This is a genomic window from Pseudomonas sp. X4, from assembly GCF_040784925.1.
In the GTDB taxonomy this organism is placed as follows: Bacteria; Pseudomonadota; Gammaproteobacteria; order Pseudomonadales; family Pseudomonadaceae; genus Aquipseudomonas; species Aquipseudomonas putida_Z.
Window position 1 is genome coordinate 1 of sequence record NZ_CP160798.1, and the last position, 230,686, is coordinate 230,686.

Below are 230,686 nucleotides of genomic sequence, written 5' to 3' on the forward strand. Positions count from 1 at the left end.
CCCTCCCAGTCCAGGCCGGCGGGCCGGTACCGGGAGGGTGGCGGATGCACATTAGTCATTACGGGGTTCCTGGCGTGCAGCGCGGTGGCGTACGCCCAGCGGCGGTTTCAGGTAACGAGGTGGAAGGCGGCGGCGCAACCGAAGCCGCCCGCAGCGTGGCGCGCAGGCGCAACAGCAGCAGGGCCAGCGCCAAGGTGACCAGCGCCGTGACGCCGACCACTTGCAGCAGTTGCACGAAGTTCATTGCGTACTCCCGCTTCTGCACAGGGCCACCCGGCGCGGAGCCAGGGCCGGCCTGGCCTGGGTGGGCAGCTGCGCCGCCGCGTCGAGCCGGGGTGGCTGTGGCACGCTGTCGTCGAGGAAAGCCGGGGGTGGCCAGGCTGTCGACACCGGCAAGCACCTCCTGGCTGATGAACAACTCTTTCCACGACAACTGGAAGGTATGTGGTCAGAGGCGTTTGCTCGACGCCTTCGGAGCGGCAGGCGAACAGGAACAGGAACAGCACATCGCCTTCCACCCACGCAGGCGATGTCGCCGTCGCCGAGCGGAACACCGTGCGGGAACAGGCTTGCAGCGGGGTCAGGCCAGGGCCGGGCGCAACACCAGCAACTGGTGGGCGATTTCGCCGTTGCGCACCCCGTGCCACATGGTCTGCACCGCTTCGGCGAACGCGCGCGGCGCCACCAGCCCGCAGATAGCCAGCGGCCTGCAGGCGTGCAGGAGCAAGGCATCCCGAAAGCGCTGGGCAGGCGCCGGCGCCAGAGGTAACCCTGGATGCTCTCGACCATGGTCAGAAAGCGCGACAGGCTGGCACCGAACGGCACGATCTGGCTGGCCCCGCAGGCCAGCAGCAGTTGTTCGTCCTGGTAGCGCAGGGTTGGTGCCATCTCGCGCACCACCAGCTTCAAGAGCACTGCCACGCAACTGGCGCAAGCGGTCGCAACTGGCGCGCCAGGCTATCCAGGCGCTGCCCGCCGTCCATGGGCAAAGATGACCGTGGCGGAAACCGCCTCTGCCAGCTTCTTTGGCACCCAGTTCCTCGAGGCTCCTCGCAGACCTGCAAGCGGTGCCGCTCGGCAGAAGGCTGGCGCACCTTCCAGTACCGGGCGCTTCGGGCCAGGCACAACAGCTCGTCGCCACCGGTGTCGCTGGGGGCCTGCGGCGCTCGCCCGGCGGCCCAGCGAAGCCTGCTTCAAGCCGCGCCAGTTCCACATCGCGCGTACCGGTCTTGCCGAGCGGGTTGCTCCAGAAATGCTGCAGGTTAGCGCACCCCGCCAGCTTTGCCGCGGTACACCTGGGCCAGGCCATCGACGCCCTGGTTGAACGCCCGCAGGCGCTCTACCAGCCCGGCACTCTGGCCGCTGCTGATGACCAGCAATAGCGCGTGGCCTCGGCCAACAGGACCGGGCGCAGCGCGTTGCACCAGCTTTCGACGTTGCCGGCACCCCAGACGTCGGCGGGCGCCAACAGCACCAGCACACGCCCGGCGGCGTCGATACGCGGCAGGTCATCGACCAGGTGCCGGGCGGCTTGCAGTGTCGGCTTCGTACAGCGCCAGTTCGGCTGGGCCCTGCGCGGCATCGAGCCGCACTTCAGCACATCACCGATGGCTTGCGCATCGGCGACCAGGGCTGCGCGAACGTGCTCGGGCAACCCCGACCACCTGGCGGCATAGCACGGTGGCGTCTTCTGCGTTGTCACGCAGGCCAACCAGCATCTACAGATCCTTGGCCACATGAAGCTGGCACCTGCTTTCGGCGCCTAAGCCGGAAATAGCCAACCACGGCATTCCATTCGTCAAAACACTGGAGCCTCCTGAAAAAGTAGATTGAAACGGCTCTGAGAGGTGGCTGCGGGCACATGCGCCGCTGAGGGAACTCGATGAGATAGCGTCAAAAAAACAACAAAATGACTGACGAACAACCGAACCCGTCAATTCTACAGCAGGAGGCAAAATGAAATCAAGCAGAAATGTAATGAATTGCAAAAAATTGTTAGCAGCAGGTACATGTCTGGGATGTTTGATGCCTGTGAGATCGAGCGCCGCCCGCGCAGCGCTTCGCAGCACAAGGCTGCCTCATGTACAACATGAGCCCGAAGCCTGCGCCGGACCTGTGGGAGCGGGCATGCCCGCGAAGCAGGCGACGCGGTGGATGGCACCGGCTGCGCCGGTGTTCGCGGCCACGGCCGCTCCTACAGGTACAGTGTGAGCCCGAAGCCCACGCCGTACCTTTGGGAGCGGGCATGTCCGCTAAGCAGGCGACGCGGTGGATGGCACCGGCTGCGCCGGTGTTCGCGGCTAAAGCCGCTCCCACAGGTACAGCGTGAGCCTGAAGCCTGCGCCGCACCTGTGGGAGCGGGCAAGCCCGCGAAGCAGGCGACGCGGTGGATGGCACCGGCTACGCCGGTGTTCGCGGCTAAAGCCGCTCCCACAGGTACAGCGTGAGCCTGAAGCCTGCGCCGTACCTGTGGGAGCGGGTTCACCCGCGAAGCAGGCGACGCGGTGGATGGCACCGGCTGCGCCGGTGTTCGCGGCCACGGCCGCTCCCACAGGTACAGCGTGAGCCCGAAGCCCGCGCAGAACCTGTGGGAGCGGGCATGCCCGCGAAGCAGGCGACGCGGTGGATGGCACCGGCTCTGCCGGTGTTCGCGGCTAAAGCCGCTCCCACAGGTACAGCGTGAGCCTGAAGCCTACGCCGTACCTGTGGGAGCGGGTTCACCGCGAAGCAGGCGACGCGGTGGACCGTGCTGGAAGCGCTGGACAGCGGCAAGCCGGTCAGCGAGTGCCAGAACGACACTGCACGAACCCCTGCACGCCTGAGTGATCTGTATGGTTAGCGCCAGGCACAAGCTGATTTTCGGAGACAAGCATGCTGCGTATTTTTGAACGATGGCTCGACCCCTTCCCCCCTGACGAGATACCACCGCCACCAGTTGGCCTGTTGCGCTTCATGTGGGCCTGCACCCGTGGCGCGCGCGGCTACATCCTGGCGCTTGCGCTGTTCAGTGCCGGGGTATCGATCTACGAAGCCTGGCTGTTCGCCTTCCTCGGCCAGGTCGTGGACCTGCTCTCGGACTGGCAGGCCGGCGGTGCCCGTCGGCCCCGAAGAAACCCGGGTGCTGTGGGGCATCGGTATCGTCCTGCTGGTCAGCATCGGGTTGGTGGCGCTGCGCACCATGCTTCAGCACCAGGTACTGGCGATCAACTTGCCGCTGCGCCTGCGTTGGGACTTTCACCGGCTGATGCTGCGCCAGAGCCTGTCGTTCTTTTCTGACGAGTTTTCCGGCCGGGTCACCACCAAGGTGATGCAGACGGCGCTGGCGGTACGCGATGTGTTGTTCACCCTCATCGAGATCCTGCCCGGGATCGGTGTACTTCATCGCGATCATTGCCCTGGCCGGTGGCTTTGCCCTGAAACTGATGCTGCCATTCATTGCCTGGGTCGTGCTGTTCGGCCTGGCCATGCTGTATTTCGTGCCACGCCTGGGCAAGGTCGGCCAGGAGCAGGCCAACGCCCGATCATCGATGACCGGGCGGGTTTCTGACGCCTACACCAACATCACCACGGTGAAACTGTTCTCGCACGCCAACCGCGAAGCGCACTTCGCGCGCGCAGCCATGGAGGACTTCAAGCAGACCGGTTTTCGCCAGATGCGTCTGGTCAGCCAGTTCCGAAATCGTCAACCAGGCGCTGGTGGTGGGCTTGATCATTGCTGCCGGTGGCTATGCGCTGTGGCTGTGGCACCAGGGCCAGGTCGGCACCGGCGCGGTGGCGGCGATCACCGCCATGGCCTTGCGTATCAACGGCATGTCGCACTGGATCATGTGGGAGATAACCTCGCTGTTCGAAAACATCGGCACCGTGCAGGACGGCATGGCCACCCTCACCCGCGGCCCCAAGGTAACGGATGCGCCCGGCGCTGCCGAGCTGGTAACCAAGGGGGGCGCGGTGAGTTTCGACAAGGTCGGCTTCAACTACAACGGCGAGCGCCAGGTGCTCGACGACCTGAGCCTGCACATCCGCTCCGGGCGAAAAAGTCGGTTTGGTCGGCCGCTCCGGCGCTGGCAAGTCCACCTTGATCAACCTGCTGCTGCGCTTCTACGACGTGGACCGTGGGGAAATCCGCATCGACGGGCAGAACGTGGCCAAGGTCACCCAGGACAGCCTGCGCAGCGCCATCGGCATGGTCACCCAGGACACCTCGCTGCTGCACCGCTCGATTCGCGACAACATCGCCTATGGCCGCCCAGATGCCACCGAAGCGCAGATCCGCGCCGCTGCGGCCAATGCCCAGGCCGATGGTTTCATCAGCCAGCTCAGCGACCGCCAGGGCAACACCGGTTACGACACTTTGGTGGGAGAGCGCGGCATCAAGCTGTCTGGTGGCCAGCGCCAGCGCATCGCCATTGCCCGGGTGATGCTGAAGAACGCGCCGATCCTGCTGCTGGACGAAGCCACCAGTGCGCTGGACTCGGAAGTGGAAGTGGCCATTCAGGAAAGCCTGGATGAAATGATGAAAGGCAAGACCGTCATCGCCATCGCCCACCGGTTGTCGACGATTGCGGCCATGGACCGGCTGATCGTGATGGATGAAGGGCGCATCATCGAGCAAGGCACCCATGCGCAACTGCTGGCGAAGAATGGTACTTATGCACGGTTGTGGCAGCACCAGAGCGGCGGGTTCCTGGGTGAGGACCAGGGCGTGGCCGAGGCGATGGAGTAGGCAGGAGGTGGGATCAGGTACCGCGTTGGATTCTTCGCGGGCACGCCCGCCCTCATAGAACAACACATAACTCATTGATTTAGCGAGGCTCTGTGGGAGCGGCGCGCCCGCGAACACCGGCGGAGCCGGTGCCAGGCACCGCGTTGGATTCTTCGCGGGCACGCCCGCTCCCACACCGCTTGCGTACTGAGTTCTCGGGCCTGCAGCTCAACCAAACACATGCGAAGGCCGGCGCAGCACCGGGTCGAACGGGTTGACCCGCTCGCCAATCGCCGCCGCCTCGCGCTTGAGCAGCGCCACCACGGTTGGCATGCGGTTGGGCCCCAGGCGGTCGCTGATGGTCGCCACGCTCAGGGCCGCCACCGCATGGCCGTTACGATCGAGGATCGGCACCGCCAGGCCGGCCATGCCATCGAGCACTCCGGTATTGCGCCCGGCATAGCCGAGGCTGCGCACATTGTCGATTTCGGCGCGCAGCATGACTTCGTCGTAATGGTGGAAATCCTTCAGCCGCGGCAGGTTGTAGCGGATCACCTCGTCGCGCTCCTCCTCCGGCAGAAAGGCCAGGATTGCCAGGCTGCCCTGCCCCACCCCAAGGCCACACGGCCGCCAATATCGCCGGTGAAGGTACGGATCGGGTATGGCCCTTCGCTGCGGTCCAGGCACACCGCATCGAACCCCGAGCGCGCCAGCAGGAACAGCGAATCGCCCAGCGAGGCCGACAACCGCAGCAGGCTGGGGCGCACCACATCGCGCAGGTTGCCGGCTTGCCCGGCCTTGGCCGCCAGGGCAAAAAAATCCAGGCTCAGCCGGTAGCGCTTGCTGGTCGCGCACTGATCGACCATGCCTTCTTCAATCAGGCTGCGCAGCAGCGGTGGGTTGTGGGTTGCGCCAGGCCAACCCGCTGCGCCAGCTGGCTGACCTTCTCGCCCTCGCCGCCGCATTCTCCCAGCGCACGCAACACGGCGAACAAACGCGACACCGCACTGACACCTACTTCCTTGGCCTGCTCATTTCGATTATCGGAATCCATTTTTCGTCCAATCCTTAAAAATTCCATTCAGTGGAATAATTTCAAAATAGCTGTCACCCAGTGAAATTACCCTTTGTCGCCATCCTAATCATTGCCCTACTCTCCGGTCCATAGGGCGATATCACAACATCGGCCGCCGCCACGAAGCGAGCGCCAACGTCCGTAAAAGCATTGCTTTTCGCCGCTGGCGCTCTGCCCACCCTGAAACTGCCGGTTGACCCCGGTTCCGTTTGCGATGGAGCACAGCCATGACCTTTCTGTTGATCGACAAGCTTTGCAAGCGCTATGGCGCCACGGAGGCAGTGGCCAGCTCGTCACTGGCCATCGAGAAAGGCGAGTTCGTCTCGCTGCTTGGCCCTTCGGGCTGCGGCAAGACCACCACCCTGCAAATGATTGCCGGCTTCGTCGAGGTCACCAGCGGCCGCATTGTCCTCGACGGCCGCGACATCACCCACGCCAAGCCGGCCAGCCGAGGCCTGGGCGTGGTGTTCCAGAGCTACGCGCTGTTCCCGCACATGACCGTGCGCGACAACGTCGCCTTTGGCCTGCGCATGCGCAAGGTGGCCAACGCCGACATCGCCCGCAGGGTCGACCAGGCCCTGGCGCTGGTGCGTCTGGACAAGCATGCCGAGCGCTACCCGCGCGAACTCTCCGGCGGCCAGCGTCAGCGGGTGGCCCTGGCCCGCGCACTGGTGATCGAACCGCCGGTACTGCTACTGGACGAACCGCTGTCCAACCTGGACGCCCACCTGCGTGAAGAAATGCAGTTCGAGATCTGTCGCATCCAGAACGAGGTCGGCATTACCACCTTGATGGTCACCCACGACCAGGCCGAGGCCTTGTCGATCAGCGACCGGGTGGTGGTGATGGAGGCCGGGCGCATCACCCAGGTAGATGACCCCTACCGCCTCTACGAACACCCGGGTACGCCCTTCATTTCCGACTTTGTCGGCAAGGCCAACCGCCTGCGCGGCGTAACCGGCCCCGGCGGGCAACCGCAGGCGAATGCCCAGGGCCCGCTGACCCTCAGCCTGCGCCCGGAAAAAATCAGCCTCGGCCCGGCCGGCAGCGGCAAGCTCGCAGGCCGCATCAGCTGCCGCTACTTCCTCGGCAGCCAGTGGCTGTATCGGGTCGACACCGCTCTGGGCAACCTGGCCGTGGTGCGTGCCAACGACGGCAACACACCGCTGGATGAAGGCACACAGGTCGGCCTGGACTGGAACGATGCCCTGCTACGGGTACTGAACGCTGGCGAGGTGGCGGCATGAGCGCGGCAAAGCTGCGCAGCAGCGCCTGGGGCTACGGCCTCAGCAGCCCGGCGCTGCTGTTGTTCCTGGCCTTGCTGGTGGTGCCACTGGGGCTGACCGTGCTGCTGTCGTTCAACGCGTTCGACTACAGCAGCGGCATCCAGGCCGGCCAGTACACCCTCGGCCATTACCTGAGCCTGGTGACCGACACCTACTACTACGAGATCTTCTTCCGCACCTTCTGGATCAGCGCCCTGGTCACCCTGCTTTGCGTGCTGATCGGCATCCCCGAGGCCTTGGTGCTCAGCCGCATGGGCGCGCCGTGGCGCTCGATCTTCCTGATCCTGGTGCTGACCCCGCTGCTGATTTCGGTGGTAGTGCGGGCCTTCGGCTGGAGCCTGCTGCTGGGCGCCGACGGCCCTGGTCAACCAGGGCATCATTGCCCTCGGCGGGCAGCCGGTGAAGCTGCTGTACACGCCCTTTGCGGTGATCATCGGCCTGGTCCACGTGATGCTGCCGTTCATGATCATCCCGGTGTGGACCTCGCTGCAGAAGCTCGACCCGGCTGCCGAGCAAGCCGCGCTGTCACTGGGTGCCAGCCAGTGGACGGTGTTCCGCCGCATCGTGCTGCCACAGATCATGCCCGGCGTGCTGTCGGGCACGCTGATCGTGTTCGGCCTGGCCGCCAGTTCGTTCGCCATTCCCGGCCTGCTGGGCGGGCGCCGGCTGAAGATGGTCGCCACCATGATCTACGACCAGTACCTGGCCGAACTGAACTGGCCGATGGGTGCCACCATCGCCGTGGCCCTGCTGCTGATCAACCTGCTGGTGATGCTCAGTTGGAACCGGCTGGTCGAACGCCGCTACAAACGCGCACTTGGAGTCTGAACCGATGACCCGTAACGGCCCGCTGGCCCTTTCCTTTCACGCCCTGGTGATGCTGTTCATGCTCGCCCCGCTGGTGGTGGTGTGCCTGGTGGCATTCACCCCGGAAAACACCCTGAGCCTGCCCACCGCCGGCTTTTCGCTGCGCTGGTTCAGCGCCGTGTTCGAGCGATGCCGATTTCCTCGATGCGTTCTACAACAGCCTGAAACTCGCGGCCCTGGCTGCCTCGCTGGCCACTTTGATCGCCGTGCCGGCGGGCCTGGCGATCACCCGCTACAGCTTCCCCGGCCAAGGCTTTCTCAACGGCCTGCTGCTGTCGCCGATCATCATCCCGCACCTGGTGCTGGGTGTGGCCTTGCTGCGGCTGTTCGCCTTGCTGGGCGTCAATGGCAGCTTCGCCTGGCTGGTGTTCGCCCATGTCGTGGTGATCACCCCTTACGTGCTGCGCCTGGTACTGGCTGCAGCCATCGGTATCGATCGCAGCGCCGAGCAGGCCGCGCAAAGCCTGGGTGCTGGCCGGGTCACGCTGTTCTGCAAGGTCACCCTGCCGATGATCCTGCCCGGTGTGGCCGGCGGCTGGCTGCTGGCGTTCATCAACAGCTTCGACGAAGTGACCCTGTCGATCTTCGTCACCTCGCCTGCCACCCAGACCCTGCCAGTGCGCATGTACGTATACGCCACCGAATCCATCGACCCGATGATGGCCGCCGTCTCGGCGCTGGTGATCGCCGTCACCGCCCTGACCATGGTCGCCCTGGACCGCGTATATGGCCTGGACCGCGTGCTGGTGGGCAAGCAATGACAAGGAATGCCCCCATGCCTCTGTTCAAGCGCGTGGCCGAACACGACCGCGAGCCTGTGCCCTTCCTGCTCGACGGCCAACCGGCCAGAGGCATGAGCGGCGATACCCTGCTGACTGCCATCCTGACCAATGCCGGGCACCTGCGCGGCAGCGACTTCAGCGCCGAACCACGCGCCGGCTTCTGCCTGATGGGCGCCTGCCAGGACTGCTGGGTACGCCTGCAGGATGGCCGCCGGGTACGCGCTTGCTCGACCTTTCTGGAACCGGGCCAGTGCGTGACCCGCGACCCGGGGCGTCAGCCATGAGTGCGATCGTGATCATCGGTGCCGGCCCGGCCGGCATCCGCGCCGCGCAAACCCTGGTAGCCCACGGCCTGCGCCCGGTGCTGCTGGACGAAGCCAGCCGCGGCGGCGGGCAGATCTACCGCCAGCAGCCGGCCAACTTTCGCCGCTCGGCCAAAGCGTTGTACGGCTTCGAGGCAGGAAAGGCGCAAGCCGTGCACGCCACCCTCGAGCAACTGCGCGGGCAGGTCGACTACCGCCCGGACACCCTGGTATGGAACGCCGAGCAGCAAGTGCTGGACACCTTGCAACAGGGCCAACTGGCCGACCGCCTGGCGTTCGACCGGGTGATCGTCGCCACCGGTGCCACCGACCGGGTGTTGCCGATACCCGGCTGGACCCTGCCTGGGGTCTATACCTTGGGCGCTGCGCAAATCGCCCTGAAGTTCCAGGGCTGCGCGATCGGTGAACGGGTGGTGCTGGCCGGCAGCGGGCCGCTGCTGTACCTGGTGGCCTACCAGTACGCCAAGGCCGGTGCCACGGTCAGCGCGGTGCTCGACACCTCACCGTTCAGCGCCCAGGTGCGTGCCCTGCCGCGCCTGCTTCTGCAACCGGGCACCTTTGCCAAGGGCCTGTACTACCGAGCCTGGCTGGCCCGCAAGGGTGTGCCGGTGCACCAGGGCGTGACCCTGCTGGGTATCGACGGTGAGCAACGCGCCAGCGGTGTGCGCTGGCTGCACAATGGCCAGCAACACGACCTGCCATGCGACGCCGTGGCATTCGCCCACGCCCTGCGCAGTGAAACCCAACTGGCCGACCTGCTGGGTTGCCAGTTCGCCTGGAGCGCGCTCAACCGCGCCTGGCTACCGGTACGTGACGCCCAGGGCCGGGCCACCAGCCCCGGCGTGTACCTGGCAGGCGACGGTGCCGGCATCCTCGGTGCCGACGGTGCCGAGATGAGCGGTGAACTGGCCGCCCTGACACTGCTGGCCGACCTCGGCAAGCCCGGCAACCCGCAGCGCCAGCAGCAACTGGAAAGGCGCCTGGCCACCTTGCAGCGCTTCCGCCAGGGGCTGGAGCAGGCCTTTCCATTTCCCGAGCAGTGGGCCCGGCAAGCCCCGGACCAGCTCACCGTGTGCCGCTGCGAACAGATCAGCGCCGGGGAAATCCGCGCCACCGTGCGTGCCGGGCACTGGGAAATCAACCGGGTCAAGGCCATGTGCCGAGTCGGCATGGGCCGCTGCCAGGGCCGCGTGTGCGGTGCCGCTGCCGCCGAGTTGATCGCCTGCGAAAGCGGTCGGGCCATTGACCAGGTAGGGCGCCTGCGTGGCCAGGCACCGGTCAAGCCCCTGCCCTTTGGCCTGGAGATAAAACCATGAAGTTGATCGAAGTGGACGCCATCATCGTCGGCGGCGGCATCATCGGCAGCAGCGCGGCCTTGACCCTGGCCCGCGCTGGTCGGCAAGTGGCATTGCTGGAACGCGACTTCTGCGGCTCGCACTCCAGCGGGGTGAACTACGGCGGTGTGCGCCGCCAGGGCCGCTCGTTGGCCCAGCTGCCGTTGTCGATGCGCGCCCATGCCATCTGGGGGAATCTGCGCGATTGGATCGGCATCGATGGCGAATACGCCCGCAGCGGCCACCTGAAGCTGGCCCGCAGCGAAACCGACTTCGATGCCTTGAAGGCCTATGCCCGGCGTACCCAGGCTTTTGACCTTCGCCTGCAACTGCTTGAACGACGCGAACTGCGCCAGCGCTTCCCCTGGGTGGGCGATATCGCTGTCGGCGCCTCGTACTGCCCCGAGGACGGCCATGCCAACCCACGGCTGGTGTCACCGGCCTTCGCCCAGGCGGCCAGGCGCAGCGGCGCCCAGGTGCATGAGCAGTGCAAGGTGCTGGAGGTGGGGCACGACGGCCACCGTTTCAGCGTAAGCACCAGCAGCGGCCAAGGCTTCAAGGCGCCCTGGCTGTTGAATTGCGCCGGCGCCTGGTCGGCGCAACTGGCCGAGCAGTTCGGCGAGCCGGTGCCGCTGACCGCGGCCCACCCCGCCATGCTGGTGACCGAGCCGCTGCCGCTGTTCATGACCGCCAGCACCGGGGTCGAAGGCGGCGGCATCTACGCCCGCCAGGTGGCGCGTGGCAACTGCGTGCTGGGCGGCGGGCGCGGTTTTGCCCTTACCCCGACCACCGCACGCCCGGGCCAGGCCGCAGTGCTCGACATCCTGCGCAACGCCACCGAGCTGTACCCGGCACTGGCCGGCGCCCAGGCCATTCGCACCTGGAGCGGCACCGAAGGCTACCTGCCCGATGACGAACCGGTGCTCGGCCCCAGCCTGCACCAGCCCGGCCTGCTGCATGGTTTCGGCTTTGCCGGTGCCGGCTTCCAGATAGGCCCGGCTGCCGGTGAAGCGTTGGCGCAATGCATCCTGCACGGCGCGCCGGCACTCAGCCTGGCGGCTTTTTCCATCAACCGCTTTCAGCCCAACCACCACAAGGAAAACCTGTCATGACGCACAAGCAACGTTTGCTCGCCCTGTTCTGCACCGTGCCCGGCCTGTTCGCCTGCCTGCCCGCCATGGCCCAACCCACGCTTTACCTGGGCATGAACGGCGGCACCATGGAACGGCTGTTCAGCGACAATATCCTGCCAAAGTTCGAGCAGGCCAACGGCGTGAAGGTGGTGATTGTCCCCGGCACCTCGGCCGACATCCTCGCCAAGGTCCAGGCCACGCCGAACAAGCCGTCGATCCATGTGATGGTGCTGGATGACGGCATCATGTACCGCGCCATCGGCATGGGCCTGTGCAGCACGCTCAAACCCAACCCGACCTTGGCCCAGTTGCCGGAAAAGGCCCTGATCAAGGACAAGGCCGCCGCAGTCAGCCTGGGCGTGACCGGGCTTGCCTACAACAGCCGCCTGTTCAAGGCCAATGGCTGGGCAGCGCCCACCTCGTGGAACGACCTGGCCGACCCGCGCTTCAAGGACAAGGTGGTGTTCCAGTCGATGGCATCGTCCACCTTCGGCCTGCATGGTTTCCTGATGTACAACCGCCTGCACGGCGGCAGCGATACCGATGTCAACCCGGGCTTCACGGCCTGGCAGAAGAACGTGGGCCCGAACGTGCTGGAGTACATCCCCAACTCGGCCAAGCTCTCGGAAATGGTGCAAACCGACGAAGCCGCGCTGTTCCCGCTCACCCCTACCCAGGTGACGGCGCTGAAGCTCAAAGGCATCCCGGTGGAGTACGCCGCGCCCAAGGAAGGTGCCGTGGTGCTCAACCAGGCCGAATGCGTCACGGCCAACAACGACCAGCCGGAGCTTGCGCAGAAGCTCGCCGAGTTCCTGCTCAGCCCCGAGGCGCAGTCGCCGGCCCTGGAGCTGGGTGACCAGATCCCGTCCAACCCCAACACACCTACCAGTGACAAGACCCGTGGCCAGGTCGAAGCCATGCAGACCTACCTGCAGACTGCCGTGACCATCGACTGGGACCAGGTCAACACCCAGCGCCCCGAATGGAACGCGCGCTGGAACCGCCAGATCGAGCGATAAGCCGAGGGCCTGGGCCGCTCCCGCCCCTTTGGGCTGCGCTGTCGGTCCGCGTACCCTGTGGGAGCGGCTTTAGCCGCGAAGAATCCAGCTCGGTGATGGCACTGGCTGCGCCGGTGTTCGCGGCTGAAGCCGCTCCCACAGGGTCCCGGCTAGCTCAATGAATCATGTTCAGTTCTATGAGATCGAGTTTCCCGCGAAGAGGTCAACACGCCTCCAAACCCTGACACCTCAATCCAGCACCGGCCGCAACAACGCCTGGGCCTCGTACAGGGTCGGCAGATACCGCAAGCGTATTTCATCCACACTCAACCGCGAAGCATGGGTGGTGATGGTCAACGTCGCTTTCAGCCGGCCAGCCCGGTCCAGCAGCGGCACACCCAGCACGCGCATGCCGATTTCATACTCCTGGTCCACGATACAGAACCCCTGCTCCTTCACCCGCAGCAACTCCGCCTCCAGCTGTAACCGGTCCGTCTGCGTATAAGGCGTCAACCCACGCAGCGGGTTACGCGCAAAGTAGGCATCCCGCTCCCCCTCATCCAGCCAGGCCAGCCAGACGCGCCCGCCGGCGGTGCAATACATGGGCACCCGCGAACCCGGCCGGATCGACAACGAGGCCACATGGCTGTAGCGGCTACGTACCAGGTGGATGATCTCGTCACCATCACGGGTACCCACCGACACATGCTCCTGGGTCTGCCGCGCCACCTGCTCGACGATCGGCCGCAGCATGCGCGGCAGTTGCGCCGAGTCCACATACGCCTGGCCAAGGCGCAGCGCCTTGGGCGTAAGCCAGTACTCACGGCTGTCGGTTTCGGCAAACCCTTCGTGCACCAAGGTCAACAGAAACCGCCGCGCGGCACTGGGGGTAAGGCCGGACAACCTGGCCGCCTGCGGCACGCTAAGGCGCGGCTGCTCGGCGCTGAACAACTGCATGAGCGCCAGGCCCTTCTGCAAGCCGGCGATCAGGTCACGGGGGTGGATAGCGGGGGTGTTCATCTATTCGACTCGCAAGCAGGGCAAAAACAGCCGATTACCGCGATAACCGGATCAAGGATGCGATTATCGCACTAAAAGCCCGATCAGCGCATTGTTGACCACGCCCCCTTGCCTCACCCTTGGCCTGCATAACAACGCCAATAAGGAGGTCAGCATGATTCGTGGTTCCACTGAACTGGTCGCCATCGTCGGTTCGCCCATTGCCCAGGTGAAGTCCCCCGAAAACTTCAACACCTGGTTCGCCAACAACAACTGCAACCTCGCCATGCTGCCCATCGACCTGCATGAGGCCGCGCTGGATACCTTCGCCGGCACCCTGCGCGGCTGGCAGAACCTGCGCGGTTGCGTGGTCACCGTGCCGTACAAGCAGGCCCTGGCCAGCCGCCTGGACGGCCTGAGCGAGCGCGCAGCCGCGCTGGGCTCGGTCAATGTCGTGCGCCGTGAGCGAGACGGTCGCCTGCTGGGCGACAACGTGGACGGCGCCGGCTTCCTTGGTGCTGCGCACAAACATGGCTTCGAGCCGGCGGGCAAGCGTGCGTTGGTGATCGGTTGTGGCGGGGTCGGCAGTGCCATCGCCTATGCGCTGGGCGAGGCCGGCATCGCCAGCATCACCCTCAGCGACCCCAGCACCGCGCGCATGGGCGCTGTGTGCGAGCTGCTCGGCAATGCCTTCCCCGCGGTCGAACTCGCCACCCGGGTCGACGGGCTGGAAGGCTTCGACCTGCTGGTCAACGCCTCCCCTGTCGGCATGGGCGGCAGCGCGGAATTGCCACTGCCTGCCGCCCTGCTCGCCACCTTGCAAGCCGAAACCCTGGTCGCCGACGTGGTCACCTCGCCCGAGATCACCCCGTTGCTGAACCGGGCACGCCAGGTTGGCTGCGCGGTCCAGACCGGCCCGGAAATGGCCTTCGCCCAACTCGGCCACCTGGGCGCCTTCATGGGCGTCACGCCGCTGGAGATCTGAAGCCATGCCGACGCATGAACATGCGCAACACAACTTTGACCTGGTCGTGCTGGGCAGCGGCGCCGGCGGCTTTACCGCTGCCGCCACGGCCGCGCGCCATGGGCTGAAAGTGCTGGTGGTGGAAAAGGCCGAACACTTTGGCGGCACCTCGGCGATTTCCGGCGGGGCGGTGTGGCTCTACGGTACCGATCAAGCCCGCGCCGCTGGTGCGGTGGACTCCCCCGAGGCCATTCGCACCTACCTCAGGCAGGTCATCGGCGACGGCTACGACCCCGCCCTGGTCGACGCCTTCATCGAGCATGGCCACCAGGCGCTGCGCTGGCTGGAGCAGAACACCGAACTGCGCTACGCCCTGCGCCCGCACTCGCCGGACTACTACCCGGACGCCCCCGGCGCCACCCAGTTTGGCCGGGCGCTGGAGATGGTCGAGTACGACGGCAAGCAGCTCGGCCCGTACTTCAAGGACCTGCAGATGCCGCCGCCCGGCATGTTGCTGTTCGGCGGCATGATGGTCAACCGCGTGGATATCCAGCATTTCCTCAGTATCCGCCGCTCGCCCCGGTCGCTGTGGCATTGCCTCAAGCTGATGGCGCGTTATGCGCGGGACCGTCTGCATCACCCGCGCGGCACGCGGCTAACCACCGGCAACGCCTTGATCGCCCGCCTGGCCAGCAGCGCCTTCGCCCATGGCACGCAGCTGTGGTTACGCAGCGAAGCCCTGGAGCTGATCGTCGAACGCGGCGTGGTCACCGGCGTGGTGGTGCAACGCGAAGGGCGCCGTGAACGGGTGCTGGCCCGGGGCGGTGTGGTGTGCGCCATGGGCGGGTTCGCTGCAGGCGCGCTGGCCGACAGCTACCGGCCGGCCCGGCAAGCGCCGCACCTGACCATGTCACCGCCCAGCAATGACGGCGCTGCCCTGCGCCTTGGCCAAGCCGTGGCCGCAGCCCAGGGTGAGGGCCTGGTGGCCAACTTCTTCTGGGCACCGGTTTCCGAACTGCGCCATGCCAGTGGCGAGCATGAGCGCTTCCCGCACCTGGTCACCGACCGCGCCAAACCGGGTGTGATCGCGGTGGGCCCGGACGGGCGACGCTTCGTCAACGAGTCCGATTCCTACCACCACTTCGTGCAGACCATGTTCGCCAAAGGCATTGCCAGCTGCTGGCTGGTCTGCGATGCCGAGGCGATGAACCGCTACGGCCTGGGCCTGGCGCGGCCAAAGCCGGTGGACAACCAGGCATTGATCGACGCCGGCTACCTGCACCGCGCCGCAACAGCGCAGGCCCTGGCCGAGGCCATTGGCGTCGACCCACAGGTGTTCATGCAGACCCTGGAGCAGTTCAACGCCGACGCCCGAAACGGCATCGACCGTGCGTTCGGCAAAGGCGGCAACAGCTACAACCGCTACATGGGCGACCCGCAACACACGCCCAACCCATGCCTGGCGCCACTGACCAGCGGCCCGTTCTACGCCATCCGCATCCACACCGGCGACCTCGGCTCGGCCCGCGGCCTGGTGACCGACGCCCGGGCCAACGTGCTTAACCGCGATGGCCAGCCGATTGCCGGGCTGTATGCAGTCGGCAACGACATGAACTCGCTGATGAAAGGCACCTACCCCGGCCCCGGTATCACCCTGGGCCCAGCCCTCACCTTCGGCTGGCTCGCTGCCAACCACATCGCCGCGCGCCTGCAGGCACCAACCACCCACATGGAGACTCCAGCATGTACTACGAACTGAGAACCTACACCCTCGACCCACTGAAAATGGCCGACTGGCTGAGCCTGTACCAAAGCCACGCGCTAGAGGTACAAAGCGAGCATCTCGGTAACCTGGTCGGCTTTTTCACCAGCGAGTTCGGCGAGGTCAACCAGGTGGTGCATATCTGGGGCTATGCCAGCCTCGACGAGCGCATGGCGCGCCGCGCAGCCATGGCAGCGGACCCGCGTTGGGCCGAGTTCTCACGGCGCAACCGCGAGCTGGGCGCGGTACTGCACTTGCAGTCGCGAATGCTGCGGCCCACCGGTTTTTCGCCGCTGCAGTAAAACCTTCCTCCAACGCCTGAGCGGAACCCCACGATGCAACCCCTCGAATGTGACGTACTCGTCATCGGCTCCGGTGCCTCTGGCCTGGCTGCCGCCGTTACTGCCGCCCATCACGGCCTGCAGGTGATCGTCGCGGAAAAAGCCGGCCAACTGGGCGGCACCAGCGCCTGGTCGGGGGGCTGGCTGTGGATACCGCGCAACCCGCTGGCCATTGCCGAAGGCATCGTCGAGACCGACGATGCCCCGGAGCGCTACCTGCGCGGGCAAACCCATGTCAGCGAACTGGACACGCGCCAACGCGCCTTCCTGCACCATGGCCCGGAGATGGTGGCGTTCTTCCAGCAACACACCGCCGTACAGTTCCAGAGCGGCAGCCGCATGCCCGACATGCGCGAAGGCGACGGCAGCGCGCGCGGTGGCCGTTCGCTGTGCGCGCTGCCATACGACGGGCGCCTGCTCGGGCCCTGGCTGCACAAGCTGCGCCCACCGCTGGACATCGTCAGCCTGGCCGGCATGGGCATTGCCGGCGGCGCCGACATGGCCGCCTTCTTCAGCGCCACGCGCTCGCCCACGGCCGCGCTGCATGTGGGCAAACGCCTGCTGCGCCATGGTCGCGACCTGCTGCTGCACCGCCGCGGCCTGCACCTGGTCAATGGCAATGCCCTGGTGGCACGGCTGCTGCGCAGCGCCCTGGACCTTGGCGTGACGCTACTGACCGACAAGCCGGCCAGTCGCCTGCTGGGCGAAGGCCGGGTCAGCGGCGCACAGTTTGCCGACGGCCAGCTGATCCACGCCCGCCGCGGTGTGGTTTTGGCCTGCGGTGGCTTTGCGCATGATCGCCAGCGCATCGCGCAACTGATGCCGCATGCGCCGGACGGTGACCAGCACTACTCCGCCGCGCCATGGGAAAACAGCGGTGACGGCCTGCGCCTGGGCGAACAGGCCGGTGGCCTGGTCCAGACGACTGCAACCCATGCGGGGGCCTGGGCACCTGTGTCGCGGGTGCCGCGCAGCGATGGCAGTTTCGGCCATTTCCCTCACTTGATCGATCGCGCCAAACCCGGCTTCCTCGCCGTGCGCCGCGATGGCCGGCGCTTCGTCAATGAGGCCGATTGCTACCACGACTTCATGAACGCGCTGTTCGCCGCCACGCCGCAGGGTGAAGCGCCGGAAGCCTGGCTGATCTGCGACCATGCTGCGCAACGGCGCTATGGCATCGGCTGGGCCAAGCCCTTCCCTTTCCCCACCCGCCACTATCAACGCTGCGGTTACCTGCACAGCGGTCGCACGCTGGCGCAACTGGCACAGCGCTGCGGGATCGACGCCGCGCAGTTGCAGCGCACGGTGGACGGTTTCAACCAACATGCAGCCCAGGGTGAAGATCCGGTTTTTCAGCGCGGTGCATCGGCCTACAACCGGGCGCAGGGCGAGCCGTTGCAAGCCCCCAATCCATCGCTGCGGCCACTGCTGCACGGGCCGTTCCACGCAGTGAAACTGTTGCCGGGCAGCCTGGGTACGTTCGCCGGCCTGGGCACGGATGCCTCGGCCCGGGTACTGGACCGCGAGGCGCGGCCGATCCCCGGGTTGTATGCGGTGGGCAACGACATGGACAGTGTGATGGGCGGGCATTACCCGAGTGGCGGTATTACCTTGGGGCCGGGGATGACATTCGGTTATCTGGCTGGTAGAGCGTTGAGTACCTTGACCACCTGAAATCACGTTGCCCCTTGCCTCGCCCGCAGGCCCAACGCAACCGTTCGGTAACCGAACACTAGCCCTTCCCTTCAATTGACGCTGCTGCCTTCACTGCTCACCATGCACCGGCCTTGCGTGTCCCCTGCCTGGGAATCGGTCACGTACTCGTAGCACCGCAGCTGAATACAATTTCAAGAATCGAGCAGTTTATGAACCACTCCAAGATCACCCCCGCCGCCCCCCGGATGCCCCAGGGTTCGATCGGCGACAAGCTTCGCGGCGCCTTCGGCGTCGGCAAGACCCGTTGGGGCATGCTCGCCCTGGTGTTCTTCGCCACCACCCTGAACTACATCGACCGTGCTGCGCTCGGCATCATGCAGCCCGTCCTGGCCAAGGAAATGAGCTGGACGGCGATGGACTACGCCAACATCAACTTCTGGTTCCAGGTCGGCTATGCAGTCGGCTTCCTGCTGCAGGGCCGGCTGATCGACAAGGTCGGGGTAAAACGCGCGTTCTTCTTCGCCGTGCTGCTGTGGAGCCTGGCCACCGGCGCTCACGGCCTGGCCACCTCGGCCGCCGGCTTCATGGTCTGCCGCTTCATCCTCGGCCTGACCGAGGCCGCCAACTACCCGGCCTGCGTGAAGACCGTGCGCCTGTGGTTCCCGGCTGGCGAACGGGCCATCGCCACCGGCCTGTTCAACGCCGGCACCAACGTCGGCGCCATGGTCACGCCGGCCCTGCTGCCGCTGATTCTGGCCGTGTGGGGCTGGCAGGCCGCGTTCATCGCCATGGGCAGCCTGGGCCTGGTGTGGGTGGTGCTGTGGGTGCTGAAGTACTACAACCCTGAAGATCACCCGCGCGTGCGCCAGAGCGAGGTGGAGTACATCCAGCAGGATGACGAGCCCGAGCCAACCCGCGTGCCGTTCAGCCGCATCCTGCGCCTGCGTGGCACCTGGGCTTTCGCGGTGGCCTACGCGATTACCGCACCGGTGTTCTGGTTCTACCTGTACTGGCTGCCACCGTTCCTCAACCAGCAGTACAGCCTGGGCATCAACGTGACCCAGATGGGTATCCCGCTGATCATCATCTGGCTGACGGCAGACTTCGGCAGCATTGGCGGCGGCATCCTGTCTTCCTGGCTGATCGGCCGTGGCGTGCGCGCTACCACGGCGCGGCTGGTGTCGATGCTGATCTTCGCCTGCACCATGGTCAGCGTCATCTTTGCCGCCAACGCCAGTGGCCTGTGGGTCGCGGTGGCGGCCATCTCGCTGGCGGTGGGCGCACACCAGGCATGGACGGCGAATATCTGGAGCCTGGTGATGGACTACACGCCCAAGCACCTGGTGAGCACGGTGTTCGGTTTCGGCAGCATGTGCGCTGCGATTGGCGGGATGTTCATGACGCAGATCGTCGGTAGCGTGCTGACCGCTACCAACAACAACTATGCCGTGTTGTTCACCATGATCCCGGCGATGTACTTCCTGGCGCTGGTGTGGATGTATTTCATGGCACCACGCAAGATCGAGAGCGCCTGAACGCGCTAGCCACTTACCTCTACGGGGCCCTTGCGGGCCCTTTTTTTGACCAGTCAGCAATCAGTAATTTACCTGCCCGGCCTCATCGCCGGCAAGCCAGCTCCCACAGGTACAGCGTTGCTCTCGAGGTTGTCGCTGTACCTGTGGGAGCGGGCGTGCCCGCGAACACGGGCGATAGCCCGTGCCATACGCCGCGTTCTATCAATCAGACTCTGGCCAGCACTGCCATGGCCTTCTCCAGCGCCATGCGCGCACGCTGTTCGCCGCTCATGCCCTGTTCCAGCAACTGCCGGGCGGGATCTCCAGGCTCAACGGCACACTTCTCTGCGGGGCCCTTGCGGGCCTTTTTTTGATCAATCTGATACACGCACTATATGGGGTCGCGCCTGAGTCAAGACATGCGCAGTACCTGTGGGAGCGGCTTCAGCCGCGAAGAATCCAACGCGGTGCCTGGCACCGGCTGCGCCGGTGTTCGCGGCTAAAGCCGCTCCCACAAGGGCTCCACAGGGTTCAAGCCATGCGCTGTACCTGTGGGAGCTGGCTTGCCGGCGAACACGGGCGATAGCCCGTGCCATGCGCCGCGTACTATCAATCAGACTCTGGCCAGCACTGCCATGGCCTTCTCCAGCGCCATGCGCGCACGCTGTTCGCCGCTTATGCCCTGTTCCAGCAACTGCCGCGTGGGGATCTCCAGGCTCAACGGCACACTTGGCGGCAAGCCGCGCAGCAGGCCGACCAGATCGGCATCGCCCTCGCCCGGGAAGCGCCGCTCGTTGCGTGCCTGGCGCAGGATCTCGTCCATGTCGGCCGGCACCGGGCCGGCAACGTCGCACAGCTGGGCATAACGCATGCGCTGCGGCGCCAGTTGTGCCACATCGTCCAGCGAAGAGCCGGAGCGGTTGAAGTGGAAGGCATCCACCAACACACAGCCATTGGCGCGGTCAGCATTGGCCACCACCCGCATGGCCTGGCGCAGGTCACGCACATCAGTCCAAGGCATGAACTCCAGATGCGGATGAATGCCATACCCCGCCGCCAGGTCACACAACGCAGCAAAGCGCTCGGTCAGCCGCGCTTCATCCGGGTCGTTGCCAGCCACCAGCAGCTCCGTGCCGCCCAGCTCGGCGCCCACCGCCAGGATCGGCTCGAAATCGGCTACACAGGTTTCCGGCTTCAGCCTCAGGATCTCGAGGTCGAGCACCTTGATGCCCGTGTCGCGCAGGCGCGCCTGGGTCTGCCGGCGCAGGTCGGCGTCGGCCACCAGCGGGAAATGCTGTTCCTGCTCGGTGGCGGGCACCAGGCGCAGGCCAACGTGGCTGTAACCGGCGCGGGCTGCTGCCTCGACCATGTCCGGCGGGGACAGCTCGAGTACCGTCAGGGCCGCCAGGGAGAAAATTCGTTCAGTCATTATCGTCACCAGACAAGTCAAGCAATGTGCTCGGGCGCACAGGCCCGGCCAGTTTCCGCGGCCTGGCGGATCGCCTCGATCAGCGCCAGGGTACGGCCACCATCGGCGGCATCGATCAGCGGCGCCTGCTCACCCCGGGCAACCCGCACGAAGTGTTGCAACTGCAAGGTCAATGCCTCGCCGGCGGGGATGCTTTCCTCGCTCTGCAACAACGGCGTGTGCCAGCCCGACCCGACCTCGGCGTAGTGCCAGCGCTTAAGTTGCGGAATGCTCAGCGCCCCCTGGGTGCCGGCCAGCAGGTAGCACGGCTGGCCATCCTGGCGCGGGTAGACCGGGCTTTCGCCGGAGTCCAGCTCCCAACTCCATGGCGCGGCCACCGCGTCGGAGCCAGTCAGGCTGCCCAATGCGCCATTGGCGAACTGCAGCAGCACCGCGGCGCTGTCTTCGTTGGCAAAACCGCGCACATCGTTGCGGGTGAATGCCTGCACCTGCACCACCTCGCCGCACAGGTGGCGCAGCAGGTCGAGGTCATGGATCAGGTTGGTCAGCAAGAAGCCAGCGCCCGGCTCGCGGCGCCAGGGGGTTTCGAAATAGCTGTCGGGCTTTTGCAATTGCCACAGTGCGGTGACGTTGATCAGCCGGCCCAGCTTGCCGTCGGCAATCACCTGGTGAGCCTTGGCGATCAGCGGGTTGTGCCGGCGGTGATGGCCGACCAGCACAGGCACATTGTGGCGGCGCGAGGCTTCCACCAGCGCGCGGACTTCATCCAGGTGCACGCCCACCGGTTTTTCGACCAGCACCGGTACACCGGCCTCGACGCAGTCCAGGGCGGTGGCGACATGCAGGTTGTTCGGGTTGGCGACGATCACTGCCTCGGGGCGCGCGTGCTCCAGCATCTGGCGGTGGTCGGCAAAACAGGGCACGCCACATTCGGCAGCAAAGGCCTCGGCCTGCGGGCCCGGGTCGGCCACAGCGCATAGCTGGGCCTGCGGCACATTTAGCAAATGCTGGTAATGCTGGCGGCCCATGCTGCCGGCGCCGATCAAGGCAATACGAAGGGGTGCGTTCAACAGCCTGTCCTCTTGTCATTGTTGTCATGCAGATTTCGGAATCTGATTCCACAATCCACATTGAACAATTTAGAACCAGGTTCAGCTTTTCAGAAGAAGCCGCAGAACAGAGTGTGCGGTAATCGACCGGAAATGCACCTTCAGGCGAACAACTCACTGGCCAGGCTGGCCGCCGACAGTTCCTCTGCCGCCGCCAGCAACAGCGGCGCCAGTTCTGCCAGGCGGCTTTGCGCCAGGCGCGCACTGGGCCCGGCGATGCTCAGCACACCGATCACCTCGTCACTTTGCGGGCGGCGCACCACCGCAGCCAGGGCCGAGGTGCCAATGGCCGAGGTTTCCTCGACCCAGGCATAACCGCGCTCGCGGGCGCGGCGCAGGTAGGTGAGCAACTCGTCGGTGGAACGCGGCGCATTCGGGCCGAACTGCGCCGGGTCGGCAATGCCCTGGCGCAACACCATCTGCAGCGCCTGCTCATCGTCCAGGCTGGCCAGCCAGGCATGCCCGGACGCGGTATAGAACAGCGGTGCGTCGCGGCCCATGTCCGGGTCGTAGCGCAGCCCGGAACGGGCGCCCTGGGACTTGGCGATCCAGGTCTGGCGGGCACCGTCGATCACGCCAAGGCGCACCAGTTCGCCGCTGTCCTGGGCCAGGCGGTCGAGAATCGGCTGAATGATGTCGGCACCGCTGCTGGCCAGGTAACGGAAGCCCAGCGCCACCAGCTTGGCCGACAGCTGGTAGCGGCTATTGTCCCGGTTCTGCCGCACATAGCCCAGCCGCACCAGCTCGGTGAGCATGCGATGGGTGGCGCTCTTGGGGATGTCCAGGCGCTCGGCCAGGGTTTGCAACGGCAGCCCCTGCGGTTCACCGGTAAGGCTTTCTACAAGACTGAAGGCGCGTTCGATCTGACTACCAGCCATGACACAGGTCCCTGAAATTTTTGCGAATTCTAGAAGATGATTCCATACCGCCGATAGCCGCTGCAGCCAAGGCGGCACGAACTGTCCGGTTATCGCCCATTACTTGCCTGGCAGGGCCGCCACACCCTTGCGGGCCGATTCGCTGCCAATAAGAATATGGAACCTTGTTCCAATAACAATACAGGAATCCCGCAATGCCTTCCGCTCCCTACGAAACCGAATGCGATGTACTGGTCATAGGTTCTGGTGCCGCCGGGCTGGCTGCGGCCGTGACGGCTGCGTGGCATGGGCAGAAGGTGATCGTGGTGGAGAAGGAGCCAGTGTTCGGCGGCGCCACCGCCTGGTCCGGCGGCTGGGCCTGGGTGCCGCGCAACCCGCTGGCACGCCGGGCCGGTATCGAGGAAGACATCGAGCAGCCGCGTACCTACCTGCGCAATGAACTGGGGGCGTATTACAACGCCGAACGCGTCGACGCCTTCCTCGAAGCCTGCCCGCACATGGTGGCGTTTTTCGAAAAGCACACGGCGCTGCAGTTTGCCGACGGCAACGGCATCCCCGACATGCATGGCGACACACCGGGCGCGGCCCAGGGCGGGCACCAGGTGATTGCCGCGCCCTATGACGCCCGCGAGGTCGGTGCGCTGCTACCACGCCTGCGCAAGACCATGCGCGAAACCTCGTTCATGGGCATGCCGATAATGGCGGGTGCCGACCTTGCCGCGTTCCTCAACATGACCCGCTCGTCCAAGGCCTTGCTGCACGTGTGCAAACGCTTTGGCCGCCACCTTTACCACCTCGCCCGGTATGGCCGAGCGATGCACCTGGTCAACGGCGTGGCGTTGGTGGCCCGCCTGGCCAGGTCGGCGCAGGACCTGGGCGTGCGCCTGCAGGAGTCGGCACCGGCCAAACGCCTGCTGGTCGAGGATGGCCAGGTGCGGGGGGCGCTGGTGGCTACACCGCAGGGCGAGCAACTGATCCGTGCCAAGGCCGTGGTGCTCGCGGCGGGTGGTTTCCCCAACGACAACGCCCGCCGTCGGCAACTGTTCCCGCGCGATGCCAGCGGCCACGACAACCTTGCCCTGCCCCCCAAGGGTTGTTCGGGCGACGGCCTGCGCCTGGGCGAATCGGCCGGCGGTGTGGTCGCCACCGACCTGAAGTCGCCGGTGGCCTGGGCGCCGGTTTCGCGAGTGCCGCACCGCGACGGCAGTGTCGGCCACTTCCCGCACATCATCGAACGCGGCAAACCGGGCATCATCGGCGTGCTGGCCGACGGCAAACGTTTCGTCAACGAAGCGCATGGCTACTACGACTATGTGTCAGCGATGATCGCGGCGGTGCCGCAGGGCGAAGAGGTGTGTTCGTGGCTGGTTTGCGACCACCGCTTCCTGCGCCGCTACGGCCTGGGCCATGCCCGCCCGGCGCCACTGCCTGTGTGGCCGCACGTGCGCAGCGGCTATCTCAAGCGGGGTGTCACCCTCGAGCAGCTGGCCGAGGCCTGCGGCATCGACCCGGTAGGGCTGCGCGCCACGGTCAGCGATTTCAACAACCATGCCCGCAACGGCCAGGACCCGGCGTTCGGCCGTGGCTCCACACCGTTCAACCGCAAGCAGGGTGACCCGCAGCACAAGGGGCCAAACCCTTGCGTGGCGCCCATCGAGCAGGGGCCGTTCTATGCGGTGAAGGTGCAGCCCGGCTGCTTTGGCACCTTTGCCGGGCTGCGCACCGACGGCAATGCCCGGGTGCTGGATGAGGCTGGGGAGCCGATTGCTGGCCTGTATGCGGCGGGTACCGACATGGCCAGCGTGTTTGGCGGTTGGTATCCGTCGGGTGGCATCAACCTGGGGCCGGCGTTGACCTTTGGCTATGTGGCCGGGCGGCATATTGCCGGGGCGCAGGGGTATGAGTGAGGTGAGATCAGGCCGGCGGTTTTGCAGCGCCTGTGAGACCGGGCGGCGCTTCGCGGCAGGGAATGCCGGGCTCGATGCGGAACTTTACCCGCAAAGAAGCCCACTCTAATACCGAAGGTCAGAGCTGCTCCAACCGCTCGCGCAGGAAGTTCACAAAACCCTGCACCGGCCGCGCCACCTGTCGGTGCTGCGGGTACACCGCCGACAGCTGCAGCGCCGGCGGCCGCCACTCATCCAGCACCGTCACCAGCCGCCCATCCGCCAGTGCCCGGCCCACGATGAAGGTTGGCAGGTAAGTCACCCCCATCCCGGCAATCGCCGCATCCCTTAGCAGCTCGCCATTGTTCGCCCGCATCCGCCCGGCTACCTGGATCGCCTGTGTCTTGACGCCCTGGCTGAACTGCCACTGCACCTGCCGCGAATGCCCATATGGCAGACAATCATGCCCAGCCAACTGCTCCGGCCTGGCCGGCACGCCCCGCGCTTCCAGGTACGCCGGGCTCGCGCAATACACCCGCTCGACACTGGCAATGCGCCGCGCAATCAGGCTGGAGTCCTCCAGCGCACCAATCCGTAGCGCCAGGTCATAGCCCTCGCCGATCAGGTCAACGGCGCGGTCGCTCAAATCCACTTCCACATCCACCTGCGGGTGCAACTGCAGAAACTCGGTCAGCAGGCAGCCCAGGTGCGCCATGGCGAACGACAGCGGCGCACTCAGGCGCAAGGTGCCACGCAAGGCCTGAGCCTGGCCGCTGATGTCGTGCTCCACCTGCTGCACTTCGCCGAGCAGGCGCAGCGCCGACTGGTAGTAGTGCTGGCCCAGCGGCGTGGCGTCCAGGCGCCGGGTGGAGCGATTGAGCAGGCGCACGCCCAGGCGCTCCTCCAGCTGCATCAGGCGCCGGCTGACCGATTGCTTGGACATCCCCAGGCGGTCGGCGGCCGCAGTGAAACTGCCAGCCTCCATGACCTGGGCAAAGATGCGCATGTCTTCGTAAGGGTTCATTGTCTCGCTCTTGGTGACAGTCAAACGCTTTATAGCGGCTTTTTCCCATCAGCGCATCTCCCTAATCTACGCACAAGTCGCAGCGATGGCCCTGAAGGCCAGGCAAGACGCCCATTACCAACATTCAACAGAAAAGGATTCGCTCATGAACATTGTCCACAAAACCCTTACCGCTTCCCTTCTGGCCCTGTCCGTTTCCAACGCCTTCGCCGCTGGCAGCCCGGGTATCGAACAGCACACCCAGGCCTTCCTCGAAGCCCTGGAACAAGGCGGCGGCAAGCCACTGGAGCAACTCAGCCCGAAAGACGCCCGCGCGGTGCTGACCGGTGCCCAGGCCTCGGTCAAGGTCGATCTCTCGGGTATCGAGGTGAAGGAACGCACCATCCAGGCCAACGGCGAGTCGATCAAACTGCAAGTGGTTCGCCCGGCCAACGTGAAGGGTGACCTGCCGGTGTTCATGTTTTTCCACGGTGGCGGCTGGGTGCTCGGCGATTTCCCGACCCACCAGCGGCTGATCCGCGACCTGGTGGTTGGCTCTGGCGCAGTGGCGGTCTACGTCGACTACACCCCATCGCCGGAAGCGCACTACCCGACCGCGATCAACCAGGCCTACGCCGCCACCCGCTGGGTGGCCGAGCATGGCAAGGAAATCGGCGTGGACGGCAAGCGCCTGGCCGTGGCCGGCAACAGCGTCGGCGGCAACATGGCGGCAGTAGTGGCCTTGAAAGCCAAAGAGGCCGGCACCCCGGCCCTGCGTTTCCAGCTGCTGCTGTGGCCGGTGACCGATGCCAGCTTCGAAACTGCGTCGTACAAGCAGTTTGCCGAGGGGCATTTCCTGACCACCGGGATGATGAAATGGTTCTGGGACAACTACACCACCGACGCCAAGGCACGGGAACAGATCTACGCCTCGCCGCTGCGGGCCAGCAGTGAACAGCTCAAGGGCCTGCCGCCGGCATTGGTGCAGACGGCCGAGTTCGACGTGCTGCGCGATGAAGGTGAGGCGTATGCCCGCAAGCTGAATGCTGCCGGGGTGACCGTTACCTCGGTGCGGTACAACGGCATGATCCATGACTACGGGCTGCTCAACCCGCTGCATCAGGTGCCGGCCGTGCAAGCGGCCATGCGCCAGGCCGCCGGCGAGCTGAAAGTGCACCTGCAGTAACCTCATCCACCCATGCGGCAGGGCCTGGTGCCCTGCCGGTTCAGGAGACCCATCATGCTGACCATCCGTAACGCCAAAGATCGCGGCCTGGCCTTTCATGGCTGGCTGAAATCGTTCCACACCTTCTCCTTCGGCCACTACCGCAACCCGGACGAGCAAGGGTTCTCGGACCTGCTGGTGATCAACGACGACCGCGTCATCCCCGGCAAGGGCTTTGGGCAACACCCGCACCGCGACATGGAGATTTTCTCCTACGTGCTGGAAGGCGCGCTGGAGCACAAGGACACGCTGGGCACCGGCTCGGTGATCCGCCCGGGCGATGTGCAGCTGATGAGCGCTGGTCACGGCGTGGCCCACAGCGAGTTCAACCACAGCCAGGTGCAGCCGGTGCACTTCCTGCAGATCTGGATCGTACCGAACGTGCAAGGCGCAACGCCGCGTTACCAGCAACAGCATTTCAGTGCCGAGGAAAAGCGCGGCAAGCTGCGCCTGATCATCTCGCCGGATGGCGCCGAGGGGTCGTTGCAGGTACGGCAGAATGCGCGGGTGTATGCCGGCCTGTTCGACGGTGACGAGCGTGCCACCCTGACCTTGCCGGAAAACCGCCATGCCTATGTGCATGTGGCCCGGGGCAGCATCGAGCTCAATGGGCAAGTGCTGAATGAAGGGGATGGGGTGCGGGTGAGGCAGGAACAGGTGCTGGAACTGGGCAATGGGGTGGATGCCGAGGTGCTGGTGTTCGACCTGCGGCCGCATGAATTGCCTGGCATGCCTTGAGTTTCTGCGTCGACAGCAATGGCCCTATCGCCGGCAAGCCAGCTCCCACAGGTACTGCACAGGTTTCAGATACTGTGCAGTACCTGTGGGAGCTGGCTTGCCGGCGATAGGGCCATCAGCCATCACTCAGGGCTCGAACCCTTCGACGATGATCACCTCAGCCTTCGCCACCCCCTGGCGATGGCTGCAAGCCTCCTGGTACAGCTCGGACCGGTAACACGCCAGCGCCTGCTCGTACGAATCGAACTCGATCACCACGCTACGCTGAGGGGTAGGCCGCCCTTCCATCGCCTCGCTACGCCCGCCACGGGCCAGGAAACGGCCGCCGAATGCCTTGAAGGCAGCCGGGGCGCGCTGGGTGTACTGCTGGTATTGCTCGGGGTCGGTCACGTCCACATGGGCGATCCAATAGGCCTTCATGCGTTGCTCTCCTGTTACGGCGATATTTGTGTATGATGGTATACCATAATCATCACCCCACCACAGTGAGCGTGCAACATGGCTTTCAACACCATCGAAGAACTTCTCGAGGACTACCGGCAAGGCAAGATGGTCCTGCTGGTGGATGACGAGGACCGGGAAAACGAAGGCGACCTGCTGATCGCCGCCGAGCGTTGCGACGCCCAGGCCATCAACTTCATGGCCCGTGAAGCGCGCGGGTTGATCTGCCTGACCCTGACCGACGATCACTGCCAACGCTTGGGCCTGGAGCAGATGGTGCCGGCCAACGGCAGCGTGTTCAGCACCGCCTTCACCGTGTCGATCGAGGCGGCCACGGGCGTTACCACCGGTATTTCCGCTGCCGACCGGGCGCGTACCGTGGCGGCGGCCATGGCCCCCGACGCCCGCCCCGAAGACCTGGTGCAACCCGGACACATCTTCCCCCTGCGCGCCCGCGAAGGCGGGGTGCTGACGCGCGCAGGCCACACCGAAGCCGGCTGCGACCTCGCGCGCCTGGCCGGGTTCACCCCGGCGTCGGTGATCGTCGAAGTGCTCAATGACGACGGCACCATGGCCCGTCGCCCGGACCTGGAAGTGTTCGCTGCCCGGCATGGCATCAAGATCGGCACCATCGCCGACCTCATCCACTACCGCCTGAGTACCGAGCAGACCATCAAGCGCATCGGCGAACGCGAACTGCCGACCGTGCACGGCACCTTCCGCCTGGTCACCTACGAAGACCGCATCGAAGGTGGCGTACACATGGCCATGGTCATGGGCGATATCCGCCGCGAGCAGCCGACCCTGGTGCGGGTGCACGTGATCGACCCGCTGCGCGACCTGGTCGGCGCCGAATACGCCGGCCCTGCCAACTGGACGCTATGGGCGGCGCTGCAGAAAGTGGCCGAGGAAGGCGCCGGCGTGGTGGTGATCCTGGCCAACCATGAGTCCTCGCAGGCGCTGCTGGAGCGCGTGCCGCAGCTGACCCAGCCGGTGCGGCCTTACCAGCGTGGGCAATCGAAGGTGTACTCGGAGGTGGGTACAGGCGCGCAGATCCTGCAGGACCTGGGCGTGGGCAAGCTGCGCCACCTGGGCCCACCGCTGAAATATGCGGGGCTGGCGGGGTATGAGCTGGAGGTCGTGCAAAGCATCCCCTTCGAGCCCGGGATCGCAGGTTGATATACGGACCCTGTGGGAGCGGGCGAGCCCGCGAAGCAGACACCGCGGTGCATGGCACGGGCTTCGCCCGTGTTCGCGGGCTCGCCCGCTCCCACACAGACCGCGCAAGCTTTTAGACCCCTGTTCAAATCGATCTCCCTGATAAGCAATGTGCCCAAACCTAGGACGGAGTGATGGCCGGTAGCCTCATACCTCTTGCCAAAAGTTTGGAATACCATAATATGATATCCCGTAGACCTTGAATCTGCAGGCCGGCACCTACAATCAAAAACGGCCACAAGACACTTTGTTTTAGCTGCTCCCCGAACACTGTTGGCGGGCGCACCACAAGCCCCGCCTCGAATAACAAAAGCAACGAGGGCGTAACCATGCTGTTGAGCAAACGTGTAACCGCAGTGCTGTCCGCCAGCCTGCTGACCCTGGCATGTCAGGCCGCCCAGGCCGCCGACAGCCTGAACTTCGTCAGCTGGGGCGGTACCACCCAGGACGCCCAGAAAGAAGCGTGGGCCGCACCCTTCACCAAAGCCACCGATATCAAGGTCGTCCAGGACGGCCCTACCGACTACGGCAAGCTCAAGGCCATGGTCGAGAGCGGCAACGTGCAGTGGGACGTGGTCGACGTCGAGGCCGACTTTGCCCTGCGTGCCGCCAGCGAAGGCCTGCTCGAACCCCTCGATTTCACCCAGATCAAGCGCGACAAGATCGACCCGCGCTTCGTCTCCGACCATGGCGTCGGCTCGTTCTTCTTCTCCTTCGTGCTCGGCTACAACGAAGGCAAGCTCGGTGCCAACAAACCGGTGGACTGGACCGCACTGTTCGACACCAAGACCTACCCCGGCAAGCGTGCCCTGTACAAATGGCCCAGCCCAGGCGTACTGGAACTGGCCCTGCTGGCCGACGGCGTAGCCCCCGACAAGCTGTACCCGCTGGACCTGGACCGCGCCTTCAAGAAGCTCGACACCATCAAGAAAGACATCGTCTGGTGGGGCGGTGGCGCCCAGTCGCAGCAACTGCTGGCCTCGGGTGAAGCCTCGCTCGGCCAGTTCTGGAACGGCCGCGTCTATGCCCTGCAGCAAGACGGTGCACCGGTGGGCGTGAGCTGGAAGCAGAACCTGGTCATGGCCGACTTCCTGGTCATCCCCAAAGGTGCCAAGAACAAGGACGCGGCCATGAAGTTCCTGGCCAACGCCAGCAGTGCCGAAGGCCAGGCCGAGTTCGCCAACAAGACTGCCTACGCGCCGGTGAACGTCGACAGCGTGGCCAAGCTGGACAAAGACCTCGCGCAGAACCTTCCGACCGCCTACGCCCAGGACCAGGTCACCCTCGACTTCGCCTACTGGGCCAAGAACGGCCAGGCCATCGCAGCCCGCTGGAATGAGTGGTTGGTCAAATGAAAGTCGCCATCAACGCCCTGCATAACGCGCAAGGTGCCCCCACGGGCACCGGCGCCCCGGGAACGGCCCCCCGCCGCGTCAGCCTGAGCCAGCGCTGGAAAGGCAGCCGCAATTTGCTGCCGGCCCTGCTGTTCCTTGGCCTGTTCTTCTTTGCCCCGCTGGCCGGCCTGTTGCTGCGCGGGGTGCTGGAGCCAACGCCGGGCCTGGGCAACTACGAGCAGCTGTTTGCCAACTCGGCTTATGCGCGGGTACTGTTCAACACCTTCTCGGTGGCCGGCGTGGTCACCCTGATCAGCGTGCTGCTGGGCTTCCCGCTGGCCTGGGCAATTACCCTGGTGCCCAAGGGCTGGGGCCGCTGGTTGCTGAACATCGTGCTGCTGTCGATGTGGACCAGCCTGCTGGCGCGCACCTACTCGTGGCTGGTGCTGCTGCAGAGCTCGGGGGTGATCAACAAGGCGTTGATGGCCATGGGTATCATCGATGCCCCGCTGGAAATGGTGCACAACCTGACCGGCGTGGTGATCGGCATGAGCTACATCATGATCCCGTTCATCGTGCTGCCGCTGCAGGCGACCATGCACGCCATCGACCCGATGGTGCTGCAGGCCGGCTCGATCTGCGGCGCCAGCCCGTGGACCAATTTCTGGAAGGTGTTCCTGCCGCTGTGCCGCTCGGGGCTGTTCTCCGGGGCACTGATGGTATTCGTGATGTCGCTAGGTTACTACGTCACCCCGGCCCTGCTGGGTGGTGCGCAAAACATGATGCTGCCCGAATTCATCATCCAGCAGGTGCAGTCGTTCCTCAACTGGGGCCTGGCCAGCGCCGCCGCCGCACTGCTGGTGGTGATCACCCTGGTGCTCTTCTACCTGTACCTGAAGCTGCAGCCGGAATCCCCGGTTGGCAATGCGAGGTAAACCGCCATGCTCCTGTCTCCCAATGCCATGGGCCGCCCGCTGCGTACGGGCCTGTACCTGACCACCGGGGTCATCGCGGCCTTCCTGCTGCTGCCGGTGGTGTTCATCGTGTTGCTGTCGTTCGGCTCGTCGCAGTGGCTGGTGTTCCCGCCACCGGGCTGGACCTTCAAGTGGTACGGTCAGTTCTTCTCCAACCCGGAGTGGATGGACGCCGCGCTGGCCAGCCTGAAGGTGGCCGTGCTGACCACCATCGCCGCCGTGCTGCTCGGCCTGCCCACCGCGTTTGCCCTGGTGCGTGGCCGCTTCCCCGGCCGCGAGCTGCTGTACGGGCTGTTCACCATGCCGATGATCGTGCCGCTGGTGATCATTGCCGTGGCGGTGTACGCGCTGTTCCTCAAGCTCGGTTACACCGGCACGCTGTTCGCCTTCGTGGTCAGCCACGTGATCGTCGCCCTGCCCTTCACCATCATTTCGATCATCAACTCGCTGAAGCTGTTCGACCAGTCGATCGAGGATGCCGCGGTGATCTGCGGCGCCTCGCGCCTGCAGGCGATCTTCAAGGTGACCTTCCCGGCCATTCGCCCGGGGATGATCGCCGGCGGCCTGTTTGCCTTCCTGGTGTCGTGGGATGAAGTGGTGCTGAGCGTGATGATGGCCAGCCCCGACCTGCAGACCCTGCCGGTGAAGATGTGGACCACCCTGCGCCAGGACCTCAGCCCGGTCATCGCCGTGGCCTCGACCCTGCTGATCGGCCTGTCGCTGCTTGTCATGTTCATTGCCGCCGCCTTGCGCCGGCGCACCGAAGCCAACGCCTGAGCGCGCGGAGAAAACAACAATGAGTGCAGTGATCAAAGACAACGCGCACGGCAAGACCCTGGTCAGCCTGCGCGGCCTGAACAAGCACTACGGCGACTTCACCGCCGTGGACAACCTCGACCTGGAAATCCAGGACGGCGAGTTCCTGACCTTCCTCGGCTCCAGCGGCTCGGGCAAGTCCACCACCCTGTCGATGCTGGCCGGCTTCGAAACACCGAGCAGCGGCGAGATCCTGGTCGAGGGCCAGTCACTGGTCAACGTGCCGCCGCACAAGCGTGACATTGGCATGGTGTTCCAGCGCTATTCGCTGTTCCCGCACCTGAACGTGCGCGACAACATCGGCTTTCCGCTGGCCATTCGCAAGCTCGGCGCCAGCGAAACCAGCAAGCGCGTCGATGCCATGCTCAAGCTGGTGCAGCTGGAGAAGTTCGCCCACCGCAAGCCGTCGCAGATGTCCGGTGGCCAGCAGCAGCGCGTGGCGATTGCCCGGGCGCTGGTGTACGAACCGCGCATCCTGCTGATGGACGAACCGCTCGGCGCGCTGGACAAGAAACTGCGCGAAGACCTGCAGGATGAACTGCGCCAGTTGCACCGGCGCCTGGGCATCACCATCGTCTACGTCACCCACGACCAGGAAGAAGCCATGCGCCTGTCCCAGCGCATCGCCATCTTCAGCCATGGCAAGATCGTCGGCCTGGGCACCGGTTACGACCTGTACCAGAACCCGCCGAATGCCTTCGTCGCCTCGTTCCTGGGCAACTCCAACTTCCTGCGGATCAAGGCCAGCAGCAATGGCGCGGGCAGCTTCGAGGGACAGCCGGTAGCCATCCGCCTGACCCCGGGCCTGGCCGCCTCGCAGGACGCACTGATCATGGTGCGCCCGGAAAAGGCCCTGGCCCTGACCGCCGAACAGGCCGCGCGCGAGCCGCTGCCGGCGGGCTGGAACGAGGTCAGCGCCAAGGTTGGCGAAGTGCTGTTCCTGGGCGAGAGCCAGACCTGCCATGTGGTGACTGCGGGCGGTACCGAGCTGACGGTCAAGGCTTTGTCGGCGGCGGGCATGCCGATGCAGCCGGGGGATACTGTGAAGGTGCGCTGGGCGGTGGCGGATGCGTGCATCTATACCGAGTGGGCAGAAAGTGACCTGAGCAAGTCTGCCGGGGCGCATTGATACCGCTGGGGCCGCTTTGCGGCCCTTTCGCCGGCGAGCCAGCTCCCATAGTTACAGCGCAGGTTTCAGGATTGGCAAGGGCCCTGTGGGAGCTGGCTTGCCGGCGATGGGCTGCACAGCAGCCCCATTGACGCGAACTTACAAGCATCAGGCAAAGCCCACTGCCCCATGGACTGTCACATTATCATCACGCCACTGTCGTAATCTGCCGGCCATCTCTATGCCATAGGCCTTCCGGCATGCCCCGTCTGCTTGTCTTGCTGCTCACTCTGCTGCCGCTGGCGACCCTGGCCGAGCCCGCTCACCTGCGCGTGCAAGGTTCCAACACCATCGGCGCGGCCTTGCTGCCAGCGCTGGTGCAAGGGCAACTGCGCGCACAGCAAGCTACCGCCATCGAACAATACCCGGGCACGCTGGCCAATGAGACTGTCATCACCGCTCGCGATACGCGTGGCCAGCCTTTGCGCATCGACATCGCCGCACACGGTTCCAGCACCGGCTTCGTCGCCCTGGGCCATGGCGAGGCCGACCTGGCCGCCGCGTCGCGGCCGATCAACGACAACGAAGCAAGCCAACTGCAGGCTTTGGGCGACCTGCGCGCCGCTGCCGCCGAACAGGTCATCGGCCTGGATGGCGTCGCCGTCATCGTTCACCCCGACAACCCGCTGCCACAGCTCACCACAGGGCAACTGGCACAGATTTTTGCCGGGCAGATCCAGCGCTGGGAGCAATTGGGTGTTGCCGGTGGGGCCATCCACCTGTACGCCCGTGACGACCGCTCCGGTACCTTTGAGACCTTCAAGGCACTGGTGCTGGAGCCTCAGCACGGCGAGCTTTCGCCCAAGGCCCAACGCTTCGAGTCCAGCGACGAGCTGGCCGCGCGAGTGAGCACCGACCGCCAGGCCATCGGTTTCAGCAGCCTGGCGGCGGTGCATGGGGCCAAGGTGCTGGCGGTGGCCGAAGGTGACGCGCCGGCCATGCTGCCGGAGCGTGCACTGGTGGCCAGCGAGGATTACCCGCTATCGCGGCGCCTGTACTTCTACCTGCCGGCCAACCCCAAGCCCCAGGCCAAGGCCCTGGCCGATTTCGCTCAGAGCCCGGCGGGCCAGGCGATCGTCGCCCAGCAGGGTTTCGTTGCGCAGCAGATCGAGGCCCAACCTGTAGCCCCCCAGGCCGACATGCCGCCGCGCTATCGCACCCTCGCCCAGCAGGCGCAGCGGTTGAGCGTTAACTTCCGCTTCCAGGAAGGCAGCGCCAGCCTCGACAACAAGGCCCTGCGCGATGTGCAGCGGGTGGCCGACTACCTGCGCCAAGCGGGCAAGTTGCGGCGCAAGGCGGTGCTGGTGGGCTTTGGCGACCCCAAGGAGACACCCGGTCGCGCCGCCCTGCTCTCCCGCCTGCGGGCCCAGGCGGTGCGCCGTGAGCTGGCGCGCGATGGCGTGGAGGTGCTGGAGGTGACGGGGATGGGGGATGAACTGCCAGTGGCAGGGAACGAACTGGAGCAAGGGCGACTGCGTAATCGCCGGGTGGAGGTGTGGGTTTATTGAACGATAGGCCTGCTCTGGCCTGACCGGGTAGGAGTGCCCTGGCAAAGAAATGTAACAGCTCCCCATTCGGCATCACCGGCAAACGGGTCTAGGCTCAAGCCCATGTGATACCGGGCCCCTCTGACGGCTGCCAGGCCGCCATGTCGGATCACTGTTGCCATGCAACGTCGACATTGAAGGAGGGGCTCATGACAGCTCTACAGACATTCCTCACCACCCCGTTCCTCGGTACCAGCGCCTGGTTGTGGCTGGTGTTCATGGCCATCGTCATCGGTTTGCTGGTACTCGACCTGGGCGTGCTGCACCGCCACGACCGGGAAATCGAAATGCGCGAGAGCCTGCTGCTGTATTCGGGCTATTTCAGCGTCGGCGTGCTGTTCGGCGCCGGGGTCTGGTACCAGTTGGGCGCGCAGTCGGCGCTGGAGTTCTACACCGGCTTCCTGGTCGAGCAGTCGCTGTCGATGGACAACGTGTTCGTCATGGCGATGATCTTCAGCTATTTCGCCATCCCCCGCCGCTACCAGCACCGCGTGCTGTTCTGGGGCATCCTCGGGGTGGTGTTCCTGCGGGCGATCATGATCGGCGTGGGCGCGGCGCTGGTGCAGAACTTCGCCTGGGTACTGTATATCTTCGGTGCCTTCCTGCTGTTTACCGGGGTGAAGATGGCGCTGTCGAAGGAGGACAGCCGCCCCGACCTGGCCAACAACCCGATCCTGAAGTTCGTGCGCCGGCACATGCGGGTCACCGAGCAGATCCACGGCTCGCACTTCTTCGTGCAGCAGACCCCGCCCGGGCAGCACAAGGCGCTACGCCATGCCACCCCGCTGTTCATGGCGCTGGTGCTGATCGAACTGGCCGACCTGGTATTCGCCGTCGACAGCGTCCCGGCAATCTTCGCCATCACCCAGGACCCGTTCATCGTCTATACCTCGAACATCTTCGCCATCCTCGGCTTGCGCTCGCTGTATTTTGCGCTGGCGGCGCTGATGCACCGGTTCGTTTACCTCAAGTACGCGCTGGCGCTGGTGCTGATCTTCATTGGCTGCAAGATCTTCTACCACGGCATGGTGGGCAAGGTGCCAGCGTTGCTTTCGTTGGGGGTGACGTTCGGGTTGTTGCTGGGTGGGGTGGTGGTTTCGCTGGTCAAGACGCGAGGGGAGAAGCCGGAAATCAAGGGTGCTCAATCCAGACAGCCTTCAAATGCCGATCGCACAGTCAGCGAGAAGGAGGAAGACCCGCAGATGCGGGTCTGACCATCCAGAGTGAGCCTTCAAGGGCCTCTTCGCGGGCTTGCCCGCTCCCACAGGTATTGCGCACAGCTTGGAGGCGGCACAGTACCTGTGGGAGCGGGCAAGCCCGCGAAGAGGCCGGAACAAGCCGGTAAATTACCGCCCGCTACGCATCATCTCCGCCGGCACGTACTTGCCAATCTCATACTTGCCAATCGCCGCCCGGTGCACTTCATCCGGCCCGTCGGCCAGGCGCAAGGTGCGCTGCATGGCGTACATGTACGCCAGCGGGAAATCGCCACTTACCCCTGCCCCGCCATGAATCTGGATCGCCCGGTCGATCACCTTCAGTGCCACGTTCGGCGCCACTACCTTGATCTGCGCAATCTCGCTGCGGGCGACCTTGTTGCCGACCGTGTCCATCATGTACGCCGCTTTCAACGTCAGCAGCCGGGCCATGTCGATCTCCATGCGCGAGTCGGCGATCTTGTCGACGTTGCCGCCCAGACGCGCCAGTGGCCGGCCGAAGGCGGTACGCTCCACCGAGCGCTTGCACATCAGTTCCAGCGCGCGCTCGGCCATGCCGATCGAGCGCATGCAATGGTGAATGCGGCCGGGGCCAAGGCGCCCCTGGGCAATCTCGAAGCCACGGCCCTCACCCAGGATCACGTTCTCATACGGCACCCGCACGTTCTCGAAGAGCACCTCGGCGTGGCCATGGGGAGCATCGTCATAGCCGAACACCGGCAGCGGGCGGACGATCTTCACCCCAGGCGCATCGGTGGGCACCAGCACCATCGAGTGCTGCTGGTGGCGTGGCCCTTCAGGGTCGGACAGGCCCATGAAGATCATCACCTTGCAGCGCGGGTCGCAAGCGCCGGAGGTCCACCACTTGCGGCCGTTGATTACCCATTGGTCACCGTCACGCACTGCGGTGGCGGCCATGTTGGTGGCATCCGAGGAGGCCACGTCCGGTTCGGTCATGGCGAACGCCGATCGGATCTCGCCACGCAGCAGCGGCTCCAGCCACTGGCGCTTCTGCGCTTCGCTGCCATAGCGCACCAGCACTTCCATGTTGCCGGTGTCTGGCGCCGAACAGTTGAACGGCTCCGGGCCGAGCAACGAACGGCCCATGATTTCTGCCAGCGGGGCGTATTCCAGGTTGCTCAGGCCGGCACCGTATTCCGATTCGGGCAGGAACAGGTTCCACAGCCCTTCAGCGCGAGCCTTGGCCTTGAGTTCTTCCATGATCGCGGTGGGCTGCCAGCGGTCGCCCTCGGCGACCTGGCGCTCGAACACCGCCTCGGCGGGGTAGACATAGGCGTCCATGAACGCGCTGACGCGCTCACGCAGTGCCTGGACCTTGGGCGAATAGGCGAAATCCATCTGGGCTACCTTCACGGTTCGGAGTACATGGGCCAGAGCCTAGAGCAGCATGACCCCATCCACCTAGTCTATTTTCCGCGTGTATAAACATTCATAACCGATATATGATCGGCCAATAATTCCAACAAAGAGCGGCGCCCATGAACCTCAGCAAGGTCGACCTCAACCTGTTCATCGTGTTCGATGCGATCTACACCGAAGCCAACCTGACCCGCGCCGGGCAGATCGTCGGCATCACCCAGCCGGCAGTGTCCAACGCCCTTTCGCGGCTGCGCGAAACCTTCAACGACCCGCTGTTCGTGCGTACCGCGCAAGGCATGGTGCCCACGCCCATGGCGCAGAACATCATCGGCCCGGTGCGCAACGCCCTGGCACTGCTGCGCACCTCGGTGCAGGAAAGCCGCATCTTCAACCCGCAACAGGCCAACAAGACCTTCCGCATCAGCATGACCGACCTGACCGAAGCGGTGATCCTGCCGCCGCTGTTCCAGCGCTTGCGCCGCCTGGCGCCGGCGGTGCTGATCGAAAGCTTTTTGTGCAAGCGCCGCGAGACCACCAAGGAACTCGCCGCCGGCCGCCTGGACTTCGCCATCGACGCACCGTTGAACACCGACCCGCAGGTACGCCACGTCAAACTGATGCAAGACCGCTATGTCTGCGCCCTGCGCCAGGGCCACCCGCTGGCCGACAGCAAGCTGACCCTCGACAACTACCTGGGCATGACCCACATCCATATTTCCAGCCGACGCAACGGCCTGGGCTATGTCGACCTGGCCCTGGGCAAGATGGGCGTGCAGCGCAAGGTTGCCTTGCGCTCGCAGCATTACCTGATGGCCTCGCAGGTGTTGCAGCAGACCGACATGGCGATGACCGTCCCCGAGCGCTTCGCCCGTCGTCATCAGTTGCGTTACCAGCCACTGCCGGTGGAGGTGCCTGCGCTGGAAACGCACCTGTACTGGCATGAAAGCACCGATCAGGACCCGGCCAACCGCTGGATGCGCGAGCAGATCACCGAGTTGTGCGAACGTGTGGTTGCCGAGGAAGAGAGGGCCTTGGCACCAGCCTGAAGAGGCTGACGAGGGGCCTTTGCTGAGCCCCTCGCGATGCGGAGAAAAATTTTCCAGGAAAAGCTCAATAGAGAGAAATTTTTATTGCGCATCCTGAGAATAGAGCCGGCGGAAGCGAAAAATATCTCTCGAGCAGCGGGTACGCTTGCTCCAACGATCGCCGATTTCACGGCGACAGAAACGGACCCGCCCCAATGCCCAGCGCCCCGCTCTACTTCGATTACGCCGCCACCACTCCGGTCGACGACCGGGTCATCGAAACCATGCTCGCCTGCCTTGGCAGCCAGGCCAACTTCGGCAACCCGGCGTCCAGTGGCCATGCCTTCGGCCAGGCCGCCCGCCACGCCGTGGAGCAGGCCCGCCAGCAAGTGGCCGAACGCGTCGGCGCACAGGCCGATGCACTGGTCTGGACCTCAGGTGCGACCGAGTCCAACAACCTGGCGCTCAAGGGCATTGCCCAGGGCCTCGGTAAACCCGGGCACCTGATCACCAGCCAGCTGGAACACAAGGCCGTGCTCGACACGGTGGCCGAACTGGAGCGCCAGGGTTGGGCCGTTACCCGCCTGGCACCGGATGCCGTCGGCCTGATTCAGCCTGCGGCGGTGCAGGCAGCGTTGCGCGCCGACACCCGCCTGGTATCGCTGATGGCGGTGAACAATGAACTGGGCACGATCACCGACTTTGCCGCGATTGGCGAACAGGTACGTGCCCACGGTGCCCTGCTGCACGTGGATGCGGCGCAGGCGGTGGGCAAACTGGCCATCGACCTGAGCGCCATGGCCGTGGACCTGATGTCGTTCTCGGCGCACAAGGTGTATGGGCCCAAGGGCATCGGTGCGCTCTACGTCGGGCCACGCGCCCGCACGCTGATGCGTGCGCAGATGCACGGCGGCGGCCATGAGCAAGGCCTGCGCTCCGGCACCCTGGCGACCCACCAGATTGCCGGCATGGGCAGCGCCTTTGCCCTGGCCGGCCAGCCCGGCGACAGCGAACACTTGCGCCTCGAGCAACTGGCCAGGCGCCTGCGCGAAGGCCTGCTGGCCCTGCCCGGCGTCACCCTGAACGGCTGCGCCAACCAGCGCATTCCCCATACGCTGAACCTGTGTATCGACAGCAAGGGCTTCAACAGCGCGGCGCTGGCCAGCGAGCTGGCGTTGTCGACTACCTCGGCCTGCAACTCGGCGAGCAATGCGGCCTCGCATGTGCTGCTCGCGCTGGGGCTGGATGAACACCAGGCACGCAACAGCGTGCGCCTGAGCATCGGGCGTTTCAGCAACGAGGCTGAAGTGGACAAGGCCCTCGAAGTGTTTGGCCGGGTGCTGACAGCGGCATCAGCGGCACTTTGGTGAACCGGCCCTAGAACAGCCGGCTGTCCGGGGTGAAGTCCTCGACCTTGAGCCTGGCGCTGTTTGCCTGCGGATGGCGCGGGTTGAACAGGTAATTGGTGGTGCTGGGCATGATCGCGCTCGGCACCGGCAGCAGCAATGCCGAGCACTCATCCAGAAAGCGGTTGCCCAGGCCCCGGGTCAGTTCGGTCTGGCTCGACCAGCCAGGCTGCAAGGCGGGCAACTGCGCTTGCGAAACGGTGTCGGGCAACTCGATACGCAGCAGCCGCATGGTGGTGGGGAAATCCTCAGGGTCGATCTCCAGGTGCACCAGCACCTCCAGCATTGCCCCGGCTGGGCTGGTGGCGGCATACACCACTGGCCGGCCCGCCTGGTGCCAGCGGCCGCTGACACGCAAGCCGCCCGTTCCGCTCAAGTCTGCATAGGCGCTGATACGCCACAGAATCACAGGCCGAAGCCCTCGGCGATCTGCAGCAACATCTCTTCGACCTGGGTGGTGCCCTGCTGGGTGGTGAGCATCTGCATCGGCGTCAGCCCCGAGAAGCGCTCCTTGGGCTTGGACAGCCAGCGCTTGGCCTTGCCCGCCTCACCGAACACGGCTTCGGCCATGGCGGTGATATGGGCCGAGCGGAACAGCCGGTCGCTTTCTTCCACGGTCAGTGGCTGGTCACGTTCGATGCGGGTTTTCAGCGTGCGCAGGGGAATGATCTGGTCACGCTCCACAGGGGTGAACACGCCGAGTTCGGTCAGTTTCACCAGCCAGGTGGCAGCGAAGCCATGGGTGATGCGGGTGTGAATTTCGAAGTCACTGGCGAGTTCGGGGATTTCCAGCAGTGCATGCAGGCGCGCCCGGTACTCGTGGTAACCGTTGTCGCGAAGCACTTCGGCAAGCATGGCGCTCTCCTTTCCGGCGTTTGCCGACAAGTATGCGGCATATGCCGGACATATGCCAGTCCATGAGGCCTGTGAAAGCCTTGAAGGCGATGCCATCCTGTGGGAGCGGCCTTGCGTCGCGAAAGGGCCGCAGGGCGGCCCCGGGTATCTCACAGGAAGGTGAACACCTGCGAAGCCGGCAACCGCGACTTGTTCAAGCCAGCGTTGAAGTCCGCCTCGCTGCGATAGCCCAGGCTGAGAATGACCACACTGGTGAACCCACGCTCGCGCAAGCCCAGCTCGGCATCGAGAATCTTGCTGTCGAAGCCTTCGATCGGCGTGGCATCCAGCCCATGTGCCGCAGCCCCCAGCAAAGCAGTACCCAACGCCAGGTAGGTCTGCTTTTCCATCCAGTGCTGCACGTCCTTCTGGTCAAAGCGGTGCAGGTCGACGTAATGCCGGCGGCTCTGGTTCTGCCCGGCACGCGCCTGCTCATCGCGGAAGCGGCCATCGGCGCCTTCCTGGTGGAGCACGGCATCCAGGTGCGCTTCGGTCATCTCGGTTCGGGTGCAGAACACGATCACATGCGAGGCATCGAGGATCTTCGGCGAATTGTAGGCATAGCGCTCTGTGGTGCTCTTGGCCAGGCGAGCCTTGCCTTCGGCGCTGTCGGCAACGATGAAATGCCACGGCTGCGAGTTGACCGAGGAAGGGCTATGGCGCAGTTGCTCGAGCAGGGCATCGACAGTCGCCTGGGGAATGCGGCGCGAGGCATCGTAGGCTTTGGTGGTGTAGCGGCGCTTGGCCAGCGAGACGGTATCCATGCAACAACTCCGGGAATGAACAGAGGATTTGCCGGGCATCTTATCTTTCCTGCAGAAAAGAAAAACCGGCACAATGCAGCAACACTTTCATCCCTGGAGTGAAAATGCTGCGCATCGCCGACCTCGAACTGTTCGTCCGCAGCAGCGTGCTGGGCAGCTTTACCGCCGCCGCCCATGAGGCCGAACTGCTGCCGGGGCAGGTGGCCGCCGCGATCAAGCGCCTGGAGCGCGACCTGGATGTGCGCCTGTTCGCCCGCACTACCCGCAGCCTGCGCCTGACCGCCGAAGGCGAGTTGTACCTGCCGACTGCCCTGAATGTGCTGGAGAGCCTGCGCCAGGGGCGTGAAGACCTGCATGGCAACGCCAACACCCTGCGCGGTACTCTGCAGGTTTCGGCACCGTCCGACCTGGGCCGCAACATGTTGCTGCCGTGGCTGAGCGCCTTCCGCCGCGAGCACCCGGCCCTGCACCTTCGCTTCTTCCTGTCTGACCAGATTGCCGACCTCAACCGCGACCCGGTAGATGTGGCGATCCGCTACGGCCTCAACCAGGACGCCAACTACATTGCCCTGCCGCTGGCGAACTGGAACCGCCGGGTGCTGGTGGCGGCGCCCGATTACCTGGCCCGTCACGGCCGCCCCCTCACGCCCGACGCCCTGCAGCAGCATGCCTGCCTGCTGTATATGCAGCACAACCGGGTCTACGACAAGTGGCGGGTGGGCAACCGCACCGTGCAGGTGCGTGGGCCGCTGATCAGCGACGATGCCGACGTGATCCGCCGCCTGGCCTTGCAGGGCGAAGGCATCGTCTACAAGTCGTGGCTGGACGTAAGCGCCAACATCGCGGCCGGCGAACTGGAAATCATCCTACCCGAGCACTTTGGTGAACCCGCCCCGGTCACCCTGGTGTGCCCGCACCGAAAGCAGCTCACGCCCGCAGTGGCGCAACTGCATCTGTGGCTGCGCGAACGCTTCGAGGCCTTGCGTAACCGGGCGCTGGCCAACGGCTGCACAATCGTTCCAGACTGAGCCTGGCCGTTGCGCTAAGGTAGCGATTTCTGCCACGGCACGCCCCCATGAGCAACTGGATCGACCTCAAGCAAGACGCCGACACCGGCATCGAGTCGGTCCGCGCGCATTTCGTCGGGCATGCCTACGACCCGCACTGGCACGACAGCTTCCTGGTTGGCGTTACCGAGCAGGGCGTGCAGCAATTCGATTGCCGGCGAGTACGCCATCGCAGCACGCCGGGGCACGTGTTCCTGCTGGAGCCCGGTGAAATCCATGACGGCCATGCGCCCACCGAGGACGGCTTCACCTATTCGACGCTGTACCTGGAACCCACCTGGGTGGACAGCCAACTGCGGGCACTGTTCGAACACGCGCCAGGCGACAGCCTGCCCAGCTTCGCCGATACCTTGTGCCACGATGAGCGCCTGGCGCGTGCCACTGCCCTCGCCTTCCAGGCCGTGCATACCCAGGACTTGCGCATTGTCCGGCAGACGGCCATGGACGACCTGCTGGCCTGCCTGACCCGCCACCTGCACTGGCGCCGACGCCTGAACCCGGACCCGCGCCTGCCGCTGACCGCGCAGCGCGCACGGGATTACCTGCACGCCAACCTGGAGCGCGACATCGGCCTGGAAGACCTGGCCCAGGCCTGTGGCATCGACCGCTTCCGCCTGACCCGCGCGTTCAAGGCCGCATTCGGCCTGGCGCCGCATGCCTATCTGATCCAGCTGCGCCTGGCCCGGGCGCGGCGCCTGCTCGCCCGAGGCCAGACACCAACCGAAGTGGCCATGGCCCTGGGCTTTGCCGACCAGAGCCACCTGGGGCGCTGGTTCCGCCGTGCCTACCAGCTGACCCCGGCCGACTACCGCAGGCGCTGCTCAAACCTTCCAGACTGAAAGGCGGCAGGCAGCGAGCATGGTGCTTCGTTTATCCGGAGCCCTTGATCATGTCGCAGTCGTTGTTGCCCTTCATCCTGTTTGCCCTGGTGTCCAGCATCAGCCCGGGGCCGACCAACCTGTTGATTCTCGCCCATGGCGCCCGCGTTGGCCTGCGCGCGAGCCTGGCGCCGATCGTGGCGGCCTGCGGTGCAGCAGCAGCGATCGTGCTGATGGTGGGCCTGGGGCTGGGTGAACTGCTGCTGCGCCACCCGCTGACCCAGCAGTTGATGAGCTGGGCCGGGGTTTTGTGGTTGAGCTGGCTGGCGTGGAAGATGCTGCGCAGTGCTGCCGCCCCGCTGCAGGCGGCCACGGCGCAAGGCTTCAGTGCACTCAGTGCGGCCTCGTTGCAGGTGGTGAACCCCAAGGTGTGGTTGATGGCCGTGGCGGTGGCCGGGGTGTTTGCCGCGCCGTCGTTGCCGGTATGGCAACTGGCGCTGGTGTTCTTGCTGATTGCCCTGCCATGCATGGCGGCTTGGGCGCTGCTGGGGGTGGGCAGCGCGCGATGGTTGCAGGCACCGCGGCGGTTGCGGGTGTTCAACCAGGTGTTGGCGGGGGTGTTGTTGATTTCTGCGTGGGCTGCCGTACTGGCTTGAGCCCGCTATTGCCAGTACCGGCCTCTTCGCGGGCACGCCCGCTCCCACAGGTACAGCATCGCGCCTGAAGTTGATGCAGTACCTGTGGGAGCGGGCGTGCCCGCGAAAAACAGCACGGTCATTCAGGAATGCCCTGCCCCCAGCGCCTCGCGGAACCGCCGGGTGCTGGCCACAGCCAGCAGCAACCCGGCCACCGCCACGCTACCGCCCACCAGGCCGATATCCGCCACATCCAGCTGGCTGCTGACGATACTGCCCAGCAACGCACCACCGCCAATACCGATGTTGTAGATACCCGAGAACAGCGCCATGGCCACATCGGTGGCATCGGACGCCAGTTTCAGGGTCTTGGACTGCAGCGACAGGCTGAAGCTGAGGATCGCCACACCCCAGAACATGCTCAACGCGGCAAACATGTAGAAGTTGCCCGACAGCGGCAACAGCAGCAACAGGCACGCCGCCAGCAGGCCGATCGACCCTACCAGGAAGCCATGCGGGAAGCGGTCGCTGTAACGGCTGAACAGCAATGAGCCGAACACCCCGGCACCGCCGAACAGCAGCAGCAACAGCGTGGTGCGCTCACCGCCTATCTGCGCCACGTGCAGGGCGAACGGTTCGATGTAGCTGTAGGCAGTGAACTGCGCGGTAATCACCAGCGTCACCAGCACATAGGTGATCACCAGCGCCGGGCGCTTGAACAGGATCGGCAGGCTGCGCAGCGAGCCCGAGTTCTGGCTGGGCAGCAGCGGCAGCGACTTCATCAGGCACAGCATGGTCGCCAGCGCCACCCCGGCAATGCTCAGGAAGGTGATGCGCCAGCCCAGCGCCTCGCCCACCACGCGGCCCAGCGGAATGCCCAGGACCATGGCCAGGGTGGTGCCAGTGGCCAAAAGGCCCAGCGCCTTGGCCTGCTGCCCTGGCGGCGCCACGCGCACCGCCAGGGAAGCCGTGATAGCCCAGAACACCGCATGCGCCAGGGCAATACCGATGCGGCTGACCAGCAACATGGCAAAGCTCTGTGACAGCCACGACAGCAGGTGGCTGACGATGAACACCAGGAACACGAACAGCAACAGGCGCCGCCGCTCGATGTTGCGGGTCAGCAGCATCATCGGCAGCGAGGCCAGCGCCACCACCCAGGCGTAGATGGTCAGCATCAGGCCGACCTGCGCGGTGCTCATGTCAAAGCTGCGGCCAATGTCGCTGAGCAGCGCCACCGGGACGAACTCGGTGGTGTTGAAGATGAAGGCCGCCAGGGCCAGGGCAATGACGCTCAGCCAGCTGCCGCTACCCGCCGTGGGTGGCATGTTGGTGGGTGTGGGTCCGTTCATGGGTGCAAACCGCTTCTCCGCAGGCAAAGCAACAGGACGCACGCCAGCCACCCGCTTGCCGGGGTGTGGACGCACGCTTTGTTATTGGAAGGAATGCCCGGCATGGTACGCGTCAAGCCGGGGGCTCACAACCGCGAGGCGGGCAGAAGGAGTAACATGCGCGCTTTGTGCGAACGCGTATGCAACAAGGAGCCCGATCCGCTCATGGACCAGCAGCACTCCCAGCAGCAACAGTGGCAGCAGGCGGTCACCGCCTATGCCCAGGCCGTCAACGACTATGTCGCGCAGGGCCGCGCGCAAGGCTGGGATGACCTCGAAGAGCCCCTGCCGCAAGCCACCGATCATTTGCTCGATGCCTGGCTGCAAGCCCTGCAAGCAGCCAACCGGCCTGGCGTAGAAGCCTTCGAGCAGCAAGCCTTCCGCGAAGCCTGGCCACCCGCCCACCACCCATTGCTGCCGCTGATCAAGGAGCACGGGCAAGGCATCGGCAACGTCCTGCTGCTGGAGGATGGCAGCCTGCTGGCACGTATCGGCATGCCGCATGACAAAGGCCAGGTGGTGCGCATCGACCCTCTCGGGGTGACCCCGGTGATCGGCGTCGATCACTTCGGCCGCTGCCCGGCCCGCCGCTATTTCGCCCTGGCCAATGCCGAGGGCATACGCGTGACCGATGGCTGGGGCGGCCCGCAGGTGCTGCGCCTGGCCTGGCCCACGGGGTTGGAGGGGTTGCCGCCGGGTTACCCGTTCGAGCCATTCGACCTGCCGCCCACGCCGACCGCGCTGATCCCCTTCCCGGATGGCCAGCGGGTGCTGCTGGTGAGTGCCGAGGGTATCTTCCTGCTGACGCGCCACGGCGCGACCCGCCTGCTGCCGCACCAGGCGCGGGTGCTCGACGAGCTGGACGAAGGCACCGACCCCGACGACATCAGCCTCGGGCTGAGCATGGAGCACGGTGCGGTGTCGGCGGATGGCCGGTTGATCGTGGTCGGCGAGCAAGGCAGCCGTCACCTGGTGCTGGACGACCAGCTCAGGCCCGTGGCAGCAATCGGCCCGGCCAGCGAGTATCCGCACTTTGCGCTGTTCAACCGCGCGGGTGACCAGTTGGTGGTCAACGCCTGCCATTTCTACAGCGGTGCCACGCTGGCTGTCAGGGTGGCCGACTTGCCGGGGCTGGATACCGACTACTACAGCCAGGACCCGCGTACCCCGCTGGTACAGGATGGCGCACGGGTGTATGCCGGCGTGGCGCGCGACGGGGAGTACATCGTGGGGGATGCCTATGGTTACCTGCGGGCATTTGGCGAAGACGGCATGGAGCATTGGCAGCATTACCTGGGGTCGACCATCAGTGCGCTGGATATCAGTGCGGACGGGCGTACGCTGGTAGCGGCGAGCCATGCCGGGTTCGTTTCGGTGATTGTCCTAGACAACGGGCGGCCGGCCTGGCAGATCGGTACCGGGGCGCATGGCGAGGTACGGCGGTGGTTGTTCTGGAAAGGCTGGGACAGGGCATTGGCCTGGTAACAGATCCAGCATCTTCATTGCCTGTACTGGCCTATTCGCGGGCTCGCCCGCTCCCACAGGTAAATCACAGCTTACGAAGTCTGTGCAGTACCTGTGGGAGCGGGCGAGCCCGCGAAGAGGCCGGGGCAGGCAACCAATCAGCCCTGCAAAGTAGCCATATCGATCACGAACCGGTACTTCACGTCCCCGGCAATCATCCGCTCATACGCCTGGTTGATATTGCGGATATCCAGCAACTCGATATCACAACGAATCGCGTGCTCGGCACAGAAATCCAGCACTTCCTGGGTCTCGGCAATACCACCGATCAACGACCCCGCCAGCACCCGGCGTTTCATCACCAGATTGGCCGCATGCACCGCCGGGTCGATCGGCTCGATCAGGCCGACCAGGATGTGCACGCCATCGAATTTCAGGGTTTCCAGGTACGGGTTGAGGTCGTGCTGCACCGGGATGGTGTCGAGCAGGAAGTCGAAACGGCCCGCCGCGGCGTGCATCTGCTCGGCATCGGTGGACACGATCACATGGTCGGCACCCTGGCGACGGGCTTCCTCGGCCTTGGCCTGGGAACGGGTGAACAGGGTCACTTCCGCGCCCAGAGCCTTGGCCAGCTTGATGGCCATGTGGCCCAGGCCGCCCATGCCGAGGATGCCGATCTTGTGACCGGGGCCGACACCGTGGTGCTTGAGCGGCGAATAGGTGGTGATGCCAGCGCAGAGGATTGGCGCGGCGCTGGGCAGGTCCATGCCGGCCGGGATGCGCACCACGAAGTGCTCGCTGACCACGATGCTGCTGGAGTAACCGCCCATGGTGTTGCTACCGTCGACCCGGTCCGGGGTGGCGTAGGTCATGGTCGGGCCTTCCAGGCAGTATTGCTCCAGGTCCTTGGCACAGGCTTCGCAGTGGCGGCACGAGTCGACCATGCAGCCAACGCCGACCAGGTCGCCGACCTTGTGCGCGGTCACTTTGTCGCCCACCGCGGTGACGCGGCCGATGATCTCGTGGCCCGGCATCAGCGGGTACACGGCAATGCCCCATTCGTTGCGCGCCTGGTGAATGTCGGAGTGGCACACGCCGCAGTACAGGATATCGATGGCGACGTCGTCAGGGCGCGGGCTGCGACGCTCGAAGGTCATGGGAGCCAGAGGGCTGGTGGGGGTCTGGGCGGCGTAACCGATGGCGGTGTACATGCAGGGCCTCGCTATGAAGTGAAACGATTCAGGCGGCGCATTCTGCGCGCCATGCGCCGCCTCGCCCACGGCTGATTCTCCGGCATCGATGCCTGATTCTCCGAAGATGCCATGCAGCACCTGGCGCCGAGCGTTCATTCTGCGATGATCAGACTGTCTGATCCTCTGCCCTGGTCCATCATGCAACTGACCCGCCACGTCGACGCCAATGCGCCGCTTTGCACACTGATCCGCAGCCTCGCCACGCGCCCGGGCTTCGTGCCCACGCACCTGCCCCAGGTGCAGGTGCTGAGCTGGGACCACTATGTGGCCAGCAGCCCGCAGATCTACGAACCCAGCCTGATGATCCTGGCCCAGGGCAGCAAGCTGGCGCGCCTGGGGCCGCGTACCCTGGAGTACGGCGCCGGGCATTACCTGGTGCAGGCACTGTCGGTGCCGTTCATGTGCGAAACCTTCGCCACCCCCGAAGCTCCATTGCTGGGCGTGGCAGTGGACATCGACCGCGGCGTGCTGGGTGAACTGGTGCAAAGCATGGCCCTGGCGCCGGATGCCGCGGTGCAGGCGCAAACCCCGCAGTCGATGACCTCCGCGGCACTCGATGCACCGATGCGCGAATGCGTGGAACGGCTGCTGCGCTGCCTGCAGGACCCAGTGGACGCCAAGGTGCTGGGGCCGGCGCGGGTACGCGAGGTGCTGTACACCGCCTTGCGCGGCCCACAGGCGGGCGTGTTGCGGGCGCTGGTGGAGCAACAAGGGCACTTCGCCCGCATCGGCGCCGCCCTTGCCCACCTGCGCGAACACTACACCGAGCCGCTGAGCGTGGAAGCGCTGGCCGCGCGCGCCAACATGAGCGTTTCGACCTTCCACGAGCACTTCAAGCGCTGCACCGACATGGCACCAATGCAGTACCTCAAGCGCCTGCGGCTACTAAAGGCGCAGCAGATGCTGATCGGCGAAGGCCTGGGGGTGGCGCAGACCGCGCACCGGGTGGGGTACCAGAGCACCTCGCAGTTCAGCCGCGAGTACAAGCGCCAGTTCGACCGCAGCCCGGGGGATGAATTGCCGTACCAGAGCCTGCCAGTGTAATCGCCTGCCCTGGCCCCATCGCCGGCAAGCCGGCTCCCACAGGGACAGCAAAGCTCTTGAGGTCAATGCGGTCGAGATAGCTGCAACTGTCCTGCATGGCCTGTCAGGGCCTCATCGCCGGCAAGCCGGCTCCCACAGGGACAGCAAAGCTCTTGAGGTCAATGCGGTCGAGATAGCTGCAACTGTCTTGCATGGCCTGCCCTGGCCTCATCGCCGGCAAGCCGGCTCCCACAGGGACTGCAAAGCTCTTGAGGTCAATGCGGTCGAGATAGCTGCAACTGTCCTGCATGGCCTGTCAGGGCCCCATCGCCAGCAAGCCGGCTCCCACAGGGACAGCAAAGCTCTTGAGGTCAATGCGGTCGAGATAGCTGCAACTGTCTTGCATGGCCTGTCAGGGCCCCATCGCCGGCAAGCCGGCTCCCACAGGGATAGCAAAGCCCTTGAGGTCAATGCGGTCGAGATAGCTGCAACTGTCTTGCATGGCCTGTCAGGGCCTCATCGCCGGCAAGCCGGCTCTCACAGGGACTGCACATGGCTTGAAACCGATGCGGTCGATGTGGGAGCCGGCTTGCCGGCGATGGGCTGCAGAGCAGCCCCGGCAGCGCATCTGCACACTGCACGCACGCTGGGCGAGCAGATGTTCGCAAGCTGCGAGGCCATGGCCTGAATCAGCTTGAAAGCGGCCATTGCGCCAATGGCCAGTAAGCGCCCTTGCGCGACTCGTACAGTGTGAAATGGCGGGCGGCGAGGTAGAAATCCGGCGCGCTGCTGGCTTCTGGCGGCTGGCCGCGGTAATCCCTGGCCAGCGTCAGGTGCGGGCGATACTCGCGGTCGGCCGCTTCCACCCAACGGCAGCAGCGCCTGCTGCAAGCTGTACACCAGTTGCAACAGGGCCGGTGGGGTCTGTTGCGCCTCCAGCACCAGGGCGCTGGCCCGCTGCCACACCTGCAGGCGGTCCAGCAACAGCCGTGGTGCCGTGGCCGGTAGCGCCAGCTGGTCGACCGCCGCGCAAATCGCAGGCACATGGGCGGTATCCACATCGCCGAGAAACAGCAGCGTCACATGGAAGTTGGCGGCCGGCACTGGCTTGCCGCTGCGCAGGCCCAGGCCACGTCGCCACTGGGCCAGGGCGCGGCGCTGGGCATCGCTCACCGGCAACGCGAAGAACAGGCGCTTGAATGGTTTTTCGATTCGTCCGCTGACCGGTGTCATCGTGCCGCTCCTCGAGATGGCAAAGCACGTACTGATGCGTTGGGAAACCCGCAGGTCTGTCAGTTTCGCGGGCAGGCACCCAAACCATACGCTGAGGCCTCAATTCAATCACATAGATACGGCCATGAAACAGCACCAGCAAACACGGAATACCCAGCCTGCCATGCAAGCAACACTGAAGTGGAGCCAGCGTGTATACACGTTCGAAGCTAATGAGGTAGATACAAATATCAGTTCTGGCAACTGCTCGTTCTTTGCCCCTCACTACAAAGGATAATTCAGAGAACGTTCATAGCTTCATAATGATGAATATCCCGGAAAGCCGCCTGGTAACAGGCGAATCCCACAAGATCGGTCCAGGCGAGAAAGCCGAGATCAACGCCTATTTCGGCTCGAGTTCGATTGGCCGCTCAGGCTGGGCGACCGAAGGGGAAATCCGAATTGTCCAGATGGATCAGACTACCAAGGCGCTAGTGGCAACGTTCCACTTCACCATCGTAGACACCATGGGCCAGGTCGATATCGTGGATGGCTCGCTGTCCTTGTCGCTGGCCGACCATGCTACGCGCTACATCCCCGGCAGCGGCCAGGTCACCGCCAACCTCGACCCCGCCATTTTCCCCTCGCTGGGCAACCTTGACGCTCAAACCATCACATTCAAGGAACTTCAGGACGGGCGCATCCAACTCTCCGCCAGACAGCAAGTGGACAACGTTTCCCAGGGCATCCTGATGCTGTTCAATGAACAACATGCACGCTTGCTCTTCTTGATTGGCGGTTTGGGCTTTCCCATGAACGGGGGCCGCCTGCAGCATGAGTGGAACGTGGAGAACAGGACCCTGACCGCCACATTCACTGATTATGTCATCAGCTACGATGGCAAGGACCATCGCATCACCGATGGCAGCATCGAGGTTATTCTGGACTGATGCATCGCCATGCAGACCTTGGTACAGCGGTGACGCTTGTACCAAGGTCTGCCATCGTTGGGTAACATTCTCCTACAAAGCATCGGCTCGATTGTTTATGCTGGCGGGCTTAGCCATCACGCATGGCCATTACTTGACGTATCCGCCCATGAAAATCGCCTTAGTCCTCATCTTCGTCCTCTCGATCGCCTATGTTCACCTGCGCGGTCGCGTTCGCCACAAGCTGACCCGTCAGTTGGGCGACCACTCCAGCTTCCTGGCCCCGGTCAACAGCTTCCTGTACCTGTTTTCCAGGCACCCGGCCAAGCCTTACCTGCCGGTAGAGGCCTTTCCGGAACTGCAGACGCTGCAGGACCACTGGCAGGAGATCCGCGAGGAAGCCCAACAGCTGCTGCATGTGGGCGAAATCAAGAAGTCCGACAATTACGATGATGTCGGTTTCAACTCATTCTTCAAGACCGGCTGGAAGCGCTTCTACCTGAAGTGGTACGGCGAAAGCCACCCGTCGGCGATGACCCTGTGCCCACGCACCACCGAGTTGCTCAAAGGCATCGGCACGGTCAAGGCCGCCATGTTCGCCACCCTGCCGCCGGGCGCCAAGCTGGTGCGCCACCGTGACCCGTATGCCGGTTCGTACCGCTACCACCTGGGCCTGGACACGCCGAACGACGACGGTTGCTACATCGACGTGGACGGTGAGAAGTATTCCTGGCGCGATGGCGAGGGCGTGGTCTTCGACGAGACCTACATCCACTACGCGGCCAATACCACCGAGCACAACCGCATCATCCTGTTCTGCGACGTTGAACGCCCGCTCAAGTACCGCTGGGCGACCGCGTTCAACCGCTGGTTCAGCCGCAACGTCATGGCCGCTGCCGCCGCACCCAACGATGCCGGCGACAAGACCGGTGGCATCAACCGGCTGTTCACCCGCATCTACAAGATCCGCGAACGTGGCAAGGCGATGAAGAAGCGCAACCGCACGCGTTACTACCTGGAGAAGTGGGCATTCGTCGCGGCGTTGGTGCTGGTGTTCATCTACATCTGATCGGTGTGGTTGCGCGCAGCCAAAAGGCCTGCGCGCAACCAACCAAAGTACAAGCCTCACACTTTCCACTCTTCGACTAGCCTGAAAGCTCCACTCGCAACCTCCCCAAGGTGAAGACGATGAGCATGATGGACTGGGACGCCTACCGTAAGCAGTTGATGGCCGGCATCGGCGATCTCAAGCAGCTTTCCCCTGACACCGTGGCCGGCTACATGACCGCCAGCGGTGCAGGGGCCAAGACCAACCACCTGGACGCCAAGACCCGCGAGCTGATCTCCCTCGCCGTGGCCGTGACCACACGCTGCGATGGCTGCATCGCGGTGCATTCGCAGCAGGCCGTCAAGCACGGCGCCAGCCGCGAGGAAATCGCCGAGGCCCTTGGCGTGGCCGTGGCGATGAACGCCGGTGCCGCGCTGGTCTACTCGGCACGTGCCATGGATGCGGTGGGCAAGGCCAACGGCTGAGCGAAAATGGCGTCGCCGCCCTTGCGCGACGGCGCCGCGCCACCCAGACTGGGCGGCCCAGCCCTTGCAGGAACCCGCATGATCCACATCCGCCCCATGACACCGGAAGACTTCGAACACTTCTGGCCCACCTTCCAGGCCGTCGTACAGGCCCGTGAAACCTACGCATTCGACCCGGCCCTCAGCTTCGATCAGGCCCGCCAGCTGTGGCTGGAACTGCCCGTGCGCACATTCGTGGCCGAGGAAGACGGCGAGCTGCTGGGTTCGTATTACCTCAAGGCCAATGCCGCCGGGCCTGGTGGGCACGTGGGCAATTGCGGCTACATGGTCTGTGAAGCGGCACGCGGCCGCGGCGTCGCGCGCTTGATGTGCGAGCACTCACAGAAACAGGCGCGCCAGGAAGGTTTTCTGGCCCTGCAGTTCAACTCGGTGGTGGCCACCAATGAGGTGGCAGTGGCGCTGTGGCACAAGCTGGGCTTCGAAACCGTTGGCCGTCTGCCCAAGGCCTACCGCCATGCCCGCCTGGGGCTGGTGGACTGCCTGGTGATGTACAAGTGGCTGGCGGACGAGCCGGTAGTGGAAAAGCCGCCGCTGCTGATCGGGCGCAAGAACATCGAGGCGCGGGTGTCGCGGCGGCGCGGGCGCTGACTTCTTCAGGCCGCCCTGCTCGACGAAGGTCTATGGTAAAGTCGCGCCCTTTTTGAACATGCTGGGATATCGCTGCACATGACCCCCGTCCTCCGCTTCCTCAACCGCACCAGCCTGGTGACGCAGATCGTCATCGGCCTGATCGCCGGCATCGCCCTGGCCCTGCTCGCGCCCGCCATCGCCCGCGACATGGCCTTCCTCGGGAAGGTGTTCGTCAGCGCCCTCAAGGCGGTGGCACCCGTGCTGGTGTTCATCCTGGTCATGGCCTCGATCGCCAACCACCGCCACGGCCAGGAAACCCACATCCGCCCGATCCTCTGGCTGTACCTGCTGGGTACCTTCGGCGCCGCGGTAGTCGCGGTGGTCGCCAGCATGCTGTTCCCGTCGAACCTGGTGCTGAGCACCGGCGACGCTACGCTGAGCGCGCCGGGCGGCATCACCGAGGTGCTGCAGAACCTGCTGCTGAGCGCGGTCGACAACCCGATCAACGCCCTGCTCAACGCCAACTTCATCGGTGTGCTGACCTGGGCCATCGGCCTGGGCGTGGCCCTGCGCCATGCCGGCGAAACCACCCGCACCGTGGTCGAGGACCTGTCCAATGGCGTGACCCTGATCGTGCGCGTGGTCATCCGCTTCGCCCCGCTGGGCATCTTCGGCCTGGTCAGCGCCACGCTGGCCCAGTCTGGCCTGAACGCCCTGCTCGGCTACCTGCACCTGCTGGCGGTGCTGCTCGGCTGCATGCTGTTCGTGGCGCTGGTGATGAACCCGCTGATCGTGTATTGGAAAATCCGCCGCAACCCCTACCCGCTGACCCTGCTGTGCCTGCGCGAAAGCGGTATCACCGCGTTCTTCACCCGTAGCTCGGCGGCCAACATCCCGGTCAACCTGGCCCTGTCGGAGCGCCTTGGCCTGCATGAAGACACCTACTCGGTGTCGATCCCGCTGGGTGCGACCATCAACATGGCCGGTGCCGCCATCACCATTACCGTGCTGACCCTGGCGGCGGTGCATACCCTGGGTATTCCGGTAGACCTGCCGACCGCCGTGCTGCTCAGCGTGGTGGCGGCGGTCTGTGCCTGCGGCGCCTCGGGTGTGGCCGGTGGCTCGCTGCTGCTGATTCCGCTGGCGTGCAGCCTGTTTGGCATCCCTAGCGAAATTGCCATGCAGGTAGTGGCGGTTGGCTTCATCATCGGCGTGCTGCAGGACTCGGCCGAGACGGCGCTGAATTCTTCGACCGATGTGCTGTTTACCGCGGCGGCGTGCCAGGCTGAAGAGCGTAAAGGCTGAGTTTGCCGGGGCCGCTTTGCGGCCCTTTCGCAGGCAAGCCAGCTCCCACAGGGATAGTGCCGGCCTTACGGCTTGTGCTGTACCTGTGGGAGCTGGCTTGCCGGCGATGATCCCAGTGATTGCTTAAGCCTGGCGCTTTACCTAGGCTAGTGGCCTTTCCCCAGCAATGAGACAGGGCCATGTCAGAACACGAAACCGCAGGCGAAGGCCGCTTCAACAGCATCGAGATCCGTATTCTCGGCTCGCTGATCGAGAAGCAGGCCACCAGCCCGGAAAGCTACCCGCTGACCCTCAACGCCCTGGTCCTGGCCTGCAACCAGAAGACCAGTCGCGAGCCGGTGATGAACCTCACCCAAGGCCAAGTCGGCCAGGCCCTGCGCGCCCTCGAAGGGCAAGACATGACCCGCCTGCAGATGGGCAGCCGCGCCGACCGCTGGGAACAACGGGTGGACAAGGCGCTGGAGCTGGTGCCGGCGCAACTGGTGCTGATGGGCCTGATGTTCCTGCGCGGGCCGCAAACCCTCAACGAACTGCTGACCCGCAGCAACCGCCTGCACGACTTTGACGACACCGAGCAGATCCAGCACCAGCTGGAGCGCCTGATCTCGCGCGGCCTGGCCTTGCACCTGCCACGCCAGGCCGGCCAGCGCGAAGACCGTTACACCCATGCCTTGGGCGACCCGGCGGAAATCGAGGCGATCCTTGCTGCACGGCAGCAGGAAGGCGGGGCACGCAGCAGCGGTGGCAATGTGTCGGAAGAGCGCATCGAAGCCCTCGAAGCGCGCATCGCGGCGCTGGAGGCACGCCTGGCCGAACTGGAAGGCTGAGCCGTCACGGCTCGGGGTCGGGGAAGTTGCGGCAGCTCTTGCGCTCGGCCAGCTCCCGGTCACTGGGGCGCTGGTCGACGAACACGGTGCGGCCGTCGGCGTAGATTTCCAGGTAGCCCCAGTGCAGGTCCTGCTCTTGCTGCCCGGGCTTTGGGGGGACTAGCCACCAGGGTTCGCGGCTGATCAGGGTCATGGGTGTGATTCCTGAGGGTGTCTGCAGTAATCATAGACATCCTCGGTTATTGCTTTGCTTGTACCGGCCCTTTCGCGGCTAAAGCCGCTCCTACAGGGATCTGCACAGTTTGCAAAATCTGCGCAGTACCTGTGGGAGCGGCTTTAGCCGCGAAGAGGCCGGTACGGGCTTACGCCGGTGCCGAAGTGCGGATCAGGTGGTCAAAGGCCGCCAGCGATGCCTTGGCCCCCTCACCCACCGCAATCACGATCTGCTTGTACGGCACAGTCGTCACGTCACCCGCCGCAAACACTCCCGGGATGCTGGTCTGGCCCTTGGCATCGACGATGATCTCGCCACGCGGCGACAGCTCGACGGTGCCTTTCAGCCAGTCGGTGTTCGGCAGCAGGCCGATCTGCACGAAGATGCCTTCCAGCGCCACTTCATGCTGCTGGTCGGTGGTGCGGTCCTTGTAGCGCAGGCCGGTCACCTTTTCGCCATTGCCCAGCACTTCGGTGGTCAGCGCACTGGTGATCACCTTCACGTTCGGCAGGCTGTGCAACTTGCGCTGCAGTACCGCATCGGCACGCAGCTGGCTGTCGAACTCGATCAACGTTACCTGGGCGACGATACCCGCCAGGTCGATGGCCGCTTCCACACCCGAGTTGCCACCACCGATCACCGCCACGCGCTTGCCCTTGAACAGCGGGCCGTCACAGTGCGGGCAGTAGGCCACGCCACGGGCGCGGTATTCCTGCTCGCCCGGCACGTTCATTTCGCGCCAGCGGGCACCGGTGGCCAGGATCACGGTCTTGGCCTTGAGCGAGGCGCCGCCAGCCAGGCGTACTTCGTGCAGGCCGCCATCGGTGGCCGGGATCAGCGCTTCACCGCGCTGCAGGTTCATGATGTCCACGTCGTACTGCTTGACGTGTTCTTCCAGCGCCGTGGCCAGCTTCGGCCCTTCGGTTTCCTGTACCGAGATGAAGTTCTCGATGGTCAGGGTATCGAGCACCTGGCCGCCGAAACGCTCGGCCGCAATACCGGTACGGATACCTTTACGCGCGGCATAGATGGCTGCCGAAGCGCCAGCTGGGCCACCACCGACCACCAGCACGTCGAAGGCGTCCTTGGCGTTGATCTTCTCGGCCTGGCGGCCGGCTGCGTTGGTGTCGATCTTGCCGAGGATTTCTTCCAGGCCCATGCGGCCCTGGCCGAACACTTCGCCGTTCAGGTAGATGCTCGGCACCGCCATGATCTTGCGCGATTCCACTTCCGCCTGGAACAACGCGCCGTCGATGGCCACGTGGCGCACGTTGGGGTTGAGCACCGCCATCAGGTTCAGCGCCTGGACCACGTCCGGGCAGTTCTGGCACGACAGCGAGAAGTAGGTTTCGAAGGTAAACTCGCCTTCCAGCGCCTGAATCTGCTCGATCACTTCGGCACTGGCCTTGGACGGGTGGCCACCGACTTGCAGCAGTGCCAGCACCAGCGAGGTGAATTCGTGGCCCATGGGGATACCGGCGAAGCGCAGGCTTATGTCGGCTCCCGGGCGGTTCAGCGAGAACGATGGACGACGGGCATCGCTGCCGTCCGCGCTGAAGGTAATAAGGTTCGACAGGCTGGCAATTTCCACCAGCAGGTCGTGCAATTCGCGGGATTTCGCGCCGTCGTCGAGGGAGGCAACGATCTCGATCGGCTGGGTGACCCGCTCCAGGTAGGTTTTCAGTTGCGATTTAAGCGTGGCGTCCAACATACGGGCGATTCCTTTTTCAAAACTCGGATACAAAAACGCCCAGGCGAGGTCGCCCGGGCGCTTTTACGGGGCGGTAGGTACTTCAGCTTTGGCGGCTGGCTACCGCCCGCGACATGCGCATCGGCTTAGATCTTGCCGACCAGGTCCAGCGACGGCGCCAGGGTGGCTTCGCCTTCTTTCCACTTGGCCGGGCAAACTTCGCCTGGGTGAGCGGCAACGTACTGGGCAGCCTTAACCTTGCGCAGCAGTTCGGCAGCATCGCGGCCTACACCACCGTCGTTCAGTTCGACGATCTTGATCTGGCCTTCCGGGTTGATCACGAAGGTACCGCGATCGGCCAGGCCGGCTTCTTCGATCAGCACGTCGAAGTTGCGCGAGATGACGTGGGTCGGGTCACCGATCAGCGGGTACTGGATCTTGCCGATGGTGTCCGAAGTGTCGTGCCAGGCTTTGTGGGTGAAGTGGGTGTCGGTGGACACGCCGTAGATTTCCACGCCCAGCTTCTGGAACTCGGCGTAGTTGTCAGCAAGGTCACCCAGTTCAGTCGGGCAGACGAAGGTGAAGTCGGCCGGGTAGAAGAACACGACAGACCACTTGCCTTTCAGGTCGGCTTCGCTGACCTGGACGAACTCGCCCTTGTGGTAGGCGGTGGCGTTGAACGGTTTGACCTGGCTGTTGATGATTGGCATGAGAGACGCTCCTTCATGGGGTTGGAATCAGTTGATGGAGAGAATCCTAACCGCTGGTCCCGACAAAGGCTCATTGGCAAAGCTCATGCTTGTGATTGGTTTTGGCTATAACCGAGGATAATTAATAGAAGGGAATGGGCTGAGCAAAGGATTGCGGGGCATTCAAGGGCCCCATCGCCGACAAGCCAGCTCCCACAGGTACTGCGCAGGTCTCTGCACTTGTGCAGTCCCTGTGGGAGCTGGCTTGCCGGCGATGAGGCCAGTGGCATCAGCGAGTGACCGTGCGCATGGTCACGAACTCTTCGGCAGCGGTCGGGTGCACGCCAATGGTTTCGTCGAACTGCTGCTTGGTCGCACCGGCCTTCAGGGCAACGCCCAGGCCCTGGATGATCTCGCCGGCGTCGGGGCCAACCATGTGGCAGCCCAGCACCTTGTCGGTCTCGGCATCGACCACCAGCTTCATCAGGGTCTTTTCCTGGATGTCGGTCAGGGTCAGTTTCATCGCACGGAAGCGACTCTCGAATACCTGCACCTTGTGCCCGGCCTCCAGCGCCTGCTCCTCGGTCAGGCCCACGGTGCCGATGGGCGGCTGGCTGAACACTGCGGTGGGTATGTTCTGGTAGTCCACAGGGCGGTATTGCTCGGGCTTGAACAGGCGCCGGGCCACGGCCATGCCCTCGGCCAGAGCCACCGGAGTCAATTGCACGCGGCCAATCACGTCGCCAATGGCCAGGATCGACGGCGCGGTGGTCTGGTACTGCTGGTCAACCCGAATGTAACCGCGTGCATCCAGCTCGACGCCGGTGTTTTCCAGGCCCAGGTTGTCCAGCATCGGGCGCCGGCCGGTGGCATAGAACACGCAATCGGTGACCAGCTCGCGACCATCCTTGAGGGTGGCCTTCAGGCTGCCGTCCTCGAGCTTGTCGATGCGCTGGATGTCGGCGTTGAACTGCAGGTCGAGGCCGCGCTTTTCCAGTTCTTCCTTCAGGTGCGTGCGCACCGAACCGTCGAAGCCACGCAGGAACAGGTCGCCACGGTACAGCAGCGTGGTAGCCGCCCCCAGGCCCTGGAAGATGCCGGCGAACTCGACGGCGATGTAGCCACCGCCCACCACCAGCACCCGGCGTGGCAGGTCCTTGAGGTAGAAGGCTTCGTTGGAGGTGATGGCCAGTTCCTTGCCCGGAATGTCCGGCACCTGTGGCCAGCCACCGGTGGCGATGAGGATGTGCTCGGCGGTGTAGCGCTGGCCATCCACTTCCACTTCGTTGGCACCGGTCAGGCGCGCATGCCCCTGCAGCAGGGTGACCCCGCTGTTGACCAACAGGTTGCGGTAGATGCCGTTGAGGCGCTCGATTTCCCGGTTCTTGTTGGCAATCAGGGTGCCCCAGTCGAAATGCCCTTCTTCCAGGGTCCAGCCGAAGCCTGCGGCCTGCTCCAGTTCGTCGGCGACGTGTGCGCCGTACACCAGCAGTTTTTTCGGCACGCAACCCACGTTGACGCAGGTACCGCCCAGGTAGCGGCTTTCGGCCACTGCCACCTTTGCGCCGAAGCCGGCGGCAAACCGCGCCGCGCGCACACCGCCGGACCCGGCACCAATCACGAACAGATCAAAATCGTAGGCCATGTATTCACTCTCCTAGGCAGGCGCCCAGCATAACGCACTGGGGCCGCTTTGCGCCCCTTCGCGGGCCCGCCCGCTCCCACAGTACCGGCACAACCTTGAAGGCCTGCACAGTACCTGTAGGAGCGGGCGAGCCCGCGAAGGCGCAAAGCGGCCCCAGTCTCAAGCAACTAGCGGCTTATCAGTAAGCCTTGCCAGTCTTGTAGTAGTTCTCGAAGCAGAAGTTGGTCGCGTCGATGTAGCCCTCGGCGCCGCCGCAGTCGAAACGCTTGCCTTTGAACTTGTAGGCGATCACGCAGCCGTTCTGCGCCTGTTGCATCAGGGCGTCGGTGATCTGGATCTCGCCACCTTTGCCCGGCTCGGTGTTGGCGATGATGTCGAAGATGTCCGGGGTCAGGATGTAGCGACCGATGATCGCCAGGTTCGACGGGGCATCTTCCGGCTTTGGCTTCTCGACCATGTTGGTGACGCGGAAAATGTCGTCACGGATCATGTCGCCGGCGATCACGCCGTACTTGTTGGTTTCCTGCGGATCGACTTCCTGGATGGCGACGATCGAGCAACGGAACTGGTTGTACAGCTTGACCATCTGGGTCAGTACGCCGTCACCTTCCGGGTTCACGCACAGGTCGTCCGCCAGCACCACGGCGAACGGCTCGTCGCCGATCAGCGGGCGGCCAGTCAGGATGGCGTGGCCCAGGCCTTTCATTTCGGTCTGGCGGGTGTAGGAGAACGAGCACTCGTCGAGCAGGCGACGGATACCAACCAGGTATTTTTCCTTGTCGGTGCCCTTGATCTGGTTTTCCAGCTCGTAGCTGATGTCGAAGTGGTCTTCCAAAGCACGCTTGCCGCGCCCGGTGACGATGGAGATCTCGTTCAGACCGGCATCCAGTGCCTCTTCAACGCCATACTGGATCAGTGGCTTGTTGACCACCGGCAGCATTTCCTTGGGCATGGCTTTGGTAGCGGGCAGGAAGCGGGTGCCGTAACCGGCTGCCGGGAACAAGCATTTTTTGATCATATACGTCCTTACAAAGGCTAGGCCTGTGGAATTCGGCGCAGTCTAATCAGGCGGCAGTCACCTTACAATGCCCTACCTGTGGCCGATCGATGGGAAGATAGAGATAACCCAGTGTAGATAGTTCCGAGGGATCGTAAATATTGCTGTCATCCATGACCGTTGGATGACAGGAAATCGGGGTTGCCTGTACTGGCCCTATCGCCGGCAAGCCAGCTCCCACAGGGGCTGCACAGTTTTCAAAAGCTACGCGGAGACCTGTGGGAGCTGGCTTGCCGGCGATAGGGCCCTGGCAGGCAATCAGCTACCCGTGCCCTGCCCGATCAACACCCCATCGACCTTCTGCCCATACAGGTTCACCCCGTCATTGGCGTGGAACTTCACCCGCGTCTTCTCGATGGAGCCTTCCACCAGCCGCGGATCCTGCGGCCGTTCATGGCGGTTGACCCAGGCCGCCACGTCCCAGGCCTGCTGGTCACTCAGGCTGCCCGGCTTGCCCAGCGGCATGTTGTACTTGATGAACGACGCTGCGGTGTTGATGCGGTGCATGCCGGCCCCCCAATTGTAGGAGTCCTTGCCCCACAGCGGCGGCATCACATACTCGCCCGCTACCTTCTGCCCCTCGCCGTTGTCGCCATGGCAGATCGCACACTGCTCGCGGTAAACCTGCTGGCCGCGCTTGAAGTCGTACCCGCCCTTGGGTTGCGGCACCTCCGGGTAGCCTCGCCCGGCAATCTCCACGCCAGTCGGCGCCTTGGTCGACAGCCAATACGAATACACCGACAGCGCCGTCATCTGCGGGCTGTCTGCCGCAGGCGGCTTGCCGTTCATGCTGAACTGGAAGCAGCCCTGGATACGCTCGGCGTAGGTGTTGACCTTGTCGTTTTTCTTGCGGTACGCGGGGTACATCGGGTACGCCCCCCACATCGGCGCGGAATGCGCCAGCCGCCCCTGGTCAAGGTGGCAGTTGCTGCAGTTCATGCCATTGCCCACGGCCTCAGGCATCAACCTGCGGGTGTCGACGAACAAGGCATGTCCCTCGCGCACCATCTTGCCAAAGGCATTGTCAGGTAACTCGCTTTCCGCTGGCGGCACGAACTGCGGCGCAGCCTGCACGCCAGGCACTTTCAACTGCGACTGGTCTTCCATGGCGATCTGGGCGGCCTGGGCGCTGCCCATGGCCAGCAGCAGCAGGGCTGGAATCATCGGTTTCATGGCTTGACCTCCTGGCTGGCGGGGCGGGCGAAGAACTCGGCAACGGCCTTGATCTCGTCATCGGTCATGGCCTTGGCCACACCGACCATCAGCTGGTTGGGGTCATTGCTGCGGGTGCCGTCACGCCAGGCGTTGAGCTGCGCCACCAGGTAACTGGCGGGCTGGCCGGCCAAGGGCGGAAAGTGTTCGCCAACCCCGCCACCGCCCGGGCCATGGCATTGCACGCAACCAGGAATCTGCCGGCTCCAGTCACCGTACAGGGCCATGCGGGTGGTGGGGTCATCGGCAATCTGCTGGCGACGCAGGTCGCCTGCAGGGTCTGCCGGCAGGCTGGCCAGATAGGTGCTGACAGCCTTGATCTCATCCTCGCTCAGGGCCTTGGCAAGCGGCTCCATCACCGGCTGCTTGCGGCTGCCGTTGCGCCAATCATGCAATTGCTTGCTGAGGTAAGCGGCCGGCAGCCCGGCCAGGCGTGGGAAGCCGGCAGCGGCAATGCCCTTGCCGTCCGGGCCATGGCAACCCAGGCAAGCCATGGCGGCGGGGTTGGCCCCGCCCTGGGTGAAGACTTTCTGGCCATCGGCGGCATGCGCCGCGGGCCAGGCCAGGATCAGCAGGCTGCCGATCACGACGCGACTCAACGGTGTCATCACGAATCTCCTTTTCTATTGTTATATGCTTAGGCCTAAAACATATAAGCAAAAGGAGCGTGATCAGTTGCCCTGGATCAACTACCGGAGATGCATTGGGTGGCTGCGGTGCGCACGTCGCCCAGGCGCAGCGGGAAGTTGTTCAGCCGCTCGTGCAGCTTGATGCTGCTGCCGCTGCCACGCTTGTCGATATCCACCAGCGCCGCCGGGCCCGCGCCCGAGCTGATTTTCTGCGGCACGATCAGCCGCAGGCCATCACCACGCTGCTCTTCCACCAGCGGGTCGCGGCTATCGGCCAGCTTCTGCTTGACGCAATCGGCATACGCGCGCGGGGACTTGCCGGAGATCACATCCAGCGTTTCACGCGACTGTTCCAGTTCCGTAACACTCACACAGCCACCCAGCGTCACCGCCAACGCCGCCACCATCCACTTCATTTGCAGCACCTCTGCCTTCAAGAATCCGCTTCGACCACAGCCAGGCTGTTTTGCTCCCTGCTTTGGCAGATTTATCTACGCCTGGCGGAACAGCGCGGCAGTGTAACCCGACATCGTGGTATCTTTCGCCTTTGCAGAACCAATCCTTGCGGAGCATCACATGAAATTCGTACACCAGCGCGAGCACCTGAACGAGGACGACATCGTCGTCATCGAGTGCTCCCAGCGCTGCAATATCCGCCTGATGAACGACGCCAACTTCCGCAGCTTCAAGAACGGCGGCCGTCACACCTACCACGGTGGCCATTTCGACAAGTTCCCGGCGAAGATCACTGTGCCCAGCACCGGTTTCTGGAACATCACCATCGATACCGTGACAACCCGCCCGATCTCGGTCACCCGCAAGCCAACCTTGACCCACAAGATCAAGATCGTCCGTCGTTCATCGTCGAAACTCAGATAAGGCCACCATGACCCAGACCACCAAGTACGTCATCAAGTACAAGCTCGACGGCCAGCGCCGCTGGGACTTCGCACTGATGCCCGACGCCTCCCTCGAACAAGCCCTGGAAGCCCTGCGCAAGATTCACGGCGAAGACGCCGAGAAGATCAGCGACATCCAGGTCAGCAAAGCCTTGTAAGCACCCGCCCCGCCGCTCGCCCGCGCAAGGAGAACCGCATGAGCCACTGGCCCGACCGCCGCATCCTCGATCTGCTGGGCATCGAGGTGCCCATTCTGCAGGCCCCCATGGCCGGTGCGACGGGCTCGGCCATGGCCATTGCCGTGGGCCTGGCGGGCGGTTTGGGCGCCCTGCCCTGCGCCATGCTCACGGGCGACCAGGTGCGCGCCGAAATCGCCGCCTTCCGCGCCGGCTGCCCGGGCCGCCCGTTGAACCTGAACTTCTTCTGCCACCAGCCGCCAGCGCCCGATGCCGAGCGCGATGCACGCTGGAAGCAGGCGCTCGAGCCCTATTACAGCGAAGTGGGCGCAGACTTCGCGGCGCCCACGCCGGTGTCCAACCGCGCGCCTTTCGACGAACAGAGCTGCCAGCTGGTCGAGCAACTGCGCCCGGAGGTGGTGAGTTTCCACTTCGGCCTGCCCCAGGCCGACCTGCTGCAACGGGTAAAGGCCAGCGGTGCCAAGGTGCTGTCCAGCGCCACCACCGTAGAGGAAGCCGTGTGGCTGGAACACCACGGCTGTGATGCGATCATTGCCATGGGCTATGAAGCGGGCGGCCATCGCGGCATGTTCCTCAGCGACGATATCACCAGCCAGATCGGCACCTTCGCCCTGGTGCCACAGGTAGCCGATGTGGTCAGCGTGCCGGTGATTGCCGCCGGCGGCATTGCTGACCACCGCGGCCTGTTGGCGGCACTGGCCTTGGGTGCTTCGGCAGTGCAGATCGGAACGGCGTACCTGTTCTGCCCCGAGGCCAAGGTCTCGCCGGCACATCGCCAGGCCCTGGACAGCGCACCCGCCAGCGACACGGCGCTGACCAACCTGTTCACCGGCCGACCGGCGCGCGGCATCAACAACCGCATCATGCGTGAGCTGGGGCCGATGAGCGACCTGGCGCCACGCTTCCCGCTGGCCGGCGGAGCGCTGATGCCTTTGCGGGCGATTACGGATCCGCAGGGCAATAGCGATTTCAGCAACCTGTGGTCGGGGCAGGCGCTGCGTCTGGGCAGGCATATGCCGGCGGGCGAGCTGACCCGGGAAATTGCCGAAAAGGCGCTCGCCGTGGTCGGCCGCCAGGCGTCTGCATAAGCAGGTCTGGCCTCTTCGCGGGTGAACCCGCTCCCACAATTCGAATATTGGGGGGCCCCTGTGGGAGCGGGTTTACCCGCGAAAGGGCCTGGCCTGCTTAAGCATTACCTTGCCCCTTCCCGGCCCATGGCCTATCGCTATATAGTTCAGGCTATAACGATAACCCCCAAGGAACTGTCTTCATGCGTATCCGCCCGTCCCACCTGGCTGCCGCCGCCCTGGCCAGCCTGCTCGCCTTCAACACTGCCTGGGCCGATGAAGTCCAGGTCGCGGTCGCAGCGAACTTCACAGCCCCCATCCAGGCCATTGCCAAGGACTTCGAAAAAGACACCGGCCACAAGCTGGTCGCCGCCTATGGCGCCACCGGCCAGTTCTACACGCAAATCAAGAACGGGGCGCCGTTCGAGGTATTCCTGGCTGCCGACGACAGCACCCCGGCCAAGCTCGAGCAGGAAAAGGCCATTGTCCCGGGCTCGCGCTTCACCTACGCCATCGGCACCCTGGCCCTGTGGTCGGCCACGCCCGGCTTTGTCGACGCCAACGGCGAAGTGCTGAAGAAGAACCAGTTCAAGCACCTGTCCATCGCCAACCCGAAAACCGCTCCCTACGGCCTGGCCGCCACCCAGGTGCTGGGCAAGCTGAAGCTGACCGAAGCCACCAAGCCCAAGCTGGTCGAAGGCCAGAACATCACCCAGGCGTTCCAGTTCGTCTCCACCGGCAACGCCGAGCTGGGCTTTGTCGCCCTGTCGCAAATCTACAAGGACGGCAAGGTCGAAAGCGGTTCGGCCTGGATCGTTCCCTCGCCCCTGCACGAGCCCATCCGCCAGGACGCGGTAATCCTCGAAAAAGGCAAGGACAACCCCGCCGCCAAGGCCCTGGTCGACTACCTGAAAGGTCCGAAAGCCGCGGCAGTGATCAAATCCTACGGTTATGAAATCTGATGCCACTGGACGCCAGTGACCTGGGTGCCATCTGGCTGACCGTGAAACTGGCCAGCCTGACCACCCTGATCCTGCTGATCGTCGGCACGCCCATCGCCTGGTGGCTGGCGCGCACGCGCTCGTGGCTGCGTGGGCCGGTGGGCGCGGTAGTGGCCTTGCCGCTGGTGCTGCCACCCACGGTGATCGGCTTCTACCTGCTGATCGCCCTCGGCCCGCATGGCTGGCTGGGCCAGGCGACCCAGGCGCTCGGCCTGGGCAGCGTGGTGTTCAGCTTCACCGGCCTGGTGATCGGCTCGGTGATCTACTCCATGCCGTTCGTGGTCCAGCCGCTGCAGAATGCCTTCGGCGCCATTGGCCAGCGCCCGCTGGAAGTGGCCGCCACACTGCGCGCCAGCCCCTGGGACACCTTCGTCCACGTGGTGCTGCCGTTGGCCCGCCCGGGCTTCATAACCGCCAGCATCCTCGGTTTCGCCCACACGGTGGGCGAGTTCGGCGTGGTGTTGATGATTGGCGGCAATATCCCCGACAAGACACGCGTGGTCTCGGTGCAGATCTTCGACCATGTCGAGGCCATGGCCTATTCGCAAGCACACTGGCTGGCAGGTGCCATGCTGGTGTTCTCGTTCCTGGTGCTGCTCCTGCTGTACGCTGGGCGCCGCGGCAAGGCTGGCTGGAGCTGATATGAGCGCATCGATTGTGGCGCGCCTGAAACTGGCGCGCGACGACTTCACCCTGGACGTCGACCTGCACCTGCCCGGCCGAGGCATCAGCGCGCTGTTCGGCCACTCCGGTTCTGGCAAGACCAGCTGCCTGCGTTGCCTGGCCGGGCTGGAACGGGCCGCCAGCGCCTACATCGAGGTCAACGGCGAAGTCTGGGAAGACAGCGCCCGTGGCTACTTCCAGGCACCACACCTGCGCCCGGTGGGCTACGTGTTCCAGGAGGCCAGCCTGTTCCCGCACCTGTCGGTACGCGGCAACCTGGAGTTCGGCTGGCGCCGGGTGGCCGCTGCCGAGCGCAAGGTCAGCCTCGACCAGGCCTGCCAGCTGCTGGGTATCGGCCACTTGCTGGCACGCCGGCCGGCGACCTTGTCCGGTGGCGAGGCACAGCGGGTGGGCATTGCCCGCGCCCTGCTCAGCAGCCCGCGCCTGCTGTTGATGGACGAGCCGCTGGCTGCCCTCGACGGGCCGCGCAAGCGCGAAATCCTGCCCTACCTGGAACGCCTGCACGACGAACTGGACATCCCGCTGGTGTATGTCAGCCATGCCCAGGAGGAAGTGGCGCGGCTGGCCGACCACCTGGTGTTGCTGGAGCAAGGCCATGCAGTGGCCAGCGGCCCGATCGGCGAAACCCTGGCCCGTCTCGACCTGTCGCTGGCCGAGGGCGAGGATGCCGGCGTGGTGTTCGAGGGCCTGGTGGTGGGGCACGACCCGCACTACGACCTGCTCGAACTGCGCCTGCCCGGCAACGATGGGCCACTGTTGCGCATCGCCCACCCGGCCCAGGCGATGGGCAGCACCTTGCGGGTCAAGGTGCAGGCTCGTGACGTCAGCCTGGCCCTGGCAGCCGACAGTACTTCCAGCATCCTCAACCGATTGCCGGTGCGCGTGCGCGAAAGCCGCCCGGCCGCCAACCCGGCCCATGTGCTGGTCAGCCTGGATGCCGGCGGCAACGCCTTGCTCGCGCGCATCACCCGCTTCTCGGCAGATCAGCTCGGCCTGCACCCGGGCCAGGTGCTATTTGCCCAGATCAAGTCGGTGGCGTTGCTGGGCTGAGCATCGGCCCCGTGGCTGGTGTCCATTGATCAGTGACCTGATCGAGGCCTGCCAGCCATGCTTGACTGCCCCCTTCCGCGCTCCCTGCACTACGTCGACGACAGCCAGCCGGGCCTGACCCGGCGGCGCTGGCGGGGCCGCTTCATCTACCTGGATGCCGACGGCCAGCGGGTGCGCGACAGCGATACCCTCGCCCGCATCGCTGCACTGGTAATCCCCCCGGCCTATACCGAGGTGTGGATCTGCGCCGACCCGCAGGGCCACCTGCAGGCGACAGGTCGCGATGCCCGTGGCCGCAAGCAATATCGCTACCATGCGCAGTGGCGCGAAGTACGCGATCAGCACAAGTACGCGCGCATGCTGGCGTTTGCCCAGGCCCTGCCGAAACTGCGTGCACAACTGCACGCCCACCTTGCCCGGCCAGGCCTGGACCGGGAAAAGGTAATGGCGCTGGTGGTCAGCCTGCTGGACCACACCCTGATCCGCATCGGCAACCAGCGCTACCTGCGTGAAAACCAGTCCTATGGCCTGACCACCCTGCGCAACCGCCATGTCGAGGTGAAGGGCAGCAGCATCCGCTTCCAGTTCCGCGGCAAGCGTGGCGTCGAGCATAACGTCAGCCTCAACGATCGGCGCCTGGCCAACCTGCTCAAGCGCTGCATGGAGCTGCCCGGGCAAGCGCTGTTCCAGTACCTGGACGACGACGGCCAGCGCCACAGTGTCGGCTCCAGCGAGGTCAACCAGTTTCTGCAGCAGCTGACCGGCGCCGACTTCACCGCCAAGGACTACCGCACCTGGGCCGGCAGCAGCCTGGCCCTGGACCTGCTCAGGCCCTTGGCCTGGGAACCCGAGAGCGAAGCCAAGCGCCAGGTCGCCGCCATCGTCCGCCAGGTAGCATCACGCCTGGGCAACACGCCGGCGGTGTGCAGGCGCTGCTACATCCACCCGGCTGTACTTGAACACTATGCCCTGGGGCGCCTGGCCAACTTGCCGAAGAACCGTGTACGCAAAGGCCTGGACCGTGAAGAAGTAGCCTTGCTGTTATTTCTTCAGGCACTCGAGGAACAGGATGACCATTAACCCGGTCTATTCAGACCATGATGCGAAGAAATTTCCCATTGGCCGCCAAGCCCCCTATTCTTGCCACCGAGCACCTTGGCCGACAAACCGCTGGCGGTTTGCTTCGGCACCTGCAACTGAAGACACGCAACAGAATTTGTCTGTCGGGGAATTACTATCCGCCGAAAGCGTCTTTAATGAGAAGGAAGAGGGACAAGCTCCCGCCGCCGTGGCAACTAGCCCGACGGACTTTTACATCACCAAGGAGAACTACATGCTGATACTCACCCGCAAGGTTGGCGAAAGCATCGTCATCAACGATGACATCAAAGTCACCATTCTGGGCGTCAAAGGGATGCAGGTGAGGATCGGTATCGATGCACCGAAAGACGTCCAGGTCCATCGCGAAGAGATCTTCAAGCGTATCCAGGCTGGCAGCCCAGCCCCGGAAAAGCACGACGACTCGCACTGAGCGACCTGCCTCAAGCCGCACGGACGCGCTTGATCGCCCCGCGCCTCAGGTGCCCAGCAGTTCGTGCACCTTGGCGATCATACAGTCCATGTCGAACGGTTTGTCGAACACCGCGGCGAACAGTTCCGGGCATCCTTGGTTGGCCTGCGCGCCACTCATGAGGATGACCGGCAACTCGCTCAAGGCCGGGTCTTCACGCATCGAGCGCACCAGCTCTTCACCGTTGAGCAGTGGCATCATGTAGTCGGTGATGACCAGCTGAACGCGCTTTTCCTTCAGTGCCTCCAGCGCCTTGCAGCCGTTGCTCGCCTTTTCCACCAGAAAACCTTCGTCCTCCAGGGCAAAACCGAGGATGTCGGCAATCAGGTACTCGTCATCGACGATCAGGATGGTGTTCATCGCCCGCCCCGTCACCCGCTCCCCTGCGGCACCGGCGTTCCCGAGAGCACACCGCAGGCGCCGTCGAACGCCTTGCGCAGGGTAATGCCTTGCGGCCCGATCAGCAGCTCGTGCAAGGCAGGGTCATGGTGGCTGTCACGCACCTTGAGGATCGACAGCATGCGCCGCAGCTGCGAATCCAGCTCGACGAAGCGCATCAGCATCAGGTTGTCGACGATACTCGACAGGTCTGGGGCCGGGGCGCTGATTTCCGCGCCGAAGATGTCGCGCATTTCCCAGGTCAGCATCACGCTGACATCGCGCGCGCGCAGCTCGCCGGCCAGGGCGCGGAAAAACGCATTGAGCCGCGCCGGGTCGATGGCCAGGCGGCTGAACGCCCCCAGGCTGTCGATCAGCACGCGCCTGCTGCCTTGCGCTTCGACCCGCTCGAGCAGGCGCGCGCCGACCTGGTCCAGCAGGCCCTCGGTGGTCGGCTGCCAGCACAGCTGCAGGCTGCCGCCCTGCTCCATGGCTGCGAAATCGTAACCCAGCGACGCGGCCTTGATACGCAGGCGCTCCGGCGTTTCGTAGAAGCCGAAATGCAGCCCCGGCGCCTGCGGGCTGCTGGCACCGAGAAAAGCCAGGCCCAATGACGTCTTGCCAATACCCGAGGGCCCGATCAGCAGGCTGACCGAGCCCGTGGCCAGGCCGCCACCGAGCATTTCATCCAGGGTCGCCACCCCGCTGCTGACGCGCTCCAAGGTGGCGCTGCCCGCCTGGCTGGGGTGGCTGAACAGCGACTCCAGGCGCGGGTAGACATGCATGCCGGCTCCATCGATGAGGCATTCATGGCGCCCCGACAACGCCGCACTGCCCCGTGTCTTGCGCAGCTGGATATGGCGCACGGCGCGGCTGCCGAACAGTTGCTCGCCCAGTTCGATCACGCCGTCGACCATGGTGTGCTCCGGGCTGCCTTCTTCCAGCCGGGCGCTGGTCAGCAGCAGCACGGTGCAACCGGCAAAGGCCGCATGGCCCTGTAGTTCGGAGACGAATTTCTTGGTGTCCAACGCGGTTTCCGCACGCACCCGGGCATTGAGCACGCCATCGACGATCAGCAGGCTGGCCTGCTGGCGAGCGATTTCCTGGCGCAGCAGCCGTACCACGGCGTCCAGGCCTTCCTGCTCCAGGGTGTCGAAAGCACTGACGAACTGGATCGGGTCGCCGACCAGCGCCGGGTCGAAGAACTCCAAGGTCGCCAGGTACTGGAACAGTCGCTCGTGCGACTCGCTCAGCAAGGTGGCCACCAGCACCCTGCCACCGCCGCGCACATGCCCGCAGGCCAGCTGGTTGGCGAGGATGGTCTTGCCCGCGCCCGGCGGGCCCTGAATGATGTAGGACGCGCCAGCCACCAGGCCACCCTGGAGCAACGCATCGAGCCCATCGATCCCCGTCACCAGCCGCCTGAGTGCCTGTGCCATGGTGTTCTACCTGTCGAGTTGGCTGTCCGTCTGCTGATAGATTGGCAAGTAAAGCTGCATGCAAGTTCCCCGGCCGGGCTCACTGTCCACGCAAATGGCACCACCGCTCTGCCTGGCAAAACCATACACCTGGCTAAGGCCCAGGCCAGTCCCCTTGCCAAAGGGCTTGGTAGTGAAAAACGGTTCGAAAATCCGCGGCAGTACCGCTGGCGCGATGCCCTCGCCGCTGTCTTCCACCTCGAAACGCACAAACCCGCCATGCAGGCCTTCCACCTCGCCGGCCAGTTCGACCACATCGACGGTCAAGCCGATCCGGCCCTGCCCCGTGATGGCATCGCGGGCATTGAACAACAGATTGAGCAGCACCATCTGCAATTGCCCGGCATCCACCTCGATCAGGGGCAGGTCTGGCTGCAGCACAACCTCCAGGTCAATCGAACCGGGCAGCGCATGCTCCAGTAGACCACGGGTGGCGGCAATAAGGTTCGCCGGGGCGACGCAAGACACATCAAGCTTGCGGTGGCGGGCAAAGCTGAGCAGCTGCTGGGTCAGTTCGGTGCCCCGCTGCCCGGCATCCAGAATATGCTGCAGCATGCGCTGGGCGCGTGCCGGGTCCTTTGTGGCCAGCGCCAGGCGCGCCGAGCTGATGATGATGGTCAGCATGTTGTTGAAGTCATGCGCCAGGCCACCGGTCAACTGGCCGAGGGCCTCCAGCTTCTGTGCCTGGAACAGCTGGGCGCGTACCGCGTCCAGTTGCAGCGCCGACTCGCGGCGGTCGGTGATGTCCCGGGTCACCTTGGCCAGGCCGACGACCTGGCCCTGGTCATCGCGAATCACATCCAGCGCGGCCAGCGCCCAGAACTGCGTGCCATCCTTGCGTACGCGCCAGCCTTCATCCTGCGCCACGCCCTGCTCCAGCGCCTGGCGCAGCAAGCGCTCCGGGCGGCCTTCGGTGCAATCCTGCGGGGTGAAGAACAACGAGAAATGCTGGCCGATCACTTCATCGGCACGGTACCCCTTGATGCGTTGCGCGCCTGCGTTCCACGACACCACATGGCCGGATGGGTCGAGCATGTAGATGGCGTAATCCACCACCGACTGAACCAGCTGTTCATAGCGGTGGGCAGGCATGACAGGGTGGTCGAGGCAGTCAGCTGAAACCATGCGAGCTCCACCGGTACGGCAGGAGGGAAGATAGGGCGAGGTTCAACGCTCGGGCTCAACCAGTACCGGGCTGATGCGCCGCGGCATCGCCACTTTCAGCAGCCACAAACCGACCAGCAGGATAAGCCCGCCACCGGCCAGGGCCATCAGGCGCTGCGGTTGAGGGTGTTCGGCATCGAACCCCAGCATCAGCAGGTAACCGCCCAGGCTGATCAGGCTGAGGTAGAGAAACGCCCCCAACACGACTACCAGCGCGAACAACAGTCGCCAGAACAGCCGTGGGCGCACGATACGCTCGGAAGCACTGGACTGATTCATCACCGCACACTCTTGGATCCAATAAAGGGGCAACAGTGGCGTAATGACAGCAAGGTGTCAATTGCCCATTCGATCGACCCTTCACTCTGTTGATCATAGGTGCTGTGGTTGACTCAACTATAACAATGGGTTATAAAGCGCGCTTGATTGCGAAGCCCTTCTGCTTAGAAGCGAGCTGGTCGTCACGACCCCTTCAAGCGTGCGAGTGTGGTGGAATTGGTATACACAGCAGACTTAAAATCTGTCGGCGTGAGCCTTGCGGGTTCGAGTCCCGCCACTCGCACCAAATTCTTTGCGAAGGCGCCCTTGCGGCGCCTTTTTGCTGCCCGCCAGCAATCCTTTGCGCAGCTGCTAGAGTGGAGCTTGTACCCGCCCACTGGAACGCCGCCATGCGCTACTCCCTGTTCGATGGTCAACGCGACATCATTATCCTGATTGCCCGTGTGCTGCTGATGATCCTGTTCGTCTTGTCTGGCTGGGGCAAGCTGACCGGGTTCGAAGGCACGGTCGGCTACATGACCTCACTGGGCGCCCCTGCCCCCATGCTGGCAGCGGCAGTTGCCGTGCTCATGGAGTTCGTCGTCGGCATCCTGCTGATCCTCGGTTTCTACACCCGGCCGCTGGCCTTCCTGCTGGCGCTGTTCGTGCTGGGCACGGCGCTGCTGGGTCACCCGTTCTGGAGCATGGTCGACCCTGAGCGCAGCGCCAACATGACCCAGTTCCTGAAGAACCTCAGCATCATGGGCGGCCTGCTGATGCTGGCAGTGAGCGGCCCGGGGCGTTTCTCGGTAGACGGGCGCTGAGTCAGTCGTCTTCGCAGTCGTCGAACCAGGCTGGGTGATCGCGCTCCTCGTCATCGAGGTCATCCAGCGTTTCCTCGTCTTCCTCAACCTCGTCCTCGGCGCCCTGGGCATCCGCTTCAGGCTCGATATCGTCGTAGAGGAATTCGTGGTCAAGCAGGTGATCGTGCTCGGGTTCGTGCAGGTCGTCTTCGTCGTGCATGCTGGCTCCTGGGCTGGTGGCAGGCCTGTATAGGCTGATCGGCTGCACAGGTCAATGCGTTACCGCTTAATGCTCGGTTAACCGGCCGGGTCCACTCTGCAGGCTCTCCCTTCAAACGTTGCTTGCCCGCCTCCCATGGCGGGCTTTTTTATCCCCTGGGTTTTCCCTTCGTCCAGCCTTGGCAAATCACAGTGAACTGCGCCCATGCTGGCCAGGCTCGCAAATGATGCAGGACCTGTCGTTTTTCAAGGAGAAAGCCCATGGCTGTGTATATCGACAACCTCATCATCACCACTCCCGTGCCGAAGTCCGCGACCAACCCGGTGGCGCTGGAGTTGACCGGCGCCCAGGCGCTGGCGACCCTGCCCGAAGTCATCGCCCGCCTGAGCGACGGCTCGATCCGCATGACCGCCCCCACCAAAGGCGCCTCCAGCAAAAGCACCCACCGCACCCGCTGCGAGTGGAAGGAGCCCGCGTACTGGGCGCTGAACAGCGGCGCCCGACACCGCAATCACCAGACCATGACACTGCAGAAAGTGAACTTTGCGCAAAAAGTGGTGATTGCCCAGATGCACGTCAAAGACGACGACAACCCACCCATCAAGGTGTTCTGGAACAAGGGCAAGATCACCGTGGGCTTCCGGACCGACTTCAACCAGACGGCCACGAGCAGCAGCACGGTGCTGGCCGACGTACCGCTCGGCGCCCGTTTCGATGTGAACATCGACGTGACGAACAACGGCGCCTGCACGGTCAGTGCAAGCTGCAACGGCCGTATTGGCAGCACATCGCCCCTGCAACTGGGTGCGACCTGGGCGACGCGCACGCTCAAATTCCATGGCGGGGTATACAACCAGGTGGACTACACCGACGACACGCCTGCCGAGGATGGCTCGGTGTGCGTCATCAGCCAACTGGAACTGAGCCATGCATGACATGCTCATGACCTGACCTTCACGAAATACTGACATCCGGGTGGGCACACTGGCCCTGCTCCGTATGTTCTTGCAGCCCGCCGCATTATTGCCGCGGGCTTTTCTTTTTGTGCCGAGCCTTACGCAGAACCCTGCAGGAGCGGCCTTGTGTCGCGATGGGCTGCAAAGCAGCCCTAACAACTTATGCGCCACCACTTAAATCCCGGGGCCGCTCTGCGACCCTTTCGCGACACAAGGCCGCTCCTGCAAGTGCCCGCGCAGGGCAGGTACCTGCTGCGTACAAGCCTCCCACCCCAGACCATGACCTGAAGCAGTTTTGCCCCACCCAGCAAGGGCTATGCTAACCCCGGCGATAACCCAAGCTCATTCGGATAGACACGGAGGCTCCTATGAAAGCTGCTGTTGTTGCACCAGGCCGTCGCGTGGATGTGGTGGAGAAAACCCTGCGCCCCCTCGAGCACGGTGAAGCGCTGCTGAAGATGCAATGCTGCGGTGTGTGCCACACCGACCTGCATGTGAAAAATGGCGACTTCGGTGACAAGACCGGTGTGGTGCTAGGCCACGAAGGCATCGGCGTGGTCCAGGCAGTAGGGCCAGGCGTCACCTCGCTCAAACCGGGCGACCGCGCCAGCGTGGCCTGGTTCTACCAGGGCTGCGGGCATTGCGAGTATTGCAACAGCGGCAACGAAACCCTGTGCCGCGAAGTGAAGAACTCCGGCTACACCGTGGACGGCGGCATGGCCGAAGCCTGCATCGTCAAGGCCGACTACTCGGTAAAAGTGCCCGACGGGCTCGACTCCGCTGCCGCCAGCAGCATTACCTGCGCCGGCGTGACCACCTACAAGGCGGTGAAGATCTCCAACATCCGCCCTGGCCAATGGATCGCCATCTACGGCCTCGGCGGCTTGGGCAACCTTGCCCTGCAATATGCCAAGAACGTCTTCAACGCCAAAGTGATCGCCATCGACGTCAACGAAGAGCAACTGCGCTTCGCCAGCGAGATGGGCGCCGACCTGGTCATCAACTCACGCACCGAGGATGCCGCCAAGGTCATCCAGGCCAAGACCGGTGGCGCCCATGCCGCCGTGGTTACCGCCGTTGCCAAGGCTGCCTTCAACTCGGCCGTTGATGCCCTGCGCGCGGGTGGCCGCCTGGTTGCGGTCGGCCTGCCTTCGGAAGCAATGAACCTGAATATCCCTCGATTGGTGCTGGACGGTATCGAAGTGATCGGCTCGCTGGTCGGTACCCGCCAGGACCTGCAGGAAGCTTTCCAGTTTGCGGCGGAAGGGAAAGTGGTGCCGAAGGTGACCCTGCGGCCGATCGAGGATATCAACCAGATCTTCGAAGAAATGCTGGAGGGCAAGATCAAAGGGCGGATGGTGATTCAGTTCGAGGGGTGATGGCCCATGTGCGCTGGCTGTTGGTGCAGCGCACGCTACCCTGCTGCATTCGAGCGCGGGCGGTCAGAGATGGCTTCCGCCCCTTGTAAAGTGAACCAATGGGTGCGCCTAGTAAGCGCTATGCTTCATATACGTTTTTGTCCAAGTCGTGGTTTGTAGTTGCTTCGCAAGCAGAAAACTGGCTAGCACATCGGGGTGAACGTATGGGCATCCGCAGCTTGGCGAAAAACCTGCCACCCGATCCGGACAATGACGGCTGGGTGCTTGGATGGGGCGTACTGAGAGACCGGCATCCCTGGCATTTCGTCGATGTTTATGCCGACCAGAAGACTGCCAGGGCCGAGGCGGAGCGCCGCGGGGTTGGCTATGTTGTGGAGTTCGGCTCGCACCGCCTGGGATCGGATGAGTTCGTTTGCGGGATATCCCCGCCTGAAGGCTAGCGTTTGAATGGACGGAGCGGCGGGCGATGGATCCTGCGGCCGTAGGCGACAGACAGCTATCGACCCACGGCGGACACTGATCCAAAGCTCTGTAGTCAGTACCGGCCTCATCGCCGGCAAGCCGGCTCCCACAGGAGTATCACCAGCCTTCAGACATGCGCTGTACTTGTGGGAGCCGCGCTTGCCGGCGATGGGCCGCGAAGCGGCCCCGGTTACAGATGTCCGCTTTGGGTCGAAAGCAGCCTTTCAGCAAAGGCATGAAACCAACAACTTTGATAGTTCTGACTAGTCGACGAGGCCTACATGCCCTGGTCGGCGTTACCCCTTGGTCAGATCAACCAATGGCGTCTGTCGCACCTCGGTTTCGCGCCCACCCTGTATCTCGCCAACCTGCTTCAAGGCCTTGTCCACTGCCACCTTGTCCGCCAACAAGCTGTAGCTGATGTGGAACTGCCTGTTTTCCTTCGGTCCGATTGTCGGCACCAGGTTCAGTGGCCGCTGGTAACGGCGGTTGTAGGAAAAACTCGTCCCCGGCTCGAGCCCGGTCACATAACCCTGGCCTTGGGTATCGGTATTTTTCCACAGTGAAAATACAGGCAATGTCCGAGTATTGAAGCCGACCGAAACGCCCAGACTGCCAGCCTTGTCATGCAACACGGCCAACGTATTGCCCTGATCATCGGCATACGGCACCACGTTATAAACCGTTTCGTCATAGTCCTTGGTGGGCGCTCGGTAGGTTTGCCAATCGGCCAGATCCTCCCTTGCCTTGTCGTTGAACGGCGACACCTGTTTCACTGGCGCGGCGAACCGAGCACCCTGCTCCAGAAACGGGGTGCTGAAGTTACTGTGATACAGCGCCTGGTATTCCTTCGGATAATCGCCGTTGTTGGTCAGAGTGTCGTTGAGGACGAACATCACGCTGCCCGGTTCGGTGACCAATTCGGTCACGACGGAGAAGTCGACCTTCTTGAACGCCTGCTCTTTCAGTTCGCCACGCAGGCTGATCGCGTATGGTGGTTTCTCATCGATGTGCAGGGTGACTTTGTTCGCAGGTATGTTGGCGGCCCTACCGTGCAGGGTCAGCAGCTCGCCATTGTCGACGCCGGGGTGGCCGACCCATTCGTAACCGCAGCGGGCGACCAGTTCGTTGAAGCCCTCCAGCCAGCCCAGGCCATTGCGCCCATTGAGCTCGATGAAGGACGGGTTGACCACTTCCTTGACCGGCGAATCCCAGCCCATGCGCACATTGCCGACCGACGCCTGCAAGACGTTCATTCCGCGGGTCGGCACTACCGAAAGTTTCATCGTACCGTTATCGATGTCGACGATGCTGACACCCTCTTGCCTGCCTCCGTGCAAGGTACGCAAGGTAACGCTGAAGGGCTTGTCGGTTTTTATGCCAAGTTGCTGGCTGGTGATCTGCCAGTTCTGGGCGGCTTTATCGGTGTCGAGCAGAACGTAATCCCAGGCCATGGTGTGGGAGGCTGCGGACAGGGCGCCGAGAGCAACGAAGAATTTGAGGAGGGGCATGACAGGTTGCCTTTCTTGGAGTTGTTCCCCTTTATAGACACGAAGAAACGTTTCAGCAAGCTAGCCAAGCGATGCTTTCGATTGGCACAGGTTTCTTTAGCTAGTTGCAGGGAGTAGCCTCGGCACAGTGAATCTTTCGAGCCCGATCAGGTTATCAACCTTGTGAAAGCATCAGAGAGACAGAACAATTGCCGAACTCGATAGAATCTTGATTGCCATGCCAGACGGTTTCCCTGATTTGCCCTCGCTGAACGCGTTACGTGTTTTTGAAGTGGTGGCTCGCCGCTTGAACTTCCGTGTGGCTGCCGAGGAACTGGGCGTGACCCAGGCGGCAGTTGCCCAGCAGATACGCGGGTTGGAGGCGAGCCTGGATCTGCGTTTGTTTGAACGCCTGCCCCGTGGCTTGGCGTTGACTGATGCGGGCCTGGGCTACAGCGGAAGCATTCGCAGTGCACTGGCCATGATCGACGAGGCAACACGCCTGCTTCGGCCACAGACTTCTCACCTGACAGTCAGCGTTACACCTACCTTCGCCTCGAAATGGCTGATTCCCAGGCTCGGCAATTTTGCGCAGAGCCACCCAGACATCGATTTGCGTGTGCTGGCAACCGACCGGCTGTCGCACTTCAGCACCGATGGTGTGGATATCGCTGTCCGCTATGGCAAGCCCGAGTTCGGAGCAGGTTTGAATAGCGAGCTGCTGATGGAGCAGCGAATCATTGCGGTGGCCAGCCCAAGGCTGTTCGAAGGCAGCGAAATACCTGCCAGCTTTGCGCAGTTGCAGGACTTCGTCATGTTGCACGATGCCCATAATTTCTGGCCTCAGTTCCTTGCAGAGCTGTTCCCGCATCACCTGCAACCCACAGCCAGAAATCTGCGCTTCAATCAGACCTCATTGGCCATTGAAGCGGCAATCAGCGGCCAGGGCATTGCCTTGGCCAGCCCTGCGTTCGTCGGTGATGACATTGCCGCAGGCCGGCTGATGCAGGTTTTTACCCAGCAACTCAGGGTCGACAAGTCGTTTTATCTGGTCTGGCCACGCAAGATGAAACAGCCGGACTCATTGAGCGTCGTCCAACACTGGCTCAAGCAACAAGCTGTCGATAGTTAATCTATCGCAATAGTGAAGTTTACCTGTCTCCCTCGCCAATAGGACTGCTGCTAAGGTGAATGCACCTGAAAAATCAGCATTGAGGGATTGGAGGCAGCATGTCAGTAGAAAAAGTTGCGATTATCACGGCGGGTGGCAGCGGCATGGGCGCAGCGGCAGCACGACGCCTGGCCGCCGACGGCTTCAAGGTTGGGATTCTCTCCTCTTCGGGCAAGGGCGAGGCGTTGGCTGCCGAACTCGGCGGTATTGGTGTAACCGGTAGCAATCAGTCGGTTGAAGACCTGCAACGCCTGGTCGACGCTGTCGTGGAAAAGTGGGGCCGTATCGATGTACTGGTCAATAGCGCCGGCCATGGTCCGCGCGCGCCAATCCTGGAAATCAGCGACGAGGATTGGCACAAGGGCATGGATACTTACCTGCTCAATGTCATTCGCCCGACTCGCCTGGTGACGCCTTACATGCAGCGTCAGAAGAGCGGAGTGATCATCAACATCTCCACTGCCTGGGCGTTCGAACCCAGCGAGCTGTTCCCGACTTCTGCTGTATTCCGCTCGGGCCTTGCCGCGTTCACCAAGATCTTCGCCGACAATTTCGCCGGCGATAACGTGCGCATCAACAACGTCCTCCCTGGCTGGATCGACAGCTTGCCGAGCACCGAGCAACGCCGCGACAGCGTGCCGCTCAAGCGCTACGGCACCAGCGAAGAAATCGCTGCGACCATTGCGTTCCTTGCTAGCGAAGGCGCGGCCTACATCACCGGGCAGAACATCAGGATCGATGGCGGCGTAACACGCAGCATTTGATCGTCCGTGGCCGCAGCAATGCTGCGGCCCTCGTTTCATGGAACATGGTTTTTTTCATGCTGGACGATCTGTTTCAGACCATATGGGCGCAACTGGCGATCCCGGTCGGCCCCGTGCGCAACCCTTATCGGCTCATGCAACTGTCCACCCTGGACGAGCAAGGATGGCCCGTCTCCAGAACAGTTGTACTGCGGGATGCCGATGCCCGTGCAGGCGCGCTGTACTTTTACGCGGACAGGCGCTCGGCAAAATGCACGCAGATAGCCGATGACCCACGCGTTGCACTAACGGCACTGAGCCCCTGCGGCCTGACCCAGGTGCGCATGGAGGGGCTTGCCACCCTGATCGAGGATATCGGGCATCGCCGACGCTGCTGGTCGGCGGCGCGTGACAAGACACAGGCATTGTTCCGTCATGGCGCTGTGCCGGGACAGGTGATTGAAAGCCCTGAAGTCGCCTACGAATGCATCCAGGGCGGTTTCGAGCACTTCGCAATCATATGCATCGAGCCACGAGCACTGGAGTGGTTGGATCTCACACGACCCGTCCAGCAACGGGCTCGCTTCCTACGCCATGAAGGATTGTGGCAATCCTCCTGGCTGGCTCCCTGAGGCAGGCTTCTCGTACAGAACATGCAAACGGGAGTAATTGATGAAAGGTTACTGGATCATTCTGGGGACTGCTGTTACCGACACAGAGGCGCAGCAGGAATATGGCCGGTTGTGGGCGCCAATCGCCGAGCAGTATGGCGCCAGGCTCAAGGTTCTCGATTCGACAGCGCTGGTCGAGTCGCATACCAGCACACGGGCGCTGGCGGTCGAGTTCGACAGTTACGCCCAGGCCAAGGCGTGCTATGCCGATCCCGCCTATTCGGAAGCAAAGACGATGGCGTTACGCGCCTATCGTCGTGAGTTACTCATTGTTGAGGGGGATTTAGGCTGATCAAGGGTCGAACGCTGATACGGCCGCCATGGGGCGATAGCGACCCGCATCGTTCCCCTTTCCCAGCGCTAATGGAGGAGGCTCCAGCAGAACTGAAGGCTCATAACGCCCCCCAGACTTTCATTTGCGGGGTTTGGAATGGTGGAGGCCGCCAGGGACACTTGTGACATGCAATTTCTTCGGGTATCCCCGGATTGTCCCAAATGACGGGGGGCAGCAAAATCCGCAGGCATGAAAAAAGCCCCGCAACCTCAATGGCTGCGGGGCTTTCGAATGATGGAGGCCGAGGTCGGAATCGAACCGGCGTAGACGGATTTGCAATCCGGAGCATAACCACTTTGCTACTCGGCCTCAAAGGTCGGATCTAGCAGCTTGCGCTTCGCTATCTCCTTGAAACGCTGAACCTTTTTCAAAGTTTGCTGCGTTTCGATGGGCGCCATTATGTCTTCATTCCTTTAACCTTGCAACCCCCTGAACGAAAAAAAATTTCAACGGGTTCAAGGTGTTAGCGCAGGCGACCGAGTTTACTCCACAAGCCCACCACTGTGTTCTCCACGGTGCCACTGGCAGCCATGCCGATTCGCTCCTGCAGGCTCTTGCGTTCGGCGTAGTGCAGGTGGAACAGGTTGGCGTTGCGCGCGCGTTCGCTGAGGTACTCGTCGCTGGTCTGCAACTCGTCCACCAGCTTGCGGTTGAGTGCCGCGACGCCCAGCCAGACTTCGCCGGTGGCCACTTCGTCGATGTGCAGCTGCGGGCGATAGCGGGCAACGAAGTCCTTGAACAGCTGGTGGGTGATGTCCAGGTCTTCCTGGAACTTCTCCCGGCCCTTCTCGGTGTTCTCGCCGAACACGGTCAGGGTGCGCTTGTATTCACCGGCGGTCAGCACTTCGAAATCGATGTCGTGCTTCTTCAGCAGGCGGTTGACGTTGGGCAGCTGCGCCACCACGCCGATGGAACCCAGTACGGCGAACGGTGCGCTGACGATCTTCTCGCCGATGCAGGCCATCATGTAGCCGCCGCTGGCGGCCACCTTGTCGATGCACACGGTCAACGGGATGCCGGCCTGGCGAATGCGCGCCAGCTGCGATGCAGCCAGGCCGTAGCTGTGCACCAGGCCGCCACCGCTTTCCAGGCGCAGCACCACTTCGTCACGCGGGGTGGCGAGGGTCAGCAGCGCGGTGATTTCGTTGCGCAGGCTTTCGGTGGCAGAAGCTTTGATGTCGCCATCGAAGTCCAGCACGAAGACCCGGCCCTTTTCCTCGGCCTTGCCCTTCTTCTGCCGCTTTTCCGCCTTGGCCTGCTGCTTGCGCAAGGCCTTGAGCTGGGCCTTGTCGAGCAGGCCGGATTCCAGGCGCTCGCGCAGGTCCTTGTAGAACTCGTTCAGGCGAGTGACCTGCAATTGCCCACCCGATTTGCGCCGCCCCTTGCCGCGCAGCCCGGCTATGGCCGACAGCACTATCAGGATGGCGATGACCAGGGTGGCGGTTTTGGCGAGAAAGCTTGCGTATTCAGCAAGAAACTCCACGTTGACTCCTTAAAGACTTGCGCCACTACGGCGCGTAACTGTAGCAAGCATACCGTTGCGCCTGAGGTGCTGCCAGCCGTGGCAAACGCTGGCAACACCTTTCAAACAACCTTTTCAAACGCTTGTATGTTTTTTCGTTGACAGCCCGTGTGCCGCATCCTAACCTCGCAGCAACCTCCAACAGGCCGGAACCTTTCGTGGGCAACCTCTACCTGATCCGACATGGCCAAGCCTCCTTCGGCGCCGATGACTACGATGTCCTCTCGCCCGTGGGCGTGCGCCAGAGCCAGGCCCTGGGTGAGCACCTGGCCCAGCTCGGTGTAAGGCTGGACCGCTGCGTGGCAGGCGACCTGCGCCGCCAGCAGGATACCGCGCGCCTGGCCCTGGATGCATTGCACGCCAATGGCTGCCCGGTGCCGGCTGTTGAGACCGATGCAGCATTCAATGAGTTCGATGCCGATGGTGTGATCCGCGCCTTGTTGCCCGGGCTGCTGCCTCAGGAGCCTGACGCCCTGCACATCCTGCGCAATGGCGCGCAGCACCGCAGCGAGTTCCAGCGCCTGTTCGCACTGATGGTGCAGCGCTGGCACGATGGCGAACATGCCGACGATGGCCTGGAGACCTGGCAGGCGTTCACCGCCCGCGTGCAAGGCGGCCTGCAGCGCGTACTGGATGCCGCCGGTAGCGGCGACAATATCGCCATCTTCACCTCGGGCGGCACCATTGCCGCCCTGCTCCACCTGGTTACCCGTATCACCCCCGGCCAGGCGTTCGCGCTGAACTGGCAGATCATCAACACGTCGCTCAGCCAGCTGAAGTTCCGCGGCCGCGACGTGGCACTGGCTTCCTTCAACAGCCAGGCCCATGTGCAGCTGTTGAGGGCGCCGGAGCTTGTCACCTATCGATGAGCCCGGCTTGTTGTGTCCCTGCGGGGACGTGTAAATCACTCTATAAGGAATGCGCCATGACCTCCGTAGCTGATGCCGTCAAAAAGATGCAAGAGAAGTTCAACCCATCCGCTGCCGCCGGCCTGGACCTGGTGTTCGGCTTCAACATCACCGACGAAGACAAGCACTACGCGCTGATCGTCAAGGACGGCACCTGCGATCTGCAGGAAGGCGAAAACCCGGATGCCAACTGCACCCTGGTAATGGACAGCGAAACCCTGAAGGGTATCGTCAGCGGCGAAACCGACGGCATGCAGGCATTCATGGGCGGCAAGCTGCGCGTTGAAGGCGACATGATGCTGTCGATGAAGCTCAGCGAGCTTTTCCCGTCCTGAGGGCTGGAAATAGCGGATGATCGAAAAACCGAAGCCTGACCGGCTTCGGTTTTTTTTTGCCCGCCTGTTCGGGCCCTATCGCCGGCAAGCCAGCTCCCACAGGGTCAGCATCTGCCTGCAGAACGCCGCTGTACCTGTGGGAGCTGGCTTGCCGGCGATAGGGGCAGTCGCTTCATCAAGGCAGTTGATCAGGCAGCAACACCCTCACCTATATGGCATCTGGCACGCTTGTCCCATCCCCAGCGGACCATTAGATTAGCCAATAGTCCTTGCGATCGAGAATAAGGAAAACGCATGACGCTCACCGACCAGTCCACCCAGGTACGCCCCGGCGAAGAACTCGACGCGGCTGTCATCGACCCTTACCTCAAAGCCAACATCCCCGGCCTGGATGGCCTGCCGAGCATCAGCCAGTTCCCTGGCGGCGCCTCCAACCTTACCTACCTGGTCAGCTACCCGGGCCGCGACTTCGTGCTGCGCCGTCCACCGTTCGGGCAGAAGGCCAAGTCGGCCCACGACATGGGCCGCGAGTTTCGCATCCTCAACCAGCTCAACAGCGGCTTCCCCTACTGCCCCAAGGCCTATGTGCATTGCACCGACAGCAGCCTGATCGGCGGCGAGTTCTACGTGATGGAACGGGTCAAGGGCATCATCCTGCGCTCGGACATCCCGGCCGAGCTGGACCTTGACGCCCACCGCACCGAGGCCCTGTGCAAGAGCTTCATCGACCGCCTGGTGGAACTGCATCAGGTGGACTACAACGCCTGCGGCCTGGCCGACCTGGGCAAACCGGAAGGCTATGTGCAGCGCCAGATCGAGGGCTGGACCAGCCGCTATGAAAAGGCCCTGACGCCCGACGCCCCGCGCTGGGAACAGGTGACCGCCTGGCTGCACGAGAAAATGCCCGCCGACCACCCGCGACCCGGCATCGTGCACAACGACTACCGTTTCGACAACGTGATCCTCGATGCCGACAACCCCATGCGCATCATCGGTGTGCTGGACTGGGAAATGGCCACCCTAGGCGACCCGCTGATGGACCTGGGCAACAGCCTGGCCTACTGGATCGAGGCCGATGACCCGGCGCCGGTGCAACTGATGCGTCGCCAGCCGAGCAACGCACCGGGCATGCTCAGCCGCCGCCAGTTCGTCGATTACTACGCCGAGCGCGCTGGCATCCGCCTGGACAACTTCGATTACTACTATTGCTATGGCCTGTTCCGCCTGGCCGGCATCGTCCAGCAGATCTACTACCGCTATTACCACGGCCAGACCCAGGACAAGCGCTTCGCCCAGTTCATCCACATGAACCGCTTGCTGGAGCAGATGACCTTGCAGGTCATCGCCAAATCCAGCCTCTGAGCCCCGACCTCGACGACGGATAACAAGGAAAACAGCATGTCCAAGACCCACCTGTTCGACCTCGACGGCAAGATTGCCTTCGTTTCCGGCGCCAGCCGTGGCATCGGCGAGGCCATCGCCCACCTGCTGGCCCAGCAAGGTGCCCATGTGATCGTGTCCAGCCGCAAGCTCGACGGTTGCCAGCAGGTGGCTGACGCCATCATCGCCGCCGGCGGCAAGGCAACGGCAGTGGCCTGCCACATCGGTGAACTGGAGCAGATCCAGCAAGTGTTCGCCGGCATTCGCGAACAGTTCGGGCGGCTGGACATCCTGGTCAACAACGCCGCTACCAACCCGCAGTTCTGCAACGTGCTGGATACCGACCCAGGGGCTTTCCAGAAGACCGTGGACGTGAACATCCGTGGCTACTTCTTCATGTCGGTCGAGGCCGGCAAGCTGATGCGCGAGCATGGTGGTGGCAGCATCATCAACGTGGCTTCGATCAACGGGGTTTCGCCCGGCCTGTTCCAGGGCATCTATTCGGTGACCAAGGCGGCGGTCATCAACATGACCAAGGTCTTCGCCAAGGAATGCGCGCCGTTCGGGATCCGCTGCAACGCCCTGCTACCGGGCCTGACCGACACCAAGTTCGCCTCGGCACTGGTGAAGAACGACGCCATCCTCAATGCCGCGCTGCAGCAGATCCCGCTCAAGCGCGTGGCCGACCCCAAGGAAATGGCCGGCGCCGTGTTGTACCTGGCCAGCGATGCTTCCAGCTACACCACCGGTACCGCACTCAATGTCGACGGTGGTTACCTGTCCTGATCAGGCTTTTACTGCAACCAGGGTGTAGCTCAGGGGCAGGCGTGCGGGCTGCTCGCGCAGGCGATATTCACCGTCGTCGCCCTTGACCATCTGCCCCGGCAGCGCCTCCCAGGGGATGCTCTGGTGCTCGACCAAGGCGGTCAGCTGCAGACCGTGGGCCAGCAAGGCGCTGATCACCTCGCCCAGGCCGTGGTTCCACTCGTGGGTTTCGGTGTGGGAAAGGCGCTGCTCGGTTTCGACGTAGGTCTGGTCGTTGTGCCACACCGTCGGTTCTTCGTGCTCGAAATACGGGTATTCGAGTTGCAGGCGGTCCTGGTGGTCTTCGTTGACTGCCATCAGCATCGGGTGCCCGTCGCGCAGGAACAACCGCCCGCCCGGCTTCAGCAGGGCCGCGACTGTACGCGCCCACGGCTCGATGCGAGGCAGCCAGCAGAGCGCGCCGATGCCGGTGTAGACCAGGTCGAACGTGCCGGCCGGCAACACTTTGTCGGCGGCGTAGACGTCAGACTCGACATACGCGATGGGTGCCGCACAGCGCTGGGCCAGCGCCCGCGCCTCGGCCAGCGAAGCCGCGGAATAGTCCAGGCCACAGACCTTGGCGCCAAGGCGCGCCAGCGAGAGGGTATCGGTACCGATGTGGCACTGCAGGTGGACGGCGTTGAGCCCGTCGATATTGCCAAGCAACGGCAGGTCGAAGCGTACGGTTTCGGAAAGGTGTTCGGGATGCTGGACGAGCCGTTCGACTTCGTAGTCGTTGGAAGCAGCGTGCAGCGGGGCACGTTCATCCCAGCTGGCGCGGTTGAGTTGCAGTGAGCGGTCCATGGTGTCTTCCTTGATTCGTGGGGGCTCATGCTAGCCTCCACCAATCTCCCTGCGACAGGACTGCCTTGCTAAAAATTGTAAAGCTCGCGCGGCCCCTGTGGGAGCGGGTTCACCCGCGAATGCGGTGTTGAATATATCGACGCATTCGCGGGTGAACCCGCTCCCACAGGGGAATGTGTTTTGACGTTACAGGCAGGTCGCCGCCGCCGCCCGGCGCTGCAGGGCTACACCGTCGTTCTTCTGAGCGTAGTAATCCACCCGCGCCCCACCCGCCTGCGGGTACACATCCACGAACGCCTCGGCTTCACGGGTATACACCGTGAACCCACCCTGCTTGCGTGGCTCCAGATAACCACTGGCGTCGTCGCCGAACACCTTCTCCTCCTGCCAGCTGAACTGGATGCACTGGGCCACCAGTTCCGGCGCCTTGTGCGAGTCGAGCTGCGCGGTCGGCTTGCCGCCGCGGGCCGTTTCCATGGTCGCAGAAGCACAACCGACCAGCATCAGCGCCGCGGCCATCGGCAGAATCGCACGCATGTTCCATCCTCAGGGTAAAAAAGAAGGCGACTCTAGCACTGGCAAGCATCGCGAGTGAATTGTCACGCGCAGGTGGCTGTCGCAGATAAGGCATTCCGCCACAAGGAGAACGTCATGAAATTGTACTACCTGCTGTTCGCCGCCCTTCCCTGCCTGCCCCTCGCTGCCAGCGCAGCCCCCTCCGGCGAAGAAAGCATCACCGCGCCAGAAACCCACAACCGCGAGCTCAAGGTCGGCGACAAGGCACCCGACCAGTACAAACGCGATGACCAGGCAATCAAGGACTGGAAAACCAAGGGCCTGCCAGCGCCGGAAAAGGAAAGCCACTGGGTAAACATGGGGGGGCGCTACGTGCTGGTGCAGATCACCAACGGTGTGGTGCTGGCAATTCAGCCAACCCACTGATTCCACACTTTCCCCGCCGCTCATCGCTGGCACGACAAATTTTTGCCTGCCAGCGAAACCAAATGGATCCTTTCCAGTCTCAGAGGGTGTGCCGTAAACCTTTGCGGATCAAGGACCTATATCGTGATGACCCGTCTTGCAAGCCTTTCGCTGATTGCCGTTGTCCTGCTGACCGCAGGGTGCCATAGCCATCGCTACCATGACGACGACGATGGCTGGCGTGACCGTGATCGCGATCGTGGCCATCGCCACCACCATCGGCATGACCGCGACGACGACGATGACAATCGTCAATACCGTGGTGACCGCTACTACCGCTGAAGCGTCTTTTTCAACCCTGGCCCGCCGCCCGTTGCGCGGCACCTTAACCTGATGATTCCTTTGAGGTTCGTATCATGCGTCTGACTCTGCCTTCCCTTGCCCTCGGCCTGCTGCTGTGCCAGGGCGCTTTCGCCGGTGACGGTACCGCCGCCATTGGCGGTGGCCTGGGTGGTGTTCTGGGTAACGTGGTCGGTCAACAGATCGGCGGCAAAACGGGGGCGGCCATCGGCGCCGGCCTCGGCGGCGCAGCCGGCAGTGCGGTAGGTGCACGCAAGGGCAACCGTACCGAAGCCGCCATCGGCGGTGGCCTGGGCTCGGCCGGCGGTTCGCTGCTGGGCGGCGCGGTAGGCGGCAAGACCGGCTCCACCGTGGGCGCTGGTCTGGGTGGCGCAGCCGGTGGTGCCATCGGCAACCACCTGGGCGACAACAACGGCAAGCACCGCCGTCACCGTCACTGATCCGGTGACCTGAGGGGCTGCTGCGCAGCCCATCGCCGGCAAGCCAGCTCCCACCTCGACCGCATTGACCTCAAGCCATGCGCAGTCATTGTGGGAGCCTGGCTTGCCAGCGATGGGTCGCCTAACGGCCCTTTTTGTTGCAGCACATCAACACCCCCTTCACCACGATCCTGCACACTGGCTGCTACTGTCTATCGTGCCCCCGTGTGAAGGAACACCCCCTCCCCATGAACCAAGAGCTGCTCTGGGTCCTCGGCCTGCTGGCCATCGTCATCACCCTGTTCGTCATCAACCGCCCACGCATGGACGTGGTCGCGCTGCTGGTGATCCTCGCCCTGCCGCTATCGGGCATCCTCACCGTGGAGCAGGCGCTGGCCGGCTTCAGTGACCCCAACGTGGTGTTGATCGCCGCCCTGTTCGTGATCGGTGAAGGCCTGGTGCGCACCGGCATTGCCTACCGTATCGGCGAATGGATGAGCGAGCGGGCCGGCAACAGCGAGGCGCGCCTGCTGGTGTTGCTGATGGTGGCCGTGGCGGGGCTGGGTTCGATGATGAGCTCCACCGGCGTGGTGGCCATTTTCATTCCGGTGGTGCTGAGCATCGCCGCACGCCTGCAGCTTTCACCCGCCCGCCTGATGATGCCGCTGGCTTTCGCCGGCCTGATCAGCGGCATGCTCAGCCTGGTAGCCACACCGCCCAACGTGGTGGTGCACAGCGAACTGGTGCGCCATGGCGAAGCGGGCTTCAGCTTCTTCAGCTTCACCCCGTTCGGCCTGGTGGTACTTGTGCTGGGCATCGGCTACATGCTGCTGACCCGGCACTGGCTGAATGGCGAAGTGCGCAAGGACGGCCGCGTGGAAAGCCGCCGCACCCTGCTGGACCTGGTGCTGGACTACAAGCTCAACGGCCGCGAACGGCGCCTGCGCATCCGCCCCCACTCGCCGCTGATCGGTCATACCCTGGGCGAGCTGGAGCTGCGCACCCGGCATGGCGCCAACGTGATCGGTATCGAGCGCCAGCACAAGTTCACCACGCGGGTGATCGCCGCCGACTCCAGCACCGTGCTGCACCAGGGCGATGTGCTGCTGCTCGACCTGTTCGCCAACCGCGACGACCTGCGCAGCCTGTGCCAGACCATGCAACTGGAGCCACTGCACTTCAAGGCCGCCTACTTCATCGACCAGTCCCAGGAGCTGGGCATGGCCGAGGTATTGCTGCCACCGGGCTCGAAACTGCTCGGCAAGAGCATCCTCGAACTGGCCTTCCGCACTCGCTTCGACCTCAACGTGGTGGGCTTGCGCCGCGAGCAGGTGGCGATCGAAGAACAGCTGGTGGAAGAAAAGCTGCGCCTGGGCGACACCTTGCTGGTAGTCGGCCCGTGGAAAGCCGTGCGCCAGTTGCAAGGCAAGCCCAAGGACTTCCTGGTACTGAGCCTGCCCGCGGAAATCGACCTGGTCGCGCCCGCCCGCACCCGCGCACCACAGGCGCTGCTGAGCCTGGCGGTGATGGTCGGGCTGATGGTCAGCGGCGTAGTACCCAATGTGATTGCCGCGCTGATCGGCTGCCTGCTGATGGGCGCAGGCCGCTGCATCGACATGAACAGCGCCTACCGGGCCATCCACTGGCAAAGCCTGGTGCTGATCGTCGGCATGCTGCCCTTTGCCCAGGCACTGCAGAAAACCGGCGGCATCGACCTGGCAGTGGGCGGCCTGGTCAGCGTGCTGGGCGGTGCCGGCCCCAGCGCCATCCTCGCCTGCCTGTTCGCGGTCACGGCGGTGATCGGCCTGTTCATCTCCAACACGGCCACTGCAGTACTGATGGCCCCCGTGGCCGTCAGCACCGCCACGCAGCTGGGCATGTCGCCCTACCCGTTTGCCATGACCGTGGCGCTGGCCGCCTCGGCGGCGTTCATGACGCCGGTGTCATCGCCGGTCAACACGCTGGTACTGGGCCCGGGACAATACCGCTTCGCCGACTTTGTCAAAGTCGGCGTGCCGTTCACCGTACTGGTGATGCTGGTGACCGTGTTGATGGTGCCGTGGTTCTTCGGGCTGTGAGGTGACACATCTCGAATGAAGGCAATTTGGCATTATCTCGACCGATCGCGGCAGATTGACATCAAGTCCTCTGACGAAACACACTTATGCGCAATTGCCCCAGGTGCTTCAAGCCGTTGTCCTGGATTTCGTTTCCGCTTTGCCGGTCGAGCCCATGGTTTTTCCAGCCCAATCGCGCTTGTTGCACTACGTCGTTCTACTCGGCCTGACCTTCGCCCTGACGCTGGGCGGCATCCTGGCCCGCCCGATCGAATCCCTGTCGCTGTTCTGGCCGGTCAATGCGGTATTGGCCGGCGTGCTGCTGCGCTACCCCCGCCAGGCCACGCTGACGGGCTTTGCCCTGGTCTGGCTGGCCATGGTCGGCGCCGACCTGCTGTGTGGCAGCGCCTGGGTACCGGCCCTGTGGTTCAACCTGTGCAACCTGGGCGTGGTGGTCACCCTCTGGCTGCTGCTCTCGCGCTTGCCGCGCCTGCACCGGCGCATGCGTACCCCCCACGGCGTGCTCAGCGTGTTCGGCGCCTGTGCCGCCGGGGCGATTGTGGCGGCCAGCATGGCGGCGGCAATGGCCGCGCCGTGGTTCGAACAGTCCTTGCGCGCCACTTGGCTGGCCTGGTTCAGTGAACAGTTCTCGACCAGCGTGCTGGTGCTGCCAGTGCTGCTGACGGCGCCCTCGGCGCGATCCCTGGTGCGCGGTGGCGCCCAGGCCATCCGCCTGGCGCCGTTGTTGATGCTGCTGGCCTCGCTGGCGTCCAGCATTGCCTTCGGCGGCCCCGGGGCCATTGCCTTCCCGATTGCCGCGCTGCTGTGGTGCGCCTGGACTTATTCACCGTTCCTGGTCTCACTGCTGACACTCACCGCCGGCAGCACGCTGATCGTGGCGGTGGCGCAAAACCTCATGCATTTCAGCGTGCCGCAAAGCGAGCCCGGGGTAACCACGCTGATGTCGGCGCGCCTGGGCATCGCCATGCTGGTGCTCGGGCCGCTGGTGGTGGCCTGCGTCAGCCAGGCCAACCGCAGCCTGATGGCCCGCCTGGCGCATCAGGCCACCATCGACCACCTCACCGGCGCACTCACCCGCAGCGCCTTCACCCGCCGCGCCAACGCGCTGCTGGAAAGCCGCCAGCAACACGCCCAGGCGCTGCCGCTGACCCTGATGATGCTGGATATCGACCACTTCAAGTCGATCAATGATGCCCACGGTCATGCGGTCGGTGACCAGGTACTGCGCCAGTTCGCCGGCACCCTGCAGGACCAGTTGCACGATGGCGAACTGTTCGCCCGCCTGGGCGGCGAGGAATTTGTCGTGGTCCTCCCGGGCCTGGCACCAGACCGGGCCAAGTTCACTGCCGAACGCCTGCGCCGCGCCGTGCAGGACCTGCATGTGGTGCAGGCCGACCAACACCTGCAGATTACCGTGAGTATCGGCCTGGCCGGTTGTGCCGCCGACATGCCGGCCCCCACCCTCGACGAACTGCTGGCGCGCGCCGACCAGGCGCTGTACCGAGCCAAGGCCCATGGCCGCAACCGCGTCGAGCAGGCCGAGCCGCAACGCCAGGTGATGTGAACTAGCCGGCCAGCAAGTCCCACGTCAACTTGGCGATCAGCACGCACAACAGCACCAGGAACAGCCCGCGTACAAAGCCCGCGCCCTTGCGCACCGCCAGCCAGGTACCGGTCAGCGCACCGAGGATATTGCACGCCGCCATGGGCAAGGCAATGGCGTACAGCACGTTACCCGATGGCACGAAGAACACCAGTGCCGCCAGGTTGGTGGCGATGTTCACCACCTTTGCCGACGCCGAGGCGTGCAGGAAATCCAAAGCGAAGAAGCGGATGAACAGGAAGATCAGGAAGCTGCCGGTGCCCGGCCCGAACAGGCCATCGTAAAAGCCGATCGCACCACCGATCAGCACCGCCAGGCACTGCTCCTTGCGGCCGATCCTTGTGGGTTTGTGCAGCGTGCCGAAGTCCTTCTTGCAGAAGGTGTAGATGGCCATCAGCACGATCAGCACCAGCACCGCCGGGCGCATCACGCTGGGCGGCACCAGCGACACCGTGGCGGCACCGGCGAACGACATGACGAAGGCACTGAGCGCGGCCGGCACGATCAACCCCCAGTCCAGCGTCACCCTGCGGATGAACGAACGCGCAGCGAAGGCCGTGCCACACACCGACGCCAGCTTGTTGCTACCGAGCAATGCCGCCGGTTGCGCGGTGGGCAGCACGTTGAACAAGGCCGGGATCTGGATCAGCCCACCGCCACCCACGGCGGCGTCGATCAGCCCTGCGGCGAAGGCGAACACGGAAAGCACAGCGATATCCATCATGACGCGGTTCCAGGCAGTGAAGACGCTGCAAGGCTAATCAAAGTGCCGCGCTTGTGTTGAAATGCCATATTGCAAAAACTGCAACGAGGAGCAGGCAATGGCATTGGACATGCTGCGGGAAATCCAGGCGTTCGTCAGCGTGGCGCACAAGCGCAGCTTCGTCGCCGCCGCACGCGCCCTGGGGCGCTCACCCAGCGCGGTCACCCGCGCGGTACAAACCCTGGAAGACAACGCCGGGAGCAAACTGCTCAACCGCAACGCCAATGCCGTGACCCTGACCGAAGCCGGGGAGCGCCTGCTGCCACACGCCGAACGCTTGCTGGATGTGCAACGTGATGCCGCCGACGAACTGGCCGCGCTCAGCGGCAGTGCACAAGGCTGGATCCGCTTCGCCGTGCCGCAGGTACTGGGTGAACATGTACTGCCCCAGGTGCTGGCCGAGTTTTCCCGCTGCCACCCCCAGGTAACCCTGGACGTGCAGTACAGCGACGGGGCCCTGGACCCGCTGCAAGGCAAGTTCGACTTCGTGGTGCGCGGTGCCTTTCCGCAGTCGAGCGAGCTGATCGGCTACCCGCTGTGGGATTACCAGCGCCACCTGTATGCAAGCCCTGAATACCTGGCCCTGGCCGGCACGCCACAACAACCCGAGGACCTCGAAGGCCACGCGCTGATCCTGCACACTGCCCCGCGCATCCTCAAGGCCTGGCACTTCTGCCGCGACGGCCAGATCACCAGCCTGCGCCCCAGGCCCAGGCTGCGCCTGGACTCAGGTGACGCGGTGTACCACAGCACCCTGGCCGGTGCCGGTATCGCCCGCCTGGCCGCCTGGGTCGGCGAAGCGCAGGTCAAGGCCGGGCGGCTGGTGCGGGTATGCCCGCAGTACCGCCTGACCTCCAGCAACGGCCACGACCCGCAGATGCATGCCGTGTACCCCGCCGGCGAGCTGCCGGCGCGGGTACGCGACCTGCTGGCTGCCCTGCGCCGCGCCGGCCTGGCCTACTGAAACAACGCCCTGAAATGGCTGTTCAAATTCTGCTCAATTTAACAGAGCCCGCCGCGGGCCTGGCTTGCAGCACTTTATCCACAGACCTACCCACGTTTTTTGTGGACAGTTTTCCCAGTGCAAAGAACGACTTATCGTACAAATCGGTAGGGTGAATCGGCCAACAATGAAGAGGAATGGGCCCGCCCGAAGGAAAGGCAGGCCGCGAGGGATATAGGTGGTTAACGTCAGCTTGGCGGAATGGTGCCAAGAATACCGATCAGAATGGTCAGCAGCAGAAAACCACCCAGGAATAGCGCGAGCTTGCCCATTGGAACCTCTACAAGTGTGATGCGGGAATGGGCATATTGTCGGGCTTGGGCTGATACCGTTACAGATTCAGGTTTATGGAAAAAAAGCGGATCAGATGTGAGGCACCGGTTCTTTTGTGGGAGCGGCCTTGCGTCGCGAAAGGGCCGCACAGCGGACCCAGGGTTCGATGCATCCCTCGAAATTGCCGGGGCCGCTTTGCGGCCCTTTCGCGACGCAAGGCCGCTCCCACAAGAGTTGCGTACTTGGAGCGAACGCGTACATCAGGTCAGCTGCTGAAGCTTCTGCGCAGGCAACCAGCCGTACTCATCGCTGCCGTGGCGCCTGCACCAGACCCAGCCATTGAGCGGGCGCACCATCTGCACCAACTGCCCCGGGTCGGCATCCAGTTCATGCGCCGAGTAATGGTCCAGCGCCCTGCCCTGGCACACGCTGAGCCGCTCGATCAATTGGGCCGGCACCCAACCGGGCTCCTGGCCGGTGCAGGTGCACAGGTACCAGTCCTGCCAACCTGGCTCGCCCTCGTAGCGTGGGCCAATGTTCAGCAAGGTGCCCTTGGCAAAGCGGATGGGTCGCGGGTACTCACTGCGGTGAGGTTCAATCACAACGTAATGCATGGGCCTCTCCTTGGCCGGGAAAACTCATCGATCGTAGCAGAAGCGGCAAAACCCGCTGCCAGCCGGTGTTTGTATCTTCATGTGTACAAATTGAGACCTGATACACAAGAACGCCTCCTACGGGCCGAGCGGACACATCCGCGATACAGCCGTCATCTTTACTGGCACCCATCAACCCGCACCGATGGCTTCGCCAAGGAGATGCCCAATGTCTGCCCGCCACTCGACCACCGCCCTGCCACGCCGCTTCAGCCGTACGCTGCTCGCCTGTGCCCTGCTGCCACTTGGCCTGCTGGCGGCGAACATGGCCACGGCTGCACCACAGCAGCCCCAGCCAGCCGCCGCAGCGGCGGATGACTTTGGCCCGCTGAAACACGTCAACGCTGGCGTGCTCGATGTGGCTTACGTAGAGCAAGGCCCGGCCGACGGCCCGGTGGTGATCCTGCTGCATGGCTGGCCGTATGACATTCACAGCTTCGAGCAAGTTGCACCCGCCCTGGCGGCAAAAGGCTACCGGGTGTTGGTGCCCTACGTACGTGGTTACGGGCAGACCCGCTTCCTGTCTGCGGCAACCCCACGCAATGCCCAGCCCTCGGCACTGGCCAGCGACGTGATCGCCTTCATGGATGCGCTGCATATCCAGCGTGCCGTGCTCGCCGGCTTCGACTGGGGCGCACGCACCGCCGACATTGTCTCGGCGCTGTGGCCAGAGCGGGTAAAGGCACTGGTATCGGTCAGCGGCTACCTGATCAGCAGCCAGGAAGCCGCCAAGGCCCCCCTGCCCCCCAGTGCCGAGTTGCAGTGGTGGTACCAGTACTACTTCGCCACCGCGCGCGGCCAGGCCGGCTATGAAAAGAACCGCCATGCCTTCGCCAAGCTGATCTGGCAAACCGCCTCGCCCAAGTGGGCCTTCGACGACGCCACCTTCGAGCGCAGCGCCAAGGCCCTGGACAACCCCGACCAGGTGGCGATCACCGTGCACAACTACCGCTGGCGGCTGGGGCTGGCCCAGGGCGAAACGCGCTACGACCCGCTCGAGGCCAAACTGGCCAGCTTCCCCAGCATCGGCGTACCGACCATCACCCTGGAAGGCGACGCCAACGGCGCCCCGCACCCGCCGGCCGAAGCCTATGCGCAGCGCTTTACCGGCAAGTACGAGTACCGGCTGATCAGCGGCGGCATCGGCCACAACCTGCCGCAGGAAGCGCCGCAGGCGTTCACCCAGGCGGTGGTGGATGCGGACCACCTGTAGCTTGCGGGGCGGCAATTGCTACATAAGGTTTCGAAAGGAACGGCAGACCCTGGTTTGAGCCGCGTCGAGGGCCTGCATTGTCGAAAACCGGTTGTGCCCAGCTACCGCGCGGTGTTGAGGCGAATTTGAAAGACACGATTTGAAATGCGGCTTGTAGGATCTTTTACCTCGCAACGTAGGAAGAATCGAAGCAGTGAGATTTGCCTGTATGAAACATCAGTTTCTCCAGCAAATTCGAGCTGCTACGGTCCAGTTTTCCTACAACGGCACGGAAGCCTACAGCGTGAGAAAAGCATGGATCCGTTCAATACCTCGGCCCTGAAGCTGCAGAAGAATTTGCTTAACCTACGCCTTGAGCGTGATCGCCTGAGAAGGGAGGGCAAGGACAAGGAAGCGGACGAACTCGCGGCACCGATCGCGCGGATGGAGGCAGCTATTCAAAAGCTGCCGGATGGCATGAAGCCGTTGACCCTGCAGTAAAACCTGTGGGAGATGTCTAGCGAGACCCGGACTTTGCGCCAAGCCATGAGAGGTGTGTTGCCTGTGCTGGCCCTTTCGCGGGCACGCCCGCTCCCACAGGATCCTCACGGTACTCAAAACTTGCACAGTACCTGTGGGAGCGGGCGTGCCCGCGAATGGGCCAGCACAGGCAGTCGAGAAACTTAAGTAGATTCAGCAATAACCACAGAAGACACCTGACTCACCATCGGCAAGCCCACTCTGACGGCCTACAGCCTGAGCGTCACGCCCTTCATCGAAACAGGCCGCCGGGGGAACCCCGCAGCGGCCTGGCGGCCGCCGCGGGGCGTGGCTCATTGCCCGGAGTGGTCGATCTTGATGGTTGGATCACCACCACTGACCAGCGAACTGACCGTGGTGTTCGACCAGTTCACACCTTCGAGCTTGATCGACACGTCAGCGCTGCTGGTGTCACCGCCGGGTGTGAACTTGCCCTGGGTGCTGACCTGCAAGGTCGACTCGCCATCGACCGTGGTGATCTTCAGGTAGCTGTCGATGGCCGACAGCGATTCGCCCTGCAGCAGGGCACTCAGGTCCAGGCGGTCGCCTTCTTCAGCATTGAAGTTCCTGACCACGTCATGGCCGGTATCACCTGCCGTCCACACGAAGGACTCGGCGATGCCGCTGCTGCCGGTGACGGTGCTGTCCCCTGCCCCCACGAACACGATGTGGTCCTCGCTGCCAAGCAGGGACGTGGAGGCGCTGTCCGATGTGTCGCTCGCCATCAGCGACATCGTGCTCATCGACGCCGACGAGGCTGCGTCACCATGGGATGTCACCACGAACGAGCTGCTTGCCGAATCACCATCGTGGTCGGTGCCGATGACATGGACCGTGAAGTTCAGGTCGCTGGCAGGTTTCTCCTCTACATAGGTCAGTTTGGTGAAGGTGGTGTCAAGCGTACTCTTGCTCGGTGCAGCCAGGGTAATCGTGTCGAAGGCGTGCCCGGCAAGGCCCGCGAAATCACTGGCCAGAATCTTTATGGACTCGGAGCCAGAGGTGATGGTGTACGTCTTCGTTGCTTCATGCACAACACCATTGGCGTCCTTGTAGGAGGCGACGATATTGACGTCACCGCTGACCTGAAGCCGCGCAATGCCTAGCGTGACTTCTTTCATCGAGACGGCGTGCTGCAGGGCATCGGTGAACGCCACGGAGAACTTTTCGTTGGCGGAGAAGTGGTTGTTACCCACCCCCAGCCCATTGCCGACGTTGATCGTCGGCTTCCCTGTAGCACTGGCCAAGGCTTCGAAGGTGGCCGTTATGCCACTGGTGAAAGTGACAGGCAGGGTTGAGGTATTCCCGGATTTCAAACTTTCCAGGTTGAACGTATCTCGGCTACCTTCACGCATGCTGTTCTGGGTGACGGTGTAGTGCCCATCCGCTCCCAAGGCAAGCGTGAACACCTTCGTGGTACCGTCGAAAACTTCCACCGTGGTGCCGCTTGCATCCGTTGCCTTGCTGCTCCAGCCCGAAGGCAGGCCAACGATGGTGCCGAACTTCAGCGTGCCCACGCCATCACCGCCCGCCAGGAAGTGCGTGTCGCCAACCGCCGTGTACCCGACAGTGTTCCACATGCCGGCATTGTCACTGGTGGCGAAGGTCGGGCTGTCGTCTTCGACGCTGATCGTCAGCGTGCCGGTCGATGAGGTGCTGCCGTCGGAAACGCTGACACCAACGTTGAGGGACAGTACATCCTCGGCCGCCTGGTTCGGATGGTCGAGCGGCCCCTTCAGCTCCACGGTGTAGTTGCCGGCGTTGTCGATCCTTATTTCGATCACGTCCTTGCCACCGGCCGTGCCGGTCAGGGTCTTGCCGCCATTGGACAACGCCCATTGCACACTCTGGCCAGAGGACGTCAGCGCTGTCGATGGTGCTGCCAGGCTGACCGAGAGGTTGGCCGACGGCGTATCGATATCGCTGACCGTCAGCTTGCCAGCGTACAACTTGCTGTCGCTTTGGTCGGCTGGTGAACCGACGGTATCTTTGTTCCCGCCGATCAGCCCCTCCTCGGACACCAGCGCGGCCCCCGAAGTGATGGTTGGCGTGGCATTGGTCATGCCCACCGCAACGCTGGCGCCCGGGACCAGGTTCTCGAACACCTTGCTACCCGTGCCATTCTGCGTGATCTGGTCGATGCCCACGGACACGCTGCCACCACCCACGAAGACACCGTCGGGAATGGCACCTTTCACCGTGCCGGTGGTGCTGCCCGCCGCCACCATGATGGTCAGGCCATTGTCCAGCTTGATGGTCAGGCCGCCATGGTTGCTTGCGCTCATGCCAGCCGGCGCTTCCAGATTGACCGTGTAGGTCACCTCCTGGCCCTTGGCTGCCGGGTTGGGCGAAGCGCTCAGCACGACCGTCACGGTGTTGATGGTATCGGTGACCGTGAGGGTCGTGGTGGCACTGGTGTTCAGGTTCTCGAAGTTGTGGGTACCTGCATTCGTCACGCTGATGGTCTGGGTTTCGCCGTCACGGAATACGTCATCGCTCTGGGCCACGAACGGTGCGGTGGTGGCGGTGGTGGCGTCCTTGGCGAAGCTCAGGGTCTGGCCGTTGCTCAGGGTGACGGTGAAGGCCTGGCCTGCCGGATGGCTCAGGGTGCCGGTGATGGTCGTGGTGTGACCTTCCTGCACGGTATTACCGGTGAGGGTCAGCGTCACTTCATCGCCGCCATTCGGCGTACCCGGGGTCCCAGGGTTACCTGGGGTGCCCGGTTCGTCGGTGATCTGCAGGGTCACCGGGTCGCCTTTGATCAGGTTCTCAAAGACCTGTTTGCCGGCGCCTTGCTCGGTGATCCCGTTGATGGCGATGCTCGGAGCACTGCTGCCGACATAGACGTCATCCGCCAGGTTAGCGGTTTGCGAAGCGCTGACCTGGCCCGCAGGGATGTTGATCACCTCGCCGTTGCTCAGCGCGATGGACAGACCACCGTGCTGAGTCAGATCGGCACCGGCCGGGCCGGTCAGGGTGATGGTGTAGGTCACCGCCTGGCCTTCCACCGCCGGATTCGGCGAGATGCTCAGCTCAGCCTTCACGGTGTCGACGGTGTCGCTCACGGTGACGGTCGTGGTGGCACTGATGTTCAGGTTCTCGAAGTTATGGCTACCAGCATCGATCACACTGATGGTCTGGGTTTCGCCGTCACGGAAAACGTCATCGCTCTGTGCCACGAACGGCGCGGTGGTCGCGGTGGTGGCGTCCTTGGCAAAGGTCAGGGTCTGGCCGTTGCTCAGGGTAACGGTGAAGGCCTGGCCCGCTGGGTGGCTCAGGGTACCGGTAATAGTGGTCTGCCCCCCTTCCTGCACGGCATTGCCCGTCAGGGTCAGCGTCACTTCATCGCCGCCATTCGGCGTGCCCGGGGTGCCAGGGTTACCTGGAGTGCCCGGCTCGTCGGTGATCTGCAGGGTCACCGGATCGCCTTTGACCAGGTTTTCAAAGACCTGTTTGCCCGTGCCTTGCTCGGTGATGCCATTGATGGCGATGCTTGGGGCACTGCTGCCGACATAGACGTTGTCCGCCAGAACACCCGACTGCGAGCCGCTGATCTGCCCGGCGGCGATGTGCACCACTTTGCCGTTGCTCAGCTCGATATCCAGGCCGCCATGCTGGGTCAGGTCGGCACCGGCAGGACCGGTCAGGGTGATGGTGTAGGTCACCGCCTGGCCTTCCACCGCCGGGTTCGGCGAGATGCTCAGCTCGGCCTTCACGGTGTCGACGGTGTCGCTCACGGTGACGGTCGTGGTGGCACTGATGTTCAGGTTCTCGAAGTTATGGCTACCAGCATCGATCACACTGATGGTCTGGGTTTCGCCGTCACGGAAAACGTCATCGCTCTGTGCCACGAACGGCGCGGTGGTCGCGGTGGTGGCGTCCTTGGCAAAGGTCAGGGTCTGGCCGTTGCTCAGGGTAACGGTGAAGGCCTGGCCCGCTGGGTGGCTCAGGGTACCGGTAATAGTGGTCTGCCCCCCTTCCTGCACGGCATTGCCCGTCAGGGTCAGCGTCACTTCATCGCCGCCATTCGGCGTGCCCGGGGTGCCAGGGTTACCTGGAGTGCCCGGCTCGTCGGTGATTTGCAGGGTTACCGGGTCGCCTTTGACCAGGTTCTCAAAGACCTGTTTGCCGGTGCCTTGCTCGGTGATTCCGTTGATGGCGATACTTGGAGCACTGCTGCCGACATAGACGTTGTCCGCCAGGACGCCCGACTGCGAGCCGCTGATCTGCCCGGCGGCGATGTGCACCACTTTGCCGTTGCTCAGCTCGATATCCAGGCCGCCATGCTGGGTCAGGTCGGCACCGGCAGGACCGGTCAGGGTAATGGTGTAAGTCACCGCCTGGCCTTCGACGGCCGGGTTCGGCGAGATGCTCAGCTCGGCCTTCACGGTGTCGACGGTATCGCTCACGGTGACGGTCGTGGTCGCGCTGGTGTTCAGGTTTTCGAAGTTGTGGTTGCCCGCATTCGTCACGCTGATGGTCTGGGTTTCGCCGTCACGGAATACGTCATCGCTCTGTGCCACGAACGGTGCAGTGGTCGCGGTGGTGGCGTCCTTGGCGAAGGTCAGGGTCTGGCCGTTGCTCAGAGTAACGGTGAAGGCCTGGCCTGCCGGATGACTCAGGGTGCCGGTGATGGTCGTGGTGTTGCCTTCCTGCACTGTATTGCCGGTGAGGGTCAGCGTCACTTCATCGCCGCCATTCGGCGTGCCCGGGGTGCCAGGGTTACCTGGGGTGCCCGGTTCGTCGGTGATCTGCAGGGTCACCGGGTCGCCTTTGACCAGGTTTTCAAAGACCTGTTTGCCGGTGCCTTGCTCGGTGATGCCATTGATGGCGATGCTCGGAGCACTGCTGCCGACATAGACGTCATCCGCCAGGTTAGCGGTTTGCGAAGCGCTGACCTGGCCCGCAGGGATGTTGATCACCTCGCCGTTGCTCAGCGCGATGGACAGACCACCGTGCTGACTCAGGTCGGCACCGGCAGGACCGGTCAGGGTGATGGTGTAAGTCACCGCCTGGCCTTCCACCGCCGGATTCGGCGAGATGCTCAACTCGGCCTTCACGGTGTCGACGGTGTCGCTCACGATGACGGTCGTGGTCGCGCTGGTGTTCAGGTTCTCGAAGTTATGACTACCGGCGTCGATCACGCTGACGGTCTGGGTTTCGCCATCCTTGAACACATCATCGCTCTGCGCCACGAACGGATTGGTAGTCGCGGTAAGCGCGCCCTCGGCAAAGGTCAGGGTCTGGCCGTTGCTCAGAGTAACGGTGAAGGCCTGGCCTGCCGGATGACTCAGGGTGCCGGTGATGGTCGTGGTGTTGCCTTCCTGCACTGTATTGCCGGTGAGGGTCAGCGTCACTTCATCGCCGCCATTCGGCGTACCCGGGGTGCCAGGGTTACCTGGGGTGCCCGGTTCGTCGGTGATCTGCAGGGTGACCGGGTCGCCTTTGACCAGGTTCTCAAAGACCTGTTTGCCCGTGCCTTGCTCGGTGATGCCATTGATGGCGATGCTTGGGGCACTGCTGCCGACATAGACGTTGTCCGCCAGGTTAGCGGTTTGCGAAGCGCTGACCTGGCCCGCAGGGATGTTGATCACCTCGCCGTTGCTCAGCGCGATGGACAGACCACCGTGCTGACTCAGGTCGGCACCGGCAGGACCGGTCAGGGTGATGGTGTAAGTCACCGCCTGGCCTTCCACCGCCGGATTCGGCGAGATGCTCAACTCGGCCTTCACGGTGTCGACGGTGTCGCTCACGGTGATCGTCGTGGTGGCGCTGGTGTTCAAGTTCTCGAAGTTATGGCTGCCGGCGTCGATCAAGCTGACGGTCTGGGTTTCGCCATCCTTGAACACATCATCGCTCTGCGCCACGAACGGATTGGTGGTCGCAGTAAGCGCGCCCTCGGCAAAGCTCAGGGTCTGGCCGTTGCTCAGGGTGACAGTGAAGGCTTGGCCTGCCGGGTGGCTCAGGGTGCCGGTGATGGTCGTGGTGTTGCCTTCCTGCACGGCATTGCCGGTGAGGGTCAGCGTCACTTCATCGCCGCCATTCGGCGTGCCGGGGGTACCAGGGTTGCCTGGGGTACCCGGCTCGTCGGTGATCTGCAGGGTGACCGGGTCGCCTTTGACCAGATTCTCAAAGACCTGTTTGCCGGTGCCTTGCTCGGTGATCCCAGAGATGGCGATGCTCGGAGCACTGCTGCCGACATAGACGTTGTCCGCCAGGACGCTCGACTGCGAGCCACTGATCTGGCCCGCGGGGATGTTGATTACCTCGCCGTTGCTCAGTGCGATGGACAGGCCACCGTGCTGAGTCAGATCGGCACCGGCCGGCCCGGTCAGGGTAATGGTGTAGGTCACCGCCTGGCCTTCCACCGCCGGATTCGGCGAGATGCTCAGCTCAGCCTTCACGGTGTCGACGGTGTCGCTCACGGTGACGGTCGTGGTGGCACTGATGTTCAGGTTCTCGAAGTTATGGCTACCAGCATCGATCACACTGATGGCCTGGGTTTCGCCGTCACGGAAAACGTCATCGCTCTGTGCCACGAACGGCGCGGTGGTCGCGGTGGTGGCGTCCTTGGCGAAGGTCAGGGTCTGGCCGTTGCTCAGGGTGACGGTGAAGGCTTGGCCTGCCGGGTGGCTCAGGGTGCCGGTGATGGTCGTGGTGTTGCCTTCCTGCACGGTATTACCGGTGAGGGTCAGCGTCACTTCATCGCCGCCATTCGGCGTACCCGGGGTGCCAGGGTTGCCTGGGGTGCCTGGTTCGTCGGTGATCTGCAGGGTCACCGGGTCGCCTTTGACCAGGTTCTCAAAGACCTGTTTGCCAGTGCCTTGCTCGGTGATCCCAGAGATGGCGATGCTCGGAGCACTGCTGCCGACATAGACGTTGTCCGCCAGAACACCCGACTGCGAGCCACTGATCTGCCCAGCTGCGATGTGCACCACTTTGCCGTTGCTCAGCGCGATGGACAGACCACCATGCTGACTCAGATCGGCACCGGCAGGACCGGTCAGGGTGATGGTGTAGGTCACCGCCTGGCCTTCCACCGCCGGATTCGGCGAGATGCTCAGCTCGGCCTTCACGGTGTCGACGGTATCGCTCACCGTAACGGTCGTGGTCGCGCTGGTGTTCAAGTTCTCGAAGTTATGACTACCGGCGTCGATCACGCTGACGGTCTGGGTTTCGCCATCCTTGAACACATCATCGCTCTGCGCCACGAACGGATTGGTGGTCGCAGTAAGCGCGCCCTCGGCAAAGCTCAGGGTCTGGCCGTTGCTCAGGGTGACGGTGAACGCTTGGCCTGCCGGGTGGCTCAGGGTGCCGGTGATGGTTGTGGTGTTGCCTTCCTGCACGGCATTGCCGGTGAGGGTCAGCGTCACTTCATCGCCGCCATTCGGCGTGCCGGGGGTACCCGGCTCGTCGGTGATCTGCAGGGTGACCGGGTCGCCTTTGACCAGGTTCTCAAAGACCTGTTTGCCGGTGCCTTGCTCGGTGATCCCAGAGATGGCGATGCTCGGAGCACTGCTGCCGACATAGACATTGTCCGCCAGGACGCTCGACTGCGAGCCACTGATCTGGCCCGCGGGGATGTTGATTACCTCGCCGTTGCTCAGCGCGATGGACAGACCACCGTGCTGATTCAGGTCGGCACCGGCAGGACCGGTCAGGGTGATGGTGTAGGTCACCGCCTGGCCTTCCACCGCCGGATTCGGCGAGATGCTCAGCTCGGCCTTCACGGTGTCGACGGTATCGCTCACCGTAACGGTCGTGGTCGCGCTGGTGTTCAAGTTCTCGAAGTTATGACTACCGGCGTCGATCACGCTGACGGTCTGGGTTTCGCCATCCTTGAACACATCATCGCTCTGCGCCACGAACGGATTGGTAGTCGCGGTAAGCGCGCCCTCGGCGAAGGTCAGGGTCTGGCCGTTGCTCAGGGTGACGGTGAACGCTTGGCCTGCCGGGTGGCTCAGGGTGCCGGTGATGGTCGTGGTGTTGCCTTCCTGCACGGCATTGCCGGTGAGGGTCAGCGTCACTTCATCGCCGCCATTCGGCGTACCCGGGGTGCCAGGGTTGCCTGGGGTGCCTGGTTCGTCGGTGATCTGCAGGGTCACCGGGTCGCCTTTGACCAAGTTCTCAAAGACCTGTTTGCCAGTGCCTTGCTCGGTGATCCCAGAGATGGCGATGCTCGGAGCACTGCTGCCGACATAGACGTTGTCCGCAAGAACACCCGACTGCGAGCCACTGATCTGCCCAGCTGCGATGTGCACCACTTTGCCGTTGCTCAGCGCGATGGACAGACCACCATGCTGACTCAGATCGGCACCGGCAGGACCGGTCAGGGTGATGGTGTAGGTCACCGCCTGGCCTTCCACCGCCGGATTCGGCGAGATGCTCAGCTCGGCCTTCACGGTGTCGACGGTATCGCTCACCGTAACGGTCGTGGTCGCGCTGGTGTTCAAGTTCTCGAAGTTATGACTACCGGCGTCGATCACGCTGACGGTCTGGGTTTCGCCATCCTTGAACACATCATCGCTCTGCGCCACGAACGGATTGGTGGTCGCAGTAAGCGCGCCCTCGGCAAAGCTCAGGGTCTGGCCGTTGCTCAGGGTGACGGTGAACGCTTGGCCTGCCGGGTGGCTCAGGGTGCCGGTGATGGTTGTGGTGTTGCCTTCCTGCACGGCATTGCCGGTGAGGGTCAGCGTCACTGCATCGCCGCCATTCGGCGTGCCTGGAGTGCCAGGGTTGCCTGGAGTACCCGGTTCGTCGGTGATCTGCAGGGTCACCGGATCGCCTTTGACCAGGTTTTCAAAGACCTGTTTGCCTGTGCCTTGCTCGGTGATCCCGTTGATAGCGATGCTCGGAGCACTGCTGCCCACATAGACGTCGTTCGCCAGGTTGGCGGTTTGCGACGCACTGACCTGGCCCGCAGGGATGTTGATCACCTCGCCGTTGCTCAGGGTGATGGACAGACCACCGTGCTGAGTCAAATCGGCACCGGCCGGCCCGGTCAGGGTAATGGTGTAGGTCACCGCCTGGCCTTCCACGGCCGGGTTAGGCGAAATGCTCAGCTCGGCTCTCACGGTATCGACGGTGTCGGTCACAGTGAGGGTAGAAGTTGCACCGGTATTGAGGCTGCCAAAGCCATGATCGCCCGCATTGGTGACGGTGATGTTCTGGATTTCACCGTCCTGGAACACATCATCGCTCTGGGCAGCGAACTCACCGGTCGTTGCGACCGTTTCACCGGCTTTGAACGACAAAGTCTGGCCATTGCTCAGGGTTACCGTGAAATCCCTGCCTGCCGGCTGGCTCAGGGTACCGGTGATGCTGGTCAGCCCCCCTTCCTGCACATTGTTGCTGCTCAGGGTCAGCGTGGCCGCAATGGGCTGAGGCTCGGGTTGTGCCTCAGGTACTGGCGCCTGCTGTGCCGGTGTTGAATTGCCCACGAAATCCCGAGCCGGTTCAACAGCAACGCCAAGTGGCCCGGTGGGGAAACCAATGGTAGGGGCGACCGACCCGCCCACTGCTTCAAGCATCACAAACGAGTGGCCGCCCCCGATGCCACCAGGGTTCGCACCTGCCCCGGTTGGGCCTGCCGCGGTCGCTTCGAGTGCGGTTGTCGGGTCTGCGCCGGCGGCGATGGCTTGTTGCAGCTCGTCAACGGATGGTGCGGCCTGCGCAGTGGCGGCGCTCAAGTCGGCCACGCTATCTGGGGCATCGGCACTCCACTGGGTGTCGCGCCCCAAGTCGAGGATGCGCCCATCGGCCAGTTCCAGGCTCACCGCACCACCAGGGCCGGTCTGGATCTGTTCACCCGCGAACACTCGATCCCCTTCCACAAGCACACGCTGGGTGCCCTCTGGGGAAATGGCGATTACCTGGCCAACAATACTTTTGACTATGGCGATGCTCAAGGCGGCTCTCCCGGGTAACGTGTGCGATTGGCTTCCATGCTCGGCCATGCTTCGAGTGTTGTCGGCTGGCTACAAGGATGGTTTATTTTTATTAGTGTTTATTTTTTGACGCCAACTATCAGGCTTCGTGATTCAACCTTTATATAACACCGCTATTGATATCAGTTACCCAATAATAAACAACAAAACAAATAATGGCCTAATGACATTTCGATATTAAAGAAGATATTTTTTGCTTCTACCTGCAAGCTACAGCCACCCTACTCGCAATCTGAAACATTGGTACCAGCGGCTATAGAGAAAGATAAATGCGAGCGTCACTCGTTTCCTCTATCCCGTTTGTCCTAGTTCCCTCCGGGGCAGCCCGAAGCCTGCCCAAAGTGTCAGGTTTTGAAACAGCTTCATGCCTGTTCAGGTAAGCCGACAGACCTGCAACTTTTTACATCGGGTGCTTGTTCCCCAGCATCTTGCGAGTCCGCTGCATCCAGAGAAGAGATTTAACATTCGCGGCCCGACAAGATATTGGCTTGCTCCGAGCACAAAATATTGTCGCGCGTAGAACTGCTCGCCGTCGTTTACGAAACCCCTTAACAATCCAGCGGGAACTGGCGCGCATAGTTATCGTAAATGCGTCAACGACTGGTCACCCGAATAGATTATCAACCGTCTACCGATCGATTTTCCGGACGATAAGTTTATGCCGCTCTGTGAGGGAGCAATTTGTCAGGCTCTCTAGATTCAGGCACGAGAGGCCCTCAAACGTGAACAAGCGGCAAGCTCATAGGCCTGAACCGTTCTGCAATTGGAACGCTGATTGAGCGCTCAGCCCGATTCACAGTGCTCGTCCATCTGCCTCGCGAGAGAGGCCAGGGGCTTGCTCCCGGGTGAAGGGGCAAGGCCCAAAAAACAAAAAAGCCCTGAATAATCAGGGCTTTAATGAGGAATGATGGCGGAAGCGTAGAGATTCGAACTCTAGGATAGTTGCCCATCGACGGTTTTCAAGACCGTTGCCTTAAACCACTCGGCCACGCTTCCAGCTCGTTTTGCGGCCGCCATAATACCGTAATGAAACAAGCTGTCAAACTCTCTGTGTCGCGGGTTGCGGGAGCTCTGATAGACTCCTAGCATCTGAACGTCTGAAAACCACAGGTTTACCAAGGAGTGTCGCCATGCGCGAACAGGATTACGCCGTACACCACGGCCAGCAGGTCGAGCAGCAGGAGATCAGCAAGGTCCTGCGCAACACGTACAGTCTGCTGGCGCTCACCCTCGCCTTCAGCGGTGTCATGGCCTTCGTGGCCCAGCAGATGCGCGTCGGCTACCCGAACGTGTTCGTGGTGCTGATCGGCTTCTACGGGCTGTTCTTCCTTACCAACAAACTGCGTGATTCGGCCTGGGGCCTGGTGTCCACCTTCGCCCTCACCGGCTTCATGGGCTTTATCCTCGGCCCTATCCTCAACCGCTACCTGGGCATGGCCGGTGGCGCCGAAGTGGTCAGCTCGGCATTTGCCATGACTGCCTTGGTGTTCGGTGGTCTGTCGGCTTATGTGCTGATTACCCGCAAGGACATGAGCTTCCTCAGCGGCTTCATCACTGCGGGCTTCTTTGTCCTGCTGGGTGCTGTAGTGGCCAGCTTCTTCTTCCAGATCAGCGGCCTGCAACTGGCGATCAGCGCTGGCTTCGTGCTGTTCTCGTCGGTCTGCATCCTGTTCCAGACCAGCGCGATCATTCACGGTGGCGAGCGTAACTACATCATGGCGACCATCAGCCTGTATGTGTCGATCTACAACCTGTTTGTCAGCCTGCTGCAACTGTTTGGCATCATGGGTCGTGATGACTGATTGATTGCTGCAAGAGAAGCCCGCTTCGGCGGGCTTTTTTGTGGGAGCGGGTTCACCCGCGAACACCGGCGCAGCCGGTGCCAGGCACCGCGTTGGTTTCTTCGCGGGTGAACCCGCTCCCACAGGGTCCGCGCAGGTTTCAGGCTTGAACAAACAGCACCAATAATTGACCATAAAGTCAGATAATCAGGCGAATGGTCGCCGATCATGCCGCCATCGTGCTTTTCTCTACCCCATTTCGCCATCACCCCGTAGAATGCGCTCCTTTTTTCTTCCGGGGCAGCTTTTCGCAATGAGCTCACACGAACACAGCCCAGGCGCGGCGGCGCCTGCCAATGAACTGGTGCTTGGTCTTGAGGACAAGCCACGGCTGTTGATCGGCCTGCTGGCAGCACTGCAGCATCTGTTGGCGATCATCGTGCCGATCGTCACCCCTGGCCTGCTGATTTGCCAGGCGCTGGGGGTTTCTGCACGTGATACCAACCTGATCGTCTCCATGTCGCTGGTCATCTCGGGTATCGCCACCTTCGTCCAGTGCAAGCGCTTCGGGCCGTTCGGTGCCGGGCTGCTGATCGTCCAGGGCACCAGCTTCAACTTCGTCGGCCCGCTGATTGCCGGCGGGGCGCTGATGGTCAAGCAAGGTACGCCGGTAGAAGGCGTGATGGCGGCCATCTTTGGTGTGGTAATCGCCGGCTCGTTCGTCGAGATGGGCGTGTCGCGCATCCTGCCCTTCGTCAAACGCCTGATTACCCCGCTGGTCACCGGCATCGTGGTGCTGATGATCGGCCTGACCCTGATCAAGGTCGGCCTGATCAGCATGGGTGGTGGCTTCGGCGCCATGGCCAATGGCACCTTCGCCAATGGCGAGAACCTGCTGCTGTCGGGCGTGGTGCTGGCGATCATCGTCATCCTCAACCGCATCCCGGTGGTGTGGATGCGCAGCTGCGCCATCGTTATCGCCCTGGCGGTCGGCTATGCGCTGGCCGGTTACCTGGGCCGCCTGGATTTCACCGGCATGCACGAAGCCGCGCTGTTCCAGGTGCCGACGCCGCTGCACTTCGGCCTGGGCTTCTCCTGGGCACTGTTCATCCCGATGCTGGTGATCTACCTGGTAACTTCGCTGGAAGCCATCGGTGACGTCACCGCCACCAGCAAGGTGTCGCGCCAGCCGGTCGAAGGGCCGGTGTGGATGCAGCGGATCAAGGGCGGTGTACTGGTGAACGGGGCCAACTCGCTGCTGGCCGGCTTGTTCAACACCTTCCCGAGCTCAATCTTTGCCCAGAACAATGGCGTGATTCAGCTGACCGGGATCGCCAGCCGCCATATCGGTATGTGGATTGCCGTGATGCTGGTGCTGCTGGGGCTGTTCCCGAGCGTTGCCGGGGTGATCCAGGCGGTGCCGGAACCGGTGCTGGGTGGTGCGGCCATGGTCATGTTCGGGGCGGTTGCGGCTTCGGGGATCAATATCCTGGCCAGCACTCGCCTGGACCGTCGCGCCCTGCTGATCATCGCTGTATCCCTGGCCCTGGGCCTGGGTGTGGCGCAGGTGCCGGAGTTCCTGGCGCACATGCCTGCGGCGATTCGCAATGTGCTGGAGTCGGGCGTGGCTACTGGGGGTATCTGTGCCCTGGTGTTGAACTGGTTCTTGCCAGAGAGCAAGGAACAGGCTTGAGCCTGGTGTCCGACTGTCAGGGCCACGGGGCTGCTGCGCAGCCCATCGCAGGCAAGCCAGCTCCCACCTCGACCGCATTGATCTGAAGCCATGCGCAGTCCCTGTAGGAGCCTGGCTTGCCAGCGATGAGGCCAGTACAGACAACACAAGGCAGTTGCCCCTACATGGATAGCGCCGGCCTGGTGCAAGACAAAAAGCCCGCCCCGCCATGCACAAGCGGGCGCGGGCTTTTTTGCTTTATCATGGCACCATTCCTTTTGCATGAGTTATCCATGAAATTCGCTATCGCGGTGTTCTCCCCGGCCCATGCGCCCTCCTCGCGGCGCGCCCTGCGCTACGCAGAGGCGGTGCTGGCCGGCGGGCATGAGATTGCCCGGCTGTTCTTCTACCAGGACGGGGTACACAGTGCCTCGGCCAACGTGGTCGCCCCCCAGGACGAGCTGGATGTTGCCGGCCAATGGCGCGCCTTTATTGCAGCCAACCAGCTGGACGCAGTGGTGTGCATCGCCGCCGCCCTGCGCCGTGGCGTGCTCGACGAGGCCGAGGCCAACCGCTACCAGCGCCCGGCCGTTAACCTGCCCAAGCCTTGGGAGCTGTCGGGGCTTGGCCAGCTGCATGAGGCGGCGCAAGTTGCCGATCGCCTTGTCTGCTTCGGAGGCGACTGAAATGGCCAAATCCTTGTTGATCATCAGCCGCCAGGCGCCGTGGAACGGCCCATCGGCCCGTGAAGCACTGGACATCGCCCTGGCTGGCGGCGCGTTCGATCTGCCGCTGGGCATGCTGTTCCTCGATGACGGCGTGTTCCAGCTCGCTGCGGACCAGCAGCCCACCGCCGTGCAACAGAAGAACCTGGCCGCCAACTTGCAGGCACTGCCAATGTTCGGCGTCGAAGAACTGTTCGCCTGCAGCCACAGCCTCAATCGCCGCGGCCTGGCAGCCGACACTCTGGCGCTGCCGGTGCAAATGCTGGACGACGCGGCCCTGACCGCACTGATCGCCCGTTTCGACCAGGTGGTAACGCTCTGATGACGACCCTGCATGTTATTGCCCACTCCCCGTTTGGCGACGAGCGCCTGGCCAGCTGCCTGCGCCTGCTCGGTGCCGACGATGCCCTGCTGCTGTGCGGCGATGCTGTATATGCCCTGTGCAGCGGCAGCGAACCGCACCGCCAGCTGCAAGCCGCCGGCCTGGCCCAGCGCCTGTTCGCTCTGGAAGAAGACGTGCAGGCCCGCGCGGTCGGCAACGAGCTGGCCAAGGCCGTGGACTACGCCGGGTTCGTCGAACTGTCGCTGCATTACGACAAGGTCAACAGCTGGCTATGAATACCCTCAACGTTGGCGATCAGGCGATCGCCCTGGACAAGGACGGCTTCCTGGTCGACCTGCAAGACTGGTCGCATGCCGCCGCCGAGGCTTTGGCCGCGCGCGAGGGCATCCCGTTGACAGCGGACCACTGGGAAATCCTCGAACTGCTGCGCCAGTTCTATCAGGAATACCAGCTGTCCCCGGCCACGCGCCCGCTGATCAAGTACACGGCCCTCAAACTGGGCCCGGACAAGGGCAACAGCCCGCACCTCAACCGCCTGTTCAACGGCACTCCCGCCAAACTGGCCGCCAAGCTGGCGGGCCTGCCCAAGCCGACCAACTGCATATGACAGAACCTCGCCCGCTTACCCTGGAAACCCCTGCCGAACACCCGTTCGCCGAGTTCGTGCGCATTCTTGGCAAAGGCAAGCGCGGCGCGCGTGGCCTGACCCGTGAAGAGGCCCGCACGGCCATGACCCTGCTGCTGGAAGGCAAGGTCGAAGATGCCCAGCTCGGTGCCTTTCTCATGCTGCTGCGGCACAAGGAAGAAAGCGCCGAAGAACTGGCCGGCTTCACCGAGGCCCTGCGCGCCCACTTGCAGGCGCCGCGCATCGCCGTTGACCTGGACTGGCCCACCTACGCCGGCAAGAAACGCCACCTGCCCTGGTACCTGCTGGCTGCCAAATGCCTGGCCAACAATGGCGTGCGCATCCTGATGCACGGTGGCGGTGCGCATACCGCCGGGCGCATGTACACCGAGCAACTGCTGTCCCTGCTGGAAATTCCACTGTGCCGTGACTGGGCTGCGGTCAGCCGGGCCCTGGACCAGCAGCGCCTGGCCTTCTTCCCGCTGCAGGACTGGGCCCCGCAGTTGCAGCGCATGATCGACCTGCGCAACACCCTGGGCCTGCGTTCGCCCATCCACTCGCTGGCCCGGGTGCTCAACCCGCTGGCTGCGCGTTGTGGCCTGCAGAGCATCTTCCACCCCGGTTACCAGGCGGTGCACCGCGAGGCCAGCCGCCTGCTGGGCGACCATGCGGTGGTAATCAAGGGTGATGGCGGCGAGATCGAGGTCAACCCCGATGTCATCAGCCATCTGTACGGCACCACCGCCGGCGAAGCCTGGGACGAGGAGTGGCCAGCGCTGAGCGAACGCCGCCACGTGAAGCCGCCAAGCCTGCAGCCCGAGCAATTGCTGGCGGTCTGGCGTGGCGAGGCCGAGGATAGCTACGGTGAAATGGCCGTGGTCGCGACCATCGCCCTGGCCCTGCGCGGCCTAGGCCAAGACCGTGAGCAGGCTTTCGCCACGGCACGTGGTTACTGGGGCGCACGCAACCAATCGAATAACTAGATAGTAAGAGTGCAGTCTTTGCGCTAGTTATTCGAACGTTTTCCCCTAGACTGGGCTCCAACGACAAACAACTTTGTTCCGAGGAGCTCACCATGGGCCTTTTGATCGACGGCCGCTGGCATGACCAGTGGTATGAAAACGGCAAGGACGGCACGTTCAAACGCGAAAACGCCCAACGCCGAAATCAGCTGCCCGCTCCCGAAGCTGGCCGTTACCACCTGTACGTCTCGCTGGCCTGCCCATGGGCACACCGCACCCTGATCTTCCGTGCCCTCAAGGGGCTGGAGCCGTTGATCGACGTGTCGGTGGTCAGCTGGCTGATGCAGGACCATGGCTGGACTTTCGACCAGCAGCAAGGCTCCAGCGGTGACCACCTCGACGCGCTGCAGTACCTGCACCAGCGCTACACCCAGGATGACCCGCACTACACTGGCCGCGTGACTGTACCGGTGCTGTGGGACAAGAAAGAGAAACGCATCGTCAACAACGAGTCGTCGGAGATCATCCGCATCTTCAACAGCGCGTTCAACGAACTGACCGGCAATACACTGGACCTGTACCCAGAGCCGCTGCGCCCGACCATCGAGGCGCTGAACGAGCGCATCTACCCGGCGGTGAACAACGGCGTGTATCGCGCAGGCTTCGCCACTACGCAGGAAGCCTACGAGGCTGCGTTTGACGAAGTGTTCAACGAACTGGACTATCTGGAAGACTTGCTGAGCCGCAACCGCTACCTGGCCGGGGAATACCTGACCGAGGCCGATGTGCGCCTGTTCACCACCCTGGTGCGCTTCGATGCGGTGTACCACGGGCACTTCAAGTGCAACCTGCGCCGCCTGAGCGATTATCACAACCTGTCGAACTGGCTGCGTGAACTGTACCAGTGGCCGGGGGTGGCGGGCACAGTGGACATGGAGCATATCCAGAAGCACTACTACATGAGCCACAAGACCATCAACCCGAACGGGATCGTGCCCAAGGGGCCGCTGCAGGACTTCAACCTGCCGCATGATCGGGAGCGGTTGCCAGGCAAGGGGATTTGGCAGGCTTGAGATTGCAGGGGCTGCTTTGCAGCCCATCGCGACACAAGGCCGCTCCTACAGGGGATCGCTATCTCCTGTAGGAGCGGCCTTGTGTCGCGATGGGCCGCAAAGCGGCCCCAACGATTTCAGCTGTTCTGCGAACCTTCGAACCAGGCCAGCTTGTCACGCAACTGCACCACTTCCCCGACAATCACCAGGGTTGGCGCATGCACTTCATGCTGGGCCACCAGGTCCGGCAAGTCCGCCAAGGTGCCGGTGAACACCCGCTGATTACGCGTAGTCCCCTGCTGCACCAGCGCCGCCGGGGTACTGGCCGCGCGGCCATGGCGAATCAGCTCGGCGCAGATGGTCGGCAAGCCCACCAAGCCCATGTAGAACACCAGGGTCTGTGCCGGCGCCACCAGGTCATGCCAAGGCAGGTTGCTGGTGCCATCCTTCAGGTGCCCGGTCACGAAACGTACTGACTGGGCATAGTCGCGGTGAGTCAGCGGAATTCCACCATAGGCGGAACACCCACTAGCCGCGGTAATGCCCGGCACCACCTGGAACGGGATGCCATGCTCGGCCAGTTCTTCGATCTCTTCGCCGCCCCGGCCGAAGATGAACGGGTCGCCGCCCTTCAGGCGCAGCACACGCTTGCCCTGTCGGGCCAGGTCGACCAGCAGGCGGTTGATCTGGTCCTGAGGCACGGCATGGTCGGCGCGACGCTTGCCCACGTAGATACGCTCGGCATCGCGGCGGCACATCTCGATGATCGCCGGTGCCACCAGGCGGTCATACAGCACCACGTCAGCCTGCTGCATCAGGCGCAAGGCACGGAAGGTCAGCAAGTCCGGATCGCCCGGGCCCGCCCCCACCAAGTACACCTCACCGCCCTGCTGCACCGGCGCACCGTCGACCATCGCCTGCAACAGGCGCTCGGCCTCGGCGCCCTGCCCGGCCAGCTGGCGCTCGGCAATCGGCCCCTGAAACACGGTTTCCCAGAAGCCACGGCGCTGGTTGACATCCGGGTACAAGGCCTTGACCTTGTCGCGGAAGCGCGCGGCCAAGCCGGCCAGCTCGCCATAGGCGGACGGGATCCAGGCCTCCAGCTTGGCGCGAATCAAACGCGCCAGTACCGGGGCATCACCGCCACTGGACACCGCGACCACCAACGGCGAACGGTCGACGATCGCCGGGAAGATCACCGTGCACAGGGCCGGCGCATCCACCACGTTGACCGGCAGGCTGAGGGCCTGCGCATCCGCCGACACCTGGGCATTGAGCCCGGGGTCGTCGGTGGCCGCGATCACCAGCCGGCAACCGACCAGGTCGGCTGCCTGATAGCCGCGCACCAGCACCTCGCCGCCACCTTCCCGGGCCAGCGCGGCCAACTGGCCGTCGACATCCGGTGCCACCACGCGCAGCGCGGCGCCAGCATCGGCCAGCAGGCGCGCCTTGCGCAAGGCGATCTCACCGCCGCCAACGACCAGCACGCGGCCGCCCTGCAGCTTGTGGAACAGCGGCAGGTAATCCATTTAGCGGATAACCTCGACGCCACCCATGTAAGGCTTCAGCACTTCCGGCACACGGATCGAACCGTCGGCCTGCTGGTAGTTTTCCAGCACGGCAACCAGGGTACGGCCTACGGCCAGGCCGGAACCGTTGAGGGTGTGCACCAGCTCTGGCTTGCCGGTTTCCGGGTTGCGCCAGCGGGCCTGCATGCGGCGCGCCTGGAAGTCACCGCAGTTGGAGCACGAGCTGATTTCGCGGTACTTGTCCTGGCTTGGTACCCACACTTCCAGGTCGTAGGTCTTCACCGCACCAAAGCCCATGTCGCCGGTGCACAGGGCCAGCACGCGGTACGGCAGCTCCAGCAGCTGCAGCACGCGCTCGGCGTTGGCAGTCAGGCCTTCCAGGGCTTCCATCGACTTGGACGGCTCGACCACCTGCACCATCTCGACCTTGTCGAACTGGTGCTGGCGGATCATGCCGCGGGTGTCACGGCCGGAAGCACCAGCTTCGCTACGGAAGCAAGGGGTGTGGGCAACCAGCTTCAGTGGCAGCTGCTTGGCGTCGAGGATTTCACCGGCCACCAGGTTGGTCAGCGACACTTCGGCGGTCGGGATCAGGTAGAAGTCGGCCTCACCTTCGCGGCTGATCTTGAACAGGTCTTCCTCGAACTTCGGCAGCTGGCCGGTGCCCTGCAGGGCCGGGGCCTGGACCAAGTACGGGGTGTAGTGCTCCTCGTAGCCGTGCTCGCCGGTGTGCAGGTTGATCATGAACTGCGCCAGGGCGCGGTGCAGGCGGGCGATCGGGCCGCGCAACACGGCAAAACGTGCGCCAGACAGCTTGGCGGCGGCTTCGAAGTCCAGGCCACCGCTGACTTCGCCAAGGGCGACGTGGTCCTTGATTTCGAAGTCGAAAGCCTTCGGCGTGCCCCAACGGCGCACTTCGACGTTGTCGTCTTCGCTGGCACCGACCGGTACGCTGGCGTCCGGCAGGTTGGGGATGGTCAGCAGGATGCCATCCAGTTCGGCCTGAATGCCGTCCAGCTCGGTCTTGCCGGCAGCCAGTTCGTTGGCCATGCGCTCGACGTCGGCCATCAGCGGCGCAATGTCTTCGCCCTTGGCCTTGGCCTGGCCGATGGACTTGGAACGGGCATTACGCTCGGCCTGCAGCTGCTCGGTGCGGGTCTGCACAGCCTTGCGGCGCTCTTCCAGTGATTCGATGCGCGCGACATCCAGGCTGAAGCCACGGGAGGCCAGGCGATCCGCCACTTCCTGAAGTTGGCCGCGTAACAGTTTGGAATCGAGCATATCGTTCTCTCGTTATGTGTAGGTGTTGGTTCAGAATCGGGTCAGGGACAGGCCGGCCCAGGTCGCGAGCAGCCCGCCCACCACGCTGATACCGGTATAGCCCAGAGCCAGCGGCACTTGCCCGCTTTCCAGCAGGCGTACGGTATCCAGCGAAAAGGAGGAAAAAGTCGTCAGGCCACCGAGGAAGCCGACGATCAGCCCGGCGCGCAGCTCGACCGGCACGATCGGCTTGTGCAGGAACAGGCCATAGAGCAGGCCGATCAGCAGGCAGCCAATCAGGTTGACCGCCAGCGTACCGAGATAGAAGTGCCGTGGCCAGTGGGCAGCCACCCAGTTGGTGGTAGCAAAGCGCAACAAGGTACCGGCAATACCGCCAGCGCTGACGGCGGCAATCAGTGCAATCACGGTTTTCTCCGCTGGCGGGGGCTGTTGCGATCAAGGTCGGCCAAGTGGCGCAGCTTCTCGCCAATCTTCAGTTCCAGGCCACGAGGCACCGGCTGGTAGTACTGGCGCGGCTCGAGCTCCTCGGGGAAGTAGTCTTCGCCGGCGGCATAGGCGTCGGGTTCATCGTGGGCATAGCGGTACTCGTCGCCATAGCCCAGTTGCTTCATCAGCTTGGTCGGGGCGTTGCGCAGGTGCAGCGGCACTTCCAGCGAACCGTGCTCGGCGGCCTCGCGCAGGGCGGTCTTGAAGCCCATGTACACCGCGTTGCTCTTCGGTGCGCAGGCGAGGTAGGTGATGGCCTGGGCCACTGCCAGTTCGCCCTCGGGGCTGCCCAGGCGCTCTTGCACATCCCAGGCCGCCAGGCACAGGCTGAGCGCGCGCGGGTCGGCGTTGCCGATGTCCTCGCTGGCCATGCGCACCACGCGGCGGGCGATGTACAGCGGGTCGCAGCCGCCGTCGAGCATGCGCGCGAACCAGTACAGGGCACCATCGGGGTTGGAGCCGCGCACCGACTTGTGCAGTGCGGAAATCTGGTCGTAGAACGCCTCGCCACCCTTGTCGAAGCGGCGGCGGCTGTCGCCGAGCAGGCTCTGCAGCATCTCGACGTCGATCTCGCTGCCGTCTTCAGCCAGGTCCGACGCATTTTCCAGGAAGTTGAGCATGCGCCGGCCATCGCCATCGGCGGCAGCCATCAGCATCTTGAAGGCGTCGTCACCAACCCGCAGGTTGCGCTTGCCCAGGCCGCGCTCTTCAGTCAGCGCGCGGTTGACCAGCTTGCGCAGCGCCGCCTCGTCCAGGCTCTTGAGCACATACACCCGCGCCCGCGACAGCAATGCGTTGTTCAGCTCGAACGACGGATTTTCGGTGGTGGCGCCAATGAACAGCAGGGTGCCGTCTTCCACATAGGGCAGGAAGGCATCCTGCTGCGACTTGTTGAAGCGGTGCACTTCGTCGACGAACAGGATGGTACGGCGGCCGTACTGGCCAGCCTGCTGCTTGGCCACTTCGACCGCCTGGCGAATCTCCTTCACCCCGGCCAGTACCGCCGACACCGTTTCGAAGTGCGCGTCGCAGAACTGCGCCAGCAGCCGCGCGAGGGTGGTCTTGCCCACCCCTGGCGGCCCCCAGAAGATCATCGAGTGCAGCGCACCCTGCTCCAGCGCCTCGCGCAGCGGCTTGCCGCGCGCCAGCAGGTGCTCCTGGCCGACGTACTCGTCCAGGTTGGACGGGCGCAGGCGAGCGGCCAGGGGCTGGGCGACGGGTTCGCTTCGAAACAGGTCCATGGCGAGCTCTGGTTACTCCTTGATGACGTCCGCGCCTTTGGGGATGTCGAACTTGAACTTGCTGTCCGGCACCGCCTGGTTGGCTTTCACGCCATTGAACAGGATGTTGGTGCGCTGGCCGACGCTGTCGATCAGCTGCATGTCGTTGATCAGGCCCTTGCGGAACGACACACGCAGCGAGTCGAACAGGGTGTCCTTGGTCTTCGGCTTGAGGGTGAAGTCCATCACTTCGCCCTGCTCCTTCGAGCTGATGTCGAAGCTCTGGCTGATCTTCGACACGTCACCAGACAGCAGCAGCGCCGGGGTCTGGTTCAGGCGCTGGTCGAGCTTCTTGATGGTCGCCTGCTCCAGGTCCGGGTCCCACAGGGTGACGTTCTTGCCGTCGGATACCACCACCTGCTCCTGCGGCGCATCGGTGTGCCAGTAGAACAGGCCCGGGCGCTTGACGGTCATCTTGCCGGAGGTTTCCTGCAGGCTGGTGCCGCCGGCGTCCAGGGTCAGCTGGGAAAAGTTGGCCTCGATGGTCTGCGACTTTTCCAGCAATTGGGTCAGGCGTTGTACGTCTTGCTCACCGGCAAAAGCCGATACGGTGGCCGACACAGAAGCCGCGGCCAGGGCAGAAACCAACAGCATGCGAATCGCGCGCATGGGAGTCCTCATCGAGCATTGAAAAGGCCGGGCACCACCGTTGGCGCCCGGCAAGGTGTTCGTCAGTCGCGCGGGCCGCCCGGGGCTATTACTTCCCGGGAGCCGTTGCTGTTCATGGGGGTGACCACGCCGGCCATTTCCATGGCTTCGATCATGCGGGCGGCGCGGTTGTAGCCGATCTTCAGTTTGCGCTGCACGGCCGAGATGGACGCGCGGCGGCTTTCCAGCACGAACTGCACGGCCTCATCATACAGGGCGTCGCTTTCCGAATCTTCGCCATCGCCACCACCGCCGCCGCCTTCGAAGCCGCTGCCGGCCTCCTCGACGCCGTTGAGGATGTCGTCGTTGTAGTCCGGGGCGCCGCGCAGCTTCCACGCTTCCACCACGCGGTGCACCTCGTCGTCGGAGACGAACGCGCCGTGCACACGAATCGGCAGGCTGGTGCCCGGCGGCATGTACAGCATGTCACCGTGGCCCAGCAGCTGCTCGGCACCACCCTGGTCGATGATGGTCCGCGAGTCGATCTTGCTCGACACCTGGAATGCCATGCGGGTCGGGATGTTGGCCTTGATCAGGCCGGTAATCACGTCCACCGACGGGCGCTGGGTAGCGAGGATCAGGTGGATACCGGCCGCACGTGCCTTCTGGGCGATACGGGCGATCAGCTCTTCGACCTTCTTGCCGACGATCATCATCATGTCGGCGAATTCGTCGACCACCACCACGATGGTCGGCAGGGTTTTCAGCGCAGGCGGCTCGTCGTCCATGCTCTCGCGGCGGTACAGCGGGTCATGGATGATCTCGCCGGCGTCCTGGGCGTCCTTGATCTTGCGGTTGAAGCCGGCCAGGTTACGCACACCCATGGCCGCCATCAGCTTGTAGCGCCGCTCCATCTCGGCCACGCTCCAGCGCAGGGCGTTGGCGGCGTCCTTCATGTCGGTGACCACCGGGCACAGCAGGTGCGGGATGCCCTCGTAGATCGACAGTTCGAGCATTTTCGGGTCGATCATGATCAGCCGCGCGTCTTCCGGGCTGGACTTGAACAGGATCGACAGGATCATCGCGTTCACACCCACCGACTTACCGGAACCGGTGGTACCGGCCACCAGCAGGTGCGGCATCTTGGCCAGGTCGGTGATCACCGGCTTGCCGCCGATGTCGTGGCCCAGGGCCAGGGTGACCGGCGATTTCTGCTCGTCGTACTGCGGCGTGGCCAGCACTTCGGAGAAACGCACCATCTGCCGGTTCTCGTTGGGGATCTCGATACCCACGGTGGTCTTGCCGGGGATGACCTCGACCACACGCACACTGGTCACTGCCAGCGAACGCGCCAGGTCCTTGGCCAGGTTGGCGATACGGCTGACCTTCACGCCGGCGGCCGGCTGGATTTCGTAACGGGTAATCACCGGGCCCGGGTGGATCGAGTCCACCGCCACTTCCACGCCGAATTCCTTGAGTTTGATTTCCAGCAACTGGCCGACACCGGCCAGAGATTCCGGCGAGTACTCGATCTTCTTCTGTTCGGCCGGGTCGAGGATGGAGATCGACGGCAAAGTACCTTCCACCGCGCTGTCGACGAACAGCGGAGCCTGCTTCTCCTTCATCACCCGCTTGCTCGGCTCCGGCGCCCTGGCGGGTGTCGGCGGCACGATCATCGGGGCCGCGGCAGGTGGTTCGCGGGAGATTACCGGCTCACGTGGTGCCGGCGACTCGCGTGGCACCACAGGCTCGCGCGACAGGGTTGGCTCACGTGGCTCGACCGGTTGGGCAGGTGCTTCTTCACGCTTGAAGATGCGCTCGCGCAGCGCCGGCTTGGCCGGTTCGCGCTTGTCGGCGGCCATTGGCGCGGCCTTGACCACCGGTTCATCCTCGCGCAGCTGCGCCTCCAGGCGCTTGCGTTCGTTGCGTGCTTCCCACCAACGGTTGGCGGCGCCCTGCACCAGCTCGAACAGGTCGAGGGTGATCTTGCCGGTCAGGTCCATCACCTTGAACCACGACAGGTCGGTGAACACGGTCAGGCCGAACAGGAACAGGGCAATGAACATCAGCGTGCTGCCCTGCACGTTCAGCAGGTTGCGCGCCAGGTCGCCCAGGCTCTCGCCCAGCGCACCACCGGCGGAGAACGGCATGCTCGCAGGCGGGTGGAAATGGATATGTGCCAGCGCCGCACCAGACAGCACCAGGAACACCAGGCCGATGAGCCGCCAGGAGAACAGCCAGCCGCTCCAGTCCCAGGGCTGGTGGCGTTCGCGGAAGATCTGCCAGGTCTTTATCGCCAGCAGCAGCGGGAAGATGTAGGCGAAGTACCCCAGCACCATGAACAGGATGTCGGCGAAGTAGGCACCAGCACGCCCGGCGGCGTTCTGCACCTGGTCGACGTTGCTGGTGTGGCTGAAGCCCGGGTCCGACGTATCGTAGGTCAGCAGCGCCATCCACAGGTACAGGCACAGGGCGCCGACAGCGATCAACGCACCTTCCTTGAGGCGATAATGCAGCTGCTGCCGCCATAGGGGGACGGGCAAGGGAGCTGGAGTTGCGGTGGATTTCTTCAAAACGCGTCTATTCCTGCGCGTGCTGCGCGTCCAATAGTGATCGGCCGACGGTGCGGCCAATGAACCACTACTTTTAACATTACTGCCCGCCAGCCGCCATGGCGGCACGCCAGATGGGGGTATGGCCGGGGGCGACTTTCATATAGCTGCAATTTGAGCATGCATTTTCTTTTGTGACAAAGGCTTATGCTGTGTTTTTGCACAGGTGTGACAGCAAATGTAGCGGATGGTGCCTGCTGTCTCATGAATGTGTAGGAAATTGCCTATTTTCATCGCCTGTACCGGCCTCTTCGCGGGCTTGCCCGCTCCCACAGGTACCCCCGCAGGCTTCAGGGCCTGCACATGGCCTGTGGGAACGGGCGCGCCCGCGAAGAAGCCAAAGAGATTGACCCTGCTTTTCACCCGCGCCATGCTGCCCTCTCCCCTCCCCCACCGCACGATAGACCATGCTCACCTGGCTGACCCGCGACTCGCTGACCTTCCCGCCCCTGGAAAAGGCCCTGCACGACCCCAACGGCCTGCTCGCTGCCGGCGGCGACCTGAGCCCCGAGCGCCTGGTGCAGGCCTATCGCCATGGCTGCTTCCCGTGGTACCAGGACGGCCAGCCGATCCTCTGGTGGTCGCCCGACCCGCGCACGGTGCTGCTCCCGGACCAGCTGCACGTGTCGCGCTCGCTGGCCAAGCTGATGCGCCAGGGTCGTTACCAGGTCAGCTTCGACACCGACTTCCCGGCGGTGATCGCCGCCTGCGCCGCGCCACGTGACTACGCCGACGGCACCTGGATCACCGACACCATGCGCGCCGCCTACTGCGAGCTGCACCGGCGCGGCATCGCCCATTCGGTGGAGGTGCGCCAGGATGGCGAGCTGGTCGGCGGCCTGTACGGCCTGGCCATGGGCCAGCTGTTCTTCGGCGAATCGATGTTCAGCCGCGCCGACAATGCCTCCAAGGTCGGCTTCGTGACCCTGGTCAACCACCTGCGCCAGGCCGGTTTCGTCCTCATCGACTGCCAGATGCCGACCAACCACCTGCACAGCCTGGGCGCCCACGCCATCAGCCGCGCCGAGTTCGCCGGCTACCTGGCACGCCACCTCGACCAGCCCAACAGCGCCACATGGCTTCCCTAGGCGAGTTCCCATAGCTGGCTTACACTTAAAGCAAAGTCTCACCGAGGGGGTTGATCATGACAGAGTTGGCGCGGTTGAAGTTCTATGCCACTCAGCCCCACTCCTGCAGCTACCTGCCCGACGAACAGGCAACCACACTGTTCCTCGACCCCAGCCAGCCGATGGACGTGCACGTGTACGCCGATTTGTCGGAAATGGGCTTCCGCCGCAGTGGCGACCACCTGTACCGCCCGCATTGCCAGAACTGCAATGCCTGCGTGCCGGCACGCATCCCGGCGGCGCGCTTCATCCCCAACCGCCAGCAACGGCGCATCCTCAAGCGCAACGCCGACCTGACCGTGACCGCCGCGCGCCCGGCGTTCAAGGAAGAGTACTTCGAGCTGTACCGGCGCTATATCGAAACGCGCCACGCCGACGGTGACATGTACCCGCCCAGCCGCGACCAGTTCTCCACCTTCCTGGTGCGCGACCTGCCGTTCTGCTGGTTCTACGAGTTCCGCCTGGAAGGCCGCTTGATGGCGGTAGCGGTGTGCGACCTGCTGCCCAACGGCCTGTCAGCGGTGTACACCTTCTACGAGCCGGACGAAGAACGCCGCAGCCTGGGCCGCTTCGCCATCCTCTGGCAGATCACCGAAGCCCTGCGCCAGGACCTGGAGGCGGTTTACCTGGGTTACTGGATCAAGAACTGCAAGAAAATGAACTACAAGACGCAGTATCGGCCTATCGAACTGTTGATAAATCAGCGCTGGGTCACCCTCAACTGAAAGGCATTGGCTTGACACACAGTTTTCGGGCATAATCCACGCCACTTTTTTGCCCGGTGCGGTTATGCGTCGGGCCAACACTGGATCCGAGGGCTCTACTGCATGTCGAAAGAAGACAGCTTCGAAATGGAAGGTACTGTCGTCGACACCCTGCCCAACACCATGTTCCGCGTGGAGTTGGAAAACGGGCACGTCGTAACCGCGCACATCTCCGGAAAGATGCGCAAGAACTATATCCGTATTCTCACTGGCGACAAGGTCCGCGTCGAACTGACGCCCTACGACCTGAGCAAGGGCCGCATCACCTACCGTGCGCGCTAAGCTCAAGCCATGAAAAAGCCCGGCCATGTGCCGGGCTTTTTTGTGCCTTCAGGATTGTAGGGGGCTGCTTTGCAGCCCTTCGCGGGCACGCCCGCTCCCACAGGTAATAGCTATCCCCTGTGGGAGCGGGCGTGCCCGCGAAGGGCCGCATAGCGGCCCCATCTGTCACGCAACCTCAGCCGTGGTCTCGAAGTCGAACACCAGTTCGCCATCGCGCAGGTCGACGTGCACCACGCCACCATGCTCGGCCAGTTCGCCAAACAGGATCTCCTCGGCCAGCGGCCGCTTGATCTTGTCCTGGATCAGCCGCGCCATCGGCCGCGCACCCATCTGCACGTCGTAGCCCGAGGCCGCCAGCCAGCCGCGTGCATCATCGCTGACTTCCAGCAGCACTCGCTTGTCTTCCAGCTGCGCCTGCAGTTCGATAAGGAACTTGTCGACGATGCTCTTGATCGTCTCGTGGCTCAGGCGGCCAAACTGGATGATGGTGTCCAGGCGGTTGCGGAACTCCGGCGTGAAGCTCTTGCGGATGACTTCCATGGCATCGGACGCATGGTCCTGATGAGTAAAGCCGATCGAGGCCCGCGCGGCGGTTTCTGCGCCAGCGTTGGTGGTCATGATCAGGATCACGTTGCGGAAGTCGGCCTTGCGCCCGTTGTTGTCGGTCAGGGTACCGTGATCCATCACCTGCAGCAGCAGGTTGAAGACTTCCGGGTGGGCCTTCTCGATTTCGTCGAGCAGCAATACGCAGTGCGGTTGCTTGGTGATCGCCTCGGTCAGCAAACCACCCTGGTCAAAGCCAACATAGCCAGGAGGCGCACCGATCAGGCGCGACACGGTGTGGCGTTCCATGTACTCGGACATGTCGAAGCGCACCAGCTCCACGCCCAGCGCCTTGGCCAGCTGCCGTGCTGCTTCGGTCTTGCCGACGCCGGTCGGGCCGGCGAACAGGAACGAACCGACAGGCTTGTCCGGCGACTTGAGGCCGGCGCGGGACAGCTTGATGGCGGTGGCCAGCGAATCGATCGCCTGGTCCTGACCAAATACGGTCAACTTCAGGTCACGCTCGAGGTTGCGCAGCAGTTCCTTGTCGGAACTGGTGACGTGCTTCGGCGGAATCCGCGCGATCTTGGCGACGATGTCTTCGACCTGCGGCACGTCGATGCGCTTGACGCGGTTAGCCTCCGGCTGCAGGCGCTGGTAGGCACCGGCTTCGTCGATCACGTCGATGGCCTTGTCCGGCATGTGCCGGTCATTGATGTAGCGCGAGGCCAGTTCAGCGGCGGCGCGCAAGGCTTCGTCGCTGTACTCGATGTTGTGGTGGCTTTCGAAGCGGCCTTTCAGGCCACGCAGGATGCCCACGGTGTCTTCGACCGACGGCTCGCTGACATCGACCTTCTGGAAGCGCCGCGCCAGGGCACGGTCCTTCTCGAAAATGCCGCGGAATTCCTGGAAGGTGGTCGAACCGATGCAACGGATCTCACCGGACGACAGCAGTGGCTTGAGCAGGTTGGACGCATCCATCACCCCGCCCGACGCCGCACCGGCACCAATGATGGTGTGGATTTCGTCGATGAACAGGATCGCCTGCGGGCGCTTGCGCAGCTCGCCGAGCAGCGCCTTGAAGCGCTTCTCGAAATCGCCACGGTATTTGGTACCCGCCAGCAGTGCGCCGAGATCGAGGGAATACACCACGCTCTGCGCCAGCAAATCGGGCACCTGGCCATCGACGATACGCTTGGCCAGGCCTTCGGCGATGGCGGTCTTGCCCACGCCTGCCTCACCCACCAGCAGCGGGTTGTTCTTGCGCCGACGGGCAAGGATTTGCGCCACGCGCTCCACTTCCTGCTCGCGGCCTACCAGCGGGTCGATACGTCCGGCACGGGCCAGTTCGTTCAGGTTGCTGGCATAGGCATCCAGCGGGTTGCTCGAAGAGGCGGTATCGCCGCCCTCTTCATCCTGCATTTCCTGGTCGTTTTCGGAATGCGGACCATGGCCCGGCACCTTGGAGATGCCATGGGCGATGTAGTTGACCACGTCGATGCGGGCCACGCTCTGCTGCTTGAGCAGGAACACGGCCTGGCTTTCCTGTTCGCTGAAGATCGCCACCAGCACGTTGGCGCCAGTGACTTCACGCTTGCCGGAGCTTTGCACGTGGAACACGGCACGCTGCAGTACACGCTGGAAGCCCAGGGTCGGCTGGGTTTCGCGATCTTCATCGTTGACCGGGATCAGGGGTGTAGTGGAATCGATGAACTCTTGCAGGTCGTGCTTGAGTTTGTCGAGATTGGCGCCACAGGCGCGCAGAACGGTCGCGGCAGCCTCATTGTCAAGGAGTGCCAGCAGCAGATGTTCGACGGTCATGAACTCATGACGCTTCGAACGAGCCTCCTTGAAGGCAAGATTGAGGGTGACTTCGAGCTCGCGGTTTAACATAGCTTCACCTCATACCCAAGTGGTCGGCGATTAACCGTCCTTCTCGATTTCACAGAGTAGCGGATGCTGGCTTTCCCTGGCGTATTGGTTGACCTGCATAGCCTTTGTTTCGGCGATGTCACGGGTAAACAATCCGCACACTGCCCGCCCTTCGGTATGGACGGTCAGCATGATCTTGGTCGCCAGCTCGCGGTTCAGATTGAAGAACGTCTCGAGCACTTCGACGACGAAATCCATCGGCGTGTAGTCATCGTTGAACAAAACCACCTTGTACATCGGTGGCGCCTGCAGGATCGGCTTGGCTTCCTGAACTGCAAGACCCGAGCCGTCGTCCTCATTCGATTGCGGGCGATCCTGATTGAATGTTAGTCGAATCTCACTAGGTGCATGCATGGAAAGAATTTCATCATGAGCGACAGGTTAAGGTTGTGGGTTGACTGCGAAGGGCACGGCCAGCGCAGGCGCCGGGCGACCTTGACTATCGGCAAAACGGTGTTACAACCAATAAGAACCCACCGTGGTCGATAAAGATCCGCGCAGTCAACCAGATTTTTCGCATGGTTCGTATGCGGATGAAGTGGATGATACTCCAGTGATGGAGTCCTTTGCAGAGGGACATAGGGATGGCAAGCGGTAAAGTCAAGTGGTTCAACAATGCCAAGGGCTACGGATTCATCAATGAAGAGGGCAAGACTGACGACTTGTTCGCTCATTATTCAGCCATCCAGATGGACGGGTACAAGACGCTCAAGGCCGGCCAGGCCGTGAGCTTCGACATCGTCCAGGGCCCCAAAGGCCTGCACGCGGTGAATATCAGCAGCGCCACTGCCGCCGCGGCCGCCAGGGCTCCGCAAACCAGCAGCACTGCCGACGCCTGAACTGCCGCGCCGCCTGCCGGTACACGAAAAAACCGGCCGCCTCCTGACTGGAAGCGGCCGGTTTTCCGTTGCCTTACATATGCTTGATCATTTCATCGCCAAAGCCTGAACTGCTCACCAGCCTGGCGCCGTCCATCAGGCGTTCGAAGTCATAGGTCACGGTCTTGGCAGCAATCGCGCCATTGGTACCCTTGATGATCAGGTCCGCCGCCTCGGTCCAGCCCATGTGCCGCAGCATCATCTCCGCCGACAGGATCACCGAACCCGGGTTGACCTTGTCCTGCCCGGCATACTTGGGCGCGGTGCCGTGGGTGGCCTCGAACATGGCCACGGTGTCGGACAGGTTGGCACCCGGCGCAATGCCGATACCGCCCACTTCCGCCGCCAGGGCATCGGACAGGTAGTCACCGTTGAGGTTGAGGGTGGCGATCACGTCGTACTCGGCCGGGCGCAGCAGGATCTGCTGCAGCATGGCGTCGGCGATGGCGTCCTTGACGATGACCTCACGGCCGCTCTTGGGGTTCTTGAACTTCATCCATGGGCCACCATCGAGCAGCTCGGCCCCGAACTCGTCGCGCGCCACTTCATAGCCCCAGTCCTTGAAGGCACCCTCGGTGAACTTCATGATGTTGCCCTTGTGCACCAGGGTCAGCGACTCGCGGTCGTTGTCCACCACGTACTGCAGCGCCTTGCGCACCAGGCGCTTGGTGCCTTCCTTCGACACCGGCTTGACGCCAATGCCACAGTCCTGGTCGAAGCGGATCTTGGTAACGCCCATTTCCTCCTTGAGGAACTTGATCACCTTGTTCGCCTCGGGCGAACCGGCCTTCCACTCGATGCCGGCATAGATGTCCTCGGAGTTCTCGCGGAAGATCACCATGTCCACATCGCCGGGTTTTTTCACCGGGCTGGGCACGCCCTGGAACCACAGCACCGGGCGCAGGCACACGTACAGGTCCAGTTGCTGGCGCAAGGCCACGTTGAGCGAACGGATACCGCCGCCCACCGGGGTGGTCAGCGGCCCCTTGATCGACACCACGTAATCACGTACGGCATCGAGGGTTTCCTGGGGCAGCCAGGTGTCCTGGTCGTAGACCTGGGTGGCTTTTTCGCCGGCGTACACCTCCATCCAGGCGATCTTGCGCTTGCCGCCGTAGGCCTTCTGCACGGCGGCATCGACCACCTTGATCATTACCGGCGAGACATCGACGCCAATCCCGTCGCCCTCGATATAAGGAATGATCGGGTTGTCAGGAACGTTGAGCGAATGGTCTGCATTGACGGTGATCTTCGCGCCGTCGGTCGGAACCTTGATTTTCTGGTATCCCATGCTTGCACTACTCCGCTGTCGGGTGTGATTGGACATCATGCGATCCACTGAGCCTAAACCACATCTGCCGACCTGCAAGCTGTGGGAGCGGCGGTGCGGCGACCCGACGCGCCCGCGAAGGATGCACCGCCGATGCTGCGGCATTTCGCCACATTGCCGCTTAGTCTTTGGTCTTATAAATGGGCCGATATCACTTGGCCTTGCTGATTAGCCCGAATGGTTTGGTATACTCCGCCGCGACCGAAGGGTCATCGGGGCGATCCCTTGGAAAAATGCGGACCGCCCTTGGCCATGAATGGACACAAAGCCTGGCCACGAAGCCTGGACTGTTACCGCAGCTCAGCACTTGACGCTCGACTGATGCATCCACCATCACCGCTCGCAGCCTCTCGACTTTCCGCTCATGGCGTTGCCAGGGCGATGCGCCTACCCTGCGCACCACGAGACTCGAGCACGCTCAGCACACAGAGAGTTAACCCGCATGCCCACCCGTTCCAAGATCATCTATACCTTCACCGACGAAGCCCCCGCCCTCGCCACTTACTCGCTGCTGCCGATCATCGAAGCCTTCACCGCTTCGGCTGACATCGCCGTCGAAACCCGCGACATCTCCCTGGCTGGCCGTATCCTCGCCGCCTTCCCGGAGCAACTGGGCGCAGAGAAGCAAGTAGGCGATCACCTGGCGGAACTGGGCCAGCTGGCTACCACCCCTGAAGCCAACATCATCAAGCTGCCGAACATCAGCGCCTCGGTACCGCAGCTGAAAGCCGCGATCAAGGAACTGCAAGGCAAGGGCTTCAACATCCCTGACTACGCCGACGAGCCAGCCACCGCGGAAGAGAAAGAATCCCGTGCCCGCTACGACCGCATCAAAGGTTCCGCCGTGAACCCGGTCCTGCGCGAAGGCAACTCCGACCGCCGCGCGCCGCTGTCGGTCAAGAACTACGCCCGCAAGCACCCGCACAAGATGGGCGCCTGGGCTGCCGACTCCAAGTCGCACGTTGCCCACATGACCCAGGGCGACTTCTACGGCAGCGAGAAAGCCGCACTGATCGAAGCTGACGACAGCCTGCGCATCGAGCTGGTCGGCAAAGACGGCAACACCACCGTACTGAAAGAAAAGACTGCGGTAAAAGCTGCCGAAGTCATCGACTGTGCCACCATGAGCCGCAAGGCCCTGAAAGCCTTCATCGCCGAGCAGATCGCCGATGCCAAGGCTTCCGGCGTGCTGCTGTCGGTACACCTGAAAGCCACCATGATGAAGGTCTCCGACCCGATCATGTTCGGCGTCATCGTCGAAGAGTTCTACAACGACGTGCTGGCCAAGCACGCCGCCGCCCTGGCTGAAGTAGGCTTCAACGCCAACAACGGCATCGGCGACCTGTACGCCCGCATCAAGGACCTGCCAGCCGAGAAGCAGGCCGAGATCGAAGCCGACATCCAGGCCCTGTACGCCCAGCGTCCGGCCCTGGCCATGGTCAACTCCGACAAAGGCATCACCAACCTGCACGTGCCGAGCGACGTCATCGTCGACGCCTCGATGCCGGCCATGATCCGTGACTCGGGCAAGATGTGGAACGCCGCCGGCGAACTGCAGGATGCCAAGGCGATCATCCCGGACCGCTGCTACGCCGGCATCTACCAGGCCACCATCGAAGACTGCAAGGCCAACGGCGCCTTCGACCCGACCACCATGGGCAGCGTACCGAACGTCGGCCTGATGGCACAGAAGGCCGAAGAGTACGGCTCCCACGACAAGACCTTCCAGATCAAGGCCGACGGCGTCGTGCGCGTGGTCGACAGCAAAGGCCAGGTCGTTCTCGAGCAGAACGTCGAAGCCGGCGACATCTTCCGCATGTGCCAGGTCAAGGACGCGCCGATCCAGGACTGGGTCAAGCTGGCCGTCAACCGTGCCCGCCTGAGCAACACCCCTGCAGTGTTCTGGCTGGACCCGGCCCGCGCCCACGACGGCGTGATGATCGAGAAGGTGCAGAAGTACCTGAAGGATCACGACACCTCCGGCCTGGACATCCGCATCCTGGCACCGGTCGACGCCATCAAGTTCTCCCTGGCCCGCATCCGCGAAGGCAAGGACACCATCTCGGTGACCGGCAACGTGCTGCGTGACTACCTGACCGACCTGTTCCCGATCATGGAACTGGGCACCAGCGCCAAGATGCTGTCGATCGTGCCGCTGATGAGCGGTGGCGGCCTGTTCGAAACCGGCGCCGGCGGTTCGGCACCGAAGCACGTGCAGCAGCTGGTGGAAGAGAACTTCCTGCGTTGGGACTCGCTGGGTGAATTCCTGGCCCTGGCCGCTTCCCTGGAGCACCTGGGCAACACCTACGACAACCCGCGCGCCAAAGTGCTGGCCAACACCCTGGACCAGGCCACCGGCAAGTTCCTCGACACCAACAAGTCGCCTTCGCGCAAAGTCGGTGGTATCGACAACCGCGGCAGCCACTTCTACCTGACCCTGTACTGGGCTCAGGCCCTGGCTGCGCAGAACGACGACGCTGCCCTGCAGGCACGCTTCGCACCACTGGCCAAGACCCTGACCGAGAACGAGGAGACCATCGTCGCCGAGCTCAACGCCGTCCAGGGCAAGCCGGCCGACATCGGTGGCTACTACGCCCCGGATGCCGAGCTGACCGCCAAGGTGATGCGCCCAAGCCAGACCCTGAACAGCGCCATTGCCGCCCTGTAAGGTTCGCTTGAAGTAACAGCACAAACCCCGGCCACGCACCGGGGTTTGTGCTTTCTGGGAAATGGGGTTGCTCTGCAACCCATCGCCGGCAAGCCAGCTCCCACAAGTATTGTGAATGCCTCAAGCTTGCACTGCACCTGTGGGAGCTGGCTTGCCGGCGATGGGCCGCAAAGCGGCCCCACCAATCTGAAGGGACATACAAATGACCTGGCAACCCCACATCACCGTCGCCACCATCGTCGAACACGAAGGCAAGTTCCTCTTCGTCGAAGAATTCAAAGCCAACCAGCACGTCTTCAACCAGCCCGCCGGCCACCTCGAACCCAACGAGACCCTGCCCCAGGCCGCCCTGCGCGAAACCCTCGAAGAAACCGCCTGGGAAGTCGAGCTCACCGGCGTCGTCGGCATCTACCTGTACACCGCCCCAAGCAACGGCGTGACCTACCAGCGCATCTGCTTCGCCGCCCGCCCCGTGCGCCATCACGCCGACCTGGCACTGGACAGCGACATCGTCCGCGCCGTGTGGCTGACCCGCGACGAACTGCTGGCCGACCCCGCCCGCTGGCGCAGCGAGCTGGTGCCACGCTGCCTCGACGACTACCTGAAAGGTCCCTTGCACAGCCTCGACCTGCTGCGCGACTGACGCGCCGCCGCAGGTTTGATAGAATCGGCGTTTTTCCCCCTTGATACACACCGGTAACCATGACCAGCCCAGCACTCAAAGACCCCGCCAAGACCCGCGTTATCGTCGGCATGTCCGGCGGCGTGGACTCTTCCGTCTCCGCCCTTCTGCTCATGGAGCAGGGCTACCAGGTGGAAGGGCTGTTCATGAAGAACTGGGAAGAAGACGACGGCACCGAATACTGCACCGCCCGTGAAGACTTGGCCGACGCCCAGGCCGTATGTGACCGCATCGGCATCAAGTTGCACACCGCCAACTTCGCCGCCGAATACTGGGACAACGTGTTCGAGCACTTCCTCGAAGAGTACAAGGCCGGCCGCACGCCCAACCCGGACATCCTCTGCAACCGCGAAATCAAGTTCAAGGCGTTCCTCGACTACGCCCTGTCGCTGGGTGCCGACCTGATCGCCACCGGCCACTACGTGCGCCGCCGCGACACCGGCGAGCTCACCGAACTGCTCAAGGGCCTGGACCCGAACAAGGACCAGAGCTACTTCCTGCACGCCGTCGGCGGCAAGGAAATCGCCCGCACCCTGTTCCCGGTTGGCGAGCTGGAAAAGCCCGAAGTACGCGCCATTGCCGAAAAGCACGGCCTGGCCACCGCCAAGAAGAAGGACTCCACCGGCATCTGCTTCATCGGCGAGCGCCGCTTCAGCGACTTCCTCAAGCAATACCTGCCGGCCCAGCCGGGCAACATCGAGACCACCGACGGTGAAGTGATCGGCCGCCACCACGGGCTGATGTACCACACCATCGGCCAGCGCCAGGGCTTGGGCATTGGCGGCCTGAAGGACGCCGGTGACGAGCCGTGGTACGTGCTGCACAAGGACCTGACCCGCAACGTGCTGGTGGTCGGCCAGGGCAATGAACACCCGTGGTTGTTCTCCCGCGCCCTGCTCGCTTCGGAAATCTTCTGGGTCAACCCGGTCGACCTCCGCACCCCGCGCCAGCTCACCGCCAAGGTGCGCTACCGCCAGAGCGACCAGCAGTGCACCCTGGAACTAACCGAAAGCGGTTACCGTGCGGTGTTCGACGAACCGCAACGTGCCGTTACCCCGGGCCAGTCGGTGGTGTTCTACGACGGCGAAGTGTGCCTGGGCGGCGGCGTGATCGAAGCCGCCGAGCCGTGGAGCCCGCGCGCATGAGCAACCTGCAGGAGCAGCTGATTGCGTTGGGCGGTGTGTTCCAGGCCGCCGTACTGGTCGACCGCATTGCCCGCACCGGCCAGGCCAGCGAGGCCAACATCGGCTGCATGCTCGGCAGCCTGCTGGTCCGCGACCCCAAGGACACCCTGGAGGTGTTCGGCGGTGACGACCTGAACCTGCGCGACGGCTATCGCGCGCTGGTCGGCGCGCTGGAGCGCGACCCCAGCAGCCTGCAGCGCGAGCCGCTGCGCTACGCCCTGTCGATGCTGGGCCTGGAGCGCCAGCTGAACAAGCGCGGCGACCTGCTCGACACCATCGGCAACCGCCTGCCGCAAATCCAGTCCCAGGCCGAGCATTTCGGCCTGGTTCATGAAAACGTCATCGCTTCCAGTGGAGCCTTGTACCAGGACACCCTGAGCACCTTGCGCCAGCGCATCCAGGTACATGGCGACATGCGCTTCCTGCAGCAGGCCAGCAACGCCTCGAAGATCCGCGCCCTGCTGCTGGCCGGCATCCGCGCCGCACGCCTGTGGCGCCAGCTGGGCGGGCACCGCTGGCAGCTGGTATTCAGCCGGCGCAAGCTGTTGAACGAACTGTACGACATGATGCGCAGCCCCTCCTGACAGGGGCTGACAGTTCCGGCCTCATCGCCGGCAAGCCAGCTCCACACAGGATATGCACTGTGCTCAAGACCGGTGCAGTACCTGTGGGAGCTGGCTTGCCGGCGATAGGGCCGGAACAGGCAATGCACAATGCACAGCTGATTTATGGCCCGACCTTTGGTCAGCCACCCGACCTGAGCGCATTTTTCATGTATGATATGCGCCCTTCCAAAAGCCTGACTGTCCGAGAACACCCCATGCAGCTTTCTTCGCTCACTGCGGTTTCCCCTGTAGACGGCCGTTATGCCGGCAAAACCCAGGCCTTGCGCCCCATTTTCAGCGAATTCGGCCTGATCCGTTTCCGCGCCCTGGTCGAAGTGCGCTGGCTGCAGCGCCTGGCCGCCCACCCGCAGATCGGCGAAGTGCCGGCGTTCTCCGCCGAAGCCAACGCCCTGCTGGACAGCCTGGCCACCGACTTCAAGCTCGAGCACGCCGAACGCGTCAAGGAAATCGAGCGCACCACCAACCACGACGTCAAGGCGATCGAATACCTCCTCAAGGAGCAGGCCGCCAAGCTGCCTGAGCTGGCCAAGGTCAGCGAGTTCATCCACTTCGCCTGCACCAGCGAGGACATCAACAACCTGTCCCACGCCCTGATGCTGCGCGCCGGCCGTGACGAAGTGCTGCTGCCGCTGATGCGCCAGATCGCCGACGCCATCCGCGCCCTGGCCCACGCCCACGCCGACGTGCCGATGCTGTCGCGCACCCACGGCCAGCCGGCTTCGCCGACCACCCTGGGCAAGGAACTGGCCAACGTCGTGTACCGCCTGGAACGCCAGATCGCCCAGGTTGCCGCCGTACCGCTGCTGGGCAAGATCAACGGTGCCGTGGGCAACTACAACGCCCACCTGTCGGCCTACTCGCAGATCGACTGGGAGCAGAACGCCCGCGCCTTCATCGAAGACGAGCTGGGCCTGCAGTTCAACCCGTACACCACCCAGATCGAGCCGCACGACTACATCGCCGAGCTGTTCGACGCCATCGCCCGCTTCAACACCATCCTGATCGACTTCGATCGCGATGTGTGGGGCTACATTTCGCTGGGCTACTTCAAGCAGAAGACCGTTGCCGGCGAAATCGGCTCGTCGACCATGCCGCACAAGGTCAACCCGATCGACTTCGAAAACTCCGAAGGCAACCTGGGTATCGCCAACGCGCTGTTCCAGCACCTGGCCAGCAAGCTGCCGATCTCGCGCTGGCAGCGTGACCTGACCGACTCCACCGTGCTGCGCAACCTGGGCGTGGGCTTTGCCCACAGCGTCATCGCCTACGAAGCCAGCCTGAAAGGCATCGGCAAGCTGGAAGTCAACGAAGCCCGCATCGCCGCCGACCTGGACGCCTGCTGGGAAGTGCTGGCCGAGCCGATCCAGACCGTGATGCGCCGCTTCAACATCGAAAACCCCTACGAGAAGCTCAAAGAGCTGACCCGTGGCAAGGGCATCACCCCGGAAGCGCTGCTGACCTTCATCGACGGCCTGGACATGCCAGCCGAAGCCAAGGCCGAGCTCAAGCAGCTGACCCCTGCTACTTACATCGGCAACGCGGCAGCACAGGCCAAACGCATCTAAGCTGACCGTCGCGTTCAACGCCCGGCCTGGCCGGGCGTTTTTATTCCCGAACGAAAATTACATTTTTTCAATAGGTTGAACATGAATCCTGATACTCCACTGCAGCTGCTGGGCGGCATCTCGGCCCGCGAATTCATGCGCGACTACTGGCAGAAGAAGCCGCTGCTGGTGCGCCAGGCCTTCCCGGACTTCATCAGCCCGATCGACCCCGACGAGCTGGCCGGCCTGGCCCTGGAAGAGGAAGTAGAGTCGCGTATCGTGCTCGAGCACGGCGCGCACCCGTGGGAGCTGCGCCGCGGCCCGTTCACCGAAGATACCTTTGCCGAGCTGCCGGAAAAGGACTGGACCCTGCTGGTGCAGGCCGTGGACCAGTTCGTCCCGGAAGTGGCCGAACTGCTGGAAAACTTCCGCTTCCTGCCCAGCTGGCGCATCGATGACGTGATGATCAGCTTCGCCGCCCCTGGTGGCAGCGTCGGCCCGCACTTCGACAACTACGACGTGTTCCTGCTGCAGGGCCACGGCCAGCGCAACTGGAAAATCGGCCAGATGTGCAGCAGCGACAGCTCGCTGCTGGAGCACGCCGACCTGCGCATCCTCGCCGACTTCGAGCAGAGCGATGAGTGGACCCTGGAGCCGGGCGACATGCTTTACCTGCCACCACGCCTGGCCCACTACGGCGTGGCCGTGGACGACTGCCTGACCTACTCGGTAGGCTTCCGCGCGCCAAGCGCCGCCGAAGTGCTGACCCACTTCACCGATTTCCTCGGCCAGTTCCTGCCCGACGAAGAACGCTACAGCGACGCCGATGCCCAGCCGGCCAGCGACCCGCACCAGATCCAGCACGACGCCCTCGACCGCCTCAAGGCGCTGCTCGACAAGCACATGGGCGACAAAGACCTGCTGCTGACCTGGTTCGGCCAGTTCATGACCGAGCCACGCTACCCCGAGCAGATCGTCGGTGAAGAGCTGTCCGAGGAAGAGCTGATCGATGCCCTGGAACAAGGCGCCATCCTGATCCGCAACCCGAGCGCGCGCCTGGCCTGGTCGGAGTTCGAAGAAGACCTGCTGCTGTTCGCCAGCGGCCGCAGCTGCCCGCTGCCGGGCAAACTGCGCGAGCTGCTGAAGCTGGTTTGCGCAGCCGACGCCCTGCACATCGACAACCTGGGCGAATGGCTGCAGGATGAAGATGGCCTTATGCTGGTACAGCAGCTGGTCAAACAAGGAAGCCTGGGATTCGCCAATGAATAAGATTCGTGTGCGCCTCGCCGACTGGCACAAGGACAACGCCGACATCCGCCGCATCCGCGAAGCGGTGTTCATTGCCGAACAGCACGTGCCGCCGGAGCTGGAGTGGGACTCGGACGACCCGACCGCCGCGCACTTCCTGGCCCTGGAAGGCGACTACCCGATCGGCACCGCACGCCTGCTGCCTGACGGCACCATTGGCCGGGTCTCGGTGCTGAAGGACTGGCGCGGGCTGAAGGTGGGTGACGCGCTGATGAACGCGGTGATTGTCGAAGCACAGAACCGCGACCTGAAACAGCAGATGCTCAGCGCCCAGGTGCACGCCACGCCGTTCTACGAGCGGCTGGGCTTTCGCGTAGTCAGCGAAGAGTTCCTCGAAGCCGGCATCCCGCACGTGGACATGGTGCGCGACTCGCGCGCCTGATCCACGACCTTCCCACAGGCCCCACAAATTCTGAAAATTGTGGGGGCCTGTGGGAGCGGGTTCACCCGCGAAGAGGCCGGCACAGCCAAGACATCCCCTCTGACAAAAAACCTGTACATCCATCCAGATAAAACTTGCCTCCGCGCCTTCGCTTGCGCATCCTATCGCCCATCACCCCCGATGAAGCGTCCCCGGCCATGCGCCTGTTCCTCTGCGAAAAACCCTCCCAGGCAAAAGACATCGCCAAAGTGCTCGGCGCCAACCGCAAGGGCGATGGCTGCTGGCAAGGCACCGACGTCTGCGTGACCTGGTGCATCGGCCACCTGCTGGAAACCGCCCCGCCAGACAGCTACGACGAACGCTACAAGCGCTGGAACCTGGCCGATCTGCCGATCATCCCGGAAAAGTGGAAGATGCTGGTCAAGCCCAAGACCGCCAGCCAGTTCAAGGCAGTCAAGCGCCTGCTCGGCGAAGCGCGCGAACTGGTGATCGCCACCGACGCCGACCGCGAAGGCGAAATGATCGCCCGCGAACTGGTCGAGCATTGCCGCTACCGCGGCCCGGTGCAGCGCCTGTGGCTGTCGGCACTGGACGACGCCTCCATTCGCAAGGCCCTGGCGCGGCTGCTGCCGGGCCACGAAACCTTCAACCTGTACCACTCGGCGCTGGGCCGTTCGCGCGCAGACTGGCTGATCGGCATGAACATGAGCCGGCTGTTCACCCTGCTGGGCCGCCAGTCGGGCTATCAGGGCGTGCTGCCGGTGGGCCGGGTGCAAACGCCCACCTTGCGCCTGGTGGTCGACCGCGACCGCAGCATCGCCGACTTCGTGCCGGTACCGTTCTGGGCCATCGACGTGCAGCTCGAACACGCAGGCTCTGGCTTCAACGCCCAGTGGCGCGCCCCCGAGGACGCCTGCGACGACCAGGGCCGCTGCCTGAACCAGGCCCTGGCGCAGCAGGCTGCCGCCGACATCGGCAATGCGGGTACTGCCCGGGCCGTGAAGGTGACCACCGAGCGCGTGCGTGAAGCGGCACCCCTGCCCTTCGACCTTGGCACCCTGCAGGAGCTGTGCTCGAAAAAGTTCGGCCTCGGCGCCCAGGAAACCCTCGACATCGCCCAGGCCCTGTACGAAACCCACAAGCTGATCACCTACCCGCGCAGCGACTGCGGCTACCTGCCGCAAAGCCAGCACGCCGAAGCGCCAGCCATCCTCGCTGCCCTGCAACGGGCCGATGCCAGCCTGGCGCCGCTGCAGCCCTACCTGGAGCCGCAACGCCGCTCACGCGCGTGGAACGACGCCAAGGTCAGCGCCCACCACGGCATCATCCCCACCGCCGCCGCCAGCGACCCGTCGCGCCTGCCAGCCAAGCACAAGGCGGTGTACACCCTGATCCGCGCCCGCTACCTGGCGCAGTTCCTGCCCAACCACGAGTACGACCGTACCCAGGCCGACTTCGACTGCGCCGGCCATGCCCTGCGTGCCGTAGGCAAGCAGATCGTCGAACCGGGTTGGCGCCGTGCTCTACCCGAGGCGCTGACCCCGGCCAAGGGCCGCGAGGCACCACCGGCCCAGGTGCTGCCGGCGCTGCGCGAAGGCCAGGACTGCACGGTGCAGGGCCTGCAACTGAAAGACCTGTGGACCCAGCCGCCCAAGCCGTTTACCGAAGGCGACCTGATCAAGGCAATGAAGAACGTGGCCAAGCTGGTGGACGACCCGCGGTTGAAGCAGAAGCTCAAGGAAACCACCGGTATCGGCACCGAAGCCACCCGCGCCAGCATCATCCAGGGCCTGCTTGACCGCGGCTACCTGGTGAAGAACGGCAAGGCGCTGTCCGCCACCCCTGCGGCCTTCAGCCTGATCGACGCCGTGCCACGCGCCATTGCCGACCCAGGCACCACGGCTATCTGGGAGCAGGCGCTGGACATGGTGCAGAGTGGCGAGATGACGCTGGAGGAGTTCGTCGCCCGGCAGTCGGCATGGATGGGCAAGCTGGTCGAACGGTGCAGCGGCATGCGCATGACCATCAGCGGGCCGGCAGCCGGGGCTGCGCCGCCGTGGAAGAAGAAGCGTCGGGGTGGCGGGAAGGGCAAAGCGGCCGCAGGCAAGCCAAGACAGCCTCGAAAAAAGGCGACAACCTGAAGATTTTGCACTTTCAGGTCAGGCCCCTTCGCGGGTGAACCCGCTCCCACATTTACAGCGCCGACCTCGAGACCGGTGATGACTCTGTGGGAGCGGGTTTACCCGCGAAAGGGCCAGGACAGGCAACACAACAACTCGAGGTAAACCACAAACCCGGCCAATGCATTGGCGACATGAAATTTACCTGCTAAATTTTCATGGAAATAAACACAATAATTTTCATGAGACCCCTGCATGTTCAAACAATCTGCCCAGCACGTCGCCAGCTACTACGCCCAGACCTACCCCGCCAGCATTCCCCTGCACCCTACCCTGCAAGGCAGCCACGACACCGAAGTCCTGATCATTGGCGCCGGCTTCAGCGGCCTGCACACCGCCTTGCGCCTGACCCAGGCCGGCAAGCGTGTAACGCTGCTGGAAGCCAGCCGCGTGGCCTGGGCCGCGTCCGGCCGCAACGGCGGCCAGGCACTGCTCGGCTGGTCGTGCGACATGCCGCCGCTGGAAAAGGCCCTGGGCGTCGAACGCACCCGACGCCTGTGGGCCAGCATGTGCTGGGCCGCCGATGAAATGCGCGAACTGCCCGAGCGCCATGGCTTCGACATCGACTACCGGCAGGGCAGCCTGTGGACCGCCGTGCTGCCGCGCCGGGTGAAGATGCTGGAAGAAGCCCTGCATGAGGCCGAACACAAATGGGGCTACGACGCCCTGCGCCTGATCGGCCGCGACGAGCTGCCGCAATGGATCGACAGCCCGCGCTACCAGGCCGCGCTATACGACGCCAAAGGCGCCCACCTCAACCCGATGAAGCTGGCCCAGGGCCTGGCCAGCACCATCGAGGCTGCTGGCGGGCGGATCTACGAACAGAGTCAGGTGCTCGACTACCAGAAAGCCGGCGACGGCTATGTGGCCCGTACCGACCGCGGCGAAGTACGCTGCCAGGTGCTGGTGCTGGCCTGCAACGCCTACATCGATCGCCTCGACCGCAACCTGTCGCGCCGCCTGTTGCCGGTTGGCTCCTATCAGGTAGCCACCGCACCGCTGGATGCCGACTTCGCCCAATCGCTACTGCCGCGCAACAGTTGCGTGATCGACAACCAGTTCGTGCCCGACTATTTCCGCCTCACCCCGGACCATCGCCTGCTGTTCGGCGGCGGCTGCACCTACCTGGGCGGTATTCCCAAAGATGTCGCCAGCGCCACCCGCCCCTACCTGGAGCGGGTGTTCCCGCAGCTGGCCGGGGTGGCCATCGACTATGCCTGGGGCGGCCATATCGACTGCAGCATCCAGCGCACCCCGGATGTCGGTCGCGAGGGCCAGCGCTACTGGCTGCAGGGTTTCTCTGGCCATGGCGTGCTGCCTACACTGGCGGCGGCGCGGGCGGTCAGCGATGCCATTCTTGGCGACGACGACCTGCTGACGCTGTACCAAGGCATCGACAACGGCCGCTTCCCCGGCGGAGACCTGCTGGCAGCACCGCTGGAAGCTGCAGCCAAGGCCTGGTACCGGATGCGCGACCGCGTCTGATCGGTTGACGCCCCTTCCTTGTGGGAGCGGCCTTGTGTCGCGAAAGGGCCGCAAAGCGGCCCCAAGAAATTCAGTACTGACACACAAATTGCTGGGGCTGCTTTGCAGCCCTTTCGCGACACAAGGCCGCTCCCACAAAAGGCTGCGTAGGTCTGAAGCTCCGGTGCAAAATCACAAATTCCAGTACCAGGCAAAATACCTCCTATTCTCAATAGCTCCCTTCGCTTCCTGCACACAGGAGACCCGACCATGAGCTATGTAACCACGAAGGACGGCGTACAGATCTTCTACAAGGACTGGGGCCCGCGTGACGCGCCGGTCATCCACTTCCACCACGGTTGGCCGCTCAGCGCCGACGACTGGGATGCCCAGTTGCTGTTCTTCCTCGCCCACGGTTACCGCGTGGTCGCCCACGACCGCCGCGGCCATGGCCGTTCCAGCCAGGTATGGGACGGCCACGACATGGACCACTACGCCGACGATGTGGCGGCGGTGGTCGCTCACCTGGGCATCCAGGGCGCCGTGCATGTCGGCCACTCGACCGGTGGCGGTGAAGTGGTGCGCTACATGGCCCGGCACCCAGAAGACAAGGTGGCCAAGGCCGTGCTGATCGCCGCCGTACCGCCACTGATGGTGCAGACGCCCGCTAATCCCGGTGGCCTGCCCAAATCGGTGTTCGACGGTTTCCAGGCCCAGGTCGCCAGCAACCGTGCGCAGTTCTACCGGGATGTGCCGGCCGGGCCGTTCTACGGCTACAACCGCCCCGGTGCAGAAGCCAGCGAAGGCATCATCGGCAACTGGTGGCGCCAAGGCATGATTGGCAGTGCCAAGGCCCATTACGATGGCATCGTGGCGTTTTCCCAGACTGACTTCACCGAAGACCTGAAGGGCATCACCCAGCCGGTGCTGGTGATGCACGGCGACGATGACCAGATCGTACCGTATGAAAATTCCGGGGTGCTGTCGGCGAAGCTGCTGCCCAACGGCACACTCAAGACCTACAAGGGCTACCCGCATGGCATGCCGACCACCCATGCCGATGTGATCAATGCGGATTTGCTGGCGTTTGTCCGTAGCTGATGTGATGGCCTGTACCGGCCCTTTCGCGGGCGCGCCCGCTCCCACAGGTACTGCACAAGTCTCGAAATGTGCAGGTAACCTGTGGGAGCGCGCATGCCCGCGAAAGGGCCGGCACTGGCAACACACCTCCCCCAGGATTACCATGTCACCCTTCTAGTGCGGCCCTTTGCCGCCCCCTGCCTCCCTGCCTGCCAAAACCCCATGCCCTTCGAACTCACCGTAGAACCCCTCACCCTGCTGATCCTGGCCCTGGTCGCCTTCGTCGCCGGCTTCATCGATGCCATCGCCGGCGGTGGCGGCCTGCTCACCACCCCGGCGCTACTCACCGCCGGCATGCCGCCGCACCTGGTACTGGGCACCAACAAGCTCAGCTCTACCTTCGGCTCGGCTACCGCCGGCTTCACCTACTACAGGCGCAAGCTGTTCCACCCGGCGCAATGGCGCCCGGCATTGTTCGCCACCTTGGTCGGTGCTTTGCTCGGTGCAGTGATCGCCCACTACATGCCGGCCGAATGGCTGAACAAGATGTTGCCCGTGATCGTCTTCGCCTGTGGCGTCTACCTGCTGTTCGGCGGCACGCCCAAGGCGCCGCTGGATGCCGATGCGCCGATCAGGAAAAAGTGGCAAGTGCCGCAAGGCTTCACCCTGGGCTTCTATGACGGCGTGGCCGGCCCGGGTACCGGGGCGTTCTGGACGGTCAGCACCCTGCTGCTCTACCCCATCGACCTGGTCCGTGCCAGCGGCGTGGCGCGCAGCATGAACTTCGTCAGCAACATCGCAGCGCTGACGGTGTTCATCATTTCCGGGCAGGTGGACTACATCGTCGGCCTGTGCATGGGCCTGTCGGTGATGGTCGGCGCGTTCTTCGGCGCACGCACGGCGATCAGTGGCGGCAGCAAGTTCATCCGCCCGGTGTTCATCACCGTGGTGCTGGCATTGACCGTGCGCCTAGCGTGGCAGCACTGGTTCGGCCAAGCCTGATGGGCTGTGATACCCCTGCTTTCCCGCCCTATCTGCGCGAGAAATGTCCTCCGCCGTCGTTGCAGGACTTGGCAATGGAATGACCATTGCCTGCGCCCTGCGCCTAGTCGGAGAACATTTCTCACTGCAGCTAGGACGGGAAAGCAGGGATATCACAGCCCAGCCGCCGTGCAACGTACAGATCGATCAGGTAGCGGGCAATCGACCGCCCGGCCGGCAGCGGCGGCAGGTCGTGGACGCTGAACCATTTGGCGTCCTCGATCTCGTCCGGCTGCATGACGATATCGCCGCCTGCATACTCGGCATGAAAGCCCAGCATCATCGAGTGCGGGAACGGCCAGCACTGGCTGCCGACGTACTGGATGTTCCTGACTTCCACCGCCACCTCTTCACGCACCTCACGCACCAGGCAGTCCTCGGCCGACTCGCCCGGCTCGGCGAAGCCTGCCAGGGTGCTGTACACCCCGGTGACGAAGCGTGGCGAACGCGCCAGCAGGATTTCATCACCACGGGTCACCAGCACGATCATGCTCGGCGAAATGCGCGGGTAGCTGCGCAGGTCGCAAGGCTGGCAGTACATCGCCCGCTCCCAGCGAATCTGCGTCATTGCCTGGCCGCAGCTGCCGCAGAAACGGTGCTCGCGGGCCCAGGTGCCGATCTGCGCGGCATAGCCCAGCACTTTGTAGGTGTCGAAGTCACCCTCGAGCATGAACGCGCGCAGGCCGCGCCAGGCGCAGCCGGGCACGTCGGTGGCGCTGCGCAGCTCCAGCAGGAACACCGGCTGGCCGTCGAAGTGGCCGATGCCGTGCTCGCACAGCACGTCGAGGTCCTGGCGCTTGAGCCAGTCGCGAGGGAACAGCGCGCCGTTGTCGTCCACCAGGAACCCTTCCGGGCTGCGGGCCACGGCCAGCCCCCCGGTGATCTGCGGGTCGAGTACTGCGGTAGTCCAGCGTGCTGACATGTCGGGGGTTCCCTTACTGCGCGTCCCCCGGCCTGATCAGTCGGCGAACGTCGGTTTCTGTTTGCTCATGTGCGCCGCCACCGCCACGCGCAGGTCTTCGGACTGCAGCATCGCGGCGTTCCAGGTGGCGATGTACTCCAGGCCATCGTCGATGCGATGGTCACGCATGTAGCTGAGCATTTCCTTGGTGCCGGCCACGGCGATCGGCGATTTTGCGGCAATCTCGCCGGCGATGGCAAAGACCCCGTCCATCAGCGCGGCCTGATCATCATAGACCCGGTTGACCAAGCCGATGCGCAGCGCCTCTTCGGCCTCGACATTGCGCCCGGTGAAAGCCAGCTCACGCATCATGCCGTCACCGATGATACGAGGCAAACGTTGCAGTGTGCCGACATCGGCGGCCATGCCCATGTCGATTTCCTTGATCGAGAACTGCGCGTCGCTGCTGCAGTAGCGCATGTCGCAGGCCGAGATCAGATCGATGGCGCCGCCAATGCAGTAACCCTGCACCGCGGCCAGTACCGGCTTGCGGCATTTGTCCACGGCATTGAACGACGCCTGCAGGCGCAGGATGGTGCTGCGCAGGAAGCGTGCGTTACGGCCCACGTCCTTGCCCATCTGCCCGGCCAGCGAAGCCAGCATCATCAGGTCGATACCGGCGGAAAAATGCTTGCCGGCACCGCTGATCACAACCGCCCGCACCGCGTCGGTGTCGTCGACCCACTGGAAGATGTCGATGATCTCCTCCCAGAAGGCCGCGTTCATCGCATTGCGCTTGTCCGGGCGGTTGATCTGAACGTGGGCGATGCTGTTGGTCAGTTCGACCTTGAATGCGCTGTACTCGGTCACGGGCGGCACTCCTGCGGGTGAAGGGTTCATGGCACGGATGGTAACCCACCCCGATGACCGCACTTGTGCCAAAAACGGGACTTTACGCCTTGCCTAAGACGCGCTGATCCGGCACCGTGCGCCATCGCCGAATCATAAGGATACAAATTCATGTCGCGCTCCCTGACCGGCGCCCTCGCCCACAGCTTTCTGGGCCACTCGCCGCTTTGGTACAAGGCAGTCATCTGCCTGTTCCTGGTGCTCAACCCGCTGCTGCTGGTGACCGTCGGCCCGGTCGCTGCCGGCTGGGCACTGGTGCTCGAATTCATCTTCACCCTGGGCATGGCCCTGAAGTGCTACCCGCTGATGCCTGGCGGCCTGCTGCTGGTCGAAGCCCTGCTGTTGCAGATGACCACCCCGCAGGCCCTGTACGAAGAGCTGCAGCACAACTTCCCGGTGATCCTACTGCTGATGTTCATGGTCGCGGGCATCCACTTCATGAAGGAACTGCTGCTGTTCCTGTTCTCGCGCATCCTGCTGGGGGTGCGTTCGAAGGCGATCCTGGCGTTGCTGTTCTGCGTGCTGTCGGCATTCCTCTCGGCGTTTCTCGATGCGCTGACCGTGACCGCCGTGATCATCAGCGCCGCGGTCGGTTTCTATGCGGTGTACCACCGCGTCGCCTCCGGGGCCAACCCGCGCGAAGACAGTGCGCTGGACAGCGACCAGCAGGTCGCACAGTTGCACCGTGAAGACCTCGACCAGTTCCGCGCCTTCCTGCGCAGCCTGCTGATGCATGGCGCGGTGGGTACCGCCCTGGGCGGCGTGTGCACGCTGGTGGGCGAGCCGCAGAACCTGCTGATCGGCCATGAGATGGGCTGGCACTTCGCCGATTTCTTCCTGAAGGTGGCACCGGTGTCGCTGCCGGTGCTGGGCGCCGGCCTGCTGACCTGCGTGCTGCTGGAGAAGCTGCGCCTGTTCGGCTACGGCACGTTGATGCCCGAGCCGGTGCGTCAGGTACTGGCCGCCTACGCCGCCGAGGACGATGCAGCACGCACCACTGCCCAGCGCATCGCGCTGTGGGTGCAAGGGTTCGCCGCACTGATCCTGATCGTCTGCCTGGGGCTGCACGTTGCCGAGGTCGGCCTGATCGGCCTGATGGTGATCGTGCTGATCACGGCGTTCACCGGCATTACCGACGAACACCGCCTGGGCCGTGCCTTCCAGGACGCCATGCCGTTCACTGCATTGCTGGTGGTGTTCTTCGCCGTGGTGGCGGTGATCCATCAGCAGCAACTGTTCAGCCCGTTGATTGCCTGGGTGCTGGCGCTGCCGGCCGAGCAGCAACCGGGCATGCTGTACCTGGCCAACGGCCTGCTGTCGGCGATCAGCGACAACGTGTTCGTTGCCACCATCTACATCACCGAAGTGAAGCAGGCATTCCTCAATGGCAGCATGAGCCGCGAGCATTTCGAGACGCTGGCGGTGGCGATCAACACCGGCACCAACCTGCCGAGCGTGGCGACGCCGAATGGGCAGGCGGCGTTCCTGTTCCTGTTGACTTCGGCAATCGCGCCGCTGATCCGGCTGTCGTATGGGCGAATGGTTTGGATGGCCTTGCCCTATACCGTAGTGATGGGTGGGCTGGGGTGGTGGGCGGTGACCTACTGGCTTTGAGGTAGCCTGCACCGGCCTCTTCGCGGGTGAACCCGCTCCCACAGGTACTGCACAGCCTTCGAAACTGTGGTGATCATGTGGGAGCGGGTTTACCCGCGAAAGGGTCAGTGCAGACCACTCAAACAGCCCTGTCGATTCTGCTGCCAGCCATTCGACTATCCCATGCCCCCAGCCACCCCGGCTGCCAACAGGAGAGTCCCCATGCGCAAACTCATCGTAGCCGCCTTCATCAGCCTCGACGGTGTCATGCAGGCCCCCGGCGGCCCGCAGGAAGACACCAGCGGCGGCTTCACCTACGGCGGCTGGATCGTGCCCTACGCCGAGGAAGTCTTCGGCCAGGCCATGCAGGCCCTGTTCAGCCAGCCCTTCGAGTTGCTGCTGGGCCGGCGCACCTACGACATCTTCGCCGGCTACTGGCCAAAGGTAAAAGACAGCTCGGAAGACTTCTCCATCGCCAACCTGTTCAACAGCGTGCCCAAGCACGTGGCCACCCACACCCCCGCAACACTCGACTGGCACAACAGCCATGCTCTGGGCGCAGACATCACAGCAACGGTCCGCGCCCTGAAACAACAGGACGGCGCCAACCTGCTGACCCAGGGCAGCAGCGATCTGGTGCAGCAACTGCTGGCGGCGGGCCTGGTCGATGAACTGCAACTGCTGATCCACCCGTTGCTGCTCGGCCACGGCAAGCGCCTGTTCGGCGACGATGCTGCAGCGGCGGCCTTCACCCTGCAGCACTCGCAGGTTTCGCCCAAGGGCGTGGTCATCGCCCGTTACGTGCGTGCCGGCGAAGTGCAGACCGGTTCGTTCTGAAAGGCACGATTGCGTACAACTTTTGCCTCTCGCTCGCATCGAAACACAGGTAAGCCCCGTCCGTATCAAGGAGGTTCACCATGGCGCTACGCACCACGCTGCTGTTTTGCTGCATGCCCCTGGCCCTGCTCGGCTGCGCCGGCAACGATCACCCGGCGCCGCCGCGCACCCAGCAGGTCGACCTGCAACGTTACCAGGGCACCTGGTACGAACTCGCGCGGCTGCCGATGTTCTTCCAGCGCAACTGCGTGCAGTCCGAAGCGCACTATGGCCTGCGAGAGGACGGCCGCCTCGACGTGACCAACCGCTGCCAGGAAAAGGACGGCCAGTGGAACCAGGCCAAGGGCATCGCCGAAGCCCAGCAACCGGGCAGCACCGACAAGCTCTGGGTGCGCTTCGACAACTGGTTCAGCCGCCTCGCGCCCGGCCTGACCAAGGGCGAGTACTGGGTGCTGTACCACGACCAGGACTACCGCGTAGCCTTGGTCGGCCACCCGAACCGCGAATACCTGTGGCTGCTCTCGCGCACGCCCGCGGTCACCGACCAGCTGCGCGAACAACTGCTGACGATCGCCCGGGAGCAAGGCTATGACACCAGCAAGCTGATCTGGCGGCAGGCCGAGTAGGCAACACCTGGCGGGCCATCGACGACATGCGGCAATCCGGCTAAGGTGTGCGCCCTTACCACCTCGAAGGAACGAGCCCGTTGAGTACCACGCCGCTACCTGCACCCCGTATCCGTCCGACCCCCATCCGCCCGCTGGTGCTGACGTCACTGCTGGACTGAAACAAGGAGCCAGACCATGGATTTGCTGTTCCTGGGCACCTCCGCCGGCGTGCCGACCAAGGCACGCAACGTCAGCGCCACCGCAGTGATCGAAGCCAGTGGCAGCCACTGGTATCTGGTCGACTGCGGCGAAGGCACCCAGCACCGGCTGCTGCATACGCCGCTGTCGATCCGCGACCTGCGCGCCATCTTCATCACCCACGTGCACGGCGACCATTGCTTCGGCCTGCCGGGCCTGCTGGCCAGCGCCGGCATGAGCGGGCGCACGCAGCCGCTGGATCTTGTCCTGCCCGCCGCCCTGCACGACTGGGTGCGCCAGGGGCTGGTGGCCAGCGATACTTTCCTGCCGTTCGAACTGCGCCTGCTGGCCGTGGAAGATCTGGTGGAATGGCGCAGTGACGCCCTGCAAGTGACCAGCGTGCAGCTTTCGCACCGGGTGCCGAGCGTCGGCTTCGTGTTCACCGAGCTCAACCCCGAACCGCGCCTGGACATCCCGCGCCTGGAAGCCGACGGCATCCCCCGCGGCCCGCTGTGGGGCGAGCTGGCCAAGGGTTTGACGGTGCAGCATGGCGGTCGGCTGCTGCACGGCAATGACTACTTGCGCCCTTCGCGCCCGCCACGGCGGGTGATCGTGTGCGGCGACAACGACAACCCCGAGCTGTTGGCCGACGTCGCCAAGGGCGCGGACGTGCTGGTGCACGAAGCCACGTTCACCCAGGCGGTGGTAGAGCGCACGGGGGTAACCTTCGGCCACAGCACCGCGGCTGCGGTGGCGCGCTTTGCCGAAACTGCGGGCGTGCGCAACCTGGTGCTGACGCATTTCAGCGCCCGCTACCAGAACGACCCACGGCGCAGCCCGAGCATCGACAACGTGCGCGACGAAGCCCTCGCCCACTACAGCGGGCAGCTGACCCTGGCGCAGGACCTGCAGCGCTATCACATCGGGCGCGATGGCTGTCTTGAACCGGCCGGATGATTTGGCATGGCCACAATTGTGCACGCGGCACGTTCGACCTGCGTCTGCCCCGGGCAGATCTGATCAGGCTGGTGCGATCCTCTGTGGGAGCGGCCTTGTGTCGCGAAAGGGCTGCAAAGCAGCCCCAGTATCTTGAGATCAACGCTGATAACGCCGGGGCCGCTGTGCGGCCCTTTCGCGACACAAGGCCGCTCCCACCTCGACCGTATCAGCCGCGAGCCGGCTTGCCGGCGATGAGGCCAAGGTAGGCAGCGCAACCTGCTGACGGTAACGGCGCTACGCCGCCAACCGCCCACTGGCAATCGCCTCCGACGCCGCCAGCATCGCGCGCAGCAACACCGCGCAGCCCGCAGCCAGGTCCTCGGGTGTGGCGTTCTCGATCTCGTTATGGCTGATACCGTTCTCGCACGGCACGAAAATCATCCCCGCCGGCCCCAGTTCGGCCAGGAAGATCGCGTCGTGCCCCGCGCCGCTGACGATGTCCATGTGCGGCAGGCCCAGCGCCTGCGCCGATTGGCGCACGGCTTCGACACAGGCCTTGTCGAAGTACAACGCCGGGAAATCGGCCGTGGGTACCAGTTCGTGGCTCAGGCCATGCCTGGCACAGGTCGCCTCGATCACCGCGCGCACATCGGCAATCATCGCATTCAGCTGCTCACCCTCCAGATGACGGAAATCCAGGGTCATGCGCACCTCGCCCGGGATCACGTTGCGCGAGCCCGGGTAGGCCTGCAGGCAACCCACCGTCCCACAGGCATGGGGCTGGTGGCCGAGGGCGGTGCGGTTGACTGCCTCCACCACCGCCGCCGCGCCGACCAGGGCGTCCTTGCGCAGGTGCATGGGCGTAGGGCCGGCATGGGCCTCGACACCGCGCAGGGTCAGGTCGAACCACTTCTGGCCCAGCGCGCCCAGCACCACGCCGATGGTCTTGCGCTGATCTTCGAGGATCGGGCCCTGCTCGATATGCGCTTCGAAATAGGCCCCCACCGGGTGGCCTGATACGGCGCGCGGGCCGGCGTAGCCGATGGCGTTCAACGCCTCGCCAACGCTGACACCCTGGGCGTCGCGCTTGGCCAGGGTTTCTTCCAGGGTGAACTTGCTGGCGAACACCCCGGAACCCATCATGCACGGCGCAAAGCGCGAACCTTCTTCGTTGGTCCACACCACCACTTCCAGCGGCGCTTCGGTTTCGATGCCCAGGTCGTTGAGGGTGCGGAGCACCTCCAGCCCAGCCATCACCCCGAAGCAGCCGTCGAACTTGCCACCGGTGGGCTGGGTGTCGATATGGCTGCCGGTCATCACCGGGGGCAGCTTGGGGTTACGCCCCGGGCGACGGGCGAAGATGTTGCCGACGGCGTCGATGCTGACCGTGCAACCGGCGGTCTCGCACCACTGCACGAACAGGTCGCGGGCCTGGCGGTCGAGGTCGGTCAGGGCCAGGCGGCACACGCCGCCCTTGGCGGTGGCACCGAGGCGGGCCAGGTCCATCAGGGACTGCCACAGGCGGGTGCTGTCGATGTGGTGCTGGGTGGATTGCATTACTTGTTGGGCTGGGGTCATGGGATTTTCCTCAGGCATTTTTGTTGTCTGTCCCGGCCTCTTCGCGGGTAAACCCGCTCCCACAGGTACAGCGTTGGCCTCAGGACCTGCGCTGTACCTGTGGGAGCGGGTTTACCCGCGAAGAAGCCAGCGCGGTCTCACGGCAAGGGCTTGGCCACCCGCGCCGGGCTGCGCGCGACCACGCCGGCGAAGAGGTAATACAGCGCCCCGCCCAGCAGCGAACCGGTGAACCAGCCGTAGTCGTAGAACCAGCTGAAACTGCTGTTGCCAATGGCCATCACGGTCAGCGCGACCGGCAACGCAAAGGCGGCAAAACCGGCCCAGTTCCACGCCGGGTACACGTCGTCGCGGTACAGCCCGGCCAGGTCCAGCTTCTGCCGGCGGATCAGGAAGTAGTCCACCACCATGATCCCGGCGATCGGCCCCAGCAGGCTGGAATAGCCCAGCAGCCAGTTGGAGTACACGCTCTCCAGGCTCAGGTCGGAGACGATCCAGCCCAGCTTCTTCAGCAGCTCATGGCCCATCAGCGCCAGGCCGATGAAGCCGGTCAGCCACACCGCGCGGCTGCGCCCGATCAGGCGTGGGGCGATGTTCTGGAAGTCGTTGGTAGGCGACACGATGTTCGCCGCGGTGTTGGTCGACAGCGTGGCGATCACGATCAACGCCATGGCCAGGGCCACCCAGAACGGGCTGTGGATCTTGCCGATCAGGCTGACCGGGTCGGACACGGTCTCGCCAACCAGCGACGCCGAAGCAGCGGTGAGTACCACGCCCAGCGCGGCGAACAGGAACATGGTCAGCGGCAAGCCGAAGATCTGCCCGAGAATCTGGTCCTTCTGGCTGCGGGCGTAGCGGCTGAAGTCGGGGATGTTCAGCGACAGCGTGGCCCAGAAACCGACCATGGCGGTAAGCCCGGCACAGAAGAAGCCGAGCATGTTCGCCCCTTCCGGGCGCTTGGGCGGCTGGGCCAGCAGTTCGGTCATCGACATGTGCGGCAAGGCCCAGAACAGCAGGCCGACGCCGACCGCCACCAGCAGCGGTGCCGAAAGCGTTTCGAGCCACTTGATCGACTCGGCGCCGCGCAGCACCACCCACAGGTTCAGGCACCAGAAGATCATGAAGCCGATCACCTCACCGGTGCCGCCCAAAGCTTTCCAGCCGTCGAACACCGAGCCGAGGAACAGGTGGATGGCCAGGCCGCCGAACATGGTCTGGATGCCGAACCAGCCACAGGCGACCACTGCCCGGATCAGGCATGGCACGTTGGAGCCGAGGATGCCGAACGACGAACGCAGCAGCACCGGGAACGGAATGCCGTATTTGGTGCCAGGGAAGGCGTTGAGGGTGAGCGGGATCAGCACGATCAGGTTGGCCAGCAAAATCGCCAGCAAGGCCTCGCCCACGCTGAGGCCGAAGTAGGCGGTGAGCACGCCGCCGAGGGTGTAGGTGGGCACGCAGATGGACATGCCTACCCACAGGGCGGTGATATGCCATTTGTTCCAGGTGCGCTGGTGCACCTTGGTCGGGGCGATGTCATGGTTGTAGCGCGGGCTGTCGAGGACATCGCTGCCCTCGGACAGCTCGAACAGCCCATCCTGCTCGACCACTTCCGATCTGCTCTGCTGCATGGGGGCCTTCTCCAGATGTTCTTGTAGTTGTTTGCCCATCGGGTTGATGCGATGGCCGGAGTACACACGCTTTATGTGCTTGAAAATCTCGACCAGATTTCCATCTTGTCAAGTCAGTCAAAGTTTCAAAAAGCCCCGTAGTCAGCACCGCAAATCAAATAATTTCCTTAATTTCAATGAGTTAAAAACCACAAAATTAATGGGAAAATTTTCTTGCTGAATGCCGTATCTGCATCTAGCCTCCAATCTTGTCAGGTCTGACAGGATTAACCGCCCTGCCCGCCCTGTACCCAGACAATTCCAAGAACCGGCCCAGACCGGTCAGCCTGCGAGGAAAACGGCATGTCCCTGTTGATCCGTGGCGCCACCGTGGTCACCCACGAAGAGAGTTACCCCGCCGATGTCCTGTGTGCCGATGGCCTGATCCGCGCCATCGGGCAAAACCTCGAACCGCCCACCGACTGCGAGATCCTCGACGGCAGCGGCCAGTACCTGATGCCCGGCGGCATCGACCCTCATACCCACATGCAGCTGCCGTTCATGGGCACCGTGGCCAGCGAGGACTTCTTCAGCGGCACCGCCGCGGGCCTGGCCGGTGGCACCACCTCGATCATCGACTTCGTCATCCCCAACCCGCAGCAGTCGTTGCTGGAGGCCTTCCACACCTGGCGCGGCTGGGCGCAGAAAAGCGCCAGCGACTACGGCTTCCATGTCGCCATCACCTGGTGGAGCGAGCAGGTGGCCGAAGAAATGGGCGAACTGGTGGCCAAACATGGGGTGAACAGCTTCAAGCACTTCATGGCCTACAAGAATGCGATCATGGCCGCCGACGACACCTTGGTGGCCAGCTTCGAACGCTGCCTGCAACTGGGTGCGGTGCCCACCGTGCATGCCGAGAACGGCGAACTGGTGTACCACCTGCAGAAAAAACTGCTGGCCCAGGGCCTGACCGGGCCGGAAGCCCACCCGCTGTCACGCCCGTCCCAGGTCGAGGGCGAGGCGGCCAGCCGCGCCATCCGCATTGCCGAGACCCTGGGCACGCCACTGTACCTGGTGCATGTTTCCAGCCGCGAAGCGCTGGACGAAATCGCCTATGCCAGGGGCAAGGGCCAGCCGGTGTACGGTGAAGTCCTGCCCGGCCATCTGCTGCTGGATGACAGCGTCTACCGTGACCCGGACTGGGCCACCGCCGCAGGCTACGTGATGAGCCCACCGTTCCGCCCGCGCGAACACCAGGAGGCGCTGTGGCGCGGGCTGCAGTCGGGCAACCTGCACACCACCGCCACCGACCATTGCTGCTTCTGCGCCGAGCAGAAAGCCATGGGCCGCGACGACTTCAGCCGTATCCCCAACGGCACTGCCGGCATCGAGGACCGCATGGCGGTGCTGTGGGATGCCGGGGTGAACAGCGGGCGCCTGTCGATGCATGAGTTCGTCGCGCTGACCTCCACCAACACCGCGAAAATCTTCAACCTGTTCCCGCGCAAGGGTGCCATTCGTGTTGGTGCCGACGCCGACCTGGTGCTGTGGGACCCGCAAGGCACGCGCACCATCTCGGCCAGGACCCATCACCAGCAGGTGGACTTCAACATCTTCGAAGGCCGTACCGTGCGCGGCATCCCCAGCCATACCATCAGCCAGGGCAAGGTGCTCTGGGCCGATGGCGACCTGCGTGCGGAAAAAGGCGCGGGCCGGTATGTGGAACGGCCGGCGTATCCGTCGGTGTACGAGGTGCTGGGGCGCAGGGCCGAAGTGCAGCGGCCGACGCCCGTGCAGCGTTAAGGCCATTGGGGCTGCTGCGCAGCCCATCGCCGGCAAGCCAGCTCCCACAGGAATAGTGCTGCTCTCAAGGGCATGGCTCTCCTGATGGAACCAGCTCTCAAGGGCATGGGCCTCCTGATGGCACCAGCTCTTGCAGGGATGGCACTGCTCTCAGGGACAACACTGTACCTGTGGGAGCTGGCTTGCCGGCGATTGGGGCGCACCGCGCCCCCATTCCAAGCCCCACATAAAAAGAGAGGCTACAACCGTGATCGACGCCCTGAACCACTTGCCGCGCCCACGGGCCGGCGCCGACCAGCTGGCCGAGCGCTTCAGCGACCTGGCCCCACCCCTCACCGCCCGCCAGGCCGCCGTCGAAAGCGCACGCTGCCTGTATTGCTATGACGCCCCTTGCGTCAACGCTTGCCCCAGCGACATCGACATCCCGTCGTTCATCCACCGCATCAGCGACGAAAACCTGCAAGGCGCCGCCGAACGCATCCTCTCGGCCAACATCCTCGGCGGCAGTTGCGCCCGCGTCTGCCCCACCGAAATCCTTTGCCAGCAAGCGTGCGTGCGCAACAACGCGCAGGAATGCGCACCGGTGCTGATCGGCCAGCTGCAGCGCTATGCCCTGGACAACGCCCAGTTCACCGAGCACCCGTTCCAGCGTTCGCCGGCCACTGGCAAGCGCATCGCCGTAGTGGGTGCCGGCCCCGCCGGGCTGTCGTGCGCCCACCGCCTGGCCATGCACGGGCATGATGTGGTGGTGTTCGAGGCCAGCGACAAGGCCGGTGGCCTCAACGAGTACGGCATCGCCCGCTACAAGCTGGTGGACGACTACGCCCAGCGTGAAGTGGAATTCCTGCTCGGCATAGGCGGCATCGAGATCCGCCATGGCCAGCGCCTGGGCAGCAACCTCGGCCTGGGCGAACTGCGCGATCAGTACGACGCAGTGTTCCTCGGCCTCGGCCTGAATGCCGTGCGCCAGCTCGGCCTGCCGGATGAAGAGGCCCCCGGCCTGCTCGCCGCCACCGCATACATCCGCGAACTGCGCCAGGCCGACGACCTGAGCCAGCTGCCCCTGGCCGACCGCTGCCTGGTGATCGGCGCCGGTAACACCGCCATCGACATGGCCGTGCAGATGAGCCGCCTGGGTGCCCGTGACGTCAACCTGGTGTACCGCCGTGGCCATGCCGACATGGGTGCCACCGGCCACGAGCAGGACATCGCCAAGGCCAACCAGGTACGCCTGCACACCTGGGCCCGCCCCGATGCCGTGCTGCTGGACGACAGCGGCAAGGTGCGCGGCATGCGCTTTGCCCGCACCGAGCTGGCAGACGGCCGCCTGCGCGACACCGGCGAAACCTTCGAACTGGCCGCCGACGCCATCTTCAAGGCCATCGGCCAACGCTTCGACGAAGCCAGCCTCGGTGACCCGGTGGCCGCACAACTGGCTCGCGACGGCGAGCGCATCCGCGTCGACGAAAGGATGCAAACCAGCCTGCCGGGCGTATATGCCGGCGGCGACTGCACCGCCCTGGGCCAGGACCTTACCGTCCAGGCGGTGCAACACGGCAAGCTGGCCGCCGAAGCCATCCATGCCCAACTCATGCTCAACGTGGAGGCTGCGTAAATGGCCGACCTGTCCATCGAATTTGCCGGCATCAAGGCACCCAACCCCTTCTGGCTGGCCTCCGCACCGCCAACCGACAAGGCCTACAACGTGGTCCGCGCCTTCGAGGCCGGCTGGGGTGGGGTAGTGTGGAAAACCCTGGGCGAAGACCCGGCGGCAGTCAACGTGTCGTCGCGCTACTCGGCGCATTACGGCCCCAACCGCCAGGTGCAGGGCATCAACAACATCGAGCTGATCACCGACCGCTCGCTGGACATCAACCTGCGCGAAATCACCCAGGTGAAGAAGGACTGGCCCGACCGCGCGCTGATCGTGTCGCTGATGGTGCCGTGCGTGGAAGACTCGTGGAAGTTCATCCTGCCGCTGGTGGAAGCCACCGGGGCCGATGGCATCGAACTGAACTTCGGCTGCCCGCACGGCATGCCGGAGCGCGGCATGGGTGCTGCGGTCGGCCAGGTGCCGGAGTACGTGGAAATGGTCACCCGCTGGTGCAAGACGTACTGCTCGCTGCCGGTGATCGTCAAACTCACGCCGAACATCACCGACATCCGCCAGTCGGCGCGCGCCGCGCACCGTGGTGGAGCCGATGCAGTGTCGTTGATCAATACCATCAACTCGATCACCAGCGTCGACCTCGACCGCATGGTCGCCCACCCCATCGTCGGCGACCAGAGCACCCATGGCGGCTACTGCGGCTCGGCGGTGAAGCCGATTGCCCTGAACATGGTGGCGGAAATCGCCCGCGACCCGCAAACGCGCGGTTTGCCGATCTGCGGCATTGGCGGCATCGGCAGTTGGCGTGACGCAGCCGAGTTCATGGCCCTGGGTAGTGGCGCCGTGCAGGTGTGCACGGCAGCGATGCTGCACGGTTTCCGCATCGTCGAGGACATGAAGGACGGCCTGGCGCGCTGGATGGACCAGCACGGGCACCGCAACATCGAGGCGTTCCGCGGCCAGGCGGTGGGGCATACCACCGACTGGAAGTACCTGGACATGAACTACAAGTCGGTGGCGCACATCGACCAGCAAGCATGCATTGGCTGCGGGCGCTGCCACATTGCCTGCGAGGATACTTCGCACCAGGCGATTGCCAGTACGCTGAATGCAGATGGCACGCATGCCTACAGCGTGATCGAGGAGGAATGCGTGGGCTGCAACCTGTGCCAGATCACCTGCCCGGTGGAGAACTGCATCGAGATGGTGACTCAGGATACCGGCAAGCCGTACCTGAACTGGACGCAGGACCCGCGTAACCCCTACCGCGAGGCCAGTTGAGGCAGTTTTCTACCCCACCGACTGACGCGGTCCTTTTTGTGGGAGCGGCCTTGTGTCGCGAAAGGGGCGCGAAGCGGCCCCGGGATTTCAGCTTCGCAGCGTGAATTGCCGGGGCTGCTGCGCAGCCCTTTCGCGACGCAAGGCCGCTCCCACAATAGGACCGTGGCAACATGCAACTTCGGTTCAAGGCTCCAGCCCGATCCCCCGCAAGATCACGCTGGTCACCGTCTGCACGGCATTTTCAAAGGCCATGTCCGACAACGCCTCCCCGCCATTGAGCAACGTCACCTGGTAACCAAAGTCGGCATAGTGCTGGGTCGAGGCCCAGATCATGTACAAAAGCGCCGACGGCTCCACCGGCAGGATGCGCCCCTCCTCCACCCAGCGGCGGATCTTGGCTTCCTTCAGCTTGGCCCAGGGCACCAGGCTTTCATCCAGGTTCACTCCCAGCACCGGCGCCCCATGCAGCATCTCTTCGGCCCAGATCTTCGAGCCCAGCGGCCGCGAGCGCGAGTGGCCCATCTTCGCCCGGATGTAACTGGTCAGCACCACGCGCGGGTCGTCGAAGTTCTCGAAGCACAGCGCGTCCTGCTTCCACACATCCAGCAGGTCCTGCAGCACCGCGCGGAACAGGTCGTCCTTGGTGCTGAAGTAATAATGCAGGTTGGAACGCGGCAACTCGGCCTGCTCGGCGATATCACCCATCGAGGTGGCGCCGTAGCCCTTCTCGGCGAACACCTTTTCCGCCGCCTGCAGGATCTTCTCGATATTGCGCCGGCGGATTTCGATCTTGTGGTTGGCCATCAGGCTTGCGCCGTCCACACCGCCAGCTCATAACCGTCTGGGTAGATGAAATTGAACTCGATGTTGTCGATCTGCCGGTCAGTACCGCAAATGCCCATGTGTGCTCCGTGCCAAAGGGGTTTGCCCTAGTCTACTCCGCTTACTCCAAGCCAGCGCAATCCCTGTAGGAGCGGCCTTGTGTCGCGAAAGGGGTGCGTAGCGCCCCCGGGATTTCAGCCTCACTGCATGAATTGCCGGGGCTGCTTTGCAGCCCGATCGCGACACAAGGCCGCTCCTACAGGGGGAGACCGCCACCTGACTTAGCTACAGCTCGCCCGATCACGCACCGGGCACTGTGCGCGGTGCAGGTTCAGTGCGGTGTTGATGATGCCGATATGGCTGAACGCCTGGGGGAAATTGCCGAGCATGCGCTGGCCCGCCGGGTCGTACTGTTCGGCCAGCAGGCCAAGGTCGTTGCACAGGCCGGTCAGGCGTTCGTACAGTGCCTGCGCTTGTGCCTGGCGGCCCAGCAATACATACACGTCGGCCAGCCAGAACGAACACACCAGGAAGGTGCCCTCCCCGGGTGTCAGGCCGTCGCTGCAGCAGTCACTGTCATAGCGCAGCAGCAGGCCGTTTTTCAGCAGGCGCTGTTCGACCTGTTCGAGCGTGCGCAAGAAGCGTGGGTCATCCGCCGGCAGGAAGCCGGTCAGGGCGATGTGCAACAAACTGGCGTCCATCTCGCTCGAGCCATAGGCCTGGACGAAAAAGCGGCCGCTGGGGTCCAGGCCCTGCGCGCACACTTCACGACGAATCTCGTCAGCCACTTGGCGGTAATGCCGGCCGCGCTCGCGGCCTTCCTCGGTGGTGTCGGCCAGCCCCGCGGCACGGTCGAAGGCCACCCAGGCCATGACCTTGGAGTGCACGAACTGCTGCCGACCGCCGCGCACTTCCCAGATGCCCTCGTCCGGCTGGCGCCAGATGCGCTCGACGTAAGGCAGGATCGAGCGGGCGATGGCGGCGCTGCGCGGGTGGCGGGGCAAGCCGCCCTTGATTGCCTGGGTCATGGCATCGGCGAGTTCGCCGTAGATGTCCAGCTGCATCTGCGCTGACGCTGCATTGCCCACCCGCACCGGTTGCGAGTGCTCGTAACCGGCCAGCCACGGCAAGGTGTATTCCTGCAGGTCGCGCTCACCGGCCAGGCCATACATGATCTGCATCTGCTCGGGGTTGCCGGCCACCGAGCGCAACAGCCACTCGCGCCAGGCCTGGGCTTCGTCGAAGTAGCCGAGGTTCATGAAGGCCAGCAGGGTCATGGTCGCGTCGCGCAGCCAACAGAAGCGGTAGTCCCAGTTGCGCTCGTGGCCGATGCGCTCGGGCAGTGAGGTGGTGACGGCGGCAACGATGCCGCCGGTGGGCGCGTAGGTCATGGCCTTGAGGGTCAGCAGCGAGCGGCGCACCAGGGCGGAGTATGGGCCCACCTGTGGGCAGCGGGCGGCGAAGGCCTGCCATTGGTCGATGGTCTGCGTCAGCGCTTCATCGCTATCACAGCCGGGCTGCACCGGCAGGTGCGAGGGCTGGTGGCGCAGGCTGAACACCTGGCGTTCGCCCGCACCAACGCGAAAGCGGGCGACGGTGTGCTGGTCACGGGCATGCGGGGGGACGGTGCTGCACAGGATCAGCCGGTCGGGGCCGGCGACGGCGCTGAGGGTCAGCGGGTCGAGCCGTTCTACCCAGGGCACGCTGCGGCCGTAGTCGAAGCGCATGACCAGGTCCATTTCGAAGTTGGTTTCGCCAGCGAGGCCCTCGACGATACGCACCAGCGCGTTGGCCTCGCCCAGCGGCATGAAGTCGAGCACACGGACGCGGCCGGTGGCGGTGACCCAAGTGGTTTCCAGCACCAGGGTGTCGTCCAGGTATTGGCGGCTGCTGTGTTCGACCGGGTCGCAGGGGGCCAGACGCCAGCGGCCGTTTTCCTCGTTGCCCAGCAGTGCGGCGAATACCGCGGGGGCGTCGAAGCGTGGCAGGCACAGCCAGTCGAGCGAGCCATCGCGGCTGACCAGGGCGGCGCTGCGGCAGTTGCCCAGCAGGGCATAGTCTTCGATGTGGGCAGGCATTGGGGCTCCTTTGTGTGTTTGCCTGTGCTGGCCTTTTCGCGGGTAAACCCGCTCCCACAGGTACATCACAGGCCTTGAAACCATCGATATCCCTGTGGGAGCGGGTTTACCCGCGAAAGGGCCGGCACAGGCTTTACAGAAACCTCACCCCAAGCGGTGCCACTCGCGCTTGTCCCGCGCCAGCAACTCATTGCCGGCCTCGGGCCCGTCTTCACCGGCCGGGTACTCATGCACCTCGCCGCCCTGGGCCCAGGCATCGAGGAACGGCTGCACGGCGCGCCAGCCGTTCTCGATGTTGTCAGCCCGCTGGAACAGGGTCTGGTCACCGGTCAGGCAGTCGTAGATCAGCGTCTCGTAGCCGGTCGCCGGGGTCATCTTGAAGAAGTCCTTGTAGGCAAAGCCCAGCTCGACGTTCTCCATCACCAGCTCCGGCCCGGGGCGCTTGGCCTGCAGGTCGAACCACATGCCTTCGTTGGGCTGGATCTGGATCTTCAGGTAATTGGGCTTGGGCCGCTCCAGCTCCGACTCGCGGAACTGCGCATAAGGCGCCGGCTTGAAGCAGATGGCGATTTCGGTATCACGCACGCTCATGCGCTTGCCAGTGCGCAGGTAGAACGGCACGCCAGCCCAGCGCCAGTTGTCGATCATCACCTTCAGCGCCACATAGGTCTCGGTCTGGCTATCCGCCGCGACGTTGGGCTCGTGGCGGTAGCCAGGCAACTGCTTGCGCCCCTGTTTGCCGGCACTGTACTGGCCACGCACGGAGTTTTTCAGGGCCATCTTCGCCGACCATGGGCGGATGGCGCCGACCACCTTGGCCTTTTCGCTGCGCACGGCATCGGCGGCGAACGCGGCCGGGGGTTCCATGGCCACCATCGCCAGCAACTGGAACAGGTGGTTGGGCACCATGTCGCGCAACGCCCCGGTGCTGTCATAGAACGCACCACGGGTCTCGACGCCGACGGTTTCCGCGGCGGTGATCTGCACATGGTCGATGTAGTGGTTGTTCCAGAACGATTCGAACAAGCCGTTGGAGAACCGGCTGACCAGGATGTTCTGCACCGTCTCTTTGCCCAGGTAATGGTCGATGCGGTAGATCTGCCGCTCGCCCATCACCTTCAGCAGGCATGCGTTGAGCGCCTCGGCGCTGGCCAGGTCGGTGCCGAAGGGCTTTTCCACCACGACCCGGCGAAAGCCGCCGGCCGATTCGTCGAGCAGCCCGGCCTGCCCCAGGCGCTGCGCCACTTCGGGGAAGAAGCGCGGCGAGGTCGCCAGGTAGAAGATGGCGTTGCCGTGGCGGGTTGTGTCGATGCGCTTGGCGAGGGCCTGGTAGGTGGCCGGGTCGAGGAAATCGCCGGTCTGGTAATCCAGGCGCTTGGCCAGGCGTGCCCAGAGCTTCTCATCCAGGCACTTGGCCGTGCCCTCGCCACCTTTGTCACGCTCGACCATGAACGCATGCAGGCGCTCGGCGAATTCCTCGGCAGTGGCCGGGTTGTGGTCGACACCGACGATACGCAGGTTACGGTCCAGCAGACCGTCACGGCTGAGGTTGTAAAGCGCCGGCATCAGCAGGCGCTTGACCAGGTCGCCATTGGCGCCGAACAGGAACAGGGTGCATGGCGGAGCAGCCGGAATGCTCTGTTTGGTCATTCGGCTTTTTTCTCGACATGGCCACCGAAGCCCAGGCGCATGGCCGAGAGAATCTTGTCACCATAGGTGCCTTGCTGCTGGCGCGAGCGGAAGCGGGCGAACAGCGCGCTGGACAGCACCGGTACCGGCACCGCCTGCTCGACGGCGGCGTCGATGGTCCAGCGGCCTTCACCACTGTCGGACACCGAGCCACTGAACTGCGACAGCTGCGGGTCGGCCACCAGCGCATCGGCGGTGAGGTCGAGCAGCCACGAGGTGACCACGCTGCCACGCCGCCACACTTCGGCGATTTCGGCCACGTTCAGGTCGAAACGCTGGTCTTCCGGCAGTTCGTTGCCGCCCTTGCTGCGCAGCAGGTCGAAACCTTCGGCATAGGCCTGCATCAGGCCGTATTCGATGCCGTTGTGCACCATTTTCACGTAGTGCCCGGCACCGGGTGGGCCGGCGTGGATGTAGCCGTGTTCGGCACGCTGGTGCTCGCCGCTGCGGCCATGGGTACGCGGGATGTCACCCACGCCCGGGGCCAGCGCCTTGAACAGAGGCTCCAGGCGCTCGAACACGTCCTTTTCGCCACCGATCATCATGCAGTAGCCACGGTCCAGGCCCCACACACCGCCCGAGGTGCCGACATCCAGGTAATGCAGCCCGCGCTTGGCCAGCTCGGCGGCGCGGCGCACGTCGTCCTTGTAGAAGGTGTTGCCGCCGTCGATGATCGCATCGCCCGGCTCCAGCAGTTCGGCCAGTTGAGCGATGGTCTGCTCGGTGGGCTCGCCGGCGGGCAGCATGACCCACACCGCGCGCGGTGCTTTCAGCTTCTGCACCAGTGCACCGAGGTCGTGCGCGCCCTGGGCGCCCTCGCCCTCCAGGCCGGTGATGGCCTCACGGTTGCGATCGTGTACCACGGTGCGGTGGCCGGCGCGCATCAGGCGCCTTGCGATATTGCCGCCCATGCGGCCCAGCCCGATGATTCCCAGTTGCATGAGCCGATGCTCCCCTTTCGAAATAAATGACAACACAATCCAGCTTTTCAGATTAGTCCAGCGAACCGATCGAGGGTTCAGCGACGAACGGCGAGACCACGATAAACAAAAAAGTTCCCAAGACTTGCAAAAGAATTCAGAATGCGCCCGCGTGAAGCGTCTACGCTTTAACTTGTCACCAGCCAAAACCGCGAGGTGTGCTCATGGGTACCTTGATGCCTGCAACCCCAACCCAGACCCTCTATGTCTCCGTGCGCCGTGATGAGCTGCGTAAACTGAAGGACGAACGTGACCAGCTGCGCCAGCAGGTCGCCCAACTGAACCTGCTGCTTGCGCAGGCGCGCACAGACGGCAAAGCCGTTACCCTCTGAGTTTGCCCCTCCCCTGTGGGAGCCGAACTGCTCCCACATCGCTCAATCGAGCAGCCAGCTATTATCGCCATTTTCCAAGGTACCGCCATGACTGGTGGCATCGCCGACCCTGGCAAGCGGCTGCCCATCATCCATCAGTGCCGAGCCGCTGGTAATCACCGCCCCACACCCGAGCCTGTCGCCTACCCTGGCGGCTGCCCTGCCGTTGACGAAGAACAGACTGGAGCCGCTGCTGATGCTGGTCGGGCCGCACAATGGGCAGTGGTGAGGGTGACCCAGCAGAACGATGGCAGGCATTGTTGCCACTCCCGAATCATGTGAGGCGCCAGGCACTCATGCCGGCAGCGCCAATCAGAACGTTCTCGACAGCCGCCAGTGCACGACCTGGCCATCGATCTCAGGGAAAGGTACCTGGTGCATGAACACCTGCTCGCCCACCATGCGCTCGACGCAGACGTAGTACCCGGGCCATGGGCAAGGCGTGCCGGAAGGCCAGCCTGGGGCATCCTCGCGCCTGGCGGTTTCCGGGTCGCGGAACTGCTTGCCCAGGCGTCGGTAATGCGCCCTTTCGACGAGCGCCTGCGGGTAAAAGCGGGGAGCGCTTTCCAGGGCATCACCCTGCACAGACCATAAAAACGCCACCAGTGCCGCCTCGAAGGCCCAATAACCCAAGTGGTCACTCCGTGCCCGGATGTGGCGCTCGTGCCAGTAGCAACCGTGCGCATTGGCGTACCACTGCCCGAGATAGTGCATGAGCGCGTCATGCTGCGCGGGGCCTTTCAGGTCGAGGCTCTCCAACAAGGCGCCGTAAGGTTCGGGGTGAAGCAATGAGGTGCCTGGGTAGGCCTTGCCCAGCCGCTGGAACAGGCGATGCAGCAGCAGGTCGGGGCTGCGCTCGTCGTCCTGGTTCAGCCAGCCCAGTACCTGGTCGACACGCTCGGGGTAACCGCACAGCACCGCCAGTGACAACAGCCACAAGGCAAGCCGGTATTCATCCGACACCCAGGGGCGCAACTGCTCGCTGGTTGCCGGGTACGCCGAAAAATGCCGGGCGAACTGGGCAAACGCATAGTCTACATAGGCCTCCACCAGTTCCATCGGCTCGCCACCGGAATACCGCTGCACTGCCAGCTCCAGTGCCATGTGTGTCCAGTCGCGGCTAAGGCCACGGTAGTGATGCCTGTGCTCGGCTGGCCCGATCAGCAATGCCTGGGCGTCAGGGTCGGCGAATTCCTGCTCTTTTTCACGCGTCGAAGCCAGGTAATGCTGCTCGACCATCCACGGGTCGCGCTTGATGCTGTCGAACTGGCCCATCGGCCCTCCCGCACGCTATAAGCCTTTCACGAAGCGCCAAACCAGAGAGCGCCCATTTTCACTCGGCATCTCTACACCTTGCATGAATGTCTGGGGCCCCACCGCCCATTCATCGCATACCCACACCCCCGTGCGCGGGCAAATTTCGCCCGACCTGGCAAGCGCATCCGAATACGGCGCGCTTTGCAGTTGTTCAGGGAAGCTTTTGATAACTTGACGCTTGCGAGCATCGTCTACCAAATCCTTCGGGTAGAAAGGAAGATCTCTATAGGACGTATCGTCGACGCCCCACAACACAGTGACCAATCCTGCCTCAAAGGCCCAATAGCCAAAGAAACCCGCATCGCTTCGTGCCTTGTGCCGGTCATGCCAATAACAGTTGCGCATGCCGCGATACCACTGCTTCAGGTAACTACGCACTGCCTGTTGCTGCTCATCCTTCTCGGTAGTTACGGCATTGAGCAATTCATGATAGGGGCGCTCATGAATCAACGTACTTCCAGGGATCGTCACCCCCACACGGGAAAACAGTTGCCGCAACAGGATGTCCTCACCGTCATCTGGGGCTTCACTCAAAAAACCTGCGATTTGCCTGATGCGCCCGGGCTTGTTGAACAGCACTGCAAACGATAGAAGCCAGAGTGTGTACTGATAGGCATCAGGCTCCCACAGCTTCAAGCTGAAAGCCGGATAAGCTTGCTTGTGACGTTGAAACTGGGAAAACATGTGATCCGCGTAAAACTCAAGCGCTTCAACGGGCTCTCCCCCCGAATAAAGTGCTACTAGTAACTCCAGAGATTCAAAGCACCAATCCCAACTCAACCCTTCAACATTTACGAAATCTGGGCGTTCCAACGCTAGAAACTCTTCAGCCTTTAGCTCCACATAGTATTTCTTCCAAAAATCAACAGAGTCTAGATAGGCTGCCTCTTGCAGCAAAGGCTCACGTTTGATCTCATCAAATTTCTTCATTTTCACACCCTACTGAATTACATCACCTATAGATCTCGCATGCCCATCAAGCTTGACTATCTGGCATACAGCACCCTTCTCATCTACGGTTATCAGCCAACGCTCATATCCAGCCGAGCGAATATTCATTGCCTGTTCTTTCCCCAAACTTTCGGAAAGCCTTGGACGAATCCACGCATCACTCATCTGCCTGGCACTCGGAAAACCCTTACTCCCCTTTGTAACCGGCAAACTACCCGGCGAAAACGCGCCCCCCGTTCGATACTTGGTCTCGGTAATGATGAACGGCGGCGGTGGATGGGCATTACGATAGACGCCATCCATCCCGCGCCCGGTGGGTTTCATTTGCAGGCTGCGAGGCCCACGAGCGGCCGACAGCAGGTTCTCATGGCCTTTGCCGAGCATGTACTGATCACTGACCACCTCCCCATAAATGCCCTTCTGCGCCCGGGTCGCCGTGGAATGATCGAACACGTGCACATTGGCGCCATGCGTGGCAGCTGCCGCAGAGGTGGGCACTGGCGGGCCGAGCGCACCTTCGGGGCGCTCGAGGTAACGCGGACGCATGCCAATGCCAGAAGTCACCCGCCCACCACTCATCGCCATGGGCACCGGCTTAGGCGCATGCACCCCGGCCTGCGCAACCTGCGCGGGCAGATCGCTGGCCTGTTCCAGCACCTTGGCCAGCCTGGCGTCGAGGTGCATCAACGCCCGTGGGATTTCCCGCACTGCATGCACCTGCACCGCGTAGAACTGGGCTTCCATGGCCTGCAGCCGCACCAACAGGTGCGCGGCCGCCCGGTTGAAGGGCCAGTTGCCCAGGTAGCTGCGAAGCTTTGCCGTTGCCGCGATGACCTTGGTCAAGAACTGGTTCAGATAGGCCAGCAAATCCTTTTCATAGCTCGTGAACCTGACCTGGCGCAGCCAGAACTCCACGCTGCCGCGGGTGAACTTGCCAAGAAACGCAACCACGGTCCGCAAGATGATCTGGCTTTCACGAATAAGCAGCAGGCACAAACCTCGCAGAAACGCTGCCGCTTCCTGGCCGACCAATGCACCTGCCACCGAGCCCACGGGGGTACCCACCGCCCCCACCACGGCACCGATGATCGGCGCGATCAAGGTAAGCAGGCAGGCAACCAGCAGCACCCACTCCTGCCACTGTGGCGGCTGCGCCGTTGCCTGGCTGTCATCCGCCGTGTAGCGCTTGCCCAAGCGCAGGCACACTGCGGCCAGGTCACGGGCGCTGAGCACGATCACCACCCCAGGCACCAACGACAACAGCATGTCGGCAATGACCACGCTCAGTGGCCGTTCCTCGGCAAACTCGCCCAGCACCAGGTCACGCAGCCAGCCAAAGCCGCCTGCCACCCTTTCCACCGCTTCATCCAGCCAGTCAGCAGCGGAGTTCATGACTGGCCACCTGCCGAGGTGCAGCCGGCAAGCAATGCCTGCAAGTCAGCATCCGGCTCGGTTGCGGTCGTCAGCTGCAGCGAGCCTTGGCCAACCTCGTAGCGCACCTGGGCGCTGCAACCGGGGGTAACGCCAGCCAGGCGGGCATAGCCGTTCTGGTCGACCATACCCTGGCGCTGGGTGCCATCGGACAACGTCGCCACGTAGGCCGTGCCCGCAATCGGCGTACCGTCGGCATGCACCAGGCGAAACTCGATTTCCTCCTGCGACGGTGCAGGCGGCTCACCGTAACGTGCAGGCGCCTTTACCTGGGCGATGGCATGCAACAGCAGAGGCTCGGGGCAACCGATTTCGATGCGGCCATCACCCAGTTTGATGAAGGCCCCGCCGCAACTCAGGGTCAGCGACGTTCGGCTATCGATGTGCACATGGCCGTGATGGCTGGTGATCGACACATCGTCATTGGCATCGACCCGCAGTTGCCCGCCGACCTGCACACGCTTGTCCTGCGTGACCTGCTCGCTGGCCTCGAGGCCAACCATCACGCTCAACGCCCCGCCAACGGCCAACGACTTGCCCAGGCCTATGCTTTCGACTTTGCCAAGGGCGACCGTTTCGCTCTTGCTGGCGCCGACCTTGACACTGCGGTTGCCACCTATGTGCACCACTTCGTCATGCTCGACGCGCTCGCTACGGTCATTGCCGATGAGCGTGGTTTCGTTGTGTTTCACGACGTTGTTCTGGTCGCGCTCGGCATGAATGAATACTTCCTGGTGCCCCAGTTCGTCCTCGAAGCGCAACTCGTTGAAGCCATCGCCTTTATGGGTCTGGCTCTTGATGGTCATGCGGGTCTTGTGTTCGGGCAGGTCGTAAGGCGGCAGCTGGTCACCGCAGTAGGTGCGCCCGGTGATCATCGGCTGGTCAGGGTCGCCATTGACGTAGTGAACAATCACATCCTGGCCAATACGTGGAATGGCCATCGAACCCCAACTGCCACCGGCCCAGCCTTGCGACACCCGCACCCAGCAGGAACTGAATTCGTTGTTGCTGCTTTCACGGTCCCAGGGGAAGCTGACCTTGACCCGCCCCCACTGGTCGCAAAAAATCTCTTCGCCCGGCGGGCCGACCACGGTGGCCATGTGCGGGCCATCGATGCGCGGCTTGGCCAAGGGTGCCGGGCGCCATTCGGCCATGCCTTGCACCAGCAGCGCATCGTTCACATAGCGGGTACCTTGTTCGGCGCCGGCGGCTTCTTCCTGCAGGCTGGTGAACTGCGTACCTTCGTGGCACAGGCTGATCACGCGCCAGTGCACATTGAGGTCTTCGCGCGGGTGGCCGACGAGGGTGAAGCTCAGGCCTGGCTGCAGGCGCACGTCATCGCCTTGTACTTTGGCCAGGCGGGCGTCATGGCGCAGGGCCGTCAGCCGCGTTTCAGTGAAGGGCTTGCCGACCGCATCGCGCTTGTAGCGGCCCGGGTAATCAAAAAACTCGTAGTCCAGCGACTGGTGCGTGATTCCGCTGGCCTGAGCCTTGTGCTCCTGGCGATAGGCCGGGTTGGTGAAGGTGTAGTCGCGCTGCACCTGCTGCGCAGTACGCACCTGCTCGCAGTAGCGCAAACGCCGCAGGCAAGCACGGGCCTGGTCGCCACCGCTACTGGCGTGGTACAGCACCTTGTCGGGGCCGAGATCATCTTCATCCAGCCAAAGCGCCTCATCATCTACGGGCTTTAGCGTGCCCCGGCTGAGCAACCCAAGCGATAGCAGGCGATCGGTAACGATCAGCGTGTGGTGCCTGGCGCAGTGTGCAAAGCGGTAGACGAAGCCCTCTTCAGCGGCAAGGCGATGGATGAAGTCAAGGTCGGTTTCCCCCGCTTGGACACAAAACTCACGCACCTGGTGATCGGCGCTGCTATTGAGCTCAAACCGGGCAATGCCCTGACGCTTGAACATCAGTTCAAGAATCTGCGGCACGGTTTTCTGCTGGAAGATGCGCCAGTTCGAACGCAAGCGGGCACGGGCCAGTTGCGGCTCGACCACAGCGTGGTAGCGCGTGCGACAGAAGCCGGTTTCACCTTGGCTGAAGGCACTGACCAAGCCATGCACATGACGCAGTGGCCGGTCTGCGCAATAAAGGGTGAATAGCGCAGGCTTGTCGAGCACCTGGCCGAAGTCGACATCACTGTCGTAGCTGACAAGTTCAAGGCTCAGCACAAATGGCTGGCTGATAGCTTCTTCCAGCTTGAATGAAACCACTTCGAACTCCGTGCGCCCGGCGAGCGCCTGAAATCCGAAACGAAAGTCCGACTGTTTCATGAGTTGCTCTACCCGCCATCATGTTTACCGGCGAAAAAACAACCACATCCTGGCTTTCTTCAAGATGAGTACGTCGAATGAAAATTGCCCGTCGCCAACGTTCAAGCCGGCTAGATCCGTGGCATTGGCGGACTTGACCGATGACGACAGTGAGGATGAGGCAGTGACTGAAGAGCAACTTAAACCGTACCGCCCCGCCATGACAGGAACGATGGGTTTCATGCATTGACGATTTCGTAGGAGATTTCCTAAAGCATCAACTTACAAACTTTTTCGCGCGCAAGTCCGCTCACTGAAACACCAGAAATTCAAGCCAGGAAAATAATAAATATAGTTACTGAAAAGTTCGCGAAACAGCCCCTTTCATTCATCCTGAAATCACTTGGATTCCGAAATGCACCATTCTGTTGGAGGGCGATGACCTTGGCACTCCTCAAGCGCACCAAAAAGGTGCATGACTGGCAGGAATTGGGGCATGCCGTCTGCCCCCCCATCCACCGCTCCAGCCCCTGCATTCACATCCGGTCACAACCGCCAACGTTTGCGTCTACTCCGCGGCGTGACAATAGTGACCAGCGGGTCACCTTTTTATCTCTTTCTCTCCTACACTCGGGTTTCGGCCCGCCATTTGCTCAACGGAAGAGTGACGAAAAAAAGTCGAACTTTCCGGAACGCGGGCAGGTCAGGAACTAAGTAGGCCAAACGCAAAGGGACTTCCCAGCATCGGCCCACACACCCCAACCAGCGCAATCGCCTTCGGCCGGAATGCCGATCGCGCCGTGCCTGCGCGCACGACCCTGGGGCATGGAACGCACTACGCAGAATCCAGAATCAGAGAGAACCAACACGAAACATCGCCACGGGTGCCAGCACCCGGCCAAGCATAGGGACGGAGAGAAGTATGATCAGTGCCGCTGTCGAGCCTCACGTAGATTCATTCAACCCGGACAACCGCGAACCGCTCACCCCGGACTTCGCCACGACAGGCAAGGCACCCGGCGCCCAGCGCCAGCACAACCGCAACAAGCGCAAGATTTTGTTCGTGACCTCGGAAATCGCCGACCTGGTGAAAACCGGTGGCCTGGGCGACGTGTCTGCAGCCCTGCCCCGTGCCCTGGCGCACCTGCACGATGTGCGGGTGCTGATCCCCGGCTACCGCCAGGTGATGGAAAGCGACAACCCCATCCACATCGTCGGTGAACTGGGTGGCCACGCCGCCCTGCCGCCGTGCAAGATCGGGCGCATGGACATGGCCGACGGCCTGGTCATCTATGTGCTGATCTGCCCCGAACTGTACCAGCGCGACGGCACCCCCTATGGCGCCAACAACGGCCGCGACTGGCCCGACAACCACATCCGCTTCGCCCGCCTGGGCCTGGCCGCCGCCGAAATCGCCGCCGGCGAAGGCAGGATCCACTGGAAGCCCGAAGTGGTGCACGCCCACGACTGGCCCGCCGGCCTGGCTCCGGCCTACATGCACTGGCGCGGGCTGAGTACGCCAACCCTGTTCACCATCCACAACCTGGCCTACCAGGGCGTGTACAGCCGCGGTTGCAGCCCGGAACTGGCAATCCCCGAGCACGCCATGCAACAGGAAGGCATGGAGTTCTACGGCAAGCTGTCGTTCCTCAAGGCCGGCCTGGCCTACGCCAGCCACATCACCACGGTCAGCGCCACCTATGCCCGGGAAATCACCACCCCGGAGTTCGGCTGCGGCCTGGACGGCTTCCTCGCCAGCAAGGCCCAGCAAGGCCTGCTCGGCGGCATTCCCAATGGCATTGACGAAAGCTGGGACTCGGCCACCGACAAGCACCTGCAGCACAACTTCAGCATCAACGACTGGGAAGGCAAGGCGCGCAATGCCCAGGAAGTGCGCGAGCTGTTCAAACTGCAGCCCTCCGAAGGCCCGCTGTTCGCCGTGGTTTCGCGCCTGGTCTACCAGAAAGGCCTGGACCTGACCCTGGGTGTGGCCGACTACATCGTCGAGCAAGGCGGGCAGATCGCGATCATCGGCCGTGGCGAGCCGGAAGAAGAGCAGGCCATGCGCGAACTGGCACTACGCCACCCGGGCCGTATCGGCGTACGCATCGGCTTCAACGAGACCGATGCCCGGCGCATGTTCGCCGGCAGCGACTTCCTGCTGATGCCATCACGCTACGAGCCATGCGGCCTCAGCCAGATGTACGCGCAGCGTTTCGGCTCGCTGCCGGTGGCGCGCAACACTGGCGGCCTGGCCGACACCATCGAGTGCGGCGTCACCGGTTTCCTGTTCAACGAGTCCACCGTCGAGAGCTATCGCCAGGCACTCAGCCGCGCCTTCTATGTATACGGCAAGAAGGACCTGTTGAACGCCATGCGCTGCCTGTCGATGACCCAACCGTTCAACTGGTGCCAGGCCGTGGAACCCTACGCACGCCTGTACGAAGACCTGGTCAAGCAGGCACAGCACAGCCACTACTGAACGGGGAATCGAAGATGCACAGACATGGCGCACACCTGCTGGACGCCACGTCGGCGCGCTTCGCCCTCTGGGCCCCGGATGCGCGCAGCGTGAGCGTGGAACTGGAGCAGCAGCCGGCCATCGAGCTGTTGCCCGACGATGATGGCTGGTTCACCGGCGTGGCCCCGTGCCAGGCCGGTGACCGTTACCACTACCGTATCGATGGTGCACTGCAGGTGGCCGACCCGGCCTCGCGCTACCAGCCCGATGGCGTGCAGGGGCCGAGCCAGGTGGTGGATGTGGCCAGCTATGCCTGGCAACACCCCTGGCAAGGCCGGCCCTGGCACGAAGCGGTCATCCAGGAGCTGCATGTCGGCCTGCTCGACGGCTACGCCGGGGTCGCCCGGCAACTGCCGCGCCTGGCCGAACTGGGCATCAGCGCCGTCGAGCTGATGCCGCTGGGGCAGTTCCCTGGCGAGCGCAACTGGGGTTACGACGGCGTGCTGCCCTATGCGCCGCAAAACACCTATGGCAGCCCCGAGCAGCTGTGTGCGCTGGTCGACCAGGCACATGGCCACGGGCTGATGCTGCTGGTCGATGTGGTGTACAACCATTTCGGCCCCGACGGCAATTACCTGCACCAGTACGCCAGCCCGTTCTTCCGCGAAGACCGGCAGACCCCCTGGGGCGCAGCCATCGACTTCCGTCGCCCGCAGGTGCGCGAGTACTTCATCCAGAACGCCCTGATGTGGTTGAGCGACTACCGCTTTGATGGCCTGCGCCTGGATGCCGTGCACGCCATCGACCAGCCCGACTTCCTGGTCGAGCTGGCGCAAAGGGTACGTGCTGCGGTGGAACCCGGCCGCCACGTATGGCTGGTACTGGAGAACGAGCACAACCAGGCTTTCCTGCTGGAGCAAGGCTTCGACGCCCAGTGGAACGACGACGGCCACAATGCCCTGCATGTGCTGCTCACCGGCGAAACCGAAGGCTACTACGCCGACTACCAGCAGCGCCCCATCGACCAGCTGGCCCGCTGCCTTGCCGAAGGTTTCGTGTTCCAGGGCCAGGCCAACCGCCATGGCACGCCCCGCGGCGAGCCCAGCGCGCACTTGCCACCCAGCGCCTTCGTGCTGTTTCTGCAGAACCATGACCAGGTCGGCAACCGTGCCCTGGGCGAGCGCCTGACCCGCCTGTGCCCACCGCAGGCGCTGCGGGCGGCCACCGGGCTGTTGCTGCTGGCACCGATGATCCCGCTGCTGTTCATGGGCGATGACGATGGCAGCTGCCGGCCGTTCCTTTTCTTCACCGACTTCCATGACCAGCTGGCCGACGCCGTGCGCGAAGGCCGGCGCGGCGAGTTCGCCCATTTCGCCGCCTTCGCCGACCCCGAGCAACGCCAAAGCATCCCCGACCCCAACGCCGAACAGACCTTCGAGGCCTCCCGCCCGCAAGGCAAGGAAGTGATCGCCGGCTGGCACGGCCTGTACCAGCACCTGCTCGAACTGCGCCACCGCCATGTGATCCCGCACCTGCCCGGCAGCCGCGCGCTGGGCGCCGAAGTACACGGCGACAAGGCCCTGACCGCACGCTGGTGCCTGGGCAATGGCACCACCCTGCGCATCGACCTGAACCTGGCCGCCACCCCGCAGGGAGTCGAGTTGCCCGCGCCGGCCAACCGCCTGTTCGACAGCAGCGACACCCGGCACCCCGATACCCACCTGGCCGCCTACAGCTGCGTGGTCAGCCTGCTTCCCCCTGCCCTGGAGCGCCCATGAGCGAAACCGCCCTGCACCGCCTGGCGACCCGCGTCGGGCTGAGCCGCGACTGGATCGACGCCAATGCCCGGCCCCAGCGTGTCAGCGACGAGGTACTGCGCAACATCCTTGAAGGCCTTGGCCACCCGGCCAGCGATGACGCCGCCATTGCCGCCAGCCTGCGCGCCGTGGACGCTGCCGAAGACAGTGAGCACCTGCCGCCGCTGCTGACCGCCGACCTCGGCCAGCCACTGGCACTGGCGCGCTACTTCAGCGCCGCCAGCGTCGCGCACTGCACCCTGGAGGACCACAGCGCCCTCACCCTCAGCCTTGACGACCAGGCCCGCCTGCCCGGTGCGCTGCCCATTGGCTACCACCAGGTGGAAATCGACAGCCGCCGCTTCACCGTGGCCGTGGCCCCGCCACGCTGCCACAGCCTTGAAGACCGCGTGCAGCAGCCTCCACCGCGCTGCTGGGGCCTGGCGGTGCAGTTGTACAGCTTGCGCCGCCCCGGCGATGGCGGCTACGGCGACTGCCTGGCCCTGGAACAACTGGCCCGCGCGGCCGCCGAGCGCGGTGCCGATGCCTTGGCCATCAGCCCGATCCACGCCCTGTCGGCCATAGACCAGACGCACTACAGCCCCTACTCGCCCTCCAGCCGCCTGTTGCTCAATACCTTGTACGCCAGCCCTGCCGCGCTGCTGGGCGAGCGGGAGGTGCGCGTGGCCATCGAAGCCTGCGGCCTGGAGCAACAGCTGGAAGACCTGGAGCAAGGCCCGCTGGTTGACTGGCCGCGTGCCGCCAGCGCCCGCCTGCGCCTGCTCGAAGCCCTGTACCAGGGCTTCAGCCAGGGCGACCACCCGCTGCGCAAGGATTTCGACAGCTTCCGCGAAGCCGGTGGCCAGGCCCTGGAGCACCATTGCCGCTTCGAGGTGCTGCAGGCCCAGGCCGTGGAGCATGGCCTGGGTGCCGACTGGCGCCACTGGCCCAAGGCCTGGCACGACCCGTACCACCCGGAAGTGGAGGCCTTCGCCAATGCCTACCCGGCCAAGGTCGAGTTCCATGCCTTTTGCCAATGGCTGACCGAACGGGGCCTGCAACGCGCCCAGGAAGCAGCGCGCGGCAACGGCATGGCGGTCGGCCTGATCGCTGACCTGGCGGTGGGCGCCGACGGTGCCGGCAGCCAGGCCTGGAGCCGCCAGGACGAGCTGCTGGCAGGCCTGAAGGTAGGCGCACCGCCCGACATCCTCAACCGTGCTGGCCAGGACTGGGGCATCTGTGCCTTCTCGCCCGAAGGCCTCAAGCGCAACGGCTACCGCGCTTTCATCGAAATGCTGCGGGCCAACCTCGCCCACGCCGGCGGCCTGCGCATTGACCATGTCATGGGCCTGCGTCGGTTGTGGCTGATTCCGCAGGGAGCCAAGCCAAGCGAAGGCGCCTACCTCGACTACCCGCTGGACGACCTGCTGCGCCTGCTGGCGCTGGAGTCGGTGCGCCACCAGGCAATCATCCTCGGCGAAGACCTGGGCACCGTGCCGGACGGCCTGCGTGAGCAACTGGCGGCCAAGGCCGTGCTGGGCATGCGCGTGCTGCCCTTCGAGCAGACCCAGCCCGGCCATTTCAAGCCGATTCTCGACTGGCCGGACAACGCCCTGGCCACCACCGGCACCCACGACCTGGCGCCGCTGGCCGGCTGGCTGGAAAACCGCGACATCGACTGGAGCCACCGCCTGCAACTGATCGATGCTGCCACCGAACTGCACTGGCGCCACGAGCGGCAAAAGGAGCACGACGGCCTGCGCCGCACCCTGGAGGCCAACTACGGCACGCTGCCGGACAACGACGCGCTGATCGACGCCGCCATCCGCTACGTTGGCCACACCCGCGCACCGCTGGTGCTGGTACCGCTTGAAGACCTGCTGGGTTGCGACGAGCAACCCAACCTGCCGGGCACCACCTCCGGCCACCCCAACTGGCGCCGACGCTTCGCCCGGCCGGTACGTGAACTGCTCGACGACGAAGACGCCGCACGGCGCCTGGAACTGCTGGCCCAGGCCCGCGAACAAGCCTGGGAGCGTGACCGATGAAAGCGCTGACCTCGACCCTGCGCCTGCAGTTTCACAGTGATTTCACCCTCGATCACGCCGTGCCGCTGGTGCCGTACTTCGCCCAGTTGGGTATCAGCCACCTGTATGCCTCGCCCATCCTCAAGGCCCGCGCCGGTTCGCGCCACGGCTACGACGTGGTCGACCCGACCTGCGTCAACCCCGAGCTGGGCGGCGAAGCGGCGCTGCAACGGCTGGTCGCCACCCTGCGCCAGCACGGCATGGGGCTGATCCTCGACACGGTGTCCAACCACATGGCCGTGGGCGGTGCCGACAACCCCTGGTGGCAGAGCCTGCTGGCCTGGGGCCGGCGCAGCCCCTATGCAGAATTCTTCGACATCCAGTGGCACTCCAGCGACCCACTGCTGGCCGGTCAGCTGCTGCTGCCGTTCCTCGCCAGCGACTATGGCGTGGCGCTGAAAAATGGCGAGATACCGCTTGAGTTCGACAAGCACCATGGGCTGCTGCAGGTCGCCCATTACCAACACCGCTTCCCGATCTGCCCGGTCGACTATGGCTGGATTCTCGCCCTCAGTCCGGAGCCGGCGCTCAAGGCCCTGGCGGAACGCTTCACCGCGTTGAACGCATCGGCCACGCCGCTGACCGACGCCCTGCCCCTGCAAGCCGAACTGGCGCGCCTGGCAGGCGAAGGCGCCGACCTCGAATCGGCCCTGGTGGCGTTCGACAGCCGTAGCGAGAATGGCTTCAAGCGCCTGCACCTGCTGCTGGAGCGCCAGACCTACCGCCTGGCCAGCTGGCGTACCGCCGCCGACGACATCAACTGGCGGCGCTTCTTCGACATCAACGAGCTGGGCGGCCTGCGGGTGGAACGCGCGGTGGTGTTCGAGGCCACCCACGCCAAGCTGTTCGAACTGATCGAGCGCGGCCTGGTGGACGGCCTGCGCATCGACCATATCGACGGCCTGGCCGACCCGCGCGGTTACTGCCGCAAGCTGCGCCGGCGGGTCGATGGCCTGCTGGCACGGCGGCCGTTGAACGCCGCCCTGGAGCATTTCCCGATCTACGTGGAGAAGATCCTCGGCGCCAACGAGCACCTGCACCGCGACTGGCTTACCGACGGCACTACCGGCTATGAATTCATGAACCAGGTTTCGCTGCTGCAGCACGACCCGGCGGGCGAAGCAGCGCTGACCGAGCTGTGGGCCAGTGTGAGCGAACGCCCCGACTTCCCCGAAGAAGTGCGTCAGGCCCGCCACCTGGTGCTCAATGCCAGCCTGGCCGGCGACTGCGAGTCGGTGGCCCAGGCGCTGTTGCAGGTGGCGCGCAACGACCTGATGACCCGCGACCTGACCCTGGGCGCGATCCGCCGTGCCTTGCAGGCGCTGGTGGCGCATTACCCGGTGTACCGCACCTACTTCAATGCCTGCGGGCGCCCGGCAGAAGACGAAGGGTTTTTCCAGCAGGCCCTGGCCAATGCCCGGCAGGACCTGGGCGAAGCCGACTGGCCGCTGCTCGAGCACCTGCAACAATGGCTGGGCGGGCAAGCCTGGCGCCGCCTGCCAGCAGGCCGGGCACGCAAGCAGCTGCGCCACGCCTGCGTGCGCTTCCAGCAACTGACCGCGCCCAGTGCCGCCAAGGCCGTGGAAGATACCGCGTTCTACCGCAGCGCCCGGCTGCTGTCGCGCAACGATGTGGGCTTCGACGCCGAGCGTTTCAGCGCCCCGCTCGAGCACTTCCACAACGAGGCCCAGCGGCGCCTGCGTGACTTCCCCGACAACCTGCTGGCCAGCGCCACCCATGACCACAAGCGCGGCGAAGACACCCGTGCGCGCCTGGCCGTGCTCAGCGAGCGCGGCCCGTGGCTGGCCAGCCGCATGGAACACTGGCGCGAACTGGCCACGCCGTTGCGCACGCAACTGGATGACGGCCCGGCGCCCAGCCCCGGCGACGAGCTGATGCTGTTGCAGACCTTGCTGGGCAGTTGGCCGCTGGACCTCGACCTGCACGATGACAACGCCCTGCACCAGTACGCCGAACGCATCCGCCAGTGGCAGCAGAAGGCCCTGCGCGAGGCCAAGCTGCGCAGCAGCTGGAGCGCGCCGAACGAAGCATATGAAAACGCCTGTGCCGGCTACATCGACGGCCTGCTGCTGGACGGCGAGAACCAGCAGCTGCGCAAATCGCTGGCCGATGCCGCCCATCTGCTGGCCTGCCCCGGTGCCCTCAACGGCCTGGTCCAGGCCCTGCTGCGCATGACCACGCCGGGCGTGCCGGACCTGTACCAGGGCAACGAATACTGGGATTTCAGCCTGGTCGACCCGGATAACCGCCGCGCCGTGGACTACGCTTGCCGGCGTCGCACCCTGGACGATGCAACGCCGGTAGCCGAGCTGCTGGAACACTGGCGCGACGGCCGCCTCAAGCAGGCGCTGATCGCCCGGGTGCTGGACTGCCGCCAGGCCCATGCCGAGCTGTTCCGCCGTGGCGCCTACCTGCCGCTGACCGTGCATGGCCGGCATGCCGACAAGGTGGTGGCGTTCGCCCGCCTTGGCGAAGGCGAACGGGCCGTCATCATCGCGCCACGCCTGGCCAGTACCCTGCTGGCAGGTGCATCGATACCCCTGATCCCGGCACAGAACTGGGACGACACCCGGGTAAGCCTGCCGTTTGCCTTGTCGCCTGCCAACTCGACGGGACTTTTCCCCAGTGCTGCGGTCAGCTCTTCCAAGGAGCTGATGTTGAGCGCCGTGCTGGCGGAGTTTCCGGTCAACCTGCTGATACAACAATCTTGAGCATCAGGAGCGTCATGATGAGTGTTGATGAAAAGCGTATCCGCGAATTTGCCTACCAGATCTGGGAGTCCGAGGGTAAGCCCGCCGGCCAGGAGGATCGCCATTGGGACATGGCGCGCAAGCTGGCCGAAGCCGAGGCGCTGGCACCCAAGGCGGCGCCGCGCAAGCGGGCGCCGGCCAAGCCTAAGGTAGCCGCTGAGCCGGTTGAGAAGGCCGTGGCTGTGAAGAAACCCCGGGCGGTGAAAAAGCCGGCTGCCGGTTGAGCCTGTACCGGCCTCTTCGCGGGTAAACCCGCTCCCACAGGGATAGCGCCAGGCCTGAGGATGACGGTGTACCTGTGGGAGCGGGTTCACCCGCGAAGAGGCCGGTACAGGCCTACGCAGCTCCCTCCCTTCACCACGGCCACTAGAGGACCGCCATGAGCCCCCGCACACCGAAGAAAACCCGCTCGGTCGCCCCGTCGCGTATCCGCGAAGGCCTGCCCTTCCCCCTCGGCGCCACCTGGGATGGCCTTGGGGTCAACTTTGCCCTGTTCTCGGCCAACGCCACCAAGGTCGAGCTGTGCCTGTTCGACTCCACCGGCGAGCACGAAATCGAACGCATCGAGCTACCCGAGTACACCGACGAGATCTACCACGGCTACCTGCCCGACGCGCACCCGGGGCTGGTCTACGGCTACCGCGTGCACGGCCCGTACGAGCCGGAGAACGGCCACCGCTTCAACCCCAACAAACTGCTGATCGACCCGTATGCCAAGCAACTGGTCGGCAGCCTGCAATGGTCCGAAGCACTGTTCGGCTACACCATCGGCCACCCCGATGGCGACCTGTCGTTCGACGAGCGCGACAGCGCGCCGTTCGTGCCCAAGTGCAAGGTGATCGACCCTGCCTTCACCTGGGGCCGCGACCAGCGCGTGCTGATCCCCTGGGAGCGCACGATCATCTACGAGGCCCACACCCGTGGCATCAGCATGCGCCACCCGGCGGTGCCGGAAGAACTGCGCGGCACCTTCGCCGGCCTGGCCAATGACGAGTTGCTCAAGCACATCAAGGAGCTGGGCGTTTCCAGCATCGAGCTGCTGCCGATTCACGCCTTCGTCAATGACCAGCACCTGCTGGACAAGGGCCTGAACAACTACTGGGGCTACAACAGCATCGCCTTCTTTGCCCCCCACCCGCGCTACCTGGCCAGCGGCAAGATCGCCGAATTCAAGGAGATGGTCGCGCACCTGCACGACGCCGGGCTGGAGGTGATCCTCGATGTGGTCTACAACCACACCGCCGAAGGCAACGAGCGCGGCCCAACGCTGTCGATGCGCGGTATCGACAACGCCTCCTACTACCGCCTGATGCCGGACGACAAGCGTTACTACATCAACGATTCCGGCACCGGCAACACCCTGGACCTGAGCCACCCCTGCGTGCTGCAGCTGGTCACCGACTCGCTGCGCTACTGGGCCGGCGAAATGCACGTGGACGGCTTTCGCTTCGACCTGGCGACCATCCTTGGCCGCTACCACGACGGCTACAGCGAACGCCACGGCTTTCTCGTCGCCTGCCGCCAGGACCCGATGCTGAGCCAGGTGAAGCTGATTGCCGAGCCCTGGGACTGCGGGCCGGGCGGCTACCAGGTGGGCAACTTCGCCCCGGGCTGGGCAGAGTGGAACGACCGCTTCCGCGACACCGTGCGCGCCTTCTGGAAAGGCGACGAAGGCCAACTGGCCGACTTTGCCTCGCGCATGACCGCGTCGGGGGACATGTTCAACAACCGTGGCCGGCGCCCCTATGCCTCGGTCAACTTCGTCACCGCCCACGACGGTTTCACCTTGCGCGACCTGGTGTCGTACAACCACAAGCACAACGAAGACAACGACGAGAACAACCAGGACGGCACCGATAACAACCTGTCGTGGAACTGCGGTGTCGAGGGGCCAACCGACGACCCGGCCGTGAATGCCCTGCGCATGCGCCAGATGCGCAACTATTTCGCAACCCTGCTGCTGGCCCAGGGCACGCCGATGATCGTCGCTGGTGACGAGTTCAGCCGCACCCAGCACGGCAACAACAATGCCTATTGCCAGGACAGCGAGATCGGCTGGGTGAACTGGGACCTGGACCAGGAGGGCGAAGAGCTGCTGGCCTTCGTCAAGCGCCTGACCCGCCTGCGCCTGGCCTACCCGGTACTGCGCCGCTCGCGCTTTCTGGTGGGCGACTACAATGAGGCGATCGGCGTCAAGGACGTGACCTGGCTGGCACCGGATGGCAACGAGATGAGCGTGGAGCAATGGGAAGACCCGCACGGGCGTTGCCTGGGCATGCTGATCGATGGCCGTGCCCAGGTCAGCGGCATTGCCAGGCCAGGCGCCGAGGCCACCGTGTTGCTGATCGTCAATGCCCACCACGACATCGTACCGTTCGAGTTGCCGACCGTGCCCGAGGGGGATTACTGGAGCTGCCTGGTCGATACCGACCGGCCAGAGCTGCGCAAGGGGCAGCATCTGCAGTTCGACAGCACCTTTGAGGTGAAGGGGCGATCGTTGCTGCTGATGGTGTTGCAGCGCGATGAGGAGTGAACCCCGGGGGACCCTCGTCGGTCCCATTGTGTATCGGTTGCCTGTACTGGCCTCATCGCCGGCAAGCCAGCTCCCACAGGTAATCCGCTGGCCGACGGGCCTGCGCGTTACCTGTGGGAGCCGGCTTGCCGGCGATAGGGCCGGGACATACAACACCCATGCACCCGCCATTGAGGAGTAACCGTGAACCCCGAAGCCGGCAGTAAAGGTTTCGCCAGTGTCAACCAGGCCCCGGCCGTGAAGCGGCTGCAGGTGCTGACGGTGAATACCCACAAGGGCTTCACCGCCTTCAACCGGCGCTTCATCCTGCCGGAACTGCGCGAGGCGGTGCGCAGCACCCAGGCCGACATCGTCTTCCTCCAGGAAGTGCTCGGCAGCCACGACCGCCACGCCGCGCGCTACCCCGGCTGGCCGCAGACTTCTCAGTACGAGTTCCTCGCCGACAGCATGTGGAGCGACTTCGCCTACGGCCGCAACGCGGTCTACCCCGACGGCCACCACGGCAACGCGCTGCTGTCCAAATACCCGATCATCGAACATCGCAACCTCGACGTGTCGATCACCGGCCCCGAACGACGTGGCCTGCTGCACTGCATCCTCAACGTGCCCGGCCAGCACCAGGTGCATGCCATCTGCGTGCACCTGTCGTTACTGGAAAGCCATCGCCAGAAACAACTGCAACTGCTGCGCAAGCTGCTCGAGTCCTTGCCCGCCGAGGCCCCGGTGATCATCGCCGGCGATTTCAACGACTGGAAATCCCACGGCAACCGCACCCTGGGCCTGCAGCGTGACCTGCACGAGGCCTTCGAGCGCCACCATGGGCATCTGGCCCGCACCTATCCTGCGCGGCTGCCGCTGTTGCGCCTTGACCGTGTCTACCTGCGCAACGCCGAAAGCCATGGGCCGCGGATTCTGGGGCACAAACCTTGGTCGCACCTGTCGGACCACCTGCCGTTGTCGGTCGAAGTCAGGCTTAGCAATCATTCTTCATAGCCACGCCACGACAAATAGCGAACCCCGCTATACCTCGCAGATTTATCAAAGGATTCAACACGTTGAACAAAACCACGGATCCTGAACACTTCCTTCACACTTTCTTGACGCAAGCGGCGGCCTCTCCTTAGCTGAACATATCAAGCAGTAAAGATCTCGCGCCGGGCCTCTAGCTCGCGCCTTCGTGCGCGCTGGCGAAAGCCTGGCGTGCTGGTTTGGGTCGCCCACTGTTTTTGCCGTACAGCTCGTGACAACAGGCCAGGTCCTAGGGCTGTAACACAAAAACAAAGGAGATCCGCCATGAAAAGCACCTCGAACCTCTTGCGCTTCGACAGCATTTTCTACGCGGTTTCCACGTCGCTGCTTCTGGCATCCCCGGTGGAAACTATCGCGTATGAACTGCAGGACGACCCGGCCTCGCCCGGTTTCCTGCACCAACCGGCAGTACCACAGCTGTCGCTCGACCCGGTCAGCGCCAGTGGCTTGAGTATCGGTACCTTGAATGCGTTCTCGCAGAAGATGAGCGAGCGCCATGGGCAGGCTGCACCGGACCTGGTCGCCAGCCAGTGGGCGCAGTTCTTCCCCACCACCGCGCGCGGTGGCGCGCAGCCCCCGGACCAGCTGGAGGCACCCAGCCAGCAGCTGACGATCGGCCCGGACCTGTTCGTGCGTGAAACTGCAGCGGGCAATGTGCACCGCGCGGGGATCTTCGTGGGGCAAAACAACCTGCAGACCAGCTTCAACGGCATGCGCCGGCTGTTGGGCGACAAGCAACGCAACGCCGTGAACCTCAGCGGTGAAAGCCTGGGGGTTTACTGGAGCATGACCCATGAACAGGGCTGGCACCTGGATGCCGTGGCCATGGGTTCGCGCATCGACGTCAATGGCCGTGGCGAGAACGGCCAGCGACTGGATGACAGCGGCCACGCGATGACCTTCTCGCTGGAAGGCGGCATCCCCATCGGCCTGGGTGGCGGCTGGGTGATCGAGCCGCAGGCGCAGTTGATCAACCAGCAGTTCTTCCCCGGCAGCCGGGCGCAGGAAGAGACCTTGCAGGCCTTCGACAGCCAGCCAAGCTGGAGCGGTCGGGTCGGCGCCAGGCTGTCCGGGCGTTATGAAGTACGCGGCATGCCGATCGAACCCTATGTGCGGACCAACGTGTGGTATGACTTCAGCAATGCCGATGAGGTGAAGCTGGACCAGGTCGACAAGATCTCCAGCTCGCGCTACTCGACCACGGTAGAACTGGGGTTGGGGCTGGTGGCTCGGGTGACGCCCTCGGTAGCGCTGTTTGTCAGTGCCGATTACAGCAGTGACGTGGACGACAATGATCTGAACGGGTTGATTGGCAGCCTAGGGGTGCGGATGCGGTGGTAGGCAGGTTCGGCCCTTTCGCGGGTGAACCCGCTCCCACAAGGACCGCACAGGGTATGAAGCTTGTGCAATACCTGTGGGAGCGGGTTTACCCGCGAAGAGGCCAGTACTGGCAAAACATCAGGCTGGTTTCATTATCAGAACCCCAAGTGGCGGCAGGTTCAGGGCCAGCGACTGCGGCTGCCCATGGCTGGCTATCTGGTCACTCTCCACCACCCCCAGGTTGCCGACATTGGACCCGGCATACAGCTCTGCGTCACTGTTCAACAGCTCCTGCCAGCGTTCGCCGAACGGCACGCCAATGCGATACCCCTCGCGCGGCACCGGGGTGAAGTTGGCCACCACCAGCACCGGCTCGCCACTGCTGCTCCAGCGCAGCCAGGCATACACGCTGTTCTGCGCATCGTCACCAATCAGCCACTGGAACCCCTGTGGCTGGCAATCCTGCTCATGCAACGCCGGCACCTCGCGGTACAGGCGGTTGAGGTCGCCGACCAGGCGCTGTACGCCCTGATGCTCAGGGTACTGCAGCAGGTACCAGTCCAGCTCGCCATCGTGGTCCCACTCGCGCCACTGGCCGAACTCGCAGCCCATGAACAGCAGCTTCTTGCCCGGGTGCGCCCACATGAAGGTGAGGTAGGCACGCAGGTTGGCGAACTTCTGCCAGCGGTCGCCGGGCATCTTGTCGATCAGCGAATGCTTGCCGTGCACCACTTCGTCGTGGGAGATGGGCAGGATGAAGTGCTCGGAATAGGCATAGATCAGCCCGAAGCTCATCTCGTTGTGGTGATAGGTGCGGTGCACCGGGTCGTTCTGGATGTAATGCAAGGTGTCGTGCATCCAGCCCATGTTCCACTTGTAGGCAAAGCCCAGGCCGCCCTGCTGGGTCGGCTGGCTGACGCCGGGCCAGGCGGTGGACTCCTCGGCGATGATCAGCGCGCCCGGGGCCTCGTGGGCCGCCACGCCGTTGAGGTGGCGGATGAAGTCGATGGCCTCCAGGTTCTCGCGCCCGCCGTGGCGGTTGGGCACCCATTCGCCGGCCTTGCGCGAGTAGTCGCGGTACAGCATCGAAGCCACCGCATCGACGCGCAGGCCATCGATGTGGAAGTGCTTCAGCCAATGCAGCGCCGAAGCCATCATGAAGCCGCGCACTTCGTTGCGGCCAAGGTTGTAGATCAGCGTGTTCCAGTCCTGGTGGTAGCCCTCCAGGGGGTTGTCGTATTCGTACAGGGCGGTGCCGTCGAAACGCGCCAGGCCGTGTTCGTCGGTGGGGAAATGCGCCGGCACCCAGTCGAGCAGCACGCCAATGCCGCCCTGGTGGCAGGCGTCGACGAAGGCGGCGAAGTCCTCGGCGCTGCCGTAGCGCGAGGTGGGCGCGAACAGCGACAGCGGCTGGTAGCCCCAAGAGCCGCCGAACGGGTGCTCCATGATCGGCAGCAGTTCGATATGGGTGAAGCCCAGTTCCTGAACGTACGGCACCAGGCGCTCGGCCAGCTCGCGCCAGTTGTAATAGCGCCCCACCTCGCCCGCCTCGTCCAGCTCGCAGCGCCACGACCCCGGGTGCAGCTCGTAGATCGACAGCGGCGCACTGTAGGCATGGCGCTGCGCGCGTTGCGCCATCCAGTCGTGGTCTTGCCAGTCGTGGCTGAGCGCCCCCGCTACCTTGGAGGCGGTGCTCGGCGGCAGTTCAGTGGCACGCGCCAGCGGGTCGGCCTTCAGGGGCAGTATGCCGTCCTTGCCCAGCACCTCGAACTTGTAGGTTTCGCCCACGCCCAGGCGCGGCACGAACAGCTCCCACACCCCGGCGCTGTGGCGCAGGCGCATGGGGTGGCGGCGGCCATCCCAGTTGTTGAAGTCACCCACCACCGACACCCGCCGCGCGTTCGGCGCCCACACCGAGAAACACACGCCGTCGACACCATCAACCTGGATAGGCTGGGCGCCGAAGCGCCCGGACAGGTCGCGGTGGTTGCCTTCGGCAAACAGGTACAGGTCCATGTCGCCCAGTTGCGGGCCGAAGCTGTAGGGGTCTTCGGTAATCTGCTCGCCACCGGCCCAGCCGATCTGCAGCAGGTACGGGTGTGCCTCATCGAGGTGCGCGGTGAACAGCCCCGGCAGGCTGCCCTGCTCCATTTCGGCGAGGATGCGCCCGTCATGCCGGGCCAGGATGCGCACATTCAGGGCAGTGGGCAGGAAAGCGCGGACCACCTGCCCGCCCGCGCCGTCGCCATGGGGGCCGAGTACCGCAAATGGATCGGCGTGCTCGGCGCGGGCCAGGGCGTCGAGGTCCCGTTGCCGAAGGCCGCCGTTTTCACGCGTGGTTGCATTCATCTATGACTCTCCCCAGGTACTGATCAGTCCATGCAGGCCATGCAAAGGCACGGCCAGCCAGCTCGGACGGTTCTCGGCTTCGTATGTGATTTCGTAGGCAGCTTTTTCCAGGCAGAACAGCTCCAGTGCGGCACGCTCGCCCTCGGCCTGTTGCCAGGCGTGGGGCATGGCCGCGGTGGCCAGGCCATAGGCTTCGACAAAGGCATGCCGCGATTGGTGCAGGTACTGCCTGGCAACCCGTTGCCGGGCTTGGCGCGCCGGGTCGGAAAGGTCGACCGCAGACGCGCTGCGCAAGATCATGGCAGCAGCATAGTCGAAGGATCGCAGCACGCCGCTGACATCCTTGTACGGGCTGTGTCTTGCCCGCCGCTCTTGCAGCGGCCGGGCCGGTTCACCTTCGAAATCGATGAGGTAGGCGTCGCCCTGCACCACCAGCACCTGGCCCAGGTGCAGGTCGCCGTGCACGCGCATCAGCAGGCCGCCCTGGGCCTGGCGGGTCAGGTTGGCGATGTGCTGGGCCAGGCCGTCGCGCTGTTGCTGCAAGTCGTCGACCAGCGCCTGGCTTTCGTTGTCGAGGCTGTCGCGGTGCTGGGCCAGCAGGTCGAGGGCATGGGTGAGCTCCGCGCTGATCTGCGCACTCCAGCGTTCGCTGTCGTCGGCATCGCTCGGGCGCGGCTGAAAGGCCTCGTCATTGGTCGGTGCAGCCAGCAGCAGGTGCATCTCGCCCAGGCGCTGGCCGAGCAAGGCGGCAAAACCGGTGAGTTCGGCCAGTGCATCGGTGTGCGCATCGGCGTCGAGGCTGGAAGGCTCCATCTGGTCGCGGATGGCCCGCTCCAGGGTGTTCTGGGTCCAGGCCCAGGCGTCGCCCTGGTTGCTCAGGTAGCCCTGGGCGATCATCAGCAAGTGTGGCGCCCCCTGCTCATCCACCCGGCTGACCCAGGCCAGCAGCGGCGAAATGTTGGCAAAGCCTGCGGCGGTCAGGTAGGCACTCATTTCCAGCTCTGGGTGCACACCCGGGTTGACCCGGCGAATCAGCTTGAGCACCACCTGGTCGCCGATCACCACCGAGCTGTTGGACTGCTCGGCGCTGAGGTAGCGCACGCTGCTTTCGTCGTTCAACGCCAGGCCCACCAGTTGCTGCGTGCTTTCGAAGCGCAGCTCGCCCTCGCCGTTGCCACAAGGCAGATGCATGCCGCCCTCACAGGCACGCAGCACCGCGCGGATGAACGGCTCGAGGACGAAGGCGTCGGTGATCAGGCCAACCTGATGGGCACGGCGCACCCGCGCCAGGGCCAGCTGCTGCGGTAGCGCGGTACTGATCTGCTCTTCGGGCAGCAGGCCGAACGGCAGCTGATAGCGGGTAGCCACCCCCTCGCTGAGCACTTCGATTTCACCGAGCAGCACCGGCGTGGTGGCGGTGCCGAAACGCACGCCGTAGCACAGGCGCACCTGGTCGATCGGCCCTTCCTTGCCGGCGAACCAGCGCCGCTTGGGCAGGTACTGCGGCAGGATGGCGCTTTGCAGGGTATCGCTGGAGGGGGCCTCCAGCAGTTCTTCCAGGCGTTTGCGCAATACCAGTGTGGTCAATTCGGGTAACCCCTCGGTGGCCTGGATGTGCCAGCTGGGCATGCGGTCGTGGCTGGCCAGCAGGAACCAGTAGAAGGCGTAGGGTGGCAAGGTCAGCAGGAACGGCAGTTGCCCGATTGGCGGGAAGGCGCTGCCGCCGAGCATCTCCACCGGTACTTTGTCGGCGTATTGTGACAATTCCAGTTCAGCCGCCTGGGCGGCGCGGGAAACGTTGGCCACGCACAGGATGACTTCGGTGTTGCCATCGGCGTCGGTGTACTCGCGCAAGTAGGCGAGGATGCGCCGGTTGTTCGGCGTGAGGGTGCGCAGGCTGCCGCGGCCGAAGGCCTTCTGCTGCTTGCGCACCGCCAGCATGCGCCGGGTCCAGTTCAGCAGCGAGTGCGGGTCGTTGGCCTGGGCTTCGACGTTGACGGTCTGGTAGCCGTACAGCGGGTCCATGATCGGCGGCAGCACCAGGCGCTGCGGGTCAGCGCGGGAGAAACCGCCGTTGCGGTCCGGCGACCATTGCATGGGTGTGCGCACACCGTCGCGGTCGCCCAGGTAGATGTTGTCGCCCATGCCCAGTTCGTCGCCGTAGTACAGGGTAGGCGTGCCGGGCATCGACAGCAGCAGGCTGGTGAGCAGTTCGATGCGCCGCCGGTCACGCTGCAGCAACGGCGCCAGGCGGCGGCGGATGCCCAGGTTGATGCGGGCGCGGCGGTCTTCGGCGTAGTAGTTCCACAGGTAGTCGCGCTCGCGGTCGGTGACCATTTCCAGGGTCAGCTCATCGTGGTTGCGCAGGAAGATCGCCCATTGGCAGTTGGCGGGGATTTCCGGGGTCTGGCGCAGGATGTCGGTGATCGGGAAGCGGTCTTCCATGGCCAGGGCCATGTACATGCGCGGCATCAACGGGAAGTGGAAGGCCATGTGGCATTCGTCGCCCTCGCCTTCGCCAAAGTACGGGCGGGTGTCCTCGGGCCATTGGTTGGCCTCGGCCAGCAGCATGCGGTCGGGGTAGTTGGCGTCGATTTCGGCGCGGATCGCCTTGAGCACGTCGTGGGTTTCGGCAAGGTTCTCGTTGTTGGTGCCATCGCGCTCGATCAGGTAGGGGATGGCGTCCAGGCGCAGGCCATCGACACCCAGGTCCAGCCAGAAGCGCATCACCCCGATCACAGCCTTGAGCACTTGCGGGTTGTCGAAGTTGAGGTCGGGCTGGTGCGAGTAGAAGCGGTGCCAGAAGTACTGGCCGGCGACCGGGTCCCAGGTCCAGTTGGACTTCTCGGTGTCGAGGAAGATGATGCGCGTGCCGTCGTACTTCTGGTCGTCATCCGACCACACGTAGAAGTCCCGTGCCTTGCTGCCGCGCTTGGCATGGCGGGCGCGCTGGAACCAGGGATGCTGGTCGCTGGTGTGGTTGATGACCAGCTCGGTGATTACCCGCAGGCCGCGTTTGTGCGCCTCGGCGATGAAGCGGCGGGCATCGGCCAGGTTGCCGTAGTCGGGGTGCACGGCCTTGTATTCGGCGATGTCGTAGCCGTCGTCGCGGCGTGGCGAGGGATAGAACGGCAGCAGCCACAGGGTGTTGACGCCCAGCTCGGCAATGTAGTCGAGCTTGCTGATCAGGCCGGCGAAATCGCCGATGCCGTCGTTGTTCGAATCGAAGAACGACTTGATGTGCAGCTGGTAGATGACGGCGTCCTTGTACCACAGCGGGTCGTCGATGAAGGCTGCCGGGCGGGAACGCTTGGCCATGTGCGACTCCTTTCAATTCCTGGTTGCTCTGGCCCTGATGCACAAGCAACTGATTTGACACGATCCCTGTGGGAGCGGGTTTACCCGCGAACACCGGCGAAGCCGGTGCCATGCTCCGCGGCGCCTGCTTCGCGGGCACGCCCGCTCCCACAGGGGATGGCGTGTACCTTGCTAACGGGCCTTTTCGATGCGCCAGATACCGAACGGCAGATGCCAGGGTTCGATGCGCATCCATTGGGTCTTGCCGTACCACGACCAGCGATGCCCATTCATCAGGTCTTCACCCAGGGTTTCGGCGTTGTCATCCAGCCCCAGCTCCCACAGCGGCAGCTCGAAATGCGCCTCCTGGGCGTTGTGCGGGTCGAGGCTGATTGCCACCAGGATGTAGTTGTCGCGCTCGGGCGTGCGCTTGGCGAAGTACAGGATGTTGTCGTTCCAGCAGTTGAAGAACGCCACGCCCAGGTGGGTCTGCAAGGCGCGGTTCTGCCGGCGGATACGGTTGAGCTGGGCGATCTCGGCAATGATGTTGCCGGGCTGGCTGAAGTCGCGTGGGCGAATTTCGTACTTCTCCGAATCCAGATACTCCTCCTTGCCCGGCAGCGGTGTGCCTTCGCACAGTTCGAAGCCCGAGTACATGCCCCACAGCCCCGAACCCATGGTGGCCAGCGCCGCGCGGATGAGGAAGCCGGCACGGCCGGAGGTGTGCAGGAAGTACGGGTTGATGTCGGGGGTGTTGACGAAGAAGTTGGGCCGGTAGCACTGGCTCCATGGCGGCTGGTTGAGCTGCTCGAAGTACTCGCGCAGTTCCTGTTTGTGGTTGCGCCAGGTGAAGTAGGTATAGCTCTGCGCGTATCCGACCTTGCCCAGGCGGGCCATCATCGCCGGCTTGGTGAAGGCTTCGGCGAGGAAGATGACCTCGGGGTGCCGGCTGCGCACATTGGCGATCAGCCATTGCCAGAACGGCAATGGCTTGGTGTGCGGATTGTCGACGCGGAAGGTTTTCACCCCCTCCTCGACCCAGCCGAGCACCACGTCGCGCAGGGCCAGCCACAACGAGGGCACGGCCTCGGGGGCATAGAAATCGACGTTGACGATGTCCTGGTACTTCTTCGGTGGGTTCTCGGCATAGCGGATGGTGCCGTCCGGTCGCCAGCTGAACCAGCCGGGGTGCTCCTTGAGCCAGGGGTGGTCCTGGGAGCACTGGATGGCGAAGTCGAGGGCGATTTCCAGACCATGCTCGGCCGCTGCTGCCACCAGGCGGCGGAAGTCGTCGCGGCTGCCCAGCTGCGGGTGAATCGCCTCGTGGCCGCCTTCCGCGCTGCCGATGGCATACGGGCTGCCCGGGTCGCCGGGCTCTGCCGTGAGGGCATTGTTGCGGCCCTTGCGGTGCTGCATGCCGATGGGGTGGATGGGCGGGAAGTACAGCACGTCGAAGCCCATGTCGCGGATCATCGGCAGGCGCTCGTGCACATCATTGAAGGTACCGTGGCGCTCGGGGCTGTCGGTGATCGAGCGCGGGAACAGCTCGTACCAACTGGCGAACTGCGCGGCCGGGCGGTCGACATCGACGGGGAATTCGCGGCTGCGGGCCAGGTAGCTGCGGTGCTCGGCATCGCTCATCAGGCGGGCGGTGGCGGGGTCGAGAAACAACGCCACCTGATCGTCGGCATTCAGCGTGGGCAGGCGCTGCTGCAAGGCCTGGAGCTCCTCGCGCAGGGCACCGTTGCACAGCTCGATGCCCTTGCCCAGCATCAATCGACCTTCCTCCAGCTCCAGCCGAACCTCGACACCGGCGTGGTACTTCTTCTCCAGATCGTGGCAATAGGTAGCGAACGGGTCGATCCAGGCCTCGATGCTGAACAGGTGCGGGCCCAGTTCGGTGGGTGTGAACTCGGCCAGCCACAGGTCGTTGCCCGGCGAGTGCATGGGTATGCAATGCCAGCGCCGGCTGTGGGCCTGGCGCCAGTTGAGCATCACGGCCAGGCGGTCGTGGCCGTCGCTGTAGACCTTGCTGCTGACCGCCACCGGTTGGCCGCTGATGGCCTTGGCGGCGAAGGTGCCGGCTTCGAGCACGGGTTGGGTGTCTTCGATCACGATGCGCGGCGCCAGCAGCGCCTGGGACAGGCTGATGGCCTGGTCCGGGTGATCGTTGGCCATGGGCACGCTTTCGAAGGGCTCGTTTCGTGACATCGGACCTTGCTCCCTCAGGCTGGTGGCGGTAAGGGTTCAGAGCCGGGCACAGGCGTGGGGTTCAAAAAAATTGAGCGAACGGCAGCTGCCAGGGGTCGAAGCCTGCAGCACCTCTTCAATTACCCAAGCGAGGTCAGGCCATGAACATTCCCATTCCACCGGAGACTCCCGATCCCAACATCGACGACCCGAGCCTGCCGCCGCCCGTGCCGGAGGAAGACCCGGACGAGCTGCCGATCAAGCCGACCGTGCCGCCGACGGTGGGCGACCCGCCGAGCCAGGAACCACCGGTGAAGGCTTAAGGGTAGACCAGGATCGACATAGGCAGGACCGGCCCTTTCGCGGGTGAACCCGCTCCCACAGGGACCGCGCCGACCTCGAACGCGGCGCTGTACCTGTGGGAGCGGGTTCACCCGCGAAAGGGCCGCCAGCATCAATACATCAACCAGCAGTTAAAGCCGAGATCTCCGCCACACTGATCTCCCGCATGCGGAACTTCTCCCACAGGGACCGCGCCGACCTCGAACGCGGCGCTGTGCCTGTGGGAGTGGGTTCACCCGCGAAAGGGCCGGCAGCATCAATACATCAACCAGAAGTTAAAGCCGAGATCTCCGCCACACTGATCTCCCGCATGCGGAACTTCTCCCACAGGGACCGCGCCGACCTCGAACGCGGCGCTGTGCCTGTGGGAGCGGGTTCACCCGCGAAAGGGCCGGCAGCATCAATACATCAACCAGCAGTTAAAGCCGATATCTCCGCCACACTGATCTCCCGCATGCGGAACTTCTGCACCTTGCCGGTCACCGTCATCGGGTACTCGTCGACAAAGCGGATATGCCGCGGCACCTTGAAGTGTGCAATGCGCGCCTTGCACCAGCCCTGCAGTTCCTCGACCGTGGCACTGTGCCCCGGGTGCAGCTTGATCCAGGCGACGATTTCCTCGCCATAACGGCTGCACGGGATGCCGATCACCTGCGCATCAGCCACCGCCGGGTGGGTGTAGAAGAACTCTTCCAGTTCACGCGGGTAGATGTTCTCGCCGCCGCGAATGATCATGTCCTTGTTGCGCCCGACAATGCGCACATAGCCGTGCTCGTCCATCACCGCCAGGTCGCCCGAATGCATCCAGCCGGCCGGGTCGATGGCATCTGCCGTGGCCTGGGGGTTGTCCCAGTAGCCGAGCATCACGCTGTAGCCGCGGGTGCACAGCTCGCCGATCTCGCCGCGCGGGACGATGCAGCCGTCGGCGTCCACCAGCTTGTTCTCCAGCTGCGGCTGGGTGCGGCCGACGGTGGTCACGCGCAGCTCCAGGTCGTCGTCCGGGCCGGTCTGCAGCGACACCGGGCTGGTTTCGGTCATGCCGTAGGCAATCTGCACTTCGGCCATGTGCATCTGGTCGATGACCCGGCGCATCACCTCGATCGGGCAAGTGGCGCCGGCCATGATGCCGCTGCGCAGGGTCGACAGGTCCATTTGCGCGCGCGCGGGGTGGTCGAGCATGGCGATGAACATGGTTGGCACGCCATAGAGAATGCTGGCGCGCTCTTCGGCCACGGCGCGCAGGGTGAGCTCGGCGTCGAAGGCGTCGTTGGGGTAGATCATGGTGCTGCCATGGGTGATGCAACCGAGGTTGGCCATGACCATGCCGAAGCAGTGGTACAGCGGCACCGGGACCACCATGCGGTCGCGTGCGGTCAGGCCCAGGCTTTCGCCGACCATGAAGCCGTTGTTGAGGATGTTGTAGTGGCTGAGCGTGGCGCCCTTCGGTGCGCCGGTGGTGCCGGAGGTGTACTGGATGTTCACCGGCTGGTCGAACTGCAGGCTTTGCTGGCGCTTCGCGTAAGCCTCGACGGAGGTCTGCCCTGCCCGCTCGGCCAGCGCTTGCCAAGGCAGGAAGCCTGCCGGCGGGTTGGCGGCCAGGCTGACCACACCGCGCAGGTCGGGCAGGCGTTCACTGGCCATTTCACCCGGGGTGGCGCTGGCCAGCTCCGGCGCCAGTTCCTGGACCATGGCGTGGTAGTCGGACGTCTTGAAGGCATCGGCACATACCAGCCAGCGGCAACCGGACTGGCGCAGCACGTATTCCAGCTCGCCCACGCGGTAGGCCGGGTTGATGTTGACCAGAATCGCGCCGACCTTGGCGCTGGCCAGCTGCAGGATGCACCACTGGGCGCAGTTGGGCGACCAGATGCCGACCCGATCGCCGGTGTTAACGCCCAGGGCCATCAGGGCACGAGCATGCACCTCGACCTGCTCGGCCAACTGCCGCCAGCTGTAGCGCAGGCCCTGATGGCGCGACACCAGGGCCTCGCCGTCGGCACAACGGGCCACGGTGGCGTCGAAGGCCTGGCCGATGGTCTGGGTCAGCAAGGCTTGGTCCTGGCGACCGCGGGTATAGCTTGGTTGACTCATGGGTGTCCCTTCTTGTGGTTGTTCTGGGCACGACTGAAGCAAGCGGGAATACTCTGGCGCAGATTTACGTTTACGTAAAGGTGATGAGTCGATTGACAGTAAGCGCATGCAGGTTTACGTTAACGTAAAGGTGATGAACGACACCATCCCTCAGGCTTGACGCCGAACCCTGTGGGAGCGGGCGTGCCCGCGAATGCGATCACTCAGGCAATGACGGTGGTCCTGCTGACGCATTCGCGGGCACGCCCGCTCCCACAGGGTCCGGCGCCAGATCCTTGAGCCAGGGTGTTTCCCATATTTCAAGAACAAGCAAGGTGCCCCAGCATGCATTACCCCACCCTGAACTTCGCCCTGGGCGAAACCATCGACATGCTCCGCGACCAGGTGCGCACCTTCGTCGCCGCCGAACTGGCCCCGCGCGCCGCGCAAATCGACCACGACAACCTGTTCCCGGCCGACATGTGGCGCAAGTTCGGCGACATGGGCCTGCTGGGCATCACCGTGCCGGAAGAATACGGCGGCGCCGGCCTGGGCTACCTGGCCCACGTGGTGTCGATGGAAGAAATCAGCCGTGGCTCGGCCTCGGTGGCCCTGTCCTACGGTGCCCACTCCAACCTCTGCGTCAACCAGATCAACCGCAACGGCAGCCACGAGCAGAAGCTCAAGTACCTGCCCAAGCTGATCAGCGGCGAGCACATCGGCGCCCTGGCCATGAGCGAGCCCAACGCCGGTTCCGACGTGGTATCGATGAAGCTGCGCGCGGAAAAGCGCGGCGACCACTACGTGCTCAACGGCAGCAAGACCTGGATCACCAACGGCCCGGACGCCAACACCTATGTGATCTACGCCAAGACCGACCTGGAAAAGGGCGCGCACGGCATCACCGCGTTCATCGTCGAGCGTGACTGGAAAGGCTTCAGCCGCAGCAACAAGTTCGACAAGCTGGGCATGCGTGGCTCCAACACCTGCGAGCTGTTCTTCGACGGCGTCGAAGTGCCGGAAGAAAACATCCTCGGCCAGCTCAACGGTGGCGTGCGCGTGCTGATGAGCGGCCTGGACTACGAGCGCGTGGTGCTGTCCGGCGGCCCGACCGGCATCATGCAAAGCTGCATGGACCTGGTGGTGCCCTACATTCACGACCGCAAGCAGTTCGGCCAGAGCATCGGCGAGTTCCAGCTGATCCAGGGCAAGATCGCCGACATGTACACCCAGCTCAACGCCAGCCGCGCCTACCTGTATGCCGTGGCCCAGGCCTGCGACCGTGGCGAGACCACCCGCAAGGACGCCGCCGGGGTGATCCTGTACACCGCCGAGCGCGCCACGCAAATGGCCCTGGAGGCGATCCAGATTCTGGGTGGCAATGGCTATATCAACGAATTCCCGGCGGGCCGCCTGCTGCGCGACGCCAAGCTGTACGAGATCGGTGCCGGCACCAGCGAAATCCGCCGGATGCTGATCGGTCGCGAACTGTTCAACGAAACCCGCTGAGCACAAGGGACGGGCGCACATGGCTACCTTGCACACCCAGATCAACCCGCGTTCGGCGGAGTTCGCCGGCAACAGCGCGGCCATGCTCGAACAGGTCCAGGCCCTGCGCGGCCTGCTCGCCCAAGTGGCCCAGGGCGGTGGGCCCAAGGCCCAGGAGCGGCACACTTCACGTGGCAAGCTGCTGCCGCGCGAGCGTATCGACCGCCTGCTGGACCCGGGCTCGCCGTTCCTCGAAATCGGCCAACTGGCTGCCCATGAGGTATATGGCGAAGACGTGCCCGCTGCGGGCGTGATCGCCGGCATCGGCCGCGTCGAAGGCGTGGAATGCATGATCGTGGCCAACGACGCCACGGTCAAAGGCGGTTCCTACTACCCGCTGACGGTGAAGAAGCACCTGCGTGCGCAGACCATCGCCCTGCAGAACCGCCTGCCGTGCATCTACCTGGTGGACTCCGGCGGCGCCAACCTGCCACGCCAGGACGAAGTGTTCCCCGACCGCGAGCACTTCGGGCGGATCTTCTTCAACCAGGCCAACATGAGCGCACTGGGCATTCCGCAGATTGCCGTGGTGATGGGCTCGTGCACCGCCGGCGGTGCCTACGTGCCCGCGATGGCCGACGAAGCGATCATGGTGCGCCAGCAAGCGACCATCTTCCTCGCCGGCCCTCCACTGGTAAAGGCCGCCACCGGTGAGGTTGTGAGCGCCGAAGACCTCGGCGGCGCCGATGTGCACTGCCGCACCAGCGGCGTGGCCGACCACTATGCTGACAACGACGAACACGCCCTGGCCCTGGCCCGACGCAGCGTGGCCAACCTCAACTGGCACAAGCTGGGCAAGCTGCAGCGCCTGGCCCCGGTGGCACCGCTGTATGCCGCCGATGAGCTGTATGGCGTGGTGCCGGCCGACGCCAAGCAACCGTTCGACGTGCGCGAGGTGATCGCGCGCCTGGTCGACGGCTCGGTGTTCGACGAGTTCAAGGCGCTGTTCGGTACCACCCTGGTGTGCGGCTTCGCCCACCTGCACGGCTACCCGGTGGCGATCCTCGCCAACAACGGCATCCTGTTCGCCGAGGCCGCGCAAAAAGGCGCGCACTTCATCGAACTGGCCTGCCAGCGCGGCATTCCGCTGCTGTTCCTGCAGAACATCACCGGCTTCATGGTCGGCAAGAAGTACGAAGAAGGCGGCATCGCCAAGCACGGCGCCAAGCTGGTCACTGCCGTGGCCTGCGCCCAGGTGCCGAAGTTCACGGTGATCATCGGCGGCAGCTTTGGCGCCGGCAACTATGGCATGTGCGGCCGTGCCTACGACCCGCGCTTCCTGTGGATGTGGCCCAACGCGCGGATTGGCGTGATGGGGGCCGAACAGGCCGCCGGCGTGCTGGCCCAGGTCAAGCGCGAACAGAGCGAGCGCAGTGGCCACCCGTTCAGCGCCGAAGACGAAGCCCGGCTCAAACAGCCGATCCTTGACCAGTACGAGCACCAGGGCCACCCCTACTACTCCAGCGCCCGCCTGTGGGACGACGGTGTCATCGACCCGGCACAGACCCGCGACGTGCTCGGCCTGGCGTTGTCCGCCGCGCTGAACGCACCGATCGAACAGAGCCGCTTCGGCATTTTCCGGATGTGACCCATGAGCGATTTCAGCACCCTCGAAGTGATCCGCGACCCGCGCGGCTTCGCCACCCTGTGGCTGAGCCGCGAGGACAAGAACAACGCCTTCAACGCCTTGATGATCCGCGAGCTGATCGTCGCCCTCGACCAGTTGGCCGAGGACGCCAGCCTACGCTTCGTGCTGCTGCGCGGCCGCGGCCAGCACTTCAGCGCCGGCGCCGATCTGGCCTGGATGCAGCAGTCGGCGCAGCTGGATTTCAACACCAACCTGGATGATGCCCGCGAGCTGGGCGAGCTGATGTACGCCCTGCACCGCCTCAAGGCGCCGACCCTGGCCGTGGTGCAAGGCGCGGCCTTTGGCGGCGCGCTGGGCCTGATCAGCTGCTGCGACATGGCCATCGGCGCCGAAGACGCCCAGCTTTGCCTGTCGGAAGTACGCATAGGCCTGGCCCCGGCAGTGATCAGCCCGTTCGTGGTCAAGGCCATCGGCGAGCGTGCCGCACGCCGCTATGCCCTCACCGCCGAGCGTTTCAGCGGCGTGCGGGCCCGCGAGCTGGGCCTGCTGGCCGAGGTCTACCCGGCCAGCGAACTGGACGCTCAGGTCGAAACCTGGGTGAACAACCTGCTGCAAAACAGCCCGCAAGCGCTGCGCGCCACCAAGGACCTGCTGCGTGAAGTGGACGACGGCGAACTCAGCCCGGCCCTGCGCCGCTACTGCGAAAACACCATCGCCCGCATCCGCGTCAGCGCCGAAGGCCAGGAGGGCCTGCGCGCCTTCCTGGAAAAACGCCGCCCCGCCTGGCAAACCGACGACAAGAAGGAGCCGCGCCCATGAGCCGCCCCGCTTTGACCACCCTGCTGGTCGCCAACCGCGGCGAAATCGCCTGCCGGGTGATGCGCACCGCCAAGGCCATGGGCCTGACCACCGTGGCCGTGCACAGCGCCACCGACCGTGATGCCCGGCACAGCCGCGAAGCCGATATCCGCGTCGACCTCGGCGGCACCAAGGCTGCCGAAAGCTACCTGCTGGTCGACAAGCTGCTGGCCGCAGCCAAGGCCAGCGGCGCCCAGGCCATCCACCCGGGCTATGGCTTCCTGTCCGAGAACGCAGGCTTCGCCCGTGCCATCGAAGAGGCCGGGTTGATCTTCCTCGGCCCACCGGCCAGCGCCATCGACGCCATGGGCAGCAAGTCGGCGGCCAAGGCACTGATGGAAGCCGCTGGCGTGCCACTGGTGCCGGGCTACCACGGCGAAGCCCAGGACCTGGACACCTTCCGTGCCGCCGCCGAACGCATCGGCTACCCGGTGCTGCTCAAGGCCAGCGCCGGCGGCGGTGGCAAGGGCATGAAAGTGGTCGAGGAAGAAAGCCAGCTGGCCGACGCCCTGGCCTCGGCCCAGCGTGAGGCGCAGTCGTCGTTCGGCGATGCGCGCATGCTGGTGGAAAAGTACGTGCTCAAGCCGCGCCATGTGGAAATCCAAATATTCGCCGACCAGCACGGCAACTGCCTGTACCTCAACGAGCGTGACTGCTCGATACAGCGCCGCCACCAGAAGGTGGTGGAAGAAGCCCCTGCGCCAGGCCTGTCAGCCGAATTGCGCCGGGCCATGGGTGAGGCGGCGGTACGCGCGGCCCAGGCCATCGGCTACGTGGGCGCCGGCACCGTGGAGTTTTTGCTCGATGCCCGTGGCGAATTCTTCTTCATGGAGATGAACACCCGCCTGCAGGTGGAGCACCCGGTCACCGAGGCCATTACCGGGCTTGATCTGGTGGCCTGGCAGATTCGCGTGGCCTGCGGCGAGGCCCTGCCGATCACCCAGGAACAGGTGCCGCTGATCGGCCATGCCATCGAAGTGCGCCTGTATGCCGAGGACCCGGCCAACGAATTCCTGCCCGCGACCGGCAAGCTGGCGCTGTACCGCGAGTCGGCGGCCGGCGAAGGGCGACGGGTGGACAGCGGGGTCAGCGAAGGTGATGTAGTGTCGCCGTTCTACGACCCGATGCTGGGCAAGCTGATCGCCTGGGGCGAAGACCGCGAGCAGGCGCGCCTGCGTTTGCTGGCCATGCTCGACGAATTTGCCATTGGCGGGTTGAAGACCAACATCGCCTTCCTGCGGCGCATTCTCGCCCACCCGGCGTTTGCTGCAGCGGAACTGGATACTGGCTTCATTCCGCGTCACCAGGAGGTTTTGCTGCCCGCGCCGCAAGCGCTGCCGGCAGGCTTCTGGGAAGCCGCGGCCGAGGCCTGGTTGCAGGGCCAGGCCGCACACCAGCGGGAGGACGACCGCAGTTCGCCGTGGGCCGAGCGCAACGGCCTGCGCCTGGGCCTGCCGGCGCGCAGCAGCCTGCACCTGGTCAGTGGCGGGCAGGACCAGGCAGTCGCCCTGGAGCGCAGCGCTGCGTCTACCTGGCAGTTGCTGGGCGAGCAGTTGGTACATGACCAGGCTGGCGTGCGTCGCCAGCATCTGGCGATCCGCCGCGGTGGCACGCTGTACTTGCACTGGGACGGCGAGATGCATGCCATCGAAGCCTTCGACCCGATCGCCGAGGCCGAGGCCAGCCACAGCCACCAGGGCGGCCTGGGCGCGCCCATGAACGGCAGCATCGTGCGGGTGCTGGTGGAGCCTGGGCAGGTGGTGGAGGCAGGTACGGCGCTGGTAGTGCTGGAGGCCATGAAGATGGAGCACAGCATTCGCGCGCCGCATGGCGGCACGGTGAAGGCGTTGTTCTGCCAGGAAGGGGATATGGTCAGCGAAGGGACGGTGCTGGTCGAACTGGCGGAGTAAGAGTCCTGGGGGCCGCTTTGCGGCCCTTTCGCGACACAAGGCCGCTCCTACAGGTACGGTGCATACCCTGAGGTTGGTGCGGTACTTGTAGGAGCGGCCTTGTGTCGCGAAAGGGCTGCGCAGCAGCCCCGGCAATCTAGAAGACCCCGTGCCCCCGCACGACCACACCCAGAAATTCGCAGCCGTCTTCACACAGGACTGTCGGATAGCGCGTATTCAGCGGTTTGAGCATCCTGTCTCCGCCCTCCTCGACCAACTGCCGCAACACTGCCGGCCGCCCGGGCTGCCGCGCAATCACCAACCGGCCTGGCTCCGCCGGCAGGCCGGTATCCACCAGCACACGCATACCCTCAGGCACGCTCCTGCCACTGGCGGCATTCATCGAGTCGTTTTCCACCACCAGCCAGAAGGCATTGCCGGCGGGCATATAGTCCGTCTGTTCATGGGATTTGCTCGCCTCAGGCAAAGGCCCCTGCAAATCGGCCCAGCTCAGCACGGGGAAACGATAGCTCGCACTACACCCTGAGGCTTCAGACGCAATGCCACGCTCGACCACCATGACTTGGGCCTCAAGAGACACCAACCCAAGCTTCTCGAGCTTTTCGTTGATGGTCTCCAGTGTCGGCCGTCGTGAACCGCGCAACCAATGCCCTACGCCGCCCTGTGTCATGCCCAGGCGTTCGGCCAGCTTGAGCTGGCTGAGGTTGTGTTCACGCTTGTAGCGCTTGAGAAACGCGATCCAGTTTTCCATGAGCGGATACTGCAGCTCCAAGACTTGCGCCATCCCTGTAGGAGCGGCCTTGTGTCGCGAAAGGGCTGCGCAGCAGCCCCGGCAATCTAGAAGGAACCATGCACTCGCACGACCACACCCAGAAACTCGCAGCCTTCCTCACACAACAGCGCCGGGTAGTTGCTGTTGAGTGCCTTCAGGTACCGTTGCCCACCTTCCTCCGCCAACTCACGGAAGATCGCAGGTTTGCCCGGCTGACGAGCGATAACCAGACGCCCTGGCTCGGCATCTACCCCAGGATCCACCAACATCCGCATGCCCTGCGGCACACTGCGGCCACTGGCGGCACTCATCGCATCATTCTCGACAGTCAGCCAGAACGCCTTGCCTTGGGCCAGGTAGTCCGTCTGCTCGAACACACCTGGCTCCTCCCCCTCTGCGATACCTAGCTCATCCCAGCCCAGCACCGGGTAGCGGAAGCACACGATGTATTGCATGAGGTCCAGGTCATCATCGGAGTCATCGACCTCGTAAATGCCACGCTCCTCGCCGACCTGACCAACAATGCGCAACTGCAGGCTGACGTTGTAATGGGGCATGCCAATCTCGACGAACGTGCGGTTCATCGACTCGATCTTCGGCTGACGCCGCTTGTTCACCCAATGCCCCACGCTGCCTTGAGACACGCCAACGCGCTCGGCAAGCTGCTCCTGAGTGAGCCCTAGCTCCTCCATCCGGTCACGGACGAGGGCAATCCATTTATCCATATTCATCGCTGGCACGATACGGACTGCCTTCTAGCGCTCAATAAACATTCAGTATTATTTATCGGAAAGCACAAAAATACTTTAGGTATTAGTATCGACCTGAGCCCTTTCCCCACTGGTGTTAGCAGGTATCAGGATGAAACCCCCGAAAAACGACGAAACAGATCTCGACAGCGAAGCCGCCCGCCGCGCCCTCGACTACTACCTCAACCCCAACCCGCCGCGTCCCACCCTGGACAACAGGATCTGGACCCTGCACGAGGGTGTAACCGGCGACCAGGCCCAGGAACACGCCATCGCCCTGCTGCGCTGCGCCGCCGCCACCGCGCAGGAAACTGCTACCCACCAGCACGGCAGCCAGCGCGAACTGACCTTTGCCCTGATGCACATGATGGACATGGCGCGCGCACTGCTCGAGCACAAACGCACCGTGGAATCGGGTTTGTAAGCAAGAAAGAAGGGAGAGAACGTGATGGCCGGGTAACGGCGAAGGCCCCGATTGCCGGGACAAGGAAGCGCACCGGTAAAACTTTTTTACCGGATTAGCGAAAATTCATTTGACTGGCAAATGATAACGATTATTATTGCACTCAGCTGATCGCGAGATCTGCTGGATAACCTGGAGCTTAGGTCGCTCTCAGATTATCTCCTCATCAGGCTAATCACGGTTTTTGACCCAGCTTTTTGCTGGGTCTTTTTTTTGGCTCTTCAGGCTAATGAAGATCGTGATGGCGCGCATGATAGCAAAGGTGTTTCAGGGCGTGAACGCTCATTACAAAACTTTGCGAAATCAGCACTTGAGAATCAATCTCGTTTCACCTACGCTGATCACGCATCACGGAAGATGCCCCCATCCCTCCCCCCTCCATAGAGCAAGGAGCTGCCCATGAGCCGTCTGCTGCTGCCCCTTGAACACCCAACCTCTGCTGCCGAACATCATGCCGACGACGCCCTGCTGCACGTCCTGAGACGCCTGCCACGGCGTGTGCAACAAGTATTCCTGCTCAACCGCCTCGACCAACTGGACTTCGCCAGCATCGCCGCCCGCCTCGATCTGCCATTGGCGAGCATCGAGCGGCACATGGACCAGGCACTGCAGGCCGGTCGCTCGCGCCGGGATGTGCTGGCGAGTGTTGCCGGGCAATGGTATGTGCGCTTGCAGAGCCCACAGGTGACGGCGTGCGAGCGGATCGATTTTCGCCGTTGGCTGGATGCGGACATGGCGAACTTGCAGGCGTTTCATGACACGGAAATGCACTGGCGCAGCCTGTTGGCACCGGCACGGCAACTGGGCCAGGATGGTTGGTACCGGCAAGGTCGGGCGGCGCTGTCGTTGGGCGGCTGTTCGGTTGCGGTCGGGCTTGGCGTGGCGGCGTTGGTGCTGTTTGGTTTCTGGGCCTGATCAACACCTGCGCTACACCGTTATCGTTTTCACCGCGGATGGCTCGGTCGTTATCAAGTTCGAGTGCTGGTCAGCGTTTCCGTCAGGCATGCAAGCAGTAGCCATCCGCACAAACTGATACCCAGGAACAGAAGCCCCAGGCTCATCGGCAGCTCGCTTTCGACGCCAGCAACAAGACTGCCGGCCAAACCACCACCTGCGAACAACAATGTCGTATTGAGCGACGCTGCCGCACCGGCTTGCTGCGGGTAACGCGCCAAGGCTTGGGTCGTCGCAGCAGGACGCACCAGCGTTGTCCCCGTCGTGCAGATGATCATCGGCAGCATAAGACTCGCCACCGTCAACCCTGCAACCTGCTCCCAGATAAACAGCGTGATGCCCCCGGCAGCTATGAGCAGGAATCCCGTCTTGATCTGAACCTGCGGGCTTACGCGGTTGTTCAAATAGGTCGCGGCTACTCCGCCAACGATATACGCAAGCCCATAGGCGATAAATACCACCGAGAATTGATATGGCGTCAGCCCCAGGCTGTCCATCAACGCCAATGGCGCGACAACGATGAAGGAAAAATGGCAGGCAAACGCGAGGCTGGACAACAGGGAGTGCGCAAGATAGGTCGTATCACGCAGCATGACCCAGTAGCAGCGCATGCCCGACGTACGGCCTCGCGATGCAGGCGTGTCCTGCAGCAATGCATATGACAGGCATGAAACGGTCACGGCTATGAAAGCGAATACCGTAAAACTGCCCTTCCAGCCAAAGGATTGTTGGAGAAAAGCGCCTGCGACCGGTGACAACGAGATGAACAGCCCACTTGCGCTGGTCAGCAGGATACGCATGGCATTGCGCTGCCTACCACTGTACAGATCCTGCACGAGCGCCTGGCCCAGCACGAAACTCCCGCAACCCAAGGCCTGCAGCAAACGGAACGCCATGAACGTCTCATAGCGGGTTGAAAGTACACAACCCATTGCCCCTGCAATGGACACTCCCAACCCAGCGAGCAACAACCGCTTGCGCCCCATGCCATCCGCCAATGGCCCGATCACGATTTGCGCCAAGGCGACACCAAACGCAAAGAAGCTCACCGAGTAAGCTATCTGCTGTGGCTCGACGTGAAACTCGCCTGCGAGCGCTGGGAATGATGGCAGGATCACATCCAGAGGGAATACGCCCAATAGACACAACAGAATCAGCAAGGCCGAGCGCAGAAAGCTACTGAGCGAACCCAAGGGCTGATTCACGCTACCAACCTCGCCTTCTTGTATTGCCGGAAGTAGTCACTGGAAACTCCATGTAAGCGCCGAGCCCTGATGGTAGCGACACCCTGAAGATGTACAACCCGAACCGGGCAGCGAAACTTCCGATAGCGTTGTAGGGCTTTTCCCTTGTTGCTTATTACCGTTGAGTTCTGGTGCTATCCAGCCTTCTGCTGACTCGATAGCCGGCCCCTAGCGCAGTTGATCTGTTGTGCAAACTGCTCTCAGTAATTGAAGTCATGACCGAGCTGGCCCTGCACCCATTCAAGGAACTGGCGAACCCTGGGAGCTTCAGCATGGCCTCGCGGAAATACCAGGTGGTGGGCACTGACGGGCGTCGCCAAGTCTTCCGCAAATACCGGTACCAACTCGCCCCGGGCGATATAGTCCTGCGCCAGCAGGGAACTCTCCAAGGCCAACCCATACCCATGGCTGGCGGCCTCCAGGCTCATGTAGGAGCGATCGAAGCTCAGGGCGTAGGGGGTTTGTGGCAACGCCACGCCTTGCTGGGCGAACCATTGGGGCCATTGCACCAATGCGGCTTCCGACAGGATCAGGTTCTGCCCCAGCAGATCGCTGGGCTGCTTGATAGGCGTACGCTCGAGAAGCTGTGGCGAGGCCAGCACAGTTGCACGCTCATGCCGGATGGTGCGCACTTCCAGGCTGGGCCAGTTGGGGTAGCCATGACGGATATCCAGATCGATCTGATGGCGGCCGAAGTGCAGCGACTCGTAGGAGCACGACAGGTTGATCTGGATCTGCGGATGACTGTTACGAAAATGGTCCAGGCGTGGCAGCAACCAGAGCAGGCCGAAGCTAGGCGCGGAATGAAGCCGCAAGCAATCGAAGCCCACCGAGTTGCCGGCGCGCTCGGTGGCCGTAGCCAGGCTTTGCAATATGCCTGACACCTCGCGCAGGTACTGCTCTCCGGCCGGGGTCAATGCAACACCGCGCGCCTCGCGAATGAACAATGGACGACCGATCAAGGCTTCCAGATTGGCGATCTGGTGGCTCACCGCAGAGGGTGTGAGGTTCAACTGCTCTGCGGCCCGTGCAACGTTGGCGAAGCGAGCAACTTGCTCGAAGGCCTGAATTGCTTTCAGGGAAGGGATCTGAGGCGATTTTCTGAGGATGTCCAGGCTCATGACCATTTCCTGACAGATTCGAAGCGATACCAAGGCTTTTACCTTCCTGTAAGCCCAAGGCACAAGTCGAGGGCTGAATTTTTTTCAGCACCGGGTGAAGGAGGCAGCGTTGCTCGGGGTGCTGTCCCGAACGAAGCTGTGCCTATCGGTTCTGCCGGAACCGCCGCTCACAACAACAACCATCTGGAGCACCTTCGATGCTGTTAACAGGAAAATTTGCCGTGATCACTGGCGCGGCCTCTGCCCGCGGCATCGGCCGCGCAACAGCCCAGGCGTTTGCCGCTCAGGGCGCCAAAGTCGCGATTCTGGACCTGGACGCCTCTGCCGCAACCGAGGCTGCCGCTTCACTCGGCGAAGGCCACCTCGGCGTGTCTGCCAACGTTGCCGATGAAGCACAAGTGCGTGATGCCATCGCTCAAGTGCTCGCGCAATTCGGCCGGATCGACGTGCTGGTAAACAACGCCGGCATCACTCAACCGGTGAAAACCCTGGAAATCACAGGGGCTGACTATGACCGGATTCTCAACGTGAACCTTCGTGGCACCTTGCTGATGTCCCAGGCGGTGATCCCAACCATGCGGGCGCAACGCGCTGGCAGCATCATCTGCATGTCTTCTGTGTCTGCCCAGCGTGGTGGCGGCATCTTCGGAGGCCCTCACTACAGCGCGGCGAAGGCTGGCGTGCTTGGATTGGGCAAGGCGATGGCCCGTGAACTGGGACCGGACAATATTCGCGTCAACTCGATCACACCAGGCCTGATTCACACTGACATCACCGGTGGCCTCATGCAGGATGAGCGCCGTCACGCCATCATCGAAGGCATCCCGCTGGGCCGCCTGGGTGAGGCGCGCGATGTCGCCAATGCGGCTTTGTTCCTGGCCAGTGACCTGTCCAGCTACCTGACGGGCATTACCCTGGATGTCAACGGCGGGATGCTGATCCACTGAGCACCCGGTGCATCGTGACCTGCACCCGAGCCCGGCGCAGGCCACGCGTTCGATAACAACAAGAGATCAGAACGAATGACCACATTAGCGCTCGATGCGGTATCCGCCGCACGCAGCAGTGCCTACCGTAAAACGGCCTGGCGACTGATGCCTTTTCTCATGCTCTGCTACCTGTGCGCCTATCTGGACAGGGTCAATGTCGGCTTTGCGAAGCTGCAGATGATGGACGACCTGGCCCTTTCCGAAGCGGTCTACGGACTGGGCGCCGGCATGTTCTTCATTGGCTACTTTCTCTGCGAGGTGCCCAGCAACATCATTCTGCACAAAGTGGGCGCTCGACGCTGGATCGCTCGCATCATGATCACCTGGGGCATCATCTCGGCGATGTTCGCCCTGGTGGAGACAGCCTGGCAATTCTATACCCTGCGGTTTTTGCTGGGGATCGCCGAAGCAGGCCTGGCACCAGGGCTTCTGCTGTACCTGACCTATTGGTTCCCGTCTTACCGCCGGGCAAAGATGACCGCGCTGTGGTTCATCGCGATTCCGCTCTCGGGCATGGTCGGTGGCCCCTTGTCGGGTTGGATCATGGAGCGCTTTGCCGGCGTTCACGGCTGGGCGGGCTGGCAGTGGATGTTCCTGCTCGAAGCCATCCCAACGGTACTGGTGGGCGTTCTGGTGCTGAGCTACCTGAAGGATGGCGTCGATCAGGCTCACTGGTTGAGCGACGAAGAAAAAGCCCTGGTGCGCAAGGAACTCGCTGAAGACGAGCAACACAAGGTAAACCACGGCTCGGTGGCCGACTTCATCCGCGACCGTCGGCTCTGGTTGCTGGCGGGCATCTACTTCTGCGTAGTGATGGGCCAGTACGCAATCACGTTCTGGCTACCCACACTGGTACGTAATGCCGGCGTCAGCGAACCTTTGCACATCGGCCTGCTGACCAGTCTGCCGTACCTGTGTGCCATCGTCGCGATGCTGTGGGCCGGGCGCAGCGGCGACCGTCACCGTGAACGCCGCTGGCATCTGGCGATCCCCATGCTGATCGGCGCACTGGGCCTGAGCCTCGCCGCAGCACTGGGCAGCAGCCTGACGCTATCGATCCTCAGCCTGTGCCTCGCAGCGGCTGGAGTGCTATCCGCCTCTTCGCTGTTCTGGATGCTGCCCACCACGCTGCTGGGAGGTGTATCGGCGGCGGCAGGCATCGCGGCGGTGAACAGTTTCGCCAACCTTGCCGGCTTCTGCTCGCCGTACCTGATCGGCTGGGTCACTACCACCTTGGGCAGCAATGCCATCGGCATGTATCTCATCACGGCCGTACTCATGTTTGGCGCCTTCCTGGTGTCGCGAGTACCGGCTCATCTGGTCAATCGTTGATTCGATAAAGGAGTCACTTCAATGACTGCTGTGCCTACCTACACCGAGGCGCTGCCGCTGGCTGTGCGCGCTCGCAATATCCGCCGCCACGCATTGCGCATGGGGCAAGTCCAAGGCCAAGGCTATGTCGGCCAGGCGCTGGGCGCCGCCGACCTGCTGGCGGTCGCGTATTTCCATGCGCTGCGCCTCGACCCCGGCAACCCCGAATGGGAGCAGCGCGACCGTTTCTACCTGTCCATCGGGCACTACGCGATTGCCCTCTATGCCGCACTGATCGAGGCCAGCGTAATCCCAGAGGATGAGCTTGAAACCTACGGTAGCGACGATAGCCGCTTGCCCATGTCTGGTATGGCTGCCTATACCCCAGGCATGGAGATCACTGGTGGCTCGCTCGGCCACGGCTTGGGCATCGCCGTCGGCGCTTGCCTCGGGCTCAAACGCAAGGGATCGGACAGCTGGGTCTACAACCTGCTGTCCGATGGCGAGCTCAACGAGGGCTCGACCTGGGAGGCCGCCATGTCGGCCAGCCATTGGCGCCTGGACAACCTGATCGCCATCATCGATGTGAACAACCAGCAGGCGGATGGCCATTCCAGCGAGGTACTGGCCTTCGAGCCAATCGTCGACCGTTGGCAAGCCTTTGGCTGGTTCGTTCAACGCGTGGACGGCAATGACCTGGATGCGCTGGTCGGCGCCTTCGACCAGGCCCGCGCCCACACCGGGGCGCAACCGCGCGTGATCATATGCGATACCCGCATGGGCAAAGGCGTGCCTTTCCTGGAAAACCGCGACAAGACGCACTTCATTCGCGTCGATGAAAACGAATGGGACCTCGCCCTCAAGGCGCTGGACGCCGGGAGCCAAGCATGAGCACTGTGAACTCACCCAAGAAACGCCTGACCACCTCGGCCATGATCGCTTCGATTGCCGCCGACGGCCAGCCGACCCGCCCTGCCCCGTTTGGCCATGCCCTGGCAAGCCTTGCCGAGCAACGTCAGGATATAGTTGGGCTAAGTGCCGACCTGTCCAAGTACACCGACCTGCACATCTTCGCCAAAGCCCACCCCGAGCGCTTCTATCAAATGGGCATGGCCGAACAATTGCTGATGAGCGCCGCTGCTGGCATGGCACGGGAAGGCATGACCCCCTTTGCCACCACCTATGCGGTATTCGCTTCCCGTCGGGCCTATGACTTCATCTGCATGGCAATCGCAGAAGAGAACCTCAACGTCAAGATCGTCTGCGGGCTGCCTGGCCTGACCACCGGTTATGGTCCTAGCCACCAGGCCACGGATGACCTGGCCATCTTCCGGGCGATGCCCAACCTGATGATCGTCGACCCCTGCGATGCGCTTGAGATCGAACAGGCTGTGCCAGCGATCGCTGCCCATCAAGGGCCGGTCTACATGAGGCTGCTGCGCGGCAATGTACCCTTGGTGCTCGATCGCTACGATTACCAGTTCCAGCTGGGCAAGGCACAGGTGCTGCGCGGTGGTCGGGATGTGCTGTTGATTGCCAGCGGCCTCATGACCATGCGTGCGCTGGAGGCTGCCGAGCAGTTGCAAAAGGACGGTGTGGATGTATCGGTGCTGCATGTACCCACCATCAAACCGCTCGATGAGCAGACCATCCTCGCCGAGGCACGCAAGCCTGGTCGCCTGGTGGTCACTGCGGAAAACCACTCGATCATAGGGGGCCTGGGAGAGGCAGTTGCGGGCGTGCTGTTGCGCAATGGGGTCACTCCAACCTTCCGCCAGATCGCGCTACCGGATGCATTTCTCGATGCGGGTGCACTTCCGACCTTGCATGACCGTTACGGGATCTCCACTGACGCTGTGTCCAGGCAAATCAAGGCGTGGCTTTAACCGCAGTTATGGGTAGCATTTTCTGAAGCAACGAAGATAGCGTTAACGGGGCTGCTACGCAGCCCATCGCCGGCAAGCCAGCTCCCACAGAGATCGCTCAACTCCTGAGTTCTGCGCAGTACCTGTGGGAGCTGGCTTGCCGGCGATGGGCCGCAAAGCGGCCCCCAATTACTTAGCTGACAGGTATTAGCCTTCCAGCCCTTTCTTCAGCGCCGCCAGGCCATCTTCATAGATGCCAGCGAACAACGCAGTTGCCTCAGCATCGCTGATACCCACCGGCACGAACGAACCGGACCATTCCACACGAGAGCCGCTACCTTCAGCCACCACGCGCAGGGTCGACTGGTAGTCACGCACCGGCGCCGGGCCCGTGAGGATGGTGTAGCTGTAGCTGCGGCCGGCTTCGTTGAAGTCCAGCAGGCGCTCGATGATGGTGTCGCCAGCCACGCTCTTCAGGGTGCGTACGCGGCCGCCTTCGCTCAGGGCGCTTTCGGGTATGAACGGCAGCCAGTCGGGCAGCGCGTCGAAACCGCCAATCAGTTGCCAAACGCGGTTGGCATCGGTTGCCAGGGTGATGGAAGCTTGTGCAGTTGCCATGATGATTCTCCCGGGGCGTGGCCCCATTGATTCGGGTAGGCAGGGCCGCGCAGCGGCCCTTAAAGATCGGTTTAAACAGCAGGTACCGGGGCCTGGGCGTTGATCAGCCCTTGCTGGCGCAGGTCATTCCAGAAGGCCATCGGGATCACCTTGCTCAGGGCGGCGAGGTCTTCGTTGGCGTGCGCCGGACGGGTGGAACCCGGGATCACCGAGACTACGGCCGGGTGGGCCAGGGCGAACTGCAGGGCGGCCGCCTTCACATCCACATCATGGGCACGGGCCACGGCGCGGATGCGCTCCAGCTTGGCCAGAACGGTCGCGTTGGCCTTCTGGTATTCGAAATGCTCGCCGCCGGCGGTGACACCCGAGCTGTACGGGCCACCCACGACGATGCCTACACCCTGCTCCACCGCTTGCGGCATGACGCGTTGCAGTGCGCGGTCATGGTCCAGCAGCGAGTAGCGGCCGGCCAGCAGGAAGCCATCCGGACGGGCTTCTTCCAGGTCGAGGGTCAGCTCGATCGGCTCGACGCGGTTCACACCCAGGCCCCAGGCCTTGATCACGCCCTCTTCACGCAGACGGGTCAGTACGCGGAAAGCACCGGTACGGGCGGTTTCGAACTGGCTCAGCCATTCGTCACCGTAGAAGTCCTGGGCGATGTCGTGAATCCAGACGATGTCCAGACGGTCGGTCTTCAGGCGGCGCAGGCTATCCTCGATGGAGCGCAGGGTGGCGTCGGCGCTGTAGTCGTTGACGATGCGGTTGCGGTTGCCGTGTTCGAACAGGCCGCTTTTTTCGCCCAGTTCACGGGCTGCCGGGTCTTCCAGTTCGTCGAGGATGATGCGGCCGACCTTGGTGCTGAGCACGTATTCGTCACGTGGGCGGCCGACCAGGGCATTGCCCAGGCGAGTTTCGGACAGGCCGGCGCCGTAGAACGGGGCGGTATCGTAGTAGCGCACGCCGTTGGCCCAGGCGGCGTCGATGGTGGCCTGGACTTCGGCCTCGGGAACATTGCGGAACATGTTGCCCAGCGGTGCGGCACCGTGGCCCAGTGGGTTGGCGATAAGGGATTTGAGGTTCATGTGCGTTTTCCTGATGGGGGAGTTGGTTGTGAACTCCAGTGGCTGCAATCCTATGCCCCACCCACCAAGACCGTCCAAGTCATATTTCGAACGACTTGAGACCTTTTATGCAACACCCTATAACCCCCGGGATGGACTGATGCATGCCCCGCCCAACGACTAGTCCGCCAAACGCCGGAACACCAAACCGGAAATTCCGCACATGGCAGCACACAGCAACATCACCATGGCGATATCTGCCACCGAGGTTTCGCTACGCCCATCCAACCCGGCCAGCATCCCCAACAGCCCCCCTGCCAGGCTCACCGACATGGCCATGGTCAACTGCACGGACATCGCCGACAACGAACTGGCCGCCGCCGAACGCTCACCGGGCACGTCCTGATAACTGGCAGCCCCCAACGTCGAGAACTGCAGTGAACGCACCAGGCCTGCGGCGAACAGCACCGCAGCCATCAGCCACACAGCGGTATCACGATCAAAACTGGCGCACAGGGCAATCCCCACCCCACTGAGCACGGCATTGCAACTGAGCACCCGTCGATAGCCGTAGCGCCGTACCAATGGCACTGCCAGCAGCTTCATCAGCAGCGCGCCAGCGCCACCACTGACCACCAGCCCCCCCGCCGCCAACGGGCTCAAGCCCAGGCAGTTCTGCAGCAGCAGCACGATCAGGAACGGCTGGGCTGCCGAACCCAGGCGGAACAGCCCGCCACCCGCCTGGGCCACGCCAAAGCTGCGCAGGCGCAGCAGCGACAGGTCCACCAGCGGACTGGGGTGTCGCCGCGCGTGCAGCAGATACCCCAACGCACAGGCTGCTCCACCGGCCACCAGCACCATGGCCCAGGCCTGCGGCAACTGCCCCAGCCCCAGCGCTTCCAGGCCGAACACCAGCATGGCCAGGGCCCCGCCGCTGAGCAGCAAGCCACGCACGTCCAATGGTGGCACCGGCCGTGCCGGATAATCCGGCACATGGCGCAGGATCAGCCAGCAACCGAGCAGGCAGATTGGCAGGTTGATCAGGAAGATCCAGTGCCACGACAACACCGTCACCAGCAAACCGCCGAGCAACGGCCCCACCAGTGGCCCCACCAGCGCCGGCAGGGCCAGCCACGACATGGCCTGCAGCAGCTGCTCGCGGCTCGACCAACGCAGGATGATCACCTGCCCCACCGGTGTCATCAATGCCCCGGCCGCCCCCTGCAGCATGCGCCCCAGGCACAGTTGCCAGAGCGTATCGGCCAGGGCGCAGGCCAGCGACGCGCAGGTGAACAAGCCCATCGCCGACAACATGACCTGGCGCGGGCGAAAGCGCTCGGCGGCCCAACCGCTGACCGGCACGCACAGGGCCAGGGCAAGCATGTACAGCGACACCACCAGATTCATGCGCAGCCCCGGCTCGCCGAAATCGGCGGCCATCTGCGGCAAGGCGGTCATCACCGCTGTGCTGTCGAGCAGCTCCATGAACAAGGCAGCACCGATGATCACCGGGACCTTGGGGCTTTGCACATGGCCGGCCAGCAAGGCCGGCTGGGCAGTCAAAACAGCCCCGAGACAGGTGGGCGAGTGCCCTTGAGCTGCCAGGCACCGACCACCGCCGCCTTCCATTGGCGCGGGTTATGGTTGGCCACGGTGCGGGCGTTGCGCCAGTGGCGGTCGAGGTTGTGCTGGCGGCCGGTGGTGGAGGCACCGCCAACGTCGAACAGCGTTTGCGCAGCCTTGAGCGCCAGCTCGGCGACCAGGTACTGGGTCTGCGCCACCTCGATCGCAGCTTGCTCAACGGCGGCTTCATCCAGTTGCGTGGCCCAGGCCTTGTCGATGGTTGCAGCGGCCTTGAGGACCATGGCCTCAGCGCCATAGGCACGGGCGGCGATATCACCTACCGACAGCTCTACATAGGGGTCGTCCACCGAGCGGCTGGCCGTGCTGTGCTTGATCGGGCGGGCATGCTCGCGGGCGAAGCGGGTGGCGTCGTCCAGCGCATTGCGGGCGATACCGGCCAACACCGTGGCAAGGAACAGCTGCAGGAACGGCGTGACGATGGTGCGCTTGCCCTCCTCCACGGTACGCGTGCGGATATCGCTGGCCTCGACGCGCACATTGCGCAAGTGAGTGGTGCCGCTGGCGGTCAGGCGCTGGCCCATGGCGTCAAAGTCATCGACCAGCTCCAGGCCCTCGCGGTCGCGCGGCAGGATGAACGAAACCGGTTGCTCGTCCTCATCCAGGGCAACGGCGCTGACGTAATCGGCGAACAGCGCACCCGTGCTGTAGAACTTGCTGCCATTGGCGCGAAAATGCTCGCCCTCGCGCACCAGGCGCGCGGCGATGGCGCCGTTGGCACCGCCCAGTTCCCAGCCGGCATTGCCGATTACCGCACCCTGCAGATAGCGCGCGAACCAACGCTCGCGCTCCTGCTCGGCGCCTTCGGCCTGTGAAGCCAGCAGGCCTTCGACAAAGGCAAAACCCGGGCGCAGGGCCTGGGCCACGTTGGAGTCGACCGAGGCGATTTGCAGTAGCAGTTCGACCACATCGCTGACACTGCCGCCGGGGCCACCGTACTGCCCGGGGATACGCACGGTGTACAGCCCGGCTGCCGCAAGCTGGGCAATGGCCTCATGGGGCAGCTGGCGTTCGCGTTCGCGCTGCGCGGCGCCTGCGCCGATGGCGGGCAGCAGGGCTGCGATGCGGGCTTTCAGCTCCGCGACGCTGGTGGCCGGAGCCTGGGTTGGGAAACGTTGAAATGTGGTCATGGTTCAGTCCTTTAAGTACATGTTTCGTTTAGGCGACCCGAGCCCTGTGGGAGCAGCGCCCTTGCCAGTTTCCTGAAGCTGGCGCTATCCCCTGTGGGAGCCGCGCTTGCCGGCGATGGGCCGCGAAGCGGCCCCGGCGATTCATGCAACAGCCTTGAAATCGTGGGGCCGCTTCGCGGCCCATCGCCGGCAAGCGCGGCTCCCACAGGGGTCGGTGCAGGGCTTGGCGTCTCAGTTCAAATGGCGATCTTCCACAGGCGGGTTTCGTCGAACAGGTCGAAGGCTTCGTGTTCCAGGTCCAGCGGCGGCACCACCAGTTCGGCGCCGCTGCCGGGCAGGCGCGGCACTGCGCCGAGCAAGCGCTGGGTGTATTCATGGGCCGGGTTATCGAACAACTGCTCGACCGGTGCCTGCTCCACCACCTGACCGTGGCGCATCACCAGCACGTCGTCGCTGACATGGCGGATCACCCCCAGATCGTGGGAGATGAACAGGTAGGCCAGGCCCAGTTCGTCCTGCAGGTCGGCCAGCAGGTCGAGCACCTGGGCCTGCACCGACACGTCCAGGGCCGACACCGGCTCGTCGCAGATGATCACCTTGGGTTCGCTGGCAATCGCCCGGGCAATTGCCACCCGCTGGCGCTGGCCGCCCGACAGTTGCAACGGCCTGCGCTGGCCGAGATCTGCCGGCAAACGCACCTGGTTGAGCAGCACAGCGATACGTGCTGGCCTGGCTGGTGCCTCGATACCGGCTACCTGCAAGGCGTCATCAAGAATCTGCGCCACGCTCCAGCGCGGGTCGAACGAGCCCAGCGGGTCCTGGTAGATCACGCTGATGTCGCGCCGCAACGGCCTGCGCACTGCCTCGCTCACGGCGTTGGCCGGGCGGTTCCAGCGTTGCCCGCGATAAAGCACTTCGCCCTCATCGGGCTGCAGCAGGCCGAGGGCGATGCGTGCCACGGTGGTCTTGCCCGAGCCGGACTCGCCGACAATGCCCAGGGTGCGCCCGGCACGCAGGGTGAAGTCGACGCCCTGCACCACCTGCCGCACCAGCCCGTCCGGGCCGAGGTAGCGCTTGCCCAGGCCACGGCCTTCGAGCAAAACGTCGCTGTGCGAACGTGCCCGCGGCTCACTGCGCACGCCAACCCGCTCGGGTGACAGCCGGCTGCCGCGCGGGTGCTCGGCCGGTACTGCCGCCAGCAAGGCCTGGGTGTAGGCGTGACGCGGCTGGCGCAGCACCTGCTGCATCGGCCCCTGCTCCACCACTTCGCCATGGCGCAGCACCACCACCTCATCGGCCAGTTGGGCGACCACTGCCAGGTCGTGGCTGATGATCAGCAGCGAGGCGCCACGGGCCTTGATCTGCTGGAACACTTCAAGAATCTGCGCCTGCACGGTGGCGTCCAGCGCGGTGGTCGGCTCGTCGGCGATGACCAGCGCGGGGTCCATGGCCAGGGCACTGGCAATCAGTGCACGCTGGCGCAGGCCACCGGACAACTGCCCGGGCCGCTGGCGAGCACGCAGTTCGACATCCGGCACGCCTACCCGCTCGAGCAACTCATGCACGCGCGCAGTACGGGTGTGGCGGTCACCGTATCCGTGGGTCTGCAGCACTTCGAGAATTTCCTTGCCCACCGGCCGCAGTGGGTCCAGCGACACCAGCGCATCCTGCAGCACGAAGCCGATATCTTTGCCACGCACGTCGCGCCACTGGCGCTCGCTGAGGTCGAGCAGATCGTGGCCGCCGAAACTCAAGCGACGGGCACTCACCTGCGCTCGCCCTCCGGCCAGCCCGACCAGGCAGCGGGCACTGACGCTCTTGCCCGAGCCAGACTCGCCGACCAAGGCCAGGCAACGGCCAGGCGGCAAGGTGAAGGACAGATCACGGACCACGCTGGCGCCATCAAAGGCCACGTTCAGCCCTTCGACGATCAAGGTCTTGTCGTTCATGGCAGGCGCCCCTCCAGGCGTTGTTGGATGTAGCGGCCCGTCACGGTGGTCGCCAGGGTGGTGAGGACGATGAACAGGCCAGGGAAGAAGGTGAGCCACCAGGCATTGGCGATGAAGTCACGCCCCATGGACAACATGGTCCCCCACTCCGGCGCCGGCGGCCGCGCGCCCAGGCCGAGGAAGCTCAGCGCCGAGGCCCAGACGATGGCCTGGCCAACGCCCATGGTCAGCGTCACCACCAATGGCCGCATGGCGTTGGGCAGCAATTGGCGCAGCACGATGCGCGAAGTCGGGTGCCCCAGCGCCCGCGCCGCTTCGATGTAACCGGCGTTGCGTACCGCCAGCACCTGGCCACGGACCATGCGCGCGTACCCCGGCGCACCGCCCAGCCCGGTGGCGACGATCAACGGGCCGACACCGCTGCCGAACACCGCCACGAACAGCAGCGCCAGTACCAGGCTGGGGAAGGCGAACAGCACTTCCAGCAACCAGCCCACCGCACGGTCCACGCGTGCGCCGCCAAGGCCACCGAGCAGGCCGAGGGCGATGGCGATGACCATGGAAATGGCCGTAGCCGCAAGGCCGATCAGCAGGCTCTGGCGGGCGCCGAGGATGATCCGCGCGAAGATGTCGCGGCCTGACTGGTCGGTACCCAGCCAGTGCGCCCAGCTGGGTGGCTGGAAAGCCTCTCGCGGCACGATGGCCAGTGGGTCGATGCGGGTGAACAGCCCCGGCGCCAACGCGGCCAGAAGCAATGCGAACAGAAACAGGATCGCCAGGCTTGCGCCCAATGGCGGCAGTTTCACTTGGCGCTGCCGGCGCAATGGCGCGAGCACTTGGCCATGGGTCAGGTCTGTCATGCTGCAGCCTCCTGCTGCCGAGGGTCGATCCACTGGTACAGCAGGTCGACCAGAATGTTCGCCAGCACATAGCCGGCCGCCACTACCAGGCTGATGCCGATCACCAGCGGCAGGTCCTGGGCCTGCACCGCCTGGTACAGCTGGCGGCCCACCCCCTTGCGGGAAAAGATCACCTCGCACACCACCGCCCCACTGATCAGCGCGCCGATGGCCCAGCCCGACAGCGACACACCTGGCAGCAAGGCATGGCGCAAGGCGTGCCGAAAGCGCACGGCCAGGTCACTGAGGCCACGTGTGCGGGCGGTGAGCACGAAGGGTTGATCGAGGGTCAGTTCCAGCGACTCCCGGGTGACCTGGGCAATGAAACCGGCCAACGGAATCGCCAGGGAAAACGCCGGAAGTATCAGGCTGGCGAAGCTGTCGCTACCGGCCGGCGGGAACCAGCGCAGGCCGAAGGCGAATACCGCCAGCAGCACCACGCCGAGCCAGAAGTGCGGCAGCGCCGCGCTGAGGGTTTCCGCCAGCGAGGCGATACCGCCGACCAGCCTGCCGCGCCCGGCAGTGACCACTGTCAGCAGCAGCACCAGCAACCAGGCCAGCAGCAGGGCGGCGATGGTCAGCTCCAAGGTCGCCCCGCCCTGCTCCGCCAGCACACGGGTGACCGGCAGGTGCTGCGAGTAGGACACCCCCAAGTCACCTTGCAGCAGGCGCCCGAGGTAGAACACGTACTGCACGGCCAACGGCTTGTCGAGGCCGTACTCCACGCGCGCGGCTTCAATCGCTTCCGGCGTCGGGTTGCCACTGGGGCCACCGAGAATCGCCAGCACCGGGTCACCCGGCATCAGCCGCAGTGCGAAGAAGGTCAGGGTCGCCACCGCCCACAGCACCAGCACGCCACCGGCCAGGCGGATGGCGGCGCGCCGGCCCAGGGCCGCCAGGCGTTCGCGACGCGGGTCGGTCACCGCGAATGTCGTCGTAGTCATTTGTTCACCCATGCGTCGTAGAGGTAGGTCACCGCCAGCGAAGGTTCCAGTCGCACGCCATGGGCGGTCTTGTAGATACCCAGGCGCGTGCTTTGTGGGTACGTGGTGAGTTGCAGGTACTGCGCGGCGGCCTGTTGCTGTGCCTGGAAGTAGCGCTGGCGGCGCAGTTCCGCATCCTGGGTGGCCAGGGCACTGTCGAGCAGTGCGTCGTAGCCCGGGTCGGCGTAGCCGGAGGAGTTCTGGTGATAGCCGCCAACCCCGGCTGGCTGCACGAACGCGGTGGTGAAGATGATGCGCAGCACGTCAGGGGTGTTGGTGTTCCAGTAGCCGGTGCGGATGTCGTAGTCCCAGGCGGCCTGGCGGGCGGTGACCTGGGCATCGCTCATCTGGTCCAGCACCAGCTCCAGGCCGGCCTGCCGGGTAGTGGCCTGTACCTGCTCCCACAGGGTCAGTTCCGACGGCGGCGTGCGCGCGCCGATCAGCACGACGGCGCGCAGCCGCTGGCCGTTCCTGGTGCGGTAGCCTTCGCTGTCGCGGCCGGTCCAGCCAGCCTCGTCGAGCAGCCTGGCGGCGCGGGCCGGGTCGTAGTCCTGGCTGCGCTCGAAGTCACCGCTGTAGAACGGCGTGGCCAAGCTCAGCGGGCCACCGGCGCGGGGGAACTCGCCGAAGTACACACTCTTCAGTGCACCCTCGACATCGGCGCTGCGAACGAAGGCCTCGCGTACACGGATGTCGTCGAACGGTGCGCGGCGCAGGTTGAAGGTGCCATTGGTGGGGTTGCCCGGGCGCTGGGCGATGATCAGTTCCACATCCGGGTTGCGCCGTGCTGCTTCGTGCGACTCTGGTGGCAATGCTTCGATCACATCGACCTCACCGGCCTGCAGCGAGGCGAAGCGCACCGACGGTTCCTGGATGAACTTCCAGACGATGCGTTCCAGGTACGCCGGGCCTTGGTGCCGTGCGGTAGGTGGCGCCCAGTTATAGGCCGGGTTGCGCACCAGCTCCACCTGGTTCTGCCGGTCCCAGCGCACCACCTTGAACGGCCCGCTGCCGACCGGGCTTTCGCAGTTCTGGTCACGGCTGCGCTGCAATGCGGTGGGCGACTGGATGCCGAGAAAGCCCTGGGCCAACACTTCGAGGAAAGCCGCATAGGGCGTCGCCAGAGTGACTTCGGCCGTGTAGGTGTCGAGCACCTTGGTGCCGCGGTACTGGCGGATGTAGCCACCGGCGGTACTGGATTGGGTCTTGGGGTTGGCCATGTGGTCGAGGTTGGCCTTGACCGCTTCGGCATTGAACGGTGTGCCGTCGGTGAATTGCACGTCGCGGCGCAGGTGGAAGGTGTAGCGCAGGCCATCTGGCGAAACCTCCCAGCTTGTCGCCAGCCAGGGGCCGATCTGGCCGTTGCTGTCCATCGACACCAGCGAATCGAGGTACTGCTGGGCAATGAAAACCTGCGGCATGTCGCCGGCCACATGCGGGTCCAGGCAGGTGGGCTCGCGGTCGGTTGCATAGACCAAGGTGCCGCCCTGCTGCGGCTGGGTACTTTGCGCCGTGTGCTGTTCGTTCGGCTTGCAGCCGAGCAAGGCCAGTGCGGTGCAGAGCGGAATCAGGGGGAGGATGGGTGTGTTCAAGGGCGCTCCTGCGGTGACTGGGCTTCGATAGGCCTGTTGCAGGAGTTGTGCCGGGTTCAAGAGGTTGATTTTGTTGGGGTTTGCCGAGGGTGAGGTGCTGTTGCGGGGGCAAAGTGTGTGAGGGCTGTTCGAATGGCAACAGTGCTGTTCCGGCCTGTCGCCAGCCAGCTGGCGACAGGCCGCGCTCGGGGGCCCGTTGCGGGGCTCAGGCCGCCTCCCCTTGCCGGCTCCACAGCCGATGGTAATACCCCCGCCGCGCCAGCAGCTGCGCATGGCTGCCATCCTCGACAATGCGCCCGTCCTCGAACACCACGATCCGGTCAAGGTGCGCCACGGTCGACAGCCGGTGTGCCACCACGATCACCGTCTTGTCGTCCATGATCTCGTCGAGCTTGTCCTGGATATAGCGCTCGGTGATCGAGTCGAGGCTTGACGTGGCTTCGTCCATCACCAGGATCGGCGCGTTCTTCAACAGCACCCGGGCGATGGCGATACGCTGACGCTGCCCGCCGGACAGCTTCACACCACGCTCGCCCACCAGCGATTCGAAGCCCTGCTCCATGGCTTCGATGAAATCCCGGGCACCGGCCCGGTCGATGGCAGCGGCCAACGCATCGTCGCCAGCTTCCAGGCAGCCATAGTGGATGTTCTCGCGAATGCTGCGGTGGAACAGCCCCGGCTCCTGCGGAATCAGCCCGACCTGCTGGTGCAGCGAATGCTGGGTCACCGTGCGCACGTCCTGCCCGTCGATCAGCACCTGGCCCTCATCCACGTCGTACAACCGTAGCAACAACCCGAGCAAGGTCGATTTGCCCGAGCCGGACGCCCCCACCAGGCCGACCCGCTGGCCCGCCGGAATATGCAGGTTCAGGTGCTGAAAGATCGGCCGCCCGGGGTGATAGCCAAAGGTCACGTCGGCAAAATGCACCTCACCCCGCTCCACTTTCAACGACGTTGCGCCGGCCGTGTCGCGTACCTCGTGTGGCCGCACCAGGGTGCGCACGCCATTGGCGATATTGCCCATGGCCTCGAAAAACTCCAGCAAGCGCCGCGACAGCCCGGCCACATCCGTGATGATCATCAGCGACAGGCTGGTAGCGGTAACGAAGGTGGCGATGTCGATGCTGCCGCGCTGCCACAACCACAGCGCCAGCAGCAGGATGCCAAGCTTGAGCAGCACTCCGCAGCTGTTCTGCAGCCAGCGAATCTTCTCCATGTAACCGAGCGAGCGGTCTGCCGCTACCACCTCGTGGTCGAGGAACTTGCCCAGGTAGCCATGCTCGTAGGGGTGGCGGGCGAACAGCCGGATATTGGTGAGGTTGGTCACCGCGTCCACTACCTTGCCGGTGCTGACACTGCGCGCTGCGGCAAAGTCGCGGGCCAGCGGGTGGCTGCGCCTGGCCAGGAACCAGCACAGGATGAGAAAACCGACCGCCCACAGGCCCATGAATGCCGCCAGCCAAGCGTTTGCGGTGGCCAGCAGGATGACTGCCAGGGCCAGGGTCACAAGCAGCGGGATAAGATCGAAGATCAGGATCGCCAGGGTCTGCGTAGTGCCGATCGAGACCTCGCTGATACGGTGCGCCAATGCCCCGGCGAACTCGCTGGTGATGTAGCGATGCGAATGGCGTTGCAGGTAGGCGAACAAGGCCTGGGTCACCGCGCGCCGCTGACGGGGCACGGTGTAGATATGCAAGCCACTGGCGGCACGCGTGCTGACCATCTCGAGCAGCAGCATCAAGGCAAAACCCGCCAGCGGCCAGCGCAATGCCGTGACGACCTGGCTCGCGTCCAGGCCCTGGCTGACCAGACGGGTGATCTGGCCAAGTTGCCAAGGGACCAGCACGGCGCAGACCATGGCGAAGGTCTGCAAGGCGAGCATACCGGAGTAGGCCACCGGGTGGCGCAGGATGAATGCGCGAAGGAAGGCCTGCGGGGTGTCTGGCAGGTGACGGATATCCCAACCATCGGGCAGGCGGCGGGTAGATGTCACAGTGTTCTCCTTGTGTCTTGCCTACACGGCGATGCGACTGAACCAGGTTGGCCGCGCCGCCGGAAGATGAGGCACGGCGTCGAGCAAGGCGCGGGTATAGGCCTGACGCGGCTGGCCGAGCACCTGGGCTGCCACCCCTTGTTCCACCACCCTTCCCCCTTGCATCACCAACACGTGGTCACTGACCTGCTCCACCACTCCAAGGTCATGGGAGATGAACAGGCAAGCCAGGTTCAGCTCCGCCTTGAGTTCGGCCAGCAATGCCAGGATTCGCGCCTGCACCGACACATCCAGCGCCGATACCGGTTCGTCCAGCACCAGCACCCTGGGCTTCATGGCCAGCGCCCGGGCAATCGCGATGCGCTGCCGCTGCCCGCCCGACAACTCCAGCGGGCGGCGGTCGAGCAACCCCACCGGCAACTGCACCCGCTCCAGCAACGCCGCCGCCTCGGTGCGCTGCAACGCACGCGGTACACCCGCATGCGCCAGCGCCTCGGCCAATACCCGCAGCACGGTGTAGCGTGGGTCGAACGAGGCCTGCGGGTCCTGGAACACCACCTGGATCCCCTGCCGTGCCTGGCGCTGCTGCGCGGCAGACAACGCAAGCCAATCCTGCCCGGCCAGTTGCAGGCTGCCTTGCTCCGGCCGCTCCAGCCCCAGCAGGATGCGCCCCAGCGTGCTCTTGCCGGAACCGGACTCGCCCACCACGCCAAGGGTTTGCCCGGCGCGCAGCTGCAGCGACACATCGTCCAGCACCTGACGCAGCCGGCCGTCCGGCCCGACAAAGGCCTTGCTCAGGCCACGCGCCTCCAGCACCACGGGTTGTTCGTCCACGCCATTCTCCACCAGCGCCAGGGCCGGCGCCGCCGGACGTTTGAAATGTACCGCCCGAGCCGCACTCAGCAGGCGCTGGGTGTAGGGGGCCTGCGGGTCCTGCAGGATCTGTTCGACACTGCCCTGCTCCACCACCACCCCATGGCGCATCACCGCCACCCAGTCGGCCAGGCGCGCGACCACGGCCAGGTCATGGCTGACCATCAACAGGCTGTTGTCGCGCTCGCGCAGTTGTTCCAGCAGGTCGAGAATCTGCGCCTGCACGGTCGCGTCCAGCGCGGTGGTGGGCTCGTCAGCGATCAACAGGCGTGGCTGACAGGCGATGGCCGAGGCGATCAGGGCGCGCTGCCTGAGGCCTCCGGATAGTTGCCACGGGTATTGCCGGGCACGGACTTCGGGTTCAGGCACCCCGACCTGGCGCAACAGCTCAAGTACCCGCAGACGGCGCTGCTCCGCAGCCAGGTCGGTGTGCAACAGCAATGGCTCTTCGATCTCTGCACCCACGCGTCGCAGCGGGTCGAGCGAACCCAGCGCATCCTGCATGACAAAGCCGATGTGCTCGCCACGCAAGCGCTGCCACGCGCGCTCATCGAACTGGCGCAGGTCCTGCCCGGCAAAGGCCAGGCGCTGCGCCTGCACATGGGCACCGGCCCCGGTCAGGCCGACCAGGGTACGCGCCGTGACGCTCTTGCCCGAGCCCGATTCGCCCACCAGTGCCAGGCACTGCCCTGCGCGCAACTGCAGGTCGACGCCGTGCACCACTGGCACACCATTGAAGCTCACGTGCAGGCCGCGGATATCCACCAGCGGTGCCTGGTTCTTCTCGAAGATGCTCATGCGCGTCTGCCCTCGCTACGGCGCAGCCAGTCTCGGCCGATGACGGTGATGGAAATGACGGTCAGGGTGATCGCCAGCGCGGGCCAGGCCATCAGCCAGGGCGCGTTGGCCATGAAGTTGCGCGCCACTGCCATCATCGCGCCCCACTCCGGCGCGGGAGGTGGTGCGCCGAAGCCGAGGAAGCTCAGCGCAGCGGCGGCGGTGATGGCGCCACCCAGGCCGATGCAGGCCAGGATCAGCACGGGTTGGACTGCATTGGGCAGCACATGCCAGAACACCACCGCCAAGGGCCTGCGGCCCAGCGTGACGGCTGCTTCGACGAAGCCGGCACGCCGGATGGTCAGGGTCTGGGCGCGTACCAGGCGCGCATAGCGCGGCACCGAGGCGATGCCGACGGCAAGGATCAGGTTGCTGGTGCCTTGACCGAACAGGGTGATGATGACCAGCGCCAGTAGCAGGTCCGGGAAGGCCAGCAGCACATCGACGGCGCGCATCAGCAGGTTGTCCAGCCAGGCTGGGGCCAGGCCGGCAAGCAAGCCGAGCAGCGTACCCAGGCCGAGCCCGACCAGGGTGGCGGCCAGGCCGATGAAGAGCGATGGGCGGGCGCCATGGATCAGGCGGCTGAGAACGTCGCGGCCGTTCTCGTCACTGCCCAGCCAGAAGGCGGGGCTTGGCGGGTGGTAAGCCAGGCGGGCATCGGCGGCCAACGGGTCGGTTGGCGAGAGCCAGTTGGGGAAGGTTACTGCGAGCAGTATCAGGCCCAATGTGATCCAGGCCAGCGCCAGGCCAGGGCGAACCTGCCAGCTGCTGGTCACTGTGTTTGGTATGGATACGATCGCGTTCATGTCTGTCCTTCTTGTGTCGCCTGTACTGGCCTCTTCGCGGGTAAACCCGCTCCCACAGGACCACCGAAAAGGCTGAATCCGTGCGGTCCCTGTGGGAGGCTAGGGCGAACCTTCCAGCTACTGGTCACTGTGTTTGGTATGGATACGATCGCGTTCATGTCTGTCCTTCTTGTGTCGCCTGTACTGGCCTCTTCGCGGGTAAACCCGCTCCCACAGGATCACCGCAAAGGCTGAATCCGTGCGGTCCCTGTGGGAGCGGCTTCAGCCGCGAACAAGGGCGAAGCCCTTGCCATGTGGGCTACGGTGCCGGGTTGGGAATACGGCGGTGCACGGCCTGGATCTCGGCCAGTACTTCATCGCTCAGTTGCACATCCAGTGCACTCAGGTTTTCCTGCAGCTGCAGCAAAGTGGTCTGCCCGGTAATGGCACTGGCCACGAACGGCTGGCGTATGACGAAAGCCAGGGCCAGTTGCGCCGGTGTCAGCCCATGCTCCCGCGCAATCCGCACGTAGCTGGCAATCGCGTCGTTGGCCTCCTCGCTGCCGTAGCGATTGAACGTGCGATACACCGACGACAATCGCGAACCCTCCGGCCTTGCCCCGTTCAGGTACTTGCCGGTCAACGCCCCGAACGCCAGCGGCGAATAGGCCAACAGGCTGATCCCTTCGCGATGGCTGAACTCCGACAGCCCATTCTCGTACAAGCGATTGAGCAGGCTGTACGGGTTCTGGATGCTGGCAATGCGCGCCAGGCCCTTGTCCTCGCTGTGCCGCAGAAACTGCGCCACACCCCACGGTGTTTCGTTGGAGACACCGATATGGCGCACCTTGCCGGCCTTTACCTGTTCGTCCAGCACCGCAAGGGTTTCTTCGATGGCTGCCGTCTGCGGATGGTCGTCGACGTAGGGGTATTCACGGATGCCGAAGAAGTTGCTGGTGCGGTCGGGCCAGTGCAGTTGGTAGAGGTCCAGGTAGTCGGTGTGCAGGCGGCGCAGGCTGCCCTCCAGGGCCGCGACGATGTTCTTGCGGTCGTGGTGCGACAGGCCATCGCGGATGTGCACCTGGCCGCCTGGGTCACGGGCCGGGCCGGCGATCTTGCTGGCCAACAGGACCTTGTCGCGGTTGCCGCGGGCCGCGAGCCAGGTGCCGATGTAGCGCTCGGTGGTGGTCCAGGTTTCAGCGCGGGTGGGCGTGGGGTACATCTCGGCGGTGTCGATGAAGTTGATGCCTGCAGCAAGGGCAGCGTCCAGTTGCTGGTGAGCATCCTGTTCGCTGTTCTGGTGCCCCCAGGTCATGGTGCCGAGGCTGAGCAGGCTGACTTGCAGGTTGGTGTGGCCGAGTGGGCGGTAGCGCATGGGTGCATCCTTTTGAATGTGTGTCGGGTTTCAAATCCTGGGGCTGCCTTGCAGCCCATCGCCGGCAAGCCAGCTCCTACAGGATCACCACAGGTTTCAGGTTTGCCCGGCACCTGTGGGAGCTGGCTTGCCGGCGATTGGGGCGCAAAGCGCCCCTAAGCAGCGAACTGGTTGTGTGCCTTGGGCAACCCCAGGTGCTCACGCAGGGTGGTGCCGGTGTATTCGGTGCGGAACAACCCTCGTTTCTGCAGCAGCGGCACCACCTCTTCGACGAACACCCGAGCACCCGACGGGAACATGTCGGGCATGATGTTGAAACCATCCCCCGCCCCCGCCAGGAACCACTCGGCAAGGGTATCGGCGACCTGTTCCGGGGTACCGACGGCCAACCGGTGCCCGACCAGAATCCGCCGCGACAGCTGGCGAATGGTCAGGTTCTCGCTGCGCGCCAGGTTCAACTGGGCCTCCAGAAAACCATGCGATCCCCGCTCGAAATCTGCCACCGCGCCAATTCGCGCCCAGGGCAATGGCGCATCCGGATCCAGCTCGCTGGCATCGATACCGATACGCCCCGCCACCTGCTGCAACAGGCCGTGCTCGCCATGCCAGGCATTGAGTTCGTCGAAGCGTGCATGGGCCTCGGCCTCGGTGCTGCCGATCACGGTCGACAGGCCGGGCATGATCTTCAGGTGTTGCGGGTCACGGCCCCAGGCTTTGGCCCGCGCCTTCATCTCCCGATAGAACGCCTGCCCATCGGCCAGGGTGGTCTGGGTGGTGAAGATCGCATCGGCATAGCGTGAACCCAGTGCCTTGCCACCTTCGGAAGAGCCAGCCTGCACCAGTACCGGCCTGCCCTGCGGCGAACGCGGCAGGTTCAGCGGCCCCTTGACCTGAAAGTGCTTGCCCTTGAAATCCAGGGTGTGGACCTTGCCCGGGTCGGCAAAACGGCCGGCGCTGCGGTCACCGATGATCGCGTCGTCCTCCCAGCTGTCCCAAAGCTTCAGGGTCACGTCGACGAACTCCTCGGCCCGCCCGTAGCGGTCCACATGCAACGGCGCGCCAGCCAGGCCGAAGTTGTGTGCTGCCGCGTCACCGGCATTGGTCACCACATTCCAGGCTGCGCGGCCGCCGCTGATGTGGTCCAGCGAGGCAATTCGCCGGGCCAGGTTGAAAGGTTCGTTGTAAGTGCTGGAGCAGGTCGCGATCACGCCGATGCGCTCGGTGGCGGCCGCCACTGCGGTAAGCAGCACGGTCGGCTCCAGGCGCCCGCCAGGCTGGGCGGACACATCCGGCGGCAACGCCGGGCCATCGGCAAGGAAGATCGCATCCAGGCAACCGCGCTCGGAAATACGCGCGATATCGCGGTAATAGTTGACGTCGATATAGGCGTCGATTGCCGCCTCACCCTGGCGCCAGGCGCCGGAATGCGAGCCGAAGCCGAGGATGTTCATGCCCAGGCTCATCTGTTTCGTGGTCATGCCGGTTCTCCTGATCAGACTGCGCTGGCTTCGTCGCCGCTGCCCTGCCCTTCGCTGGCGCTGGCATGAAGGGCACGCCAGGCCTGGGCCGGGCTGATGTCATTGAGGTAGTAGTTGCCCAACGCCTGCTCGCGGTAGATCGCCGGGTTGTGCGAAGCCAGGGTGCGGGCATTGCGCCAGTGGCGGTCGAGGCGCCGGGCATTGCTGGTGGCCGATGCGCCGCCGACTTCGAACAGCAAGGTGCTCGCTTCCAGCACTTGCGGCAGGACGATCTGCTGCGCCTGAAAGGCATGGATCTCGGCGTCGGTGTAAAGCTGCTCGGCTACCTCCCCGTGCTGGCCGGCTTCGTACACCGCCTGCAGGCTCTGGCCCACGGCGGTGACTTGCGCATTGGCGGCGAAGGCCAGGCTCGACAGGCGACCGATCACCGCCTGCACCCGCGGGTCTGCGGCCGGCTGCGACTGCCCCGGCACACCGAAGGCGCGGGTGCGGCCCTGGACGAACGCTACGGCATCGGCCAGTACCGCCTGGCCGATACCCGCCAGGGTGGCCAGATGCACCGCCTGGTAGAACGCGGTGAGGTACGACTCGGCACGCAACTCGCCCTTGGCGAAACGGCGCAGCAAATGCTGCGGCTGCACGCTGACCCGGGTGAAACGGGTGGTGCCACTGCCAGTCAACCGCTGGCCGAAGCCGTCCCAGTCGTCGACCCGCTCCACGCCCGGCGCACGGGTCGGCACCACGAGGCTGACAAAGTCGTCGCCATGGTTGGCCACTGCCGCCACCCAATCGGCGTACAACGTGCCGGTGCAGTAGTACTTTTCGCCGTCCAGGCGGTAACCGCCTTCGTCTTCGCTCAACTGCACGCTATTGCCGGTACTGTCGGTGCGCTCGGCCATGGCCGCGCCCCATAGTTCACCGGCGACCACGCGGGTGAACCAGTAGTCCTGGGAGGCGGCGTCGCCGGACGACAGCCGCCCTTCGACGAAGCCGAAGTGGGCGCGGAAGATTTGCGGCAGGTTGGAATCGGCTTGCCCCAGGCGCACCAGCTGGCGCAGCAACTGCGGCAAGGTTGCGCCTGAGCCGCCGTGGCTGCGTGGCACGCGCAGGGCACCGAAGCGGGCCTCGCGCAACCAGGCCACCGGCTCATGGGCCAGGGTGCGCTGCTGCTCGCGGGCCACCGCGCCTTCGGCAATACGCGCATAGATCGGCGCGAAATGCGCATCCAGTTCGGCATCGGTAATCGTGGTTTGGCTCATGATGGTTCCTTTCTCTTGAATTCAGACGCGTGCGGTGCGCGGGTCGATGGCCTGGGTCGCCAGGTCCACCAGCAGGTTGACCAGCACGTAGATCGCTGCCGCCAGCAGGGTTACGCCGAGCACCAGTGGCACGTCCTTGCTGGCGGTAGCGTCGAGCATCAAACGGCCAATGCCTTGGCGGCCGAACAGCAGCTCCAGCACCACGGCGCCGCCGAGCAGGCTGGCGAACACGTAGCCGGCCAGGGTCACCAGCGGCACCAGGGCATGGCGCAGGGCGTGGCGCAGCCGCACAGCGATATCACCCATGCCACGTGCACGGGCCTGGGTGATGAAGGGTTGTTCCAGTACCTGCTCCAGCGACTGGCGCAACACCTGTGCAAGCACCGCCGCGATCGGCAGCGCCAGGGCCAGGCTCGGGAGCACCAGCGAGCGCCAACCGCTGGACCCGGACGGCGGTAGCCAATGGAAGTGGAACGCGAAGGCCAGCAGCAGCACCGTGCCGATCACGAAGTTGGGGGCCGAGGACAGCAACAGCTCGATGCCCGACACCACCGCGCGCAAACGCCGCCCGCGGTTGGCGGTGAGCAGCGCCGAGGCCACCGCCAGCAGCACCGCCAGCACAGCCGCGCTGCTGGCCAGCGCCAAGGTCGCGGCGGCCTGCTCGCCAATCGCCTGGCCGACCGGTATGCGCAACCGGTACGACTCGCCCAGGTCGCCCTTGGCCAGGCGCGCCAGGTAGTGGCCGTATTGCACCCACAGCGGTTGATCGAGGCCGTACTCGGCGCGCACCTGGGCCAGCAGCGCTTCGCTCGGCATGGCATCCGGGCCGCCGAGGATTGCCAGGGCGGTGTCGCCACCGCTGTGCTGCATGCCGAGGAAGGTCAGGCTGGCCGCCGCCCATAGCACGACCACACCGTCACGCAGGCGGCGCAGCAAGATGATCAGCAGTTTCATGGTTGCTCCTTTGCCAGCCACACGCTGGTGAACAGGGGAACGTTGTGCGAACCATCGAACAGCACGCCGCCGACTGCGTTGCGGTAGGCCAGCAGCATCTGGCTTTCCACCGAGGGCACGGCCGGCACGGTCTCGCCCAGGCGTTGCTGGGCCTGGCGATACAGCTCGCGGCGTTGCGTCGGGTCGGTGCTGCGCCGGGCGGCACCGAGCAACTGGTCGAGGGTGGCATCACGGAAGTGGCCGACGTTCTGGCCGATCATTCGTGCGCTGGGGATGGATTGGCTGTGGTAGAGGATGTACAGGCCATCGGCCGTGTTGGTGTGCCAGTAGCCACCGCCGATGGCGTCGAAGTTGCCGAGGTAACGCAGCTCCATGACCTTGCTGAGCGGCAGCAGCTCGATGCGCAGGTCGAAGCCGACCTTGCGCAGGTCTGCCTGGGCAGCCACCGGGACATTGGCCGGGAACGCCGGGTTGTCATAGGTCAGCAAGGTCGCCCCGAGGCGCCGGCCATCACGGCTGCGATAGCCTTCGCCGTCACGCCCGGTCCAGCCGGCGGCGTCGAGCAAGCGCCCTGCTTCGACCGGGTCGAAGGCCAGGGCCTCGCGGGCCACCGGGTCATAGCCGGGGGTATTCACGGCAAGGAAATCCCCCTTGGCCAGGTACTCGCCGAAGCCGGAGATCCACGCCAGGCCATCACGGTCGATGGCCTTGGCCACGGCCTGGCGCACCCGCACGTCATCGAACGGCGCACGGTCGACATTGAAGGTGATGCTGCGCGACGGGTTGCCCTTGCGAATGCGGTTGCGCAGGGTCAGCTTCGGGTTGGCGCGGATCGCCGCGGCATTCTGCGCCGGTGCGTCCAGGGCCATGTCGTTGTCGGCAACCTCCAGGGAGGTGTAGCGGATCATCGCTTCGGGCACGTAGCTCAGCTCGATGCCGTCCAGGTAGGCCTCGCCCTGGTGGTTGATCGCCGGCGGTGCCCAGTTGTACCCCGGGCGGCGGACAAAGCTGGCACGCTGGTCGCGCACCCAGCCGGTCAGCACGAAAGGCCCGGTGCCGATGGGCTGGCTGGCGATGGTCTTCGGCGCCTCGAGGATCTGCCGTGGCGAGATCATCCCCAGCCAGGCCTGCGACAGCACATCGAGAAACGGCGCATAGGGCGCACGCAGGGTCGCCTCGAATGTGTACTCGTCCACCACCCGCCCCTTCAGGTACGGCGCGATATAGGCGGCGGCCAGTGGCGACTTGGTCACGGGGTCACGCATGTGTTCGAGGTTGACCCGCACCGCCTCGGCGTTGAAGCGCTCGCCATCGCTGAAAGTGACGTCGTCACGCAGGTGGAAGGTGTAGGTCAGGCCGTCGGCGCTGATGTCCCAGCTTTTCGCCAGCCACGGCGTGAGGGTGCCGTCCTCGGCCTGGTACACCAGGCAGTCGAACAGGATGCGGCCCATCCACTGCATGTTGCCGTTGGACAGCGCGTGTATATCGAAGCTGCCAGCGTCGCTCGCCGCCGACACGCGCAGGGTGCCACCACGCTTGCCGGGCTGCTGCTCGACGAAGTCGCTGGCCGGGTAGCGCATCACGCCGTTCACTTCGCTGAGCGCTTCGCCCTTGAGCAGCGCCTGGCTCTGCGCGGATGTGGCGGGTGAGCCGACGGCAACGATCAGCGCACTGGCCACCAGGCATATATTGAATAATCGGGAATTCGGCTGCACAGCGGGCCCTTTATATAGACGGCTACATAAAGTGCTATTGCAGTTGTCGTGCCAGCGCTAACACTGCGCATTCATTGAGGTTAGTTAAAACCGCCTGACGCATTAACCATACAAACTGTTTCATCCCTGTTGCGCTGACAACATCCAACCCTTTGGGCTGCGCTGTCGCGTAGATAACTGAAATTGCAAGCAATCCGCATCCCCTGTGGGAGCGGCTTCAGCCGCGAAGAATCCAACGCGGTGCATGGCACCGGCTGCGCCGGTGTTCGCGGCTAAAGCCGCTCCCACAGGTTGCGCCATAGCATTCGGATATTTGGATATAACCTGCACTGTTCCGCAAACAACAGGGGCGCAACAAAATTTGCTGTTTTATTCAGTTCTTCACACTAAAACTTTGGCCACACCCCCAAACTTCCGGCCTTTCGCCAGCTGGCACAGAAACTGCTCTTACACATTCTGACAGGCCTGACTATTCCCATAGAACGCCGAGGACCTACGATGACTTGCAAGGAATTGAACGATGCGTGCGATTCAACCCCAACCACTGCGCCTGGCCATCCGCCACGCCGCCCTGGCCACCGCGGCCACGGCCCTGCTGGCCCCGGTCACGGTACTGGCCGCTGAGCAAACCCTGGGCACGGTGACCGTGCAGGCCGCCAAGCAATCCGAAGTACAACAGGCCGCCAGCGCCCTGGCCGAGGTGCCTGGCGGCACCAGCGTGGTCGACAGCGAAGAGGTCGCCAAAGGCCGCACTGCCACACTGCAGGACACCCTCGGCTACCAGCCCGGGGTATTCGTGCAGTCCACCGGCGGCAACGACGCGGCGAAGATCTCGATCCGCGGCTCCGGTGCCAATACCTCGCCCGGCTATTTCCGTGAGGGCATCAAGTTCCTGTTCGACGGCCTGCCGCTGACCGGCCCTGGCGGCACACCCTACGAATTCCTCAACGCCAGCGGCGTGAACTACACCGAAATCCTGCGCGGCGCCAACGCCTTTCAATATGGCGCGCTGACTCTCGGCGGCGCGGTCAACTTCGTCAACCACAGCGGCTACAGCGCCCCCGGCCTGCGCGTGCGCGCCGAAGCCGGCAGCTACCACTACCAGAAGCAGAGCATCAGCTACGGTGGCGTCGAGGGCGACCTGGACTACTACCTGCAGGCCGACAACTACCGCAACGAGGGTTATCGCGACTACAGCCTGTCGAAGAGCTCGGGCATCGTCGCCAATGCCGGCTACCGCTTCAGCCCCAAGCTGGAAACCCGCCTGCTGCTGCGCTACCGCGACGAAACCCACAACGACCCCAGCGCCACCACCCTCGACGCCGCGCTGC

The 230,686-nt window shown here is 64.0% G+C and carries 194 protein-coding genes, 3 tRNA genes and 8 pseudogenes (1 of these 205 cut by a window edge); 117 read left to right on the forward strand and 88 right to left on the reverse strand.

From position 1 onward, the window contains the following. Window positions 1-58: 58 nt before the first annotated feature. The 4 genes and pseudogenes from bcsF to ABX298_RS00020 form a co-directional block, all read right to left on the reverse strand. Window positions 59-244 carry a cellulose biosynthesis protein BcsF gene (bcsF, locus tag ABX298_RS00005; protein ID WP_367393907.1) on the reverse strand — a complete coding sequence of 62 codons (186 nt, stop codon included), beginning with the start codon at window positions 242-244 and terminating at the stop codon, window positions 59-61. Window positions 245-580: 336 nt separating this feature from the next. Then, on the reverse strand, window positions 581-727 hold the full coding sequence (locus ABX298_RS00010; protein ID WP_367394496.1) for a hypothetical protein: 147 nt from the start codon (window positions 725-727) through the stop codon (window positions 581-583). Between the two features lie 74 nt (window positions 728-801). Further along, window positions 802-888: pseudogene (locus tag ABX298_RS00015) on the reverse strand (BcsE family c-di-GMP-binding protein); the annotation flags it as partial. A gap of 451 nt (window positions 889-1,339) precedes the next feature. Next, the gene (locus ABX298_RS00020; protein WP_367393908.1) at window positions 1,340-1,702 is read right to left on the reverse strand and encodes a hypothetical protein; all 363 of its coding nucleotides are present in this window, start codon (window positions 1,700-1,702) and stop codon (window positions 1,340-1,342) included. Window positions 1,703-2,871: 1,169 nt separating this feature from the next. Between ABX298_RS00020 and ABX298_RS00025 the strand changes: the two are divergent. Then, window positions 2,872-4,726 (forward strand): annotated as a pseudogene (locus ABX298_RS00025) (ABC transporter ATP-binding protein). 207 nt (window positions 4,727-4,933) lie between these two features. Here the strand turns inward: ABX298_RS00025 and ABX298_RS00030 are convergent. After that, window positions 4,934-5,759 (reverse strand): annotated as a pseudogene (locus ABX298_RS00030) (IclR family transcriptional regulator). A 248-nt stretch (window positions 5,760-6,007) separates the two neighbouring features. Here ABX298_RS00030 and ABX298_RS00035 point away from each other — a divergent pair. From ABX298_RS00035 to ABX298_RS00065, 7 genes and pseudogenes are all read left to right on the forward strand, one after another. After that, a complete protein-coding gene (locus tag ABX298_RS00035; protein ID WP_085663317.1) occupies window positions 6,008-7,027 on the forward strand; it encodes an ABC transporter ATP-binding protein in 1,020 nt (339 codons plus the stop codon). Beyond that, window positions 7,024-7,894 (forward strand): annotated as a pseudogene (locus tag ABX298_RS00040) (ABC transporter permease). The gene ABX298_RS00035 and the pseudogene ABX298_RS00040 overlap by 4 nt, the downstream one beginning before the upstream one ends. 4 nt (window positions 7,895-7,898) lie before the next feature. Next, a pseudogene (locus tag ABX298_RS00045) lies at window positions 7,899-8,694 on the forward strand (ABC transporter permease). 14 nt (window positions 8,695-8,708) lie between these two features. Beyond that, window positions 8,709-8,999 carry a (2Fe-2S)-binding protein gene (locus tag ABX298_RS00050; protein WP_025339623.1) on the forward strand — a complete coding sequence of 97 codons (291 nt, stop codon included), beginning with the start codon at window positions 8,709-8,711 and terminating at the stop codon, window positions 8,997-8,999. Continuing rightward, on the forward strand, window positions 8,996-10,354 hold the full coding sequence (locus ABX298_RS00055; protein WP_075045583.1) for an NAD(P)/FAD-dependent oxidoreductase: 1,359 nt from the start codon (window positions 8,996-8,998) through the stop codon (window positions 10,352-10,354). Before ABX298_RS00050 ends, ABX298_RS00055 begins: the two co-directional genes overlap by 4 nt. After that, window positions 10,351-11,484 (forward strand): FAD-binding oxidoreductase, encoded by a 1,134-nt coding sequence (locus tag ABX298_RS00060; protein WP_075045584.1) that lies wholly within the window; start codon window positions 10,351-10,353, stop codon window positions 11,482-11,484. The genes ABX298_RS00055 and ABX298_RS00060 overlap by 4 nt, the downstream gene beginning before the upstream one ends. After that, complete coding sequence (locus ABX298_RS00065; protein WP_013972112.1) at window positions 11,481-12,524, forward strand: ABC transporter substrate-binding protein; 1,044 nt, start codon at window positions 11,481-11,483, stop codon at window positions 12,522-12,524. The genes ABX298_RS00060 and ABX298_RS00065 overlap by 4 nt, the downstream gene beginning before the upstream one ends. A gap of 228 nt (window positions 12,525-12,752) precedes the next feature. Here ABX298_RS00065 and ABX298_RS00070 read toward each other — a convergent pair whose 3' ends face one another. Continuing rightward, entirely contained in the window at window positions 12,753-13,523 is a 771-nt protein-coding gene (locus ABX298_RS00070; RefSeq protein WP_025339626.1) for an IclR family transcriptional regulator, read from the reverse strand. A gap of 154 nt (window positions 13,524-13,677) precedes the next feature. Here ABX298_RS00070 and ABX298_RS00075 point away from each other — a divergent pair, with 154 nt between their 5' ends. The 5 genes from ABX298_RS00075 (at window position 13,678) to ABX298_RS00095 (ending at window position 19,760) form a co-directional block, all read left to right on the forward strand. Beyond that, a complete protein-coding gene (locus tag ABX298_RS00075; protein WP_367393894.1) occupies window positions 13,678-14,487 on the forward strand; it encodes a shikimate dehydrogenase in 810 nt (269 codons plus the stop codon). A gap of 4 nt (window positions 14,488-14,491) precedes the next feature. Next, entirely contained in the window at window positions 14,492-16,225 is a 1,734-nt protein-coding gene (locus ABX298_RS00080; protein ID WP_367393909.1) for an FAD-dependent oxidoreductase, read from the forward strand. Next, window positions 16,210-16,530: an NIPSNAP family protein gene (locus ABX298_RS00085; protein ID WP_025339629.1), complete on the forward strand. Its 321-nt coding sequence runs from the start codon at window positions 16,210-16,212 to the stop codon at window positions 16,528-16,530. The genes ABX298_RS00080 and ABX298_RS00085 overlap by 16 nt, the downstream gene beginning before the upstream one ends. 33 nt (window positions 16,531-16,563) lie before the next feature. Then, window positions 16,564-18,243 (forward strand): FAD-dependent oxidoreductase, encoded by a 1,680-nt coding sequence (locus ABX298_RS00090; protein WP_367393895.1) that lies wholly within the window; start codon window positions 16,564-16,566, stop codon window positions 18,241-18,243. Between the two features lie 191 nt (window positions 18,244-18,434). Beyond that, a complete protein-coding gene (locus ABX298_RS00095; protein WP_137164316.1) occupies window positions 18,435-19,760 on the forward strand; it encodes an MFS transporter in 1,326 nt (441 codons plus the stop codon). A 205-nt stretch (window positions 19,761-19,965) separates the two neighbouring features. Here ABX298_RS00095 and ABX298_RS00100 read toward each other — a convergent pair. The 4 genes and pseudogenes from ABX298_RS00100 to ABX298_RS00115 all read right to left on the reverse strand — a co-directional run. After that, window positions 19,966-20,081: pseudogene (locus ABX298_RS00100) on the reverse strand (sugar phosphate isomerase/epimerase); the annotation flags it as partial. 271 nt (window positions 20,082-20,352) lie between these two features. Beyond that, a complete protein-coding gene (locus ABX298_RS00105) occupies window positions 20,353-21,168 on the reverse strand; it encodes a sugar phosphate isomerase/epimerase family protein (protein ID WP_367393896.1) in 816 nt (271 codons plus the stop codon). 17 nt (window positions 21,169-21,185) lie between these two features. Next, entirely contained in the window at window positions 21,186-22,238 is a 1,053-nt protein-coding gene (locus ABX298_RS00110) for a Gfo/Idh/MocA family protein (RefSeq protein ID WP_085663307.1), read from the reverse strand. A 140-nt stretch (window positions 22,239-22,378) separates the two neighbouring features. Next, complete coding sequence (locus ABX298_RS00115; RefSeq protein WP_367393897.1) at window positions 22,379-23,155, reverse strand: IclR family transcriptional regulator; 777 nt, start codon at window positions 23,153-23,155, stop codon at window positions 22,379-22,381. Window positions 23,156-23,349: 194 nt separating this feature from the next. Between ABX298_RS00115 and ABX298_RS00120 the strand changes: the two genes are divergently transcribed. Beyond that, complete coding sequence (locus ABX298_RS00120; RefSeq protein WP_367393910.1) at window positions 23,350-25,062, forward strand: FAD-dependent oxidoreductase; 1,713 nt, start codon at window positions 23,350-23,352, stop codon at window positions 25,060-25,062. A 118-nt stretch (window positions 25,063-25,180) separates the two neighbouring features. Here the strand turns inward: ABX298_RS00120 and ABX298_RS00125 are convergent, their stop codons facing one another. Further along, window positions 25,181-26,065: a LysR family transcriptional regulator gene (locus ABX298_RS00125; protein WP_367393898.1), complete on the reverse strand. Its 885-nt coding sequence runs from the start codon at window positions 26,063-26,065 to the stop codon at window positions 25,181-25,183. 145 nt (window positions 26,066-26,210) lie between these two features. Between ABX298_RS00125 and ABX298_RS00130 the strand changes: the two genes are divergently transcribed. Together ABX298_RS00130 and ABX298_RS00135 are read left to right on the forward strand one after the other, a co-directional pair. Continuing rightward, entirely contained in the window at window positions 26,211-27,230 is a 1,020-nt protein-coding gene (locus ABX298_RS00130) for an alpha/beta hydrolase (RefSeq protein ID WP_367393911.1), read from the forward strand. A 54-nt stretch (window positions 27,231-27,284) separates the two neighbouring features. After that, the gene (locus ABX298_RS00135; RefSeq protein ID WP_075045595.1) at window positions 27,285-28,007 is read left to right on the forward strand and encodes a pirin family protein; all 723 of its coding nucleotides are present in this window, start codon (window positions 27,285-27,287) and stop codon (window positions 28,005-28,007) included. Between the two features lie 126 nt (window positions 28,008-28,133). Here the strand turns inward: ABX298_RS00135 and ABX298_RS00140 are convergent, their stop codons facing one another. Further along, window positions 28,134-28,427 (reverse strand): DUF1330 domain-containing protein, encoded by a 294-nt coding sequence (locus tag ABX298_RS00140; RefSeq protein WP_025339641.1) that lies wholly within the window; start codon window positions 28,425-28,427, stop codon window positions 28,134-28,136. A gap of 78 nt (window positions 28,428-28,505) precedes the next feature. Between ABX298_RS00140 and ribBA the strand changes: the two genes are divergently transcribed. The 7 genes from ribBA to ABX298_RS00175 all read left to right on the forward strand — a co-directional run bounded on the left by ribBA (window position 28,506) and on the right by ABX298_RS00175 (window position 36,719). Continuing rightward, entirely contained in the window at window positions 28,506-29,627 is a 1,122-nt protein-coding gene (gene ribBA, locus ABX298_RS00145; RefSeq protein WP_085706298.1) for a bifunctional 3,4-dihydroxy-2-butanone-4-phosphate synthase/GTP cyclohydrolase II, read from the forward strand. A gap of 368 nt (window positions 29,628-29,995) precedes the next feature. Continuing rightward, window positions 29,996-31,021, forward strand: a complete 1,026-nt coding sequence (locus ABX298_RS00150; protein WP_025339643.1) for an ABC transporter substrate-binding protein — start codon at window positions 29,996-29,998, stop codon at window positions 31,019-31,021. Continuing rightward, complete coding sequence (locus ABX298_RS00155) at window positions 31,018-31,935, forward strand: ABC transporter permease (RefSeq protein WP_015270844.1); 918 nt, start codon at window positions 31,018-31,020, stop codon at window positions 31,933-31,935. Before ABX298_RS00150 ends, ABX298_RS00155 begins: the two co-directional genes overlap by 4 nt. A 6-nt stretch (window positions 31,936-31,941) precedes the next feature. Beyond that, window positions 31,942-32,751, forward strand: coding sequence for an ABC transporter permease (locus tag ABX298_RS00160; protein ID WP_015270845.1), 810 nt, complete (start codon window positions 31,942-31,944; stop codon window positions 32,749-32,751). A 19-nt stretch (window positions 32,752-32,770) separates the two neighbouring features. Beyond that, a complete protein-coding gene (locus ABX298_RS00165) occupies window positions 32,771-33,919 on the forward strand; it encodes an ABC transporter ATP-binding protein (RefSeq protein ID WP_075045597.1) in 1,149 nt (382 codons plus the stop codon). 239 nt (window positions 33,920-34,158) lie between these two features. Further along, entirely contained in the window at window positions 34,159-35,466 is a 1,308-nt protein-coding gene (locus ABX298_RS00170; RefSeq protein WP_274079876.1) for a substrate-binding domain-containing protein, read from the forward strand. Between the two features lie 188 nt (window positions 35,467-35,654). Then, window positions 35,655-36,719, forward strand: a complete 1,065-nt coding sequence (locus tag ABX298_RS00175; RefSeq protein ID WP_286100119.1) for a TerC family protein — start codon at window positions 35,655-35,657, stop codon at window positions 36,717-36,719. A gap of 132 nt (window positions 36,720-36,851) precedes the next feature. Here ABX298_RS00175 and ABX298_RS00180 read toward each other — a convergent pair whose 3' ends face one another. Further along, window positions 36,852-38,081, reverse strand: coding sequence for an acyl-CoA dehydrogenase (locus ABX298_RS00180; RefSeq protein WP_013973159.1), 1,230 nt, complete (start codon window positions 38,079-38,081; stop codon window positions 36,852-36,854). 140 nt (window positions 38,082-38,221) lie between these two features. Here ABX298_RS00180 and ABX298_RS00185 point away from each other — a divergent pair, with 140 nt between their 5' ends. Further along, complete coding sequence (locus ABX298_RS00185) at window positions 38,222-39,148, forward strand: LysR family transcriptional regulator (RefSeq protein ID WP_025339647.1); 927 nt, start codon at window positions 38,222-38,224, stop codon at window positions 39,146-39,148. 194 nt (window positions 39,149-39,342) lie between these two features. Beyond that, the gene (locus ABX298_RS00190) at window positions 39,343-40,497 is read left to right on the forward strand and encodes a cysteine desulfurase family protein (RefSeq protein ID WP_367393899.1); all 1,155 of its coding nucleotides are present in this window, start codon (window positions 39,343-39,345) and stop codon (window positions 40,495-40,497) included. Between the two features lie 7 nt (window positions 40,498-40,504). On the opposite strand, the gene ABX298_RS00195 is transcribed toward ABX298_RS00190, so the two are convergent. From ABX298_RS00195 to nfsB, 3 genes are all read right to left on the reverse strand, one after another. Further along, the gene (locus ABX298_RS00195) at window positions 40,505-40,942 is read right to left on the reverse strand and encodes an RES family NAD+ phosphorylase (RefSeq protein WP_025339649.1); all 438 of its coding nucleotides are present in this window, start codon (window positions 40,940-40,942) and stop codon (window positions 40,505-40,507) included. Next, window positions 40,939-41,388 carry an antitoxin Xre/MbcA/ParS toxin-binding domain-containing protein gene (locus ABX298_RS00200; protein WP_013973163.1) on the reverse strand — a complete coding sequence of 150 codons (450 nt, stop codon included), beginning with the start codon at window positions 41,386-41,388 and terminating at the stop codon, window positions 40,939-40,941. The genes ABX298_RS00195 and ABX298_RS00200 overlap by 4 nt, the downstream gene beginning before the upstream one ends. Before the next feature lie 149 nt (window positions 41,389-41,537). Beyond that, entirely contained in the window at window positions 41,538-42,191 is a 654-nt protein-coding gene (nfsB, locus tag ABX298_RS00205) for an oxygen-insensitive NAD(P)H nitroreductase (protein ID WP_367393900.1), read from the reverse strand. A gap of 104 nt (window positions 42,192-42,295) precedes the next feature. On the opposite strand from nfsB, the gene ABX298_RS00210 reads away from it, so the two are divergent. From ABX298_RS00210 to ABX298_RS00220, 3 genes are read left to right on the forward strand one after another with little or no spacing between them, the layout of a single operon-like run. Further along, complete coding sequence (locus ABX298_RS00210; protein WP_367393912.1) at window positions 42,296-43,219, forward strand: LysR substrate-binding domain-containing protein; 924 nt, start codon at window positions 42,296-42,298, stop codon at window positions 43,217-43,219. Between the two features lie 47 nt (window positions 43,220-43,266). Continuing rightward, complete coding sequence (locus ABX298_RS00215) at window positions 43,267-44,097, forward strand: AraC family transcriptional regulator (protein WP_025339652.1); 831 nt, start codon at window positions 43,267-43,269, stop codon at window positions 44,095-44,097. Window positions 44,098-44,147: 50 nt separating this feature from the next. Continuing rightward, the gene (locus tag ABX298_RS00220) at window positions 44,148-44,732 is read left to right on the forward strand and encodes a LysE family translocator (RefSeq protein WP_367393901.1); all 585 of its coding nucleotides are present in this window, start codon (window positions 44,148-44,150) and stop codon (window positions 44,730-44,732) included. A 122-nt stretch (window positions 44,733-44,854) separates the two neighbouring features. On the opposite strand, the gene ABX298_RS00225 is transcribed toward ABX298_RS00220, so the two are convergent. Beyond that, window positions 44,855-46,063: a sugar transporter gene (locus ABX298_RS00225; protein WP_367393913.1), complete on the reverse strand. Its 1,209-nt coding sequence runs from the start codon at window positions 46,061-46,063 to the stop codon at window positions 44,855-44,857. 204 nt (window positions 46,064-46,267) lie between these two features. Here ABX298_RS00225 and ABX298_RS00230 point away from each other — a divergent pair, with 204 nt between their 5' ends. Continuing rightward, window positions 46,268-47,587 carry a hypothetical protein gene (locus ABX298_RS00230; protein WP_075047005.1) on the forward strand — a complete coding sequence of 440 codons (1,320 nt, stop codon included), beginning with the start codon at window positions 46,268-46,270 and terminating at the stop codon, window positions 47,585-47,587. A gap of 137 nt (window positions 47,588-47,724) precedes the next feature. Here the strand turns inward: ABX298_RS00230 and calA are convergent, their stop codons facing one another. Then, window positions 47,725-48,777: a vanillin reductase gene (gene calA, locus ABX298_RS00235; protein ID WP_085615128.1), complete on the reverse strand. Its 1,053-nt coding sequence runs from the start codon at window positions 48,775-48,777 to the stop codon at window positions 47,725-47,727. A 180-nt stretch (window positions 48,778-48,957) separates the two neighbouring features. On the opposite strand from calA, the gene ABX298_RS00240 reads away from it, so the two are divergent. Beyond that, window positions 48,958-49,863, forward strand: a complete 906-nt coding sequence (locus ABX298_RS00240) for an AraC family transcriptional regulator (protein WP_054572090.1) — start codon at window positions 48,958-48,960, stop codon at window positions 49,861-49,863. A 668-nt stretch (window positions 49,864-50,531) separates the two neighbouring features. Here the strand turns inward: ABX298_RS00240 and thpR are convergent. After that, a pseudogene (gene thpR / locus ABX298_RS00245) lies at window positions 50,532-51,075 on the reverse strand (RNA 2',3'-cyclic phosphodiesterase). 302 nt (window positions 51,076-51,377) lie between these two features. On the opposite strand from thpR, the gene ABX298_RS00250 reads away from it, so the two are divergent. The 6 genes from ABX298_RS00250 to ABX298_RS00275 all read left to right on the forward strand — a co-directional run bounded on the left by ABX298_RS00250 (window position 51,378) and on the right by ABX298_RS00275 (window position 56,278). Continuing rightward, the gene (locus ABX298_RS00250; RefSeq protein ID WP_367393914.1) at window positions 51,378-52,004 is read left to right on the forward strand and encodes a hypothetical protein; all 627 of its coding nucleotides are present in this window, start codon (window positions 51,378-51,380) and stop codon (window positions 52,002-52,004) included. A 148-nt stretch (window positions 52,005-52,152) separates the two neighbouring features. After that, window positions 52,153-53,052, forward strand: a complete 900-nt coding sequence (gene lpxO, locus ABX298_RS00255; protein WP_013973173.1) for a lipid A hydroxylase LpxO — start codon at window positions 52,153-52,155, stop codon at window positions 53,050-53,052. Between the two features lie 119 nt (window positions 53,053-53,171). Next, a complete protein-coding gene (locus ABX298_RS00260; RefSeq protein ID WP_013973174.1) occupies window positions 53,172-53,516 on the forward strand; it encodes a carboxymuconolactone decarboxylase family protein in 345 nt (114 codons plus the stop codon). Window positions 53,517-53,594: 78 nt separating this feature from the next. Further along, entirely contained in the window at window positions 53,595-54,164 is a 570-nt protein-coding gene (locus ABX298_RS00265) for a GNAT family N-acetyltransferase (protein WP_084785218.1), read from the forward strand. 78 nt (window positions 54,165-54,242) lie between these two features. After that, window positions 54,243-55,451 (forward strand): serine/threonine transporter SstT, encoded by a 1,209-nt coding sequence (sstT, locus tag ABX298_RS00270; protein ID WP_367393915.1) that lies wholly within the window; start codon window positions 54,243-54,245, stop codon window positions 55,449-55,451. 179 nt (window positions 55,452-55,630) lie between these two features. Next, entirely contained in the window at window positions 55,631-56,278 is a 648-nt protein-coding gene (locus ABX298_RS00275) for a YceH family protein (RefSeq protein ID WP_025339663.1), read from the forward strand. A 4-nt stretch (window positions 56,279-56,282) separates the two neighbouring features. Here the strand turns inward: ABX298_RS00275 and ABX298_RS00280 are convergent, their stop codons facing one another. The 8 genes from ABX298_RS00280 to ABX298_RS00315 all read right to left on the reverse strand — a co-directional run bounded on the left by ABX298_RS00280 (window position 56,283) and on the right by ABX298_RS00315 (window position 63,830). Further along, complete coding sequence (locus ABX298_RS00280; RefSeq protein ID WP_013973178.1) at window positions 56,283-56,471, reverse strand: hypothetical protein; 189 nt, start codon at window positions 56,469-56,471, stop codon at window positions 56,283-56,285. Between the two features lie 169 nt (window positions 56,472-56,640). Continuing rightward, the gene (gene ahpF / locus ABX298_RS00285) at window positions 56,641-58,203 is read right to left on the reverse strand and encodes an alkyl hydroperoxide reductase subunit F (RefSeq protein ID WP_367393903.1); all 1,563 of its coding nucleotides are present in this window, start codon (window positions 58,201-58,203) and stop codon (window positions 56,641-56,643) included. 125 nt (window positions 58,204-58,328) lie between these two features. Further along, window positions 58,329-58,892, reverse strand: coding sequence for an alkyl hydroperoxide reductase subunit C (ahpC, locus tag ABX298_RS00290; RefSeq protein WP_004375926.1), 564 nt, complete (start codon window positions 58,890-58,892; stop codon window positions 58,329-58,331). 268 nt (window positions 58,893-59,160) lie between these two features. Then, window positions 59,161-60,516 carry a glutathione-disulfide reductase gene (gorA, locus tag ABX298_RS00295; RefSeq protein ID WP_075045612.1) on the reverse strand — a complete coding sequence of 452 codons (1,356 nt, stop codon included), beginning with the start codon at window positions 60,514-60,516 and terminating at the stop codon, window positions 59,161-59,163. Between the two features lie 178 nt (window positions 60,517-60,694). Beyond that, window positions 60,695-61,534, reverse strand: a complete 840-nt coding sequence (galU, locus tag ABX298_RS00300; RefSeq protein WP_013973181.1) for a UTP--glucose-1-phosphate uridylyltransferase GalU — start codon at window positions 61,532-61,534, stop codon at window positions 60,695-60,697. Between the two features lie 297 nt (window positions 61,535-61,831). Continuing rightward, window positions 61,832-62,746 carry a c-type cytochrome gene (locus ABX298_RS00305; protein WP_075045613.1) on the reverse strand — a complete coding sequence of 305 codons (915 nt, stop codon included), beginning with the start codon at window positions 62,744-62,746 and terminating at the stop codon, window positions 61,832-61,834. After that, window positions 62,743-63,393 carry a cytochrome c gene (locus ABX298_RS00310; protein WP_085665199.1) on the reverse strand — a complete coding sequence of 217 codons (651 nt, stop codon included), beginning with the start codon at window positions 63,391-63,393 and terminating at the stop codon, window positions 62,743-62,745. Before ABX298_RS00310 ends, ABX298_RS00305 begins: the two co-directional genes overlap by 4 nt. A gap of 77 nt (window positions 63,394-63,470) precedes the next feature. Then, window positions 63,471-63,830 carry a hypothetical protein gene (locus tag ABX298_RS00315; protein ID WP_112252774.1) on the reverse strand — a complete coding sequence of 120 codons (360 nt, stop codon included), beginning with the start codon at window positions 63,828-63,830 and terminating at the stop codon, window positions 63,471-63,473. Between the two features lie 160 nt (window positions 63,831-63,990). On the opposite strand from ABX298_RS00315, the gene ABX298_RS00320 reads away from it, so the two are divergent. From ABX298_RS00320 to csrA, 8 genes are all read left to right on the forward strand, one after another. Further along, window positions 63,991-64,293 (forward strand): DUF1883 domain-containing protein, encoded by a 303-nt coding sequence (locus ABX298_RS00320; RefSeq protein ID WP_004375922.1) that lies wholly within the window; start codon window positions 63,991-63,993, stop codon window positions 64,291-64,293. Between the two features lie 7 nt (window positions 64,294-64,300). After that, a complete protein-coding gene (locus ABX298_RS00325) occupies window positions 64,301-64,471 on the forward strand; it encodes a hypothetical protein (protein WP_013973186.1) in 171 nt (56 codons plus the stop codon). A 38-nt stretch (window positions 64,472-64,509) separates the two neighbouring features. Next, window positions 64,510-65,598 (forward strand): NAD(P)H-dependent flavin oxidoreductase, encoded by a 1,089-nt coding sequence (locus ABX298_RS00330; RefSeq protein ID WP_367393904.1) that lies wholly within the window; start codon window positions 64,510-64,512, stop codon window positions 65,596-65,598. A 182-nt stretch (window positions 65,599-65,780) separates the two neighbouring features. Beyond that, window positions 65,781-66,539 (forward strand): molybdate ABC transporter substrate-binding protein, encoded by a 759-nt coding sequence (gene modA, locus ABX298_RS00335; RefSeq protein ID WP_367393905.1) that lies wholly within the window; start codon window positions 65,781-65,783, stop codon window positions 66,537-66,539. Next, window positions 66,539-67,219, forward strand: a complete 681-nt coding sequence (gene modB / locus ABX298_RS00340; RefSeq protein ID WP_025339672.1) for a molybdate ABC transporter permease subunit — start codon at window positions 66,539-66,541, stop codon at window positions 67,217-67,219. Before modA ends, modB begins: the two co-directional genes overlap by 1 nt. A 1-nt stretch (window position 67,220) precedes the next feature. Next, window positions 67,221-68,312, forward strand: a complete 1,092-nt coding sequence (gene modC / locus ABX298_RS00345) for a molybdenum ABC transporter ATP-binding protein (protein ID WP_286100129.1) — start codon at window positions 67,221-67,223, stop codon at window positions 68,310-68,312. A gap of 57 nt (window positions 68,313-68,369) precedes the next feature. Beyond that, entirely contained in the window at window positions 68,370-69,392 is a 1,023-nt protein-coding gene (locus ABX298_RS00350; RefSeq protein WP_286100130.1) for a DNA topoisomerase IB, read from the forward strand. Window positions 69,393-69,645: 253 nt separating this feature from the next. Further along, the gene (csrA, locus tag ABX298_RS00355) at window positions 69,646-69,843 is read left to right on the forward strand and encodes a carbon storage regulator CsrA (protein WP_004375914.1); all 198 of its coding nucleotides are present in this window, start codon (window positions 69,646-69,648) and stop codon (window positions 69,841-69,843) included. Between the two features lie 45 nt (window positions 69,844-69,888). Here csrA and ABX298_RS00360 read toward each other — a convergent pair whose 3' ends face one another. From ABX298_RS00360 to ABX298_RS00375, 4 genes are read right to left on the reverse strand one after another with little or no spacing between them, the layout of a single operon-like run. Next, on the reverse strand, window positions 69,889-70,242 hold the full coding sequence (locus ABX298_RS00360; protein ID WP_013973192.1) for a response regulator: 354 nt from the start codon (window positions 70,240-70,242) through the stop codon (window positions 69,889-69,891). 11 nt (window positions 70,243-70,253) lie between these two features. Next, window positions 70,254-71,699 (reverse strand): ATPase domain-containing protein, encoded by a 1,446-nt coding sequence (locus ABX298_RS00365; protein WP_286100131.1) that lies wholly within the window; start codon window positions 71,697-71,699, stop codon window positions 70,254-70,256. Between the two features lie 6 nt (window positions 71,700-71,705). Then, complete coding sequence (locus tag ABX298_RS00370) at window positions 71,706-72,863, reverse strand: nitrogen regulation protein NR(II) (RefSeq protein ID WP_075045620.1); 1,158 nt, start codon at window positions 72,861-72,863, stop codon at window positions 71,706-71,708. Between the two features lie 42 nt (window positions 72,864-72,905). Then, window positions 72,906-73,181 carry a hypothetical protein gene (locus ABX298_RS00375; RefSeq protein ID WP_075045621.1) on the reverse strand — a complete coding sequence of 92 codons (276 nt, stop codon included), beginning with the start codon at window positions 73,179-73,181 and terminating at the stop codon, window positions 72,906-72,908. A gap of 201 nt (window positions 73,182-73,382) precedes the next feature. Between ABX298_RS00375 and ABX298_RS00380 the strand changes: the two genes are divergently transcribed. Then, window positions 73,383-73,467, forward strand: a tRNA-Leu gene (locus ABX298_RS00380). Window positions 73,468-73,570: 103 nt separating this feature from the next. Further along, complete coding sequence (locus tag ABX298_RS00385; protein ID WP_025339679.1) at window positions 73,571-73,984, forward strand: DoxX family protein; 414 nt, start codon at window positions 73,571-73,573, stop codon at window positions 73,982-73,984. Between the two features lies 1 nt (window position 73,985). Here ABX298_RS00385 and ABX298_RS00390 read toward each other — a convergent pair whose 3' ends face one another. Further along, a complete protein-coding gene (locus ABX298_RS00390) occupies window positions 73,986-74,183 on the reverse strand; it encodes a hypothetical protein (protein WP_025339680.1) in 198 nt (65 codons plus the stop codon). 260 nt (window positions 74,184-74,443) lie between these two features. Between ABX298_RS00390 and ABX298_RS00395 the strand changes: the two genes are divergently transcribed. From ABX298_RS00395 to ABX298_RS00405, 3 genes are all read left to right on the forward strand, one after another. Further along, window positions 74,444-75,118, forward strand: a complete 675-nt coding sequence (locus ABX298_RS00395) for a polysaccharide lyase family 7 protein (protein WP_075045623.1) — start codon at window positions 74,444-74,446, stop codon at window positions 75,116-75,118. Window positions 75,119-75,507: 389 nt separating this feature from the next. Then, on the forward strand, window positions 75,508-76,518 hold the full coding sequence (gene adhP / locus ABX298_RS00400) for an alcohol dehydrogenase AdhP (RefSeq protein WP_075045624.1): 1,011 nt from the start codon (window positions 75,508-75,510) through the stop codon (window positions 76,516-76,518). Window positions 76,519-76,721: 203 nt separating this feature from the next. Then, window positions 76,722-76,958, forward strand: coding sequence for a hypothetical protein (locus ABX298_RS00405; RefSeq protein ID WP_075045625.1), 237 nt, complete (start codon window positions 76,722-76,724; stop codon window positions 76,956-76,958). A gap of 318 nt (window positions 76,959-77,276) precedes the next feature. On the opposite strand, the gene ABX298_RS00410 is transcribed toward ABX298_RS00405, so the two are convergent. Beyond that, window positions 77,277-78,491 (reverse strand): aldose 1-epimerase family protein, encoded by a 1,215-nt coding sequence (locus ABX298_RS00410; RefSeq protein WP_075045626.1) that lies wholly within the window; start codon window positions 78,489-78,491, stop codon window positions 77,277-77,279. 217 nt (window positions 78,492-78,708) lie between these two features. On the opposite strand from ABX298_RS00410, the gene ABX298_RS00415 reads away from it, so the two are divergent. The 4 genes from ABX298_RS00415 (at window position 78,709) to ABX298_RS00430 (ending at window position 81,347) form a co-directional block, all read left to right on the forward strand. Beyond that, a complete protein-coding gene (locus tag ABX298_RS00415; RefSeq protein ID WP_367394493.1) occupies window positions 78,709-79,602 on the forward strand; it encodes a LysR substrate-binding domain-containing protein in 894 nt (297 codons plus the stop codon). Window positions 79,603-79,700: 98 nt separating this feature from the next. Further along, entirely contained in the window at window positions 79,701-80,405 is a 705-nt protein-coding gene (locus tag ABX298_RS00420; RefSeq protein WP_367393916.1) for an SDR family oxidoreductase, read from the forward strand. Window positions 80,406-80,461: 56 nt separating this feature from the next. Then, window positions 80,462-81,016: a pyridoxamine 5'-phosphate oxidase family protein gene (locus ABX298_RS00425; protein WP_367393917.1), complete on the forward strand. Its 555-nt coding sequence runs from the start codon at window positions 80,462-80,464 to the stop codon at window positions 81,014-81,016. Between the two features lie 40 nt (window positions 81,017-81,056). Next, window positions 81,057-81,347: a DUF1330 domain-containing protein gene (locus ABX298_RS00430; RefSeq protein WP_286100133.1), complete on the forward strand. Its 291-nt coding sequence runs from the start codon at window positions 81,057-81,059 to the stop codon at window positions 81,345-81,347. 277 nt (window positions 81,348-81,624) lie between these two features. Here ABX298_RS00430 and ABX298_RS00435 read toward each other — a convergent pair. Together ABX298_RS00435 and sohB are read right to left on the reverse strand one after the other, a co-directional pair. Next, window positions 81,625-81,698 (reverse strand) — tRNA-Cys (locus ABX298_RS00435). A 154-nt stretch (window positions 81,699-81,852) separates the two neighbouring features. Beyond that, the gene (gene sohB / locus ABX298_RS00440; RefSeq protein ID WP_023662815.1) at window positions 81,853-82,872 is read right to left on the reverse strand and encodes a protease SohB; all 1,020 of its coding nucleotides are present in this window, start codon (window positions 82,870-82,872) and stop codon (window positions 81,853-81,855) included. A 197-nt stretch (window positions 82,873-83,069) separates the two neighbouring features. On the opposite strand from sohB, the gene ABX298_RS00445 reads away from it, so the two are divergent. The 4 genes from ABX298_RS00445 (at window position 83,070) to ABX298_RS00460 (ending at window position 86,320) form a co-directional block, all read left to right on the forward strand. Continuing rightward, entirely contained in the window at window positions 83,070-83,780 is a 711-nt protein-coding gene (locus tag ABX298_RS00445) for a histidine phosphatase family protein (protein WP_075045628.1), read from the forward strand. Between the two features lie 56 nt (window positions 83,781-83,836). Beyond that, on the forward strand, window positions 83,837-84,154 hold the full coding sequence (locus ABX298_RS00450; RefSeq protein ID WP_003257405.1) for an SCP2 sterol-binding domain-containing protein: 318 nt from the start codon (window positions 83,837-83,839) through the stop codon (window positions 84,152-84,154). A gap of 294 nt (window positions 84,155-84,448) precedes the next feature. Further along, window positions 84,449-85,516, forward strand: a complete 1,068-nt coding sequence (locus ABX298_RS00455) for a phosphotransferase family protein (protein ID WP_367393918.1) — start codon at window positions 84,449-84,451, stop codon at window positions 85,514-85,516. Between the two features lie 36 nt (window positions 85,517-85,552). Then, entirely contained in the window at window positions 85,553-86,320 is a 768-nt protein-coding gene (locus ABX298_RS00460; RefSeq protein ID WP_085615066.1) for an SDR family oxidoreductase, read from the forward strand. Here ABX298_RS00460 and ABX298_RS00465 read toward each other — a convergent pair whose 3' ends face one another. Further along, window positions 86,321-87,142, reverse strand: a complete 822-nt coding sequence (locus ABX298_RS00465) for a bifunctional 2-polyprenyl-6-hydroxyphenol methylase/3-demethylubiquinol 3-O-methyltransferase UbiG (RefSeq protein ID WP_085706466.1) — start codon at window positions 87,140-87,142, stop codon at window positions 86,321-86,323. It lies immediately after the preceding gene. A gap of 186 nt (window positions 87,143-87,328) precedes the next feature. Further along, window positions 87,329-87,679 (reverse strand): hypothetical protein, encoded by a 351-nt coding sequence (locus ABX298_RS00470; protein ID WP_016498900.1) that lies wholly within the window; start codon window positions 87,677-87,679, stop codon window positions 87,329-87,331. Window positions 87,680-87,793: 114 nt separating this feature from the next. On the opposite strand from ABX298_RS00470, the gene ABX298_RS00475 reads away from it, so the two are divergent. The 5 genes from ABX298_RS00475 (at window position 87,794) to ABX298_RS00495 (ending at window position 92,484) form a co-directional block, all read left to right on the forward strand. Beyond that, window positions 87,794-88,084, forward strand: coding sequence for an RcnB family protein (locus tag ABX298_RS00475; RefSeq protein ID WP_367393919.1), 291 nt, complete (start codon window positions 87,794-87,796; stop codon window positions 88,082-88,084). A gap of 126 nt (window positions 88,085-88,210) precedes the next feature. After that, on the forward strand, window positions 88,211-88,405 hold the full coding sequence (locus tag ABX298_RS00480) for a hypothetical protein (protein ID WP_085590806.1): 195 nt from the start codon (window positions 88,211-88,213) through the stop codon (window positions 88,403-88,405). Between the two features lie 74 nt (window positions 88,406-88,479). Then, on the forward strand, window positions 88,480-88,863 hold the full coding sequence (locus ABX298_RS00485; protein WP_025339704.1) for a glycine zipper domain-containing protein: 384 nt from the start codon (window positions 88,480-88,482) through the stop codon (window positions 88,861-88,863). A 227-nt stretch (window positions 88,864-89,090) separates the two neighbouring features. Beyond that, on the forward strand, window positions 89,091-90,920 hold the full coding sequence (locus ABX298_RS00490; RefSeq protein ID WP_367393920.1) for an SLC13 family permease: 1,830 nt from the start codon (window positions 89,091-89,093) through the stop codon (window positions 90,918-90,920). 139 nt (window positions 90,921-91,059) lie between these two features. Continuing rightward, window positions 91,060-92,484 carry a GGDEF domain-containing protein gene (locus ABX298_RS00495; RefSeq protein WP_075045633.1) on the forward strand — a complete coding sequence of 475 codons (1,425 nt, stop codon included), beginning with the start codon at window positions 91,060-91,062 and terminating at the stop codon, window positions 92,482-92,484. 1 nt (window position 92,485) lies between these two features. Here ABX298_RS00495 and ABX298_RS00500 read toward each other — a convergent pair whose 3' ends face one another. Further along, the gene (locus tag ABX298_RS00500; protein ID WP_025339707.1) at window positions 92,486-93,247 is read right to left on the reverse strand and encodes a TSUP family transporter; all 762 of its coding nucleotides are present in this window, start codon (window positions 93,245-93,247) and stop codon (window positions 92,486-92,488) included. Window positions 93,248-93,344: 97 nt separating this feature from the next. On the opposite strand from ABX298_RS00500, the gene ABX298_RS00505 reads away from it, so the two are divergent. Further along, the gene (locus tag ABX298_RS00505) at window positions 93,345-94,250 is read left to right on the forward strand and encodes a LysR family transcriptional regulator (RefSeq protein ID WP_084785220.1); all 906 of its coding nucleotides are present in this window, start codon (window positions 93,345-93,347) and stop codon (window positions 94,248-94,250) included. A gap of 572 nt (window positions 94,251-94,822) precedes the next feature. Here the strand turns inward: ABX298_RS00505 and ABX298_RS00510 are convergent. Beyond that, window positions 94,823-95,176: an SH3 domain-containing protein gene (locus tag ABX298_RS00510; protein ID WP_367393921.1), complete on the reverse strand. Its 354-nt coding sequence runs from the start codon at window positions 95,174-95,176 to the stop codon at window positions 94,823-94,825. Between the two features lie 208 nt (window positions 95,177-95,384). Between ABX298_RS00510 and ABX298_RS00515 the strand changes: the two genes are divergently transcribed. After that, complete coding sequence (locus ABX298_RS00515; protein ID WP_085706469.1) at window positions 95,385-96,428, forward strand: alpha/beta fold hydrolase; 1,044 nt, start codon at window positions 95,385-95,387, stop codon at window positions 96,426-96,428. A 294-nt stretch (window positions 96,429-96,722) separates the two neighbouring features. Next, window positions 96,723-96,908, forward strand: coding sequence for a hypothetical protein (locus ABX298_RS00520; protein WP_367393922.1), 186 nt, complete (start codon window positions 96,723-96,725; stop codon window positions 96,906-96,908). Window positions 96,909-97,240: 332 nt separating this feature from the next. On the opposite strand, the gene ABX298_RS00525 is transcribed toward ABX298_RS00520, so the two are convergent. Next, window positions 97,241-106,852, reverse strand: a complete 9,612-nt coding sequence (locus tag ABX298_RS00525) for a retention module-containing protein (RefSeq protein WP_367393923.1) — start codon at window positions 106,850-106,852, stop codon at window positions 97,241-97,243. A 491-nt stretch (window positions 106,853-107,343) separates the two neighbouring features. Here ABX298_RS00525 and ABX298_RS00530 point away from each other — a divergent pair. Further along, a pseudogene (locus tag ABX298_RS00530) lies at window positions 107,344-107,734 on the forward strand (hypothetical protein); the annotation flags it as partial. Window positions 107,735-107,799: 65 nt separating this feature from the next. Here the strand turns inward: ABX298_RS00530 and ABX298_RS00535 are convergent. After that, window positions 107,800-107,887 (reverse strand) — tRNA-Ser (locus tag ABX298_RS00535). Between the two features lie 134 nt (window positions 107,888-108,021). On the opposite strand from ABX298_RS00535, the gene ABX298_RS00540 reads away from it, so the two are divergent. The 8 genes from ABX298_RS00540 (at window position 108,022) to ABX298_RS00575 (ending at window position 114,072) form a co-directional block, all read left to right on the forward strand. Continuing rightward, the gene (locus ABX298_RS00540; protein WP_003251184.1) at window positions 108,022-108,693 is read left to right on the forward strand and encodes a Bax inhibitor-1/YccA family protein; all 672 of its coding nucleotides are present in this window, start codon (window positions 108,022-108,024) and stop codon (window positions 108,691-108,693) included. Window positions 108,694-108,985: 292 nt separating this feature from the next. Next, window positions 108,986-110,365: a nucleobase:cation symporter-2 family protein gene (locus ABX298_RS00545; RefSeq protein WP_013973275.1), complete on the forward strand. Its 1,380-nt coding sequence runs from the start codon at window positions 108,986-108,988 to the stop codon at window positions 110,363-110,365. A 272-nt stretch (window positions 110,366-110,637) separates the two neighbouring features. Continuing rightward, the gene (gene tusD / locus ABX298_RS00550) at window positions 110,638-111,030 is read left to right on the forward strand and encodes a sulfurtransferase complex subunit TusD (RefSeq protein ID WP_013973276.1); all 393 of its coding nucleotides are present in this window, start codon (window positions 110,638-110,640) and stop codon (window positions 111,028-111,030) included. 1 nt (window position 111,031) lies between these two features. Continuing rightward, window positions 111,032-111,391, forward strand: coding sequence for a sulfurtransferase complex subunit TusC (tusC, locus tag ABX298_RS00555; protein WP_286100166.1), 360 nt, complete (start codon window positions 111,032-111,034; stop codon window positions 111,389-111,391). Continuing rightward, complete coding sequence (gene tusB / locus ABX298_RS00560; protein WP_286100167.1) at window positions 111,391-111,687, forward strand: sulfurtransferase complex subunit TusB; 297 nt, start codon at window positions 111,391-111,393, stop codon at window positions 111,685-111,687. Before tusC ends, tusB begins: the two co-directional genes overlap by 1 nt. Continuing rightward, window positions 111,684-112,019: a TusE/DsrC/DsvC family sulfur relay protein gene (locus ABX298_RS00565; protein WP_025339766.1), complete on the forward strand. Its 336-nt coding sequence runs from the start codon at window positions 111,684-111,686 to the stop codon at window positions 112,017-112,019. The genes tusB and ABX298_RS00565 overlap by 4 nt, the downstream gene beginning before the upstream one ends. Continuing rightward, complete coding sequence (locus ABX298_RS00570; protein WP_085614912.1) at window positions 112,016-113,020, forward strand: glycosyl transferase family protein; 1,005 nt, start codon at window positions 112,016-112,018, stop codon at window positions 113,018-113,020. The genes ABX298_RS00565 and ABX298_RS00570 overlap by 4 nt, the downstream gene beginning before the upstream one ends. Window positions 113,021-113,112: 92 nt before the next feature. Further along, window positions 113,113-114,072 (forward strand): glutathione S-transferase family protein, encoded by a 960-nt coding sequence (locus ABX298_RS00575; RefSeq protein ID WP_367244579.1) that lies wholly within the window; start codon window positions 113,113-113,115, stop codon window positions 114,070-114,072. Window positions 114,073-114,188: 116 nt separating this feature from the next. On the opposite strand, the gene cysG is transcribed toward ABX298_RS00575, so the two are convergent. From cysG to ABX298_RS00610, 7 genes are all read right to left on the reverse strand, one after another. Beyond that, complete coding sequence (gene cysG / locus ABX298_RS00580) at window positions 114,189-115,580, reverse strand: siroheme synthase CysG (RefSeq protein WP_013973282.1); 1,392 nt, start codon at window positions 115,578-115,580, stop codon at window positions 114,189-114,191. Continuing rightward, entirely contained in the window at window positions 115,581-116,861 is a 1,281-nt protein-coding gene (gene serS, locus ABX298_RS00585; protein ID WP_025339770.1) for a serine--tRNA ligase, read from the reverse strand. It abuts the gene before it with no gap. A 30-nt stretch (window positions 116,862-116,891) separates the two neighbouring features. Beyond that, window positions 116,892-117,266 (reverse strand): fluoride efflux transporter CrcB, encoded by a 375-nt coding sequence (gene crcB, locus ABX298_RS00590; protein ID WP_075045642.1) that lies wholly within the window; start codon window positions 117,264-117,266, stop codon window positions 116,892-116,894. Then, a complete protein-coding gene (locus ABX298_RS00595) occupies window positions 117,263-118,588 on the reverse strand; it encodes a replication-associated recombination protein A (RefSeq protein ID WP_013973284.1) in 1,326 nt (441 codons plus the stop codon). The genes crcB and ABX298_RS00595 overlap by 4 nt, the downstream gene beginning before the upstream one ends. A gap of 12 nt (window positions 118,589-118,600) precedes the next feature. Then, entirely contained in the window at window positions 118,601-119,236 is a 636-nt protein-coding gene (gene lolA / locus ABX298_RS00600) for an outer membrane lipoprotein chaperone LolA (protein ID WP_003258873.1), read from the reverse strand. A 62-nt stretch (window positions 119,237-119,298) separates the two neighbouring features. Continuing rightward, entirely contained in the window at window positions 119,299-121,788 is a 2,490-nt protein-coding gene (locus tag ABX298_RS00605) for a DNA translocase FtsK 4TM domain-containing protein (RefSeq protein ID WP_367393924.1), read from the reverse strand. A gap of 138 nt (window positions 121,789-121,926) precedes the next feature. Further along, a complete protein-coding gene (locus ABX298_RS00610) occupies window positions 121,927-122,199 on the reverse strand; it encodes a hypothetical protein (RefSeq protein ID WP_367393925.1) in 273 nt (90 codons plus the stop codon). A gap of 35 nt (window positions 122,200-122,234) precedes the next feature. On the opposite strand from ABX298_RS00610, the gene aat reads away from it, so the two are divergent. The 3 genes from aat (at window position 122,235) to infA (ending at window position 124,000) form a co-directional block, all read left to right on the forward strand. After that, on the forward strand, window positions 122,235-122,915 hold the full coding sequence (gene aat / locus ABX298_RS00615; protein WP_075045644.1) for a leucyl/phenylalanyl-tRNA--protein transferase: 681 nt from the start codon (window positions 122,235-122,237) through the stop codon (window positions 122,913-122,915). Between the two features lie 56 nt (window positions 122,916-122,971). Continuing rightward, window positions 122,972-123,679, forward strand: coding sequence for an arginyltransferase (locus ABX298_RS00620; protein ID WP_013973288.1), 708 nt, complete (start codon window positions 122,972-122,974; stop codon window positions 123,677-123,679). 102 nt (window positions 123,680-123,781) lie between these two features. Beyond that, window positions 123,782-124,000 (forward strand): translation initiation factor IF-1, encoded by a 219-nt coding sequence (gene infA / locus ABX298_RS00625; protein WP_002553999.1) that lies wholly within the window; start codon window positions 123,782-123,784, stop codon window positions 123,998-124,000. A gap of 165 nt (window positions 124,001-124,165) precedes the next feature. Here the strand turns inward: infA and clpA are convergent, their stop codons facing one another. Both clpA and clpS read right to left on the reverse strand, forming a co-directional pair. Next, window positions 124,166-126,436: an ATP-dependent Clp protease ATP-binding subunit ClpA gene (gene clpA / locus ABX298_RS00630; RefSeq protein WP_025339774.1), complete on the reverse strand. Its 2,271-nt coding sequence runs from the start codon at window positions 126,434-126,436 to the stop codon at window positions 124,166-124,168. Between the two features lie 30 nt (window positions 126,437-126,466). Beyond that, window positions 126,467-126,829 carry an ATP-dependent Clp protease adapter ClpS gene (clpS, locus tag ABX298_RS00635; protein ID WP_013973290.1) on the reverse strand — a complete coding sequence of 121 codons (363 nt, stop codon included), beginning with the start codon at window positions 126,827-126,829 and terminating at the stop codon, window positions 126,467-126,469. Window positions 126,830-127,059: 230 nt separating this feature from the next. On the opposite strand from clpS, the gene cspD reads away from it, so the two are divergent. After that, a complete protein-coding gene (gene cspD, locus ABX298_RS00640; protein WP_085614900.1) occupies window positions 127,060-127,314 on the forward strand; it encodes a cold shock domain-containing protein CspD in 255 nt (84 codons plus the stop codon). Window positions 127,315-127,387: 73 nt separating this feature from the next. On the opposite strand, the gene icd is transcribed toward cspD, so the two are convergent. Continuing rightward, entirely contained in the window at window positions 127,388-128,644 is a 1,257-nt protein-coding gene (icd, locus tag ABX298_RS00645) for an NADP-dependent isocitrate dehydrogenase (RefSeq protein WP_025339776.1), read from the reverse strand. A 481-nt stretch (window positions 128,645-129,125) separates the two neighbouring features. Between icd and ABX298_RS00650 the strand changes: the two genes are divergently transcribed. From ABX298_RS00650 to ABX298_RS00700, 11 genes are all read left to right on the forward strand, one after another. Then, on the forward strand, window positions 129,126-131,351 hold the full coding sequence (locus ABX298_RS00650) for an NADP-dependent isocitrate dehydrogenase (protein WP_085664675.1): 2,226 nt from the start codon (window positions 129,126-129,128) through the stop codon (window positions 131,349-131,351). A 202-nt stretch (window positions 131,352-131,553) separates the two neighbouring features. Then, window positions 131,554-131,994 carry an NUDIX hydrolase gene (locus ABX298_RS00655; protein WP_025339778.1) on the forward strand — a complete coding sequence of 147 codons (441 nt, stop codon included), beginning with the start codon at window positions 131,554-131,556 and terminating at the stop codon, window positions 131,992-131,994. Window positions 131,995-132,053: 59 nt separating this feature from the next. Continuing rightward, the gene (gene mnmA, locus ABX298_RS00660; RefSeq protein ID WP_367393926.1) at window positions 132,054-133,178 is read left to right on the forward strand and encodes a tRNA 2-thiouridine(34) synthase MnmA; all 1,125 of its coding nucleotides are present in this window, start codon (window positions 132,054-132,056) and stop codon (window positions 133,176-133,178) included. Next, the gene (gene hflD, locus ABX298_RS00665) at window positions 133,175-133,801 is read left to right on the forward strand and encodes a high frequency lysogenization protein HflD (RefSeq protein WP_015270973.1); all 627 of its coding nucleotides are present in this window, start codon (window positions 133,175-133,177) and stop codon (window positions 133,799-133,801) included. Before mnmA ends, hflD begins: the two co-directional genes overlap by 4 nt. 236 nt (window positions 133,802-134,037) lie before the next feature. Then, on the forward strand, window positions 134,038-135,408 hold the full coding sequence (gene purB, locus ABX298_RS00670) for an adenylosuccinate lyase (RefSeq protein WP_013973297.1): 1,371 nt from the start codon (window positions 134,038-134,040) through the stop codon (window positions 135,406-135,408). An 81-nt stretch (window positions 135,409-135,489) separates the two neighbouring features. Then, window positions 135,490-136,656, forward strand: a complete 1,167-nt coding sequence (locus ABX298_RS00675) for a cupin domain-containing protein (protein ID WP_085590573.1) — start codon at window positions 135,490-135,492, stop codon at window positions 136,654-136,656. Beyond that, window positions 136,649-137,077: a GNAT family N-acetyltransferase gene (locus ABX298_RS00680; protein WP_003258855.1), complete on the forward strand. Its 429-nt coding sequence runs from the start codon at window positions 136,649-136,651 to the stop codon at window positions 137,075-137,077. The genes ABX298_RS00675 and ABX298_RS00680 overlap by 8 nt, the downstream gene beginning before the upstream one ends. Before the next feature lie 197 nt (window positions 137,078-137,274). Further along, a complete protein-coding gene (locus ABX298_RS00685; protein ID WP_367393927.1) occupies window positions 137,275-139,218 on the forward strand; it encodes a DNA topoisomerase III in 1,944 nt (647 codons plus the stop codon). Between the two features lie 234 nt (window positions 139,219-139,452). Next, window positions 139,453-140,742 carry an NAD(P)/FAD-dependent oxidoreductase gene (locus tag ABX298_RS00690; RefSeq protein WP_367393928.1) on the forward strand — a complete coding sequence of 430 codons (1,290 nt, stop codon included), beginning with the start codon at window positions 139,453-139,455 and terminating at the stop codon, window positions 140,740-140,742. A 249-nt stretch (window positions 140,743-140,991) separates the two neighbouring features. After that, the gene (locus ABX298_RS00695) at window positions 140,992-141,822 is read left to right on the forward strand and encodes an alpha/beta fold hydrolase (RefSeq protein WP_367393929.1); all 831 of its coding nucleotides are present in this window, start codon (window positions 140,992-140,994) and stop codon (window positions 141,820-141,822) included. 201 nt (window positions 141,823-142,023) lie between these two features. Further along, window positions 142,024-142,803: a TSUP family transporter gene (locus tag ABX298_RS00700; RefSeq protein WP_013973303.1), complete on the forward strand. Its 780-nt coding sequence runs from the start codon at window positions 142,024-142,026 to the stop codon at window positions 142,801-142,803. 130 nt (window positions 142,804-142,933) lie between these two features. Here ABX298_RS00700 and nudC read toward each other — a convergent pair whose 3' ends face one another. Further along, a complete protein-coding gene (gene nudC / locus ABX298_RS00705; RefSeq protein WP_317409194.1) occupies window positions 142,934-143,764 on the reverse strand; it encodes an NAD(+) diphosphatase in 831 nt (276 codons plus the stop codon). 36 nt (window positions 143,765-143,800) lie between these two features. Continuing rightward, window positions 143,801-144,613, reverse strand: a complete 813-nt coding sequence (locus ABX298_RS00710) for a crotonase/enoyl-CoA hydratase family protein (RefSeq protein WP_013973305.1) — start codon at window positions 144,611-144,613, stop codon at window positions 143,801-143,803. Between the two features lie 150 nt (window positions 144,614-144,763). Between ABX298_RS00710 and nhaB the strand changes: the two genes are divergently transcribed. The 4 genes from nhaB to ABX298_RS00730 all read left to right on the forward strand — a co-directional run bounded on the left by nhaB (window position 144,764) and on the right by ABX298_RS00730 (window position 148,845). Then, window positions 144,764-146,266: a sodium/proton antiporter NhaB gene (nhaB, locus tag ABX298_RS00715; protein WP_286100173.1), complete on the forward strand. Its 1,503-nt coding sequence runs from the start codon at window positions 144,764-144,766 to the stop codon at window positions 146,264-146,266. A 201-nt stretch (window positions 146,267-146,467) separates the two neighbouring features. Beyond that, entirely contained in the window at window positions 146,468-147,082 is a 615-nt protein-coding gene (locus tag ABX298_RS00720; RefSeq protein WP_367393930.1) for a dihydrofolate reductase family protein, read from the forward strand. Between the two features lie 80 nt (window positions 147,083-147,162). Continuing rightward, on the forward strand, window positions 147,163-147,708 hold the full coding sequence (locus ABX298_RS00725) for a lipocalin family protein (protein WP_317409193.1): 546 nt from the start codon (window positions 147,163-147,165) through the stop codon (window positions 147,706-147,708). A 177-nt stretch (window positions 147,709-147,885) separates the two neighbouring features. After that, window positions 147,886-148,845, forward strand: coding sequence for a ribonuclease Z (locus tag ABX298_RS00730; RefSeq protein ID WP_317409192.1), 960 nt, complete (start codon window positions 147,886-147,888; stop codon window positions 148,843-148,845). Between the two features lie 276 nt (window positions 148,846-149,121). Here the strand turns inward: ABX298_RS00730 and ABX298_RS00735 are convergent, their stop codons facing one another. After that, window positions 149,122-150,405 (reverse strand): Zn-dependent hydrolase, encoded by a 1,284-nt coding sequence (locus ABX298_RS00735; RefSeq protein ID WP_367393931.1) that lies wholly within the window; start codon window positions 150,403-150,405, stop codon window positions 149,122-149,124. A 137-nt stretch (window positions 150,406-150,542) separates the two neighbouring features. Beyond that, window positions 150,543-152,033: an NCS1 family nucleobase:cation symporter-1 gene (locus ABX298_RS00740; protein WP_317410355.1), complete on the reverse strand. Its 1,491-nt coding sequence runs from the start codon at window positions 152,031-152,033 to the stop codon at window positions 150,543-150,545. 342 nt (window positions 152,034-152,375) lie between these two features. Here ABX298_RS00740 and hydA point away from each other — a divergent pair, with 342 nt between their 5' ends. The 3 genes from hydA to preA all read left to right on the forward strand — a co-directional run bounded on the left by hydA (window position 152,376) and on the right by preA (window position 156,705). Beyond that, window positions 152,376-153,815, forward strand: coding sequence for a dihydropyrimidinase (gene hydA, locus ABX298_RS00745; protein ID WP_317410354.1), 1,440 nt, complete (start codon window positions 152,376-152,378; stop codon window positions 153,813-153,815). Window positions 153,816-154,062: 247 nt separating this feature from the next. Then, window positions 154,063-155,430 carry an NAD(P)-dependent oxidoreductase gene (locus ABX298_RS00750; RefSeq protein ID WP_075045657.1) on the forward strand — a complete coding sequence of 456 codons (1,368 nt, stop codon included), beginning with the start codon at window positions 154,063-154,065 and terminating at the stop codon, window positions 155,428-155,430. Continuing rightward, complete coding sequence (gene preA / locus ABX298_RS00755) at window positions 155,431-156,705, forward strand: NAD-dependent dihydropyrimidine dehydrogenase subunit PreA (protein ID WP_075045658.1); 1,275 nt, start codon at window positions 155,431-155,433, stop codon at window positions 156,703-156,705. It begins immediately after the preceding gene. A gap of 183 nt (window positions 156,706-156,888) precedes the next feature. Here the strand turns inward: preA and ABX298_RS00760 are convergent, their stop codons facing one another. From ABX298_RS00760 to gnd, 4 genes are all read right to left on the reverse strand, one after another. Beyond that, window positions 156,889-157,509, reverse strand: coding sequence for a TetR/AcrR family transcriptional regulator (locus ABX298_RS00760; protein ID WP_015270992.1), 621 nt, complete (start codon window positions 157,507-157,509; stop codon window positions 156,889-156,891). Between the two features lie 299 nt (window positions 157,510-157,808). After that, entirely contained in the window at window positions 157,809-159,605 is a 1,797-nt protein-coding gene (locus tag ABX298_RS00765) for a glycoside hydrolase family 15 protein (protein WP_317410352.1), read from the reverse strand. Window positions 159,606-159,749: 144 nt separating this feature from the next. Further along, window positions 159,750-161,255 (reverse strand): glucose-6-phosphate dehydrogenase, encoded by a 1,506-nt coding sequence (gene zwf / locus ABX298_RS00770; protein ID WP_075045660.1) that lies wholly within the window; start codon window positions 161,253-161,255, stop codon window positions 159,750-159,752. Beyond that, window positions 161,252-162,235, reverse strand: coding sequence for a phosphogluconate dehydrogenase (NAD(+)-dependent, decarboxylating) (gene gnd / locus ABX298_RS00775; RefSeq protein ID WP_084785221.1), 984 nt, complete (start codon window positions 162,233-162,235; stop codon window positions 161,252-161,254). Before gnd ends, zwf begins: the two co-directional genes overlap by 4 nt. A 203-nt stretch (window positions 162,236-162,438) precedes the next feature. Between gnd and ABX298_RS00780 the strand changes: the two genes are divergently transcribed. Further along, on the forward strand, window positions 162,439-162,606 hold the full coding sequence (locus ABX298_RS00780; protein WP_003258397.1) for a DUF6026 family protein: 168 nt from the start codon (window positions 162,439-162,441) through the stop codon (window positions 162,604-162,606). A gap of 42 nt (window positions 162,607-162,648) precedes the next feature. Here ABX298_RS00780 and ABX298_RS00785 read toward each other — a convergent pair whose 3' ends face one another. The 5 genes from ABX298_RS00785 to ABX298_RS00805 form a co-directional block, all read right to left on the reverse strand. Then, a complete protein-coding gene (locus ABX298_RS00785) occupies window positions 162,649-162,903 on the reverse strand; it encodes a PAAR domain-containing protein (RefSeq protein ID WP_075045662.1) in 255 nt (84 codons plus the stop codon). 54 nt (window positions 162,904-162,957) lie between these two features. Continuing rightward, on the reverse strand, window positions 162,958-163,920 hold the full coding sequence (locus ABX298_RS00790) for a PoNe immunity protein domain-containing protein (protein WP_367393932.1): 963 nt from the start codon (window positions 163,918-163,920) through the stop codon (window positions 162,958-162,960). 15 nt (window positions 163,921-163,935) lie between these two features. Beyond that, window positions 163,936-164,892, reverse strand: coding sequence for a PoNe immunity protein domain-containing protein (locus tag ABX298_RS00795; protein WP_367393933.1), 957 nt, complete (start codon window positions 164,890-164,892; stop codon window positions 163,936-163,938). A gap of 9 nt (window positions 164,893-164,901) precedes the next feature. Continuing rightward, window positions 164,902-166,194, reverse strand: a complete 1,293-nt coding sequence (locus ABX298_RS00800; RefSeq protein ID WP_367393934.1) for a hypothetical protein — start codon at window positions 166,192-166,194, stop codon at window positions 164,902-164,904. A gap of 107 nt (window positions 166,195-166,301) precedes the next feature. Next, the gene (locus ABX298_RS00805) at window positions 166,302-168,617 is read right to left on the reverse strand and encodes a type VI secretion system Vgr family protein (protein WP_367393935.1); all 2,316 of its coding nucleotides are present in this window, start codon (window positions 168,615-168,617) and stop codon (window positions 166,302-166,304) included. A gap of 901 nt (window positions 168,618-169,518) precedes the next feature. On the opposite strand from ABX298_RS00805, the gene glgA reads away from it, so the two are divergent. The 8 genes from glgA to ABX298_RS00845 all read left to right on the forward strand — a co-directional run bounded on the left by glgA (window position 169,519) and on the right by ABX298_RS00845 (window position 182,614). Next, the gene (glgA, locus tag ABX298_RS00810; RefSeq protein WP_075045668.1) at window positions 169,519-171,078 is read left to right on the forward strand and encodes a glycogen synthase GlgA; all 1,560 of its coding nucleotides are present in this window, start codon (window positions 169,519-169,521) and stop codon (window positions 171,076-171,078) included. A 14-nt stretch (window positions 171,079-171,092) separates the two neighbouring features. Next, window positions 171,093-172,835 carry a malto-oligosyltrehalose trehalohydrolase gene (gene treZ, locus ABX298_RS00815; RefSeq protein ID WP_367393936.1) on the forward strand — a complete coding sequence of 581 codons (1,743 nt, stop codon included), beginning with the start codon at window positions 171,093-171,095 and terminating at the stop codon, window positions 172,833-172,835. Next, window positions 172,832-174,901, forward strand: a complete 2,070-nt coding sequence (malQ, locus tag ABX298_RS00820) for a 4-alpha-glucanotransferase (RefSeq protein WP_367393937.1) — start codon at window positions 172,832-172,834, stop codon at window positions 174,899-174,901. The genes treZ and malQ overlap by 4 nt, the downstream gene beginning before the upstream one ends. Beyond that, window positions 174,898-177,672 carry a malto-oligosyltrehalose synthase gene (locus ABX298_RS00825; RefSeq protein ID WP_367393938.1) on the forward strand — a complete coding sequence of 925 codons (2,775 nt, stop codon included), beginning with the start codon at window positions 174,898-174,900 and terminating at the stop codon, window positions 177,670-177,672. Before malQ ends, ABX298_RS00825 begins: the two co-directional genes overlap by 4 nt. A 14-nt stretch (window positions 177,673-177,686) precedes the next feature. Then, window positions 177,687-177,935: a DUF2934 domain-containing protein gene (locus ABX298_RS00830; protein ID WP_061551133.1), complete on the forward strand. Its 249-nt coding sequence runs from the start codon at window positions 177,687-177,689 to the stop codon at window positions 177,933-177,935. A 155-nt stretch (window positions 177,936-178,090) separates the two neighbouring features. Then, complete coding sequence (gene glgX / locus ABX298_RS00835) at window positions 178,091-180,244, forward strand: glycogen debranching protein GlgX (RefSeq protein ID WP_075045673.1); 2,154 nt, start codon at window positions 178,091-178,093, stop codon at window positions 180,242-180,244. A 183-nt stretch (window positions 180,245-180,427) separates the two neighbouring features. Beyond that, on the forward strand, window positions 180,428-181,237 hold the full coding sequence (locus ABX298_RS00840) for an endonuclease/exonuclease/phosphatase family protein (RefSeq protein WP_075045674.1): 810 nt from the start codon (window positions 180,428-180,430) through the stop codon (window positions 181,235-181,237). Between the two features lie 300 nt (window positions 181,238-181,537). After that, window positions 181,538-182,614, forward strand: coding sequence for an autotransporter domain-containing protein (locus tag ABX298_RS00845; protein WP_367393939.1), 1,077 nt, complete (start codon window positions 181,538-181,540; stop codon window positions 182,612-182,614). A 117-nt stretch (window positions 182,615-182,731) separates the two neighbouring features. Here ABX298_RS00845 and glgB read toward each other — a convergent pair whose 3' ends face one another. From glgB to ABX298_RS00860, 3 genes are all read right to left on the reverse strand, one after another. Then, the gene (gene glgB / locus ABX298_RS00850; protein ID WP_367393940.1) at window positions 182,732-184,942 is read right to left on the reverse strand and encodes a 1,4-alpha-glucan branching protein GlgB; all 2,211 of its coding nucleotides are present in this window, start codon (window positions 184,940-184,942) and stop codon (window positions 182,732-182,734) included. Continuing rightward, window positions 184,943-188,260, reverse strand: coding sequence for a maltose alpha-D-glucosyltransferase (treS, locus tag ABX298_RS00855; protein WP_367393941.1), 3,318 nt, complete (start codon window positions 188,258-188,260; stop codon window positions 184,943-184,945). Window positions 188,261-188,431: 171 nt separating this feature from the next. Beyond that, window positions 188,432-190,450, reverse strand: coding sequence for an alpha-1,4-glucan--maltose-1-phosphate maltosyltransferase (locus tag ABX298_RS00860; RefSeq protein ID WP_084785222.1), 2,019 nt, complete (start codon window positions 190,448-190,450; stop codon window positions 188,432-188,434). A 140-nt stretch (window positions 190,451-190,590) separates the two neighbouring features. Here ABX298_RS00860 and ABX298_RS00865 point away from each other — a divergent pair, with 140 nt between their 5' ends. Next, the gene (locus ABX298_RS00865; RefSeq protein WP_003251307.1) at window positions 190,591-190,752 is read left to right on the forward strand and encodes a hypothetical protein; all 162 of its coding nucleotides are present in this window, start codon (window positions 190,591-190,593) and stop codon (window positions 190,750-190,752) included. A gap of 427 nt (window positions 190,753-191,179) precedes the next feature. Here ABX298_RS00865 and ABX298_RS00870 read toward each other — a convergent pair whose 3' ends face one another. Further along, window positions 191,180-192,862 carry an AMP-binding protein gene (locus ABX298_RS00870; protein WP_075045678.1) on the reverse strand — a complete coding sequence of 561 codons (1,683 nt, stop codon included), beginning with the start codon at window positions 192,860-192,862 and terminating at the stop codon, window positions 191,180-191,182. A gap of 324 nt (window positions 192,863-193,186) precedes the next feature. Between ABX298_RS00870 and ABX298_RS00875 the strand changes: the two genes are divergently transcribed. Genes ABX298_RS00875 through ABX298_RS00890 form a run of 4 tightly spaced genes read left to right on the forward strand, consistent with a single transcriptional unit; the run spans window position 193,187 to window position 198,745 of the window. Then, window positions 193,187-194,350 carry an isovaleryl-CoA dehydrogenase gene (locus tag ABX298_RS00875; protein ID WP_013973339.1) on the forward strand — a complete coding sequence of 388 codons (1,164 nt, stop codon included), beginning with the start codon at window positions 193,187-193,189 and terminating at the stop codon, window positions 194,348-194,350. 19 nt (window positions 194,351-194,369) lie between these two features. Further along, complete coding sequence (locus ABX298_RS00880) at window positions 194,370-195,977, forward strand: carboxyl transferase domain-containing protein (RefSeq protein WP_013973340.1); 1,608 nt, start codon at window positions 194,370-194,372, stop codon at window positions 195,975-195,977. Window positions 195,978-195,980: 3 nt separating this feature from the next. Further along, window positions 195,981-196,796 (forward strand): gamma-carboxygeranoyl-CoA hydratase, encoded by an 816-nt coding sequence (locus tag ABX298_RS00885; RefSeq protein ID WP_367393942.1) that lies wholly within the window; start codon window positions 195,981-195,983, stop codon window positions 196,794-196,796. Continuing rightward, window positions 196,793-198,745 carry an acetyl-CoA carboxylase biotin carboxylase subunit gene (locus tag ABX298_RS00890; RefSeq protein WP_367393943.1) on the forward strand — a complete coding sequence of 651 codons (1,953 nt, stop codon included), beginning with the start codon at window positions 196,793-196,795 and terminating at the stop codon, window positions 198,743-198,745. Before ABX298_RS00885 ends, ABX298_RS00890 begins: the two co-directional genes overlap by 4 nt. A gap of 136 nt (window positions 198,746-198,881) precedes the next feature. Here the strand turns inward: ABX298_RS00890 and ABX298_RS00895 are convergent, their stop codons facing one another. Together ABX298_RS00895 and ABX298_RS00900 are read right to left on the reverse strand one after the other, a co-directional pair. Continuing rightward, entirely contained in the window at window positions 198,882-199,496 is a 615-nt protein-coding gene (locus ABX298_RS00895) for a LexA family transcriptional regulator (RefSeq protein ID WP_085720688.1), read from the reverse strand. Window positions 199,497-199,582: 86 nt separating this feature from the next. Then, window positions 199,583-200,248, reverse strand: coding sequence for a LexA family transcriptional regulator (locus tag ABX298_RS00900; protein ID WP_085720517.1), 666 nt, complete (start codon window positions 200,246-200,248; stop codon window positions 199,583-199,585). A 130-nt stretch (window positions 200,249-200,378) separates the two neighbouring features. Here ABX298_RS00900 and ABX298_RS00905 point away from each other — a divergent pair, with 130 nt between their 5' ends. Together ABX298_RS00905 and ABX298_RS00910 are read left to right on the forward strand one after the other, a co-directional pair. Continuing rightward, window positions 200,379-200,690 (forward strand): hypothetical protein, encoded by a 312-nt coding sequence (locus tag ABX298_RS00905; RefSeq protein ID WP_025339827.1) that lies wholly within the window; start codon window positions 200,379-200,381, stop codon window positions 200,688-200,690. Window positions 200,691-201,128: 438 nt separating this feature from the next. Continuing rightward, window positions 201,129-201,644 (forward strand): DUF4880 domain-containing protein, encoded by a 516-nt coding sequence (locus tag ABX298_RS00910; RefSeq protein WP_054572479.1) that lies wholly within the window; start codon window positions 201,129-201,131, stop codon window positions 201,642-201,644. A 53-nt stretch (window positions 201,645-201,697) separates the two neighbouring features. Here ABX298_RS00910 and ABX298_RS00915 read toward each other — a convergent pair whose 3' ends face one another. Both ABX298_RS00915 and ABX298_RS00920 read right to left on the reverse strand, forming a co-directional pair. Next, on the reverse strand, window positions 201,698-202,888 hold the full coding sequence (locus ABX298_RS00915; RefSeq protein ID WP_054572478.1) for an MFS transporter: 1,191 nt from the start codon (window positions 202,886-202,888) through the stop codon (window positions 201,698-201,700). Window positions 202,889-203,127: 239 nt separating this feature from the next. Beyond that, window positions 203,128-204,048, reverse strand: a complete 921-nt coding sequence (locus tag ABX298_RS00920) for a LysR substrate-binding domain-containing protein (RefSeq protein WP_367393944.1) — start codon at window positions 204,046-204,048, stop codon at window positions 203,128-203,130. Window positions 204,049-204,245: 197 nt separating this feature from the next. Here ABX298_RS00920 and ABX298_RS00925 point away from each other — a divergent pair, with 197 nt between their 5' ends. The 4 genes from ABX298_RS00925 (at window position 204,246) to ABX298_RS00940 (ending at window position 208,234) form a co-directional block, all read left to right on the forward strand. Continuing rightward, a complete protein-coding gene (locus tag ABX298_RS00925; RefSeq protein ID WP_367393945.1) occupies window positions 204,246-204,995 on the forward strand; it encodes an SDR family NAD(P)-dependent oxidoreductase in 750 nt (249 codons plus the stop codon). Window positions 204,996-205,070: 75 nt separating this feature from the next. Continuing rightward, window positions 205,071-206,369: an MFS transporter gene (locus tag ABX298_RS00930; protein WP_025339858.1), complete on the forward strand. Its 1,299-nt coding sequence runs from the start codon at window positions 205,071-205,073 to the stop codon at window positions 206,367-206,369. A 21-nt stretch (window positions 206,370-206,390) separates the two neighbouring features. Next, window positions 206,391-207,239, forward strand: coding sequence for a transketolase (locus ABX298_RS00935; RefSeq protein ID WP_075045686.1), 849 nt, complete (start codon window positions 206,391-206,393; stop codon window positions 207,237-207,239). After that, complete coding sequence (locus ABX298_RS00940) at window positions 207,236-208,234, forward strand: transketolase family protein (protein ID WP_015271019.1); 999 nt, start codon at window positions 207,236-207,238, stop codon at window positions 208,232-208,234. Before ABX298_RS00935 ends, ABX298_RS00940 begins: the two co-directional genes overlap by 4 nt. 186 nt (window positions 208,235-208,420) lie before the next feature. Here the strand turns inward: ABX298_RS00940 and ABX298_RS00945 are convergent, their stop codons facing one another. From ABX298_RS00945 to ABX298_RS01020, 16 genes are all read right to left on the reverse strand, one after another. Further along, complete coding sequence (locus ABX298_RS00945) at window positions 208,421-208,831, reverse strand: SRPBCC family protein (RefSeq protein WP_025339872.1); 411 nt, start codon at window positions 208,829-208,831, stop codon at window positions 208,421-208,423. A gap of 71 nt (window positions 208,832-208,902) precedes the next feature. Beyond that, window positions 208,903-209,913, reverse strand: a complete 1,011-nt coding sequence (locus ABX298_RS00950) for an aldo/keto reductase (RefSeq protein WP_367393946.1) — start codon at window positions 209,911-209,913, stop codon at window positions 208,903-208,905. Between the two features lie 159 nt (window positions 209,914-210,072). Further along, window positions 210,073-211,455 (reverse strand): MFS transporter, encoded by a 1,383-nt coding sequence (locus ABX298_RS00955; protein ID WP_367393947.1) that lies wholly within the window; start codon window positions 211,453-211,455, stop codon window positions 210,073-210,075. Next, entirely contained in the window at window positions 211,452-212,663 is a 1,212-nt protein-coding gene (locus ABX298_RS00960; RefSeq protein ID WP_075045691.1) for an acyl-CoA dehydrogenase family protein, read from the reverse strand. Before ABX298_RS00960 ends, ABX298_RS00955 begins: the two co-directional genes overlap by 4 nt. A 236-nt stretch (window positions 212,664-212,899) precedes the next feature. After that, a complete protein-coding gene (locus tag ABX298_RS00965; protein WP_367393948.1) occupies window positions 212,900-214,612 on the reverse strand; it encodes a dipeptide ABC transporter ATP-binding protein in 1,713 nt (570 codons plus the stop codon). Next, window positions 214,609-215,472, reverse strand: a complete 864-nt coding sequence (locus ABX298_RS00970; protein ID WP_075045693.1) for an ABC transporter permease — start codon at window positions 215,470-215,472, stop codon at window positions 214,609-214,611. The genes ABX298_RS00965 and ABX298_RS00970 overlap by 4 nt, the downstream gene beginning before the upstream one ends. Then, window positions 215,469-216,455 (reverse strand): ABC transporter permease, encoded by a 987-nt coding sequence (locus ABX298_RS00975; RefSeq protein WP_313666589.1) that lies wholly within the window; start codon window positions 216,453-216,455, stop codon window positions 215,469-215,471. Before ABX298_RS00975 ends, ABX298_RS00970 begins: the two co-directional genes overlap by 4 nt. Beyond that, window positions 216,452-218,062: an ABC transporter substrate-binding protein gene (locus ABX298_RS00980; protein WP_317409966.1), complete on the reverse strand. Its 1,611-nt coding sequence runs from the start codon at window positions 218,060-218,062 to the stop codon at window positions 216,452-216,454. The genes ABX298_RS00975 and ABX298_RS00980 overlap by 4 nt, the downstream gene beginning before the upstream one ends. 229 nt (window positions 218,063-218,291) lie before the next feature. Then, the gene (locus ABX298_RS00985; RefSeq protein WP_085614382.1) at window positions 218,292-220,079 is read right to left on the reverse strand and encodes an ABC transporter ATP-binding protein; all 1,788 of its coding nucleotides are present in this window, start codon (window positions 220,077-220,079) and stop codon (window positions 218,292-218,294) included. 21 nt (window positions 220,080-220,100) lie between these two features. After that, window positions 220,101-221,750 (reverse strand): ABC transporter ATP-binding protein, encoded by a 1,650-nt coding sequence (locus ABX298_RS00990; RefSeq protein WP_075045696.1) that lies wholly within the window; start codon window positions 221,748-221,750, stop codon window positions 220,101-220,103. Then, on the reverse strand, window positions 221,747-222,595 hold the full coding sequence (locus ABX298_RS00995) for an ABC transporter permease (RefSeq protein WP_075045697.1): 849 nt from the start codon (window positions 222,593-222,595) through the stop codon (window positions 221,747-221,749). Before ABX298_RS00995 ends, ABX298_RS00990 begins: the two co-directional genes overlap by 4 nt. Before the next feature lie 298 nt (window positions 222,596-222,893). After that, window positions 222,894-223,949, reverse strand: coding sequence for an NADP(H)-dependent aldo-keto reductase (locus tag ABX298_RS01000; RefSeq protein WP_075045698.1), 1,056 nt, complete (start codon window positions 223,947-223,949; stop codon window positions 222,894-222,896). Window positions 223,950-224,104: 155 nt separating this feature from the next. Next, window positions 224,105-225,427, reverse strand: a complete 1,323-nt coding sequence (locus ABX298_RS01005) for an LLM class flavin-dependent oxidoreductase (protein WP_085590475.1) — start codon at window positions 225,425-225,427, stop codon at window positions 224,105-224,107. A 14-nt stretch (window positions 225,428-225,441) separates the two neighbouring features. Continuing rightward, window positions 225,442-226,686: an acyl-CoA dehydrogenase family protein gene (locus ABX298_RS01010; protein WP_075045700.1), complete on the reverse strand. Its 1,245-nt coding sequence runs from the start codon at window positions 226,684-226,686 to the stop codon at window positions 225,442-225,444. Between the two features lie 21 nt (window positions 226,687-226,707). After that, the gene (locus ABX298_RS01015) at window positions 226,708-227,640 is read right to left on the reverse strand and encodes an ABC transporter permease (protein WP_075045701.1); all 933 of its coding nucleotides are present in this window, start codon (window positions 227,638-227,640) and stop codon (window positions 226,708-226,710) included. Next, window positions 227,637-229,220 (reverse strand): ABC transporter substrate-binding protein, encoded by a 1,584-nt coding sequence (locus tag ABX298_RS01020; protein ID WP_367394494.1) that lies wholly within the window; start codon window positions 229,218-229,220, stop codon window positions 227,637-227,639. The genes ABX298_RS01015 and ABX298_RS01020 overlap by 4 nt, the downstream gene beginning before the upstream one ends. 655 nt (window positions 229,221-229,875) lie before the next feature. Between ABX298_RS01020 and ABX298_RS01025 the strand changes: the two genes are divergently transcribed. Beyond that, window positions 229,876-230,686 carry the 5' end (the start) of a TonB-dependent receptor family protein gene (locus tag ABX298_RS01025; RefSeq protein WP_367393949.1) on the forward strand. The gene runs 1,301 nt beyond the window's last position, so the window shows 811 of its 2,112 coding nt (coding positions 1-811); the start codon lies at window positions 229,876-229,878; its stop codon lies beyond the right edge, outside the window.

Coding starts and splice junctions, on each gene's coding strand:
- bcsF (WP_367393907.1), bottom strand. CDS start 244: ATGAACTTCGTGCAACTGCTGCAAGTGGTCGGCGTCACGGCGCTGGTC.
- ABX298_RS00035 (WP_085663317.1), top strand. CDS start 6,008: ATGACCTTTCTGTTGATCGACAAGCTTTGCAAGCGCTATGGCGCCACG.
- ABX298_RS00050 (WP_025339623.1), top strand. CDS start 8,709: ATGCCTCTGTTCAAGCGCGTGGCCGAACACGACCGCGAGCCTGTGCCC.
- ABX298_RS00055 (WP_075045583.1), top strand. CDS start 8,996: ATGAGTGCGATCGTGATCATCGGTGCCGGCCCGGCCGGCATCCGCGCC.
- ABX298_RS00060 (WP_075045584.1), top strand. CDS start 10,351: ATGAAGTTGATCGAAGTGGACGCCATCATCGTCGGCGGCGGCATCATC.
- ABX298_RS00065 (WP_013972112.1), top strand. CDS start 11,481: ATGACGCACAAGCAACGTTTGCTCGCCCTGTTCTGCACCGTGCCCGGC.
- ABX298_RS00070 (WP_025339626.1), bottom strand. CDS start 13,523: ATGAACACCCCCGCTATCCACCCCCGTGACCTGATCGCCGGCTTGCAG.
- ABX298_RS00075 (WP_367393894.1), top strand. CDS start 13,678: ATGATTCGTGGTTCCACTGAACTGGTCGCCATCGTCGGTTCGCCCATT.
- ABX298_RS00080 (WP_367393909.1), top strand. CDS start 14,492: ATGCCGACGCATGAACATGCGCAACACAACTTTGACCTGGTCGTGCTG.
- ABX298_RS00085 (WP_025339629.1), top strand. CDS start 16,210: ATGTACTACGAACTGAGAACCTACACCCTCGACCCACTGAAAATGGCC.
- ABX298_RS00090 (WP_367393895.1), top strand. CDS start 16,564: ATGCAACCCCTCGAATGTGACGTACTCGTCATCGGCTCCGGTGCCTCT.
- ABX298_RS00095 (WP_137164316.1), top strand. CDS start 18,435: ATGAACCACTCCAAGATCACCCCCGCCGCCCCCCGGATGCCCCAGGGT.
- ABX298_RS00105 (WP_367393896.1), bottom strand. CDS start 21,168: ATGACTGAACGAATTTTCTCCCTGGCGGCCCTGACGGTACTCGAGCTG.
- ABX298_RS00115 (WP_367393897.1), bottom strand. CDS start 23,155: ATGGCTGGTAGTCAGATCGAACGCGCCTTCAGTCTTGTAGAAAGCCTT.
- ABX298_RS00120 (WP_367393910.1), top strand. CDS start 23,350: ATGCCTTCCGCTCCCTACGAAACCGAATGCGATGTACTGGTCATAGGT.
- ABX298_RS00125 (WP_367393898.1), bottom strand. CDS start 26,065: ATGAACCCTTACGAAGACATGCGCATCTTTGCCCAGGTCATGGAGGCT.
- ABX298_RS00130 (WP_367393911.1), top strand. CDS start 26,211: ATGAACATTGTCCACAAAACCCTTACCGCTTCCCTTCTGGCCCTGTCC.
- ABX298_RS00135 (WP_075045595.1), top strand. CDS start 27,285: ATGCTGACCATCCGTAACGCCAAAGATCGCGGCCTGGCCTTTCATGGC.
- ABX298_RS00140 (WP_025339641.1), bottom strand. CDS start 28,427: ATGAAGGCCTATTGGATCGCCCATGTGGACGTGACCGACCCCGAGCAA.
- ribBA (WP_085706298.1), top strand. CDS start 28,506: ATGGCTTTCAACACCATCGAAGAACTTCTCGAGGACTACCGGCAAGGC.
- ABX298_RS00150 (WP_025339643.1), top strand. CDS start 29,996: ATGCTGTTGAGCAAACGTGTAACCGCAGTGCTGTCCGCCAGCCTGCTG.
- ABX298_RS00155 (WP_015270844.1), top strand. CDS start 31,018: ATGAAAGTCGCCATCAACGCCCTGCATAACGCGCAAGGTGCCCCCACG.
- ABX298_RS00160 (WP_015270845.1), top strand. CDS start 31,942: ATGCTCCTGTCTCCCAATGCCATGGGCCGCCCGCTGCGTACGGGCCTG.
- ABX298_RS00165 (WP_075045597.1), top strand. CDS start 32,771: ATGAGTGCAGTGATCAAAGACAACGCGCACGGCAAGACCCTGGTCAGC.
- ABX298_RS00170 (WP_274079876.1), top strand. CDS start 34,159: ATGCCCCGTCTGCTTGTCTTGCTGCTCACTCTGCTGCCGCTGGCGACC.
- ABX298_RS00175 (WP_286100119.1), top strand. CDS start 35,655: ATGACAGCTCTACAGACATTCCTCACCACCCCGTTCCTCGGTACCAGC.
- ABX298_RS00180 (WP_013973159.1), bottom strand. CDS start 38,081: ATGGATTTCGCCTATTCGCCCAAGGTCCAGGCACTGCGTGAGCGCGTC.
- ABX298_RS00185 (WP_025339647.1), top strand. CDS start 38,222: ATGAACCTCAGCAAGGTCGACCTCAACCTGTTCATCGTGTTCGATGCG.
- ABX298_RS00190 (WP_367393899.1), top strand. CDS start 39,343: ATGCCCAGCGCCCCGCTCTACTTCGATTACGCCGCCACCACTCCGGTC.
- ABX298_RS00200 (WP_013973163.1), bottom strand. CDS start 41,388: ATGCTTGCCGAAGTGCTTCGCGACAACGGTTACCACGAGTACCGGGCG.
- nfsB (WP_367393900.1), bottom strand. CDS start 42,191: ATGGATACCGTCTCGCTGGCCAAGCGCCGCTACACCACCAAAGCCTAC.
- ABX298_RS00210 (WP_367393912.1), top strand. CDS start 42,296: ATGCTGCGCATCGCCGACCTCGAACTGTTCGTCCGCAGCAGCGTGCTG.
- ABX298_RS00215 (WP_025339652.1), top strand. CDS start 43,267: ATGAGCAACTGGATCGACCTCAAGCAAGACGCCGACACCGGCATCGAG.
- ABX298_RS00220 (WP_367393901.1), top strand. CDS start 44,148: ATGTCGCAGTCGTTGTTGCCCTTCATCCTGTTTGCCCTGGTGTCCAGC.
- ABX298_RS00225 (WP_367393913.1), bottom strand. CDS start 46,063: ATGAACGGACCCACACCCACCAACATGCCACCCACGGCGGGTAGCGGC.
- ABX298_RS00230 (WP_075047005.1), top strand. CDS start 46,268: ATGGACCAGCAGCACTCCCAGCAGCAACAGTGGCAGCAGGCGGTCACC.
- calA (WP_085615128.1), bottom strand. CDS start 48,777: ATGTACACCGCCATCGGTTACGCCGCCCAGACCCCCACCAGCCCTCTG.
- ABX298_RS00240 (WP_054572090.1), top strand. CDS start 48,958: ATGCAACTGACCCGCCACGTCGACGCCAATGCGCCGCTTTGCACACTG.
- ABX298_RS00250 (WP_367393914.1), top strand. CDS start 51,378: ATGATGAATATCCCGGAAAGCCGCCTGGTAACAGGCGAATCCCACAAG.
- lpxO (WP_013973173.1), top strand. CDS start 52,153: ATGAAAATCGCCTTAGTCCTCATCTTCGTCCTCTCGATCGCCTATGTT.
- ABX298_RS00260 (WP_013973174.1), top strand. CDS start 53,172: ATGAGCATGATGGACTGGGACGCCTACCGTAAGCAGTTGATGGCCGGC.
- ABX298_RS00265 (WP_084785218.1), top strand. CDS start 53,595: ATGATCCACATCCGCCCCATGACACCGGAAGACTTCGAACACTTCTGG.
- sstT (WP_367393915.1), top strand. CDS start 54,243: ATGACCCCCGTCCTCCGCTTCCTCAACCGCACCAGCCTGGTGACGCAG.
- ABX298_RS00275 (WP_025339663.1), top strand. CDS start 55,631: ATGTCAGAACACGAAACCGCAGGCGAAGGCCGCTTCAACAGCATCGAG.
- ABX298_RS00280 (WP_013973178.1), bottom strand. CDS start 56,471: ATGACCCTGATCAGCCGCGAACCCTGGTGGCTAGTCCCCCCAAAGCCC.
- ahpF (WP_367393903.1), bottom strand. CDS start 58,203: ATGTTGGACGCCACGCTTAAATCGCAACTGAAAACCTACCTGGAGCGG.
- ahpC (WP_004375926.1), bottom strand. CDS start 58,892: ATGCCAATCATCAACAGCCAGGTCAAACCGTTCAACGCCACCGCCTAC.
- gorA (WP_075045612.1), bottom strand. CDS start 60,516: ATGGCCTACGATTTTGATCTGTTCGTGATTGGTGCCGGGTCCGGCGGT.
- galU (WP_013973181.1), bottom strand. CDS start 61,534: ATGATCAAAAAATGCTTGTTCCCGGCAGCCGGTTACGGCACCCGCTTC.
- ABX298_RS00305 (WP_075045613.1), bottom strand. CDS start 62,746: ATGAAACCGATGATTCCAGCCCTGCTGCTGCTGGCCATGGGCAGCGCC.
- ABX298_RS00310 (WP_085665199.1), bottom strand. CDS start 63,393: ATGACACCGTTGAGTCGCGTCGTGATCGGCAGCCTGCTGATCCTGGCC.
- ABX298_RS00315 (WP_112252774.1), bottom strand. CDS start 63,830: ATGAAGTGGATGGTGGCGGCGTTGGCGGTGACGCTGGGTGGCTGTGTG.
- ABX298_RS00320 (WP_004375922.1), top strand. CDS start 63,991: ATGAAATTCGTACACCAGCGCGAGCACCTGAACGAGGACGACATCGTC.
- ABX298_RS00325 (WP_013973186.1), top strand. CDS start 64,301: ATGACCCAGACCACCAAGTACGTCATCAAGTACAAGCTCGACGGCCAG.
- ABX298_RS00330 (WP_367393904.1), top strand. CDS start 64,510: ATGAGCCACTGGCCCGACCGCCGCATCCTCGATCTGCTGGGCATCGAG.
- modA (WP_367393905.1), top strand. CDS start 65,781: ATGCGTATCCGCCCGTCCCACCTGGCTGCCGCCGCCCTGGCCAGCCTG.
- modB (WP_025339672.1), top strand. CDS start 66,539: ATGCCACTGGACGCCAGTGACCTGGGTGCCATCTGGCTGACCGTGAAA.
- modC (WP_286100129.1), top strand. CDS start 67,221: ATGAGCGCATCGATTGTGGCGCGCCTGAAACTGGCGCGCGACGACTTC.
- ABX298_RS00350 (WP_286100130.1), top strand. CDS start 68,370: ATGCTTGACTGCCCCCTTCCGCGCTCCCTGCACTACGTCGACGACAGC.
- csrA (WP_004375914.1), top strand. CDS start 69,646: ATGCTGATACTCACCCGCAAGGTTGGCGAAAGCATCGTCATCAACGAT.
- ABX298_RS00360 (WP_013973192.1), bottom strand. CDS start 70,242: ATGAACACCATCCTGATCGTCGATGACGAGTACCTGATTGCCGACATC.
- ABX298_RS00365 (WP_286100131.1), bottom strand. CDS start 71,699: ATGGCACAGGCACTCAGGCGGCTGGTGACGGGGATCGATGGGCTCGAT.
- ABX298_RS00370 (WP_075045620.1), bottom strand. CDS start 72,863: ATGGTTTCAGCTGACTGCCTCGACCACCCTGTCATGCCTGCCCACCGC.
- ABX298_RS00375 (WP_075045621.1), bottom strand. CDS start 73,181: ATGAATCAGTCCAGTGCTTCCGAGCGTATCGTGCGCCCACGGCTGTTC.
- ABX298_RS00385 (WP_025339679.1), top strand. CDS start 73,571: ATGCGCTACTCCCTGTTCGATGGTCAACGCGACATCATTATCCTGATT.
- ABX298_RS00390 (WP_025339680.1), bottom strand. CDS start 74,183: ATGCACGACGAAGACGACCTGCACGAACCCGAGCACGATCACCTGCTT.
- ABX298_RS00395 (WP_075045623.1), top strand. CDS start 74,444: ATGGCTGTGTATATCGACAACCTCATCATCACCACTCCCGTGCCGAAG.
- adhP (WP_075045624.1), top strand. CDS start 75,508: ATGAAAGCTGCTGTTGTTGCACCAGGCCGTCGCGTGGATGTGGTGGAG.
- ABX298_RS00405 (WP_075045625.1), top strand. CDS start 76,722: ATGGGCATCCGCAGCTTGGCGAAAAACCTGCCACCCGATCCGGACAAT.
- ABX298_RS00410 (WP_075045626.1), bottom strand. CDS start 78,491: ATGCCCCTCCTCAAATTCTTCGTTGCTCTCGGCGCCCTGTCCGCAGCC.
- ABX298_RS00415 (WP_367394493.1), top strand. CDS start 78,709: ATGCCAGACGGTTTCCCTGATTTGCCCTCGCTGAACGCGTTACGTGTT.
- ABX298_RS00420 (WP_367393916.1), top strand. CDS start 79,701: ATGTCAGTAGAAAAAGTTGCGATTATCACGGCGGGTGGCAGCGGCATG.
- ABX298_RS00425 (WP_367393917.1), top strand. CDS start 80,462: ATGCTGGACGATCTGTTTCAGACCATATGGGCGCAACTGGCGATCCCG.
- ABX298_RS00430 (WP_286100133.1), top strand. CDS start 81,057: ATGAAAGGTTACTGGATCATTCTGGGGACTGCTGTTACCGACACAGAG.
- ABX298_RS00450 (WP_003257405.1), top strand. CDS start 83,837: ATGACCTCCGTAGCTGATGCCGTCAAAAAGATGCAAGAGAAGTTCAAC.
- ABX298_RS00455 (WP_367393918.1), top strand. CDS start 84,449: ATGACGCTCACCGACCAGTCCACCCAGGTACGCCCCGGCGAAGAACTC.
- ABX298_RS00460 (WP_085615066.1), top strand. CDS start 85,553: ATGTCCAAGACCCACCTGTTCGACCTCGACGGCAAGATTGCCTTCGTT.
- ABX298_RS00465 (WP_085706466.1), bottom strand. CDS start 87,142: ATGGACCGCTCACTGCAACTCAACCGCGCCAGCTGGGATGAACGTGCC.
- ABX298_RS00470 (WP_016498900.1), bottom strand. CDS start 87,679: ATGCGTGCGATTCTGCCGATGGCCGCGGCGCTGATGCTGGTCGGTTGT.
- ABX298_RS00475 (WP_367393919.1), top strand. CDS start 87,794: ATGAAATTGTACTACCTGCTGTTCGCCGCCCTTCCCTGCCTGCCCCTC.
- ABX298_RS00480 (WP_085590806.1), top strand. CDS start 88,211: ATGACCCGTCTTGCAAGCCTTTCGCTGATTGCCGTTGTCCTGCTGACC.
- ABX298_RS00485 (WP_025339704.1), top strand. CDS start 88,480: ATGCGTCTGACTCTGCCTTCCCTTGCCCTCGGCCTGCTGCTGTGCCAG.
- ABX298_RS00490 (WP_367393920.1), top strand. CDS start 89,091: ATGAACCAAGAGCTGCTCTGGGTCCTCGGCCTGCTGGCCATCGTCATC.
- ABX298_RS00500 (WP_025339707.1), bottom strand. CDS start 93,247: ATGATGGATATCGCTGTGCTTTCCGTGTTCGCCTTCGCCGCAGGGCTG.
- ABX298_RS00505 (WP_084785220.1), top strand. CDS start 93,345: ATGGCATTGGACATGCTGCGGGAAATCCAGGCGTTCGTCAGCGTGGCG.
- ABX298_RS00510 (WP_367393921.1), bottom strand. CDS start 95,176: ATGCATTACGTTGTGATTGAACCTCACCGCAGTGAGTACCCGCGACCC.
- ABX298_RS00515 (WP_085706469.1), top strand. CDS start 95,385: ATGTCTGCCCGCCACTCGACCACCGCCCTGCCACGCCGCTTCAGCCGT.
- ABX298_RS00520 (WP_367393922.1), top strand. CDS start 96,723: ATGGATCCGTTCAATACCTCGGCCCTGAAGCTGCAGAAGAATTTGCTT.
- ABX298_RS00540 (WP_003251184.1), top strand. CDS start 108,022: ATGCGCGAACAGGATTACGCCGTACACCACGGCCAGCAGGTCGAGCAG.
- ABX298_RS00545 (WP_013973275.1), top strand. CDS start 108,986: ATGAGCTCACACGAACACAGCCCAGGCGCGGCGGCGCCTGCCAATGAA.
- tusD (WP_013973276.1), top strand. CDS start 110,638: ATGAAATTCGCTATCGCGGTGTTCTCCCCGGCCCATGCGCCCTCCTCG.
- tusC (WP_286100166.1), top strand. CDS start 111,032: ATGGCCAAATCCTTGTTGATCATCAGCCGCCAGGCGCCGTGGAACGGC.
- tusB (WP_286100167.1), top strand. CDS start 111,391: ATGACGACCCTGCATGTTATTGCCCACTCCCCGTTTGGCGACGAGCGC.
- ABX298_RS00565 (WP_025339766.1), top strand. CDS start 111,684: ATGAATACCCTCAACGTTGGCGATCAGGCGATCGCCCTGGACAAGGAC.
- ABX298_RS00570 (WP_085614912.1), top strand. CDS start 112,016: ATGACAGAACCTCGCCCGCTTACCCTGGAAACCCCTGCCGAACACCCG.
- ABX298_RS00575 (WP_367244579.1), top strand. CDS start 113,113: ATGGGCCTTTTGATCGACGGCCGCTGGCATGACCAGTGGTATGAAAAC.
- cysG (WP_013973282.1), bottom strand. CDS start 115,580: ATGGATTACCTGCCGCTGTTCCACAAGCTGCAGGGCGGCCGCGTGCTG.
- serS (WP_025339770.1), bottom strand. CDS start 116,861: ATGCTCGATTCCAAACTGTTACGCGGCCAACTTCAGGAAGTGGCGGAT.
- ABX298_RS00595 (WP_013973284.1), bottom strand. CDS start 118,588: ATGGACCTGTTTCGAAGCGAACCCGTCGCCCAGCCCCTGGCCGCTCGC.
- lolA (WP_003258873.1), bottom strand. CDS start 119,236: ATGCGCGCGATTCGCATGCTGTTGGTTTCTGCCCTGGCCGCGGCTTCT.
- ABX298_RS00610 (WP_367393925.1), bottom strand. CDS start 122,199: ATGGCGCGGGTGAAAAGCAGGGTCAATCTCTTTGGCTTCTTCGCGGGC.
- aat (WP_075045644.1), top strand. CDS start 122,235: ATGCTCACCTGGCTGACCCGCGACTCGCTGACCTTCCCGCCCCTGGAA.
- ABX298_RS00620 (WP_013973288.1), top strand. CDS start 122,972: ATGACAGAGTTGGCGCGGTTGAAGTTCTATGCCACTCAGCCCCACTCC.
- infA (WP_002553999.1), top strand. CDS start 123,782: ATGTCGAAAGAAGACAGCTTCGAAATGGAAGGTACTGTCGTCGACACC.
- clpA (WP_025339774.1), bottom strand. CDS start 126,436: ATGTTAAACCGCGAGCTCGAAGTCACCCTCAATCTTGCCTTCAAGGAG.
- clpS (WP_013973290.1), bottom strand. CDS start 126,829: ATGCATGCACCTAGTGAGATTCGACTAACATTCAATCAGGATCGCCCG.
- cspD (WP_085614900.1), top strand. CDS start 127,060: ATGGCAAGCGGTAAAGTCAAGTGGTTCAACAATGCCAAGGGCTACGGA.
- icd (WP_025339776.1), bottom strand. CDS start 128,644: ATGGGATACCAGAAAATCAAGGTTCCGACCGACGGCGCGAAGATCACC.
- ABX298_RS00650 (WP_085664675.1), top strand. CDS start 129,126: ATGCCCACCCGTTCCAAGATCATCTATACCTTCACCGACGAAGCCCCC.
- ABX298_RS00655 (WP_025339778.1), top strand. CDS start 131,554: ATGACCTGGCAACCCCACATCACCGTCGCCACCATCGTCGAACACGAA.
- mnmA (WP_367393926.1), top strand. CDS start 132,054: ATGACCAGCCCAGCACTCAAAGACCCCGCCAAGACCCGCGTTATCGTC.
- hflD (WP_015270973.1), top strand. CDS start 133,175: ATGAGCAACCTGCAGGAGCAGCTGATTGCGTTGGGCGGTGTGTTCCAG.
- purB (WP_013973297.1), top strand. CDS start 134,038: ATGCAGCTTTCTTCGCTCACTGCGGTTTCCCCTGTAGACGGCCGTTAT.
- ABX298_RS00675 (WP_085590573.1), top strand. CDS start 135,490: ATGAATCCTGATACTCCACTGCAGCTGCTGGGCGGCATCTCGGCCCGC.
- ABX298_RS00680 (WP_003258855.1), top strand. CDS start 136,649: ATGAATAAGATTCGTGTGCGCCTCGCCGACTGGCACAAGGACAACGCC.
- ABX298_RS00685 (WP_367393927.1), top strand. CDS start 137,275: ATGCGCCTGTTCCTCTGCGAAAAACCCTCCCAGGCAAAAGACATCGCC.
- ABX298_RS00690 (WP_367393928.1), top strand. CDS start 139,453: ATGTTCAAACAATCTGCCCAGCACGTCGCCAGCTACTACGCCCAGACC.
- ABX298_RS00695 (WP_367393929.1), top strand. CDS start 140,992: ATGAGCTATGTAACCACGAAGGACGGCGTACAGATCTTCTACAAGGAC.
- ABX298_RS00700 (WP_013973303.1), top strand. CDS start 142,024: ATGCCCTTCGAACTCACCGTAGAACCCCTCACCCTGCTGATCCTGGCC.
- nudC (WP_317409194.1), bottom strand. CDS start 143,764: ATGTCAGCACGCTGGACTACCGCAGTACTCGACCCGCAGATCACCGGG.
- nhaB (WP_286100173.1), top strand. CDS start 144,764: ATGTCGCGCTCCCTGACCGGCGCCCTCGCCCACAGCTTTCTGGGCCAC.
- ABX298_RS00720 (WP_367393930.1), top strand. CDS start 146,468: ATGCGCAAACTCATCGTAGCCGCCTTCATCAGCCTCGACGGTGTCATG.
- ABX298_RS00725 (WP_317409193.1), top strand. CDS start 147,163: ATGGCGCTACGCACCACGCTGCTGTTTTGCTGCATGCCCCTGGCCCTG.
- ABX298_RS00730 (WP_317409192.1), top strand. CDS start 147,886: ATGGATTTGCTGTTCCTGGGCACCTCCGCCGGCGTGCCGACCAAGGCA.
- ABX298_RS00735 (WP_367393931.1), bottom strand. CDS start 150,405: ATGACCCCAGCCCAACAAGTAATGCAATCCACCCAGCACCACATCGAC.
- ABX298_RS00740 (WP_317410355.1), bottom strand. CDS start 152,033: ATGCAGCAGAGCAGATCGGAAGTGGTCGAGCAGGATGGGCTGTTCGAG.
- hydA (WP_317410354.1), top strand. CDS start 152,376: ATGTCCCTGTTGATCCGTGGCGCCACCGTGGTCACCCACGAAGAGAGT.
- preA (WP_075045658.1), top strand. CDS start 155,431: ATGGCCGACCTGTCCATCGAATTTGCCGGCATCAAGGCACCCAACCCC.
- ABX298_RS00760 (WP_015270992.1), bottom strand. CDS start 157,509: ATGGCCAACCACAAGATCGAAATCCGCCGGCGCAATATCGAGAAGATC.
- ABX298_RS00765 (WP_317410352.1), bottom strand. CDS start 159,605: ATGCCTGCCCACATCGAAGACTATGCCCTGCTGGGCAACTGCCGCAGC.
- zwf (WP_075045660.1), bottom strand. CDS start 161,255: ATGACCAAACAGAGCATTCCGGCTGCTCCGCCATGCACCCTGTTCCTG.
- gnd (WP_084785221.1), bottom strand. CDS start 162,235: ATGCAACTGGGAATCATCGGGCTGGGCCGCATGGGCGGCAATATCGCA.
- ABX298_RS00780 (WP_003258397.1), top strand. CDS start 162,439: ATGGGTACCTTGATGCCTGCAACCCCAACCCAGACCCTCTATGTCTCC.
- ABX298_RS00785 (WP_075045662.1), bottom strand. CDS start 162,903: ATGCCTGCCATCGTTCTGCTGGGTCACCCTCACCACTGCCCATTGTGC.
- ABX298_RS00790 (WP_367393932.1), bottom strand. CDS start 163,920: ATGGGCCAGTTCGACAGCATCAAGCGCGACCCGTGGATGGTCGAGCAG.
- ABX298_RS00795 (WP_367393933.1), bottom strand. CDS start 164,892: ATGAAGAAATTTGATGAGATCAAACGTGAGCCTTTGCTGCAAGAGGCA.
- ABX298_RS00805 (WP_367393935.1), bottom strand. CDS start 168,617: ATGAAACAGTCGGACTTTCGTTTCGGATTTCAGGCGCTCGCCGGGCGC.
- glgA (WP_075045668.1), top strand. CDS start 169,519: ATGATCAGTGCCGCTGTCGAGCCTCACGTAGATTCATTCAACCCGGAC.
- treZ (WP_367393936.1), top strand. CDS start 171,093: ATGCACAGACATGGCGCACACCTGCTGGACGCCACGTCGGCGCGCTTC.
- malQ (WP_367393937.1), top strand. CDS start 172,832: ATGAGCGAAACCGCCCTGCACCGCCTGGCGACCCGCGTCGGGCTGAGC.
- ABX298_RS00825 (WP_367393938.1), top strand. CDS start 174,898: ATGAAAGCGCTGACCTCGACCCTGCGCCTGCAGTTTCACAGTGATTTC.
- ABX298_RS00830 (WP_061551133.1), top strand. CDS start 177,687: ATGATGAGTGTTGATGAAAAGCGTATCCGCGAATTTGCCTACCAGATC.
- glgX (WP_075045673.1), top strand. CDS start 178,091: ATGAGCCCCCGCACACCGAAGAAAACCCGCTCGGTCGCCCCGTCGCGT.
- ABX298_RS00845 (WP_367393939.1), top strand. CDS start 181,538: ATGAAAAGCACCTCGAACCTCTTGCGCTTCGACAGCATTTTCTACGCG.
- glgB (WP_367393940.1), bottom strand. CDS start 184,942: ATGAATGCAACCACGCGTGAAAACGGCGGCCTTCGGCAACGGGACCTC.
- treS (WP_367393941.1), bottom strand. CDS start 188,260: ATGGCCAAGCGTTCCCGCCCGGCAGCCTTCATCGACGACCCGCTGTGG.
- ABX298_RS00860 (WP_084785222.1), bottom strand. CDS start 190,450: ATGTCACGAAACGAGCCCTTCGAAAGCGTGCCCATGGCCAACGATCAC.
- ABX298_RS00865 (WP_003251307.1), top strand. CDS start 190,591: ATGAACATTCCCATTCCACCGGAGACTCCCGATCCCAACATCGACGAC.
- ABX298_RS00870 (WP_075045678.1), bottom strand. CDS start 192,862: ATGAGTCAACCAAGCTATACCCGCGGTCGCCAGGACCAAGCCTTGCTG.
- ABX298_RS00875 (WP_013973339.1), top strand. CDS start 193,187: ATGCATTACCCCACCCTGAACTTCGCCCTGGGCGAAACCATCGACATG.
- ABX298_RS00880 (WP_013973340.1), top strand. CDS start 194,370: ATGGCTACCTTGCACACCCAGATCAACCCGCGTTCGGCGGAGTTCGCC.
- ABX298_RS00885 (WP_367393942.1), top strand. CDS start 195,981: ATGAGCGATTTCAGCACCCTCGAAGTGATCCGCGACCCGCGCGGCTTC.
- ABX298_RS00890 (WP_367393943.1), top strand. CDS start 196,793: ATGAGCCGCCCCGCTTTGACCACCCTGCTGGTCGCCAACCGCGGCGAA.
- ABX298_RS00895 (WP_085720688.1), bottom strand. CDS start 199,496: ATGGAAAACTGGATCGCGTTTCTCAAGCGCTACAAGCGTGAACACAAC.
- ABX298_RS00900 (WP_085720517.1), bottom strand. CDS start 200,248: ATGAATATGGATAAATGGATTGCCCTCGTCCGTGACCGGATGGAGGAG.
- ABX298_RS00905 (WP_025339827.1), top strand. CDS start 200,379: ATGAAACCCCCGAAAAACGACGAAACAGATCTCGACAGCGAAGCCGCC.
- ABX298_RS00910 (WP_054572479.1), top strand. CDS start 201,129: ATGAGCCGTCTGCTGCTGCCCCTTGAACACCCAACCTCTGCTGCCGAA.
- ABX298_RS00920 (WP_367393944.1), bottom strand. CDS start 204,048: ATGAGCCTGGACATCCTCAGAAAATCGCCTCAGATCCCTTCCCTGAAA.
- ABX298_RS00925 (WP_367393945.1), top strand. CDS start 204,246: ATGCTGTTAACAGGAAAATTTGCCGTGATCACTGGCGCGGCCTCTGCC.
- ABX298_RS00930 (WP_025339858.1), top strand. CDS start 205,071: ATGACCACATTAGCGCTCGATGCGGTATCCGCCGCACGCAGCAGTGCC.
- ABX298_RS00935 (WP_075045686.1), top strand. CDS start 206,391: ATGACTGCTGTGCCTACCTACACCGAGGCGCTGCCGCTGGCTGTGCGC.
- ABX298_RS00940 (WP_015271019.1), top strand. CDS start 207,236: ATGAGCACTGTGAACTCACCCAAGAAACGCCTGACCACCTCGGCCATG.
- ABX298_RS00945 (WP_025339872.1), bottom strand. CDS start 208,831: ATGGCAACTGCACAAGCTTCCATCACCCTGGCAACCGATGCCAACCGC.
- ABX298_RS00950 (WP_367393946.1), bottom strand. CDS start 209,913: ATGAACCTCAAATCCCTTATCGCCAACCCACTGGGCCACGGTGCCGCA.
- ABX298_RS00960 (WP_075045691.1), bottom strand. CDS start 212,663: ATGACCACATTTCAACGTTTCCCAACCCAGGCTCCGGCCACCAGCGTC.
- ABX298_RS00965 (WP_367393948.1), bottom strand. CDS start 214,612: ATGAACGACAAGACCTTGATCGTCGAAGGGCTGAACGTGGCCTTTGAT.
- ABX298_RS00970 (WP_075045693.1), bottom strand. CDS start 215,472: ATGACAGACCTGACCCATGGCCAAGTGCTCGCGCCATTGCGCCGGCAG.
- ABX298_RS00975 (WP_313666589.1), bottom strand. CDS start 216,455: ATGACTACGACGACATTCGCGGTGACCGACCCGCGTCGCGAACGCCTG.
- ABX298_RS00990 (WP_075045696.1), bottom strand. CDS start 221,750: ATGAGCATCTTCGAGAAGAACCAGGCACCGCTGGTGGATATCCGCGGC.
- ABX298_RS00995 (WP_075045697.1), bottom strand. CDS start 222,595: ATGAACGCGATCGTATCCATACCAAACACAGTGACCAGCAGCTGGCAG.
- ABX298_RS01000 (WP_075045698.1), bottom strand. CDS start 223,949: ATGCGCTACCGCCCACTCGGCCACACCAACCTGCAAGTCAGCCTGCTC.
- ABX298_RS01005 (WP_085590475.1), bottom strand. CDS start 225,427: ATGACCACGAAACAGATGAGCCTGGGCATGAACATCCTCGGCTTCGGC.
- ABX298_RS01010 (WP_075045700.1), bottom strand. CDS start 226,686: ATGAGCCAAACCACGATTACCGATGCCGAACTGGATGCGCATTTCGCG.
- ABX298_RS01015 (WP_075045701.1), bottom strand. CDS start 227,640: ATGAAACTGCTGATCATCTTGCTGCGCCGCCTGCGTGACGGTGTGGTC.
- ABX298_RS01020 (WP_367394494.1), bottom strand. CDS start 229,220: ATGCGCTACCCGGCCAGCGACTTCGTCGAGCAGCAGCCCGGCAAGCGT.